Origin of the sequence: Pandoraea anapnoica (assembly GCF_902459765.1) — a bacterium.
In the GTDB taxonomy this organism is placed as follows: domain Bacteria; phylum Pseudomonadota; class Gammaproteobacteria; order Burkholderiales; family Burkholderiaceae; genus Pandoraea; species Pandoraea anapnoica.
In genome coordinates this window covers 57,087-287,772 of sequence record NZ_CABPSP010000003.1, presented here as the reverse complement: position 1 = coordinate 287,772, position 230,686 = coordinate 57,087, and the positions used below count along the sequence as shown (strand labels likewise).

Genomic DNA, 230,686 nt, shown 5'->3' with positions numbered 1-230,686 from the left:
GCGACCATCATGAGCGATCGTCACCTGCCCCCGCAGTCGTCTGCCACGTCCGCCACGCCTGCTGCTGTGGCGACGGCAGCCCCGCGTCAGAGCGGCGCATGGCCTGCGTCGCCGCATGCCCGTCAGCTGTCGGGTGTGCGCGTACTAGTCGTCGACGACAATCAGGAAGACCGCATGCTGCTGATGGACTTCCTCAGCCAGCAAGGCTGCCGGGTCTACATCGCACAAGACGGACGCGACGGTTACACCAAAGCGCGCACCGTGCAGCCCGACCTGATCCTCATGGACATCCGCATGCCGGTTTGTGACGGTCTGGGCGCGTGTCGCCTGCTCAAGGCCGACCCTGGCACCCGGCACATCCCGCTCATCTTTCTGACGGCGGCCGCCTTGCCCGGCGAGCGTGTCGCAGGCCTGTCGGCCGGCGCGGTCGATTACGTCACCAAACCGTACGATTTCGAAGAAGTCCGGCTGCGGCTGTCGATCCATCTGAAGACGACGTCGTCTGCGCCCGTCCATGGCGCAGCGCCGACGGCCACCGTCACCACTGCGACCGACACCGACAAGCCCATGCCTTTGCCTGTGCAGGCCCACACGCTGGACGCCGTGCTGTTTCGCGCCACGCGTGCACTGCTGCTCGACCAGCTCGGCACGACGCCCGAACTGGCCGGTCTGGCGAGCGCCGTCGGCACGAACACGCGCCGTCTCAATCTCGCGTTCCGCCGCTGTGTCGGCGTGACGGTGTTCGACTTCCTGCGCGAAGAACGCATGAAGGAAGCCCGACGCCTGCTCTCAGAGACGTCGCTTGACGTGCAGGACATTGCGAGCGCCGTGGGTTTCGCCAGCGCCGCCAACTTCGCTACCGCGTTCCGCGAGCGCTTCGGCATGCCGCCCAGCGGGTTCCGCGAACAGGGCGCGCAGACGTATGTCGCCCCCGACAATTCGGGATCGACGCAGGCATGAGCACTGCGCCGTCGGACTTATCGGCGCACGTGACGCGCCGGTCCTCCTCGCTCCCTTGCGTCGGGTTGACGCGCATCGCGCTCACGTTCGTTGCACTCGTCTTGCTGGTCGTGGCATTCTGCCTGCCGGGCACGGCGGCCGCCGCTATAGCCGCCACTGCCACGAACGTCGCACCTGCCGCCGCTCAGACCATCCCGAAGTTCATCGATCTCGCCCACGCGCCGTCACCGCTCAAGCTCGACAGGCAGCTACGCCTGCTCGAAGACCCGACCCGACGCCTCGATGCCACGCAGGCACTCGCTGCACCCGGCTGGCGTGATGTCGTGCCAAGCATGCTCAATGCGGGCTACAGCCGCTCGGCGTTCTGGCTCACCGGCAACGTCTCGAATCCGAGTAACGAACCCGTCACGCGGTGGTTGAGCGTCGGCATCGTGCGACTGGAGGATGTGCGCTTCTACGCGATGCCGTTCGGTGCGAAACAGCCTGCCCACACGTGGCGTGCCGGGCACACCGTGCCGCTCGATCAACACCCTATCGTGTCCGAAACGTCGGTCTTCCCGATCACGCTCCTTCCGGGGGAACGGCTTACGTTTCTCGTGCGCGTGGAGACCCGCTCGTCGGTGAGCATCGTGCCGCAGTTCTGGCAACCGGACGACTTCCGTCAGTCCGAATCGCGCAACGCCATGATTGCCATGCTGCTCGCCGGTTCGATGATCTCCATCGCGCTCTATGCGTTCGTGCTGGGCATCGCCCGCCGCGATCCGGTGTTCGTGCTGCTCGCGCTCACGACCATCACGCAGGTAGCGCAGGACATGGCGTTCCAGGGCTTCCTGTATCGCTATTTCCTGCCGCAGGGCGGCGAGTTCATCGTGCGCGCGCCGAGCTTCTTCTCGACGCTGACCGCCGGCGTATTCACTGCGATGTTGATGATCTTCACGGGCCTTGAGCGAGTGGCACTGTGGCGCTGGGTCTATCGCGCAATGATCGGCGTCATGGGGTTCATGGCGCTGTGGGTGCTGTTCGGCGATCACCGTGTGGCCGCCTTCATGCATCTGCAACTGCTCACCGTCTTCAACGTGATCTGGGTCGCCTCGCTGGCCGACGGCTGGCGACGCGGGTCCAAGAACGCACGCCTGAGCCTGCTCTCGTTCTCGCCCGGCTGTCTCGTTCTGTTCTGGCGACTGGCGATCATCAACGGCCTGCTGCCGGAGGACTGGCTCGCCAACACCGCGATGGCGTGGAGCACCAATTTCTCCGTGCTGCTGATGCTCACCATCATCGTGGCCGGACGCTCGCGCGAACTCGTTCGCGAGCAGCGCGCCGCACAGCGCGAAGTGCTGCAAACGCGCCGCGAAGAACAGGCGCGGCTGGCCAATGCCGTCGACACGCGCACGCGCGAACTGCAAGCCGCCCTCATCGCCGCAGACGAAGCCAACAGCGCGAAGAGCGACTTCCTCGCGCGCATCAGCCATGATCTGCGCACGCCGCTCACGTCGATCATCGGTTTTGCCGATCTGGTGCAATCGGGCGGACGCGAAGATGCCGACCGGGGCCGCATCATCCGTCGCAGCGCGCATCACATGCTCGCGATGGTCAACGACCTGATCGAATACGCGGGCGGTGGCGCGGCCGACGCGCTGCACGTCGCTCCCGTCTACACGCACGCGTTCGTCGACGGCATGGCGCACGAAGGCATGAGCCTCGCGCGCAAGCACGACAACGCCTTCCTGCTCGACGTGCGTGCGCCGCTGCCGCCGCTGCTCGCCTTCGACGCCAAGCGGGTGCGCCAGGTGCTCGGCAATCTGCTCGACAACGCGGCGAAGTACACCTCGGACGGCACGATCACGTTGTCGCTGTCCGCCACCCCCGATGCAACACGTGCAGACATCGTGCATGTGAGCTTCGGCGTGGAGGACTCGGGCTGCGGCATCGCAAAGGACGACCTTCCGCGCGTGTTCGAGCCGTTCGCCCGACTCGACCGCGCGCGGCGTCTGCCCGGCGTGGGGCTGGGACTTGCCATCGTCAGGCAATGGATCGAGCGCATGGACGGCACTATCGTGATCGACAGCCAGCCCGACGTCGGCACGAAGGTGACGTTCACCTTACCGCTGCGCGTGGCGCGCGAAGCGGATCTCGTGCCGCAATCGTTCGCAGGGGCCACGCACGCCTTGCCGCCGCTCGACGGCACGGGGTATCACATCTGGCTCGCCGAAGACTCCCCGGAAATCCGTCAATTCCTGCATGACGAACTGGCCAGTCTGGGCTTCACCGTGAGCACCTTCGGCGACGGCGTGGCGCTCATCGCCGCGCTGGGCAATCCCGAAGCGCCGCAACCGGACCTCGTACTGACGGACCACATGATGCCCAACGCCGACGGACTGGCGGTGACACGCGCCGCACGCCGCCGTTGGCCCGATGTGCCGGTGCTGGCCGTCTCCGCGTCGCCGCAAGTAGTCGCGGGCGCTGGCAGCGAGAGGGAAGGCAGCGAGCACGGCTATGACGCGTGTCTGCTCAAGCCCGTCGAACTGGCAGACCTGCGCAACACGCTGGCGCGTCTGCTCGACCTGCAACGTGACGAGGCACCGGCCAGCGAATTGGAGCAGGAGCGCGCCATGGTGCGTCCGCCGCGCGAGCGGCTGGTGGAAGCCCGTCAGTTGATCGCGATGGGGGCGATTACCGATCTGATGGACTGGTCGCGAGATCTCAGCACACAGGCCCCGCAGTACGACGTCTTCGCCCGTCACGTCCATCAACTCGCGCAACGTGGCGATCTCGCCAGTCTCACGGAGTTGTGCGCGCCGACGCAGTGAGACAGTGCGCTGCCGATAACGACGCCCCAAACGACGACGGCACGCCCGAGAGCGTGTCGCCGATTATCTGACGTCGGTGTACGTCAGTCGCGAAGCGGCTTGTGGGCCGTCTCCTTCGCCGCGAACAACGCGATGGCCGTGATCGCGAGCGCCACCGTCACGTACAGAGACACCGACAGCGTCGTGCCGTACTCCTTGTACAGACTCACGATGATCAGCGGAGCGAAACCACCGCCGAGAATGCCCGCCAGCGTGTAAGCCAGCGACGAACCGGCATAGCGCACGCGCGTCGGGAACTGCTCTGTGACGAACGCCGCCTGCGGCCCGTACATGATCGCGTGGATCACGAGACCGATGACCACGGACAGCACGATCAGCGCCGGGCTCGACGTGTCGAGCAACACGAAGAAACCATAGGCCCAGATCACCGCACACAGCACGCCGAAGCCATACACGGGACGGCGGCCCAGCTTGTCGGAAAGCGCACCGAACAGCGGCACCGTCAGCGCATTGAACGCGGTGCCGACGAGCACCGCCGTGAGCGCCAGCGGACGCGACAGGTGCAGCGTGCCGGTCACATACGTCAGCGTGAAGACGACCATCAGCGCGTAGAGCACGTCCGAGCCGATACGCGAGCCGCCAGCGACCAGCAGGTTGCGCCAGTGCTTGCGGAAGACGTCCGCAATCGGCATTTCCGCCTGACGGTCCGAATGCTGCATCTCTTCGAACATCGGCGTTTCCTCCACGCCACGACGCACCCACAGACCGAACGCCACCAGCACGAGGCTCAGGAGGAACGGCACGCGCCAGCCCCAGGCGAGAAACTCGTCCGGCGATATCGACAGCGTGATGAGCGCAATCAGACCGGTCGCGAGCAACGTGCCGAACGACGGCCCGACCTGCGTCCACGATGCATTCAACCCACGCTTGCGCTGATCGCCGTGTTCGACCGAGAGAAGCACCGCGCCGGCCCATTCGCCACCCAGCGCCACACCCTGCACGAAACGCAACGCGACGAGCAGCACCGGGCTCCAGATGCCGATCGAGGCATAGGTCGGCAGCAGGCCCATCAGGCCCGTGGTCAGGCCCATGACGACGAGCGTGAGCACTAGGACCGCACGTCGTCCGATCTTGTCGCCGAGGTTGCCGAACACGAAGCCACCCAACGGGCGGGAGACGTAGCCGACGGCGTACGTCGACAACGCGAGGATGGTGCCCGCGAGCGGGTCCATCGAAGGGAAGAACAGATGGTTGAAGACAAGTGCGGCAAGCGTGTTGTAGACCGTGAAGTCGTACCACTCAAGCGTGGTGCCGACCATGCTGGCCGTGGCCAGCCGGCCCTTGTTCGCGCCTTGTTTGGCGGGCGCGGCAGCGGCATCTGATCCGGTGCCGGTGTCCCGTGCGTTCCGGGTGTTCGAATACGTTGTCATGGATGTCTCCGGGGGTGCGCGGGGTCAGCCGGGTAGACCGACCCCGTGAGAGGGGAGCAAAGCAAACGAAGGGCGCGAGGGGCGCGACGTCAGTCGTCGTTGGCACCGAGACGCCACAGCATGGCGAAGCGGGTCACTTCGCTTGCGGGCAGGCCGTAACTCGCCGCCAGCGTTTCGGCGGCGATACGTACGGCGTCCGGATCGGTGCCTTCGATGAGCACGACGGCGTCGGCCGGCGGCAGTGCGGCGTCCTTCGCCGTGAGCGAGACGGAAAGCGTGGGCACGGTGACCTGGAGCGTGGCGCGCACGATGCCATCGCCCTGCGCGATTTCGGTGAGTTGGGCGTCGAGGCGCGGCCGCGCCTGCGCCACGGCCGCTTCCGTCAACACGAAAGCAGCGAGCATGCCGCCCTGACCTTCACCGGCTTCTACATCGAGCGTACCGACGCGGCGTTGCGTGCCCTGCATGCGCGCGAAGTTGCGCAGCGACCATTCCGTCTGATGATTGAAGGCCTGCGCATACGGCTCGCTGGTGAACACACCGGCGTCCTGCGTGCAGTACAGCGCGAGGTACGGACGTGCGCTGTCATGCAGCGCCTTGAAGCGCCGGGCGAACTGGAAGCCCGGAATCGCGACGCGCTCCTGCATGTGTTCGCGGTCGTACCAGCGGTTGAAATCGGTTTCGAAGGCCGGATCGATATTCGTCCAGATACAGAGTTGGGCGCGCGGGGCAGTCACAGTCATGAGGCATCCATCGGTGTCGACAATCGGGGGCCGGCCGGTGTGCGCCGCTAAGCAGCGTCAGCACGCATGAGGCCGACCGTCCATTTGAGTGTGCAAAACGATGGAGGGAGCGTCCAACAAGAAATCAAATTCGCGGCAACAGCAAATTCTTATGACCGGCCCCAAATCCTTGCCGGGCGGGGCCTTCGTGCGCCGGGTGGCTCAGGCGTCGGTCGCGCCCCATGCCGGGGCGGTCATGGCAGCGGCGGGGGGAATCGCGATATCTGGCCCCATGTTCAGGGCGAACTCGCTGGCCGTGCGCTGCGCCAGACGCGCCACGTTCTCGGCGAGCAGCGCGCCCGTGCGGAACGAGCCGACCAACGGCAGATTGGGAAAATTGGCGTTCACGCGCAGCAGATGCAGGCTGTGCTCGCCCAGTTCGCGCTGGATGATGGCGGGCGGCAGCATCGCCACCCCGAATCCGTCGGCCACCAGCCGGATGATCGCCGCGACCGACGTCATGCAGTTCACTCGTACCGGCCGCTCGGCGGCGACCGAGAACATGCGCTCCAGCGTCTTGTGCGGCCCGGAATTGCGCGAAAAGCTCACCAACGGATACGCGGCCAGATCGGCCACGTCGAGCGTTTCGCCCTCCAGATTGAGCTTGGGGCTCGCGACCCAGCGCATCGGGAATTCGGCCAGCGGCAGGTTTTCCACGCCAGCACCGTGTTGCATATCCGTCTGCAATACGAGATCGAGTGTGCCCGCCTCCAGTTGCTTGCACAGATTGATGGTCGTCTCGCTCGTGACCTCGATTTCGAGTTGCGGGTATTCGCGGTGAATGCGCGCCGCCAGATCCGGAAACCAGCTGTGCACGATGGACTCGACGACGCCGATTTTGAGCACGCCCGGCGGCATGTCCGGATCGGTCAGTTCCCGCTTCATCTCCTGCCCCAGCATGACGATGCGCTCGGCATACGCCAACGCTTTCTGGCCTGCGGCCGTGAGCGTGACCTCGCGCGCGCTCCGGTCGAACAGGCGCACGCCGAAACTCTGTTCCAGCGACGCGATCCGGCTCGACACCCCCGCCTGCGTCGTGTGCAGACGCTCGGCCGTCAGCCGGAAATTGCGCAGCTTGGCGAGCCAGACGAAGGTTTCGAGAAAACGCAGATTCATGCGGGAAAGGAACGTAGACGTGATGGCTCGCCTACGCAGAAGTCTTGGGGAAATGCCCATTTTAACGGGAACACAAAAGACGTCGTCCAACGTGTTCTACGTATGAAACACGAATCACGTTCGGCATCCCTGGCCCACTGCCGCCTGTGCCGCGCTGGCAACTGTTACGGCAGCGCGTTCCTACCGTGTTTCGTTTCCGTAACGTTTTTTGATATCGGCGCGCGCCTCGTTCGCCCACACTCCTTACAAATCAAGCAGTTAATGGTTTCAAGAGAATTGGCACGGGATTTGCTGAGTCTTATGCAACGGCCCGTCGAGGCCGGAGGGCCAAATCTCTGGAGACTGTCATGTCAAGCGCCCATTTCCGCCGACCGCATCCGACAGTGGAACTCGCCCGGTGCGTGTTCCGGCAGCATTACATTCGCATCATGCAGGCCGAGCACCCCGGCAGCTATGCGGTGCTGGTCGACATCTGGCCGATGGACGGCCGGACGTATTCGAGCATCGATCAGGCCAAGCATGCGGCCATGCTGTTTATCCGCAATATGGAAAACGACTGAGTCCACGTAAGTGATTCCGCGCCAGCGGCCCTGGCGCGGCCAACGAGACGAGACCATGAAACATCACCACACACGTCACAGCGCCGCCAAGCGGCACGCCCTGGCTGCCATGCCGTCTTCGGCGCACCCAACGGCCCATTCGTCGGCCCGGGCACGCCAGCCGGTCGTCCTCGATCCGGCCGGCGACCCGTACGCCCGGGTTGCCGTCGAAGCCTACGCCGAGGCCTGCGCGCAGGACCAGCCGTGGCTGGCCGAAGCGCTGCAACGGCAATATCAGTTGGCAGGCGGCACGCCGTCGAGTGCCGCAGCGATCTGGCGCACGTTTCACGAAGCGCAACAACTGGCGCGCGATGGCGACAACTACGATGAGGCGGCCTGGACGCACGTGGCGTTGCATTTGTGCGGTGTTCTCGGCGCGATGAATCTGTAATTCTGAAATTTTAGGCAGATCGATGTTTTGGACGTTGCGTGGCGTCGACGGAAACCTTGGCGCTGCGGGCATTTCTGGCATACTTCGTGCAAAGTAAATTCCCGCAGTCTGCCTGGTAACCAATGAGCAAGTCCGCCGCGCCGGCACCGATTCCACGTCGGCACCTTTTTGCCAATATTTTCGGCACGCTGATTCTGCTGTTTCCCGCCGTATCCCTGGTCGTTCCACGCGGCGGGAACACGGCTATGTTCCTGACGGTGGCGCTCGGCGCCATTGTGCTTTTTTCGGGACGCGAACGAGGTGAAATCTGTTCGCTCGTACGTGAAAGACCCCACGTCCGTCTGTTGCTCATCTCGCTGGTGCTGCCGTTTTTCGCGATTCTGCTCGTCGAAATTCTGCACGGCCGGGTCGTCGCGAACACGCTCGACTCCCCGCTACGCTTCCTGCTCGCTACTTTCGTATTCCTCGGGCTGCGCCGGATCGTCGACGTCATGCCGAAGTGGACCGATCTGTCGTTCGCCGCCGGTGCGATCGCTGCGGCCTTCATGGCCTTGTATTCGACCGCAGACATTCTCGCCGCCCGCGCCGAAAGCTCCTTCCTGAATCCGATTCACTTCGGCGACATCGCCATCCTGCTGGGCGCGCTGTCCGTTGTGTCGATTCACTGGCTGTCACGCGATAAGGCGTGGACCGTTGCGTTCAAGCTGCTGGGCGCTGCTGCCGGGTGCTACGCGTCGTGGGCCAGCCAGTCCCGCGGGGGCTGGATCGTGCTGCCCGTGCTGCTGGTCGTCTGGCTGATGTGGCGCAATCAGCCGCTGAGCGCCGCACGGCGCGTCGCGATCGGCGTTGTCGTTACCGTACTACTGGCAGCCACGTTCAGTTCGCATGTCGTGCGCGAGCGCTTCGAAATGATCCGGTCGGATTTGGTCAATCTCTCCGCAGGCAACCCCAACACCTCGACCGGTATCCGAGTCGAACTGTGGAAAGTCGCCGGGAAACTCATCGGTGAGCACCCGTTGCTCGGCCTCGGCGCGCATGGGTATCGCGATGCGATGCCCGCCATGGCGGCATCCGGCGAGTTGACCCCGCTGGCCGCGGACCTTGGTAAGGGCGAAGTACACAACCAAATCCTCGCCTACTTCGTCGATTACGGATTGCTCGGCCTGCTGTGCATTCTCGGCGTCTACGTGGGTCCGGCCATCTTCTTCGTTCGCTCGGCGCAATTGGAACACGACCGCGTCAAGAATCGCGCGGCGTTGATGGGATTGATGACTGCGGTCGCCTTTGCTGTCTTCGGACTGACCGTGGAGACCTTCAATCTGAAAGTGACGGTCGCCTTCTATGCGACGATGCTGGCCCTGTTTGCCGCGTTCGCCTATCCTGTCGGCTCCTCAGACGACAGACCGCTCGTTGACAAGCGATAGCGCCGTGCCCTCATGTTAAGCATTCTGATCCCCACCTGGAACAACCTGCCGTTCCTCAAGCTGTGTATCGATAGCGTTCGCCGACACTCCGGCGAGGCGCACGAGATTCTCGTGCACGTCAACGACGGCAGCGACGGTACGCTCGAATGGGTGCGTGAGCAGGGCTTGCGTCACACACACAGCAGCGGCAACGTGGGCGTTTGCCTCGCGCTCAATCAGCTCGCACCGCTCGCGTCGCACGATCAGTTGCTGTTCCTGAACGACGACATGTTCGTCACGCCCGGCTGGGACACCGCGCTCATCGATGCCGCCCGCGCGCTCCAGGCACTCGGTACACCGATCTATTACCTCTCGTCGGTCATGGTCGAGCCCAACGCCGGAGTCAGCAAGCAAGTCGTTTCGAAGGATTTCGGCACGACGCCGGAGACGTTCGACGAAGCCGCAATGCTCGCGTTCGCCGCGTCGCTGGGACGCGACGACGTGAACGGCGTGCCGACGCAGCCCACGCTCGTGAGCCGCGCGCTATGGCACCTGGTCGGTGGCTACAGCATCGAGTTCGGCCCCGGCATGAGCAGCGACGATGACTTCCTGATGAAGCTCTGGCTGGTCGGCTGCCGGACGTTCCGTATCGTCGGCAAGAGCGTCGTCTATCACTTCGGCTGCCGCTCGACCGGACGCGTAGTGAAGAATCGCGGCAGTCGCGAATTCCTGATGAAGTGGGGGATGACGCAGGCCGAGTTCAAGCGCGACTATCTCGATCTCGCGGGCACACCCGCAGGCTCGGCACTACCTAACGTGCCGATGCCCAGCGGTAAGAGCCGCATCAAACGTGCGCTGCACGGCAGCAAGCCCTACCCGCTCGAAGACCTCGCGCGCTGGGACGCCAACGTCCCGCGCCATCTGAAGCTGGACTGAGACGTCCGGCCTCGCGCCAGTACCGTTGAAACCGTGAATCAGTGCCGTGGGTGACGGATGCGTGCCCACGCGTGCTCAAGACGCTTCACCGCAGGACTATCCGGGTGACGTGTCCACCAGACCCCCATCTCCCACACCATGCCCGCGAGTACAGCGATCACAACGAGTGCGCCGATGGTGTACCAGATCTCGCCGAATGAGCTCGACATAACGGCCTCCCGGAAACGCCGAAAATGCATTACGGACGACCGGCGGCCGTCCGTGATTGCATTCTAGGCCACAAAACCCGGCTTGCCCGCCGGGTCTGCCCTAAGGTCGAGGCTTCATCGTTCCCACCACCTCAGAGCTGCCCCATCGTCAGTTGCACCACGAGGCTGCTGACCGACACCGCCGCCCAGACACCCAGTCCGAGCAGGATCGGACGCACACCGGTCGATGCCATGCGACGCAGGTTCGACGACAGGCCGATGGCGGTGAGCGCCACGATGATCAGGAATTCGGCAGCATCGTGAATCCACGGTTGCAGCGCCGGGGGCACGAGGCCTGCCGTACGGATGCCCGAAGCGATCAGGAAGCCGAGGATGAACCACGGGAAAATGCGGGCGAGGCTGAAGTTGCCTGCACCGGCACGCTTGGCGCGGTAAGCCACGATGGCGGCCAGCGTCAGACAGATCGGGATGATCAGCGTGGCACGGGTCAGCTTGACGATCGTGGCGTAGTCGCCGGCCGCCTTGCTGTAGCTGTAACCGGCCGCCACCACCGACGACGTGTCGTTGATCGCCGTGCCAGCCCACATTCCGAAGCCCAGGTCCGAGAGGTGCAGCGCGTGACCGAGCACCGGGAACAGCAGCACGGCGGCGATATTGAACAGGAAGATGGTCGAGATGGCGAACGCCGTTTCGTGATCGTCCGGCTTCACGATGGGCGTGACGGCGGCAATCGCCGAACCGCCGCAAATGGCCGTGCCCACGCCGATGAGCAGCTTGAGCTTGTCGGGCACGCCCAGGAGTCGACCCAGCCCCCAGGCCGACAGACCGGCGGCGGTAATCGTGACCGCCGTGACAGCGAGCGATTCGAGTCCAGTGTGCGCCACCTGCGACAGGCTCAGACCGAAACCCAGCGCGATGATCGACCACTGAAGCACGTACTTCGATGCGAACTTGATGCCGGACTCGTAACGTGCGCCCGGGGCGAAGATATTACGCACGAGAATGCCAAGCAGAATGCCGAACACCGGACCGCCGACGAGCGGCATCTGACGCCCCAGCAACAGCGCCACGAAAGCAATCGCGGTCGAGAGAATGAGGCCCGCCCAGGGGTTGTGCTGATCCGGCACCAGCGTGTCGGGACGGCTGGCCGAAGCGGGCGTTGCAGCGTGGGTTTTTGTTGTCATGTCGGGCACTCCTTGCGAATGAGTGCCAGTCTAAAAACTCCACTTCAATAATAAAAATCGTTATATCAAATACAAAACATCCAAAATTCCGATAAATCTTCGAGGCAATGATAAGCCGCTGATTCCATGAGGGTTTTGGCGGCGTTCGCGCGGTCCCGGTACACTGTCCTGAGCGTCAAGTCGCACGCGCCGAGAAAAATTTTTATACAGGAGACCGCGCCCCATGTCGCAAACTGACGACACTCCCGCCCGTCACGCCCAGTGGTATTTCGACTTCGCCTCCCCGTTTGCATACCTGCAATTCGAGCGCTTCGATACGCTGCCGCCCACTCTAGACATCGAACTCAAACCCATCGTGCTGGGCGCTATCCTCGTGCACTTGCAGACGCAGGGACCGGCAGAGACCCCGTACAAGCGCATCTTTACCTATCGCATGGCGCAGTTCCGCGCCGAACAGGACGGCATTGCGTACCGGATGCCGCCTGTGCACCCGTTCCATCCGATTCGCGTGCTGCGCCTGGCGGTCGCCTTAGGCGCGACGCACGATATCGTGCGCACGATCTTCCGCTTCATCTGGGCGGAGGGGCGCGACGTGACCGACCCGCAGGGCTGGGCCGATCTGAGCGAGCGCCTCGGCCTGCACCCCGACGACGCGGCAGCGCGTGCGGAATCGCCTGAGGTCAAAGCGGCGCTTCGCGAGAACACCGAAGGGGCAATTGCCGCCGGGGTGTTCGGCGTGCCGACGTTTGCTTATGACGGGGAGTTGTATTGGGGGGACGACGCCACGGCGATGTTCCGTCACTGCCTCGCGCATCCGGAATGGCTGCGGTCTCCGGACGTCAGTCGTCTGCAACAGGTGACGGTCGGCGTGAAACGCGAGCGTTGATAGCGACGGTGGTCCGCTGACAGGCGTTAGCGCGCAGCGCCGGACGATTGCGTCTTCGCACCGATACCAAGAATCAGCGGCAGCGGCACGGCGTCCGCCATCGCGGAGTAACCGGCGTCGCTCGGGTGCGTGCCGTCGCCGCTATCCAGGCGCGGCAGCATACGTGTCGGTTGCGACGGATCGCGCAATGCCGCGTCGAAATCGATCACGCCATCGAAAGCGCCGCCGGTACGTACCCACTGATTGACGGCCTCACGCACGGCTTCGCGCTCAGGCGGCAGTTTTCCCGGCGGGATCGTGGTGCCGAGAATGCGCACGTTGCGGGTGTGCGCCGCGGCAATCAGCGACTGATAGCCCGCGATCATTTCCGGTGCGGTCACGATCACATGAGGTACGTCGCAATCGAGCCCGCCGTGCGGCGGCACGTAACCGAAATTGATGTCGTTGATGCCGATCTGCACGACGACCGTCTTCACGCCGGGTTGCTCCAGGGCATCGCGACGAAAACGCGCCACCAGCCGCTCGCCGTAGCAGGCCGAATCGTGCAGCAGGCGATTGCCGCTAATGCCAAGATTGAGCACTGCGATATCGCGTCGCCCGGCGGCGTCCAGACGACGCATCAACGCATCCGGCCAACGACGATTGGCGTTCAGCGTGCTGCGCATGCCGTCCGTAATCGAATCGCCGATCGCGACGATGGCGTGCGACGGTGCGTCGGGCACGACGCTCAGCCCGGCCAGCCACAACGTATTCGTGAAGCGCGTGGGGAACGACCCCGCCTGTGCGTTATCGACGAAATCCCCCGCCCCGCTCAGAAAGGCGGTTTGCTGCGCGATCTTGTGCCACGTGGTGGGTGTCTTCGATTCTTGCGTGAAGAGACTGACGGCCAGCGGCGTTCCGGCGCGCACAGTGAACGGCAACGGGTCGCTTTCGAGCGATGCGCCCGGCGCAATCCGTGTCGCCGGTTGCCCGCCAAACGTCAGGCCTCGCACCGTGCCCGCGTCGATGGCCGCACCGCGTGTGGACACAGCAAGGCTTGCACGTTCGATGATCAGAGGCTGCGTGCCGTAGGCGTTCGAGAACCGCACGCGGACATCGTTACCGGACAGCGTGGGATAAACGATCTGACGAACGGTGCGCCCGCCTGCGGCCGGCGCCCGGTTGAACGAAGGCGCAGCCGGATGCTGCGCGACGGCTTGCGGCGCCGTCGCCCATGTCCCGACGCGCGCGTTCGGACCATTCGATGCGCCCTGCCCCTGAGCAAACGCCGTCGAGGACACACCGGTGATGGTGACCGCGAACACGGTCAGCGCGACGCGCAAAGCGCGTTGCATTCGGGGCGAGCCCTCGGCAACGGGAAACCGATAGTTCGTAAGCGTAGACAACGTCGGGAGCATGAGAACGGCGTGGGCCAGCATGGGTGATTCGGGCAGCAGTCGCCATTGTGCCTGATTGCGGCCGTTGGCAAGGACTTACATTACCTTTCAGGCATGGGCCTGCCGCCCGGTTTGGCGTGTCGAAACCTGACAAGCTAAAACGCCAGGACTCAGTACGTCGAAGTCAGTACGTCGAAGTCAGCACGTCGAAGTCAGCGCGTCGAAATCACGATGGCGACGCGCCGGTTCTGCGCACGTCCTGCCGGTGTGCTGTTGTCGGCGACCGGATTGCGCTTGCCCGCCCCGATCGTCTGAATACCTGCACGCTTGACACCCGCATCGGCCAGCACGCCTGCCACTGCCTCGGCACGGCGCGCCGAAAGCTGCTCGTTGTACGTTTCGCTGCCGACCGAATCGGTGTATCCGTAGACGCGAACGGCGTCGAGTCCGACCTTCACCAGCGTGTGCCCGATGCGCGTAACCGTCTCGCGCGCGGGATCGCGCACCACGAACTTGTCAGTGTCGAAGAGGACCGTGTCCGACAGCCCGAACTCCCAGCCTTCGTCCGTCTGCGTGAAGCCTTCCGACTTGAGCGCTGCGATCTGCTCAGGCGTCAGGCCGTGCACCGGCGTTGTCTGGCAACCCGCGAGCGCACCGAAGCCGAGCAGGGCTAGCAGCCCGAGCGCGCGGCGCAGAAGCGTCCGGTAGTGCGAGAAAGTGCGATTCAGCGCGGCGGCGAAGTTGCCACCGAAGTTGCCCCGGCGGGCAGATGAATGTTGTGAGCTGCCCGTGCCGACAGCGTCGGCAGTATTAGCAGCGATAGCAGCGAAGTCCAAGGCCAATCCCCATTGCGGTGTGAAATCCGGTCGACATTTATCTTTATGTTTTTACAGCTTACGTGTTGCTCGCCGCCTTATCCCTTGGGGCTTTCCGCAACATGCCAGGTACCGTCTCCGGCACGCTTGGCCTGATACATCGCCGCATCCGCCGCGCGCAGCAGCGCTACCGCGTCGTTGGCGTGTGTCGGGTACAACGCCACACCGATACTCATCGATGTGGCCAGCTCGCTGCCGTCGGGCAGTGCAATCGGCCGCTCCATCGAGGCGAGCAGGTTCTGCGCGAGACGTACGGCGTTGGACGTCTGCCGCACGCCGGGCAGCATCACCGCGAACTCGTCGCCGCCCAGACGCGCCACCAAATCCCCCTCGCGCAGCGGCTGCCGCAGACGCTCGGCAATCGCTACGAGCACCGCGTCGCCAGCGTCGTGGCCGAGCTGATCGTTGATGTCTTTGAAGCGGTTGCTGTCGAGATACAACAGCGCGACGTGTGTGCCCAACTCACGCGCTTCGTCGAGCGCCTGCACCAGCCGCGACTCGAAATACGCACGATTGGGCAACCCCGTCAGCGGGTCGTGATTCGCCTGATGGGCGAGCGTCGCATTCTGGGCGCGCAAATGGTTCTGCCAGCCCTCGAACTCGTCGAGCAGCGCGTTAAAGTCGTCGCCCAGTTCCTTGAGTTCGGCAATCGGTGTGGCGGCCACGCGCTGGTGGAACGCCCGTTCGCGACGCACCGCGTGCGCCACTTCCGCCAGCGCACGCAGCGGCTTGACGATATCGCGATGCATCCGCTTGGCGAGCACATTCGCAACGCCGAACGTGACGGCCAGACACGCAAGCACACCGCCGATTCCGCTCATCAGAAACACGAAGAACTGCTTGCCCTGCCCCTGGACTTCGATCGTGCCGACAATTTTGTCTTCGTGACGGATCGGCAACGTCACCGGGCCGGGCATGGCGATGTCGGCGACGGTTCGCTCGATCCGCGCGAGCGTGCCGCCGTCGGGACGCCGCCACATCGCGAACTGCGCGTTGCGCGCATCGAGCACGCGCACCTGAACCACGTCTTCGTCTTTGGCAATGAGCGCAATCGCTTCCTGCGCCGCGACCTTGTCGCCGAACACAACCGCCGCTTCGGCGGTGTAGGCCAGCGAGCGGCCGATCAGCAGCAGATTGTTTTCGGCGTAGGCGCGCAACGCGATCCACGCGACGCCGGAGAGCAGAAGGGCGGCGAGGACCACGGCGGAGACCGCGAGACGCAGATGCGTGCGTCGAAGCACGCGCTGCAAGGAGGGTCGTCGCCGACGCACGGACGACGCAGCAGGCGGCGTCGAAGTCACGGCGGCGGCACCTGGCGGTGGCTCTTGTGTCGATTCGTGCGCCGCTGCACCGGCCGCCGCATCTGGCGCGGCCTGCGGTGACAGCAGTCCGGCCATGGGCGTCCCGGGTCCGGACGGCGGTGGATGGGCTGGGGGGAATTGGGTGGTCATGGCGTTGCCGGCTTTCGCGCCAGCTTCAGCACGTTCGGGTGGACACGCACGCCGCTGCGCGCGACCGTGTCGAGGTTAATATCGAAGGTCACCCGGTCCGCATCGATGTTCAGGCAGAACATCGTGCCGACGGTGCACGAGTCGTTGCGCTCGCTGATCGTCAACACGGGATGACCGGCGAGGTTGGCCAGCACCTGGCGACGCTCGGTGTCGCTCATCGCGCCGAGGTACAACACGTCGCACAACGAACCGATGGCCGGCTCCAGAGGGGAGATGCGTTGCGCTTCCACCGGTGGCGCGCTGCCTGACGGCTGAGCCGCCAGCAAGTCGCGCGCGTAGTCGGTGTTGCCCGCCACGCACAGACGCACTTTCGCAGGCGTCGTCGGCCAGCGGGTGAAACTGATGATGCCGAGCACGACTTGCCGGACATTGGCGTCACGCACACTGACGGAAGTGGTCCCGGCGGTACTGGCATTGCCCGCATTACCGGCGGCCGACGACTGCGCCGCTGCCTGCCCTGCCAGCCCGGTCACGAGGACACTCAGGCACATGAGGCACCGCCACGAACGCGCGCGCGCAGACCGGCCTCTGCCGCATGCCTGCCGCAGGCCCCGTGTCACACCGGTCGTCTTTGTCCGGATGCTATGCAACGTCGCCTTCCCTCAGTACCCAAATGTTCGCGGTCGTCCGCTTGCCCGTAAAAATGCACTGGCGGCACCACCGGCGAGATCGACGCCATTTCGGTGTCATCCCGACGGAAATAGGCCGCATGATACCGAACGGCTCCTCGCGAAGCCATACGGACTAGGTCCGGCGAGGCATTTCCACATCGGTGACGCCAGCCCACAGCATGCGCGTGCCGCCGCCTTTTCGGAACCCCTTCCGACCCCGCGTTTTCCCTTGCACGAAGACGCTTGCATCGTGGCAGAATGGCGTTCATAACCAATTGAAAAACAAGAGGAATCGGGCGACGAGATCGCTCGATTTTCGAGATAAAAATCGCGACGCCAGGGAGGTGTTGCATGACGTTCCTGAATCCCGGCCGGGTCGGCTTTCGGGAGGTACGGACGTGAACGATCCCGTACCTCGTCGGGTGCCCGACGTCCAGGGCGAGTTGAGCCGTGCCGCGCTCGACAGCGCGCCGTATGCGATGTTCGTCTGTACCGACGACGGCATGCTCGAACGCATGAACGCGGCGTTCACAGGCCTGACCGGCTATATGCCCGACGACCTCCTGGGCAAACGCAGCTTCCTCTCCCTGCTCGATCCCGCGGAACTGGCACGCCGCCGCCTGCCTGCACTGGCCAGTCTGTCGGCGCATGAAGCGGTGCCGTATGACGACGAGTGGCATCTGCTCACTCACATCCGGAGTTGGCTGCCGATCCGTCTCGCGCTCTCTTGCGTCGAACACGCACCGGGCGAGCGCCGCTGGGTCGGCATCGTGCTCGATCTGTCGCAGCAAGTGCAAGTGGCGTCGCGACTCTGGTATGTCACGCACCACGACCCGGTCACGAGCCTGCCCAATCAGACCTTGCTCAACGAACGTCTCGAACTGGCGATCCATCGCTGCGCGATTCAGCAGGTCGGGCTGACGGTGATGCTGGTCGAACTCGATCACCTGCGCAAACTGCGCAGCACCTTCGGTCCACCCGCCGCCGAGCTGGCGCTTCGCATCGCGGCCGAGCGGCTGCGCGAGGCAAGCGGCCCCGAGGACGCCCTCGCCTGTCTGGGCGGCAGTCAGTTCGTGATCGTCACCAACGAAACCGGAGACGACGCACGCCTGCTCGCTGCGCGCATTCAGGCGCGGCTCGCACAATGGGTGGACGTCGATCAGAACTCCGTTGCGCTGGATGCGAGCATCGGCGCGGTCAGCTACCCGGATCACGGAAATACCCCCGAGACACTGCTGCGGCGGGCCCATGTGGCGCTCGGCATTGCCAGCGCCGCCGGTGGTGGTCTGCGCTTTTTCAGCAGCGAGATGGATTCACAGGCACGCCGCCGCAACGAACTGGAAACGCTGCTGCGCGTGGCCGTGCATGAGGCGTCGCATTCGCAGTTGCATCTCGTCTACCAGCCGCAGGTCACGCTCTCGACGGGCGAAATCCGCAGCGCAGAGACACTGCTGCGCTGGCGTCACCCCTCGCTTGGCGCGGTCGGCCCGGCGGAATTCGTGCCGATTGCCGAGACTTCAGGGCTGATTCTGCCGCTGGGCGAGTGGGTGATGCAGACCGCCTGCCGGGAGGCGAGCCGGTTACTGCGACGCTGCGGCCATTTGCCGCGCATCTCCGTGAACGTCTCCGCACAGCAATTCGCGAGGCAGGACGTCGTAGGCATGATCGAGCGCGCGCTTAACGCCCATGCGCTGGAACCGCGTCATCTGGAAATCGAAATCACCGAGACGGTCTTGCTGGGCGACTCCAGCACCGCCGTCGGCTGTCTGCGCTCGCTGCACGACATGGGCGTAGAGATTGCCGTGGACGACTTCGGCACAGGCTACGCGAGTCTTGCCTATCTCACCCGCTTTCCGATTCATCGACTGAAGATCGATCAGAGCTTCGTGCGCGACATGCTCACGCATGCACCGAGCCACGCCATCGTGAGCGCCGTCGTCGCCATGGCGCACTCGCTGGGGCTGCGTGTGACGGCCGAAGGCGTCGAGACACAGGCGCAGGCGCAGCGGCTCACCGAACTGGGCTGCGACGAGGCGCAGGGCTACTGGTTCGCACGCCCGATCGACGCACAGGGCTTCTATCACATCGTGGCACCGCTGGGCAGCGGCGCACGGCGCTGAGCGATTCATGTATCCAGCGACGTCTTTTTTGTCGACATGGCGCGTCAAGACTCGCGCGTGACTTTAGAACGCGGTATGGTACGTCGCGAAGGGATTCCCCCGAACGACGTAGCAACGAGGAATAACGCCATGAAAACCAAAGCCGCCATTGCCTGGGAAGCGGGCAAACCCCTGACCATCGAGGAAGTCGATCTGGAAGGGCCGCGTGCCGGCGAGGTGCTGATCGAGGTCAAGGCCACCGGCATCTGCCATACGGACTACTACACACTCTCCGGCGCCGACCCGGAAGGTATCTTCCCCGCCATCCTCGGCCATGAGGGCGCGGGCGTGATCGTCGACGTCGGCCCCGGTGTGACCACGCTCAAGAAGGACGACCACGTCATTCCGCTGTACACGCCGGAATGCCGTCAGTGCAAATTCTGCCTGTCGCGCAAGACCAACCTGTGTCAGGCGATCCGCAGCACGCAGGGTCGCGGCCTGATGCCGGACGCCACGTCGCGCTTCTCGCTCGACGGCAAGCCCATCTTCCATTACATGGGCACGTCCACCTTCTCGAACTACATCGTCGTGCCGGAAATTGCCGTGGCGAAAGTCCGCTCCGACGCGCCGTTCGACAAGGTCTGCTACATCGGCTGCGGCGTGACGACCGGCGTCGGTGCCGTCGTCTATTCGGCGAAGGTCGAAGCGGGCGCGAATGTCGTCGTGTTCGGTCTGGGCGGCATCGGCCTGAACGTGATTCAGGGTGCGAAGATGGTCGGCGCGGACAAGATCATCGGCGTCGACATCAACCCGGGACGTGTGGAACTCGCCAAGAAGTTCGGCATGACGCACTTCATCAACCCGAACGAAGTGGAAAACGTCGTCGACACCATCGTGCAGCTGACCGACGGCGGCGCGGACTATTCGTTCGAGTGCATCGGCAACGTCACGACCATGCGTCAGGCGCTGGAATGCTGCCACAAGGGCTGGGGGCAATCGTTCATCATCGGCGTGGCCGCAGCGGGTCAGGAGATCAGCACGCGTCCGTTCCAGTTGGTGACGGGTCGCGAGTGGAAGGGTTCGGCGTTCGGCGGCGCGCGTGGCCGCACCGACGTGCCGAAGATCGTCGACTGGTACATGGAAGGCAAGATCAATATCGACGATCTGATCACGCACACGCTGCGTCTCGACCAGATCAACGAAGGCTTCGATCTGATGAAGCGCGGCGAGTCCATCCGTTCCGTCGTGCTGTACTGATCTCGCAGAGACCCCCATGCGCGGCGGCGTGCATGGGACGGTGGGCGAACATCGCCCCCGTAACACGCGACAATATTCCGGCAACGTTTCGTTACGCTTTACCGCAAACCATCGGGCAGGGCATCCGGTCGAACCGACATGGAGCACGTGAAGAAGCGTGAAGAGGTTCGGGACGGCCATCGTCGCGCATCGCCCGAATCAGGGAGATCAGGGAGGCGAACATGAACAAACAAACCTTGCCACTGGTCGTCGCGGCCGCGACCGTGCTGACGACGCTTGCCGCGGTGCCCGGCGTCGCGTCGGCACAGTCCGGGCAGGCGGTCATCAACGCATCGGCCAATGTGCGGGCAGGCCCGGCGTCTGACTACCCGGTCGTCGCTCAGGCGGGGCCTGGCATGCCGGTGACGGTCTACGGCTGTGTAGCGGGCTATTCGTGGTGCGATATCGGCTTGCCCGGTGCACGCGGATGGATCTACGGCGCATTGCTCAGCTATCCCTATCAGGGCAATCCGGTGCCTGTGCTGAACTACGGGACGATGATCGGCTTGCCGATCATCACCTTCTCTATCGGTTCGTACTGGGGCAACTATTACCGTAACCGTCCCTGGTACAACGATCAGCGTTACTGGCATCGTCCTCCGCCGGGACCGCGCCCGCCTCATTGGGGACCGGGGCCGGGGCCGCGACCGCCGGGACACGGTTACTACCCGGGCCACCCGCGTCCGCCGGGTCATGGGGCGGGACCGGGTCCAAGGCCGCCGGGACATGGCGCAGGCCCGGGGCCGCGCCCGCCCGGCCAGGGCGGTGGTCCGGGTCCGCGTCCGCCGGGAGGTGGAAATGGGGGCGGGCACGGTGGCGGAAACGGTGGCGGAAACGGGGGTGGACATGGCGGGGGTCATGGAGGCGGCCATGGTGGGGGCCGTCCGCCGGGCGGAGGTCCGGGCGGCCCGAACCGATAGCGCGTGCGGACCGACGGTTTGAAATTGGGCAGATGAGTGGCGGGGGTTGTCGGTGCCCTGACGGAGCGACTTTCAGGTGGAGCGCAGTCAGGGTATCGGCAGCCCCCGCGGCCCGGAGGCTGGCCAGGGCGAGGTGGTGTTGGCGGGATGTGGTGTTCAGTAGATCCCCGCCACTCCCCCATCCGCCCCTAATTAAGCAGTAACTACACGCACTTTGGGAAAAACGCTTAAAATGTGAGCAATTCCGGCCAGGCGGAGGTGCCGAACGGGCGCCGATGGCCGGACCGCAGGACAGCGAGCCCTTGCACACCGACGCCTTTCGGCGTCCCCGTGCACCAACATTGCAGACCCTTCAGCAGACCTATCTCCGGTGTGCCGCAGCGAAGAATCAAAGCATCGCGGCGGTCACAACAGTCCGGCAGGATCCTCAGTAAGTCTCGATTGTGTTCGTCCCGCCCCGGCGCGCCCTCTCCCTGGGCGGCGGCGTCGTGGCATGCCTATCGCCATGCCTCATCGTCGGCACGCGCTACCCGCGCCCGCCGGTGTCGGCCGTATTGCCCGTGCATTGTGTCCGGGCGGCGCTAGCGCAACGACGTGGTTCGTCAAACCCTGTGGCTTTCCGCCACGCATGGGAGCGAGCGGCCACAAGCCCGGGTGCCCTTTGCAGCCAGGTTGCGGGACACGTCTCCCGCAGATTCCCCGGATGGCGCTCGCCACGCGAACGCCAGGGGCATACGTTGCAGGAACCTTTTGCAGGCAATGAGTCTTTTTCGAACCAAAAACATCGAGAACATGCTGGTCGCGGGTCGCACCGGCGATCTCAAGAAAGTGCTGGGCCCGGTCGACCTCGTCCTCATGGGCATCGGCGCCATTATCGGCACCGGCATCTTCGTTCTCACCGGCACCGGCGCGCTGACCGCTGGCCCCGCGCTCACCGTCTCGTTCATGATCGCCGCGATGGCCTGCGGCTTCGCCGCGCTGTGCTACGCCGAGTTCGCCTCCACCATCCCCGTCTCCGGCTCCATCTACACGTACAGCTACGCCACGCTCGGTGAAATCGTCGCGTGGATCATCGGCTGGGATCTGATGCTCGAATACGGGCTGGCGTCCTCCGCCGTGTCCGTCGGCTGGTCCGGTTACTTCCAGTCGCTTGCCGCCGGATTCGGCCTTCATCTGCCCGCCGCGATTACCGCAGCGCCCGGCAGCGTGCCCGGCGTGACTACGTTCATCAACCTGCCCGCCGTCGTGATCATGCTGCTTATCACGTGGGTGCTGTCGTACGGCGTGCGCGAGTCCGCACGCATCAACAACCTGATGGTCGCGATCAAGATCGGCGTCGTGCTGCTGTTCATCGCCGTGGGTGTATGGCACGTAAAACCGGCCAACTGGACACCGTTCATGCCGTTCGGCACCAGCGGCATGTTCAACGCCGCCGCGCTCGTGTTCTTTGCCTTCATCGGCTTCGACGCCGTCACGTCCGCCGCCGAAGAAGTGCGTAACCCGGGACGCGACCTGCCCATCGGCATCATCGGCTCGCTGATCGTCTGCACCCTGTTGTATGTGGCGGTGGCTGCGATCATGACCGGCATTGTGCCGTTCGCGCAGTTCGCCGGGGTCGATCACCCGGTGTCGCTCGCGCTGCAATATGCCGGACAGAACTGGATCGCAGGCTTCGTCGATCTGGGCGCGATTCTCGGTATGACCACCGTCATTCTCGTGATGACGTACGGCCAGACGCGCATCACCTACGCCATGTCGCGCGACGGCCTGCTGCCGCCACTGCTCTCGCGCATTCACCCCACGCACAAAACGCCGTTCGCGGGCACGTGGATCATTGGCGTGGTGTTCGCCGTGATCGCAGGCTTCGTGCCGCTGGGTGTGCTCGCCGAGCTGATCAACATCGGCACCTTGTCGGCGTTCGCGCTGGTGTCGGTGGCCGTGCTCGTGCTGCGCCGCACGCGCCCCGACCTGCCGCGAGTGTTCCGCGTGCCGGGTGCACCGGTCGTGCCGCTCATTTCCGTGGGGCTGTGCCTGTTCCTGATGGCGCATCTGCAAACGACCACGTGGATCGCCTTCGTGGTGTGGCTCGCGATCGGTATGGTGATCTACTTCACCTACGCCCGCCGCAACGCACTGCTGCACAAGCAAGGCTAATACCCGCAACACCGACTTTCCCCATCTCGCGCGCTGTCGCGAGTGGGCGTATAGTCCGGCACAGGGCCTCGGGGGACACATCGGTGTGCCCCGAGGCCCTTTCGTATCTCTCGCATTCGTCCGTGCATTTCCCTAGCCGTCGTCACCACACGTCTTAGCCAAGGAATCCAAACATGCGCCGTTATGTCCTGCTTGCCGCTGTGCCTGCCGCGTTCGCTGCCGGCCTCCTGTCTTCCCATCTGATACCGAGCGCCGTAGCGCAAGCTGCGCCGCTCACGCCACAGATCATCGACGTCGGCGCGATGACCGACGAGCAGATCGGCAAGCTCGTCCCCAACGTGGGTACGCTGCGCTCGCGCACGCTGGTCGCCACGCAAAACGGCACCGTCGCCGTGCAAAGCGGGAACGTGCCGCGTCACACCCATCAGGATGCCGATGAAATTCAGTACGTGATTTCGGGCAGCGGCACCTTCTGGCTGGGCGACCAGCAGCGCGAAGTGCATCCGGGCGATCTGATCGTGATTCCGCGCGGCACCGTGCATGCCGGGTCGCAGAACACCAGCGGCGAGTTCAAGGTGCTGGCGATCAAGTTGCCGCCGCAAGCGCCTAACGATATTCAGTGGGTGAAGTGAAGGGATGACGGTCCGGCACGCAGACGCCTGACGGACCCGTGCCCCATCACCGACGCCGCGACGCAGCGACAGGTCAGCCGAAGTGGCGATTGAGCCAGACGGCGCCGTAGCCGAGCGCAAACATCGTGAGCAGCAAGGGCACCGAGATGCGGATGATCTGAATGACGAGCGGACGCGGCGGCAAATCCTCGTCCTGCGGCATACGGGCCGCCTCATGTAGCGCACCCGTGCAGAGCGCCGCCGCCACCGCGCTCGCGAACACCCAGAACGTCTGGTTGTAGAGCAAGGCGACGAGCAACAGCGTGAGCGCCACGTTGCGTCCGTGATAGATCAGATTGACGGTATTGCGAAAGGCTTGCGGCGACATGTCGGAAAAGCACTGACGTGTGCATGGCTGCACCGCCTGCGCGAAGTGTTTTGTTATTCGTTTTTTTGATCCGCGGCGCGCCCAAAACGCACCGCGGTCCCTTTATTCCTAACGGCTTTGCTTGCCGAGTCTTTAGCGGATCAGCGGCCGCTCACCGGCTCCCGGTGTCGGTGTGTCGTGCATCTTAACGTGCCGGTCGCAACACTTTGGTCCGATGCCGTGCGTCATACGAATGGAGTATCCTCCCCCGCATGACAGCCCCCGCCTCCTCCCGTCTCCAGCAAGCCGCACAGGACACCCACGACAGTGCCCCGCAGCGTGCCGTCTACGTCATCGTGGCGCATCCGCGCTGGCGCGACTCGCGCGTCAACCGACGCCTGCTCGAAGCCGCACGCGGCATCGACGGTGTCGACGTCAACGATCTCTACTCGACGTACCCCGACTTCAGCATCGACGTTGCCGCCGAGCAGGAACGCGTGGCGCGCGCCGACCTGATCGTGCTCGTGCATCCGATCTACTGGTACAGCATGCCGCCGTTGCAGAAACTCTGGTTCGACGAAGTGCTGTCGTGGGGCTGGGCTTACGGTCAGGACGGCCATGCACTCGCCAACAAGGACCTCTGGCTCGTGGCCAGCACCGGCGGGCCGCTCGAAAGTTACCGTCCCGAAGGGTACAACCAGCACGAGTTTTCTGCCTTCCTGCCCGCTTACGAGCAGACGTCGCAACTGTGCGGCATGCGTTTTTTGCCGCCGCATGTGCTCTTTGGCGCACGACGCTGCGACGCCGCTGCGCTCGACACCCACGTGAGCGAATTCGCCGGACGTCTCGCCACTTACCCGCACTGGCCGGAACTGATCTCGATGGCGGACGCCGCCGAATGTCAGGCGATCCCGTCGACGGATCGGCCACGCTGCGCCACGGGCGACAGCACGCAGAACACCACCGACACCGCTCCCGGGAGGGCCGCCTGATGGAACATGTGCCGTCCTGGTTGCTCGCCAGCCTCATCTATCTGGCGGCGGCCGTCATTGTCGTGCCGCTCTCCCGAGCGCTCGGTCTTGGCGCGATCATCGGCTACCTTGCCGCCGGGATCGCCATCGGCCCGTGGGGCCTCGGCCTGGTCTCGCGAGTGGAAGATGTCCTGCACTTTGCCGAATTCGGCGTGGTGCTGATGCTGTTCCTCGTGGGTCTCGAACTGGAACCGCGCCGCCTGTGGAGCTTACGACGGCCGATCTTCGGCTGGGGCTCGGCGCAGGTCATCGGGTGCGCCGTGTTGCTGTTTGGAGCGGGCGTCGCCCTCGGTGCGCCGTGGCGCATCGCCCTCGTCGCCGCGCTCGGTCTCGCACTGTCCTCCACCGCTATCGCCTTGCAGGTGATGGCCGAGCGCAACATGCTCGCCACCGCCAGCGGTCAGGCGGGTTTTTCGATTCTGCTGTTTCAGGATGTCGCCGCGATCCCCATTCTCGCATTGCTGCCACTGCTCGCCGATTCGGTAGACAGTCATGCACTGACGGGTACGGCGCGCGCGCTCGAAGCTCTGAAGATCGTCGGCGTGATTGCCGCCATCATTCTCGGCGGCCGTCTCGCACTGCGTCCGCTGCTGCGCTGGATTGCTAACAGCAAGACACCCGAGATCTTCACGGCGGCGGCGTTGTTGCTGGTCGTCGCGATCGCGACGCTGATGCAACTGGTCGGGTTGTCGATGGCGCTCGGTGCCTTCCTCGCAGGCGTGCTGCTCGCCGAAAGCGAATACCGTCGCGAACTCGAAACCGACATCGAGCCGTTCAAGGGATTGCTGCTGGGGTTGTTCTTCATCGCCGTGGGCATGAGCATCGACTTCGGTGTGCTGATGGCGCAACCGCTGCGCATGCTCGCTGTAGTGATCGGCTTCATGGCGCTCAAGGGACTCGCGATCTACAGTTTGTCGCGCCTGATGCAGTTGCCGTATCAGGAGCGTCCGATCTTCACGCTGCTGCTCGCGCAAGGCGGCGAATTCGCCTTCGTGGTGTTCCAGTCGGCCGGACCGCAAGTGCTGCCGCCGGCGGTGTCGTCGTTCCTGATCGGCGCTGTCGCGCTATCGATGCTGCTCTCTCCGCTGTTGCTCGTGGCCATCGACAAGTGGTTGCTGCCACGTTACAGCGTGAAGGGGTCGCCGCGCATGGAGGAGATCTCGGAGCCGCAGTCGGCCAACGTGGTGATCTGCGGCTTCGGACGTTACGGCCAGATCGTCGGCCGCACGCTGATTCCGCAGGGCGTGTCGGTTACCGTGCTGGATCACGATCCGGACACCATCGAGAGTCTGCGCCAGTTCGGCTTTCGCGTGTTCTACGGCGATGCGACGCGCCTCGATCTGCTGCGCATTGCGGGCGTCGCCAACGCGCGTGCGGTGGTCATCGCAGTGGACGATATCGATCAGTCGCTCGAAATCGCCGATCTGATGCGCGAGCATTTCCCCGACGTGCCCGTCATCGCCAGAGCGCGCAACGTTGGACACTTGTTCCAGTTGCGCGAGCGTGGCGTGAAGCACATCGAGCGGGAAGTCTTCGAGTCGTCGCTGCGCAGCGCGCGCTCGGTGCTCGAAACGTTGGGGTGGCCGGCGTCCGAAGCTCGTGAAGCGACGATGGCGTTCAGGCGCGCCAATTTGCAGTTGACGGACGAAATGTATCCCTCCTACCAGGATCGCAACAAGATGATCGCCACCGCGAAGGAAGGGCGTCGTCAGTTCGAAGAGCAGATGGCGCGCGAGCGGGCGACGCGTCGCGCACAGCGACAGGTCACGTTTGGCTGGGACGGTGACAGCGCCCCGGAAAAGACACCCGAGCCAGCCACCGCCGACACCTCAACGTCTCAGGATCACACCGGGACATCGCGCGCAGGCGACAAACCTCACGCCTGAGCGATCCCTCGCCGAGATCCTGCCATCGCTAACGCACGCTATCGCATCGATAGCGTGCATCCCCGTCCGGCCAATCATTCGACGATCAGTCGAACGGTTTGAAGTGGCCGTCGGCGGGCACACGGGCGTCGGCGCGCAGGCGCGTTTCCGCTTCCACACCGGCCAGCCCACGATAATAAAGATGCACGGCAATGGCGGCTGAGTAACGGCGGATTTCCACGAGCGTGAGATGCGCATGCTCGGCTGAAGTGAACATCAGATACGGCGATTCTTCTTCGATCAGTCCGGCGACCTGATGCAGGCCATGACGATGCAGCACTTCCGTGAGTTCATCGCGGCTGCGGTGCGTGTTCGCGTCGGTGGCCGGGTACATCATGCGCAGCAGCGCGAGCGGATGGTCGGCAACGGCGAGCGACAACGCCTGTACGACAGCGTGACTATCGAGAGCCGTAGCCACGGCTTCACCTTCGGGACGATGCTGCGGAAAGAGTTGCTCAAGGGTCAGCGACATGATGAGTCCATTGCAAGGTAGCTGCGAAAACTGCGACAGCGGCTCTACAGTCTAGACACGTCTGCGTGCGCGATATAGCGCGTCGCGCGAATACCTGCGTTGCACGCGCCGCAACAATTACCAAATATTTCACCCGTCGCGCTGTGCGGACTTTACACGAGACGGTCTGCACGGCGCGTGCATAGCGCTTGGTGATATGATTTTTGTCGACGCCGACAGACCTCATACCGAATGCGATATCCCGACCAGATGTCCGACACGTTAGCGGCCGCCGTAGCGCAGGCCGACCATGTCATGCGGCATTGGCAATACGATGTCGACGGCCCCGTGAAAATTGGTTCGGACTCCCACAAACGCATGTTCTGCCGCATGCTGCTGGAGTCTCACAACCCCTACAAGCCGTCCGTCATCGAGTGGCCCAGGCTGCCGCCCGACGCCCTCAAACGTCTGACCGCGCTGCCCATCTGGGACATCGCCGTGCAGACGGAAGGACGCGCATCGATTCGCGTCGCTACTTACGCGGCCACGATTCAGGACCCGCTGCTGCGTGAAGCCCTCGTCATGGACGGCGAGGAAGAAGCGCGTCACAAGGTCGTGCTCTCCAAACTCGTCGAAGCCTACGGCATCGAACTCGCCGCCGAGCCGCCTTACCCGCCGCCGAAAGACGCCGAATGGGCGTGGATGAAGACCGGCTTCAGCGAGTGCATCGACAGCTTCGTCGCTTTCGGTCTATTCCGCTCGGCGCAGCGCTCCGGCTATTTTCCCGAAGCACTCGTCGAGACGTTTGAACCGGTGATTCAGGAAGAAGCACGCCACATTCTCTTTTTCGCGAACTGGGTGGCCTGGTACCGGCGAACGCTGCCGTTCTGGAAGCGTCCGTGGTTTTACGCCCGTGTCGCAGCCGTCTGGGTCACGCTGATCTGGGATCGCATGGCGATCGCGCGCGGCATCGACACCGACGGCGTCGCACGCGACGCCAATTTTCCTGCGACGGGCACGGCCGACATCGGCGAATCGCTGAAGCCGCGCGATCTGATCCTGCTGTGCCTGGAAGAGGACGCCCGGCGCATGGACGGTTACGACAAGCGCCTGTTGCGTCCGACCTTCGTGCCGAAGCTCGCCCGCATCGCGCTGCGCTTCATGAAAGCCTGACGAACGTCGCGCTCGTCGACGAGTTGCGACAGATCGCAAATACAAAAAAGCCGTCCCGGGCATCACACCCGGGACGGCTTTTTAACTTTCGACTGCTGCGGCCGTATCAGCCTCGCGGCGATCAGCTGCCTTGGAACTCGTTCAGTTGGCCAGCAGCGCGGGCACGGGCCAGCTCTTGCTTGACGTCGGCGCGCGACACGCTCGAACCTTGGGCGACGGCGGCGACCGGGTAGTCCTGATCGTTTTGTGCCATCAGGCCTTCAGCGCGGGCTTGCGCCAGTTCCGTCTTCACTTCGGCGCGGGTCTTGCTCTCACCCGAAGCGACATACACCGGATAGTCGGCGTCGCCTTGCGGGATCAGGCCGTTGGCGCGAGCCTGAGCCAGATCGGCTTGCACGGCAGCACGCGTGAGCGGCTGACCTTGCGAAGCGATTTCGGGGTAGTTGTTGCCGTTTTCGGCGGCGTTGCTAGCAACGGCACCAAGGGAAGCCACAGCGGCGATAAGGGCGATTGCGATGTTCTTGCGGTTCATTTTCCTAACTCCTGTCATGTTGCGACGACTTTGTTTTGAATTGCGCCGTCGATGGAAAGAAGTCTAGAACTCTCGCTTGCAATGAAAAATGCGATATTTGTCGAGGAACTATTGCGTCTTTTGATGACAATCAATGCACCGCGTTGGTGCGAACAGAGAATAGAAACGCCGCTGCGCCCGGTAAGACCCGGCGAGCAGCGGCGTCGCAAGCGGTGAGAAAGGTCGAGGCGAAAGTTTAGTCGGTGAGCGATGCGCCGAGGGCGTCGAGCAGCGAATTGGTGCCGCGCTCACGGGACCCGGCGTCGTCGTAACCGTCCAGAAATGCGCCTTGCTCGGTCATGACGAGATGGGTACCGTCATCGCGCGCCTTGATGTCGATGGTCGCAAGCGACACCGAAATCTTGCGCGTATCCAGATGCATTTCGTACACGTAGACCAGACGCGTGTCGGGGACCACATCGTAGTAGAGCGCATCGAAAGTCGACACCATGCCGCTCGTCCACCGAGCCTTCGCCGTTTCACGGCCGCCCGGACGAACATCCATCGATCGCTCGATCAGCGTCAGGCCGTCGCTTCGCGCAAACCATCGATCCTTTGCCTCGCGCTCCGCCAGTGCGCGGAACACACGGGCGGGCGATGCAGGGTACTGGCGTTCGAGACGAAACGTCGAATGCACGACACTGCGTTGCGTCGGTGCTTCGGCTTCACGCATGACTTCGCGTCCCAGTTTGTCGAGCGTTTGCGTCCATCCCTGCCCTGCGCCTTCCGGCATCCACGCAAAGGCCGGATCGAGCACCGTATAGCGTTGCTCGACGTCGAGCTGCGTGCCTTGCGCCACATCCGTAAAGCGCGCCGTGGTGAGGGCGCTGAACAAAGCGTGCCCCTTCTCGTCGGTCACTTTCATGTCGATGACCAGACGCTTCGGCGCATCGACTTCGACGAAACGCCCGCGTATCCAGTGCGATTCGCCTTCGGGCGACTGCATGCGCAGGTCGAAAGCGCCGCCCTCGCGAGCGTCGATCTGCGCTTCAGGCACCGTGTAACCGGTCGGGCAGAACCAGCGCTTGACGGCGTCGGTCGAGGTCCATGCACGAAACACCACGTCGCGCGCTACGGCGTACGTCCGGCCAACGGTGAGCGGACGCGTTTGCGTGTTTGCTTTTGCTTCACTTGCTGTCGTCATGAAGGTCTCCTTCGGGTGGCAGGCTGGCCAGATACTCGCCCAATCGGTCAAGATGGCCCTCCCACTCGTGACGGCGCTGGTTGATCCATCGTTCTGCAAGGCTCAGCGCCTGAGGTTCGATCCGGCACGTGCGCACACGTCCCGCCTTTTCCGTTCGCACCAGCCCCGCACTCTCCAGCACGGACAGGTGCTGCATGACCGCCTGCAACGACATCGACAAGGGCTGCGCAAGCGCGCTCACCGACGCCGGCCCTTGCGCCAGCCGCACGAGCATCGCTCGGCGAGAGGCATCGGCCAGTGCCTGAAAAGTCAGATCGAGGGTGTTGTCATGGTCAAGCATGTACTTGAGTATAGTCGCACAAGAAACTAAAGCAAAGACTTTAGTATTAAATTTTTTGGAAGAGGTGTCGGCGGCCTCCCGGCCGCCGAGGACTCAGACGGCTCAGGTGATGATGTGGTGCTCGCGCGCCCGCACTTGCGCCGTGTGCTGGCGATGCAGGATTTCCCGCAGCGATTGCTCGATGGTCTCGGACATGGCGTCGAGCGCCAGATCGTTCGCTTCCAGACCGAACGGCTCTTCGATCTCGGCGCTCACCGCTTCGAGCGCGAAGAACGTGTACGAGATGAAGGCGACGATCACGGGCGTCATCGGCCCGATGGAGTCGACCAGCCCGAACGGCAGCAGCAGGCTATAGAGATACGTCACGCGGTGCAGGATCACGCCGTACGTGAAGGGAATCGGCGTGGTGGCAATGCGTTCGCAGCCGCCAATGGCTTCGCCGAGGCGGTCCAGATGCATCTCCATGACCTGTGCCAGCGGCGCTTCGATCTGCCCGCGCATGCGGCGCTCGCGCAGCCACTCGCCCGCCATCAGCAGGATGGCGATCGGCTTGAACTGCTTGCGTTTTAAGCACGCCACATCTTCCTTATCGAGCAGACGCTCGAAGTCGGCGCGCGGATCCGTGCCGCGCAGTTGGTGGCGCATACCATGCACGAAAGCGATGAGATAGGCGACGAAGCGCGGCGAATCGGAGGTGTCCGAGACGAGCGTCATCGACTGGCGGGACAGCGCCCGCGTCTCGTTGAGCACACTGCCCCAGAGCACACGGGCTTCCCAATAGCGGGCGTAGCTGGTGGTGTTGCGGAAACCGAGAAAGATCGCGAGCGTAATGCCGATCAGCGAGAACGGAATGAACGTAAGCGGGATCTTCCATTCGAAGATGCGCCCGTGCGCGAGCGTGACGACAATCGAAATGATCGTGGTGAAAATGAGCTGCGGGGCGATCTTGGGCAAGATCGAGCCACGCACGACGAATAGCATGCGCAGCCAATGCAGATTGGGACGGACGATCATGATGACGAAGTGGCGCTCGCAAGCGCTGAGAAACGACTGGTTGGCGACTGTGGGGGTAGCCGTTGGGGCCGGATGATACGCCGATATTCGCGGCATTGAAATGGTTGCAACCGATTGCAACATTGCTGTTCGGTCCGTCCCCGCTTCGTGAGAATGCTCATACGCCGTCTTGGCGTACCTCTGGGCCAATAACGATCATGAACGTCCCACACACTACTTCTCGCAAACCACTCGCCGGTCGCCTCGGCAAATCCCACGGACTGGCCACGATCGCGCTGCTCGCAGGACTGGCGGGCGTGGTCGGCAGCCTGTCGGGCTGCGTGGTCGAGCCGCCGCGCCCGGCTCCGGCCGCCCGTGTCGTCGTCGAGCAAGACCCGCACACCGTGGCCGTGCAGCGCCGTGAGCAGATCGACCGTCGCATCGGCAACGAGTCGCGCGACATCGACAATCACGTGAATCAGGGCTATTACCCGCCGCCGCGTGGGTACGACCTGCATCGGCGTCTGGACGCCATTGCGCAGGAAACCCGCGACATGGCCGCACAGCATGGTGGCGGATTGTCGGCGGACGAACAACGTGCGCTCAATCAGGAGCTTGACCAGTTGCATCGCATGATCGCCGGTTAATCGGAAGAACGCTCCCGTCAGATCCGCAACGACAAACCAAAACGCCCGTCAGGCACGATGCCGACGGGCGTTTTTGCTCTCGCGCATCTCGCTCGATGCGCGAACACGCTACTTCACATCCAGCGCCTGCGCCAGCGTGACCGGGTCCTGGAAGATGCTCGAAAAATCGAGCCCGCCATGACCGTTTGCGCGATGCACCTCGAAGATACGGCGCGCGAGATCGCCCAGCGGCGTCGCCACGTCGCTCGACTCGGCCGCACCGTGCGCGAGACGCAAGTCCTTCGCCATCAGGTCGGTCGCGAAACCGCCGGTGTAGCCGCGCGAGGACGCCGCATTCTCCATCACGCCCGGGCAGGGGTTATAAACCTCCAGTGTCCAGTTGCGTCCGGAGCTTTGCTGCATCACGGCCGAGAGCACCTTCGGGTCAAGGCCGTTCGCAATGCCCAGCCGCAGCGCCTCGCTCGTGCCCGCCATCAGAATGCCCAGCAACATGTTGTTGCACAGCTTGAGCGTCTGTCCCGCGCCGAGCGGGCCGCCGTGGTGAATCGCGCGGCCCATGTTGCCCAGCAACGGCCGCACACGCTCGACGAGCGCTGCATCGCCACCGACCATGAACGTCAGCGTGCCCGCCGCCGCACCTGCCGTGCCGCCCGAGACCGGCGCGTCGAGCAGCAACGTGCCGGGCCGTGCAAGCTTCGCCAGTTGACGGGGAATCTCCGGCGGCACCGTGCTGCTGTCGATCAGTACGGCGTCCGGTGCCGCGTTCGCCAGCACGCCTTCGGGACCGTCGTACGCCGCAAGCACATGCTCACCGGCAGGCAGCATCGTGATGACGACCTGCGCGTCGCGCACCGCGTCGGCAATCGATTTCGCCGCGCTGCCGCCCGCGGCCGCGAGACGCTCCACCGCCGCACCGGACAGGTCGAAGCCGCGCACCGCGTGTCCGGCATTCACGAGATTCGCCGCCATCGGACCACCCATGTTGCCCAGCCCGATGAACGCGACACGTAGCGTCCCTTGTTGAGTTTCCGTAGCCATCGTCTGTCTCCGAAATCCGTGGAAGGGCGCGTTACTTCAGCGTGATCGTGGTGTTCACCCCCGACGGGCCGGTGCCGCGCGCCTGCCAGCGTGCGGTGACGGTCTTCGTCTGAGTCCAGAACAGAATGGCCTGCTTGCCGTTCGGCCCGAGATCGCCCAGCTTCGATGCACGCGAACCCGTGAAGCTGAACCACGCCACCGGCACCGGAATCGGCAGGTTGATGCCGACCTGACCGACATCGATCTCATTCTGGAACTGACGCGCCGCACCGCCGTCCTGCGTGAACAGCGCCACGCCGTTACCGTTCGGATTCGCGTTGACGAAGGCAATGGCTTCATCGAGCGTCTCGGCTCCGGCCATGCACAGCACCGGCCCGAATATTTCCTCGCGGTAGATCGACATTTCGGCCGTCACACCATCGAAGATGGTCGGACCGACGAAGTTGCCGTCCGGTGCTTCCTTGACCGAGTGACCGCGCCCGTCGAGCAGCAGCTTTGCGCCCTCTTCCGCCCCTGCACCAATCAGTTTCTCCACGCGCGCGCGCGCCTGCTTCGAGACGAGCGGTCCAACGTCCGCCTTGCGATCCGTGCCCGGCCCGACCTTGAGCGCACGCGCGCGCTCGACCAGTTCCGGCACCCATTCGCGCGCTTCGCCCACCAGCACCGCGACCGACGTCGCCATGCAGCGCTGCCCCGCCGCCCCGAAGGCCGCGCCAAGCAAATGGTTGATGGCTTGCTCGCGATCCGCGTCCGGCAGGATCACGCAGTGATTCTTCGCGCCCATCATCGCCTGGCAGCGCTTGCCGGCTTCCGACGCGCGACGATAGATGTGCGTGCCGACATGCGTCGAGCCGATGAACGACACTGCCTTGATATCGGGGTGATCGCAGATCGCGTTCGCGATGTCCGGGCCACCATGCACGACGTTAAGCACACCCGGCGGCAGCCCGGCTTCGAGCGCGAGTTCGGCGAGACGCAGCGACGCGCTCGGGTCTTGTTCCGAAGGCTTCAGCACAAACGTATTCCCGGTGGCGACGGCCAGCGGGAACATGAAGCATGGCAGCATCACCGGGAAGTTGAACGCGGTAATGCCCGCGCACACGCCCAGCGGTTCGATGAGCGTGTAGACGTCGACGCCACCGGCCGCGTTCTGTGCATACTCGCCGAGTTGCAGCGACGCAATCGAGCAGGCGTGCTCCACGACTTCGAGACCGCGTCCGACTTCGCCTTCGGCGTCGGGCAGCGTCTTGCCGTGTTCGCGCGTAATCAGTTCGGCGAGTTCACCCGTGTGATCGCGCAGCAATTGCTGAAAGCGCAGCATCACACGCATGCGATTGGCCTGCGACGTGTTGCGCCAGCCCTTGTAGGCCGCTTTGGCGGAGGCCACGGCCGCATCGAGTTCTTCGGTCGTGGCGAACGGCACGCGCGCGACGACTTCCTGCGTGGCCGGGTTCACGACGTCGCGCCACTGCGACGTCTTCGATTCAACGCGCTTGCCATCGATGAGCAGCGGAATGGTGGGTAGGGACATGACACGCTCTCCAGATCGAAACGAATGCAGGGATTCGGGTAAGGGTTGAGGACCGTCGGGTGACGGCCCGATCTCGGTTACTTGGCTGCCGTGTTCGTCTTCACGAGCGAACAGGTCGACTTCGACAGCGGCTGAAAGGCTTCCGTCGCGGGGACGGTGGCCACTTTAGTGTAGTAATCCCACGGTCCTTTGGACTCGGCGGGCGACTTCACGCGGAACAGATACATGTCGTGAATCACGCGTCCGTCCGGACGAATCGACGCGTTATGCATGATCGGATCGCGAATCGGCAATTCACGCATCTTTTGCGCAACCACCTTCGCGTCCACACTCTTTGCCGCCGCGACCGAGCGCAGGTAATGCAGCACGCTCGAATACACACCGGCCTGCACCATCGTCGGCTTCAGATTCTTGTACTTCTTCTGGAAGCGGTCGGACCACGTGCGCGAGGCGTCGTCGAAGTCCCAATAGAAGCCGTCGGTAAACAGCAGCCCTTGTGCCGTATTCAGGCCCAGGGCGTGAACGTCCGACAGAAACACCAGCAGTGCGGCGAGCTTCTGACCGCGCTGCACGATGCCGAATTCGCGCGCCTGCTTGAGCACGTTGACGGTGTCCTGCCCGCCGTTGGCGAGCGCCACGACCTGCGCCTTCGAGCTTTGCGCCTGTAACAGGAACGATGCGTAATCGGACGCATTGAGCGGGTGTCGCGATTGGCCCACGACCGTGCCGCCGAGCGTCTTCACGATATCGGCGGCGTCTTTCTCCAGCGAGTGCCCGAAGGCGTAGTCGACGGTGATGAAGTACCACGACTTACCGCCGTCGCCGACCACGGCGCGGGCGGTGGCGGCCGACTGCGAGTAGGTGTCGAACATCCAGTGGAAGCCCGTGGGCGAGCAGTCTTCGTTGGTCAGGCGCGTGGTGGCGGGCCCGGAGAACAGCACGACACGCTGCTTGTCCATCGCGAGCTTCTGCACGGCGAGCGCTGCCGCCGAGTTCGTCAGATCGGCAATCGCGTCGACGTTGTCGCGATCGAACCATTCGCGCGCCTTGTTGGCGGCGACGTCGGCCTTATTCTGGTTGTCGGCCGACACCAGTTCGACCTTCATCCCTTTGCATTCGGCGGCCAGACAGTCGTCGATGGCCATTTGTGCGGCCACGACCGACCCCGCCCCGCCCATCGCGGAATACGTGCCCGACATATCGGTGAGCACGCCCACCTTGACGGGCCGGTCCGGCAACTGCGCAAACGTTCCGGCTGATGACAATCCCAAGCCCGCACCGAGTCCCAGCGCGAGCAGCCACGGCTTGATCTTCATCGCTTTTGTCTCCTTCAGGTCTTTTATGCTTTAGTCGCCAACGTCTATGCGTGGCGCTCATAAATTGTATTTGTGCGAATTTGCTTTACATAGCGAAAATCTGCATCTACTTTGTGCAGAAATGCACATAGCGACTTCACACAGGAGCGGGGGTATGGCGCACAGCAGCGCGACGAGAACGGCACGGTCAACCGGCATGGCCGGGGCGTCGGGTGCAGAACCGCGTCCCGACTGGGACGACCTTCGGTACTTTCTGGAAGTGGCGCGCACACAGCGGGTGAGCGCGGCGGCGCAGCGGCTGGGCGTGGACCACACGACCGTGTCGCGACGGGTGCGGGCGCTGGAGCAGGCGCTAGGCACGCTGCTGTTCGACAAGTCGCGCAACGCGGGCTTCGCGCTCACGCCAGAGGGGCAGCAACTGCTGGTACATGCCGAGCAAATGGAGACGGCGCTGCAATCGGCCTGCGAACAGGTCGCGGGGCTTGGGCAAACGCTCTCGGGTCACGTGCGCATCGGGTCGACGGAAGCGTTCGGCACGTACTTCGTCACCCCCGTTCTCTCACGCTTTCAGCGCGAATACCCCGCCATCGATTTCGACGTGTTGCCAGTGCCGCGCTTCGTCAGCCTCTCCAAGCGCGAAGCCGATCTGGCGATCACCATAGAGCGCCCGCAACGCGGACCGTATGTGTGCAGCAAGCTGTGCGACTACCGCTTGCAGTTGTACGCCACGCCTGGCTATCTCGCGCAATACGGCGACGTATCGACGTTCGCCGATCTCACCGGGCGTCGCTTCATCAGCTATGTGGACGAACTCTCGTTCAGCAACGAGTTGCGCTACCTGGAAGACATCGTGCCCGGGTGCAATGTCGTGCTGCGCAGCACCAGCGTCATCGCGCAATATCAGGCGGCGTTGCAGGGCGAAGCGCTGGCCGTTCTGCCGTGCTTCATGGCGGCGCTGGACCCGCGACTGGTGCCGCTACTGGTCGACGACGTGGTCGTCACTCGCAGCTTCTGGATCTACTGCCACGAAGAATTGCGCACGCTCAAACGCATTACGGTGCTGTGGGATTACCTGCGCGACGCCGCTCAGCGCAACGACGCCCTGTTGCAAGGCAAGGCCGGACAACTGCTGCTGACCTGACGCCGCGCGCTTAGCGAATCTTGCGCTGCTCTTCCTCGATCACGGTCGGAATCGCGATGCGCATCGCTTCGACGAAACGGCGCAGGCGCGCGGGGTAATACTTCGCGTACGGGTACAAGAGATACATCGGCAGCGGCGTCGAGCGCCATTTCGGCACGAGCTGAATCAGGCGTCCCTGCGCGATGTCTTCGGCCATCACCCAGGCCGACGCCACGCCCACCCCCAGACAGCGCAATGCGGCACTGCGCAACGCGAACAGATTGTCCGTACTCATGCGCGGGTCGAATGTGATGCGCTCGCTCTCGTGCGTCTCGCGATGCGTCAGCGTGATGTCGGTCCGGTAGAACGTCGTGAGCGCGAGCCACGGAAACGCCGTCAGTTCCGCGGGATGTTCGGGCATCGGACGTCCCCTAAGCAATTCGGGCGACGCCACGACGATGCGCGGCACATCGGTGAGCAGAATGGCGACGTTCGACGGGTCCTGCAATTCGCCCACATGAATCGCACAATCGATGCCTTCCGCAATGAAGTCCGGCTCGCGGTCTTGCAAGAACCAGTGCACCTTCATCCCGGTGTAGCGATCGAGAAAGTCGGCCAGCGGCCCGATCATCATGTCCTGCCCGAACGCGTGCGGCACAAGCACGCGCAGCGTCCCCTCCGGCTCAGCCCCCGTGCCGCGCAGATCGGCCTCGAACGCCTCCCAACTGGTCACAAGTTCCTTGGCACGCGCGAAACAGCGCTCGCCGTCTTCGGTGAGCTTCATGCGATGGGTCGAGCGCTGGAGCAGTCGCAGGCCCAGCGAGCGTTCCAGCATTTGTAGCCGTCGGCTGACGGTCGGCTGCGTGGTGCCAAGCTGTGCCGCCGCCGCCGACAGACTGCCGGATTCAACAATGCGCACGAACGTCTGCATCAGTTCGACGCGGTCGGCACCGCCGGGTCGGAGGGCCGAAGGCGATGCGGAGGACGAGGGATCGAGAGGCTCTGTCATACGTCACACGTATAAAGGTTGTACGGATTATAGGTCTACCGCTGCACCGCACCAAGCGAGACACTACGCCCCGTACCTTCCTACTGGAGCCTCAAGCAATGAGTTCCGCGCAAATTTCGAACGCCCCCGACGCAAGCCGTGCCACGCCCCGGCCGCAGCCGGAGCTGTCCGCACGACTGATTCTGTTGCTGGCAACGGGCACGGGCCTGACCGTCGCCTCGCTGTACTACGCACAACCGATGCTCGGCATCATGACCGACGATATCCACGCGGCCAACACGACCGTGGGGTGGGTGCCGACGCTCACCCAACTCGGTTACGCCCTTGGGATTCTGCTGCTCGTGCCGATGGGCGACATCATCGACCGCCGTCGCATCGTGCTCGTCAAAGGCGCGATTCTGACGCTCGCGTTGCTGCTGGCGGCCTTCGCCCCGGGCATCGGCACCTTGCTCGTCGCGAGTCTCGCCATCGGTCTGACGGCGACGATGGCGCAGGACATCGTGCCTGCGGCCGCCACCCTTGCCCCCGAATCGATCCGGGGACGCGTCGTCGGCACCGTCATGACCGGCCTGCTGCTCGGGATTTTGCTCTCCCGCGTGGTGTCGGGTTTCGTCGCACAGAATTTCGGGTGGCGGGCGATGTATGTGGTCGCGGCCATCAGCGTGGCGGGTTTCGGCGTCGTGGCGTGGCGCAGCCTGCCGTCGTTTCATCCGACGACGCAGATGTCCTATCGTCAGTTGATCGGCTCGGTCGCGAGTCTTTGGCGTCGTCACCCGGCGCTGCGCCGGGCAGCCTTTGCACAGGGCTTGCTCTCGGTCGGCTTCAGCGCGTTCTGGTCGACGCTGGCCGTGATGCTGCACGAAGCACCGTTCCATCTGGGTGCGGCAGCGGCCGGTGCATTCGGTCTGGCCGGTGCAGCCGGTGCGCTCGGCGCGCCGATTGCCGGTCGTATCGCGGACAAGAAGGGGCCGCAGATCGTGACACGTCTGGGCGCGGGCCTTGTGGCCGTCTCGTTCGCCGCGATGCTGTTCGCCCCGCTGCTGAGCCCGCATGCCCAGTTGTGGCTGATCGGTCTGGGCGCCATCGGCTTCGACCTCGGCGTGCAGGTCGCCCTGATCTCGCATCAGACCATCGTGTATGGGATCGAGCCTGCTGCCCGCAGCCGTCTGAACGCTGTGCTGTTCGTCTGTGTGTTCATCGGCATGTCGCTCGGTTCGGTGCTCGGCTCGCAGGCGCTGGCGCACTGGGGCTGGACGGGTGTCGCATCGCTGGCCATGCTGTCCGCACTCGGTGCGCTGGCCGTGCGGATGTGGCCGGGCACGGTGTCGGCACACTGATGCACACTCATTGAAGGACGTATGAAAGAAGGGCCTTGCGACGGTCGGTCTGCAAGGCCCTTCTGCTTTGTGCTTGCGCTGTTCAGCGCACGACCGGTTTGGCGGCGCCCGCGAGCGCTCGCGCGAACAACTCGTCGGTGTCGACGTCGGCCAGATTGAGGCCGAAGCGTCCGGCCAGCGCGTCGACCAGTTGTGACGCCGAATCGATTTTCGTCTCGGCGATCACGTCGCCCTTCGGACCGCGCTCGACAAGTTTGGTATCGAGCAACGCCAGACGCCCCTGCGGCAACACGCGGCACGCCATGAGGTGATTGGTGAAGATCGAGTCCGGCGCGCTCGACGTGTACCAGCTCCCGAGCTTGTAATCGATCCACTCGGCGGGGCGCGGCGTGAAGCGATACGTCGGCAGCCATGTCTGCGCCGATTTCACGCTCAGACGATATTCGCCGACGGTATGACCATCGCCCATCGGCACCGGCGTCAGACTGAAGATTTCGAGCGGGGTGGCCTGCTCGCCCGACGCATTCAGACGCAACGGCGCTGTCAGCGTGACCGAGCCGAAGCCCACATCCGCCAGCCACGATTCGCCGTCGAGTTCGATGCGCAGCAGCATGTGCGTGAGCGGCGCTTCCGCTTCGAAGGTGCGGCCCCAGCAGACACGTCCGATCAGCGGCGTGACGTCGAACCCGAGGTACTTGAGCGCACTCGCAAACAGCGCGTTCTGTTCGAAACAGTAACCGCCGCGTTCGCCGTCGACCAGCTTGGCGACGACCGACGACAGATCCACGTTCACCGCTTTGCCGCGCATCGGATCGATATTCTCGAAGGGAATCGCGAGCGGATGCAGCGAATGCACCGCGCGCAGCACATCGAGCGTGGCTTCGCGGGGGCCGGTATAACCGATGCGCCGGAAATAGCGCGCGGGATCGAAATCTTGGGACATACCGGCTTTCCTCTGTCAGTCGTTCGATTCGCAGAAGCGAATGCGGTTGTTGAACGGGTCCGTCACCGTCATCTGTTTGCCCCAGTCGAGTTCCTCGATGCCAGGGTTCATATTGGGATAACGCTTGCCCGACAGATCGCGCTGATAGGCTTCGACACCCCGCATGAAGACGAACGTCGTCGCCCCCGGGCTGGCATCGCCGAAGTGGCCGGACAGGTGCAGCGTCATGCCCGCACGCGAGACCTGGCAGTAGAGCGGCATACCGTCGGCAAAGCGATGTTCCCAATCGAGCTTGAAACCGAGGAAGTCGACGTAGAATTCGCGCGCTTTCGCTTCGTCGAAGATCCGGTGAATCGGGGCGACGGTGTCGAACACGATGCCGTCGCTGAGCGCTGCGGCGCTCACTTTTGCGGCGAGCACGTTCCAGTCCGCGAAGCCGAACTGTGCGGCAACGGATTCCAGTGCCTGTGCGTGGGAGATGTCGATGCCCTCGCGCGCGAGACGTTCGCGCAGGGACTTGGCCATGATTTTGGCGTCGAGATAGGTTCGCATGTTGGCCATCCTTGATAGCGTTCAATGGCGATGCATTCGATCAGTGCTCGCGTTGCTGATGCGCATCGCCCGGAGAACGGGACGGACATGCGATGCCTGCGATGCTTTCACCAATCCCGGATCGGGTGCGAGCGGCAGGCAGCATCGGCCGTGCGGCAATTCTAGCAGCAATCGCAGGCCGCCGAAGACCGCCGCCGCGATGCCGAAATGCGATGGCGGCGCACGGAATTCCGTATTGGCCCGCCATGCGGCGCGCCGGTATAGTGACGCTCGTCGGCCGACAGCATGATCCCCATGCATCGGCCTCAGCCTTCCGGAGTCCCGCGTCCATGATCGACGCCGCGCGTATCACGCGAGCGCTGGCCGAGCGCCACATTACCCCCGACCGTCGTCAACGCGACGCCATCGCCGTGCTTGCGAGCCTCTCGCCACCGGGCGCACCCCGAGGGGCTGCAACGCATGACGGCGTCTATTGCTACGGCCTGCCCGGACGCGGCAAGAGCCTTGTCGTGGATGCCGCCTTCGCCGTCGCCGATGGCGAGAAGCGCCGGGTGCACTTTCACGAGTTCCTGCGCGATATCCACCGTCAGCTCGTGCGTGAGCCGAAGTGCGACGACCGGCTCGCGGCCGTGGCCAATCGCTGGCTGGATGGCGTCGAACTGCTGTGCTTCGACGAATTCCATGTCCACGACATTGCCGACGCCTTCCTCATCGGACGCTTTCTCGACATTGCGCTTGCACGCGGCGTGCGGCTGGTGCTGACGTCGAACTATGCCCCCGCCCAGTTGTTGCCCGATCCCGAGTTTCACGAGCGTTTCGAGCCGACCATCGCCGTGATTCTTCAGCGCTTCGCCATCGTGCATTTCGACGGCGCGACCGATTACCGGATGGGAGGCGACGCGGCGTCGATGCCGCGCTGGCTTGCCCCGCTGAACGCTGCGCGTGAGGTCCTGTCTGCGTGTTACGAAGCGCTGGAGGGCGGCCCGGCAAGCGCCCCGTCAAATGTCACGGTGGCCGGACGCGCCCTGGCGGTGCGCAGCGCGGGCGAGCGCGTGGTGTGGGCCGACTTCGAGGCGCTGTGCGTGGCCCACCGCTCGCATCTGGACTACCTCGGTCTTGCCGAACAGTGGCGAGCGCTGATCGTCGACGAACTGCACGTCGAGCAGTTGCGCCGCCCAGACACGCTGCAACGCTTTCTCTGGCTCGTCGACATTTGCTACGACCGTCAGCGAACCCTGCTGATTGCGTCCGACGCGCCACTCATCCCCGCTCTTGATGCGCTAAGCGACTGGCGCGATCTGTCACGCACGATCAGTCGTCTGGCGGAGATGGGGTCGCGGGACTATGAACGACGCACGCTGACGCCCGATCGCTGAACATCACACCACACTGGCGATGGTTTCCCGCAGCCAGCGATGTGCCGGGTCGCGGTGCACGCGCTCATGCCAGTACATCGAGATTTCGAAGCCGGGCAGATCGATGGGCGGGGCCATGAGTTGCAGCGCGGGATCGTCGCGCACGAGGCGCTCCGGGGCCATCGCGACGAGATCGGTGCTCGCGAGTGCCGCGCGCAGGAACAGGAAGTGCGGCACGGAGAAGACAACACGTCGTGACAGGCCCATTGCGGCGAGCGCGTCGTCTGTGCTGGCATGAAAGCCGCCACCGTCCTGCGAAACGATGCTGTGATCGAGTTCGCAGAACTGCTTGAGTGTCGGGCGACGCTTGAGCTTCGGATGCCCCCGCCGTCCCACCAGCACATAACGCTCGGTGAAGAGCGCCTTGCGACGCAAGCCGTCCGGCGCATTCTCCGTCGTATGAAAAGCAACATCGATGTTGCCCTGCTCCGCCTGACGCGACAGCCGTGAAGGGACCAGATCGTAGACCGCCAGCCGCGTCTTCGGCGCTTCCTCCCGCAGCCGTTGCATGAGCGGCAGGACAATCGTCGATTCGGTGTAGTCGGTTGCCGTAATGCGCCACGTCAGATCGGCATTCGCCGGTTCGAACGGTGCCGCCGGGGCTACGGCGCGCGTGAGCGATTCGAGCGCTTCGCGCAAGGGTTCGCGCAGCGACTCTGCCCGCGCGGTCGGCCGCATGCCGCGCGGCCCCGGCAGCAGCAGCGGGTCTTCCAGCACATCGCGTAGCTTCGCGAGATGCACGCTCACCGCTGGCTGGGAGATGTGCAACCGTTCGGCCGCGCGTGTAACGTTCAGCTCGGCCAACAGTACGTCGAGCGTGACAAGCAGATTCAGGTCGAGCCGTCGCAAATTAACCATCGTTATACCTGCCATATCAGGAATTCATTTCCAATATACCGCGTGCGTCTCTAAGCTGCATTCATCCCCATCCGAATGAATCGATGGCATCGAATACGCTGCAAGGCTACGGAGTCTGAAAATGAATGTCCTGATCGTCTACGCCCATCCCCAACCGCGCTCGCTCAACGGCGCGCTGCGCGACTTCGCCGTGCAGCATCTGGAGGCGGCCGGTCATCACGTGCAGGTCTCGGATTTGTACGCGATGCAATGGAAGACCACTATCGACGAGCACGACGCGCCGCAACGCAATCCGGCTGAACCGTTTCACGCGTCGCTCGACTCGAAGCAGGCGTTCCTCGACGGCACGCAGCGCGACGACATCGCCCGCGAACAGGAGAAGCTTCGCTGGGCCGATACGGTGATCTTTCAGTTCCCGCTGTGGTGGTTCTCCATGCCCGCGATCATGAAGGGCTGGTTCGACCGCGTGTATGCGTATGGCTTTGCCTATGGCGTGGGCGAGCATTCGAACGCGCACTGGGGTGACCGCTACGGCGAAGGCTCGCTGTCGGGCAAACGCGCGATGCTCGTGGTGACAACCGGCGGCTGGGACTCGCATTACAGCGCGCGCGGCATCAACGGGCCCATCGACGACATCTTGTTCCCGATTCAGCACGGCATGCTGTTCTACCCCGGCTTCGACGTACTGCCGCCGTTCGTGACGTACCGCTCGTCGCGGGTCGATGCCGAAGCGTTCGCCAAGATTACGCGCGATTTGGGCAAGCGTCTGGACACGCTCGCGACGACAGCGCCGATCCCGTATCGTCACCAGAACCACGGCGACTACGAGATTCCTGCGCTGACGCTCAAGGACGAGATCGCCACCGGCCTGACGGGATATGCCGCACACGTCGCACACGTTGCACACGTTGCACACGTCGCATGAGGGCGGCGTCATAACCCGCTTGCCGCCCGATGCGCGATCTGCAAGACTGGCATCTCCGTTCCGTTACCGGTGCCGCCTCATGCATCTCTCCACGCTTGCGATATATGCCACAGCCGCGCTGATCGGCGGCCTGATCCCCGGCCCGACGACACTGCTCGCCCTTGCCAACGGCATCTCGGGCAACTGGCGTGTGGTACTCGTGGGGATGTGCGGTGCGGCGCTGTCCGACCTGCTGGTCGTGGCCGCCGTGGGTGCCGGGCTCGGTGCGGTGCTCATGGCGTCGGCGACGCTCTTCGCCACCGTCAAGTGGGTCGGCGTGGCGTATCTCGTGTGGCTCGCGATTCAACTCTGGCGCAGCCATCCGCAAGATTTGAGTCAGGTGCGAATCAAGTCCGATCTGAGTGCGGGGCGCGTCTTCCTGCGCAGCTTCGGCGTCGGGCTGACCAATCCCAAGATTCCGCTGTTCTTCTCGGCGTTTCTGCCGCAATTCGTGGACACGTCGATGCCGCTCGCGCCGCAGTATGCCGTGCTGGCGGTCGTCTCCGCCGGGGTCGATATTCTGGTGATGACGCTTTACGCGACTGGTGGCGTGCAAGCCGCGCGTCTGATGACGGCACGCGGCCTCAAGCGTCTGAACCGCGTTTGCGCCATTGTCATGTTCTCGCTCGCGGGCGGTCTGGCGTTGTATCGCAAAACCGGCAACTGATGGCCAAAACGTTCAGGTGAAGCGCGACACGCCCCCGCACCGCGCTTCACCTTCCCGCTTCCGGCCCTCCACTTCCCCATCAAACCGTTGCCGGATCCAGCTTCTCCGGATCGATACCGTACTTGCGAATCGCCTCGGCGACGCGCTCACGCGGCACACGCCCCTCGTCGGCCAGCGCACCGAGCGCCGCCAGCACGATGAAGTGACGGTCCACCTCGAAGTACGTGCGCAGCGACTCGCGCGTATCTGAGCAGCCAAAGCCATCCGTGCCGAGCGTGACGAAACGACGGTCACGCACGAACGGACGAATCTGGTCGCCGACGATCTTCATGTAATCCGTCGCGACCACCACCGGCCCCTTGCGATCCGCGAGACATTGCTGGACGTACGGCACACGCGGCGTCTGATCCGGATGCAGCAAATTCCAGCGCTCGACGGCCAGCCCTTCACGACGCACTTCCGTCAGGCTCGTCGCACTCCAGATATCGCTCTGCACGCCGAAGTCGTCGCGCAGCAATTCGCTCGCCGCCATGACCTCACGCAAAATCGCGCCGCTGCCCATGAGTTGTACGCGCGGCGCATCGGCCTTCGCCTCGTCCGCATCGCCTTTACGTAGCAAGTACAGCCCCTTGAGAATGCCCGCCTCCGCGCCTTCGGGCATGGCCGGGTGCGCGTAGTTCTCGTTGAGCAGCGTGACGTAGTAGTAGACGTCCTGATCGTCGACGTACATCCGCTTCATGCCGTCTTGCAGAATCACGGCGAGTTCGTACTGGAACGTGGGGTCGTACGCCACACAGTTCGGGATGACGGACGCGAGCACGTGGCTGTGACCGTCGTCGTGTTGCAAGCCTTCGCCCATGAGCGTGGTGCGACCGGACGTCGCCCCAAGCATGAAGCCGCGCGTGCGGGCGTCGCCCGCAGCCCATGCGAGGTCACCCACGCGTTGCAGGCCGAACATCGAATAGAAGATATAGAACGGGATCGTGGCGTAGTCGTGCGTGCTGTACGACGTGCCCGCCGCGATCCACGACGCCATTGCACCCGACTCGTTGATGCCCTCCTGCAGAATCTGACCGTCGAGCGCCTCCTTGTAGTAGCTGAGTTGTCCGGCGTCCTGCGGCGTGTAGCGCTGCCCCTGGAACGAGTGAATACCGATCTGGCGGAACAGCGGCTCCATGCCGAACGTGCGCGATTCGTCGGGCACGATGGGAATCACGCGCTTGCCGATTTCCTTGTCCTTGAGCAACGCCGTGAGAATGCGCACGAACGCCATCGTCGTCGACATCTCGCGCTCGCCCGAATCCTTGAGCTGTGCGGCGAAGGTGCTTAGCGGCGGGATGGCGAGCGGCGCGCGCAAGCCGAAGCGCGCAGGCTGATGACCGCCCATCGCGGCACGACGCGCCGCGAAGTAGCGTCCCTCGGGACTGTCGGGCTCGGGACGCAGGTACGGCATCTCGGCCAGTTGCTCGTCGCTCACCGGAAGATCGAAGCGGTCGCGGAATGCGCGCACCGCGTCGGCACTCATCTTCTTCAACTGGTGATTGACGTTCTGCCCCTCGCCCGCTTCGCCCATACCGAAGCCCTTCACGGTCTTGGCGAGGATGACGGTCGGACGCCCCTCCGTCTTCATCGCCTGCGCGTAGGCGGCGTGTACCTTCAATGCGTCGTGACCGCCGCGCGCGAGTTGCCAGATCTCGTCGTCGCTCAGATGCGCGACCATCGCCAGCAGCTCCGGCGACGTGCCGAAGAAGTGCTCGCGTACATAAGCACCATTTTGCGATTTGAATGTCTGATAATCGCCATCGACACACGCCATCATCCGCTCGCGCAGCAGGCCATGAACATCGTTTTCCAGCAGCGCGTCCCAGCCGCTGCCCCACACCACTTTGATAACGTTCCACCCCGCCGCCCGGAACGTGCCTTCCAGTTCCTGAATGACCTTGCCGTTGCCGCGCACAGGGCCATCGAGCCGTTGCAGATTGCAGTTCACGACGAAGACGAGATTATCGAGACGCTCACGTCCGCCCAGCGAGATCGCGGCGAGCGATTCCGGCTGATCCATTTCGCCGTCACCGAGGAACGCCCAGACCTTGCGGCCCTGATGCTGCTTCAGCCCACGGTATTCGAGATAGCGCATGAAGCGCGCCTGATACGCGGCGGTGATCGGGCCGAGGCCCATCGACACCGTCGGGAACTGCCAGAAGTCTGGCATCAGACGCGGATGCGGGTACGACGAGATGCCGCTGCGCCCCGCTTCACGCCGGTAGTTATCAAGCTGCGCCTGCGTGATGCGGCCTTCGACGTAAGCACGCGCGTAGATGCCCGGCGCGGAATGCCCCTGCACGTAGATCATGTCACCGTCGAACGTGTCCGTGCGACCACGGAAGAAGTGATCGAAACCGACGTCGTACAGGACCGCCGCCGACTGGTACGTCGCGATGTGGCCACCTACGTTCGAGTGCTTGCCCGCGCGCAGCACCATCACCATCGCATTCCAGCGGATGAAGGCGTTCAGACGGCGCTCGATGGCGAGATCGCCCGGATACGCAGGCTGGCGCGACGTGGGGATCGTGTTGACATAGTCGGTCGTCACCCGGGTATGAAAGTCGCCATGCTGCGCGAAGTCCCAGGCGGCAAGACGGTCGATCAGAAAGTGGGCGCGCGAGCGGCCTTCAACGGTGGTGACGCCTTCGAGCGCGTCGAGCCATTCGCGCGTTTCCTGGATATCGGTGTCGGCACCCGCCGCCACTGGCAATTGAGTCATGACATGTCTCCTTGAGATCACGAACCACAGTAGAGATCGCGACGGGGGTTCGCGATAGCGATTACGACAGCAGTAAGCGCAGAATGAATTGCATTTGCAATCGTTATGCCGGTCATTCTAGCCATGTACAATTGCATCTGCAACTCACATGTGACATCGACAAGGACATTCATGAGCACGCCTGACCCCGATCTTTGGTTCTCCTTCGTGCGCGCGCACCGCACGATGATTCGCGAGATCGAGCGCCGTCTGGCGCAGGCCGACCTGCCCGCCTACGCCTGGTACGACACGCTGTGGGGGTTGGAAAGCGGCCCGCAAGGCACACGGCGCATGCATGAACTGGCCGACGTGCTCGCCATCGAGCGCTACAACCTCACGCGCCTGATCGATCGCCTGGAGCAAGAGGGGCTCGTGACCCGCATGCGCGATCCGGACGACGGACGCGCGGCCTACGCGACCATCACCGACAAGGGACGTACCCTTCGCAAGAAGATGTGGAAGGTCTACCAGTCCACCGTGGCGGAGTTGTTCCTCAGCCAGTTTCGCGAGAAGGACGTCGCGCCGATGGCCGAGGCGCTGGATCGTGCGAGTACGGCAGCGAAGGCGTTTCTGTCTGAGACCAAGGCGCGATAAGGCCAATCGCGCCTTCAGACCACGCCGTAGCGACGCGTGGCGTCTGCGATCCGGGTGCGCGGCAATGTGCCCTCGTCCACCAGAAGACGCAGCGCGTTGAGTACGATCCATCGCACCCCGGGTGTGTCGCCGGTGCAGAGCCGTTCACCGCTTTCGTCCGCCGCTGTCCGGGTGTCAGCGTCGTCGCTGCCCAGCGCCGCAAAACGTGCGGGCACGAACGCACCGATCTGATTGGCGATATGGCGGGCGTAGCCGGTGACGGCAAGCACCGGTGCGTTGCCGTCGCCAAGGCATTGCACGAGATGCGGCACATTGGCAGCGGCAGTCGGACGCTGCAAGGCCACACGCTCAGCCTCGCCCGCCTCGCGCGCCAGACGCGTGTAGCTCGGGCAACTCCACACTTCGCACGCCACGCCCCAATCGAGTTGCAGCCAGCGCGCGGCTTCCAGCACGTTCGCCAACGCCCTGCCCGCCCCGCACAGTCGAACGACGTACGGCGGATTCGTGTCGGGTAACGGGCGCAGACGGTACATCCCCCTGAAAGCGTTGCGTGCATCGCTGCGAGTGAGTGCGCGTGATTGCGCGAGGGGCAGTTCATGCGCGCTCAGATAGCAAAATCCGGATTCACCGCGAACGTACAAAGCGTCGAGTGCCGCGCACAGCAACGCCTTCAACTCTTGTGCCGACGCCGGGTCGTACGGCAGCCATTGCGCCTGTGCCGCGAGCCACATCGGCAATTCCGGCCGAACGCGCTTGAACCTGTCCGGCGACCAGATGGTGGCGTCGTTGAGGAAAATGCCACGCCGTCCTGCTCCGGCGTCCTGAGCATCCTTCAATCCCGCCGCTTCGATACCGGCGCTCAGCACACCGCGCAACGTTGGTGAATGCAGCAGGTACAGCAGCGGACGTTCGCGCGCCGGGGCCGAGCGGAACCAAGTGACGATGGCGCTAGCGAGCGGCACGGGCTTGCTGTTTCGCTTTCGCTTCGACGCCGGATCACGCGGCGGGGGTGATGCGTGCTCTGCATCCGAGTCGACGATCCAAACTTTGTCCGACGTCTCGCCTTCCGACAGCGCATTCGTTAGCGCAGCGAGTGCACCCGACGGCGACACCGGCGTCTGCCCCGCACCGCGCACCGCGCGCAGCTTGCCGATGCAGGCGAGCGCCGCCTGCCGCGTGACCTCGTCCGGCGCGCTTCTTCCTTCCATCGCGGCACGACCCCGGCTCACCCATTCCCTCATGACATTCCTCACATCTTGTGATTCGTCGTGGAAACACATACGATTGCAATTGCAATCATTGTATTTGCAATCGAAAACCAAGGCAACATCCCGAGGAATGCCATGAACGCCAAGAATTCCATCCACCCGCCGCTCACCTTCTATACGGCCGACACGCCCAACGGGCTGAAGGTCAGTCTGTATCTGCACGAAGCCGGTCTTGAGCATCGACAGGTGAACGTCGATCTCTCTGCGGGCGAGCAGAAGCAACCCGCGTTTTTGTCGATGAATCCGAACGGCAAGATTCCGGTGGTCGTCGACCACGAGCGCGATCTGACGGTGTTCGAGTCGGGTGCCATCCTGACCTATCTCGCGACGAAGACCGGTGTGTTGCAACCGATGACACAGGCGAAGGCGATTGCCGTCAATCAATGGCTGCACTTTCAGATCGGCGGCATCGGCCCGATGCTGGGTCAGCTCTGGTGGTTCCTGCACGGCTCGAAGACACGCAACACTGAGGCCATCGAGCGCTATCGCAAGGAGTCTCTGCGGCTGATCGGGGTGGTGGACATGAAGCTGGCCAGATCGGCCTATCTCGCGACGGACGAGTATTCGATTGCCGACATTGCCGCCTTTGCGTGGCTACGCACCCACTACGAACTGGATCTCGACCTGACACCGTTCCCCGATGTGCGTCAATGGCTGACGGACATCGAAGCGCGTCCGGCCGTGCAAAAGGCAATTGCGGCCAATCGCGGTGCGTCCGAGGCAACCGAGGCGCAGGAGGCCTGACACGATGAACGCGATGGCCTGGATCTATCTGCTGCTCGCGGCGGCACTGGAAATCGCGATGGGGCTCGCGCTCAAGCTCAACGAGGGCTGGACGCGCGTGCTACCGAGTGCGGTCGCCATTGCCGCCGCGCTCGCGAGCATCTACCTGCTGGCGCTGGCGTTGCGCGCGCTGCCCGTCGGTATGGCCTATGCCATGTGGACCGGCATCGGGACGGTTGGACTGGTGATCGTCGGCGTCTTCTGGTTCGGAGAGTCACTGACGTGGAGCCGCGTCGGCTTTCTGACGCTGGCAATCGTGGGCATCGCGGGACTGCGGTTTTCGGGAGGTGACGCGGCCTGATGTGGGCCTGATGCGCCGATGTGCTTCATGTCTGCATTACGCTCGTCAACGTCACCCTCTATACTGCCCGCTGCAACGGACACCTGAAGTGATGAGGCAATGACATGAATCACGATGTGAGCAGCGTCGAACAACTCGAAGCGATCTATGGCGAGCCGGGCGAACGCGCGATCTGGAAGGAACTGACGTACCTCAACGAGGACTATCAGGCGTTCGTGAAAGCCTGTCCGTTCGTGGTGCTGGCGTCCGTCAGCGATGAAGGCACGGACTGCTCGCCCAAGGGCGACCCGGCCGGTTTCGTCCAGATTCTCGACGAACGCACGCTCGCCGTACCGGACCGTCCTGGCAACAATCGCATCGACAATCTGCGCAACATCATTGCCGATCCACGCGTGTCGCTGCTGTTCCTCATCCCCGGCATCGGCGAGACGTTGCGTGTGAACGGCCGGGCGCGCATTTCGGTCGACCCCGACCTGCTCGCGCGCTTCGATGTGAACGGCAAGCTCCCCAAAACGGTGATCCTCGTGTCGATCGATCGCGTGTACTTCCATTGCGCGAAAGCCATCGTCCGCTCCCATCTTTGGGATCAGTCGACGCAGCTCGCCCGCGAATGTCTTCCGAGCACCGGCGCGATGCATCGCCGTCTGAGCGGCGGACATTTCGACGCAGAGACTTACGACCGCGATCTTCAGAAGAACACGGTCGCCGGGTTGTATTGAAGCAGGCAACGCTCGGAACTTTCACTGCATTTCATCAGTTCGTCATGACTCCGATGAATACTCCGGGACTTCGACCAAGTTCCAAAGAGGACATCGGAGTCTATGAAACCCATCGCCATTCTGGCAGGCGTCATCGCGCTTTTCGCCGAGCAGCACGCTCTCGCCGCTAATTTCCAAATCATCAACGGGCAGACGATCACCGCAGGGCAGACGTTGTCGAGCGGCCAAACCGGCACGATCAACAGCGGCGGCACCTTGCTAGTCAGCGGCGGCACCGTGGGCATTACGGCCACCGGCAACGCCACTATCGTCAACAACGGCACGATCAACATGACGGGCACCGGCCGGGCCATTCGTGACAACACGGGTGTGTCGCTCACGGTCACGAACGGTGTCGGCGCAAGCATGACGACGTTCGACGCCGACGTGATCCAGATGAACAAGGCGAACGGCAGCATCGTCTTCAACAACTACGGCACGCTCACGTCAACCAACAATTCCGGTAGCGGCAATCAGGCCATCGACTTCAACGCCATCACGACCGGCACCAACGTTCTCAACAACTTTGCGGGCGGTGTCATTCAGGCGAACGAAGCCGACGCGGTACGCCCCGGCGTGAATGGCGTGGTCAACAACGCGGGCATCATTCGTTCGACGGTGAACCCTGGCAGCACGAGCAGCAGCGACGGCGTCGACGCGCAGGCCAACAGCGGCATCACCGTCAACAACACGGGCAGCGGCCTGATTCAGGGGGCGCGCCATGGCATTACGGGCGGCGTCGATACGACGACCGACGGCACGTTCACGCTGAGCGTCACCAACAGCGCCGGCGCCACGATTCAGGGCATGAACGGCTCCGGTATCAACATCGACGGCTTTAACGCAAAGGAAGTCGTCACCATCGTCAACGCGGGCACGATCGTCGGCAATGGTGTGACGGGCGATGGCGACGGCGTGGATGTCGACGGCATCGTCAACATCACCAACTCGGGCACGATTCGCGGCGCACGCGCCAACAACGACGTCAGCGAAGGCGTCACCGTGGGCGGCGGCACCATCGTCAACAGCGGCACCATCGTCGGCGAGAACACGCCAGGCGGCATCGGTCGCGGCATCACGCTCGCGGGGGTCGACAAGGATCCCATCACCAAAGCGCCCATCGCGCCGCAGGGCATCTACACGAACACGACCATCGTCAACAGCGGTCTCATTCGCGGCCAGAGCGACTCGGCGATTGCCGTGACGGGCGGCCGCAACGCCTTCACCGTCACCGTCATCAACCAGGCCAGCGGCGTGCTCGAAGGCGGCGGTGCCACGGCGGCGGTCGTGAATACCGGCGCGAACGATGCCACCGTGATCAACTACGGCACGATCACGGCCGACCAAAGCGGCCGCGCCGTGGATCTCGGCAGCGGCAACAGCAATCTCCAGATTCTGGGCGGCGCGGCGGTGGTGAATGGCGACGTGTCCGGCGGCACCGGCACCAGCACGCTGACGATCACGCCGGGTACAGGAAACGCATTCAACTACAACGGCGCGATTTCCAACTTCTCGGCAGTCTCGCTCGGTGCGGGCACGATAACGCTCAACGGTGCGAGCACTTACGCGGGCGCAACGTCGATTGCCAGCGGTGCGACAGTCCTTGTCGGCGACGCCTCGCATCGCAGCGCAACGCTGGGCAGCGGCATGACGAGCGTCGCCTCCGGTGCGACGCTCGGTGGTTACGGCGGCGTGCTCGGCAGCGTGACGAACGCGGGCATCATCGCGGTCGGCAGCGCGTCGCTGGGTGCTACGCCGGGTGCACTCGGCACGTTCACCATCGCGGGCGATTACGTCGGCAACAACGGCACGGCGCTGTTCGGTGCGACGGTCGCGCCGGATGGCTCCACCGCATCGGACAAGCTGGTCATCAACGGAAATGCGAGCGGCACGACGCTGCTCAAGCTCACGGTCTCGGGGACGGGCGTGCCCACATCTGGGGCGGGCATTCAACTGGTGCAGGTCAACGGGACGGCCTCTGACGGCGCCTTCAAGCTCGCGGCGCCCATTCAGGCAGGTGCGTATCAGTACCTGCTTCGCAAGGTCGGTCCGGTGGGCGGCGATCCAAGCTGGTACTTGTCGACGTCGTACGCTTCGGGCCAGACGGCCTATCGCGCCGCAGCCGTCGGCTACGCGATGACGCCGCAATTGAACAGCGACTTCGGTTACACGATGCTGGGCCGCTTGCAGGAGCGCATGGGCAGTGTGCGCGGTGTGAGCGTGCCGGGCGAGGATGCATCGAACGGTGTGTGGGGACGTTTATACGGCAAGACGATGGACGCCACGCTGTCGGGCCGCTTCGGTGCGGACGAACGCATGTTCGCGGCGCAGTTCGGCCGCGACTGGCGCCTGAACATGGATGCCTCGGGGATGGGCGGCAGCGCGCTCGTGGGGCTGACGGCGACGTTCGGGACGGCCTCGGCGTCGTTCTCCGACAGCGCGCGCACGCAGGACCCGACGCTCTCCGCCGCGACAGGCACTGTTTCGATGCAAGCGCAATCGGTCGGTGCTTACTGGACGCGCATTCTGCCGCAAGGCGCCTTCATCGACGTCACGACGCAGTTCTCGCACTATCGCAACAAGTACAGCGACGTCGCTGGCGTGGGCGCGACGCAGAACGGCTTCGGTGCGGCGTTGTCGGGCGAGGTCGGCCATCGCTTCTCGATTCTGGGGTCGGGCTTCACCGTCGAGCCGCAAGTGCAACTGGCGTATCAGTACCTGCATCTGAACGGCTTCAGCGACAGCGTGTCGTCGGTGTCGGGCAATACGACGAATGCCCTGCGCGGCCGCGTGGGCGTGAAGCTCAACACGCCGGATCTGGGCAATGCGGTGGGTGTCGGCTCGGCCTCGCCGTATCTGAGCGTCGACGTGGTCCACGACTTCTTGTCGCCGGGTGCGACCAACGTAGGCGGTGCGACGTTCGACAGCAGCCTGGCGAAGACGTGGTACGAACTCGGCGCAGGCGTCGAAGCGACGCTGGGCCGCACGTCTTCCTTGTACGCTGGTGTGAAGTACGCGCGCAACATGGGCGGCGACTATCGTCGTAACGTCTACGGGCAGGTGGGGTATCGGTATCGGTGGTAATGCCAATGCGACGCGCCTGGGGTGGAGAAGTCACGCTCGCGTGCGTGCCGAAGCGGATTTCGGGCTGAACTATCTCGGCGCGCAGGAAGACACGATCGAGTTCGAACCGATTCCGAAGGAGCCAACCGTCGGTCTGATTCGTCGGCGGGGGCTGGTGCTATCCAGCGCGGCTCAGCAGCTTTACGACACTGTTCTTGGGTTTGCGGGCGGAAAGCCGAGGTCGGGACTTTAAACGCACGTTACGTATACGCGTGCTAGGATTAGTCTCCAGTAGTCGGAGTTCGCCACATGCTAACGCAGTTGCATAAACAGTACCGCCAGCGAACGTACATGATTCGCGTAGCACCGAACGGGGTCTCGGGATGGAGAGCTGTCGCATCGATAGGTCACATGGAGAACGGCGTGTTCTTCACGGACTTCTCCAAAATCACCGGGCTATCGGGTCACTCACCGGATGACGCGTGGGTGCGCGCCGAAGCGCAGGTGCTGGCGTTCATCGATAAGATCGAGGGGTGAGGTTTGGGGTGAATTGGCCCGTTGGCCTATCGCCCCAATTCACAGCTCCGAATCGCAGCCGACTACTTGCTCGCTACGATACTGTCCGGCACGTTGAGTACTGCATGAACGTGATCGTCTCCACGGTGGTTCAGCAGATCCTGAAGGTTCTGCTGCCAGTTTCGATCCTGTCGTACGGTACTGCCATCTTGCTTCGCGAGCTCAACACCCACCCAGGCAGGCACGACTTGCTTATCCCGGACATACCACCGGAAAACTTCGCTCGCCCCGGTGACGCCGCCGTACGTCTTGTCGATTTGCGCGAGCGCGTCCTTCTCCTGCTGCTCAAATCGGGCACGTTCCTGCTGCACGCCGGACTGTCCGCCTCGCGCATCGTTGAGCGCTTGTTGGGCGCGATTGACCGCAGATTGTGCAGCCTCCATTGCGCTGTCGCGGTTGACAATGGATTGTTTGAGCGCCTCCGGCGTATTCGGCATCGGGCCTGAGCCATTGGCCTGCAATTCTGAGAGTTGACGCTGAGCGTCCGCGAGTTGCTTCTCCAAAGCCTCAGGATCACGCTGACGGAGGGACTCGGCGGATTGATCGAGGCCGTTGTAGTAGCCCTGGAAATCGCGCTGCGTATCGGTGATCTTCTGCTGACGGAATGCGGCAAGCAGCGGCGCACCGTTCTTCAACTCGCAACGGTATTCCACGACGGTTCGGTTCGCATCGTCCTTGAATGTGCTCCAGCTATCCTTATCGCACGAGGCGCGGCTCGACAGCGCGCTTTCGTAGGTATGTGTCGAATCCTGCGGCACGACAGCCGACTTAACCGTATCGATTTCCGAGTGACCGCAACCGGCCAACGCTGCGCTCAGGAATGCGGCCGACGCAAGCGTTGTGACTTTCATGTTCATCATCAGTGAAAAAACAAAAGAATGTTGGCGAGCGAAATTTATCGAGTCTCGCTTGTCGGATACGGACAGCGCTGCGGGCAAGATAACGCAGACTTGATCTACAAATAACGGCACAAAATCAGGAAATCTTGATATGTCCGGGTGGGAAGTCCGACGAAATATTTCACAGTGATCCGCGCCGAACGGCAATCGATGTCCGGCGCGCGTTAAGCTCAGTAGCCTGCAACCAATCCGTCGCCGCGCAGGTCGGCTGCGCCTTGCAGCTCGCCCGAGACCGGATCGATCAGGATTGCACCCGCGTGGCCCATCGTATCGGTGAAGGGTTCGACGACTTTGACGGGATGGCCTCGCTGCTTCAGTGCCTCCGAGACTGCCGTCGGTACACGCGCTTCGATCTTGAGATCGTTCGACGACACACCCCAGGTCCGGCCGTACAACCAGCGCGGCGCATTGATCGCGGCCTGCGGCGAGAGGCCGAAGTCGACGATGCGTGTGACGATGGCCGCCTGCGTCTGCGGTTGTCCCTCGCCGCCCATCGTTCCGTAGACCAGATACGGCTTGCCGTCCTTCATCAGCATGGCGGGGTTGAGCGTATGGAAGGTGCGCTTGTGGGGGGCGAGGTGGTTGATGTGGCTCGGGTCGAGCGAGAAGAACGAACCGCGATTCTGCAGGAGAATACCGGTTCCCTTTGGCACGATGCCGGAGCCGAAATCGTAATAGATGCTCTGGATCAGCGAGACGGCGTTTCCGTCGCCATCGACGACACCGAACCAGACGGTATCGCCCTTCGGGTCCATCGGCTTGACCTCATTGTTGGCGCGGCGCATGTCGATACGCGCGGCCTGCGCCGTGCCGTGCTTGACGGACAGCAGGTCGGCCAGCGGAATATCGACGAAGTCCGGATCGGCCAGATATTTGTCGCGGTCTGCGAAGGCCTGCTTGGTCGCCTCCACGAGGAGATGATAGTAATCGGCCGAGCCTTCGCCCAATGCCTTCACATCGAATCGATTCAGGATGTTCAGAATTTCCAGCGAGGCAAACCCTTGTGTATTCGGCGGGAAATTGTAGGCGTCGAAACCCCGGTACTTCACCGAGATCGGCTTCACCCAATCGGCACGATGACGGGCGAAATCCTCACGCGTGAGCAATCCGCCATTGGCCTGCAGGTCCTTGACGATCTTCTCGGCGACCTCGCCCTTGTAGAACACCTGTGCACCTTGCTCGGCAATCTGCGTGAGCGTGTTCGCCAGCTCCGGCTGATTGAGGCGCTCTCCTGATGGGTAGGGCGAGCCGTCGGGTTTCAGGAAGATTTGCCGGAAGCCATCGAACTGTTGAAGGTTGCGAAACACTTTATCGGTGGTATCGACGTTGATAGCCGACCACTTTGCCAGCGACGGCGTGACGATGAAGCCGTCTTTAGCGTAGTGGATGGCGTCTTGCAGCAGGTCGCGCCACGGGAGGCTTCGTCCCATGCTGGCGTGGGCGTATCGATATGCCTCGTCCCATCCGGAGACTGCGCCGGGCACGGTATTAACCGACAGATAACCGCGTGGCGGGATCGTGGTAAGGCCCTTGTCTTTGTAGAACTGAATGGTGGCGCGTTCGCCGGCTCGGCCGCTGGCGTTCAGTGCGCGAAGCTCGTGGGTTCTGGCGTTGTAGATGAGCCAGAAGTTGTCGCCGCCGATGGTGTTCATCTGAGGGTAGACGACGGCGATGGTGGACGCGACGGCAATCGCCGCATCGACGGCATTCCCGCCTTGCTGAAGCACCTTCAATCCGGCTTGTGTCGCCAGATAGTTCGACGATGTAACCATGCCGCCGGTGGCCATCGGGTTCGCGCATTGCGCGACGGTTTCGCAATACGGGCTATGCGCGCCTGTCGAATCCGCCGACATCGCTCCGAAGGACAGTGCCGCCAATCCGGTTGCGGCCACCCAATGTGTGTACCGAGAAATGCCTTTCATCTACGTCTCCCTTTATCTATTTCGTTTAACTGACCATCTCCTTTTGAATTACAAGTTAGATATATCCGATAAAAAACATCGGTGAATCCGCAATGCTACGTGCGATCGATACGCAAAAATACTGATCGCAAACGCACATGAGGAAAGGGAATGATTTGGGGGATTCAGGTACGTCCCTAGGTAGATTCGCTGCAAGCCTAGATCGGTAGATCCGCGTATTCAGTGGTGTTTTCTTCGGACCGACATCTCCGGGGTACGATTACTGCGGCATGTTGTCGCCCAGATTTCGTGTTGTCGCTTCGCAACCCTGAAACGAGAATAATGAGCACATCTCCCGATCCGACCTCGCGTCCATCGTCTATCGTCGACGTGGAGTGCCTGCGGTCTGAGCTTGAAGTAACTGAATCGTGCAGGACAAAATCAACAAGCGAATGGCGAACGATCGGTACCTCGATATCGCGGTCGACAAAAGCGTTTGGGACATGGGACAAGCTAGGTAGTCATCCACCAAATGGATGATGTAGTCGCGAAGATCAGAATTGTATGATCCCAAAAGTAGAAATTAGACGTCGGGGATTCGTGTGAGAAAAAATCTTTTGCGACGGCTTCAAATCACGGCGGCGACAAGCCTTGCCGCTATTTTGGCGGGCCGTGGCCTGCCCGGCCCCACGCACAAGAGCAACGCCCAGATCGCGTTGGATAACCGCCCCGATTGCAGCGTCTTTGGTGTTTGGGAACACTACACTTGGTCAGGCGAATGCCAAGGGGGGTTCGCCAACGGGCAGGGCACGCTGCTCGGTTACGCTGGCTCAACGTTGATGCTTCGCTACGATGGCGAGATGAAGGCGGGTCTTCGCGACGGCATGGGCGAAATGTGGATCAATGGAGACAAGATTCATGGCGGCCCGACCACACGCTCCGGACGCTTTTCCCGCGGGAATCTTTTAACCGGGGCGGAAACGAACAACTACAGCGTTCGAAATTATTCGAATGGCGAAAACGCCAGTACGACCTATATCTCCGATAAAAGCGAGTCCACATCAGGGGTCGGCTCGATGACGGCAAGCCTACTTGGTGCAGTTGCTCTGGGTGCAGCGGCCGGTAGCAGTAAGAATGCGGCGCAGCTTCAAGCAGTGGGCTCCGCGCTACAGGGCACGGCATCAGCAGGTACTCCTGGACGTTCGGCTTCGGCGGGGACGAACATGGGGGCAACCAGTGCCGATTCCAGCCCACCTGTCAATGGCTGTGCACGACTGGTGCCGGTATACAAGTCGGCATACAACGACGCCGATATGTTCATCGAGAACACCTGCTCGTATCCAATCGTCGTTGTCGTATGCGATGTGGCGGCGACATCGCAGTCCTGCACGCACCAGTATTCGCAAGTCAAACCCAATGCCAGGTATGGACTTGGAGGTGGGTTCCTCCCCAAGAGAACGTATGCATCCTTCAGTTGCCAAAAATCCGTTCTATCCCAACGTCCGGCTTAGCGGCGGAGCGCTGTCGGGTGGATGCACCAGTGTTCCAGCCTATTAGCCACCGCCCAAGCCCTTTTCCACTTGGTCGAGATAACGGCTATGAAATGCTTCTCTATCAAAGTTCTTATCTAAGCGACGAACGAAGCCCGAACACCGCCTGAAACCAGACCAAAGGGAACCCGGAAAAGCGCCTGCGATGGGAATCGGTCCCAAGGCTCTCACCCCAAAATCGTACCCACCTACGAAACACCCAGATTGCCAAACTCCCCCAACCCCGCTTAGAATGTCGGTCTTCGCGGGCGTCGTATAATGGTAATACCCTAGCTTCCCAAGCTAGAGCCGTGGGTTCGATTCCCATCGCCCGCTCCAGAGAATTTTCGAGAAAGCCGTCCTTGTGACGGCTTTTTTGTTTTCTGACGCCGCTCGCCGTCACCCACTCCCCACGTCGTTCATACAAACCCACAACCAACATCCGGTTATTTGAACGAACGGTAAAAAATCACCTATAGTCACGCATCGGACTGGTGCCTCGTGGCACCGGCTATTTCCATTCCTCCAGAACGACGAGGTCCATCATGAGCGGAAGACCCAGAGAATTCGATGACGCAGCCGTCATCGACGCCGCCATGGACGTCTTCTGGACGAACGGCTATGAAGGCACCTCCGCGCAGGCGCTCGTCGAATGCACCGGCCTCGGACGCGGTAGCCTCTACAACGCCTTCGGCAGCAAGCTCAATCTCTATCACGAAGCCCTTGAGCGCTATCAGACGCTCGGCCTTCAGAAGCAAGTCGACATTCTCAACGGCAACGGTCCCGTCAAGGATCGTCTGCGCACGCTCATGCAATGGGGCATCGACGACGATCTCGATCCCGAGAAGCAACGCGGCTGTATGTCCCTGTTCGCGGCCTTCGAGCGCGGTGCCAAGGACGAACGCGTCCGCCAGATCAGCCAGGCCTACTTCGTCCGCTTCGAACAAGTGCTCGTGCATCTGATCGCCGTCGGACAACACAACGGCGAACTGTCCACCGAGCGCTCCCCGGTCGTCGTTGCCCGCACGTTTCTGTCGAGCTACTACGGCCTGCGCGCGCTGGGACGCACCGTCTGCGACCGCGCGTTCCTCGAAGGCATCATGGAAGGCATACTGGCTCAGCTCTGACGGACAACCACGCTCAGTCCGCACACCCGACACTTTCTCGCGCAGCACGTCACCCACAACACCCAACAATTGCCCCCCCCTCGCGGGTCGTTATTCCGCCCACGAATATGGAATGAATGTTAAAGAATATGACGCAAAAATCCGCAATGCCCCCCGTCGTCTACTTGTTAGGACTGACCGTCTTCGCCATGACCACGGCCGAGTTCATGGTCGCAGGGATGATGCCCGCGCTGGCCGATGCGATGAACGTCGGTATCGGCAAGATCGGCAGCCTGATTTCGCTCTATGCCCTCGGCATGACCATCGGCGGCCCGGTGCTCACCGCCGTGTTGCTCGCACTGCGCACGCCGCATAAGCGCGCCCTCATCTGGCTGCTCGCGATCAACGTGGCAGGCGGCGTACTGGCCGCAATGTCGACCCGCTATGAAATGATGGCCGTCGCTCGCATCATCATGGGCGTGGCCAGCTCGGCAACGTTCGGGGTCGCGCTCACGCTCTGTGCCGATCTCGTCGCGCCGTCGGTGCGCGGACGCGCCGCCTCCTTCGTGCTCGGCGGCCTGATGTTCTCGCCAGTGATCGGTGTGCCGCTCACCGCCTTCATCGAACAACACTACGGCTGGCGCGCCAGCTTCTGGCTCGTCGCTGTGCTCGCTGCACTTTGCACCGTCGCGATTGCGCTGTGGGCACCGGCCGACCATAAACAGGACGGGGCAGACGCTGAAGTCGTCAGCCTGTCCGGCGAATTCCGTTCGTTGCTGAATCGTCCGCTGTGGGCCGCGTTTGCGACGAGCGGGTTGATCATCGGCGCGACGTTCGCTGCGTTCAGCTATTTCTCGCCGATCTTTTTGAATGTGGCCGGTGTGTCCGCCACCTCGATTCCGAATCTGCTCGCGATGTACGGCATCGCGAACATCATCGGCAACGCCGTCGTCGGACGCTTCGCCGACCGTCACACGCTCACGGTGCTGGTGGCCGGTTTGTCAGTGCTCGCACTCGCCCTGATCAGCTTTGCGCTTTGGGCCGAACTGACGCCGGTCGGTGTCGCCGCGTTCGCCGCCATCGGCCTGACGGGGGTCTCGCTCAATCCGGCAATGGTCGCGCGAGTGATGCGCACCGCAGCGCCGGGGCCGCTCGTCAATACGATGCATACGTCGGTGATTACTGCGGGCCTCGCCTTCGGGACGTGGGCCGGTGGTGCCGCGATCGATGCGGGCTACAGCATGCGCGCGCCTTTGTGGATTGGCGCAGCGATGGCCGCCGTCGGTCTCGCCAGTTTGTTGCCCTACCTTCGGACGGGTCTTGCACAAGCCTCCGAAACGGTCTGCTCGACGACCTGAACCGAATCAGAAGACGGTGGCAGCGAAGTCCGAGAAGAAGTTGTGTAGAGACTCGGAATCGCTGCCCCAGGCCACTGCGTTCATCACCAGATTAGTAATAACTCCCCATCCCATCTCACACCTCCGGACATTGCTCGATTCGGTGGCTCGACACGTGAGCGCTTAGGAAAAAAGCGCGATCACCTGAGAAATGAACTGCTTCACCGGTGCGGCCCGACTTGCCCAGGTACCCGCTGCCACCATTCCGTCACACATGAATGCGATTGCAGACATTTCACCCCTCCTGCCATTGATGACTTCCGTTGCGCCAATCGCGCATTACATGAAGATATTGACAGTCTCGGCCAGGAACTTGGCGACAGGTCCCACCGCACGTGCCCAGCTTCCCACCGTGACCAGACCATCGCAGAAGAGTCCAAGAGCAGCCATTTCACACCTCCAGTTTTGTTTCGATGTTTCGCGTTAATCGCGGGAAATTTCAGAACAGCGCCAGCACATCGTTGAAGAACTTCGCCACCGGGGCAGCCCGGCTTGCCCACGTGCCTACGGTCACCAGTGCGTCGCAGATCGGTCCGATTGCAGCCATTTCACACCTCCAGTCTTGTTTCGTTGTTTCGCGCTGGTCGCGGGAAATTTCAGAACAGCGCCAGCACGTCGTTGAAGAACTTGGCCACCGGGGCAGCCCGGCTTGCCCACGTGCCTACGGTCACCAGTGCGTCGCAGATCGGTCCGATTGCAGCCATGTCACACCTCCGGTTTCGTTTCGTTTGTTTCGCGTTTGTCGCGGGTTGAGTGAAAGATAAACCTCGGGTCGGCACCTGAAAACTGAGATAAATCACAGTCGGCGTCCGGCGGGGCTTTCAGAGGGGTTTCAGGGGGCATTCGGGCGCTTTGCTCGCCCGTCAATCCCCCGACCGGGCGGCCAGTGGGGGGCGCGGCGCGCGCGCAGTGTAAACTGCTGGGTTTTCGACCCCCCAGTGGAATGGTGCAAGTGTCCCGGCGTCCCGTTATCAGCGCCCCAACACTCATACGCTCGCTGGCCCGCCTGAGCTCGTTCGCGCCCCCGGAGGCCGCGCCGTCGCTCTCGGACCGACTGAGCCAGTGGTTGGGCTGGACCGACGCCATCGCTTTGTCGTCGGCCCTTAAAGCCAACCCAGCCAACCCGCCGGCGGCAACGCTCGGCGCGCGTGCGGCTGCGCAGAGCCCGGCAGGCGAACTGGCACGTGTGCGCGTCGACCTCGCCGCCGCCATCGCCCGCGATTGCGGACTGGCGGCCGCGCCCGGCGGGCAGATCCGCTCACTGAGCGCTGCCGAGCGTCAGCGGGCGGCCTCGTTTGCGGAGTTTCCGGCGTATCGCCAGCGCTACGCGACGTCGCAACAGACGATGGACACGGCGATCAGCGCCCTGCGCACCCGCCTTCGCGCCCAATTGGCCACGATGTCGCCTGACGCCGCGCGTCTCGCCAGCGTCGACGCCGTTATGGAGCGTGTGATGGGTGCACGTGAGCGCACACTGCTCGCGAGCGTGCCGAATCTGCTCGAAGGGCACTTCGTGCGTCTGCGAGACACCGAGCAGGCCGCGATGGCGGCCCCGCGCGTGCCCGGCGCACCGCCGCTCGCGCCCGCAGGCACCTGGCTAGACACCTTCCACCGGGACATGCAGAGCGTTTTGCTCGCAGAACTGGATATCCGCCTGGAACCGATCGAAGGGCTGATTGCCGCCCTCGCCTCGGTCACTCCCGGCGAAAACGTTAGTGAACCCGGACAACATGACCCGTTTGCCACGCTACCTCGTTGATCTCATTGCCTTTGTCGCAGGTCTTGCCGTCGTCGGCTGGATCGCCATCGGCTATGCCGGTACCAATACCCTCGCGCTCGCCGTCGCTCTGCTGATCGCGGCGGTCTATCTCTTCGGCGCGCTCGAACTCAAACGCTTTCATCAGTCGACGAACGCCCTCGCCAGTGCCGTCTCCGGACTGAGCGCACCGCCCGCATCCCTCCCGGCGTGGCTTGAGACGTTACCCGTCGGTCTGCGCACCGCTGTGCGTCTGCGCGTGGAAGGCGAACGCGTCGGCCTGCCCGGCCCGGCGCTCACGCCCTATCTCGTCGGCCTGCTCGTGCTGCTCGGCATGCTCGGCACCTTCCTCGGTATGGCCGCCACGCTGCGTGGCACCGGCATCGCGCTCGAAGGCGCGACCGATCTGCAAGCGATTCGCGCCTCGCTCGCCTCGCCGGTCAAGGGACTCGGCTTCGCGTTCGGAACGTCGGTCGCGGGTGTCGCTACGTCGGCCATGCTCGGCCTGCTCGCCGCACTCGCGCGCAAGGAACGCGCACAGGTCGTGCAATCGCTCGACGCGCGCATCGTCACGACGCTGCGCGGCTTCTCGCAGCAGCACCAACGCGAAACCACGCTGCAACTGCTTCAACAACAAGCGACGGTCATGCCCGCCCTCGTCGACCGTCTGCAAGACATGATCGCCGCGATGGAGCGCCAGAGTCAGGCGCTCGGCGAACGCCTCGTCGCCAATCAGGACGCCCTGCACGCCAAGACGGATGCGTCTTACGCACAACTCACCAGCGCGATGCAGCAGTATCTGAAGGATAGCGTCGCCACCACAGCAAGCGCCGCCGGTGCAGCGATTCGTCCGGAAGTCGAAGCGACGATGGCGAGCCTCGCGCGCGAAACTGCCACGTGGCATCAGACCGTTTCGAGCGCCGTGCAAGACCGTATGGATGGCCTGTCGGATCGCTTCGAAGCCACGACGGCGCGCGTCGCCGGCGTCTGGAAAGACTCCCTCGACGCTCAGTTGCGCACCAATGAATCGCTCGCGACCGATCTGCGCTCGGCACTTGGCGATTTCACGCAGACGTTCGAGACCCGCTCATCGCAACTGGTCGATGATGTGGCCGCACGCCTCGAAACCGTGACTGCCCAGGTCAGCAGCGCACAGACCGGTGTTGCGCAAACGTGGGAAACGTCGCTTGCCGCGCAACAGCGCAGCAACGATACGCTCTCCGAGAACCTCGGCATGGCGCTCGCGCACTTCTCCCAGACCTTCGAAGCGCGCTCGGCCAAGCTGGTCGAGGATGTCGCGGCTCGCCTGGAGGCCACGACGGGCCGCATCGACGCCGCCCACGCGAACGTCGCCCAGACATGGGAGACGTCGATCGCCACGCAACAACGCACCAACGACGCCCTCGCTGAAAACCTCGGCACGGCGCTCACGCAATTCGCACAGACCTTCGAGACGCGTTCGACAAAGCTCGTCGACGACGTCGCCGCTCGCCTCGACACCACGACAGGACAGGTCAACGCCGCACACACGAGCATCGCCCAGACGTGGCAAACGTCGCTCGCCACGCAGCAGCAAACCAACGACAAGCTCGCCAGAGAACTCGGCGCAACGCTTGCGCAATTCACCGAGTCGTTCGAAACGCGCTCCGCGAGTCTGCTTGGCGACGTCATCACGCGGCTCGACAGCGCAACGGGCAGCATCGCCACGGCACAGACGACCGTCGCGCAAGCGTGGGAGCGGGCGCTTGGCCAGCAACAGCAATCGCACGACACGCTCACGCAGTCGCTCGGCGCGGCACTGGAACGCTTCGCGCAAACGTTCGAAGCGCGCTCAAGCGCTCTGCTGGCGGATGTCGCCGCCAAGCTCGATGCTGCGAGCGGCAATGTCAGCGGCGCACATGAGCGCGTCGCCTCGGCATGGGAGCAATCGATCGGGCTGCAAAAGCAGGCCAACGACGCACTGAACACCGAACTCGCCGCCGCCCTTGCGCGCTTCACGGAAACCTTCGAGCAACGCGCCGCCCATCTGATCGACGGCGTAAGCCAGCGCACGGAAGGCGCAATGCACAGCGTGTCGGAGACGGCCGCGGTCGTGTCGGGCGAATGGAAGCAGGCCCTCGTCGCGCAACAATCGGCGAACGACGCGCTCGCCACCGAACTCGCCGCCGCCCTCGCGCGCTTCGCTGAAACGTTCGAATCGCGGGCGTCGCAATTGCTGCAAAACGTCTCGATGCAACTGGACTCGACGTCTTCCAACGTCGCTCAGACCTGGCGCGACGTCATCGCAGAACACACACGCACAAGCGAACGTCTGGCCGACGGCAATCAGCAACTCGTCGCGGCGACGACCAGCGCATTTACCGAACACAGTGCGTCGCTGCTGCAAGCCCTCAGCGCCGCCAACACCGCGCATCACGACGCCACCGCCGAGCGCGAAACGCAGCGCCTGTCCGTCTGGACGGAAACGCTCGAAGGCACGCTGTCCACGCTGCGCTCGGAATGGCAGCAGGTCGGCGCACAAACCGCCAACCAGCAACAGGCGATTTGCGACACGCTCGCCCGCACCGCGCTGGAGATGTCGGAACAGACGCGCGCCAGCGCCAGCGACACAATCGCGGAAATCTCGCGTCTGGTGCAGACGGCTTCGGAAGCCCCTAAGGCGGCCGCCGAAATCATCGGCGAACTGCGTCAGAAGCTCTCGGACAGCATGGTCCGCGACAACGCCATGCTCGAAGAGCGCTCGCGACTGCTCGACACGCTGGGCACGCTGCTCGACACCGTCAAACACGCGGGCAACGAACAACGTGCCGCCGTCGACGAACTCGTCACGACCTCCGCGCAACTGCTGGAACGCGCGAGTGCAAACCTCGGCGACGCCATCGCCGCGCAGACGGAGAAGCTCACGGAAGCGTCCGCACAGGTCACTGGCAGCGTGGTGGAAATCGCCAGCCTCGGCGACGCCTTCGGTGCCGCCGTCCAGTCGTTCGGCGAATCGAACACGCAACTGCTGGCGCATCTGCAACGCATCGAGGCTGCGCTCGACAAGTCGATGGCGCGCAGCGACGAACAACTCGGGTACTACGTCGCACAGGCACGCGAAGTGGTGGAGCTGAGCGTGATGTCGCAAAAGCAGATCCTCGAGAACCTTCAGGATCTCGCGCAGGTGCGCTCGCAAGCCGCACAAGCAGGTATGCAACCGGGTAGCGTGGCAGCATGAGAGACGAATTCGACGCGGATATCGCGGACGCGGGCGACGTAGGCGCCGCCGCGCCGACGTGGGCCGTCTTCGGCGATCTGATGTCGGTGATGCTCGGCGCTTTCGTGCTCATCATGCTCGGCGTGATCGGCGTGCAGATCGAGCTTTCGGCGAAGCTGGAACGCGAAGTGAAGGAGCGCCAGGTCGAAACGCAGCGCCGCGAGACGCTTGAGAAAGCGCTCGCCGGACCGCTCGCAGGTGGCCGCGTGACGCTCGTAAACGGTCGCATCGGTATCAGCGGCAACGTGCTCTTCGCCCTGAACTCAGACCAGTTACAGCCGCAAGGCCGTGAAGTGTTGCGCAGTCTGGCCGCGCCGCTGGCCGCCTATCTGCGCGCGAGCGACGAAATCCTCATGGTCAGCGGCTTCACCGACGACCAGCAAGTGCGCGAGACGAACCGTCGCTTTGCCGATAACTGGGAGTTGTCGGCACAACGGGCGCTGACCGTCACGCGCGAGCTGATCGCGGCCGGGGTGCCGCCGTCCTCCGTGTTCTCAGCCGCATTTGGTGCCGAACAACCGGTGACGTCCAACGCCGACGAAGCCGGGCGCGCAAAGAACCGCCGCGTGGAAATCGCGCCGATGCCGCGCAGCAGTGCCGGTAACGCTGGCAAACCGAAAGCGTGACGGTGCGGCAATGAGCACGCAGACACCCCCTCCTACGAACGACGACATCGCAGACGACACGCTTGTCGTGTCGTCTGTCGATCCAGTCGATCCGACCATCGCGCAAATCACCGCATGGCGTGAAGCCGGTGCCGACAACCGCGACCCGGCACGCTTTCATCGCATCGAAGCGCTTTGCACACGCATGCTCACCTATCAAGGCGACGTGCGGCGCGTGCTTGAAACGCGTCTTAAGGTGCTGATGGACGACTTCGCGAAGTCGGTTGCCGATGCAGAGACTTCCGCCGACGCTCCCACCGCATCGCGCGTGGCATCGCCGCTCGTCACGCTGACGGCTGACATCACGCGACGGATCGGCACCGGTGAGCGACCGACATCGTCTGCATCACCCGCGACATCGAGGCCGACGCGTGGCGCTCAGCCGACGGCACCGTCGCCCACAGCGAAGGCTCCCGACGCGTCCACGCAATCGGCCACACCGTCGACCACGCCAGCGAAGCGCACCGTCGCCCAACCCGCACCGATTCCCGTCGCCATCACGCCGACGGTCATCGCGACGGACGATGCCTTCGAAGACCTTGACGTCCTCGAATACTTCCGCGAAACGTGGTCGAAGCTGAGCACCGACGGCAATCTGCGCCAGTCGCTCGCACAGGTGCCCGAAAACGCGGGACCGCTCAATTCCAGCCATCTCGTGCATCGGGCACTCTCGCTGATGCACGACGTGTCGCCCGACTACCTGCGTCACTTCCTTCGCCACGCCGACGCCCTCTCCTGGCTCGAAGACATGGAAACGACGGGCGTCTTCGGCAACAAGAGCGCAGCGCGCGTGGCAGCCAGCGCCAAACCGTCGCGCGCCAAGGCTCGCTGACGGCGGCGCGCGATCGCGACGTCAGGCGGGATCACGCCAGGACGCGAAGCGGGCGCCAACTTGCCAGTGAAGGCGGTTCCGGTGGATAATCGATTCCGTTCCCGCCGCCAAGGCGCGGGAAAATCCTTTGAAAAATCATCGTGTTGGGCGCTGTACGCACCGCCCGCCGAAGTCTCCCTCGACAAGCCGTCGTTCCAGACGGCTTTTTGTTTCCATGACGAACCACGGACAACCGCCGGCCGACGACGCGCTCCCGGCCCACGACGACGCTGAACTCGACGCGTCGCAAACGACCCCTTCGGAAGACGACGACACGTACGTCGGCCCCGACGGCGTAGCGCACCCGCGCCGCATTCGCAGTTTCGTGCGCCGCGCAGGACGCAGCTCGGAAGCGCAGAAGCGCTACTTCGAAGAACTCGGCCCCAAGTTCGTGCTGCCGTACGCACCCGAAACGCTCGACTGGCCCGCCGCCTTCGATCGCGCCGGCGCACCGCGCATTCTGGAAATCGGCTTCGGCATGGGCGACGGCACCGCGCACATCGCGAAAGTGCGTCCGGCAGACGATTTCCTCGGCGTGGAAGTGCACGAGCCGGGCGTGGGCGCGCTGCTCAAGCTCATCGGCACGACGCCGCTCTCGAACGTGCGCATCATCCAGCACGACGCCGTGGAAGTCGTCCAGCACATGCTCCCGGAAGGCTCGCTTGACGGCGTGCACGTGTTCTTCCCCGATCCGTGGCACAAGAAGCGTCACCACAAGCGCCGTCTGCTGCAACCGCCGTTCGTCGCGTTGCTGGCCTCGCGTCTGAAGCCAGGTGGCTACCTACACTGCGCGACGGACTGGCAGGAATATGCCGAGCAGATGCTTGAAGTGCTCGGCGGCGAAGCGTCGCTCGAAAACACGGCGGCCGACTACGCGCCGCGTCCGGATTACCGTCCTGTGACGAAGTTCGAGAACCGCGGCCTACGCCTCGGTCACGGCGTGTGGGATCTCGTCTTCCGCAAGCGCGGCTGAGCGGCATCGACGTCATCGCGTCGGTACTGACGGACAGCAAAAAGGGCACCTTTCGGTGCCCTTTTTTCATGCTGCATTCAGGGGGTGGTGTTCAGTCCGCCCACACGACCAGCCCGCTGTATGCCGACACCAGCACTACGATACCGAACACGATGCGGTACCAGGCGAACGCCGTGAAATCGTGAGACGCGATGTAGCGCAGCAGCCAGCGCACGCAGATGAACGCGCTGATGAAGGCGAACACGAAGCCGATGCCGAACAGCCCGAAGTCCGCGACTTCCAGCATGGAACGCGACTTGTAGAGCTCGTAAATCGTCGCGCCGAACAGAATCGGGATCGCGAGGAAGAACGAAAACTCGGTCGCCACACGACGCTCCAGCCCGAACATCATGCCGCCGATGATGGTCGCGCCCGAGCGCGAGGTACCCGGCACCAGCGCGAGACATTGCGCGAAGCCGACTTTCAGGGCGTCCAGCGTCGACAGCTCGTCGATGGAATTCACGCGCGGCAGTTTGCCCGCTTCGACATTGCGACGGTTATGACGCTCGACCAGCAGAATGATCACGCCGCCGACGATGAACGCGGTGGCCACAACCAGCGGGTTGAACAGCACCGCCTTGATGTGCTTGCCGAACAGCAGCCCTAGCACGATGGCAGGCACGCACGCGACGATCACGTTCACCGCAAAGCGACGCGCCTTCGCATCGCTACCCAGCCCGAACACGACCTGCGCAATCTTCGCGCGAAACTCCCAGCACACCGCCAGAATCGCGCCGAACTGAATCACGATATCGAAGATCTTGCCCTTCTCGTCGTTGAAGTCGAGCAGGCTGCCGACCAGAATCAAATGCCCGGTCGACGAAATCGGCAGAAATTCGGTCAGACCTTCAACCACACCGAGAATGACGGCTTTGAGCGCCAGCAACAAGTCCATGCAATGAGTTCCTGAGGAGTCGAGGATTGAGAAGTTTTTGTAGGTTCAAGCGAATGCGTTGGCACGAAATCGATGCAACGTCAGCGCGTGTCGAATTTGACGTTCACGCCGTGCGATAGCACGGTGATCGCCCCTGGCTGACGTATCGCGCCGCCAATGTTGAGTTGCTCCGGCTTGAACGTGTAGATCGGCGCGCCTTGCAACAATTGCGTTGCGATCAATGCCCCGGCCGCGTTCAACTGACGCGACCAGCGCTCGGGCAGACCGTCGATGGTGAACGTCTCCACTTCGGGGTCGCGCAGCACGACCGACAGCGTGGCCGGATCGTACGCGAGGGCACTGTCGATGGCGAGCGTTCCGGTGAGCGGCGCGCCGCCCAGCGGATGCGTCACGGTGGCGTCGACGGATACTGCCAAACGGTTGCGCTCAGGCAGCAGCGTCAGACGCGGATGCGTGAGATTCACGTCGAGCACGGCCAGCACGCGACGGTCGAACGGAAACTTGCGCTCGAGCGCACGCTGCAACTGGCTCTCGGAAAAGGTGTATTCGTTGCCGAACGGCAAACCTGCGCATGCCGCGAGGCCCGCAGCCAACGCAGCCGCACCGGTCATCGTCAGCCAGCGACGGCGCGAGACAGTGAACGACGCGGTCGCATCGCACTGCTGAGGAATGGGATGATCTGGATGAGCGCTACCCGGCATTTCACGTTCCGCTTCAGGGCGCATCAGGCCCGACACGCGCGACTATAGCACTCAGATACGACAGGAATTGAGGTTTTCCCGGCGCTGCCCGCTGGCAGCTTCCCACTTCCCGCTGGCGATCCTCAGGCGGCCATCGGGGCGGTCATCGCTTCCAGTTCCGACAACCAGGCGATGGCCTGCGTGCGGTCGTCGCCGCACATCTCCACTGAGGGCTGTAACGATCCGCACACGGCCGGACGCTGCGGGCTGCCGAAGATACGGCATCGGTCGGCGTCGTCCAACTGCACGCAACGCGTGTTCGCCGGTTTGCCGTCAGGCATCCCGGGAATCGGCGTCGAAATGGAGGGGGCGATGCAGCAGGCAGCGCAATGGGGTCGGCAATTCATGGGGGCGGATTTTACCCGACCCGCTTTCCCTCGGCATTGACCACAGTCTTCACCACAGCATTCACCAGGGCAGTGTGCCCGAGAGATCGAAGAATCCACCGGTCACCGGGCCGCGTTCGCCCAGCGCGAGCATCACCACGCTGCGCGTGCCGTCGGCCAGCCCCTGGCGCCCACGCTTGCCGCTCGCGTCGACCGTGAGATCGCCCGGTGCGCCCGGGTCGACCGAGTTCACCGTGATCGACGTCTCGCGCAACGTGTGCGAGAGCTGCACCGTCAACATGTTCAGCGCGGCCTTCGACGCGTTGAACCCGATCTGCCGGAAAGCCGCATGCTCCCACGCCGGATCGTTGTTCTGCGTAAGCGAGCCTAGGCCGCTCGACACGTTGACGATACGCGCACCGTCCGAGCGCGACAGCCACGGCAGCATCGCCTGCGTGACGCGCAAGGTGCCGAAGAAGTTTGTCTGGAAGACTCGTTCGACAGCCTCGATGGACGCCTTCTCCGGCGTGTCGTCGCGCGGATCGGTCACGCCCGCGTTGTTGACCAGCACGTCGAGCCGACCGTGATAGCGCCCGATCCGGTAGGCTGCCGCGTGCAGCGTCTCCGGGCGAAGCAGATCGATCACCAGCGTCTCTGCCTGAAAGCCCGCCTTGCGCAACGGGGCGACGATTTCGTCCCCCTTCACTTCATCGCGCGCGCCAACCAGCACTGTCATGCCCGCTTCGGCCAGCTCACGCGCCACTTCCAATCCGATTCCCCGGGTCGCGCCGGTCACCAGCGCCACTTTTCCCAGATGGCGTTCGGCGTCCTCGCGTACCGCATTTTCGATAGCGTCCCGTTTCATCACTGCTCCCGTCGAATTCCCGTCGTTCTGCGCCCGGCCGCACGCAAATTTGTTAGCATCGAGTTTATGAAGAATCCTTCAGATTTTCTATTCGCATATGAAACCGGCCGGTCAACCACCCGCAACGCCCCGTAAATCGCCGCAGCAAGCGCGATCGCGGGTCACCATCGACGCCATTTTCGACGCCGCGCTTCAGGTTTTGCTGCTCGATGGCGGGCGTCAGCTGACCACCACCCGGGTGGCCGAGCGCGCCGGGGTGTCCGTCGGCACCCTCTATCAGTATTTCCAGAACAAGCAGGTGCTGCTCTACGCGGTGCTGGAGCGTCACATCGACCGTATCGTCGAATCGGTCGAGCAAACGTGTCAGGCGTCGCATGGCAAGCCGCTGGAAACGATGGCCCAGGAACTGGCGAAAGCTTACGTTGGCGCGAAGATGCGCGATATCGAAGAGGCGCAGGCGCTGTACCGGCTCTCGGAGGATCTGGACGGGCGGGAGGTGTTTGCGGGGGCGTCGGCGCGTATGCACGCGGCCGTCGTCGGCATGCTGAAGACCGCGCACAACGTGCGCTTCGAGGATCCGGAGACGGTGGCCTTCGTCTTCCTCAACTCCATGACAGGGCCGATCAAGGCCATTCTGGAGAACCGCGCGCCCGTGGGCGCTTGCTCGGAGACGCTCTCTCGCCAGATCGCCGACCAGATGGCCACGATGTGCGGCGCGTATTTGCAGTGCGTCGCCCGGTCCGGCGCGGAGGTCCGGATGGACTCGCCCGCGCTTTCGATCCCACCGGACAAGGCCGCCTGAGCCCGGGGTTGGTCACATTTGCCCGGCTGTCGTGCCGATTTGCGGCAAAAGTTCACACGTCATCATGGCTGCCGTCCGGAACTGGTAAAATGCCGGGTTGTGTTTGCCTACTACCCACGAGTAATCGAAATGAATTACGAACAGGCCCGCTTTAACATGATCGAGCAGCAAATTCGTCCCTGGGACGTGCTCGATCAGGACGTGCTCAAGCTGTTGGAAGTCGTCAAGCGCGAAGATTTCGTGCCGACGGCACTGCGCGACATCGCGTTCACCGACGTCGAACTGCCGCTCTCGGGCGCTGCTATCCCGAACAAGAGCCAGCACATGATGTTCCCGCGCGTCGAAGCGCGCATTCTGCAAGCGCTCGCGCCGAAGAAGAACGAGAACGTGCTCGAAATCGGCACGGGTTCGGGCTACATGGCCGCCCTGCTGGCATACAACGCGCATCACGTCACGACCGTCGAATTCGACGCGAACCTGGCACAGTCGGCCCAGCAGACGCTGCGCGCTAACGGCGTGACCAACGTCGAAGTCGTCAACGCCGACGGCGCGCAAGGCTGGAGCGCCGCCGCACCGTACGACGTGATCTGCATCTCGGGCGCGCTGGCCGAACTGCCGCAAGCATTCCAGAACCAACTGAAGGTCGGTGGCCGTCTGGCTGCGTTCGTGGGTGGTACCCCGGTCATGGAAGCCGTGCTCATCACGCGAATGTCCGAGACCGAGTTCCGTCGCGAAAACCTGTTCGAGACGCAGGTGGCCTATCTGGTCGCCCCGCAACCGTCGAGCTTCAAGTTCTAAAGCCCGGCTGCCGGGGACGCGCCTTTCGATGGCGAACGGCGCCCCCCTGAAGCCGTGAGCGGACCGGTTCCATGCACGTTCGTTTGGGGACGAACGCGTGGCCTGACGAGAACCGGACGCCATCGATTCGACACACGTAGAACATCATGCAAAACATTACACCGGCGCAATTGGCCCAGTGGCTCGCGGACGGGGACCGCAGCCAACCCACGCTCCTCGACGTGCGTGAGGACTGGGAAGTGCAGACCTGCCACATCGCCCAGAGCAAGAACGTGCCGCTCGGCGACGTGCCTGCGCGTCAGGGCGAACTCGACGCCGATGCGCCCATCGTGTGCATTTGTCACCACGGCATGCGCAGCGCCCGCGCCGCCATGTTCCTGGAACAACAAGGTTTTACCCAGATGTTCAATCTGGACGGCGGAATCGATGCCTGGGCACGCCAGGTCGATCCGTCGATGCCGACTTACTGAGTCAGGGCCATGCGCCCCCCGAGGTTTGCCGCGCGGCTGCGCGCGGATAGGCGTGCGTCCGCCCGCCATACCCGTAACACTCGTAGCATCCTCAATGCCCGCTCTGCGAGCGTCCTCGCCATCGCGACGACGCTCGCTGCGCTCATTGGGCACTCGGCCCCCGCGAGCGCGACCGACCTGCTCCAGCTCTACAGCGAAGCCCAGGGCCGCGACGCGCTCATCGCCAGCGCACGCTCGTCGTACCTCGCGAACATCGAGGCGTTGCCGCAAGCCCGCGCCGCACTTTTGCCGCAGGTCACAGCGCGCTACGGGGCCGTCAACACGCACTACGGCTCCGGGAACATCTCGAACACTTTCGGCAGCAGCGGCTACAGCCTTGCACTGACGCAGCCCATCTTCCATTGGGATAGCTGGCAGTCGTACCAGCAGGGCAAGCTGACGGTCGCGAGCGCCGAAGCCGCATTCGCGCAGGCGCAGCAGGATCTGATCCTGCGCGTGGCGACGACCTACTTCGATGTGCTCGCCGCACAGGACGATCTCGCCCTCGCAGGCACGCACAAGCAGGCCATCGCGGAACAGCTCGCGTCGGCCAAACGCAACTTCGAAGTCGGCAACGCGACCATCGTCGACGCCAACGAAGCCCAAGCCAGCTTCGATCAGGCCACCGCTCAGGAAATCGCTGCACAGAACACGCTCGACGTGCGCCGTGCCGCGTTCGCGCGCATCGTCGGCCATCCCGTCGGCTCGCTAGCTACGCTGCGCGCCGGCTCGACGCTGCCGTCGCCCGAGCCGAACAATGTCGCCGACTGGGTCACGCAAGCAGAGCAGGCCAACTACGGCGTGCAATTGCAATCGCTCACGCTGGAAATCGCGCGACGCGAAACGTCGAAGGCGAAGTCGGGTTATATGCCGTCCGTCGATCTGGTGGCGGCCGGTGCGCATTCGAACGTCGGCAACGCTAACAGCTTGTTGTCGTCCGCGATGTCCAGTCCGTCGAGTCAGGGCACGGGGCCGAGTTCGGCGGGGCAGATCGGCATTCAGATCAGCATTCCGATCTTCTCGGGGGGGTCGGTGCAGAGCAAGATGCGTCAGACGCTGGCGCTCGAAGACAAGGCGCAGAACGATCTGGACGATGCACGACGTCTGGCCGTGCTGAGCGCGCGCACGTCGTACCTTGGCGTGTCGAGCGGACTGGCGCAGGTCAAGGCGCTCGAAGCGGCCGAGCAATCGGCGCAGTCGTCGGTCGCGTCGAACAAGCTCGGCTATCAGGTCGGCATTCGTATCAACGCCGACGTGCTCAACGCCGAAGACAAGCTCTTCACCACGCGGCGCGATCTCGCCAAGGCACGCTACAGCACGCTGCTCTCCAGCCTCCAGCTGAAGGCCAGCGCCGCCACGCTCGTCGATACGGACTTGCAATTGCTCAACGCGTTGCTGACCGAGAATCCGGACGCCTCCGCCGCCATGGCCGGCGCCCGCGAAGCGACCCCGGCAAACGCAGGCACGGGTCTTCCGGCGCGCGGTGTGCGACCGGGGACGACAGCGCCCCTGCGTCGCTGACCTCGTCAGCATCAAAACAGAAAGCCTCGCATAACCGTTCTGGCATGCGAGGCTTTTTGCTTTCGGACGCCAGTGCTGTGACGTCTTATCGATTCACTCCTGCGGTGCAACGAACCCGGTATCGAGCCAGCGTCCCAACGCAGTGACGGTGCGGGCAGTCGCGCCCTGATGCTGCTTCGCGAACAGCAACGCCGCCGTGCGCATCGCCAGCCGCTTGTCGTTGTTGATCAGTAGGTCGGCCAGCGTCGACGCCAGCTCACCGGCATCGCTCACACGCCGCGCCGCGCCTGCTGCCAGCGCGTTTTCGCTGGCCTGCGTGAAGTTGAACATGTGGGGCCCGAACACCACGGGCGTACCCGCTGCACACGCTTCGATCAGATTCTGGCCGCCCAGCGGCAACAGACTGCCGCCGATAAACGCGACGTCGACTGCCGAGAAGTAAGCGGCCATCTCGCCCATCGAATCGCCGAGCACGACGTCGACGTCAGCGGGCAGCGGCGTGTCGTCGTCCGGCCATGCACTGCGACGCACATAATTCAGGCGGACCTTTTCGAGCATCGCCGCCACTTCGTCGAAACGTTGCGGGTGACGCGGCACCAGCACCAGCAGCGAGCGACGTCCCACGTCGGAGGCGGACGCGAGCATCGCACGCGCCTGAAGCACCTGTGCCTCCTCGCCGTCGCGCGTACTCGCCGCCAGCCACACCTTACGGTCGCCGAAGCGCTCGCGCCAGCGAGCGCCCAGCGCCAGCAGCGCAGGCGGTGGCGTCATGTCGAACTTGAGGTTGCCCATCACGTCGACATCGCTGGCCCCTAGCATGCGCAGACGCTCAGCGTCGGCATCGCTTTGCGCCAGCACATGACTGAATCCACCGTAGACGGGTTTGGCCGCATCGCCGAAGCGCGCCGCACGACGGAACGAGCGCGCCGACATGCGCGCGTTGGTCAGCACCAGCGGCACACCGTCTTCGCGGCAGGTGAAGATCAGGTTCGGCCAGACTTCCGTCTCCATCACCATGCCGACGCTCGGCCGCCAGTGCTTCAGGAAGCGCCGGATCGGACCGACCATGTCGTACGGCAGATAACACCGCACCACGCGATCGCCGAACAGGCTTTCGCCCGTGGCGCGCCCCGTCGGCGTCATGTGCGTGAGCAAGATGCCGTGCGACGCATAGCGCTCCAGCAGCGCATCGATAAGCGGCTGCGCGGCGCGCGTCTCCCCGACGGAGACCGCATGCACCCAGATCAGCGGACGGCCGGTGTACGGCGGCGTGCTGTAGAAGCCGAAACGCTCGCCGATATGGCGGCGATAGCCCGGCTCGAACCGGCCCCGCCACCAAAGGCGAACCACCGCCAGCGGTGCGACGATCCACCAGAGCGCGCGATAGACGAGACGCAGCAACATTCAGATCAGCGCGCGATGCGTAAGACGTTGCAATACCGCCAGCGGCGAGCACTCGGGGTGCACCATCGCGTCGGCGGGCAGGAAGAAGGTTTGTTCCATCATGAACTGGCCGGACATCACGGCGTGCGACGTCTGATCCGAGAAGCAGATCCAGACGCTGCCCGGCGGGAACGGCATGGTCTGCTGGTCCACGTCGTGCTGATACCCCATATCGGCCTTCATGCCATCGTGCAGATGCAACATGATGTGGTCATAGCCGCTGCGCGGGCGCTTGGTGATGCCCACGGCGTTTTGCAGCCACGCCGAGCCGGGCCACTGTGTCGGCACCTTCGGCAGGAAGCGCTTCGCCACGTCCTCAAATGGCTCGCCCACGCGCCACACACGCGGCTGACCGGCTGGGTTGATATTGGTGAACACGCGCAGAATTCGCTCGCCGTAGTTCGGGCGCGACGGGAAGGCGTCGACGTGCAGACGGCTGTCGTCCTTGCGCCATGAGGTTTGACGCGTCTCCACCTGATGCAGCCGCAGGCTCGTCGGTGCAGCGCGCAGCTTGCCGCGATACTCCGGCATCAGGCCGTCGATCAGGCTGCACGCCTGTGTGTAGTAGCGCTTGACCAGTGCATGAACGGCACGCTGCGTAGCGTCGTCGGCGGCGACGCCCACGAGCACGCCGGTCTTCGGGTCGAGGCTGATGTTCTTGCGCTTCGGGTCGGCGATCTTCGGATCGAGCAACGCTTGCTCGGCGGCATCGATGGCGAAGGCCAGATGCGGGAAGTACAGCACCTTGCCAGCTTCGACGTCGGCGACCAGCGTCTCTCGCGCGACCGGCAACTGACCGCCCTGCCAGTCGCCCGAGGCTACGGTGACGATCTGGCCGCTCTCGCCCGATTCGCCGGTGTCGTTAGCTTGGGTGTTTTGATTCATGCGATTCAGTCCTCCTCAGACGCGGCAGTGCCGCTCGGCACAGCCGCAGGCGACGAAGCCAGCGCCGGTGCCAGCGCATGCACGGCATCGCGCACCTGCGCGAGCGTCGGCTTGTGTTCGGCGTCGCCGAGATTGACGATGCGCGGCGACCAGAACCCGCCGGTGCGCCACGCGGTGCTGAAATTGTATAGCTCGATGGTCGGACGGTTCAGCGCTGCGGCGATATGTACCAACCCGGTGTCCACGCCCACGGTCATCGCTCCGCGATCGATCAGGCCGACGACCTGCGACAGGTTCATCTTCGGCGGCACCCAGGCGTCCTCGCCCAGCGCGGCGGCCAGACGCAACGACACCTCACGCTCGGCAGCGCTGCCCCACGGTAGGACGATGAGGAATCCCTGCGAAGCGAGATCGCGGCCCAGCGCGACCCAGTCGTCTTCCGGCCAGGTCTTGTCGTCTCGCGAGGTCGCATGCACGAACACTGCATACGGACGGTCCGGGCACAGGCTGTGATCGGCCCGCTCGGTGGCGATGCCGAAGTCGATCTCGCCCGGCACCTTGAAGCCCAACGCCTCGGCCACCAGCAGACGCGAACGCGTCACCACGTGCGTGTGCGGCTCGATGCGCACCATGTGCTGATACAGATAGCGCACCGGCCATTCGTAGCTGGCGCCTTCCGTGCGGTTGCCCAGCCCCCAGACCGCGCCGCGTGCGGTGCGCGAGATCCAGCCGGTCTTGACCAGACCCTGCGTGTCGATGACGTAGTCGTAGGGGGTTTCGCGCAACGCACGGCGAAACGCACCGATCTCCTGCCAGGTGCGTGCCGCGAGCGGCTTCTTGCGCCAGCGGCGCAAGGCAAACGGAATGACCCGGCGCACACCGCGCACGAGTTTGACGAGGTCGACGAATCCCTCTTCCACGACCCAGTCGATCTGGGCGTCGGGATACCGGCGCAGGATGTCCTGCACCACGGGCATGTTATGGACGACGTCGCCGAGCGACGAGACTTTGACGATCAGAACCTGCAACCGAACGCCCCGGCGGTTCGGCCGGGCCTCGTGAGCAAAACCGCGATTTTACCCCGTCCCGGCCCGCCAATCATGATTGACGCCCTCGCCCATCCATGAACTACGCGACGACCGCCTTACAAGGCCATTCCGGGCCATCGTCCATCGACGGCCCGGCGACGTTCAGGTAGCCATTCAGGCGGCCGAGCAGCTTCAGAACGGCAGCTTGGCGTCGGGCTTGACGGCCAGAATCGCGCGGCGGAAGTCGTCCTGAATACGCTGGATGGCGGCGTCGCTGTCGGCTTCGAAACGCAGCACCACGACCGGCGTGGTGTTCGAAGAACGCGCCAGACCGAAGCCGTCCGGGTACTCGACGCGCACACCGTCGATCTTGACGATGTCCTGTGCGCCGTCGAACCTGGCGGTCTCGCGCAGTTTGTCGATCAGCGCGAAGTTCTCGCCCTCGGCCAGCGGAATTTGCAGCTCCGGCGTCGAGATCGAGTTCGGCAGCGCGTTGAGCACAGCGCTCGGATCGGCCGACTTCGAGAGAATTTCGAGCAGGCGCGCACCGGTGTACAGACCGTCGTCGAAACCGTACCAGCGGTCCTTGAAGAACACGTGGCCGCTCATCTCGCCAGCGAGCGGTGCACCCGTTTCCTTCAACTTGGCCTTGACCAGCGAGTGGCCCGTCTTCCACATCAGCGGCTCGCCGCCGTGCTTGCGCACCCAGCTCGCGAGATTACGCGTGCACTTCACGTCGTAAATGATCTTCTCGCCCGGATTGCGGCTCAGCACTTCGGCGGCGAAGAGCATCAACTGACGGTCCGGATAAATGATCTGGCCGTCCTTGGTCACCACACCGAGACGGTCGCCGTCGCCATCGAACGCCAGACCGATTTCGGCATCGGTCGTTTGCAGCGTGTGGATCAGGTCCTGAAGGTTCTCAGGATGCGCCGGGTCCGGGTGATGGTTCGGGAACGTGCCGTCGACGTCGCAGAACAGTTCGATGACGTCGCAGCCGAGCGCCTGGAACAGCGCCGGGGCGTACGCGCCCGCCACACCGTTGCCGCAGTCCACGGCGATCTTCATCGGCCGCGCCAGATGCACATCGTTGACGATGCGCGCGCGATACGACTCGCCGATCTCGTCGGCGGTATAGGTGCCCTGCCCCGTTTCGAAGTCCTGCGCCTCGATCAGCTTGGCGAGACCCTGAATCGCGTCGCCGTAGATCGCGCGCCCGCGCAGCACCATCTTGAAACCGTTGTAGTCGGGCGGGTTGTGGCTGCCCGTGACCATGATGCCTGAGTCGACGACGCGGCCGTGCAGCGTCACGTTCGTGGCGAAGTACACCATCGGGGTGACGACGACGCCGATATCGACCACATCGACGCCAGCGGCGCGCAGGCCGTCGGACAGTGCGCCGACCAGTTCGGGGCCGGACAGGCGGCCGTCACGGCCGACGACGACCGCATTGCCACCTTCGCGACGCAGCGCCGTGCCGAAAGCGCGTCCGATCAGGTGCGCGACGTTGGCATCCAGCGTCTTGCCGACGATGCCGCGAATGTCGTAAGCCTTGAAAATCGCAGGCGAAACTTGCGTGGTTTGCGTCATGGGAAAGAGTCTCTCGGAAACGAGGGGGAGAAAGCTGAGCCGTTGGCGAAAATCGCCGTCAAGCGCCAAAAAAGAGCCATCGGGGCCGCCAGCATCACAAACGCAAATCCCGGCGGGAAGCCCGGCCGGGAGCGGCTGCATTACGCTAAAATTATACGGGACTTCGCCGCACTGCGGCATTTCCCAAAACCCTTGTCAGCCAGCGCCTACTTTCGCCCTACCGACTGTAGCCGTGCCGACCGGCAAGCGCCGACAGTCCCAGTTTCGGTTCACCGCACCGGCCTCACAAGGCCGGTTTTGCTTATCTCGAGAACGAGTGAGACGCGCGAGCGCCCCATGCCCTACCGAACCTATCGGACCATCTTTCGCAACATCCTCTGGATGCTCACCGAGCGCGGCGCACAGATCGCCGGCGGCATTGCCGTCTCCGGCCTGCTCGCCCGCAGTCTCGGCGCGGCCCAGTTCGGCCTGTTTCAGTACGCGCAATCGCTCGTGTTTCTCGCCGCGTCGCTGACGTTGCTGTGCGGCAGCGAGGTCGTGGTGCCCCGACTGGTCGGCAAGCCGGAAGACGAACAGCGTACAGTCATTGCGCATGCCTTCGTGCTGCGGCTGGCGGCAGCCGCCGTCGCCTACACGATCCTCACGATTTACGTCGTCGGCTTTGCGGAGTCGGATCTGGTCGTCGTGGCGCTCTGGCTCGGGGTGGCGCTGTGGTTCCGTGAGCCGTCGGGCATCGTGGTCGCCTGGCTGCAGGCCCGCACGTTCAACCGGCCCAGTGTGACGGCCAACCTCTGTGCGCTGTTCGTGAAGCTCGCGCTGGTCGCGGTGCTGTTCGTCACTCATGCGAACGTGGCGGCTTTCGCGGTCGTCTACGCCGTCGAAGCCGTCGTGGCGGCCGCGCTGCTCGCGCGCTACTACCTGCGGCATTCGCCGAAGACAGCGGTCGTCTGGAGCCGCCGTCTGCTGATCGACCTGCTGGCAAGCGGCTCGACCTTCTGGGGCGGGCTGATGCTGATGATGCTTTTCAAGCGCATCGACCAGCTCGTGCTGAAACCGATCATTCCTCTCTCCGAACTGGGGGCCTACGCGGCCGCCATGCAGGTCACGGAGAACTTCGTGCTGGTCGCACCGATCATTGCGAACTCGATCGCCCCCCAATTGATTTTTCAGACAATGGACAACCTGACGGCGCGACGTAACACAGTCCGCGCCGTCTGGCTCATGGTCGCCGCCGGGGCGAGTCTGGCCATTCCGATCGCAGTGCTCGCGCCGTGGATCGTGCATCTGATTTACGGCGCTGGGTTTGCGGAATCGGCGCAGATCCTGCGCGTCTCGGCGCTCATGGGGATTCTGGTGTTTGCAGACGCCGCCCTGAACCTCACACTCGTGCGTCGCGGCGCTGGTCGCTGGGTCATCGCGAAATGGCTGTGTGCGGCCGTTGTGGCATTCGTCGTCGTGCGAGGTCTGGCACCGCAGCTCGGCGCGCTCGCCGGGGCACTGGGTTATGGCGCGGGTTACGCTGCGGCGCTGGTGCTCGGCGTGTGGCTGCTTCGGCGGGATTGAGACGATGACGACTTCCGGCTCAAATGTCATGAAACTACCGCCCGGCGCGCGCACGATCTGTCTGTTCACCGGCACGCTCGCCGCGTTCGCCGGTGCCGAGCGCGCAACTGCCACGCTGGCCAACGCGCTGGCTGCACGCGGGCATCGCGTCCACGTGCTGTCTCTGTGCGGCCACACGCCCGTCTTCCCGCTCGCACCCGGTGTTGCGCATCACGCGCTGTTCGCCGCACGCCTGGCGTTCAAACGTCACTACCTGTCCATCGTGCGGCAGGTGCGGCGTTATGTTCGCGAGCATGGCATCGAGGTGATGATCGACGTCGATCCGATGCTCGCCCTCTACACCGTGCCTGCCACGCTCGGCTTGCCCGTGCGGCGCATCGCCTGGGAGCACAGCACCTATGCGAGCGATCTCGGCCGTCGAGCGCGTCGATGGGCGCGTGCGCTGGCTGCGCGTCGCTACGACGCGGTCGTGGTGCTCACGGATGCAGACCGCAGCGCCTGGCAGACGCATCATCCCGAGGCGCGCGCGCAATTCGTCACGCTGCCCAATCCGCTAGGCATTCCCATGCCCGGCTCGCCCTCTGCGCACGGCGACGAGCGGTGCATTCTTGCCGTCGGCCGTCTCGTCCCCGAAAAGGGTTTCGACCGGCTCATCGATGCGTGGGCACGTATCGCCGCCGACGCGCCGGGCTGGCAGGTGCATATCGTCGGCGACGGCGAATTGCGTGACGATCTGCTCGCTCACGCGCACAACACTGGCGTTGGCGACACCGTCCAGTTGCTGCCCGCCGTGTCCGACATCGCGCAGCACTATGCGCGCGCATCGATCTACTGCCTGCCATCGCGACGCGAGAGTTTCGGACTGGTACTGCTCGAAGCCAAGGCGTATGCGCTGCCGGTCGTCGCCTTCGCAGCCGACGCCGGACCGCGCGCCCTGCTGCATGACGGCGTCGACAGCCTCGTCGTGGACGACGGCGATATTCCGGCATTGGCCGATGCACTGCGTCGACTAATCGGCGACGCCGCGCTGCGCCGTCAGTTCGGGTTAGCCGGTTACGCGCACGCGCAGGACTTTCGCGCGGATGCCATTGCCGAGCGCTGGGAAGCGCTCTGGGCGGACGATGTGCCCAACGACATCCCCGCCACGGGGGCCTCGCGATGAAGATCGTTTTGTTCGTCACGGGGCTGCAACTCGGCGGCGCGGAAACGCAGGTGGCCGATCTCGCGCGGGGTTTTCTCGCACGTGGCCACGAAGTCACGCTCGTCTCGCTGACCGGTCCGTGCGCCATTGCGCTGCCGACATCGCCGCAGTTCACGCTCGTCGAACTGAAGGCAGGCAAATCGCCGGGGTCGCTGATCGGGGCGCTGGTCCGGTTTGCGGCGCATCTGCGGACGTGGCGACCGGACGTCGTGCACGCCCATATGGTCCACGCCAACCTGGTGGCACGTGTCGCACGATGGTTTGCGCCCGTGCCAGTGCTGGTGACGAGCGCCCACAGCCGCAACGAAGGCGGCCGCGCGCGCATGCTCGCCTATCGTCTGACCGATCGCTGGACGGATCTGACGACCAACGTGAGCGACGACGCTGTCGCCGCATTCGTCGCACAACGGGCCGCGCCTGCCGCGCGCATCGTCAGCATGCCCAATGGCATCGATACCGGGCGCTACCATTCGGACGCACAGGCACGCACCGTGTGGCGCGATGCATCCAACGTACTGCCGGATGCTGGCGCGCCCGTCGTTTTCGCCGCCGGACGGATGGTCGAAGCAAAGGACTATCCGACGCTGATTGACGCCTTCGCGCACGTCGCGAACGCCATGCCGCAAGCGCGACTGTTCATCGCGGGCGAAGGCCCATTGCGCACGTCTGTGCAGGCGCACGTAGACACCCGTGGCCTCGCGCACGCCGTGACGCTGCTCGGTCGTCGCAACGACATCGCACAATGGATGCAGGCCGCCGACGTGTACGCCATGTCGTCGGCGTGGGAGGGGTTGCCGCTCGTGGTCGGGGAAGCGATGGCAAGCGGCCTGCCCGTCGTGTCGACGGACTGCGGCGGGGTTCGCGAATTGCTGGGCGATACGGAACACAGCCACGCACACAACGCGCTCGTGCCCGTCGGCGATGCACAAGCCCTCGGCGACGCCCTGCTTCGCCAACTGCGCGCCAGCCCCGAGGCACGTCAGGCTCTCGGCGCGGCCAACCGCGAACGCATCGTCACGCACTTTTCTCTCGACGCCATCGTGACGCGATGGCTCGACACTTACGGTCGCCTGGCCGCGCAGCGCCACACCTCCCACTGAACGCTATGCAAGCACCTGTTCTCTTTTGCTCGAATTCCTTCTGGTCGATCCACAACTTCCGTGGTGGCCCCATTCGGGCCTTGCTCGCGGATGGGCACCCTGTCCATGTGGTTGCACCGGACGACGACTACGCACCGCTGCTGCGCGCGATGGGGTGCCACGTCCATGTCATGCCGATGGCGTCCAAGGGTCAGAACCCGTTGCAGGACATCGCGCTGACCCTACGTTTGTACCGACTCTATCGCCGCATCCGTCCCGCCGTTTGCTTCCACTACACCATCAAACCCAACATTTACGGTGCAGTGGCCGCGCATTGGGCCGGCATTGCCTCGGTGTCGATCACGACGGGCATGGGCACCGTCTTCATTAATAGGTCACTGCTTACGCACATTGTTCGACTGCTCTACAAGTACGCCTTCCGACATACCCACGAAAACTGGCTGCTCAATGACGAGGATTTCAAGGCGATGGTCGGCGGCGGACTCGTCGATATGCGCAAAGCGCGGCTGCTTCCGGGAGAAGGTGTCAATCTGGATCACTTCGCGCTCGCACGGTGGCACGACGATGACGGCACGTTCCGATTTTTGTTGATCGCACGACTATTGCGCGACAAGGGGGTGCTTGAATTCGTGGAGGCAGCGCGGGCGATCAGAGCGTCAATGCCGCACGTGCGCTTCCAGTTGCTGGGGCCGGCCGACGTCGAAAACCCAACGGCGATCTCGCGCGAACAGGTGGCCCGGTGGGAGCAAGAGGGACTCGTCGAATATTTGGGCGTCACGCAGGAAGTGCGCCCGTTCATCGCTCAGGCCCATTGCGTCGTGCTCCCGTCGTACCGGGAAGGCCTATCCCGGACGCTGCTCGAAGCCGGCGCCATGGGGCGGCCTGTTATCACAACGGACGTTCAAGGGTGCCGGGAGGTTGTGACCGAAGGCGTAAGCGGGTGGGTCGTGCCAGCACAGGATGCAACTGCGCTGACGACACAAATGTCGCACGTAGCCAACATGACCGCATGTGATCTTGCGGCTATCGGGAGGGCCGGGCGTGCTAAAGTAGCGCAAAATTTCGACGAGCGATTGGTGATCGCCGAGTATTTCCGAATACTTGGCGAAATCAGCGGGGGCCTCCACCAAATCCCACACTAGGCTTAAAGCCGGGTTTGGCATGAGAGCGCCAATCGCTCATAAAAACTAAGTAACGCGGTTAACTTGTCCGTACTATGCTGAACCTGACATTGGCATTGGTAGTTTCATTTGTCACCACGCTGCTGATTGTGCGGTATGCCCATGTGCACGCCCATTTTTCAAGCGACAGTGACACTCAAGGGGTTCAGAAGGTTCATGCGCACCCGGTGCCGCGAATCGGCGGCTTGGGCATTATGCTCGGCCTGATCGCAGCCGGAACATTCGCAACTTTTAAATATCCGGGTCGACTCGAAGAGATCCTCTTACTTGCAGTAAGCGCCGCGCCGGTATTCCTTGGCGGATTCATCGAAGACATCACGAAGCGCGTCTCGCCGCGTACTCGGCTAATTTGTGCAATGGCTTCGGCACTGATCGCCTATTGGTTGCTCGGGATTCACATCAACCGTATTGACATTGCTCCGCTCGATAGCTTGCTCGCGTTCCCGGTGATTTCGGTGATTCTCACGGTCATTTGCACCGCGGCGATGACCAATGCAGTCAATATCATCGACGGCTTTAACGGTCTTGCAGCGATGGTCAGTATCTTCATGTTCGTGTCGCTCGGCTATGTCGCGTTCCAGGTAGGCGATAACATCGTCCTTTCTGCGTCGTTGATAATGACGGGTGCTGTCTTCGGTTTTTTCATTCTCAACTATCCAAACGGATTGATTTTCCTTGGTGATGGCGGAGCCTATTTCATCGGCTTTATGCTCGCGGAACTCGCTATTTTGCTTGTGATGCGAAACCCGATGGTGTCGCCGTGGTACCCGGCGCTCATGCTGATTTACCCCATTTTCGAAGTTTGTTTCTCGATCTACCGACGTCGTTTCGTACGCGGGGTATCCCCCAGCATGCCGGACGGTGTTCACCTGCACATGCTCATATACAAGCGCGTGCTGCGTTGGGCAGTGGGTTCGAAAGTGGCAGCGCAATTGGCACGCCGTAACTCCATGACATCGCCTTATCTTTGGGTACTGTGTCTGTCTGCTGTGCTGCCCGCGACGATTTTCTGGCGCCATAGCGGTGTGCTTGCCATCTGCTGCCTGGTATTCATCGTTGGCTATGTCTGGCTTTATCAGCGGATTGTTCGGTTCCGCTCGCCTCGCTGGATGATCTTCAGAAAGAAGTAAGCTGTTTTCCGATTTCTTTTCTCGCTAGCCAGGCCTCCGGCTATCGCCCCGCATCATGCTGAGTCTTGCCATCGCCCTCGTCGTGTCGTTTGTCGCGACGCTGCTGATCGTTCGTTACGCGCACGTTCACTCCCGCTTCTCAGGCGATAGCGATGTCGCCGGAGTGCAGAAGTTTCACGTGCGCCCGGTGCCGCGCATCGGCGGTGTCGGCATTCTCGCGGGCCTGCTCGTCGCCGCCACGGCGCTTGGCTTTTCCTACCCCAAGGTGTCGCGCGACATTCTGTTGCTCGTCGCCTGCGGCCTGCCTGCGTTCCTGTCCGGCTTCATCGAAGATGTGACCAAGAAGGTCTCGCCGACGGTACGTCTCGTCTGCACGATGTTCGCTGCGTTGCTCGCGTGGCTCGTGCTCGACATTCACATCACCCGCATCGACATCGGCGTAGTCGACCGCGCCCTGATCGTGGCCGCCGTGTCGGTGCCGCTTACCGTGCTGTGCGTGGCGGGCATGGCTAATGCCGTGAACATCATCGACGGCTTCAACGGACTCGCCGCCATGGTCGCGATGATCATGTTCGCGTCGCTCGGCTATGTCGGGTTTCAGGTGCAGGACCCCATCGTACTCACCACGTCGATGATCATGGTCGGTGCCATCCTGGGTTTCTTCATCTTCAACTTCCCCGGCGGACTGATTTTTCTGGGGGATGGCGGCGCTTATTTCCTTGGCTTCATGCTGGCCGAGATCGCCGTGCTGCTTGTCATGCGCAACCCGCAGGTCTCGCCGTGGTATCCCGCGCTGATGGTGATTTACCCAGCGTTCGAGGTGTGCTTCTCGATCTATCGCAAGCGCTTCGTTCGCGGCATGTCGCCCGGCATCCCCGACGGTGTTCATCTGCACATGCTGGTCTACAAACGGCTGATGCGCTGGGCTGCCGGGGCGCGCACCGCGAGTGCGCTCACGCAGCGCAATTCCTTGACCTCTCCGTACCTTTGGCTGCTATGCTTGCTGGCAGTGATCCCGGCGACGGTCTTCTGGCGGCATAGCGTGGTGCTCGCACTGTGCTGCGTCGCCTTCATGGTGACGTATGTGTGGCTGTACCTGAGCATCGTCCGATTCAAAGTGCCGCGCTGGCTGATCTACAAGAAATGAATGACCACGGGGGGCGACGCACCTGATAAGGTGCGCGGCCGCGGCACACGGAAGCCCCCTGATCGGGACAACAAGACAAGACAGCGCCACCATTGCGATGCGTGACATCTATGCCATCGGCGACCTCCAGGGTTGCCAAACGTCGTTTGAACAACTGCTCGAGCGCCTCCCCCAGGACGCAGATCTCTGGCTTGCCGGCGATCTGATCAATCGTGGCCCGCGCTCGCTCGATACCTTGCGTCAGGTCATTGCATTGGGTGACCGTGTCACCGCTGTGCTCGGCAATCACGATCTGCATTTGCTAGCCGTGGCGGCTGGCGTGCGTCAGGCGCACGGCAGCGACACCCTCGACGACATTCTCAACGCACCCGACCGCGACACGCTCATCGACTGGGTACGCCGTCAACCGCTGGCCCATCTCGCCCACCGGCATCTGATGGTGCACGCCGGTGTGCTGCCGCAGTGGGACGCCGAGCAGGTCGTCTCGCTCGCGCGCGATGTCGAGACGCAACTGCGCGGCGACGACTGGAAGACATTCCTCTCGCGCATGTTCGGCAATCAGCCCGATCAGTGGCAGCCAGACCTGAGCGACGAAGACCGCCGGCGTCTCACGATCAACGCGCTCACGCGCATGCGTTTTTGCTCGGCCGACGGACGGATCGACTTCAAGATCAAGGAAGGTGCCGACGCCTCGACCGAGACGCTCAAGCCGTGGTTCGACGTCCCGGGCCGCCGCACGTCAGACGTCACGGTGGTCTTCGGGCACTGGTCGGCGCTTGGACTGGTGATGCGCGACAACATCCTCGGTCTGGACACAGGCTGCGTCTGGGGCGGCAAGCTCACGGCGGTGAAGCTCGCCGACTCGCCCGCCGGGCGCGAGCTGATTCAGATCGACTGCCCGCAGATTCGCGACCCGCTTGCCTTCGCCGACAAGAAGCGCAGCAAGATGAAAACGGCCGACAAGGCCGAGGACGCACTGAAGGCCGCGAAAGCCGAGAAGCTCGATAAGTTTGGTAAGGTCGAAAAGGCCGCGCGCAAGCTGGAAAAAGCGGCAAAGGCAGAGAAGTCGGAAAAGGCGGACAAAGGGACGAAACGCAAAGGTGAGTGATCGACGCAGCGAACGTCCGACACGTCCACCATCTCCCTCAAACGAAAACGGCGCCTGCGGGGCGCCGTTTTTCATTTCGTGCTGCCGAGTCAGGCCTGAACCGCCTGCACAGCATCGCTTTCGTCGTCACCCAGTCCCGACGCACGCGAACCGACCGAGCCGCTTTCCGGCAACACGGCTTCGGGCAGGAAGCCCTGCAATGCAGCGCCGACGGCCCGCTGCGCGCCCAACGTGAACTCGCGGCGATGCTCGCCGTCCTGCGGATACTGCGGTGCGCCGATCGACAGACGCACCGTCATCGGCGGCGCGCGCAAAATCATGTCGATGGATTCGATCAGGCTCGTCTCGCCGATGTAGGCCGGGGCCATTGTGTGGCGTCCGCTCGCCGCGTCCGTATAGAACAGGCACAGCGGCTGGACCGGCTTGCCCGTCGTGACCGGTGCTTGCAACAAATTCGCATGGAACGGCAGCAGACTGCGGCCGTCCGTCGTCGTGCCTTCAGGGAAGACGGTGATGACGTCGCCATCGCGCAGGCAATCGGCCAGGTAATGCATGATGCGGCGCGCATCGGCACGCCGCTCGCGTTGCAGGAAAATCGTGCGCGTCTGAACGCACAACCAGCCGACGAGCGGCCAGTGACGAATCTCTGCCTTGGCGACGAAGCGCACCGGTTGCCACGCATTGAGGGCAAAGATATCGATCCATGACACGTGATTGCACAACAGCATCACGCCCCCTTCCGGCACCGGCGCATGCTGCTCCACTTCCAGATGCATGCCGCACAGCTTCAGCAGCTTCTGCGACCACGCACGGATGCGACGATCCTTCTGCGGCTGCGACAGAAACGGAAACAGCGTCGCTGCCGTCAACATGCCGCGCGCGAGATGCAGGCCAAGACGAAGTTTTTTGATCAACAGCACGGCAATCGCATCCTAGACGCAAGGGGCTTCGTACGCCACGCGGCCACCGACCAGCGTGAGCCGTACCTGGCCCGGTAGTTCGTATCCCAGAAACGGGGTGTTATGACCGGCGCTGCGCAACTGCGGCGCGGACACGGTCCAGTACGTCGACGGCGCAAACACGCAGACATCCGCCGCGTGACCCGGCAACAAGCGGCCTGCTCCCGGTGCCACCGCCGCCAATCGCTGGCCGGGACCGTGTGTCACCCGGGCGAGCGCGTCGACGAGCGGCACACGCGACTCCTCGGCCCACTTCAACACCAGCGACAGGAGCAGTTCGAGGCCCGTTGCCCCTGGCTCGGCTTCGGCGAAGGGGACGAGACGGGCGTCGGGCGCTAGCGGCGTATGGTCAGAGCAAACGGCGTCAATCGTACCGTCTCGCGCGGCATCACGCACGGCTTCGCGATCGCGTTGCGAGCGCAGCGGCGGATCGAGCCGGTATTGCGCGTCAAAGTACCCGATGTCCATGTCCGTGAGATGGAGATGGTGCGCGGCGACGTCGCACGTGACCGGTAGTCCTTCGGCTTTCGCCGCACGCACGAGCGCGAGGCCAGCCGCCGACGACAGGCGGCACAGGTGCACGCGCGTGCCCGTTACGCGGACGAGTTCGAGAATGGTATGCAACGCGATCGTCTCGGCCGCGACCGGAATGCCAGCCAGTCCGAGACGCGACGCCACCGCGCCGCTCGCGGCCACGCCGCCCGCCGCGAGTGCCGCATCCTGCGGCCGCAGCCAGACCGTCAGCCCGAACGTGTCGGCGTATTGCAGCGCGCGCAGCAGCGTGCGGTTGTCGGCCATCGCAGCGTTCGCTTGCGACAGACCGATGCATCCGGCTTGCGTCAGTTGCGCCATTTCGGTGAGTTCGCGGCCAGCGAGACCGACCGTCAGCGCACCCAGCGGATGAACCTGCGCGAGATGCGTAGCGCGGGCGCGCAGTTGCAGCATCTCCACAAGGTCCGGTTCGTCGAGTACGGGATCGGTGTCGGGCGGACACACGACACGCGTCACGCCACCGGCGAGCGCCGCCGTCGCTTCGCTTGCCGCCGTCATCCGCCGTGCGGACAGATCGACGAGGCCCGGCACGACGACCAACCCCTTCGCGTCGACGGTGCGTTCGGCCGTGAAGTCGGCTGGCGATGCATCGAGCGTCAGCAGTTCGCCGTCGGCGATAAAGATGTCCTGCACACGGTCGAGACGCGTTGCAGGATCGATCACGCGGCCACCCTTCAGATGAAGTTTCATGGCGCGCTTACCCGTTGTTTCCGTTGTTCGAGGCGACGATACTCATCACCGCCATCCGCACGGCAATGCCGAACGAGACTTGTTCGAGGATGACCGACTGCGGGCCATCCGCCACCGCCGAGTCGATCTCCACGCCCCGGTTCATCGGTCCTGGGTGCATCACGATGGCATCGGGTTTCGCGAGCGCCAGACGCGCCGGCGTTAGTCCGTAGTACTTGAAGTACTCGGACGCCGAGGGCAACAACGCGCCGCTCATGCGTTCGTTCTGCAATCGCAGCATGATGACGACATCGACGTCTCGCAACCCTTCGTCCATGTCGTGAAACACGCGCACGCCGAGTTGCTCAAGGCCCGTCGGCAGTAGCGTGCGCGGGCCGATGGCACGCACTTCGGGTACGCCGAGCGTCGTCAGTGCGTGGATGTCGGAGCGGGCGACGCGCGAGTGCAGAATGTCGCCCACGATCGCCACCGTCAGATTCTGGAATTCGCCCTTGTGATGGCGAATCGTGTACATATCGAGCAAGCCCTGCGTCGGGTGCGCGTGGCGTCCGTCACCTGCGTTGATCACGTGGACGTGCGGCGCGCAATGCTCGGCAATCAGGTACGGCGCGCCCGATTGCGCGTGACGCACGACGAACAGATCCGCGTGCATCGCCGACAGGTTGCCGATGGTGTCGAGCAGCGTCTCGCCCTTGCTCGTCGACGACGCATTGATATTCAGATTCAGCACATCTGCGGACAATCGCGCTGCTGCGATTTCGAACGTCGTTCGCGTACGTGTCGAGTTTTCGAAGAACAGATTGAAAACGGATTTGCCGCTCAGCAGCGGCACCTTCTTGACGTCGGCATCGTTCACGCTCACGAACTGCGTGGCCGTGTCGAGAATGTGCATGAGCACGGCACGCGGCAACCCCTCAACCGTCAGCAGATGCTTCAACTCGCCATTGCGGGTGAGTTGGGGATGGCCGCGACGGCCGAGAATGCCGTTAGCCATGAGGGCGCTCCGTGCCACGGCCACGAATGGTCAACGCAGCCGCAGTGACCTGCGTCACGTAAGGCGTGGGGATGTCAGGCAGGCGCATGCTCGTCGAAGTACTGCTGGAGGATGATGCGGGCGGCTTCGGCGTCGAGCGACGTCTTTTGCGAGACCTTGATGCCCGCTTCGGCCAGCGCCGCCGCAGCGGCCACCGACGAATAGCGCTCGTCGACCCAGACGACAGGCACGTCGAACCGCCCGTTGAGTTGATTGCCGAAGCGCTTGGCCTGCTGGGTCATCTCGTGCGGCGTGCCGTCCGGATGGCACGGCAGGCCTACGACGATCAGCTCGGGCTGCCACTCGGCGATGAGTTTGCCCATTTCGGCGAAGCGAACATCGCGATTCAGATTGGCGACCACCGTGAGAGCGCGCGCCTCGCGCAGCATCAGATTACCGATCGCAACCCCGATACGGCGCTCGCCGTAATCGAAACCAAGCACCGTGGAACTGCCCGCCGACTTGCCAGCGGTCATGCGTGACCCGCGTCGGCGGAAAGCATCGACGACGTGACGCCAAGCAGCGCCAGCGCAGCGTCGAAACGCTCGGCCGGCGGCACATCGAACACGATGCCCGGATCGGCCGCCACCGTCAGCCAGCCGTTACGGCTGATTTCGTCTTCCAACTGGCCGGCACTCCAGCCCGAATGGCCCAGCGTGAGCAGGAAGCGGTTCGGCCCCTGGCCGTTAGCCACAGCTTCGAGCACGTCCTTGGAAGTGGTCATCTCCAGACCGCCCGGCACCGACAGCGATGAGCTGTACGGTGTGCCCGTGGCGTCGTGCAGCACAAAGCCACGCTCGGTCTGCACCGGACCGCCGAAGAAGACCGGTTGATGCGCAAGGGGATCGATTTCCAGCTTGAGATCGAGGCGCTCGAAAAGCGACGCGAGATCGATGTCGGTCGGACGGTTGATCACCAGCCCGATCGCGCCCTTCTCACTGTGCTCGCACAGATAGACGACGGTGCCGGAAAAGGTAGGATCGGCCATGCCCGGCATGGCGATAAGGAACTGATTCGTAAGGTTGATACGGTCGTTCGGCATAGGGCCAAAATTTATCGGAACCTGTTTGACGGACTGCCGCCCGATACCGCGAATTCGCGATGTCGCGGTTTCGCGCCCCGCAGCGCTGACACCGACGCCCCTTGGGCGCCCTGCGTCACTTGCCGCGGCCGGTCAGCGGACGAACTTTTTCCGCATCGTGATACGGCCATCGGCCGCCAGCGGCAGCCTTTGGGCCGACTGTATCACGGAACGTCACGCCCGGTGACTAGCCGCTGCCCGAACACGCTGGCATCAAGCGCACGCTCTCGCCACAGGGCCATCTCGGCGATCAGATCGGGACGCGACTCGGGATAGGTGTCCGCCGCAAACTGATGCAGCATTCCGCGCAGTGCCTTGACCGTCATGGCCAATGCCGCCGGCCCCCCCGGTTCCGCCGGGGGCGACGCCGCCAGCCGTTCGCCCGTGGCGGCCACTGCGGTCGCCAGCCGCGCCACCGGGGCGAGCCCGATGGCCGCAGAATACTGCGCCACTTGCGCGGCCACAGCAGGATCGTTCAGATTCGGAAGCGCCTCATCCGCCAGACTCAGGAACGTCTGGCAAACGTCTTGCCGAATCGCCAGCGGCCCGATGCGCAGCCAGTCACGCGAACTCGCGCCCGCACCCTGCTTCTGGCCAGCCTGCGCAGCATCGGCCAAAGGCTCGGGCAGATGGCCGGGACGGCGCAATACGCCGAAATCGGCCAGCAACGTGCCGAGCCAGCTATCCGGTGCCTGGGCATGCCATGTCGCCAGCGCTTCGAGCAGATCGTGTCCGGGGACGAATTCCGATGCCGTTTTGAACGCGCCCGCTGCCGATGTCAGTGCCACCGACGTGTCGGCTATACCGCCCTCAGCCGGTTCGGCCGGGCGCGTCAGCTGCTTGCGCAGCGCCATGTTCATACGGCCGATCTGCCGCTTGTCCGCCAGCGAGAGCGGCGCACGGGCAAAGCGTAGCCAGGCTGCCGCCAGACGCCAGTAGTCGAGCGGTGCGGTCGCCCCGGCCCGGTGCAGATCAGCAGCGAGATCCGCCAGTTGCCCCAGCGCTGCCGTGGTGTCGAGGGCCTCGGCATCCGGGCGCAGCAGACGCAGGAGCACCCGTTCGACGTCTGCGCGCAATGGGGCCGTGCCCGCGGGCAATCCATGCAGACGCGGCTGAGCAATCGCCCATCCCGCCATACGAAGCTCGCCCGGCGTAGGTGCGCCAGGCCAACTGTCGGGACTCTGGGGTGCAGAAGATGTCGACGACGCCGACGCGGCGGGTGACGTCGCAGCCCCCGCCTGCCAGATATCACGCTCGAACTGCCGCAGCGCATTGCGTTGCGCGTCCTGACTGCCCGGCTCGCCATAGGCGGCTTCCGCAATCGCCTTTACAAGACGCTCGCCGTGCAACGCCCAGTCGGCGTGACCGCTCGACTGAAGCAACCGGTTCGCGCGCCTTAGCGGGCCGAGCGCCGCTGCCGGGCCGTTGGACCAGGCATCGGACGCTTCGGTCAGCGCTTCCGCGACTTCGGGCAGACGCCACAACGGCGCGTCACGCGTCTCACGCGCGGCGTTCGTTGCAACAGGGGCGACGGGATCGGAAGACGATTGCGGTGCTTCGGACGATCCGGGCGATTCAGACATCACCATGGGCCATCTCCTGGCCGTGCGGCCTCAGATCTGCACCATCTCGAAGTCTTCCTTACGGGCGCCGCACTCCGGGCAGGTCCAATTGATCGGCACGTCTTCCCAGCGCGTACCGGGCGCAATGCCCTCATCGGGCAATCCTGCCTCTTCGTCGTAAATCCAGCCGCAAATGAGGCACATCCAGCTCTTGTATTCCATTCTTTCTTCAGCGACGAGCGTTCCGTTACAATGGCTTGTCAACCGCTTCGGGTCCCGTCGGCAGAGATGCCGGACGGTCTTGTGGGAACCCTGCCGGTGCAATGTCCGGCGGGCGCTGCCCACGGCGCTTTCGAGCGCTCCGAAACGGGCATTTAAGGCGTGATGGTACCAACGAACCCAAAGCCTGACCAGATCGCCGTCTATCCTGCCTCCATGCACACTGAATCCCCACCCATTCTCCTGACCTTCGGGCTTTCCGACCCCACTTCGGCCACCGGCGTGCAGGCCGACCTGCTCACCTTCGCCAGCATGGGCGGTTACGGCGTGTCGGTGCTCACCGGCTACTCCTCACAGGACTCGCGTTCGTGCGACGACGTGCAACCCATCGATCCCGACTGGATCGGCGATCAGGCCCGCATGTTGCTCGAAGACATGCCGGTCGCCGCCTTCAAGGTCGGCAGCGCGGTGAATGCCGATAACGTCGCCGCCATTGCCGAGATCGTGGCCGACTATGACGAAACACCTCTTGTCGTCGCGCCGGACTTCGGACTGGCGGGCGAGCATCTGCTCTCGACCGACGAATTGCGAGAAGCCACCGCCAGCCTGCTCGTGCCGCAGGCGAGCGTGCTGGTCGTGAGTCCGCAGAGCGCCGTCGCTTTGGCCCAGACGATCACGGAGAACGAGAATCTGGCGCTCGACGAAGCCGTTTCGATCCTGCTGGAAAACGGCTGCGAGTTCGTGCTGATCAGCGACGGCAATGCCCCGCAGTTCACCCATACGCTCTACAGCGATGGCGGTATCGTCCGCGAAGACGCCTGGGACCGTCCGGCCCACAACGTCGCGGGCGCGATCGACACGCTCGCTGCCGCCGTCACCGCCATGCTCGCCAACGGACTTGCCGTGCCCGAGGCCGTGCGCGAAGCGCAGGAGTATCTGCAACAGGTGCTTGAGAACGCTTTCCGCCCCGGCATGGGTCGTCACTTCCCCGATCGCTTCTTCTGGGCGCGCACCGAGGAAACCGAGCAGGACGATAGCGGCGCACAGGCTTAAGCCCGCTTAAGCTCCCCTTAGCGGGCTTAAGACTCGCCTTTCGAACCTGTGTCCGGATGAAAAACGCCCGCAAATCGCTGCGGGCGTTTTTTCGTTTGTGTCGGGGTTGAGGTGTCGCGTCACCACAATGCGTGGCGACGGGCAACGACGGCTTAAGACGAGAGGCTCGCCCGCGCACCCGGCACCACCATCGCATCCTGATCGGACTCCCCCTTCGGACGCCCCCACGCGTCGATGACACGTTTGACGAACGGCTTCAGGTCGTCGCCCTGCGCGCGCAACATGCGCACCAGCGAGGCGTACTGTCCCTCGAAGATCAGCGTGTTGTAGTTCTTCAAGCGCTGGATGTCCTGCAGCGCCTCGTCGTCGCGCCCGGCAAGCGCGAGCAACACGATGTAGCGCTTGATCATCGTCGGCCCGGCACCCAGCGCCAGCGCTTCGCGATGTGCCGCCAGCTTCTCGTCGAGCTGATCGCGACTGAGATACAACGCACCAGTCACGGCGTAATCGCCATAGGGCGCGAAGAACAGCGCCGGATCGGTGCGATACGTCTCGACCTTGCCAGCGCGATAGGCCACCTCGACGCGCTGGTAGTCGTGATACAGCCACGGAATCGCCACACATGCGAACAGAACGATCACGCCATTGATGGCCCCCGTCGCCGTCGGCGACAAGCTATCGATCGGCTTCGTCTCGCAGAATCCGAGCAGGAACAAACCGGGCAGCAGGAAGAATGCATAGTGCTGCGGATACTCCAGCATCGCATGCATCGCGAGCATGCCGAGCAGGATGAACGCAAACGCAATCGGCGCCGACTTAAGGCCACGCACCGCACGCGCAAACCAGAACGCCAGTGGCAGCAACACCGCCAGCGTGCCGACGATACCCGTCTTCGCGAGCAGATCGAGCAAGACGTTATGCGCGTTGTCTGCCATTTCAACCGGTCCGAGCTTGTCGACCAGCGCGAATTGCGCATCGATGTAATTTGACCAGCCCGCACCGAAGAACCAGTGCTCGCGGAAGATCGCCAGTCCGTACTCCCACAGATTCAGTCGCCCGGCCACCTGCCCCGCCTGCTGCATACGCTCAACGGCACTCCCGTCGAGTTGCAGCCCCCAGTTCACATTCGCCCAACCGACGGCCATCGTCATCAGCCCCAGTACCGGCAGGATGGCAGCGGGCACAAACCAGCGCATCGAACGACGCATATTGCGCGATTCTTCCATACGCTCCACCCACACGAGCCACAGCCCGAATGCACACAACAACGCCAGTTGCAGCCAAGGCGCACGCGAGCCCGTCAGACAGATGCCGATGTCCAAAATCGCGAGGACGAGCAGCAACGTCCAGGCGGGCAGCTTTCGCTGATACCAAAGATAGAACGCCCCCGCACTCGCCATCGACAGATACGTCGCCAGATGATTGGGCTGATACATGTTGCCGAACAGACGGCGTGCCGCTGTGACCGTGTACTTCGCCACCAGCCACGGCACATTCGCTTCGAGATGAAACGCCTGCACGACCTGTGCCCCCACGGCATACAACCCGCCCAGCGTGAGGGCCACCGCGCTCCAGCGCATGAGGACACCCCGCCACCCTAACTGCGCCAGCCAGTACCCGGTGTTGACCGCGACGATCATCGCGACCCCGTACAACAATGCCGTCATCATCAACTGCGGCAGCTCGGTCGGCATCATGGCGCGCTGCACGAGGATGACGGCGATGAACGCCAGTGGCATCCACGTGACGCGCGGCATGCGCAGCGCACGTCCGTCACGCTGCCAGACCGCCACCATCGACAACGCGCCGAGTAGTGCGAAAAGACAAAAGGTCAGCGCTTCCGAATAGAACGTCGAGATCGGATACGTATGTTTGACGAGGTTGTAGGGCAAGGCCCAGATCAGGGCCAGCGTAAGCCCGATCATCGAAAGAAGCAGAGGAGGAAACAAGGTCGCCGCCGTGCAATGCACCGGTTGAAAGATGCGCAAGCATAACGAAAAAATGGCCGCCCTAGGGCAGCCATTTCATGCCTGACGCGCGTGATGACGCCGTCTTCGATCCATCGTGGGCGCGCCGCCGGACGCCGCATTGTCTAATGCAACACTACGTCGTTCGGCAACACGCTACACAGACTCAGCTCGACTTGGCCGACGTTTCGCCACGGCACTCGGGCGGTGCCAGCTTGCCCGGCAACGTCGCGCCGCCCGGCGCGCCTTCACGGCCCTGTGCGTAGCACGTCCAGACGATCTGTCCCTCCGGCGCCTTGCCGACAGACAGCGCCGTCGGCGAGCCCGATGCGCCGGCGCTCGTTGGCACGAGAACGATCGCGCCGTCACCCGCGCGTTGCGTGTAGGCCACCGTGACGTTGCCGCTCACGGAATCGATGCTCACGCCGCTCACGTTGTCCGTCGGGCTCGGCGCTTGCCAGCCGCTGTTGAACGGCGCGCCGTGCATGGCGTTCTCGCTCACGAGCGCCTTGGCCGACGCCGCAGCGCCCAAGCCTTCGACGACACGTGCGCGCACGAGATAATTCTGCAGATACGGAACCCCTGCCGTAACCAGTACGCCGATGATCGCCAGCACGATCATCAGTTCGATCAGGGTGAAACCCCGGGATTTGGCGAGACCGGCAGTCCGGTGGCCGAAACGACGCATTGTGTAACTCCCTGCAAAAGCAATGAAATCAAAAGGGACATGGGGGGAAGTGGGCGGAGTATGACATAGCCCCCTCGGTGAATGCCCTGCCGCAGATCAAAATCGGCGCGTGCCTTATGGATCCCCGGAATCGTCCGATGCGAAGCCGGACGGTTCATCCGGCGAGACCTGCAGCCCCGGCAATGGACCCGATTATTTCGAAGAGGTTGCACGCACCTGACGTGCCTCGCTGCGTCGCTTGAGCACCAACCCCGCGATCAGAACGAACAGCGCGCCGATAGCCGACGCCACGTAATGCGTGTATTTCGCCGCGTCGCCCGGCAAGTGCAGCAGATGACCGACGCCCGGGTCCGAGACGATCAGACCGCCAGCAATCCATCCGAGCAACGCCGCCCCTGCCATCACGATGAACGGGAAACGATCAAGCGCCTTGAGCACCAGTTGCGAGCCCCAGACGATGAGCGGAATGCTCACGAGCAGACCGAAGATCACCAGCGGCAATTGATGATGGTCGGCCGCGCCTTCCGCAGCCCCGGCAATGGCGATCACGTTATCGATGCTCATCACCAGATCGGCCACGATGATGGTCTTGACCGCTGTCCACAGCTTGTCGGCGGGTTTGACGCTGTCGTGCGCATCATGGTCTGGCACCAGCAGCTTGGTACCGATCCAGAGCAGCAACAACCCGCCAACGGCCTTCAGATATGGCACGGCGAGCAGCGTCACGGCAAACGCAATCAGAATCACACGCAGGACGATTGCGCCGATCGTGCCCCAGACAATGCCTTGCAGGCGTTGCTTGGCCGGCAGATTGCGGCAGGCGAGCGCGATCACCACAGCGTTGTCGCCACCCAGCAGGATGTCGATCATGATGATCTGCAGCACGGCGGCCCAGTTCAGCTCGGCAAAAAACGCAAGCATGCGCGGAAATCCTCGGGGAACGTTTGAAACCAGTCAGACGGATGATGCCAATCACGGCACAAAGACAAAAGAGGGAGCCCGATGTTCTGAGCTCCCTCTTTCAAGACCCGACGCGCAGCTGCCGGTTCCGGCGACTGCAACGACTGGGTCGTCCGGCGGGAATTACAGCGCTGCCTTGAGCAGACGGCCCATTTCCGACGGGTTGCGGGTCACCTTGATGCCGCAGGCATCCATGATGGCCAGCTTGGCTTCGGCCGTATCGGCACCGCCCGAGATCAGCGCGCCGGCGTGGCCCATGCGCTTGCCCGGGGGCGCCGTGACGCCTGCGATGAAGCCGACGACCGGCTTCTTCATGTTGCCCTTGATCCACTCGGCGGCAGCGGCTTCGTCCGGACCACCGATTTCACCGATCATGATCACGGCGTCCGTTTCCGGATCGTCGTTGAACATTTGCATGACGTCGATGTGCTTCAGACCGTTGATCGGGTCGCCACCGATACCGACGGCGCTCGACTGGCCCAGACCCAGAGCGGTCAGCTGGCCCACGGCTTCGTACGTCAGGGTGCCCGAGCGCGAGACCACGCCGATGCGACCCTTCTTGTGGATGTGACCCGGCATGATGCCGATCTTCAGTTCGTCCGGCGTGATCACGCCCGGGCAGTTCGGTCCGAGCAGCAGGGTCTTGCGACCTTCGCGACGCATACGGTCCTTCACTTCGATCATGTCACGGACCGGAATGCCTTCCGTGATACAGATCGCCAGATCCAGGTCGGCTTCGACGGCTTCCCAGATGGCGGCAGCAGCGCCTGCGGGCGGCACGTAGATCACCGACACGGTTGCACCGGTCTGTTCCTTGGCGTCCTTCACCGAACCGTAGATCGGAATGCCTTCGAAGTCTTCGCCGGCCTTCTTCGGGTTCACGCCAGCGACGAACGCGTTCTTGCCGTTCGCGTATTCGCGGCACATGCGGGTGTGGAACTGGCCGGTCTTGCCAGTAATACCTTGGGTGATGACCTTGGTATCTTTGTTGATCAGAATCGACATTGCTTGATTTCCTTCGTCCTGTTGCCTGACGGTGTGCGCTCAGCCTTTCGGGAGCGGCACGCCGCAATGGCTTCGACTGTTCTGGTTACTTGCCTGCGGCAGCCGCGACAACCTTCTGGGCAGCTTCTTCCATGCTGTCCGCGGAGATGATCGGCAGACCGGATTCGGCGAGCATCTTCTTGCCCAGGTCTTCGTTCGTGCCCTTCATGCGCACGACGAGCGGCACCTTGAGCGACACAGCCTTCGACGCCGTGATCACGCCTTCGGCGATCACGTCGCAGCGCATGATGCCACCGAAGATGTTGACCAGAATGGCCGTCAGGTTCGGGTTCTTCAGCATGATCTTGAACGCTTCGGTCACCTTCTCTGCCGTGGCGCCACCGCCCACGTCCAGGAAGTTGGCCGGCTCGCCGCCGAACAGCTTGATGGTGTCCATCGTGGCCATGGCCAGACCGGCGCCGTTCACCAGGCAGCCGATGTTGCCGTCGAGCGAGATGTAGGCCAGATCGAACTTCGAGGCTTCGACTTCAGCCGGATCTTCTTCGTCCAGATCGCGGTACGCGACGATTTCCGGATGACGATACAGGGCGTTCGAGTCGAAGTTGAACTTGGCGTCCAGTGCCGTGACCGTGCCGTTCTTGCTCACGTTCAGCGGGTTGATTTCGGCCAGCGAAGCGTCCGTTTCCCAGAAGGCCTTGTACAGACCTTGCAGAATCGTGCGCGCTTGCGACACCGAACCTTCCGGCACGCTGATCTTCTTTGCGAAGTCGTCGGCTTGCGCGTCCGTCAGGCCAACCGACGGATCGATCACAACGTGGTGGATCAGTTCCGGGTGCTTTTCGGCGACTTCTTCGATGTCCATGCCGCCTTCGCTCGAACCCATCATCACGATCTTCTGCGTGACGCGGTCAACCACCAGGCTGACGTACAGTTCGTTGTTGATGTCGGCGCCTTCTTCGATCAGCAGGCGATTGACCTTCTGACCTTCCGGACCGGTCTGGTGCGTGACCAGTTGCATGCCGAGGATCTGGCTGGCGTATTCACGCACTTGCTCGATCGTCTTGGCAACCTTCACGCCGCCGCCCTTACCGCGACCGCCTGCGTGAATCTGGGCCTTGACCACCCAAACCGGACCGCCGAGTTCTTCGGCTGCCTTCACGGCCTCGTCCACGGAAAACGCCGGAATGCCGCGGGGCACCGCGACTCCGAATTTCCGGAGGATTTCCTTGCCTTGATACTCATGAATCTTCATGCGTGATTCCCTTCTTGCTGAGTTGGAAGTTTGGGTTCGAGCTTGCGAGTCGAGGCCGCATCGCGCACCGCTTCTGATGTGACGGGCGTCGTGGGCTCGTTCGCTCGATCGTTTGCGCGGCCGTTGAACCAGCGCGGGTAAAACCGGCGCACCGCCTCGCCATCAAACCGCAGGGCGTGACAATGTCCGAGTTGGAAAGGAGGTGTCGAATTATCGGCATCGTTGGCCGCTGCCGTGTCGGGGGTATGAATCACCACGCCGGCAAACGCCTGAATCGCTGCCGTCGGCAGGACACTGCAAAGTTCTGTGAGATGGGTACAGCCCGCCGCGCCGCCGAGGCGCTCGCGAACCCCGCGCCGGAAGCCGTGCCGCAGGTTAAGACCGATCAATTGACGATATTCGGGGCCGATCTGATCGCAAATGCCGGGATAAGGCACCCAGTCGGAGACGGCCTCGGCGTCATGCACTTCGAAATCTTCGTCGATCGTCAGCCGCAGCCATAGCTCGTGGATCGGCGTGCCCTCCTTGCGAAGGCCCGTTGCCAATGCAAAATCCCGATCCTTGTGATCGGTGAGTCGGGCTTCGATGTCCCATAGGCCATCCTCGCGCGAATACGCTTCAACAGCGATCGTGCGACGGTGACGCAAGGTACGAGGGGCAGGCGCGGAGAGCGGCATGCGGAAGTGTGCAATGCATGAACGCAGAAAGATCTTGATTCTAGCATAGGCGACAGCGCCGTCTGCCGCAGCGCAGCAGAAGCCCGTCGCATAAGGCGGAATTACCCGACCCATCGGTCGGATTATAAAAATTCCGAGTGACGGGCGCGCATGGTGCGACGCCATATCGCGATAAGCGAGACACCACGCGTCACACGAGGTTCATCGTCGTGTCACGCGAGCATTCACGCGGGTTGCGTGAAGCCGGACGCAACGAACGCTTCGTCGATGAATACGCACGCATCCATAACGAAAGTGAAGACATCTGCGTCAGACGTCGTCCAGAAACTCGTCCGTCCCTCGCACGATTTTGCTGATAACGGTACGCGAGAAACCACGTGCCGCCAGAAAGCGCATCTGCTTGGCACGCGCTTCGGGCGTTGTTGCGACCTCGCCGAACTTCTTTTGCCAGACGGCTCGGGCGCGCGCGAGTTCGGTCTCCCGCAACTGCTCGGAGATCGCAGCGACGGTTTGCGCGTCGACCTGATGCTGCTTGAGCTCGCCGACGATACGCGTCGTACCCATGCGCGAGGCGCGCCGGTTCACCACGCTTTCCGCGAACCGTTCGTTCGACAGCCATCGTTCCTGCTCAAGCGCGTCGAGTACGCGCTCGAGTGCTTCGGGATCCTCGGCATCCGCGTAAGGCGTGAGCTTGCGACGCAGTTCCGCCCGACTGTATTCGCGACGTGCCAGATAGGACAGCGCGCGCCCTTTCAGACTCAGCGTCGGTTTGCGAGACCGCTTGACCGCGACGGCCGCGTCGCCCGGCGGGGGCGGAGGCGCATTCGGATCACGGGGAGGACGTCGATTGATCATGAGTTCATCGTAGCGCTGCTATTTGCAGCAAGAATGCAAAACGGCAGCGCGACGCCGTAAGGCTTCGCGCTGCCGTTCCAAAAACTCAGGCGCCAATCAAACGATCAGGCCTCGTCTTCTGCTTCGATCTCACCGGTTTCGTTGATCGCCGTCACACCCAGCGATGCACGTACCTTGTTCTCGATCTCATGAGCGATTTCCGGATTTTCGCGCAAAAATTCACGCGCGTTGTCCTTGCCCTGACCGATCTTCTCGCCGTTGTAGCTGTACCAGGCACCGGCCTTCTCGACGATCTTCGCGTTGACACCCAGATCGATGATTTCGCCTTCGCGCGAGATACCCTGGCCGTAGAGGATGTCGAAAATCGCTTCGCGGAACGGCGGCGACACCTTGTTCTTGACGACCTTGACGCGGGTTTCGTTACCGACCACCTCGTCGCCCTTCTTGATCGAACCGATACGGCGGATGTCCAGACGCACCGACGAGTAGAACTTCAGTGCGTTGCCGCCCGTCGTCGTTTCCGGGTTGCCGAACATGACGCCGATCTTCATACGAATCTGATTGATGAAGATCACCGTGCAATTCGTGCGCTTGATCGTGCCGGTCAGCTTACGCAGCGCCTGCGACATCAGACGTGCCTGAAGACCCGGCAGAGAATCACCCATCTCGCCTTCGATTTCGGCCTTCGGCACCAGTGCCGCAACCGAGTCGATGATGATGAGGTCGATCGAGCCCGAGCGCACCAGCGCATCGGCGATTTCCAGGGCCTGTTCGCCCGTGTCCGGCTGCGAGATCAGCAGTTCCGGCACCGAGACGCCCAGCTTGTTGGCGTAACCGACGTCGAGGGCGTGTTCTGCGTCGATGAACGCGCAGGTGCCACCGATCTTCTGCATTTCCGCCACGACTTGCAACGTGAGCGTGGTCTTACCCGACGATTCCGGGCCGTAGATTTCGATCACACGGCCGCGCGGCAGGCCACCGACGCCCAGCGCGATGTCCAGACCCAGCGAGCCCGTGGAGACGACCTGGATGTCCGCTTCGACCTCGCCGTCGCCAAGACGCATGATCGAGCCCTTGCCGAATTGCTTCTCGATCTGCGCGAGGGCGGCGGCGAGCGCCTTGCCTTTCTCGGCCGACAGATTGGCAGACCCTTTCTTGCTTTCTTCCATGAATCGTCCTTTGATATGATGAGCGAGACGGCTCGAGTGAGGCGTGACTGCCGGTACTGTATAAAAAACCAGTGCTCTTTGCAAGTGCCTGTTGTCCGAAAGCGCCGAAACGACAAAAAAAGCCGCGAACCACGCGCCGCAACATCACAGGAGACACGCCCGTGCCGTCAGGCATTGGTGCCTACACAAGCCTATCACGCCCATGCGAATTCTCATCGCAGAGGATGACAGCATTCTGGCCGACGCCCTGACTCGCTCGCTGCGCCAGGGGGGCTACGCCGTCGATCACGTCAAAACGGGGCTCGAAGCCGACTCCGCGCTGTCCGCCCAGACGTTCGACCTGCTGATTCTCGACCTCGGTCTGCCCCGCCTTCCCGGCCACGAAGTCCTGCGCCGTCTGCGCGCCCGCAATTCCCACTTGCCCGTTCTGATCCTGACCGCGTCCGACAGCGTCGACGCCCGCGTGAAGGGCCTCGATCTCGGTGCCGACGACTATATGGCCAAGCCGTTCGCCCTCGCCGAACTCGAAGCGCGCGTGCGGGCGCTGACGCGGCGAGGCGCAGGTGGTGGCTCGACCGTCATCCGCCACGGGCCGCTGAGCTTCGATCAGGTCGGTCGCACGGCCTATATCAACGAGCAGATGCTCGATCTGTCCGCACGCGAACTCGAATTGCTCGAAGTGCTGCTGCTGCGCACCGGACGGCTCGTCTCCAAGGAACAGCTCGTCGACCATCTGTGCGGATGGGGCGAAGAGGTGAGCAACAACGCCATTGAGGTGTACATGCACCGGCTGCGCAAGAAGATCGAGCCGAGCGGTGTACGCATCGCCACGATCCGCGGGCTGGGATATTGTCTGGAGAAGCCGGCAGCGGCCCCCGCCAACGCGGCATGATCGGGCTCGTCCGATGCGTCTGAGCTTTCGTCCCCCCCATCGCGCGGCGCCTGCGTCGTCGGACAACGTGTCTCACGCCGATCAGGACGACCCACGGCACCCGCCCGCGGATGCCGCCGATCCCTTCGACCCTTACGCCGATCCGTTTGTACGTCCGGGCTTCGGCGCGCCATTAGAGCGCGAGGCCGAACCGCCGCCGCGCTCGCTCTTCGGCGAGATCCTCGACTGGATGCTCGCGCCGTTGCTGCTGCTCTGGCCGATGAGCATTGCCGTGACGTATCTCGTCGCAAAATCGATTGCCAACGGCCCGTTCGACCGTGCGCTGGAGACCAATACTTACGTACTCGCTCAGCAGGTCCACTCGGATCGAGGCCAGGTCACGCTCACGCTGCCCATGCCCGCGCGCGATTTGCTGCGCGCCGACGCGACCGACAACATCTACTATCAGGTGCTCGGTGCGAAGGGAGAACTCGTTGGCGGCACGGCGGAGCTGCCGCTGCCTCATGAAGACGACCGTCCGCAACCCGGTGTGGTCCAGTTTCGCGACGAAACCGTGGGCGGCAATGACATTCGCGTTGCGTTCACTTATGTCGATCTGCCGCGCATGCAGCCGCCGGGCAGCATGGCGCTCGTACAGGTAGCGGAGACGCTCGACAAGCGCAGCCAGTTGGCCAACGAAATCATCAAGGGCGTGATCCTGCCGCAGTTCGTGATTCTGCCGCTGGCCATCGTGCTCGTCTGGTTCGGTCTGTCGCGCGGTCTCGCGCCGCTGCATGCGTTGCAGGAGCACATTCGCGCGCGGCGCCCCGACGATCTTTCGCCACTTGAAGCGCGACAAGCGCCGCCGGAAATCGCGCCGCTCGTCAATTCGCTGAACGATCTGCTCGGCCGCCTTGAGCAGAACATGAAACTCCAGCAACGCTTCATTGCGGATGCTGCACATCAGCTCAAGACACCGCTTGCAGGCCTTCGCATGCAAGCCGAACTGGCATTGCGTCAGACGTCTCCCGACGAACTGCGCCGCTCGCTCTCGCAAATCGCGATGAGCTCCGAACAGGCAGCGCGTCTCGTCAACCAGTTGCTCGCACTCGCGCGCGCCGAGAACAGCGCCAACGACGCCGCCGCCTTCACCCCGCTCAACCTCAGCCTGCTCGCGCGCAGCGCCATGCAGGACTGGTTTCAGGCGGCCTTCGCCAAACGGATCGACCTCGGCTTCGAGGAGCCACCGTTTCCGGTGCATCTGTCCGGACAGCCGGTGATGTTGCGCGAGTTGCTCAACAACCTCATCGACAATGCGATCCGCTATACGCCGGCCGGCGGCAAGGTGACGGTGCGGCTGCGTCACGAGGCGTCCGACGGCTTCGTGCATCTTGAAGTCGAGGACACGGGGCCGGGCATTCCTGCGTCGGAGCGTCCACGCGTGTTCGAGCGCTTCTATCGCATTCTCGGCAGCGACAGCGACGGCAGCGGACTGGGTCTCGCGATCGTGCGCGAGATCGTGCAGATTCATCGCGGCGATGTGAGCGTGCTCGATCATGTCGATGCACAGCATCCCGAAGCAACCGGCACACTCATTCGGGTGACGTTACCGCTCGCCGAGGTGCCTATCGAAAACCCTCATGAATGACGTAAATCCGCTAAATACGGCCAATTTTCGACCAAAGTCGAGGGTAAGTCCCTAGCAACGTAAGGTTCGAGTCAGTTTGGCGTCAGACGGCGGTAAGGTTGTCCTCCAATAATCATTTGCAGCGGCCCGGGTGCGTCCCAGGGGCGTGCTTACATTACAGGAGACAACCGCATGGCTACTACAACGGCAGCCACCACCCACGCGCCGATGACCAAAGAAGAACGCAAGGTCATCTTCGCTTCGTCGCTGGGCACGGTGTTCGAGTGGTACGACTTTTATCTGGCCGGTTCGCTGGCCGCATTCATCAGCCGTCACTTCTTCTCCGGGATCAACCCGACGGCGGCCTTCATCTTCACACTGCTGTCGTTTGCTGCGGGCTTCGCGGTGCGTCCGTTCGGCGCCATCGTGTTCGGTCGCATCGGTGACCTCGTCGGTCGCAAATACACGTTCCTCGTCACCATCACGTTGATGGGTCTGTCGACGCTGGTCGTCGGTCTGCTGCCGGGCTATGCGTCCTGGGGCATCGCCGCGCCGGTGATCTTTATCGCCATGCGTCTGCTGCAGGGTCTTGCCCTCGGCGGCGAATACGGCGGTGCTGCCACGTACGTTGCCGAGCACGCGCCGCATGGCCGTCGCGGCTTCTACACGTCGTGGATTCAGACGACCGCGACGCTGGGCCTCTTCCTTTCGCTGCTCGTGATTCTCGGCACCCGCATGGTGATGGGTGAAGAGGCGTTCGGCGACTGGGGCTGGCGCATTCCGTTCATTCTGTCGATCGTGCTGCTGCTCGTGTCGCTGTGGATTCGTATGCAACTGAGCGAATCGCCGGCATTCCAGCGCATGAAGGCGGAAGGCAAGGGATCGAAGGCACCGCTCAAGGAATCGTTCGGTCAGTGGAAGAACCTGAAGATCGTGATTCTGGCGCTGGTCGGCTTGACCGCTGGTCAGGCAGTCGTGTGGTACACGGGCCAGTTCTATTCGCTGTTCTTCATGACACAGGTGCTGAAGGTCGACGGCAACACCGCGAACATCATGGTCGCGCTGGGTCTGCTGATCGGCAGCCCGTTCTTCGTGTTCTTCGGCGCGCTGTCGGACAAGATCGGTCGCAAGCCGATCATCATGGCGGGCTGCCTGCTGGCCGCACTGCTGTACTTCCCGATCTTCAAGGCGCTCACGCACTACGCCAACCCGGCGCTCGAAGCCGCCACTGCCCGTTCGCCGATCACGGTCATCGCCGATCCGAACGAGTGCTCGTTCCAGTTCAACCCGGTTGGCACGTCGAAGTTCACCAGCTCGTGCGATATCGCGAAGAGCTACCTGTCGCGCGCCGGTCTGAACTATCAGAACCAAGCCGCGCCGGCAGGCACGATGGCCACGGTGAAGATTGGCGACAAGGTGATCTCGTCGGTCGACGGCAAGGCAGCGGACGCGAAGGACAAGACCAAGGCGTTCGAGACGGATATGTCGGCCACGCTCAAGGCTGACGGCTATCCGCCGAAGGCCGACCCGGCGCAGATGAACAAGCCGATGGTCGTGATCCTGCTGGCGATTCTCGTGATCTTCGTAACGATGGTGTACGGCCCGATTGCAGCGATGCTGGTGGAAATGTTCCCGACGCGCATTCGCTACACCTCGATGTCGTTGCCGTATCACATCGGTAACGGCTGGTTCGGGGGCTTCCTCCCGGCAACGGCCTTCGCCATCGTGGCTGCCAAGGGCGACATCTACTCCGGCCTCTGGTACCCGATCGTGATCGCGCTCATCACCTTCGTGATCGGCATGCTCTTCATCAAGGAGACGAAGGACGTCGACATCTACGCCAACGACTGATGGGGTAACCCGTCGGACAGGTAGAAGGTACGTCTGACTTAGCAACGCCGGGGCTTTCGAGTCCCGGCGTTGTCGTTTGTGGGATGGGTCGGTACCCGGGCGAGGCACGGCCCACGAAAGCCATCCGAACTATTTTCATAGCTTTCGCAAAATACCTGTTGACAGGTTATAGCCTTCCCCATATAATCTTTTTCCTACGGCGAATTAGCTCAGTCGGTTAGAGCGACGGAATCATAATCCGCAGGTCCGGGGTTCGAGTCCCTGATTCGCCACCAAATTTAAAAAGGCCATGAGAAATCATGGCCTTTTTTCTTTTCTGCTCGCACTGCGTCACACGACGGTCGATCAGCTTCGTACCGCACCCCGAAAGGCCGCCCCAAGTGCTGCCAGCGTACCGCGCGCCCGGCTGTCCTTTACGCGGGTGTGCAGCACAATGGGCAAACGCGGCAACTCCGGCAGCGCCAGTCTGGGCCCGACGTCCACCGCACCAAACGGCACCATCCGCGGCGAAAGCGCCGCCACGCCCAGTCCGGCCATCACCGCAGCGGCAACCGCCATCACACCCCCACCAACGAAGACCTCAGTCCAGGGAATGCCCGCCTCGTCGAGCAGTTGCTCGGCGACTGCACGCACGCCGCAAGGCTCCGCCATCGTGGCGAGCGGCAACGGCTCCCCCGCGCGATGCTGCCAGCCGGGTGTCGCGAACCAGCCGAACTTCTCTTCGGTGACGACCTCCCCGTCGCTTCGGCCAACATGCATGCGAACCAGCACCGTATCGAGTTCTCTGCGGTCGAAACGCTGAAGCAAATCCGCCGACGTTGCGATCCTGATCTCGATCAGAAGCTGGGGATCCTGCGCATTCATTCGCGCAATCAACGCAGGAAGCTCCGGCCCCGCGACGTGCTCGCTGATGCCGATAGTGAGGCGCTGGCGCGCGCCCGCCACCGCAGCAACCGCCCGATCATGGGCGTCGATGAGCCTGCGTGCATGGTCGAGAAAGGTGGCGCCCTGCGCCGAAAGCTCGACGTAGCGGGGGGTGCGTTCGACCAGTCGGAAACCCAACCTGTCTTCAAGCCGTTTGAGCTTCAAGCTGACCGCCGCCTGCGTCGTCCGTAACGCCTCGGCAGCACGCGTGAAGCTGCCAAGCTCCGCAATACGGATAAAGGCACGGACGGCCTCCAGATCAAGTGAACGCTCAGTCATTTCAAATACTTATCATTGAAATAAGAATGCATAGCTTATCAGAATAGATACTATGAAGCGGGTCAACAACCGAGGAAACTCACGATGCCACTCGCTCATATTTCAATGCGTACAGGAAAGACCGAGGCCTACCGACAGGCCATATTCGATGGCGTTTATCGCGCGCTGCGGGAAACCTTCACCGTTCCCGAAGACGACCAATTCATGGCGCTGACCGAGCATGACGCGGCGAACTTCCGCTACGGGGCGACGTATCTTGACGTCGCGCGAAGCGACGACCTGGTGCTCATTCAGATCACCGCAAACAACACCCGCACGAAGGAACAAAAGAAGGCGTTGTTCCGGCGGATTGCCGAATTACTCAGCGATAACCCCGGCATTCGCCCCGAGGACGTGTTCGTGAATCTTGTCGAAGTCGAGAAGGAAAACTGGTCGCTGGGGCTGGGACTCTCGCAGTACGCGTGAGGCTGGCGGACGTAACGACATGAAAAACCGGCGGCCCACTTCGGGCCGCCGATATCATCACTGAGATCAACTTCGCTTTCGGCGCGCCCCGCACATCGATCAGTCGAAGTCGAACATCTCGAACAACGACTTTTTCTTGCGCGGACGGTCGTAGTGGCGACGGCGGTCGTCGTGACCATGGTGGGTGTTGCGGTGCCCGCCGTCGTCATCGCGCCGGTCATCGTCGTCGCGACACTCGCGCGACGCCCGATGCTCACGCGTGTCGTACCCGCCGCGTCCGAATCCACCCTGCCCGCCTTGCACGGCCTGAGCAGACATTGCAAGGGGCTCGTCCGTGCGCTCGATCAGCTTGTCCAGCTCGCCGCGATCGAGCCACACGCCGCGACACTTCGGACAGTAATCGATCTCCACCCCCTGACGCTCCGTCATCAGCAGATCCGGGGTACCGCATACAGGACACTTCATCGCTTCGCTCCGTTACGTAAAGGACAACGCTTTCAATGTACCGAGCGCTTCGCAACGAAAAAACCTGCATTTTCATTCATCCAAGTTCGAAAAAATCGAACGTTTAACCCACCCTCGCCAACGAAAAAGCGGTGCCGATTTTCACCGGCACCGCCTTTTTCACCTCTCGGTGACGTATCGATTAGTGCAGCACGCGCGCCTTCTCTGCGTCACGTCGCGCCTTGGCACGACGCGTCATCATGTTCAGCCCTTCGACGAAAGCCGAGAACGCCATGGCTGCGTAGATGTAGCCCTTCGGGATGTGCGACCCGAAGCCCTCGGCGATCAGCGTCATACCGATCACCAGCAGGAAGCCCAGCGCGAGCATGACCACCGTCGGATTCGCCGCGATGAAGCGCGAGAGCGGACCGGCCATGAACAGCATCGCCGTCACTGCTGCGATCACAGCAATGAACATGATCGGGATGTGCTCAGTCATGCCCACTGCCGTCACGATGCTGTCGATGGAGAACACGAGGTCCAGCACCAGAATCTGCATGACAGCCGCGCGTGCGGTGATCGTCGCCAGCGTGCCCGACGCGTCACCGTTCGCTTCGTCTTCCGTTCCCGTCGCCACGTGGTGATGCATCTCCTTCGTCGCCTTCCACACGAGGAAGAGGCCGCCAGCGATCAGGATCAGGTCACGCCAAGAGAAGCCGTGGTCGAACAGTTCGAAGAGCGGTGTCGTCAGTTTGGCGATCCAGGCCACCGTACCGAGCAACGCCAGCCGCATGACCAGCGCCAGTGCGATCCCCATGCGCTGCGTGCGCGCACGCATCGCCAACGGCAATTTGTTCGTCAGGATCGAGATGAAGATCAGGTTGTCGATGCCGAGCACGACTTCCATGACCACCAGCGTGACAAGCGCCGCCCACACCGCCGGGTCGGCCGCCAAAGCAAGTAGATAGTCCATATGTGCGCCAGAGTTTCCGTATGGTTATCGGGACAACCGTCGCCGTCCGGCACCGGTCATCCCCTTTAGTCTCCCGCACACAACGTAGGGTGCGGGCTCAGGACAGCATCATCGTCGAACTCACGCTTCGCAAAAACCAGTTATATACTGCACTTTAGTTCGGTTTTTCCGAAGTCTTATCTCTATGTTGAACTACCGTCATCTTTACTACTTCTGGGTGGTCGTCAAGGAAGGTGGCTTTGCCAGAGCCGCCGAACGCCTCGACATGGCCGTCCAGACCATCAGCGCGCAGGTCCGCGAGCTGGAAAAGTCGCTGGGTCACCAGTTACTCAAACCGGCCGGGCGCGGCGTCGCCATGACCGAGCCGGGACAGGCCGCTTTCCGACGTGCCGAGGAAATTTTCCGCCTCGGCCAGTCGATTCCCGACGAAGTCCGCGAAGCCGCCAGTGGTCGCGTCGCGCGCCTTGCGGTCGGTCTCGCCGACGGCATCTCGAAACTCGCCGCCCACGCCATTCTCGCACCGGTGCTCGACACGCCGTCGCTGCGACTCGTCTGCCACGAAGGCGAGCACGAGCAGTTGCTCGCCGAACTCGCCCTGCACAAGCTCGATCTGGTGCTCGCCAGCCAGCCCGCGCCGTACAACCCGACGTTGCGGCTCGCGAGCGAGCGTCTGGTGGAGTCGCCTGTCGACTGGTACGGACCAGCGTCGCTCGTGCGCAACGTCTCGCGCGACACGTTCCCGCAATGCCTCGCGACCTTGCCCGTATTATTGCCGACGGGACACTCAGCCCTGCGCGCCCGCCTCGACCAATGGTTCGAGACGCAGGGCATTCGTCCAAACATTGTGGGCGAGTTCGAGGACAGTGCACTGATGGCAGTGTTCGCCACGCGCGGCATGGGCGTGTTCCCACTGAGCGAAGCCGGGGCTGGCGACGTCTCGCTGCTGCGCGGACTGCGCTGGCTGGGTCGTCCGGACGATGTCCACGAGGACATTCACGCGATTCGCTCCCGACGCGGCGAAGGCCACCCGCTCGTCACCCGCATCATCGAGGGCATGCGTGACACCACGACCGGGGTGACGTCCGCTTCTGATATAAGAAGGGCTGACGCGCCATTCGAGCCGTCGCCATCTGCAAGGAAACCTCATGTCGAGTCGTAGCGACCAGCGCAAGTTCTTCCACCTCATGCTGTTCGTCGTGACGATCGTGTTCGGGTGGATTCTGTTCCCGCTGTTCGGCGCGGTATTCTGGGGAACGATTCTCGCCGTGTTGTTCCAGCCGGTGCAGCGCCGCATTCTGACCCGCATGCGCGGACGGCCCAATCTCGCCGCCCTCACCACGCTCGCGCTGATTCTGCTCATCGTGATTCTGCCGCTCACGCTCGTCGTGGGCATGCTGACGCAGGAAGTCAGCACGGCGCTCGTGCGCTTTCGCACCGATCTGCCGCAACTGACGGTGTCCTTCCAGCAATTGCTTGACCGCCTGCCCGCCAGCGTTCACCGGATCATGGATCTGGCCGGTGTGCAGGACGTCAACGCCATCCAGCAGAAGCTGGGCGACGGTGCCGCACAGATCGGGCGTCTGGTCGCGGTGTACCTCGTGAGCATCGGACAGAACACGGCGCAGTTGCTGGTGAGCTTCGGCGTGATGCTCTATTTGCTGTTCTTCCTGCTGCGTGACGGAACGGCGCTCGGCGCGATGGTGCGACGCGCCCTGCCGCTAGACGAGCGTCACAAGGGTCAACTGATCCGGCAATTCACCACCGTTGTCCGCGCGACCGTCAAAGGCAACATCGCGGTGGCGGTTGCGCAGGGCGCACTCGGCGGCTTCATCTTCGCTGTGCTCGGCATTCAGGGCTACGTGCTGGCGGCCGTGGTGATGGCCTTTCTGTCGCTGCTGCCCGCCGTGGGCGCTGCCGTGGTGTGGGTGCCCGTGGGCATCTGGCTGCTGCTCGCCGGGCACGTCTGGAAGGCGGTGATCCTGTTCGCGTTCTGCGGCACCATCGTCAGTCTGGTCGACAACGTGCTGCGCCCGATCCTCGTAGGCAAGGACACCAAGCTGCCCGACTGGGTGGTGCTGATCTCCACCCTCGGCGGCATGTCGCTCTTCGGCCTGACGGGCTTCGTGATCGGGCCGCTCATCGCTGCGCTGTTCATCGCGAGCTGGAATATATACACGCGTCTGCGCGACGACGATGAGGCGGCCGATGCAGGCTGATAGGGATAAGCGCTGAATTACTGCTGCAAGATGCCTTCGACGTCCGTAACGACTTGCGCCATCAGGCTGTCCCAATCCCCGCGCGCTGGCTGCCGATACAACGAAACCGACGGATACCAGTCGCTGTCGCGCCGTGTCAGTTGCCAGCGCCAGTCCGGCGTGTAGTTCAACAGCACCCACACCGGCTTGCCCAGCGCGCCGGCCAGATGCACCACCGCCGTATCGGCGGCAATCACAAGATCCATTTGCGCGATGACGGCCGCCGTCTCTGCGAAGTCGCTGAGCTTCGCGCCGATGTCGTGCACGTTGCCGTGTGCGCTTCGGTAGCTCGCGAGTTCGGCGTGCTCCTCGTCGGTCGCGTCGACCTGTAACGAGTAGAACTGGGCGTTCGTGGCAAACAACGGTGCCCAATGCTTCAGGGCGATGTCCCGATGCGGCGGGAACGGATGCGTGCGCCACACGAAACCGACACGAAACGCACCGTCCGGCTTCGCGCCGAGGGCGGAGCGCCAGACCATCTCGCGCCCGGCACTGGAGCGCAGATAGGGCGAGTGCACCGCCACGTCTCCCGCGACCTTGAGCAGATGCGGCAGGCTGAGCAGCGGCAATTGCCAGTCGAACGACGGTACCGGCATGTGCTCGCCGAGCACCGTCACGCCACGCGCGAAGCCGCCTAGCAGCGTAACCAGCGGCGCCTGCACCGAGAGCACCACCGTCGCGCCCATCGCTACGAGACGCGGCACGAAACGCACGAACTGCAACGTGCTGCCGAAGCCTTGTTCGCTGTAGACGAACACCGTCTTGCCCGCGAGCGGCGCTTTGCCGTCCCACAAACGATCGTTGAAACGCCGCTTCTGGCCACCGTCCTGCCAGCGCCATTCGTAGTCGTGCCAGCCGTGCTCGAAGTCGCCCAGCAGCAAATTGGTCTGCGCCCGGTTGGTGCGCGCGCCCGCGTGGTCCGGCGACAGCTTGACGGCGTCGCGCAGGCATTGGAGCGCATCGGCGAAGGCATGCTGCTCGCGCAGCGCCACACCCAGATTCACCAGCGGGTCCGGCTGCTGCGGCGCAATGGCATTGGCGAGCCGATAAGCGGCGATCTCTTCGTCGAAGCGGCCCAGCGCGCCGAGCGCGCGACCCCGGTTGAAATGGGCCTGCCACAGCGCGGGCGCTTTGGCCGAGGTCCGCTCGAACCAGGCGAGCGCACGCGCGTTATCGCCCGCCTTCGCCCACGTCAGACCGACCGTGTGCATCGTGCCGATGACGTCGGGCGATTGCTGCACCGTCGCCTCGAACAGCGCCTCCGCGCGCATCGGACGCCCGGCCTGCAGGCTGGCCATCGCGGCGTCGAACGTCGCCTGCGCTCCCGGACGCGGCACGAGCGCGAGCAAGCGGTCGAAGGCATCGGCCGCGCCCTCGAAAGCGCCTGTACGCAACGAGACATACGCGAGCCCTTCGAGCGCAGGAAGGAATTCAGGGGATTGTTTCAGAACTTGTCGTAACTCGGCGATCGCCTCGTCGAGCCGGCCGGCGGCACTGAGTTGTCGTGCACGCTCGCAACGCGCGTCTAATGGCGTCGTCATGCGGCGCATCCTTGCTTGTCTTGGAATGGGAGGGAGACGGGCCGGCAAGCCACACGAACACCGCAAGCGGTGAAACCGCCCGCAGCGACTGGCGCCGTGGCCCGAGCAAGCGGTGCACACTACACGACCGCACGGCGCGAAGCAAGCCGCGGGGATTGGTCTGCTCAACCTCTCATAAGTTCACAACTTAAACGTAACCAATTGTCGCGATCTCCCTTGTGCGAGCGGGGTTCGCGTCGGTGCATACGCCGGTGCGCCAAACGCCTTCGAAAGGGCATTTTTCGAAAGCATAAAGATGTCGCCTCAAATAGGTATCGACTGACGAAACCCAGACTTCCCGCAGTGCAGCATAAAAACCACAGTCGCCCATCGGCGACAGGATTTGCCAACGTATGACACCCGCTTTAACATCTTTTTACGGGGCAATCTGGTAGCATCCGCTGCCGTCCCTGCACACGCGCAACGTCGCTGCCGTGCTGCACTACGACGCTTCAGCCCTGTTGTTCGTCCGAACCCTCATCCAAACGAGGTCCTGATGACGCGCGTAGCCCGTCCGTTCATCCCCGCCACCGCGCGACGCCTGCTGCCCAACCGCTGGGATTTCATCGCTTTCCCGATCATCATCGGCTTTCTGATGGTCAGCTCGTCGGGCATTCGACAAACCTGGGCGCCGCTCGCCGATTTGCACACCGAAGTCATCTCGCTGGACCCGGCCAATCTGCCCGAGTACGCACTACGCACCACCTTGCGTATGCTCGCAGCGATGGTGGCGTCGCTAATCTTCACGCTGATTTACGGCACGCTCGCGGCCAAGAGCCGCCGCGCGGAGAAGCTGCTGGTACCGATGCTCGACATTCTTCAGTCGGTGCCGGTGCTGGGCTATATCTCGTTTACCGTCACCTTCTTCCTCGCCCTGTTTCCGGGACGCGTGCTCGGCGCGGAATGCGCCGCCATCTTCGCGATCTTCACGAGTCAGGCGTGGAACATGACGTTCTCGTTCTACCAGTCAATGCGCACCCAGCCGCGCGATCTGTCCGAAGTCGCAGTCAATCTGCGTCTTTCGCCGTGGCAGCGGTTCTGGAAGCTCGACGTCCCGTACTCCATGCCGGGCCTCATCTGGAACATGATGATGAGCATGTCGGGTGGATGGTTCTTCGTGGTGGCGTCCGAGGCGATCACCGTGGGCGACAAGACGGTCACGCTGCCGGGCATCGGCGCGTATCTCGCGACCGCCATCCTCCAGCGCGATCTGAGTGCCGTGGGCTGGGTGATTCTGGCGATGGTCGTCGTCATCGTCATTTACGACCAGTTCCTGTTCCGCCCGATGGTCGCGTGGTCGGACAAATTCCGCCTGGAGGACACGGTCTCGCAGGCCGCGCCCGAATCGTGGGTGCTGAACCTCATTCAACGCACGCGCGCCATTCAGTTGCTACTGCGTCCGCTGGGCAAGCTGCTGCGTACGATCGCCCTCATGCGTATGCCGATCTCGCTGCCGGCCGCGATCCACTCCGAGTCGAAGTCACCGCTCTCGCGCGTGATCGACTGGCTGTGGGCCGCACTGCTCGTGGTGCTCGGTGTGTTCGCCGCGTGGAAGATCGTCACGTTTGTGCTGAGCGAAGTCGGCGGACCGGAGATTTTGCGCGTGTTCGGCCTCGGCCTGATCACGCTGGTGCGGGTGATCGTGCTCATCGCGATTGCGTCGGTGGTCTGGGTGCCGCTGGGGGTGCTGATCGGCCTGCGTCCGAAGCTCGCCGAGCGCATTCAGCCGCTCGCCCAGTTCCTCGCGGCGTTCCCGGCCAACCTGCTGTTCCCGATCTTCGTGGTGCTGATCGTCCACTTCCATCTGAATGCGGACATCTGGCTCTCGCCGCTGATCGTGCTGGGCACGCAGTGGTACATCCTGTTCAACGTCATCGCCGGTGCGACCGCTTTCCCGAACGACTTCAAGGAAGCCGCCACCAACTTCCGCATTCGCGGCTGGCAGTGGTGGCGTCAGGTCATGCTGCCGGGCATCTTCCCCTATTACGTGACGGGGGCAATCACGGCGTCGGGTGGCGCGTGGAACGCGTCCATCGTCTCGGAGTACGTGCAGTGGGGTGACGACAAGGTCGCCGCGCACGGCCTGGGCGCCTACATCGCACAAACGACGGCCGCCGGCGACTATCCGCGCATTCTGCTTGGCATCGCGGTCATGGCGCTCTTCGTCGTGCTGTTCAACCGTTTGCTGTGGCGTCCGATGTACGCCATCGCTGAAAACAAGCTTCGTCTGAATTGAAGGGACCGTGATGCCGAACGATACTCAAACGATGACCGGAAAAGAGATCTTCTCGCTCGCCAACGTCAGTCGCGGCTTCCGCAAGGGCAGCGACGAGCGTCAGGTCCTCGACGGCGTGAACCTGCAACTGCATGAAGGCGAGATCGTCGGCCTGCTGGGCCGCTCAGGCTCGGGCAAATCGACGCTGCTGCGCATCATCGCCGGTCTGATTCAGCCGAGCTCGGGCGACATCCGCTACATGGGCGAGCCGCTCGAAGGCCCGCCTGAAGGCGTGGCGATGGTGTTCCAGACCTTCGCGCTGTTCCCGTGGCTCACCGTGCTGCAAAACGTGGAAGCCGGACTGGAAGCGCTCGGCGTCGAGCCGAAGGAGCGCCGCAAGCGCGCACTGGCGGCCATCGACCTGATCGGTCTGGACGGCTTCGAGAACGCCTATCCGCGTGAACTCTCCGGCGGCATGCGTCAGCGCGTGGGCTTCGCCCGGGCGCTGGTGGTCAACCCCACGCTCCTGCTCATGGACGAGCCATTCTCGGCACTCGACGTGCTGACGGCAGAAACGCTGCGTACCGATCTGCTCGATTTATGGAGCCAGCGTCAGTTGCCGATCAAGTCGATCCTGATCGTCACGCACAACATCGAGGAAGCCGTGTTCATGTGCGACCGCATTCTGGTGCTGTCGTCGAATCCGGGCCGCGTGGTCGCCGAGATCAAGGTGCCGTTCCCGCACCGCCGCAACCGCCTCGATCCCGCCTTCCGCAAGATGGTGGACGACATCTACGCGCTAATGACCTCGCGTCGTAACGCCCACACCACGCAGAAGATGCCGCTGGAACTGTCCAGCCCGCTGCACGAAGTGTCGACCAACCTGATGGCCGGTCTGCTCGAAGCGCTGGCGGTGCCGCCGTACAACGGACGCGCCGACTTGCCCGATATTGCGCAGACGCTGCTGCTGGAGGTCGACGACCTCTTCCCCGTCGCCGAAATTCTCGATCAGTTGGGCTTCGCCGAACTCAAGGAAGGTGACATTCTGCTGACGGCGGCAGGCAAGCGATTCGTGGACGTCAGCACGCAGGAGCGTAAGGTGCTGTTCGCCGAGCACCTGCTGCGCCACGTGCCACTCGCCGCAAAGATTCGTGCGGTGTTGCAGGAGCGTCGCGGACAGCGCGCACCGCGCGTGCGTTTCGAGCAGGAGCTGGAAGACTCGATGTCGGACGATCTCGCACAGGAAACGCTCGACACCGCGATCAACTGGGGCCGTTACGCCGAGATCTTCTCGTACAACGACCACACGGAAACGTTCAGTCTTGAGGACGTGGAAGGCGCGACCTGAGTACCGCTACCCCAGAAAACACAACGCCGCGCGAGTCCCTCGGACCGCGCGGCGTTGTTGTTTCCACTGTCGCTTTGGTGACCGCGCGTGCACTTCAGAAGGCGTAGCCTGCGCCAATCATCCACGTCTGGTTGATCGTCTTCGAGTCGGGCTCGTAAGCATTCACGCCGGGGCTGACTTGCGTGACGCTGGAACGTCCGTACTGGAAGCGCGACCACTCGTAGGTCGCATTCACGTGAAAGTTACGTGCCACCGCGTAATCCAGCCCGAAGCCCGCCACCACAACCGGCTTGTTGCCGAGATTGAAAGTGTTCTGCGAACCCGCGAGTGTCATCGACGAGCCGACCATCGCACCGGCGCGAATGTCGGCCGTCGCCACGAGCTTCGACGTCAGCTCCAGTTGCCCCATGAGGCCGCCGCCGCCTACGTGATGACGGTAGCGCTCGTAGAAACCGTAAGGATCGCGGCTGCTGTCGCGAATCCAGTCGCGATAGCTGTAGCTGACGTACGGAATCACCTGCGCATTCCACGTCCCGAGATGGAACGGAATGGCCTTACCGGCTTTGAGGGTGACATCCGTGGCCGTCGAGCGCGTGGTCATCCCGTAATTCGACTGGATCACGCGACCGGCGACGTCCTGTAAATAGCCGCCGTAGTTCACGTTGCCGTGCGCCACCCGTACCTGAGCGCTGAAGTACAGATTGGAGATGCCGAACAGCTGCCTTTGCGTGGACGCCGTCAACGCAAAGGCTGCGGTCGTGCCGCTCTCTGAGTCGCTCTTCCCGGGGGCGATGGTTTCCCAGTAGTTCAGGCTCTGGGCACCGACACCGAACCAAACCTGATTGTTGGCGCGCAGCATGGCTTCCTGCGCATGGACGTTAGCCGCGAAAAGACTGACCAGGCCAGCAGTGGCAACGACTAATGCGGTGCGTCCGAAGACAGTACCGCCAGGACCGCAAACGATGGTGCGGTGCGTGTTCGACGTCATGGCACGACCCTCCCCAGGCGTGATCGCAACGACGAGTTGGAAGTGGCCATCGGCGTGGCCACCGTTTTCAGGCATTGTTTCAGCGCGTCTCGCGGGGCGCAAGCGGGGAAATGTGGATTCTTTGCGTACCTCGATTTTCGAGAGGTACGTTCGTCGAGCCAATGCCTCGGCACCGGCAGGGGGAACACCGGTCAGCAGGCCGTGGCGATTGACGATCAAGGCAGGGAAAGGGACGAAACCGGCCCGGTCGGCCGCTTTCGAGGTCCTCGTCGAAACGAATCGGCCGACGGGAGACCGTGTCAAAAAGGCGACACCTATCGGTATAGATACTGATTAGCGGTCGTTTTTGTGCGGTCGCATAATCGACTCAGAACCTGCGTGTCGTGTGCCGGGGGGCGCATAGACAAAGGCTGGAGCAGGTTCTCTTTGCGGCGAAGACCGTGTACCAGATACGAGAAGGTGCAATATGAGCTACTACCATTCCAAAGAAGAAGGCCGCGCACGCGCCATCAGCCTCACCCCCGCCTACCGCTGGCGCCGTCGCGTGTTCGCCGTGACCTGTGCAGTGCTCGCCGCGCTCGCTTACTACGCGGTGCATCACCCGAAGTAAGCGTCGCAGCGTCACGGTCGGGCGCCGCCGTTTCTCGGACGCCCGTCCCGTCAGCCCTTCACTCGTTCAGGCCGCGTTTCCCAACGCGGGCGCGTGCCAATCGAGCGGCACGTTGGCGAGCATGTCGTCCACCATAGCGTCCAGATCGAAGGCAGGCTTCCAGCCCCAATCGTAGCGGGCATGTGTGTCGTCGAGCGTGTGCGGCCACGTCTCGGCGATCGCCTGACGGAAGTCCGGCGCGTACTTCACCGTGAACCCCGGCACGCGGCGTGCAATCGCAGCAGCGAGCGTCTTCGGGTCGAAACTCACCCCGGCCACGTTGTACGACGAACGCACGCGCAGGCGCGCGGCATCGGCATTCATCAACTCCAGCGTGGCGCGCACGGCATCCGGCATATGGATCATCGGCAGCGTGGCGTCTTCCTTCAGGAAGCACGTGTACGCCTCGCCACGGCGGGCCGCCTGGAAGATGTCGATGGCGTAATCCGTCGTGCCGCCGCCGGGCGGTGTCTTGAAGCTGATCACGCCCGGATAGCGCAGGCTGCGCACGTCCACCCCAAACTTCGTGAAGTAGTACTCGCACAGACGCTCGCCCGCCTGCTTGCTGATGCCATACATCGTGGTCGGATCCATGATGGCGAGCTGCGGGGTTTCCACGGCCGGTGTGTGCGGCCCGAACGCCGCAATCGACGACGGCCAGAACACGCGCAGGTTCTTCCCCTTGCTCTGATGCTCGCGCGCCAGTTCGAGCACGTTGAGCAAGCCGTTCATGTTGAGCGTCCAGGCTTGCAGCGGACGTGTTTCGCCCGTGGCCGAGAGCAGCGCGGCCAGGTGGAAGATCTGGGTGATGCCGAAGCGCTCGACCAGCGCGGCCAGACGCGCCGCGTCGAGTACGTCGAGCGTTTCGTAATGCACGGGATGACGCGACGGCCCCGGGGCGATGTCGGTGGCAACGACATTCTCGTTGCCGTACTGCGCAGCCAGCGCTTCGACGAGTTCGCTGCCGATCTGCCCGTTGGCGCCAATGATGAGAATTCGTTCCATGTTCAACCTTGCTTGAGAATGCCGAGCTCGTTACCGGCCTGAGCGAACGCCGCCAGCGCACGAGTGAGATGTTCGCGGGTATGCGCCGCCGAAAGCTGCACGCGCACACGCGCCTGACCTTGCGGCACCACCGGGTAGAAGAAGCCCGTGGCGATCACGCCCAGCTCATACAGACGCTGCGCGAAGTTCTGGGCAAGCGTGGCGTCGAACAGCATCACGGGGACGATCGGATGCGTGCCCGGTTTGATCGTGAAGCCCAGCGCCGCCACTTCCTGACGGAAAAACGCCGTGTTCGCATGCAGTTGTTCGCGGCGCGACGACGAGTGTTCGAGTTCGTCGAAAACCGCCAGCGACGTGCCGACGATGGCCGGTGCGAGACTGTTGGAGAAGAGATACGGGCGCGAGCGTTGACGCAGCGTCTCGATCACTTCGCGACGTCCCGCCGTGAAGCCCCCCATCGCACCGCCCAGCGCCTTGCCCAGCGTGCCAGTGATGATGTCGATCTTGCCCAGCACGCCGTGATGCTCGTGCGTGCCGCGTCCCGTCGGTCCCATGAAGCCGGACGCATGACACTCGTCGATCATGATGAGCGCGCCGTACTGCTCGGCCAGCGTCACGATACGGTCGAGTTGCGCAATCGTGCCGTCCATCGAAAACACACCGTCCGTGACGATGATGCGGTGACGCGCCGCGGCAGCCGCCTGCAACTGGCGCTCCAGGTCGTCCATGTCATTGTGCGCGTAGCGCAGACGCTGCGCCTTGCAAAGCCGCACGCCGTCGATGATCGAGGCGTGGTTCAGGGCGTCGGAGATGATGGCGTCCTGCTCGTCGAAGAGCGGTTCGAACACCCCGCCGTTGGCATCGAACGCCGCGGCGTAGAGGATCGCGTCTTCCGTGCCGAGGAACGCGGCGATGCGGGCTTCGAGTTCCTTATGCGGGCCTTGCGTGCCACAGATGAAGCGCACCGACGACAGACCGAAGCCGAAGTCTTCCAGCGCCTTCTGCCCTGCCTTGACGAGCGATTCGCTGCCGGAGAGCCCGAGATAGTTGTTTGCACACAGGTTGATACGCGTCTGCCCGTCGTCGCACATGACCTCCGGCCCCTGCCGCGACATCAGCACACGTTCCTGCTTGAAAAGGCCCTGCCGGCGCGTGTCTTCGAGTCGTTCGGTCAGTTGACGGTAGAAGCCCTCGCGGGCTTCCGGGGTTTGTGCGGTCATCGTGCGCATCTCCTATGCGTTCAGCGGTGCAGAGCGAACGCGCTCTGCTACCATGCAGCCATCACGGCATCCAACTTATCGGAAACTATACTTTATATTGAACTAGTTTCAATATATTGAAAAATTCTAATATCCCGGAATTCATATGGCAAGTACTCCCGCAGTCTCTGCGGCGCCTCCGATCGCCCCGCCGCCCGTCGGCGACATGATTCAGCAACTGCGCAAGGACCGTGGCATGACGCTGGAGACGCTCTCGCGCGCGTCCGGCGTCTCCAAGTCGATGCTCTCCCAGATCGAACGCGACAAGGCCAACCCGACCATCGCCGTGGCTTGGCGGCTCGCCAACGCGCTGGGCGTGCGTCTCGACCAGTTGCTGGGCGCGCCGTCCGGCGACCCGGAACCGGTGCGCATCTTCGGCAAACATGAGACGCCGACGCTCGCGGGTGCCGAACAGGCCTATCAGCTGAAAATCCTCGGACCGATGGAGCTGGCGGGCAAATTCGAGTGGTATGAACTGACGCTGCAACCCGGCGCGGCACTCGTCTCCGAGCCGCACGATCCGGGCACGCGCGAGCACTTCACCGTGTTCGACGGGCAGGTCGACATCGAAGTCGAACACGTCGCGCGCCGCGCCAAACCGGGCGAGACGGCCCGTTACCCCGCAGATCGCGCCCACGCGATTCGTAACGTCGGCAAGTCGGTCGCGCGTGGCCTGATGGTCGTAATTCACGGCTAACACGGTCAATCGCCGCCCGCCGCAAGGGTTCGCAAGTCTTTGCGCGCCCTCGCAAAGCTCAAGTCCTCCCCGGGACTGCCGTTAGCACACGTTCGGTCCGCACCTTTTTCCGAGGGTGCCGACAACCGATCAAAAATATCGATAGTCGGACTGCACGGATGGGGAAACCCCATCACGTACGGCCACCGCGTGTGCAACACCAAAGCGGAATCAGTGGGGATGACGAAGTAATGCAGCGATTGAGTCTGAAAGCGAAGTTGTGGTCTGCCGTCGCGTTGATGTGGGTCAGCCTGCTGGCGATGGCGATCTGGGGCGCATGGGCGCAGCGCGACACCATGCTGGCCGAGCGCCGGGCGGGCCTGACCCATGTGGTCGATGCCGGTCTGAGTCTGGCCAAGCACTACGCCGCACGGGCCGAGCACGGCGAAATGAGCGTGGCGGACGCGCAAAAGGCGGCCCGCGAGCAAATCGGCGCGATCCGCTACGACGGCGAAAACTATTTCGGTATCTTGAACTCGCAGCGCGTGATCGTGCTCAACTCGGTCAATCCGAAGCTCGAAGGCAAGGACATGAGCCAGTTCCGCGATCCGTCGGGCAAGCTCATGTTTTCGGATATCGTTGCTGCCGCACGCACCAACGACCCGTTCGTCTCGTATCTCTGGCCCAAGCCCGGCTCGGACAAGCCCGTCGAAAAGATCAGCCGCGTGGGCGTGTACCAGCCCTGGGACTGGTATCTGACGACCGGCGTCTACGTAGACGACATCAATGCCGCCTTCATCGGCGCGCTGCTGCGCTGGGGGGCCATGCTCGCCGTCATCGGACTGGCGGTGTCGGGCGTCATGCTGCTCATTATCCGTAACGTCCAGCAGAGTCTTGGCGGCGAGCCGGAGTACGCGGCGGATATCGCCACGCGCATTGCCGACGGCGATCTGCTCACGCAAGTCCGTCTGCGTCAGGGCGACGGCGCCAGCCTGCTCCATGCGATGCAACGCATGCAGGGCAATCTTCAACAGATGATCGGACGCATTCGCGGCGGCACCAGCGCCATCACGCTTGCCGCGCGCGAGATCGCCGAAGGCAACACCGACCTGTCGGCGCGCACCGAACAGCAGGCGGCCGCGCTGGAGGAAACGGCATCGTCGATGGAGCAACTGACGTCGACCGTGCGCCAGAACGCTGACAACGCGCGCCAGGCGAGTCAGCTCGCGGAAAACGCGTCCGCCATCGCGGTGCGCGGCGGACACGTCGTGGATCAGGTGGTGGCTACGATGGAAGGCATCTCGCAAAGCTCGGGCAAGGTGGTCGACATCATCAGTGTGATCGACGGCATTGCCTTCCAGACGAACATTCTCGCGCTGAACGCAGCGGTGGAAGCGGCGCGCGCTGGCGAGCAGGGACGTGGCTTCGCCGTCGTGGCCGGGGAAGTGCGCACGCTGGCCCAGCGCAGCGCCGCCGCAGCCAAGGAAATCAAGGAACTGATCGAGTCGTCGAACGGCCGCGTGCAGGACGGCTCGGTGCTCGTGGCGCAGGCGGGCCAGACGATGCACGACGTCGTGCAGGCGGTGCGACGTGTCACCGACATCATGGGAGAGATCTCAGCGGCGTCGGAAGAACAGAGTCACGGCATCGAGCAAGTCGGCCGTGCGGTGACGCAGATGGATGAAGTCACGCAGCAGAACGCTGCGCTCGTGGAGCAGGCGGCCGCAGCAGCGGCGTCCATGGAAGATCAGGCGCGTGCGCTCGATCAGGCGGTGGCCGCCTTCCGCATGAATGGTGCAGCGACGTCAGATGAGGTGAACGCGCCGATGACACGCGGCACCGCTGCGGTCGCGATGCAACGGCTGGCGGCCTGAGGTCTCCGGCATTGTGACGACGGCCGGCGCGCGTCGGCGACCGCCGTCGTTTCCATCGACATTAGCCAGCGTGGTTACGCAGCGGTCAGTGCCCCTGCCATGCCCGCATCGATAATCTGACGCGCCACCGTCGGCAGGATACGCAGCGGGGCAGAGCCCGGCCCAAAGGTCTGGCTCGCGGCATACGCGCCTTCGAGAATCAGCGACAGCGCGTCGACCAGCGGTGCCGGCTCCGCAAGACCGGCGGCCGTCACCAGCGCGGTGAAACGCCTCACCACTTCCGCCTTGTAGTTCACCACCGAATGACGCGCCGCGTGGTCCGGATCGGGGAATTCCGCCGCCACGTTGACGAACGGGCACCCGCGATAGCCGGGACGGCTCGCCCGCTGGGCCAGATCCACGAAGATCTGCAACATCTGCGCACGCGGCTCGCCCGGGCGCTTCGCGATGCTCTCGTCAATGCGCGCAAGACTCGCTGTCTGCATATGATCGAGATACGCCAGAATCAGATCGTCCTTCGACGCGAACTGGCGATACAGGCTCATCTTGTTGACGCCCGCGCGCTTGACGACGGCGTCCACGCCCACGGCGCGCACCCCTTCCGTATGGAACAACTCGACGGCCGCGTCGAGCAGGTGCTGCTGCGCAATCGGCGCGGGCGTGACGTGTCGCCCAGGCTTGACCGCACGAGACGCGGCACTGCGGCGACGGGCCGTCGCCGGGGCCGCATTGGACGTCGCGCTTACGCTTTCGCCTGCGACTTCGGCGCCCGCTTTCATCGCGTCTGCCCCACCGGTCGGCGAGACAACCTCGACGGGTACGGAAGATGTTGACGATTTGGCCATGATCCGGCGCTCCCTGAACTGTGGTTTGCCATTGACGCGAGCGTTGCAAAAGCCCTGCCGTCAAAAAGGAATACTTGACATGTTACCGATCGGTTCATAACATGGCAACCTCATGTTACCGCTCAGTCACAAGTCTATCGATGAACGTAGACCGTGCGGTTCCCGCAAACGTTCCCGGCTCGGCCTTTAAAACCGTCCAATACCCCTTAAAACGGCCAAGACCGAATCACGGCAAGGATCTCCGCCATGAAGGCTGCACTTGCAAGGCGCATCGACGGACGCTTCCACTATGGGTGGATCGTCGTCGGCGTAATTTTCCTGGTTCTGCTCGCTTCGGCCGGCATTCGCGCGACGCCCAGCGTCATGATGGTGCCGCTCGAACACGACTTTGGCTGGAGCCGCGCCACGATTTCGCTGGCGATCTCCGTCAACCTGGCGTTGTACGGCCTGACCGGCCCGTTCGCGGCGGCCGCCATGCAGCGCTTCGGCATCCGTCCCACGGTCATGGTCGCCCTGTTGTTGCTCGCGTCGGGCACGGCGCTCTCGTCGCTCATGACCGCACCGTGGCAGATGGTGCTGATCTGGGGCGTGATGGTGGGCGGTGGCACCGGCGTCGCGGCCGTGACGCTCGCCGCCACGGTCTCGAACCGCTGGTTCCACACACATCGTGGTCTGGCGATGGGCATTCTCACGGCAAGCTCCGCGACCGGACAGATGGTGTTTCTGCCGATCATGGCCGCGATCACGGAAAACTACGGGTGGCGGCCTGTGGTCCTGATCGTGGCAGCGGTGGCGGCTATCGTTCTGCCGCTGGTCGCGATCCTTGTGCCGGAACGTCCGGGGTCGGTCGGCCTGCGTCCGGTCGGCGCACCGGAAGACGCCCCCGATGTGCAGCTCACGCAAGGCAATCCGCTCACGGCGGCGCTCTCGGCCTTGCGCATGGCGGCTGGCAAGCGTGATTTCTGGCTGCTGTTCTTCAGCTTCTTCATCTGCGGTGCGAGCACGAACGGCTACATCGGCACGCACTTCATCGCGATGTGTGGCGACTATGGCATCTCCGAAGTCAAGGGTGCGGGCATTCTGGCGGCGATGGGCATTCTCGATCTTATCGGCACCACGGCGTCGGGATGGCTCTCGGACCGCTACAACAGCCGCGTGCTGCTGTTCTGGTACTACGGACTGCGCGGTCTGTCTCTGATCTATCTGCCTTACGCTTTCGGCTTCGACTTCTTCGGCATTCCGCTCTTCGCACTGTTCTACGGTCTGGACTGGATCGCGACGGTGCCGCCAACAGTGCGTCTGACGACCGATGTTTTCGGCAAGACGATGGCCCCGATCGTTTTCGGCTGGATCGTAGCGGGCCACCAGCTTGGCGCAGCAACGGCAGCACTGGTCGCCGGTTCGCTGCGTGCAACGCTTGGCAACTACACGATGGCCTCGATGCTCTCTGGCGGCGTGTGCATCATCGGCGCGTTCATGGTGTTGCGAATTGCCCCGCATGCGCCGAAGCGTCCGGTGGCGGCGAATGCCTGAGTAGATTGATTTCGGCACGTTTTCGGCCGATTAGTCGCGAAATTTACGGCGAATCTGTCGAAACCCCGCCGACATCGAAATACCACGACAACCCGCCGCGTCTCCCTGTTTTGGTGCAGGAAGTGTGGCGAGTTTTCCGACGGCAGCAAGTTGGCCGTTGCGTCGCTTGAGTCGTCAGCAAGGCCAAAAAAATTGCCGTAACCTATGCGGGTTTTGTGCAGCACAGCAACCCCCACTTTCATAGGACCTTCAGCAATGACGGACTCGCAACACACCTCACTCGCCGCGCTCGATACCGACCTGTTTTCGTCGTACAAGCTCGGCCCGCTCGAACTGAAAAACCGCATCGTCATGGCGCCGCTCACGCGTAGCCGCGCCAGCCAGGGCGACGTGCCAGGCCCGATGGTCGCCGAATACTACGCGCAGCGCGCATCGGCCGGGCTCATCATCAGCGAAGCCACCAACATCTCGCAGCAAGGCAAGGGCTACGCCTTTACGCCGGGCATTTACACCGACGAACAAGTCGCTGGCTGGAAGCAGGTCACGGACGCGCTGCACGCTAAGGGCGGCAAGATCTTCTGCCAGCTCTGGCACGTAGGCCGCATCTCGCACCCGTCGCTGCAACCTGAGGGCGCACTGCCGGTCGCACCATCGGCGATTCAACCGGCCGGTCAGGCGTTCACGGAGCATGGCTTCGAGCCGCATCCCGTTCCGCGTGCACTGGAGACGTCCGAGATCCCGGGCATCATCGAACAGTATCGTCATGCGGCCGAGTGCGCGAAGCGCGCTGGTTTCGATGGCGTGGAGATCCACGCAGCGAACGGTTATCTGCTCGACCAGTTCATGCGCGACAAGACGAACCATCGCACCGACCAGTACGGCGGCAGCATCGAGAACCGCGTGCGCATCGTGCTGGAAGTCACGCAGGCGGTTGTCGACGTCTGGGGTGCCGATCGCGTGGGCATTCGCCTCTCGCCGATCAGCCCGGCCAACGATTGCGGCGACAGCAATCCGGAACCGGTCTTCACGTACGCCGTCGAGCAGCTCAACCGTTTCGGCCTCGTGTATCTGCACGTCGTCGAAGGGGCGACGGGTGGCCCGCGCGAAGTGGAAGGCGGCTTCGATCTTCAGAAGCTCCGCCGCCTCTTCAAGGGTACGTTCATGGCGAACAACGGCTATGACCTCGCACTGGCGCTCAAGGCCCGCAAGGAAAACCTCGCGGATCTGATCGCCTTCGGCAAACCGTTCATCGCGAACCCGGATCTGGTCGAACGCCTCAAGCGCGGCGGCCCGTTCAACGCCCTGAATCGCGACACGCTTTATGGTGGCGATGCACGCGGTTACGTCGACTATCCGACGTTGGACGAGTCGACGGCTTAAGGTGTGATTTAGGGTACGTGAAGCAATCACGGCACCCGCAACATCATTGAGCGAAACGCTGAAAGAATGAGGGCTCCTTCGGGAGCCCTTTTCTAATGTTGCGACTTGCGTCACGGCGATGGATCAATCGCCAGCATCGCCAGTCTCCTCAGAGAAAACGTCTCGCAGGCGCGCCATGGCACGTCTCAACGCGTGCCGATCCAGTGTCCCCGTATGTCGAACCAATCGCTGTCTATCCACCGATCTAAGATGGCTTAACTGCATCGCGCCCTGGCGTCCGCCATATGTCGTGGAGACACTGAATCGAGAGGCGTCCGACGATGTCAGCGGTGCCACGATCACGGTCTGCGTGTGCTTATTCATCGGCGAAGGCGACAAAATGACACACGGACGCGTCTTCCCGATTTCGCATCCGACTACCGGATCGAAACTTGCGACCCAGACCTCACCTCGTTTCAGCACTTCCAATGCTCCGCGTCATCCGCGTTATCCGCGTCGTTGGGGAAACGCCACAGTTGAGTCAGTTCTTCCTCCGTGTCGCTGACACAAAAGTCCTCAGCCCGTGCGTCAGCGTTGGGATACCACACCACTTCGATCGTATAGTCGTCCATCTCTCACTCCGAATCATTGCCCCGTCATCCCTCTCGCGTGGATTCGTGGGTATCGTCGCAGCGCGACACATCGAAGTAAACAGATGCCAAAGCTTTCCGGAATTTTCCTGAAGCCCTCGGACAGCAATGCGGTTAAGCGGCGCGCTGGCCCCAGCGCATCAGATCTGCACCGGCGGGGTTCTGGTACATGCGCAGGCCGAACTCGGGGAGGATGGCCAGCAGATGGTCGAAGACGTCGCCCTGCACGCGCTCGTACTCCGCCCACACGATCGTGTTCGTGAAGCAGTACAGCTCGACTGGAATGCCCGTTGCCGATGGCTCGAGCGAGCGCACCATGCACGTCATGCCCTCATGGATGTTCGGATGCGCCTTCAGATACGCCAGCGCGTACGCGCGGAACGTGCCGATATTCGTCAGACGCCGCGTATTCGCCAGCACGTCCGCCGCGACACCGAGCGCGGCATTGGCATCCGCTATCGAACGCTGTTTCTCCGACAGATAGCCGCCCAGCAGATGCAGCCTGGATAGACGCGCGATCTCGTCGGCGTCCAGGAATCCGACACTGCCAGCATCGATGCACAGCGTGCGCTTGATGCGTCGCCCGCCCGACTGCTGCATGCCGCGCCAGTTGCGGAAGCTCTCCGAAATCAGACGCCACGTCGGAATCGTCGTGATCGTCTTGTCCCAGTTCTGCACCTTCACCGTATGCAACGCAATATCCACCACGTCGCCATCGGCCCCGACCTGCGGCATCTCGATCCAGTCACCCACGCGCAGCATGTCGTTCGACGTGAGTTGCACGCTTGCGACGAACGACATGATCGTGTCCTTGAATACCAGCAACAGCACCGCCGACATCGCCCCCAGGCCGGAGAGCAGCAACCACGGCGAACGGTCGATGATCGTCGCGACAATGCCAATCGACGCCACCACGTAGAGCGCGATCTTGCCGAGCTGGACGTACCCCTTGATGGAGCGCGTGCGCGCGTGCTCAGACATCGCGTAGACGGTCTGTGCAGCGTCGAGAATGCCCGCGATCGCGAGCGTGGCGTAAAGCAGCGTCGTGGCAAGAGCCACATTGCCGATGACGATCACCGCCTTCGCAGGTAGATCCGGCACCCACTCGATGCCGAACTGAATGACGAGGTACGGCAGAATGCGCGCCGCCCGGTGGAAGACGCGATGCGCGAGCAACGCATCGTCCCAACGATTCGCCGTTCTCTGCACCACGATGCGTACGATCCGCACGATCACGAACTGCGCCACCGCCTGCACCAGCGCGGCCGCCGCAATCAGCATCGCCAACGACCCGGCCATGCGCGCCCACGGCGCATTGTCGAACCACGCTATTACTGCTTCCCACGTCATCCTGCAACTCCTTGTCTTGCTGTTTTCTTTGCTTGCCCGATGGTGCTGTTTGCCGACATCGCCCTCGCCTTAAGCAAACCGCACAATCGGCAAACGCAAAAATGACGGCCGCTTGGGCCGTCATCCTTGGATGCGTCAGGCGGCGGTCGTTCCCTCCCGCCTCCGAAACTCATGCGACGTCACACTTATTCAGGGACATTCAGCGACATCGCGCCACGCGCAGCGCTTACATCGACGCGCCGAACGGCACGCTTGCCACTACATTGGGTGCGCCCGGCAGCGACGGCGCAATGATCGTACCGCCACCGTTGCCGCGCGACTTGCCCGAACTCAGATAGTCGGCGATGGAGTCTTGCGTGACCTCGCCGAGGTATTGATTGTCGTCGCCCAGCACCGGCAGGGATGCCAGATTGTGTTCGTACATACGCGAGAGCAGCACCCGCAGGTTGTCGCCAGCCACCGCCGACGCCTTGAAGTCCCGCACGCGCTCGCCACACGTGCCCTGTGCGTGCCGCGTGTCCCGACGAGCAATGTAACCCAATGCACGCGCGCTCTCATCGACCACCACCAGCGAACGCGTATCGAGTTCGTCCATCATGCCGTAGGCTTCGGCGAGCGTCGTCTGCGGCTTGACGGTCGGTTGCGGTGTGGCGGCATCTTCGGCGCGCACGAGCAACAGGCGCTTGAGAATTCGGTCATGTCCCACGAAGCTTGCGACGAATTCGTCGACCGGTCGCGCCAGCAGCGCATCCGGTTGCGCATACTGCACGAGACTCCCCTGACGGAAGATCGCGATGCGGTCCGCCAGCTTGATCGCCTCGTCGATATCGTGGCTGACCATGATGACGGTCTTGCCCAACTGACGCTGCATTTGCAAAAACTCGTTCTGAATCGATTCGCGGTTGATCGGATCGACGGCGCCGAACGGCTCGTCCATCAGCAGCACGGGCGGATCTGCCGCCAGCGCCCGGATCACACCGATACGTTGCTGCTGGCCACCCGAGAGTTCGCGCGGATAGCGCGACAGGTAACGCTTCGGATCGAGTGCGACCATGGCCATCAGTTCGGTGGCACGCTCGCGGCAGCGCTTCTTGTCCCAGCCGAGCAGACGCGGCACCACGGTAATGTTCTCCTCGATGGTCATGTTCGGGAACAGACCGATCTGCTGGATCACGTAGCCGATGTGGCGGCGCAATTCGATTTCGTTGATCTTGTCGGTGTCTTCGCCATTGAGCAGGATGTGCCCGGAGGTCGGCTTGATCAACCGGTTGATCATCTTGAGCGTGGTCGTCTTGCCGCAGCCCGACGGGCCGAGGAAGACGCAGATTTCGCCCGGCGGCACTTCAAGGCTGACCGAGTTCACGGCGGTCACACGTGTACCGTCCTTCTGGACGAAGCTTTTGGTGAGATTATCGAGTTTGATCATACGGTTCGGATTCCTTTCGGTGTCAGCACGCGCTGCAGGCGGTGCAACAGGGTGTCGGCGACGATGGCGAGCAAACTCACCATGACCGCACCCACGACAAGCTGCCGGGTATCGCTCTGGCTGATCCCCTGGGTGATCAACACCCCGAGACCACCGGCCCCGACGATGGCACCAATGGCCATCACGCCAACATTCATCACGACGGCAGTGCGCACGCCGCCCAGCACCACCGGCACGGCCAGCGGCAATTCAACCAGGCGCAGACGCTGCCAGAACGTCATGCCAATACCAATCCCCGCTTCGCGAATGCTCGGATCGATCTGACGCAGCGCGAGACTCGTGTTGCGCATGATCGGCAGCAGCGAATACAGGAAGACGGCGGCCACCGCCGGTGCGGGACCGATTCCCATGCCGTAGACGGACAGTGCGGGGATCATCAGGCCGAACAGGGCAATCGACGGGATCGTGAGCACGACCGTCGCCAGACCCAGCACGGCACCGGACAGCCAGCGAAAACGCGTGACCAGCACGCCCAGCGGCACGCCGACGACAATGGCCGCGCCAACCGAGGCGGCCACCAGCCACGCGTGCTGACCGGTGAGGGTCAGAATGCGGTGCCAGTTGTGCGTCAAAAATTCAATCATGGGACTCCTCAATCGGTAACTATCGGGAGCAGCAACACGCAATGCGCGCTTACTGCACCAATCCTTCCTGCTTGAGGAAGTCGCTCGCCACGCGCGACACGGCACGGTGGTCGATATCGACCTTGGCGTTCATGTCGCGCATGTTTTCGTCGTTGATCTTCGCGGAGAGCGCGTTAAGTTCGTCGGCGAGCTTCGGGTTCGCATCGAGCACTTCCTTGCGCACCACAGGCGTGGCCGCGTAAGCCGGGAAGAAGCCTTTGTCGTCGGTCAGCACCTTCAGATCGAAGCCCTTGTTACGGCCATCGCTGGTGTAGACGAGACCGGCGTCGATCTGTTCGTTCCTGAGCGCGGTGTAGACGAGGCCCGGGTCCATCTGCTTGATGTTGCGGCGCGCGAGATGGAAATCGTAGAGCTGCTCCATCGGTTCCAGACCGTCCGAACGACCGACGAACTCCATGTCGAACGCGAATTGCATCTCCGGATTCGCACGGAATTTTTCGATGAGCTGCGATACCGTCTCGATGCCTTCGTCACGCGCCATCTTGCCCGGCATGGCGAACGCATAGGTGTTGTTCAGCGCAGCGGGATTCAGCCAGACGAGACCGATCTTGCCGTCGAGTTCCTTGACCCGCTCGTAAGTCTGTTGCGGATCGAGCTTCTCGGTGACCCTGTTGTAGACGATGAGCGAGGTGCCGGTGTACTCCCAGACCACGTCGAGCTGATTGCTCTCCATGCCCTGACGCATCACCACACTGCCGAGGCCGTTCTTTAGCTCGACGTCATACCCTTTGCTGCGCAGGTACTGCGCCGTCATCTCCGAGAGAATCAGCTGTTCGGTGAAGTTCTTGCCGCCGATGGTGAGCGCAGCGGCCTGCGCGGTAGCGCTCGTCGCTATGACGCCCAGCGCGACAGCGACAACGCTCAGAAGACGAAGCGCGCGCGACGCGAGCGTACGAGAAAACGAAACTTGCATACGTAGGGGCCTCCTATGTTTCAGCGCGCCGGCGTGCCGTGTCGCGCGAACCAGAGCCCGCTGCCGAAGGCGACGATGCCGTCGAGCACCAGCGCGAGCAGCGCAGTGCCGGCCGCGCCGAGCAGCAACTTGGTCTGGTCGTTCAGATAAATGCCGGGGAAGATCAGTTGTCCAAGACTGTCCGCGCCGATCAGGAAAGCGAGCGGCGCAGTGCCCACGTTGATCGCGAGCGCGGTGCGAACGCCGCCGATGATGACCGGCATGGCGTTGGGCAGATCGACGCGAAACAGCACCTGCGCCGGCGTCATGCCCATGCCGCGCGCCGACTCCCGCAATGCGGGCGGCACCTGCCGAAGGCCTTCGTACGCGTTACGCACGATGGGCAGCAGCGAAGCCAGCCACAGCGCCAGAATGGCCGGGCGGTCGCCGATACCAAGCACCGCCATCGACAACGCCAGCACGGCGAGCGACGGCAGCGTGTTGCCGATATTGAAGATCTGCACCGCGCGCTCCGCGTGTTTCGCAAACATCGGACGCGAGATCAGCACGCCCGCAGGCACGCCGACCAGAATGGCCAATGTCATCGAAATCGCCACGAGCTTGAGATGCTGCTGGGTGTAATACACCAGGTCGCCCCGGTACTTGACGAGCGAATCCACGCCCAGCCAATACACCAGACCGGTGACTGCGGCGGCAACACCGAGCAGTCCGAAACCGGCCAGATAGAGAATGCGATACTGCTTCGCCACGTTCATGCTCCCTTTGAATGGGTTGGCAGCGCTGCGCGCGCGGCAATAGCTATCGCCCCACGTGACAACGCGGTCAATCAAGCATGACAACTGTTAGCTGCCTTGCGAATTGTGGTGTGTTCGATCCGAAGGTCTGTGAAAGACAACGGTGACGAACGAGGCGTCGCGAAATGCGACATGAGAGACGAGCTTTCGACGCCGTGGGCGCCTGGGCCTCTCGATACACGCTTATTGAAAGCGCGCGAAAGTTTTACTGCACAAACTCATTGCGTGATGTAACGGACGCCGGCGCAACGAGGAACACCGGCAACGCTTTTGTTTCTATGGGCCAACCGCAGCGATTGGCTTTTTTTATTCTAGTACAGATAGTGAGTCGATGCCAACCCGTAGCACGTTTTTAGTCATGAATCCGGTGTATTTACACGCAATTACACGGCACATTTCTCATATGAATCGTAGTCCTTACTAATTGCGTACGCTCGAATCCACCGTCATCATTGGCATTGCGGCGAATTGAAAAGTTGCGAAGAGAATGCAGTTTTACGACGTCCCGAAATCTGCAATTTCGATGTTTCGCATAGCGGTTCAATGTGTCGCAGCGATTTATTTTCCGGGACACGAAGCGAGCGACTTCGGGTGCGGAAAGCGACGTGCCGACCATCCGGAATCCGCATGTTATCTGGCCTCCGAAGGGAAATTAGAGTACCGCTCCGGAAACCAGTGCCAACCCGTAAAAACTCGTGTATTCTCCGAGGTTTATCTTAGTTTTCAATCATTTAGCGCAAAATCGGGGAAACGCAGCGGGAACGCAAGACAATGATCTTGCGACAGTTTGCGGGCGCGGTGATTGAACGGTAGGAAAGCGATCGTGCGCGGGCACGAGGTCGTTGAATGGCGAATAACAACTATGAAAAGTACCATCAGCCGTACCGAACAGGGCAATCGCGTCGCCGCGACCACCATTTTGGCCGCGTGCGCCGCACTCACGCTTGCCGGATTCCTCACGCGCACGCTCGAAGGCACAGTCAATCCTTTACTGACCTTCTTTCTCGTCTCGGCAGGCGGCATTCTTAATCTGTCGACGGCGTGTCTGCTGGGCGTTCAATATCTCTACAACGGCAAGCGCTATTTTGCGCAGTTCGGATGCGCGTTTCTGCTGCGCGGACTGTTCATGTTTACCGAAGGCGTGTTGCTCGCGAATCAGCTTGCAGGCATCTCGGCACACGTCACCCGTGCGCCCTTCTGGCTCTGGCTCGTTGCCGAAGCGAGCTTCGCCGCGTATGTGATGCTAAGCGTGCGCAGCTACTCGCGCACGCGCATGGATCCGCACACGCGTCCCGGCTACTCCGAGGCGGCGCGTTACGGCGCGACGGTCCTCATCATCTGGGTGACGGTTTCGTTGTCGATCGTGGGCGCGGGACGCACGCTCGTGACACCCCATCTGAGCGGTGGCGTCGACATCGAGACGATTGGGCTCGCCGCCCTCTTCGTGGCTTACATCGCATTGTGGTGGCGCATCGCGGCCGTCACGCGCCTGTCGCACAAGTTGTTCCTGCTCGTGTGGGTCGTGGTCTCGATCTCGCTGTGTCAGTTGCTGCTTTCGCTCACGGCACCGAGCGAAGCGTCGTATCAGTGGTATGCGGCGCGTTTGCTGGCATTGGCATCCCCGGGTGTTGCGACGCTCGCCCTTGTGTGGGAAATCACACGGCAGTATCAATCGCTCGCGCTCACCAATACGGATCTGGTGGAGAAGGTCTTCATCGATCCGCTCACGCACATCTATAACCGGCGCTACTTCGACAACCGTATCCGGCTCGTCGCAGAACGCGTGCAACAGCGTGCGATTCCGCTGTCCGTGCTGCTGATCGACATCGATTTCTTCAAGCAGGTCAACGACCGCTACGGACACCCGTTCGGCGACGCCGTCCTGCAACGTATCGCCACGACAATCCAGCATTGCATCCGGCTGCCGAGCGACTTTGCGGTCCGTCTGGGAGGCGAGGAGTTTGCGGTAGTCCTGCCCGAGATCGACCAGCATGCTGCATTACGTGTGGCCGACCGGATTCGCGAATCCGTCAAGCGCGCGAGTACGGATCTGCTGCCGCAAGCCGCGCGCGACGAAGGCGAGGCGATCACGATCAGCGTCGGCATTGCTTCGTGGCAACCGGGCGAGCCGCTCGTGATCAGCGCGATGCTCGATCAAGCGGACAAAGCGCTCTATCAGGCGAAACACAAGGGGCGGGATCAAAGCGTGATGGGTCAAATGGCGGCTTGATGGCGGCGCGATGCCGCCCACGGCCTTCGTGCGAAATCAGTGTCCGCCGACCGGCGGCGACGTCGCAGGTCCCTTGAGTTCCACAGTGTTGCCGTCGGGATCGCTGAGATAGCAGGACGGCCCTTCCCCATGCGCGCCGTAGCGTTGCACCACGTCACCCAGGGTCACGCCGTGCGACGCCAGTGCGTTGCGAATGGCTTTGTCATCAAACGGTTCGACGCGCAGACAGAAGTGATCGAGATTGTGTCCTTCGGGACCGGGCGCGACACCGCCCTGACGGCCGATCTTGCCGGCGACGTCAACCAGATCGATCAACGCGTCGCCAGCACGCAACTGCACCAGTCCGATGTCGTCCTGCACCTTCTCCAGCGTGCAGCCCAGCACCTCGATGTAAAAGTGCCGCAAGCGTGCCACATCGTTGGTCCGCAACACCACGTGATCGAGCGCGACGAACGGAATCTTCATCGCGCCCTCGTCAGGCGCTCAGCGCGTAGCGACGGCGCTTCTCGACCTTCGTCTCGTGCGTCATCTCGCTGCGGCCGTCTTCGAACACCGTCTCCAGCCGCACGGTAAATCCCCACAGACGCGCCACGTGCTTGAGCACTTCCTCGAAGCTGTCGTCGAGTGGCTTGCGTTCGCTTTGCACGTGCCGCAACGTCAGCGAACGGTCGCCATGCAAATCGACGTGCACCACCTGAATATTCGGTTCGAGCTGACTGAGGTTGTACTGCTGCGCCAGCATCTCGCGAATCTCGCGATAGCCCGAATCGTTGTGAATGGCCGTCACGCGCAAGCGGCTGTCACGATCGTCGTCGAGGACGGAGAACAACTTCAGATCGCGAATCACCTTGGGCGAGAGGAACTGCTGGATGAAGCTCTCGTCCTTGAAGTTGCGCATGGCGAAGTCGAGCGTCGTCAGCCAGTCGGAGCCAGCGATATCAGGGGCCCACAGACGATCTTCTTCGGTCGGGTCCTCGCACATGCGACGGATGTCCTGGAACATCGCGAAGCCCAGCGCATACGGATTCAAACCGCTGTAGTACGGACTGTCGAACGACGGCTGATAGACGACGTTCGTATGCGCGTGCAGGAACTCCATCATGAAGGCGTCGTTGACGAGCTTTTCCTTGTAGAGCTGCTGAAGAATCGTGTAATGCCAGAACGTCGCCCAGCCTTCGTTCATGACTTTGGTCTGACGCTGCGGATAGAAGTACTGCGCGAGCTTGCGCACGATGCGCACGATCTCGCGCTGCCACGGCGCCAGTTTCGGCGCATTCTTCTCGAAGAAATACAGCAGGTTTTCCTGCGGCTCGCCCGGGAAGGGCGGCTCGTCCGATTCGGTGGGATCGAGACCGTCGTCCTCATCGTCGTCATGCAGCGCGTGGCTGGGCAACGTGCGCCACAGATCGTTGATCTGCATTTGCAGATAGTTCTCGCGATCCTTCTGACGCGCCTGCTCCTGCGCCATCGACAGACGTTTCGGCCGCTTGTACCGGTCCACGCCGTAGTTCATCAAAGCGTGGCACGAGTCGAGCAGCAACTCCACGGACTGTTCGCCGTAACGCTGTTCGCACTCGGTGATGTAGTTGCGCGCGAACAGTAGGTAATCGACGATCGCGTCGGCGCTGGTCCACGTGCGAAAAAGGTAATTGCCCTTGAAGAACGAGTTGTGACCGTAGCTGGCGTGCGCGATGGTCAGCGCCTGCATGGTCATGCTGTTCTCCTCCATCAGATACGCGATGCAGGGGTTCGAATTGATGACGATCTCGTACGCCAGCCCCATCTGCCCGCGCTTGTAGCCGCGCTCGGACGACAGGAAGTGCTTGCCGTACGACCAGTGGTGATAGCCGATGGGCAGGCCGACGGTCGCATAGGCGTCGAGCATCTGCTCGGCGGTGATGATCTCGATCTGATTCGGGTACGTGTCGAGTTTGAAGCCGGCGGCGATACGCGCGATCTCATGCTCGTATCGTTGAATCAGCTCGAAGGTCCATTCCGACCCTGTGGATATGTACGCCATGACGCGCCCTCGTTACGGTACCGGCACAGACCGGTATCGGTACGCTAAGAGACGGCTTTCAGGCCGCCTTCTTCTTGAACAAGTCGTGCAGCACCGGATAGATTTCGGCGGCCTCCATGATGCGTTGCATCGCGAAGTTCGAGTGCTGCTGCTTGACCGACAGGTACTCGTTCCACAGGTTCTGCGGTTCGGCGCTCGCCACCTCCACGTACGCGAAGTACTGCACGGCCGGCATGATCGACTGCATCAGGATGTCGCGACAGATGGGCGAGTCGCCGTCCCAGTTGTCGCCGTCGGAGACCTGCGCACCGTAGATGTTCCAGTCGCTGGGCGAATACCGATCCGCGATGACCTCGTTCATCAGCTTAAGTGCGCTGGACACCACCGTCCCGCCCGACTCGCGCGCGTAGAAGAAATCGTCCTCGTTCACTTCCTTCGCCGTGGTGTGGTGACGGATGAGCACGAGATCGATGCGCTCGTAGTTATGCCGCAGGAACAGATACAGCAGCATGAAGAAGCGCTTGGCAAGGTCCTTGCGGCTCTGGTCCATCGAGCCGGACACGTCCATCAGACAGAACATGACGGCCTGCGCTTGCGGGCGCGGCTGCATGACGCGGTTCGAATACCGAAGATCGAGTTTTTCGATGTAAGGAATCGCCTCGACGCGCGTACGAAGATGCGTGATTTCGTGCGCGAGCGCCAAGGCTCTGGGCGATGTATCCCCCTCGCGCGAGACGACGTCCGCGTACTCGGCTTCGAGTTCACGGAGCTGCTTGCGATAGGGCGCGGTAAGTGCGATGCGCCGACCCAGCGAGCTGCGCATCGTGCGAATGACGTTGAGGTTCGACGGTGTACCGTCGATGGAATAACCCGCACGCACCTTGCGAAACTCCGGAATCTGGGCAAGCCGACGTTTCGCGAGGTCCGGCAGCGCCATGTCCTCGAAGAAGAATTTCAGGAACTCCTCTCGCGAGAGGTTGAAGACGAAATCGTCCTCGCCCTCTCCAGAGTCGCTGGCACGGCTGCCGCCGCCCCCTGCGCCCGATGGCGGACGCTCGAAGTTGTCGCCCACCACGAACTCGCGGTTGCCGGGATGAACCATCTCCCGCCGCCCGCCGGGTCCGTGGTGAAACAACGGCTCCGAAATGTCCTTGACCGGGATCGAGACCTGTCCGCTGCCATCGATATCGGTGATCTTGCGCCCAGACACCGCTTTCGCAACCGCACGACGAATCTGGTCGCGATAGCGTTTGATGAAACGCTGCTGATTGATGGCGCTTTTGTTCTTGCCGTTTTGCCGTCTGTCGATGATTGCTGACATAGTGGCCCCGATTGGTTACTACGAGGATTTGCGCACGCGCAGATACCATTCCACAAGCAGGCGAACCTGCTTCGGGGTATAGCCCTTTTCCACCATCCGGTTGACGAAGTTGGCGTGCTTTTCCTGATCCTCCTTGGACGACTTCGCGTTGAACGAGATCACCGGAAGCAAATCCTCGGTCGTCGAGAACATGCGTTTCTCAATCACCGCGCGCAGCTTTTCATAACTCGTCCAGAGCGGATTCTTGCCCGCGTTGTTGGCGCGCGCCCGGAGTACGAAGTTGACGATCTCGTTGCGGAAGTCCTTCGGATTGGTAATCCCGGCCGGCTTTTCGACTTTCTCCAGTTCGTCGTTGAGCGCGGTGCGGTCGAGAATTTCGCCGGTGTTCGGATCGCGATACTCCTGATCCTGGATCCACAGATCCGCAAAGTTCACGTAGCGATCGAAGATGTTCTGACCGTACTCCGAGTACGACTCCAGATACGCGGTCTGAATCTCTTTGCCGATGAACTCGACGAACGGCGCCGTCAGATATTCCTTGATGTAGGCGAGATAGCGCTTCTCCACTTCTCCCGCATACTGTTCGCGCTCGATCTGTTGCTCAAGCACGTACAGCATGTGCACCGGGTTTGCGGCGACTTCCGTGTTATCGAAGTTGAAGACCTTCGAGAGCACCTTGAAAGCGAAACGCGTAGACATGCCCGTCATCCCTTCGTCCACCCCGGCGTAGTCGCGGTACTCCTGATACGACTTGGCCTTCGGGTCGATGTCCTTGAGGTTCTCACCGTCGTAGACACGGACCTTGGAGAAGATGTTGGAATTCTCAGGCTCTTTCAGACGCGTGAGCACCGCGAACTGGGCAAGCATCTTGAGCACGTTCGGCGCGCGCGGGGCGTTCGCAAGCGAGCTGTTCTTTACGAGCTTCTCGTAAATCTTCACCTCATCGGTCACGCGCAGGCAGTACGGCACCTTCACGATATAGATACGGTCGAGGAAAGCTTCGTTGTTGCGATTGCCCTTGAAGCTCTGCCACTCCGCCTCGTTCGAGTGGGCAAGCACGATCCCGTCGAACGGAATCGCACCGAACCCTTCCGTGCCTTTGTAGTTGCCTTCCTGTGTAGCGGTCAGCAACGGGTGGAGCACCTTGATCGGCGCTTTGAACATTTCGACGAATTCGAGCAGACCGCGGTTGGCCAGGCAGAGACCACCGGAGTATGAGTAAGCGTCCGGATCATCCTGCGGAAATTCCTCGAGCTTGCGGATGTCGACCTTACCTACCAGTGACGAGATGTCCTGATTGTTTTCGTCGCCCGGCTCGGTCTTCGCAATCGCGATCTGCTGCAACACCGACGGACGCACCTTTACGACGCGGAACTTGGTGATGTCGCCGTTGAATTCGTTAAGACGCTTGGTGGCCCACGGCGACGGAATCGTATTGAGATACCGCACCGGGATGCCGAAGTCCTCTTCGAGAATCTTGCCGTCTTCCTCTGAGGAGAACAGGCCCAGAGGCGACTCGTGCACCGGCGATCCCTTCAGGCAGTAGATGGGGACGTCCTCCATCAACACCTTCAGTTTCTCGGCCAGCGACGACTTGCCGCCCCCCGGAGGCCCAAGCAGATACAGAATCTGTTTGCGCTCTTCGAGGCCCTGCGCCGCGTGCTTGAAGAACGAGACGATTTGCTCGATCGTGTCTTCCATGCCGTAGAAGTCACGGAAGGCAGGATAGATCTTGATGATCTTGTTGGAGAACAGCCGCGAGAGTCGCGGGTCATGATGCGTGTCGATAAGCTCCGGCTCACCGATGGCGCGCAACATCCGCTCGGCTGCCGTCGCATACGCAGTCGAGTCCTTCTTACAGATCTCCAGGTATTCCTGGATGCTGTATTCCTCTTCCCTGCGTGCTTCGAAACGTGTCGTGTAGTGGCTGAAAATATCCATATGCCTCACCCCCGCCTCATCGGAATACACCGCGGAAAACACCGCGATACGATGCCCGCTCTGTTGCTTAAGACCCGGATGACTGCACGATGGTTTCGACCTGGCTCACTGCATGCCGGAGCGACTGACGCGAAACCTTTCGCACTGTCCCCTCCCTCACATGAACGACTCAAAATCAGTTTAGGTTGACTTTAAACTTGTCAGTAAAAATTGCAACCGTTAACTCATCATATGCACAAACAAAAAAACTGTCGCTAGATATTTTCCGCAGCGCTAAGCATTCTCGATAACCCGCATGCCGCAAGGGTTTCCGCGTGTTACGCACACACTCTACGCAATGCGCATGTTGCGCGAGATAGGTCAAATTTCGAGCGACTTTTGCAGCCACCATCCACGCATTGCGCACTCGGGTTTGCCTGCATCAAGAATCGTTTGAGACATTTGTTTATTTATTCAGTAATCCTATTTATTTAGTCGAATTTCACAAACCGACGAGATACCTTGCGTGCAATGTTTTTGGGAAAAAAAGTGGGCGGCCCAACGACGTCGACGACAGCGAAGACGTGGGCGCGAAGGGGATGCTTTCCTGTCGAAGCGTCGCGGCTGCGCGAAGTCGCGAAGGTCGTGCGACTGGCTGGCTCTGGAGCACGCTTGTCGCAAGTGGAAAGTCGACTACGGACAGATGTCTTGACGGACTAACCTCCTCCTTGCAAATTGGCGATCTCTGGAATGAAGCGAACAACGTGCCAGACGACCGCGCATGAAATCCATGTTACGCCCGTTCGCCAAAATCTGCTGCGCGGATATGTAACGCCATGTGACCCTACGTCTACACGCCGCATCCTCACGCTGGCCCCACGGCACCGCAACCGGGAACGATTCGTGCAATAATGCAACTTTGTTGCATTTATTACACAGTTGCAAACTGTGTGCGGGCGTCGCCCCATCTGTCCATGATTCGCTTCTCCGTTTGGCTCTACCGTCTCGCAGGCTGGGAACGCACCGCGCTCACGCTGCTGGTGCTCGCCCCGCTTTGGGTGCTCGTTTACTGGGCGCTGAAAGGGGTCGCCCCGTGATCGGCTGCCAGAATCTCTCGGTCCGGTTCGGACCGAACGTCGCGCTGGAAGACGTGAGCGCCACGTTCGCGCCCGGCGTGCTGTCCGCAGTCGTCGGCCCCAATGGCGGCGGTAAAACCACCCTGCTGCGCGCGCTCGCCGGCTTGCAAAAGGCTACGACGGGCAAAATCGTCAGCGACGGCCCGGTGGCCTATCTGTCGCAACGCCCCGAGACCGACCATCGTTTTCCGATGTGCGTTGAAGAATACGTGCTGACCGGCACGTGGCGTCGCACGGGCGATGCCCGTCGCCTCGGCCGCGACGAGTTCGACCGTGCTCTCGACGCCCTCACCCGTGTGGGCCTTGCCGACAAGCGGACACAGGCGCTGGAAGCCTTGTCCGGCGGGCAATGGCAGCGCGCCCGCTTCGCGCGCCTGATCGTCGAAGACGCACCGATCGTTTTGCTGGACGAACCACTCACCGGCATCGACGTGCCCTCGGCGGAACTGTTGCTGGCGTTGCTGGATCAATGGCGCAACGAGGGACGCACCGTGGTGACCGTGCTCCACGATTTGCCGCTGGTGCTCCAACGCTTTGCACACGTGGCCGTGATGGCCGGACGTCTGGTGACGTCGGGCACGCCAGCGTCCTGCCTTCAGGGCGGGTTCCCGTCGGCGGACGGTGTGGGCGGTGGCGCCCATCCGGGCCTGTCGGCCGCGGGCGGATACACCGCGTTTGCCGCGACGCCGCCGTCGATCACCGCTGCGCCGGTCACCGTCCGCGGAGGCCGTCGATGAGCGCGCTGCTCGATCTCGTCATTGGCCCGTTCGCGGAATTCGACTTCATGCGCCACGCGCTGGTCGGCAGTCTGGCCCTATCGCTGGGTTGCACGCCCGTAGGTGTATTTTTGCTGCTGCGCCGCATGAGCCTGATGGGCGACTCGCTGTCGCACGCGGTGCTACCGGGTGCGGCGGTCGGCTATCTGATCGGTGGGCTGTCGCTGCCGTGGATGGCGGGCGGTGGCATGATCGCGGGCCTGCTCGTGGCGCTGCTCGCCGGTCTGTCGAGCCGCCGTACACGGCTCGACGAGGGCGCATCGTTCGCGGGCTTCTATTTGCTGGCGCTCGCGGGCGGTGTGGTCATCGTGTCGAAGTGGGGCAACAGTGTCGATCTGATGAACCTGCTGTTCGGCTCTGTACTGGCGGTGGACGACCCGTCGCTGATACTCGTGGCGGCCATCACGACCGTCACGCTGTTGTGGTTTGGCTGGCACTATCGCGGTCTGGTGCTCGACAGCGCGGATCCGACCTTTCTCGGCCAGGGCAAGAGCGTGATGCGCTACCACCTGGGCTTTACCGTGCTGACGGTCATGAACCTGGTGTCCGGTTTCCAGGCGATGGGCACGCTCATGGCCGTGGGGCTGATGATGCTGCCGGCGGCCACCGCCCGGCTCGTCTCCCGCACGCTGCCCGGCATGCTGCTCACCGCATGGCTCGTGGCCAGCGCGTCGAGCGTTATCGGGTTGCTGATTTCGTACTATCTGGCTTGCCCCTCGGGGCCGGCCATCGTTCTGACGGCAGGCGTCGCCTATCTGGGCGCGCTGCTGGTTTCGCCTGGCGGTGCCGGCACGGCCAAGGCGTCTGCGCTTTAAGAGAGGAAAACATGTTCGGATTGGGTCTTGGGGGCAGCAAAGCGTCGCGCGGCAAATCGTGGCTCGGCGCGGGGCCCTTTGCAGTTTTCGCTGCGATTTTTGCGCTTGTCCTCGCCTTCGCCAGCCCGGCGCGCGCGCAGGACACGCGCCTGCCCGTCAGTGCCAGCTTCAGCATTCTGTCCGACATCGTGAAGGCCGTCGGCGGCGACCGCGTCGACGTCACCACGCTCGTCGGTCCCGATCAGGATACGCACACCTATGAGCCGACCCCGGCGGACGTCGCCAAACTCTCGGGCACCAAGCTGTTCTTCGTGAACGGTCTGGGCTTCGAAGGCTGGCTGCCCCGCCTGATGAAGTCGAGCCACTACCCCGGCGAACTGGTTACGGTCACGAAGGGACTCAAGGCCCGCACGATGGTCGACGACGGCAAGACGGTGACCGATCCGCACATGTTTCAGGATCCCGAGCGCGTGAAGACGATGGTGGACAACATTGCCGCCGCCCTCTCGAAGGCCGACCCGGCCGGCGCGAGCTACTATGCGGATCGCGCCAAAAACTATCGCGGCGCGCTCGACGACCTCATCGTCTGGGCCAACAAGCAACTGGCCCCGATTCCGCAGTCGCGCCGCGTGGTGCTGACCTCGCACGACGCCTTCGGCTATCTCGGCCTGCGTTTCGGCATCAAGTTCCTCGCGCCGGAAGGCGTGTCGACGGAAAGCGAAGCCAGCGCCAAAGACGTCGCCAACCTGATCCGCGTGATCCGCCGCACGGGCATCAAGGCCGTCTTCATGGAAAACATCTCCAATCCGCGTCTGGTGCAACGCATTGCGCACGACGCGAAGGTGACCGTCGACGGCAAGCTGTACTCCGACGCCCTGTCGAAAAACCCGGAAGCGACGACCTACCTTCAGTTGTTCCAGTACAACATCCGGGCGCTCGCCGCCGCGATGAAGGACAACCGGTAATCCCCCGGCGCTCCCACGCCCCCCTCGGTGCACGCGGTATAATGCGTGCACCACACACCGGCCCCGCTACGGAGGTCCGGACAGGCCGGCCATGCCGGCTTTTGCGTTTAGGTCGTCACATTTCTCGCACGACCGAAGACTGACCTTTTGAACCCCTGAAACATCCGGCAACGGACAAATACGGACGCCCCCAGGTTAATCACTGCGAACGGCGCACACTCAATGGCAAAGAAGATTTACATCAAGACGTTCGGTTGTCAGATGAACGAGTACGACTCCGACAAGATGGCGGACGTGCTCGGCGCAGCCGAAGGTCTCGAGAAGACCGACACCCCCGAAGACGCCGACGTCATCCTCTTCAACACCTGCTCCGTGCGCGAAAAGGCACAGGAAAAAGTGTTCTCGGATCTGGGCCGCATGCGCGCCCTCAAGGAAATCAAGCCGGATCTGGTGATCGGTGTCGGCGGTTGCGTCGCCAGTCAGGAAGGCGCGGCCATCGTGCAACGCGCCCCTTACGTGGACGTGGTGTTCGGCCCGCAAACGCTGCACCGCCTGCCGCAGATGCTCGAAGCGCGCCGCTCGACCGGCCGTTCGCAAGTCGACATCTCATTCCCCGAAATCGAGAAATTCGATCACCTGCCGCCCGCCAAAGTCGAGGGCGCGACGGCGTTCGTCTCGATCATGGAAGGCTGCTCGAAGTATTGCAGCTACTGCGTGGTGCCATACACGCGCGGCGACGAAGTCTCGCGTCCGTTCGACGATGTGCTCACCGAAATTGCCGGACTGGCCGAACAAGGCGTGCGTGAAATCACGCTGCTGGGCCAGAACGTGAACGCCTACCGCGGTCTGATGGCCGACGGCGAGATCGCCGACTTTGCCCTGCTCATCGAATATGTGGCGGAAGTGCCAGGCATCGAACGTATTCGTTACACCACGAGCCATCCGAAGGAATTCACGCAGCGTCTGATCGACACCTACGCCAAGGTGCCGAAGCTCGTGAGCCACCTTCACCTGCCGGTGCAACATGGCGCCGACCGCGTGCTGTCGGCCATGAAGCGCGGCTACACGGTGCTGGAGTACAAATCGATCATTCGTCGCCTGCGTCAGGTACGCCCGGAGATGTCGATGTCGTCGGACTTCATCGTCGGCTTCCCCGGCGAGACGGAAGAGGATTTCGACAAGCTCATGGCGATGATTCACGAGATCGGCTACGACACCAGCTTCTCGTTCATCTACAGCCCGCGCCCCGGCACGCCCGCCGCGAACTTGCAGGACGACACGCCGCGCGAAGTGAAGCTGCGCCGTCTGCAACACTTGCAGGCCGTGATCGAGGAGAACGCCGCACGCATCAGCCAGAGCATGGTCGGCTCGCGTCAGCGTATTCTCGTCGAAGGCGTGTCGCGCAAGGACCCGAACGAGCTGCAAGGCCGCACCGAGAACAACCGCGTGGTCAACTTCCCGGCCCCCGAGGCACAGCGCGCCGCGCTGATCGGGCAGATGACCGACGTCGTGATCACCTTCGCTTACCCGCACTCGCTGCGCGGCGAACTGGTCACCACGCACTGAACGACGCAGCGAACATCGAACGACCTGAACAGGCAACCGACCGGATTATCTTGAAAGCACCCGTCCAAGAATTCACCGCCCCGCGCGACGACAATCGCCGTCTGGCCAATCTCTGCGGCCCGCTCGACGAGAACCTGCGTCAGATCGAGCAGGCGCTCGACGTCTCGATCACCCGCCGTGGCCATCGCTTCTCGATTCGCGGCAAGAGCGCCGCCGTCGCCACGCAAGCCCTCGAGAGTTTCTACAACCGCGCGACCGAAGCGCTGTCCGTCGACGATATCCAGTTGGGTCTCGTGGAAACGCGTCAGGGCCTCGCACCCATCGTGCGTCATGGCGACGACAATCCGTTTGCCGCTGGCGAGACGGAAGACGGCTCGCCGGTGCTGCACACGCGTCGCAGCGACCTGCACGGCCGCACGTCGGCGCAGCGCGACTATCTGAAGCAAATCCTCTCGCACGACGTGACGTTCGGCATCGGCCCGGCCGGTACCGGCAAGACGTATCTGGCGGTGGCCTGCGCCGTCGACGCGCTGGAGCGCGACGCCGTCAAACGCATCGTGCTCACGCGCCCTGCGGTGGAAGCTGGCGAGCGTCTGGGTTTCCTGCCCGGCGACCTCGCGCAGAAGGTCGATCCGTATCTGCGCCCGCTGTACGACGCGCTCTACGATCTGCTCGGCTTTGACAAGACGCAGAAGTACTTCGAGAAGCAGATGATCGAGATCGCGCCGCTCGCCTACATGCGCGGCCGCACGCTCAACCATGCGTTCATCATTCTGGACGAGGCGCAGAACACCACGCCCGAACAGATGAAGATGTTCCTCACGCGCATCGGCTTCGGCAGCAAGGCCGTCGTGACCGGCGACACCACGCAGGTCGACCTGCCGCGCGGCCAGAAGAGCGGTCTGATGGAAGCGCAGGTGATTCTGAAGAACGTGCGCGGTATCGCCATGACTCGCTTCACCAGCGTCGACGTCGTGCGTCACCCGCTGGTCGCGCGCATCGTCGAAGCGTACGACGAGCATGCGCAACACCTGGAAGCCGGGCTGGACCTGCCGGCGTCGGAACAAGGGCGCGAGCGCGGCTCCCGTGGGCCACGCACCGCCGGAGGCAAGGCATGAGCGAGCGGGCCGTGCGCCACGCGCTCACGCTGACGAGCCAGTTCGTCGCGGGTCCCGCGTTCGCGCTGCACAAGGCGCTGCTCACGCGCACTGCAGTACGTCGCTGGGTGCAAGCCGCGCTGCTGGCCGACGCCGAGCTGACGCTGCGCTTCGTCGACGCCGACGAAGGCCAGACGCTCAATCGCGGCTATCGCGGCAAGGACTACGCGACGAACGTGCTGACGTTCGCCTACGCCCAGGACGAAAGCGATCCCGTGACCGGCGACATCGTGCTGTGCTGCCCGGTGGTCGAGCGCGAAGCGAACGAGCAAGGCATTGCGCTCGAAGCCCATTACGCACACCTGATCGTGCACGGCGTGCTCCACGCGCAGGGCTACGATCACGAGGAAGATGACGAAGCGCAGGAGATGGAAGGCCTGGAGACGGAGATTCTCGCCGGGCTAGGCTACGCCGATCCCTACGCATCCGAGAAGTCGCCGAAGGTCGCCGAACCGGCCAAACCGGTGAAGGCTCCGAAAAGCCGTCAAGTCGCAAAGCCTGCAAAACCGGCCAAAGCGGCCAAGACGTCCACCTCCCGCCGCCCCTGAACCGAGACCCGACCGAACCGTATGGAACGCATCCCCGACCGACCGACAGCCCCTGAAGCGCCTGTAGCTCCCCAGGCCAGCACGTCGAGCGGGCCGGGATGCGACCGATACCCGCCTGACCTCGGCGTCTCCCGGCACCTGAGCCCGGAAGAAATGAGCGAATCGCTCGACGCCGCGCTCGTCGGCTGGGATGGCCGCGAAGACCTCTGGATCTTCGCCTACGGCTCGCTCATCTGGAACCCCGGCATGCCCGTCGAAGAATGCCTGCGCGCCCGCGTGCACGGCTATCACCGGGGGCTCTACCTGTGGTCGCGCGTCAATCGCGGCACGCCGGAGCAGCCGGGACTCGTGCTGGCGCTCGATCGCGGCGGCTCGTGCGCCGGCGTGGCGATGCGCCTCGCCGCAAAACACGTCCGCACTGAATTCGAAACGCTCTGGTATCGGGAAATGGCAATGGGCTCCTATCGTCCGATGTGGCTGAACTGCCAACTGGCCGACGGCCGCACCAAGCCGGGCCTCGCTTTCGTCATGCGACGCGAAGCGGCGAGCTACGCAGGCCGTCTGCCCGACGCCATCGTCCGCCAGGTGTTCGATCAGGCGCAGGGACGCTATGGCACCACGCACGACTACGTCGTCCGTACGGTCAAGGCGCTACGCGAAGCGGGCATGCCCGACCCGGCGCTCGAAGCGGTGCTGCGCCGCTGCGAGGCAAAGTAGGCGCACCACAATGCAGCATCCGGTGCGCTGAAATGTCCTGAAATATGCACGGCGCTGTGCGTGTCGCCCGAAGCGTTGCAATGCCGCCCGCCTGACGCGGTAATGCCGCACATCTGGTGTATCCTTTAGCTTCCTGTAACAGCTCGGCGTCCGCCCAACTTGGACGCGCCGTCATGAACGACCCTTATCCCAGTCGACCCGGTCCAAAAAAAACCGACAAACCTCGCTCTCTGCTCGAACGCCTCACCGATCTGATTTCCCCGGAGCCGGAGTCGCGTGCAGAGTTGCTCGAAATTCTGCAAGACGCTCACGCCCGCAACCTGATGGACGCCGATTCTCTGGCGATGATCGAGGGCGTATTCCAGGTGGCCGATCTATGTGCCCGCGACATCATGGTGCCGCGCGCGCAGATGGACGCCATCAACATCGAACAGACCCCTGAAGAATTCATGCCGTTCGTGCTGGAACAGGCGCACTCGCGCTATCCGGTCTACGAGGGCAATCGCGACAACATCATCGGCATTCTGCTCGCGAAGGATCTGCTGCGTTACTACGCCAATCACGACTTCGACGTGCGCGATATGCTCCGCCCGGCCGTGTTCATTCCGGAGTCGAAGCGTCTGAACGTATTGCTGCACGACTTCCGCGTCAATCGTAATCACATCGCCATCGTCGTGGACGAATACGGCGGTGTGGCCGGCCTCATCACGATTGAAGACGTGCTCGAGCAGATCGTCGGCGACATCGAAGACGAGTACGACTTCGACGAGGAAGAAGACAACATCATCGCCGCGCCCGACGGCTCGTATCGCATTCGTGCGCTCACGGAAATCGAGCAATTCAACGAAGCGTTCGGCACGCAGTTTCACGATGACGAAAACGACACGATCGGCGGTATGATCACGCACCAGTTCGGCCGTGTGCCGCGCCGTGGCGAACGTCTGCGCATCGGCAATCTCGTGTTCGAAGTGCTGCGCGCCGACGGCCGTCAGGTCCATATGCTGCTGTTGCGGCGCATGGAGCCGGCACCCGCCGTTCAGCCCGAGTAACTCACTCATCGATCCATGCAGGAAATGACAGTCCACGCGCCCGAGCGGCGCTCGTGGCCGGCCTGGCGTGCCCGAGCGCTCGCCGGTCTGGCCGGTATCGCGCAAACGCTGGCCTTCGCGCCACGCGACCTCTGGTGGCTGCAATTGCTCGCGATGGCGGGGCTGTTCGCGCTCGTCGAGCGCAGCGCCTCGCGACGCAACGCCCTCTGGCTAGGCGGCAGTTTCGGCCTCACCTCGTTTGTCTCCGGCATCTGGTGGCTCTACATCAGCATGCACACCTACGGGGGCATGCCCGGTGTGATGGCCGGTGCGGCAGTCGTCCTATTTTCGATCTATCTGGCGGTCTATCCGGCGCTCGCCGCGTTCTTCACGCGTGCCGTGTCTGCCAGCGGGCCGTGGCGCGTGTTCGCGTTCGCCGGTGCCTGGACGCTCGCCGAATGGTTGCGCGGCACCGTCTTCACCGGGTTCCCCTGGCTCTCGCCCGGCTACGCCCATGTCGACAGCCCGCTCGCGGGCTTCGCCCCCCTGCTCGGCGTGTATGGCATCACCGGTCTCGCCGCGCTGGCAGCAGCCATGCTCGCGCGGGCCCTGCTGCCCGTCGTCCCGACGACGGGTGCGGCACGTCGTCTCGCCGCTGTGGTCGGCGTACTGGCGCTGCTGGGCGTGGGTGTCGGTCTGTCGCGTCACGAATGGACCACACCATCGGGCAAACCGCTGACCGTTCGGCTGCTCCAGGGCAATATCCCGCAGGACATGAAGTTCGAGCGCGCGGGCATCGATCACGCAATGACGCTGTACCGCGATATGATCGTAGCGGCGCCCGCAGACCTCATCATCACGCCCGAAACGGGCTTTCCGGTGCTGCTGCAAGGCATCCCCCCCGACATCGCCACGTCGATCCGCGAGTTCTCGGATCGCACCGGCTCGCACGTGGTGCTCGGCGCGGTCGGCGCGAAGATCACCGATCGCGGCCCGACCGACTTCACCAACAGCCTGTTCGGCGTCACGCCGCGCGACCAGACGCTCTACCGCTACGACAAACACCATCTCGTGCCTTTCGGCGAGTTCGTGCCGTGGGGCTTTCGCTGGTTCGTCGACATGATGCACATCCCGCTGGGCGATTTCCTGCGTGGCAGCGCCACGCCGAGCGGCTTCCCGGTGCGCGACCAGCGTATTGCGATGAACATCTGCTACGAGGATCTGTTCGGCGAGGAAATCGCGCAGGCGCTGCGCAATATGCCTGAACCGGCCACGGTGCTCGTGAACTCGACCAACCTCGCGTGGTTCGGGGACACCATCGCGCTCGATCAGCACTTGCAGATCGCCCGCATGCGCACGCTTGAGACGGGACGCCCGATGCTGCGCGCGACGAACACGGGCGCGACGGCGATCATCGATGCGCACGGCCATGTGCAGGGGCGTCTGCCCGCGATGACGGTCGGCGCGCTCACGGGCAGCGTCCAGCCCTACACCGGCCTCACGCCTTACGTACGTTTCGGCAATGTGCCTGCGCTGGTGCTCGCGCTCGTCGCACTGGGCCTCGGTCTGGTCATGACGCGCCGCTCGCGCTGACGGGCAAAACAGCCGACGTTGCATCGTCAAAACGACACAGGGGGACGAGAAAATCCCTCTGCCGTGTCACCCCGGGGCCATCGGCGCCCCGTTCGGGTCGAATTCCCGCTAAAATTCAACGTTTTAGTCTTTTGGCCGCGCTCGCGGCCGGGCCGAAAGACTGCGCAAAATCCGCATTTTTTCCTGTTCGTCCGCGCGAATTCATCATGCTTACCTTTCAACAAGTCATCCTGACGTTGCAGGATTACTGGGACAAGCAAGGCTGTGCGTTGCTCCAGCCTTACGACATGGAGGTCGGCGCCGGTACCTCGCACACTGCCACGTTCCTGCGCGCGATCGGTCCGGAGCCGTGGCGCGCTGCCTATGTGCAGCCGTCGCGCCGTCCCAAGGATGGCCGTTACGGTGAGAACCCGAACCGCATGCAGCACTACTACCAGTATCAGGTGGTGCTCAAGCCGGCCCCGGAAAACATCCTCGACCTGTATCTGGGCTCGCTGCGCGCGCTCGGTCTCGATCTGACGCAAAACGACGTACGCTTCGTCGAAGACGACTGGGAAAACCCCACGCTCGGCGCCTGGGGTCTGGGCTGGGAAGTGTGGTTAAACGGCATGGAAGTCACGCAGTTCACCTATTTCCAGCAAGTGGGCGGTCTCGACTGCAAGCCGGTGCTCGGCGAAATCACGTACGGCATCGAGCGTCTGGCGATGTATCTGCAACAGGTCGAGAACGTCTACGACCTCGTGTGGACCGAGTGGGAAGAGCAAACGGTCGACGGCCCGGTCAAGCGTCGCCTGACCTACGGCGACGTGTTCCATCAGAACGAAGTGGAACAGTCGACGTACAACTTCGAGCACTCCAACCAGCCGATGCTGTTCAGCTTCTTCGACAACTACGAGAGCGAAGCCAAGCGCCTCATCGAAGCCGAACTGGCGCTGCCCGCCTACGAGATGATTCTCAAGGCCGCACACACCTTCAACCTGCTCGACGCGCGCGGTGCCATCTCGGTGACCGAGCGCGCGGCGTATATTGGCCGTATCCGCGCGTTGTCGCGCCTGATCGCACAGGCCTACTACGCTTCGCGCGAAAAGCTCGGCTTCCCGATGCTGAACGCCCCCGCCGCTAAAACTCAAACGCAAGCCGCATGATGAGCACCGCACAACGCACCCTGCTGGTCGAACTGCTGACCGAAGAACTGCCGCCGAAGGCGCTGGCGCGTCTGGGCGACGCGTTTGCCGATGGCATCGCCAACGGCCTGCGCACGCGCGGGCTCACGACGGACGCCAGCGTCGTCACGCCGTTCGCCACGCCGCGTCGTCTGGCCGTCTCGATCACGAACGTGGTCGACCGCGCCCCGGACGCCACCATCCGCGCCAAGGTGCTGCCGGTCTCCGTCGCACTCGACGCCAACGGCAACCCCACCCCGCCGCTCGCGAAGAAACTCGCGGCGATGGGATTCGCCGATCTGCCGATCGCGAGCCTGGAGCGCGCGATGGATGGCAAGGCCGAAGCCTTCTTCCACACCTACACCGCCGCCGGCGCCCAACTGGCCGACGCGCTGCAAGCCTCGCTCGACGAAACGCTCGGCAAGCTGCCGATTCCGAAGGTCATGAGCTATCAGCGTCCGGACGGCGAGACGGTGCAGTTCGTGCGCCCGGTGCACGGGCTGATTGCGCTGCACGGCGACACGCTTGTGCCCGCAACGGCCATCGGTCTCGCGTCGGGTAACAAGACGCAGGGGCATCGCTTCCTGTCGAAGGGTGAGGTCACTGTCGCCAATGCCGACGCCTACGCCGCCACGCTGGAAACCGAAGGCAAGGTTGTGGCGAGCTTCACCGGCCGTCGCGACGCCATCCGCACGCAACTGCTCGCCGCCGCCGGCAACGACCACGTGGTGATGCCGGACGCGCTGCTCGACGAAGTGACCGCACTCGTCGAATGGCCCGCGATCTACGCCTGCCACTTCGAGAAGGAATTCCTGGCGGTGCCGCAGGAATGTCTGATTCTCACGATGCAGACGAACCAGAAGTACTTCGCGCTCACCGACAAGCCGCTGGCCGACGGTGGCCGTCTGACGAACCGATTCCTGATCGTCTCCAACATCGAGACGGGCAACCCCGAACAGATCGTGACGGGTAACGAGCGCGTGGTGCGTCCGCGTCTGGCAGATGCGAAGTTCTTCTTCGAGCAGGACAAGAAGAAGCCGCTGGCCGATCGCGTGCCGCTGCTCGCAAACGTCGTGTATCACAACAAGCTGGGCTCGCAGTTCGAGCGCACGCAGCGTCTGGTGAAGCTCGCCGGTGCCATCGCTCACATGATCGGTGCGGATCAGGATGGCGTGAAACTCGCCGAGCGCGGCGCACTGCTGGCCAAAGCCGACCTGCTGACCGACATGGTCGGCGAGTTCCCCGAATTGCAAGGCACGATGGGCACGTACTACGCACGTCATGACGGCGAAGCTGCCGACGTCGCGCTGGCCTGCTCGGAACACTATCAGCCGCGTTTTGCCGGCGACGCCCTGCCCGCCAGCACCACCGGCACGGTGGTGGCACTTGCCGACAAGCTCGAAACGCTGGTCGGCATTTGGGGCATCGGCCTGCAACCGACAGGAGAGAAAGACCCGTTCGCGCTGCGCCGTCACGCGCTGGGCATCGTGCGTATGCTCATCGAAAAGCGTCTGCCGGTGATGTTGCCGGAACTGCTGAACGTCACGTACAAGCAGTTCACCACGGGCGTGGCCGATTCCGCTTACCTGAACGACGTCTACCAGTTCGTGCTCGACCGCCTGCGCGGCTACCTGCGAGAGCAGGGGTATGCCGCCAACGAGATCGAAGCGGTGCTGGCCGATCACCCGAAGTATCTCGGCGATCTGATCGAGCGTCTGGATGCCGTACGCGCCTTCTCGGCGCTGCCGCAAGCCGAAGCTCTCGCCGCGGCGAACAAGCGGATTGGCAACATCCTGAAGAAGACGGCCCCGCCGGCCGACGGCACGATTTCGCTGGACCTGCTGCTGGAATCGGCCGAGAAGGCGCTTCACGCCGCCCTCGAAAAGGTCACCCCGGTGGTCGAGCAGAAGTTCGAAGCACGCGAGTACGCGCAGGCGCTTTCCGCGCTGGCCGAGCTGCGCGATGCGGTCGACGCCTTCTTCAACGACGTGATGGTGATGGCCGAGGAAGACGCGTTGCGCAACAACCGCCTCGCGTTGCTCAAGAACCTGCACTTCCAGATGAACCGCGTGGCCGATCTCTCGAAGCTCGCCGCCTGATGTTCCAACGAATCAACTGAGCTACTCATGGATTCGCGCAAAGATCGCACCCTCGGCCCCGCCGCCCGAAAACTCGTGATTCTCGACCGGGACGGCGTCATCAACGCCGACTCGGATCAATTCATCAAGTCGACGGACGAGTGGGTGCCGCTGCCCGGCAGTCTCGAGGCTATCGGCCGGCTGAATCAGGCCGGGTACCGTGTGGTCGTCGCGACGAACCAGTCGGGCGTGGGGCGCGGTCTTTTCGACATGGCGACGCTCGGTGCGATGCACGCGAAGATGTCGAAGCTGGCGGCAGCCGTCGGCGGACGCATTGATGCCGTGTTCTTCTGTCCGCATACCTCGGTGGATGCCTGCGACTGCCGCAAGCCCAAGCCCGGTCTGTTCCAGGAAATCGCGCGACGCTACGAAGTCGACCTGACCGGCGTGCCGGCCGTGGGCGATTCGCTGCGCGATCTTCAGGCGGCGGCTGCCGTGGGTGCGCAGCCGCATCTGGTGCTCACCGGCAAGGGCAAGAAGACGCTCGCCGCAGGCAACCTGCCCGAAGGCACGCGCGTGCACGATAGTCTGGCGGCGTTCGTCAACGATCTGCTAGCCGACAAGGATGCGTAACTCCACGCTCGCTACCGAACAACGACCGCCCAGCCTTCGCTGAACTGCCGCCCCGCCGCGCGTACGATGACGCGGTCACGCGCAAACCTCGCGAAGACGATCGATCCCAGGCCCGAAACCCCATGCGTCAACTCCGCTCGATTCTCTTCTTCATCTTCCAGATCGTCTGGACGATTCCGTACGCCATCGCGTGCATCCTGTCGTTCCCGTTCCTGTCGCGCGTGCAGCGTTACTGGTTCGCGGTGGGCTGGTGCAAGGTCGTGACGCGTGTCGGCGACAAGCTGTGTGGTATGCGCTATCGCGTGATCGGCTGGGAGAACTTGCCGCAGACACCTGCGATCATCCTGTCAAAGCATCAGTCGGCGTGGGAGACGGTGGCATTGCCCGCGCTGATGCCACGCCCGCTGTGCTACGTGTTCAAACGCGAGTTGCTGTACGTGCCGTTCTTCGGCTGGGCACTGGGCCTGCTGAGCATGATTCACATCGATCGCCGCAAGGGCACGGATGCCTTCGCATCGGTCGTGAAGCAAGGGCGCGAGCGTCTGTCGGAAGGGTCATGGATCATCATGTTCCCGGAAGGTACGCGCACGAAAACCGGCTCGCGTAACAAATACAAGTCGGGCGGCGCGCGTCTGGCTACTGCGACCGGCGCGCCGGTCGTGCCGATTGCGCATAATGCCGGACGTGTCTGGCCGCGCAACTCGTTCATGAAATTTCCCGGGGAAGTGATCGTCTCGATCGGTCCGGTCATCGAGACGGCAGGCCGCACGGCCGAAGCCGTCAACGCCGATGTCGCCGAGTGGATCGAGCGCGAGATGATACGTATCGACCCCGCCGCTTATACGTCGAAACCGAGGGCGAGCGCGTCTGACACCTCCGACGCGACACCCCGGACCTGACTGCGCTTCACGCGAGACCGTCTCATGCCGAAAGCCCAACCCGCCACTCGCGACCAGCGCGATACACGCGATAGCCGCTCCCGGCACGAGACCCCTGCACCCCAGATGGAACTCGATCTGTTCGGCAGCCCTGCGGCCGAGGCCAACGGTGTCGCCACTGACGCGCCCTTAGCTTCGACCGCGCCTGCCACGACCGGCACACCCGCCCGCACCGCCGCATCCACCACTGCCACGAGCGATTCCGCATCGCTCGCCCCGGGCGCCGGACCGCGTCGCGCGCCGGCGCCGGGCGAGCGCGTCATCATGCTCGACGGCCACGCGCTCTACTACCGTTTCAAACGCTCCTCGCGTCGCACCATCGGCTTCATGATCGACGAGTCGGGGCTGGCCGTGACCGCCCCGCGATGGGTCACGATCGCCGATGTAGAAGCCGCCGTCGTCGAGAAGAAACGCTGGATCTTCAGCAAGATCGCCGAATTCCGCGAGCGCGCCGCGCGCCGGGTGATTCCGCGCGTAACGTGGGTCGACGGCGCGTCGCTGCCCTACCTCGGCCACACGCTGGCGGTCCGTCTTGGCGGACGCTCGGGTGCCGCGCAGTACGACATCCACACGCACACGCTATGGCTCGATCTGCCGCCGCAAGCCGCCCCCGAACAGATGCGCGACCGTGTGCAGGGCTGGTTGCAGCAGGAAGCACGCAAGCTCTTCACGTCGCGCCTCGACGTCTACGGTGAGCGGTTGGGCGTGAGTTACACCGCGCTCGGGCTGTCGTCGGCGACGACACGCTGGGGAAGTTGCAGCGCCGACGGACGCATTCGCCTGAACTGGCGGTTGATCCACTTCCCGCTGGGCGTGATCGATTACGTCGTGGCGCACGAACTGGCGCATTTGAAGGAGATGAACCACGGGCCGCGCTTCTGGCAGGCCGTGGCGTCGATCTTCCCGGAATTCGAAGCCGCTCGCGATACGCTCAAGTCACACGCGCCCGAGTGGTTGCCCGAGTTCTGAGCGAATGTCGCAATGTTCCACATCCAAAGCAAAGAATTTCTCAACGCAACATGAATGATGCTCATTTCTATGGTGGCGGGTACAATTGAGTTTTCGTTGTCCCCACACTGAAAACACCATGCGAATGCTCCATACCATGCTGCGCGTCGGCGACCTGCAGCGCTCGATCGATTTCTACACGCGCGTGCTCGGCATGCAACTGCTGCGCCAGAGCGAGAACCCCGAGTACAAGTACACGCTGGCCTTCGTCGGTTACGGCGCCGAGTCGGAAAACACCGTCCTCGAACTCACGTACAACTGGGGCGTGGAAAACTACGAGATCGGCACCGCGTTCGGCCATCTGGCGATTGAAGTCGACGACGCCTATCAGGCATGCGACACGATCCGTGCCGCGGGCGGCAAGGTCTCGCGCGAAGCCGGCCCGGTCAAGGGCGGCACCACGGTCATCGCCTTCGTGGAAGATCCGGACGGCTACAAGATCGAGCTGATCCAGAAGCATTCGAGCAAAGGCAGTCTGTAAGCGGAGCGCTTTCTCGATTGCGCTGACGGATACGACAACGGCCGCCCTGGGGCGGCCGTCGTTTTTTTCAGCACATGCGATGCGTCAGAACTCCACCATCGCGAAGTCTTCCTTACCCACGTCGCACAACGGGCAACGCCAGTCGTCCGGCACATCTTCCCAGCGCGTGCCCGGAGCAATGCCGTCTTCCGGATACCCCCCCGCTTCGTCGTAAATCCATCCGCAAATCACACAGACCCACTGGCGTGATGCTGCGTCCGGTGAGCGGGTCGTCTCGTCGGACGAGTGCGATGCGGCACCGTCGTCGCTGAGCGTGTCGGACGTCTTCGTCGCGCCCGGATCCAGCAACGTAAAGACCAGCGGGGATTCCGTGCCTGACGCATCCGTCGCCGGACGGCCCAGATGCGCTTGCAGTGCGTCGAGCAGTGCCTGCGCTTCGTCGCGCGTGAGATCGACCCAGTAGGGATCGCCAGCGCCGTCGTTGAGTCGCGACGGGGAAAACTGCAATTCAACGGAAGAGCCTTTCTTGTACATACGTGAGTGCTGAATCTGAAGCGGAATACGGTGAAAACGATGGATAGGCGAGGACTGCGGCTTTGCTCGACGAAGGACGAAAGCCGCCTCGCGGAGCATTGTATCGGTGCGAAAGTGCGCAATAAACGGGGGAGGCGGGGACATATTGTCCCGTGCAACGAGACAATCACACACGGACAGACGAACGAACGCCCGCAAAGATTACCCGCGTTGACGGCATCGGTTTGATGCGTTGAGTATCAGGATCGGTGACAATGACCACTTCTGCGCGTCGTGCCCACGATGCATCGTCATCCGAATTAATTCCATGAAATCCACTCCACGTCCGATCGATGCCGCAGCGCTCGCCATCATGCTGGGGTTGTGCATGGTCTGGGGAGGCCAGCAAGTCGCCGTCAAACTGGCCGTACCGGTCGTGCCCGCCGTCTTGCAAGCCGGACTGCGTTCCGTCGTGGCGACAGTGCTTGTCGGTGCATGGATGCTGTGGCGGCGTCAGCGCCTGATCACCGGCGACGGCACGCTGCCCGCCGGCATTCTCGCAGGCGCGCTGTTCTCGCTCGAATTTCTCTGCATCTTCGTCGGCCTCACGCACACGACCGCGTCGCGCATGGCAGTCTTTCTGTACTCGGCCCCTTGCTTTACCGCCATCGGACTGCACTGGACGGTGCCCAGCGAGCGGCTGCGGCCCATGCAATGGCTCGGCATGGCCATCGCATTTTGCGGTATCGCCGTGGCGTTCTCGGACGGCAGTGGTACAGATCTCGCCACCACGTGGCCCGGCGATCTGCTGGCCATTCTGGCCGGTATCTTCTGGGGGATGACGACGGTCGTCGTGCGGGCCTCGCGTCTGGCGAGCGCCGCGCCGTCGAAGACATTGCTGTACCAGTTGGCCGTCTCGGCGGTGCTGCTGTGCGCGCTGGCGCTCGCGACGGGTAATGTGCAAATCGGGCCAATGACGTCGACCATCTGGATCAGCCTCGTCTATCAATCCATCGGTGTGGCCTTCGCGAGCTACCTGATCTGGTTCTGGTTGCTAACGCGCTACAGCGCCGCCCGGCTTGCGTCCTTCTCGTTCCTCAGTCCGCTGTTCGGCGTGACGTTCGGCGTGCTGATTCTCGGCGAATCGGTCGGTTGGCGCTTTGGCTGCGCCGTCGTCCTCGTCTTCGCCGGGATCAGCCTTGTGAACCGACGCCGCTGATCGCGCGCGACAGGTTCACGTATTCGTCGACCGGCACATCTTCGGCACGACGCGTGAGGTCGAAGCCGAGCGCGTCGAAATCGACACGATCGCGGTAGCTGTGCAACGTGTTGCGCAGCATCTTGCGACGCTGCGAAAACGCCTGTGCCACCACCGCTTCGAACACGTCGAGATCGACCTGCGGCAGATCGGCCACGGCGCGCGGAATCATCCGGACGACAGCGGAATCGACTTTCGGCGGCGGATTGAAGGCGTCCGGCGGCACATGCAGCACCTTGTCCATCCAGTAGCGGTACTGAAGCATGACCGACAGGCGGCTGTAGTTGCTTGAACCCGCCGGAGCCACCATGCGCTCGACCACTTCGTCCTGCAACATGAAGTGCTGGTCGCGCACGAGCGCGGCGTAGCGCATCAGATGGAACAACAGTGGGCTGGAGATGTTGTACGGCAGGTTGCCGACAATGCGTAGCGGCGCTTCGTCGCGACGATCTTCCGGGACGAGCGAACCGAAATCGAAGTCGAGGGCGTCGCCAGCGTGAACGCTCACGCGCTCGCCGAACTTGCGCGTCAGACGCACGACCAGATCGCGGTCGAGTTCGACCACGTGCAAATGCGCCAGCCACTCGGTGAGCGGTGTCGTCAGTGCGCCAAGACCCGGACCGATTTCGACCATCAGATCGTCGGTACGCGGCGAAATGGCGCTGATGATCGAATCGATCACGCCCATGTCGACGAGAAAGTTCTGACCAAAACGTTTGCGCGCCACGTGGCCCTGTTGGACGCCCGTGCGCTTCGATGCGCTACTCATGTGAAATTCCTTAGGAACGCGGCGGCGTGGCGTGCGGATCGACGCTCGCGCCGGCGGTCAATTGTGCGGCTGTCGACGCATGTAACGCAGCGTTCGCCGCCATCGTCGCCGCGGTGCGCAGCGCTTCGAGCAGGCTGCCGCTCTCGGCTTGCCCCGTGCCCGCGAGGTCGAGCGCGGTACCGTGATCGACCGACGTCCGGACGATCGGTAGCCCCAGCGTGATGTTCACGCCCGCGCCGAAGCTCGCGTATTTGAGCACCGGCAAGCCCTGATCGTGGTACATCGCGAGCACCGCATCGGCGCCTTCGAGATGACGGGGCTGAAACAGCGTGTCGGCGGGATAGGGACCGCGTGCATCGATACCGGCAGCGCGCGCGTCGTCGAGTGCGGGCGTGATGACGTCGATCTCCTCGCGCCCGAGATAGCCGGATTCACCGGCGTGCGGGTTGAGCCCCGTCACGAGAATACGCGGGCGTGTCACCCCGAAGTGACGCATCAGATCCTGATTGAGGATGATGAGCGTTTGCAGCAGATCGTCGCGACGAATTGCGCCGGGCACCTGCGCGAGCGGCAAGTGCGTGGTGGCGAGCGCCACACGCAGCCCACCGCCAGCGAGCATCATCACGACACGCGGCGTGCCCGTGCGCTCGGCCAGATACTCGGTGTGTCCGGTGAACGCCACGCCGCAATCGTTGATCGTGCTCTTCTGCAACGGCGCGGTCACGATCGCGTCATACGCACCCGCCATGGCACCGTCGATGGCATCGTCCAGCAGCGCCAGCACGTAGCGGCCGTTGGCGGCATCGAGCTGTCCCGGCGTCACGGCGGCAGCGAGCGGATGGTGCGAAACGTGTACGCGTCCGCTACCGAGCAGCGCCTGCCAGGCGTCGCCCAGCCCGACGGCTTGCGCGCGTGCGGCAAGCAGCGACGCATCGCCGAGCACAGCGAAGCGGCAATTGGCTAGCGAGGGATCGGGGGAATATGCGGAGGAAGCGGTGATAGAAGCCACCGCCGGTGCGGCGAGGCACTTCACCAGTGCCTGCACCGTCAATTCCGGCCCGACCCCCGCCGGTTCACCGGTGGTGATGGCGAGGACGAAGGACCGGTCGGACATCATGCTCACTGCTGCGCGTTGCTCAGGCGGTAGTCGACGTAAGCACTGTCACGCAGTTGCTGCAACCAATCGCGGTACTGCTGTTCGGCCTTGCGGCCGCGCAGTTCCTGCATGGCGAGGTTACGTTCCTGATCGCCCGAGACCTGCGACTCGCGATGGCCCAGCACCTGAATCAGGTGATAGCCATATTCCGAACGCACCGGGTCGCTGATCTGACCGTCCTTGAGTTCGGACATCGCACGCTCGAATGCGGGAACCGTCTCGCCCGGCGAAATCCAGCCGAGATCGCCACCTTGCGAGGCGGAGCCGTCCACTGACACCTGACGCGCGAAGTCAGCAAAGTCGCCCTTGCCCGCTTCGATTTGCGCCTTGATGTCGAGCAGCTTCTGACGTGCCTGCGCTTCCGAGACACCATCGCCCACGCGAATCAGGATGTGACGTGCGTGGATCTGCGGCACGGTCATGCCCTGATCGCCGCCCTGCTTGCGCGTCTCGACCAGTTTGATGACATGAAAACCGTTGCTGCTGCGAAGCACTTGCGGCACAACGGTGCCCGCTTGCAGCTTCTGCACCTGATTGAGATACAGATCGGGAATACGTTCGGGAATGCGGAAGCCCATGTCGCCACCGCTGGCGGCATCGGAAGCATCCGAATACTGCTTTGCCAACGCTGCGAAATCACCACCGGCCTTCGCCTTGTCCAGCGCTTCGGTCGCCTTCTTCTGCGCTGCGCTGACCTGGTCCGGCGTCGCGCCGTCCGGCAATTTCACGAGAATCTCGCTCAGGCGGTATTCCGTCTCCGCCGGCGCGGCATTGGCGCCACGCTGCGCGGCGAGGTATGCGTTGATTTCCGAGTCGCTCACCTGAACCTGGCTGTCGACTTCGCGGTCGCGCAGGCGCGCCATGATGATCTGCTCGCGCACTTCCTTGCGGAAAGCGTCCCACGGCACGCCGGCCTGGGCCAGACGCGCTTTGTACTGATCGACGCTCAGCCTGTTGTCGGCGGCGATGCGCTGCAAGGCCTGTTCGACGTCGGCGTCCTTCACGACAATGCCGCCTTCTTTGGCGCGCTGAAGCTGCACCTGCGTGACGATCATCTGTTCGAGCACCTGGCGCTGCAACAGATCGGCGTCCGGAATCGGGCGTTTGGAGAGCGTCAGTTGATGCTTGGCCTCCTCGATACGCGTGTCGAGCTCCTTGCGGGTGATCACGCTGTCGTTGACCACGGCGACGATGGAATCGACGGCGCGTGCGGACGACGCGGGTGCACCTGCGGCTTTGGCGCTGACCGGCGCCGGCTGCGCAACCGCCACCCCGGCGGCAAGACACAGGCCCGCCAGCAGCGAGGCACGCTTCACAAACATGTCATTCATAGTTGCTGAATCGAGAAGGAATCTGGTTCGTCGGCGGCGGCTGGTAGCCCGGCACCCCGACCTTGAAGGCTTCTGTGGCGCTGTTGCTCGACTTGGTCAAGCCCTTCAGCTCCAACTGCGCGAAGACCCGCGAAGTTGTCGTGGTGGCGTTGGTCGCATAGCGCTGGAGCCCAATCCGGAAGGCCCAGCAGTCGGCATCATACTCGAAACCCGCCAGGGCATCGACGAACGTCTTGTCCGTAATGCTGTAGTTCAGACGCCCCACAATGCCGAGTCGCGGTGTGATCGGCCACTGACCCGAAAGTTCGATCTGGTTGATCGGCGTAACGGTCAACGCACTTTGTCCCACGACCGGCGGCGGATTGCGCAGGTAACGGTAGTACACGTTGAACACCCTGCGCTCGCCCGGGCGCCATGTCACACCGACGTCCGACCGGTTGAACTGCGACGTGCTCGGGCTGTACTGCACCGCGGTGCTGAACGTGATGCTCCGGTAGAGCAAGGCCGAACCACCCACGAGGAAATCGGAAACGCCCGCGTCCTCCGGCACCCCACCCGGCATCGTCACACGCGATTGCTGAATGTTATAGCGTTGGGCATACCAGACGCGCGCACGCTCTATGCCCGTCTCGGCGTCGATCAGGCGGGATGTGAGTGCGGCCGTGACGCGATTGGCATCCTGAATCCGGTCAACACCGATGAACGAATTCTCGCTGAAGATCTCTGCAAGGTTGAAGTCAGCCGTTGCGCTGTCGAAAATCGGAATCGAGCTTTGATCGCGGTACGGCGTATAGACGTAGAACAGACGGGGTTCCAGCGTCTGCTTCATCGCTGAACCGAACAGCGTCAACGGTCGTTCGAACGTCAGCCCGGTATCGAGACTGACCGTAGGCAACGTTCGTGTCGTCGATGAATGCAGCGTCGAGCCGCTCGGATAATCGACGTTATACGAAGCAGCGTTGAAAATGACCTTAGGGACAATGAAGTACCCCGGTGTCAAAATTGGGTAGCTCAACGTCGGCTGCGCGTATATGCGCTCGCCATTCGGCTGCCCCGTCCAGGAAGCGATCTGAAACCGGTTATACCGGATCGGCATCGAAAAATCGAAGCCGTGAAAATCCAGTTTGTTGTACGTCGCCGACAGTTCGGGCACAGATTCGTACTGCGGCGAACTGGGGGCGAGCGTTTGATATTTCAGCACACGCGCAAGGAACGACCAGTCCCCGCGACTCCAGGTCAGGCCTGCCTCGCGGTTGTACACACGCTGCACACCCGTCTGAAAGTTCGTGCCGGTGCCGAAGTCATCCGGATAGGTATCGTCCGAAACCTTCGAGAAATTCACGTAGCCGTTCACGCCATAGCCGAGCGCCTGACTGTGCTGCCAGGTGAACGTGTAACGTGCGTCGCCTGTGACACGATCCTTCGGCAAATACTCGATATGGAACAAGCCCGAGTAGGTCGGTTCCAGGTAGCGGAAGTCGGCAACGCCCATCACGCCGCGCTTGGTCATGAAGCGCGGTGTGATCGTCAGATCGCGGTTCGGGGCGATGTTGAAGTAGTACGGCGTGGCGAGTTCGAAGCCGGTACGGCTCGACTGCGTAAACGTCGGTGCCAGAAAGCCAGAGCGGCGTTCGTTGGACGTCGGGAACGACATGTACGGGCTGGCGAGAATCGGCACGCCCTGGAAGAACAGAATGCCGTTGTACGCCGTGCCTTCCTGCTGCTCCTGATCGAACTCGAATTCGGTCGCCTTGATGTACCACGCAGGCGTCTTGCCGTCTTCCGCGCAGGTCGCGCAGCCGGAATACGTGCCGCGTTGCAGCGTCACGACATTGTTGGCTTCGATGTCGGCGCGCTCCGACTTGCCGCCGCCGCCCGACACGAGCCGGTAGGTCGGCGTGAGCATGTAGCCATCGCCCGCCCCCGTATACATATGGGCTTCGGGGCCGATGAACATGTTGCCGCCCTGCGACAGACGCGCGTTACCGTGCGCCACCACTTCGTCCGTGTCCTGGTCGTACGTCAGGCGGTCGCCCTTCACAAACGAGCGGTACTTGCGCGCTTCGGCGTCGCCATCGACGGTTGCGTCCACGTTGGTCCGGCCGGTGAGGGCCATGCCGCGCACGTACATCGGCACGTCGTCGCCGCTGGAGAGCGGGTTGTCGACGAGCGCCGGCACCGTGCGCAACACGAGGCCGTCGCTCTTGGCGATATCGGGCGGGGGAATTTCCTGCGCACCGGCGAGCGAACACCACACACCCGGAAGGGAGAGCAGCAGCGCCAATGGCTTGCGTCGCGTGCGCATCATGCGCTGCAGCGACGAGACTTCATTCGTATGGACTTGTTTATCCGGCATGTACGCAAACAGCGAGACAATCGTGGCGCCGCTTGCGGGCAGCCAATCCCGCTTGTCCAGCCGGCTTCACCGGGACATTCGGGACGGTCGATCGAGGTCGAGAAACAGGGCGTCGGGAAAACATGATCGGGTATTATATGGCAAGACGTTTACGGCCCCCACCATGACCGCACAACCCAGCACATCCGCGAGTGTTTCCAACGCTTCCAGCGAACTCTTGAACACCTCCGATCCCCGCCTGCAAGCCCTTCACCACTGGCTCTCCGGTCTGTCCTCCGAGTTCTCGCTCGACACGGCGAACTGGGCACCTGCATCGGCTGACGCGAGTTTCCGGCGCTACTTCCGCATTGGCAGCCACGCCCCCGCACATCCGAGCCTGATCGTGATGGACGCGCCGCCCCCGCAAGAGGACTGCCGACCTTTCGTGCACGTTGCCCAGTTGCTGGAAGAAGCCGGCCTGCAAGCGCCGAAGGTGCTGGCCGAGGATCTCGCGCAAGGTTTCCTGCTGCTCACCGATCTCGGGCGCGAGACGTATCTCGACGTCCTGACCGAAGACAATGCCCGCCCGTTGATGCGCGCCGCGCTCGACGCGCTGATCGTCTGGCAGAAAAGCTCGCGCACCGACGTGCTGCCAGCCTACGACACCGCGCTGCTCAAGCGCGAACTCGATCTGTTCCCCGACTGGTACATCGGCAAGCATCTGAAGGTCGAACTGAGCGAGTCGCAACGCGCCACGCTCGATCGCATCAATCAGTTGCTCATCGACAGCGCGCTCGCACAGCCGAAAGTCTTCGTGCATCGCGACTACATGCCCCGCAATCTGATGCCGGGCCTGCCGGGTACCACTGGCCCGGGCATTCTCGATTTTCAGGATGCCGTCTACGGCCCGCTGACCTACGACGTCATCTCGCTCATGCGCGACGCGTTCCTTAGCTGGGACGAAGAGCGTCAGCTCGACTGGCTGGCCTATTACTGGGAACGGGCGCGCAAGGCCGGTCTGCCGGTCGACGCCGACTTCGGCGAGTTCTACCGTCAGGCCGAATGGATGGGACTGCAACGTCACCTCAAGGTGCTCGGCATCTTCGCGCGCATCAACTATCGCGACGGAAAGCCCCGCTATCTCGCCGACACCCCGCGCTTTCTCGACTACGCCCGCAAGGTTGCCGACCGCTATGCGCCGCTGCGTCCGCTGGCGAAGCTGCTCGACGAGCTGACCGGCCAGCAGGTCGACGTCGGCTACACGTTCTGAGGCATCGCCCATGAAAGCGATGATCTTCGCGGCCGGACGCGGCGAACGCATGCGTCCGCTCACCGACACTCGCCCCAAGCCGCTGCTCACCGTCGGCGGCAAGCCGATCATCGTGTGGCAGATCGAAGCGCTGGCCCGCGCCGGTTTCACGCAGATTGTGATCAATCACGCCTGGCTGGGCGCGCAGATCGAAGCCACCCTCGGCGACGGCAGCGCCTACGGCGTGCATCTGGCGTACTCGGCCGAAGCCGAAGCGCTGGAGACGGCGGGCGGTATCGCCCAGGCTCGCGCGCTGCTCGAAGGTGACGGGAACGTGTTTCTCGCCGTGTCGGGCGACATCTTCACCGACTTCGATTACGCCACGCTTCGCGCGCAGGCCAAACGTCTTGCCGCGCAACCGATACCGGGCATGCATCTGGTGATGGTGCCGAACCCGCTCTTCCATCCGACGGGCGACTTCGCGCTCGACGCGGCAGGCCGTCTGTTCCTGCGCGACGCCGCGACCCCGACGGCCGAAGCGCTCACGTTCGGCAACATCGCGCTGTATGACCTGCGCCTGTTCGACGGCATCGCTCCGGGCACGCGCATGGCGCTCACGCCGTTGTACCAGCGCGCGATTGCCGCAGGACACGCGAGCGGCGAGCGCTTCGACGGCATTTGGGAAAACGTCGGCACCCCGGCCCAGCTCGATGCCCTGGACGCCGAAGTGCGCGCCGGGCACGCGCGCTCGCCCGGCAGTAGAATCGCCTGAACGCAAGTCCATACGTCTGAACTCGAACCAATATCCCGAAATGGAGCCCGCGATGTCTGATTCCCCGTACCGTGCCCGCCGCGAGCGAGTCATCGAACAGCTGCGCAAGGCCGGTGGCGGTGTCGCCATCTTGCCCACGGCGCCGGAAGTGCCGCGCAACCGCGACAGCGACTATCCGTATCGTCACGACAGCTACTTCTATTACCTGTCGGGCTTCACGGAGCCGGAAGCGGTCGTCGTCCTCGACAGCCGAACGGGGCAATCGATTCTCTTCTGCCGCGCGAAGAACGAAGAGCGCGAGATCTGGGACGGCTATCGCTTCGGCCCGGACGCCGCGCGCGAGACCTTCGGCTTCGACGCCGCCTACCCCATCGACGAAATCGACACGCGCCTGCCGCAATTGCTGGCCGACGCGCCCGCCCTGTTCTACGCGCTGGGGGCATCGGCACAGCAGGACCGTCAGGTGCGTCACTGGCTGAACGCCGTACGTGCGCAGAGCCGCACCGGCGTGTCGGCACCGTCGGCCGCGCGCGACATTCGCGCGATTCTCGACGAGATGCGTCTGATCAAGGACAGCACCGAACTCGACATCATGGCCCGCGCGGGAAAGATTTCCGCCGACGCGCACGTGCGCGCCATGAAGGCGTCGCGGGTCGGCCTGCGCGAATACCATCTCGAAGCCGAGCTGCTGTATGAATTCCGCCGCAACGGTTCGCAATTCCCGGCGTACGGCTCGATCGTCGCGACCGGCGCGAACGCCACCGTGCTGCACTATCGCGCGGGCGACGCCGAGCTGCGCGACGGCGATCTCGTGCTGATCGATGCCGCCTGCGAACTCGACGGCTACGCTTCCGACATTACCCGCACGTTCCCGGCCAACGGCAAGTTCACGCCGGCGCAGCGCGAGCTTTACGACATCGTGCTGGCTTCGCAACAAGCCGCCATCGACGCCACGCGCGCAGGCGCGCGCTTCGATGCCCCGCACGACGCAGCCGTTCGCGTGCTTGCGCAGGGCATGCTCGACACCGGCTTGCTCAAGCGTGACACGGCAGGCAGTCTGGACGACGTCATCGCCAACAAGGCCTACAGCCGCTTCTACATGCACCGCACCGGCCACTGGATCGGCATGGACGTGCACGACTGCGGCGAATACCGCGAGGACGGCCCGAACGGCGAGCGTCCGTGGCGCACACTGGCCACCAACATGGTCACGACCATCGAGCCGGGCATCTACGTGCGCCCGGGGGCGGACGTCGACGAGCGTTACTGGAACATCGGCATTCGTATCGAAGACGACGCCGTGGTGACCGCCGACGGCTGCACGCTGCTCACGCGCGACGTGCCGGTCGATGCCGACGAAATCGAAGCGCTGATGCGCGGCTGACGCATCGCGGACTTACGGCTGATGACGAACGCACAGGCTTCCGGCACCTCCGACATTTCCAACGTTTCCGAGAAGCGCGCGGCGACCGAACGGCCTGCCGCGCGTTTCGACGTCGCCATCGTGGGTGCCGGTCCGGTCGGTACAGCGCTCGCCCTGTTGCTCGCGCAGCGCGCACCGCACTTGCGCGTGGCGCTGGTGGACGCGCGCGGCGCGCAAGCCAGCTACGACGACCCGCGCACGCTCGCCCTGTCGCACGGCAGCCGCGAGATTCTCGCGCGCGCGGGCGCGTGGCCGCGCGATCCAAGTGAGCGCACCGCGCTGCCGAGCACGCCGATCCGGCACATTCATGTCTCGCAGGCGCAACGCTTCGGCAGCACCGAGATCGACTATCTTGATCACGGCGTGCCGGCCCTCGGCTACGTCGTGCGTTACGGCGCGCTCATGCGCGCGCTCGATACTGCGATGGCACAGCTACCGACGCGCTTCGAGCATGCGTCGCAAGCGTCATCGCTCAGCGTGCTCGACAGCGACATACCGGGACTGCATCACTTCCGCCCGTATCGCGCCATCGCGCTGCGTCAGGACGCCCAGCAGGTCACGCTCACGCTCGAAGCCGTGGGCGACGATCACACACACACGCTGCACGCCACGCTCGCCGTCAACGCCGAAGGCGGATTGTTCGAAGGGCAGACGGCGCGGCCGCGCACGCGCGACTACGGTCAGACGGCCCTGGTGGGCTTCGTGACGTGCGAGCGCCCGCGCGTCGGCTGGGCGTGGGAGCGTTTCACGTCCGACGGTCCCGTGGCGCTCCTCCCGCAAGAGAACGGCTACGCGCTGGTGTGGTGCTGCTCGAACGCCGAGGCCAGTCGCCGCCGAGCGTTGGACGACGCCCAATTCCTCACTGAGCTGCACAAGGCGTTCGGCGACCGCATGGGCCGCTTTACCTCGATCACCGGACGCGCGGGCTTCCCGCTCGGTCTGAACGCCCTGGGTCAGGTGGTCGACGGGCGCGTCGCCGCCATCGGCAACGCGGCCCAGACGCTTCACCCCGTGGCCGGTCAGGGCCTGAACCTGGGATTGCGCGACGCCTTCGACCTTGCCGACAGCCTCGTTCGCCATGCCCGCTCCGGTGCGGCGCATCAGGGCGTGGCGGGTCCGGCTGCGCTGAGCGCGTTCGCCCGCCGCCGCCGCGCGGACCGAGGTCTTACGATCCGCATCACCGATCTGCTGCCCCGCCTCTTCGGCATCGACGCCACACCGGTCGCGCTCGCACGCGGCATGGCGCTGGCCAGCCTCGATCTCGTCCCCCCCCTCAAAACCGCCTTCGCCCGGCAGATGATGTTCGGCCAGCGCGGCTAATCCCGAGATATCAAGCCCTTCGCCGGGCATCGCCCGAGGTCTTTCCGGCGCGGCCCCGACAGGCCCGCCCGGAACTTTGCACATTTTTTAGGCGACGAGGGCGGGTTTTCGCAGTAAAATAGCGATCTTTTTTCCGGCTTTTCCCCTTCATCGTGCGTATCGGTCCCCACGAACTCCGCAATAACCTGTTCGTCGCCCCCATGGCGGGTGTGACGGATCGGCCGTTCCGCCAGTTGTGCAAACGACTGGGGGCGGGCTATGCCGTGTCGGAAATGGTGGCGTCCAACGCACAGCTGTGGAAGAGCGAGAAGACGATGCGTCGCGCGAATCACGCGGGCGAAGTGGCCCCGATTTCGGTGCAGATCGCCGGGGCCGACCCAGCAATGATGGCCGAAGCCGCACGCTACAACGTCGAGCGCGGTGCGCAGATCATCGACATCAACATGGGCTGCCCGGCCAAGAAGGTCTGTAACGTTGCCGCCGGATCGGCGCTGTTGCAGAACGAGCCGCTGGTCGCCCGTATCGTGTCCGCCGTCGTGGGTGCCGTGGGCGACGTCGTGCCCGTTACGCTGAAGATTCGCACGGGCTGGGACCGCGAACACAAGAACGCGCTGACGGTGGCACGCATCGCCGAAGAGTGCGGCATCAGCATGCTGACCGTGCACGGCCGTACGCGCGCCGACTTGTACCACGGCGACGCCGAGTACGAGACCATCGCCGCGGTGAAGGCGGCCGCACGCATCCCGGTGGTGGCCAACGGCGACATCGCGTCAGCGCAGAAGGCAAAGCACGTGCTCGAAGTCACGGGCGCAGACGCCATCATGATCGGCCGCGCGGCGCAGGGGCGTCCGTGGCTCTTTCGCGACATCGAACTCTTTCTCACGACGGGCGAAATCGCCTTGCCGCCGCGCGTCGACGAGATCCAGCAGATCATGAACGAACACCTCGTGGACCATTACGAGTTCTACGGGGAGTACACCGGTGTACGGACCGCGCGGAAGCACATCGCGTGGTATTCGCGTGGCCTGCCGGGGGCAGCCACGTTCCGCCAGCGTATGAATACGCTCGACACCACGCAGGAACAGTTGGCTGCGGTCAACGCGTTTTTCGAAGAGCAGAAGGTGCACTCGGACCGCCTCTGCTATGAACAAGAATCTCCGAGGGAGCTATTAGCCGCATGAGCAAAGCAAACATAGAACAATCTGTGCGCGACAGTCTGGATATGTATTTCCGGGATCTGGACGGCGCACGGCCACATGATGTCTACGATATGGTCGTTTCCGTCGTCGAAAAGCCCCTGCTCGAGTTCGTGCTCGGCAAGGCCGACGGCAACCAGTCGCTCGCCGCGGAATATCTGGGAATCAACCGCAATACGCTGCGCAAGAAGTTGCAGCAGCACGGCCTGCTGTAAGGACTGCGGCAGCAACTTCCGCTGCCACGGCCGACCCGGCCCATCCGCGCTACCTGTGTTTAACCGCCCGTTTTTGCCGCTTCACTACCGTCCGTCATGATCAAGCAAGCTCTCATTTCCGTCTCCGACAAGACTGGCATCGTCGACTTCGCCAAGTCGCTCGCCGCCCAAGGCGTGTCGATTCTCTCCACCGGCGGCACCGCCAAATTGCTGGCTGACGCCGGTCTGAAAGTGACCGAAGTGGCCGACTACACCGGCTTCCCGGAAATGCTCGACGGGCGCGTGAAGACGCTGCATCCGAAGGTTCACGGCGGCATTCTGGCGCGTCGCGACCTGCCCGAGCACATGGCCGCCCTCGACACGCACGGCATTCCGACGATCGACCTGCTCGTCGTGAACCTGTACCCGTTCGTTCAGACCGTTGCCAAAGACGACTGCTCGCTCGAAGACGCCATCGAGAACATCGACATCGGCGGCCCGACCATGCTGCGCTCGGCCGCGAAGAACCATCGCGACGTCACCGTCATCGTCGACCCGGCCGACTACGCCGTGGTGCTCGACGAAATGAAGGCGAACAACAACACCGTCGGTTACACCACGAACTTCCGTCTGGCGACCAAGGTGTTCGCTCACACCGCCCAGTACGATGGCGCGATCACGAACTATCTGACGAGCCTCGGCGAGTCGCTGCGTCACGACGAGCGCTCGGCCTACCCGGCTACGCTGAACCTGGCGTACACCAAGGTGCAGGACATGCGCTACGGCGAGAACCCGCACCAGAGCGCCGCGTTCTACCGTGACATCGTGACGCCGGAAGGCGCGCTGGCAAACTACCGTCAGTTGCAGGGCAAGGAACTGTCGTACAACAACATCGCCGACGCCGACGCCGCGTGGGAATGCGTGAAGACGTTCGAAGCCCCGGCTTGCGTCATCATCAAGCACGCGAACCCGTGCGGTGTGGCCGTGGCCGCGTCGCCCGCCGAAGCGTATGCCAAGGCTTTCCAGACGGATCCGACGTCGGCCTTCGGCGGCATCATCGCCTTCAACCGCGAGGTCGACGAAGCGGCTGCGCAAGCCGTCGCCAAGCAATTCGTGGAAGTGCTGCTCGCCCCGTCGTTCACCGACGCCGCCAAGCAAGTGTTCGCCGCCAAGCAGAACGTGCGTCTGCTGGAAGTACCGATGGGCAATGGCGTGAACCAGTACGACTTCAAGCGCGTGGGCGGCGGCCTGCTCGTCCAGTCGACCGACTCGAAGAATGTGGCACCGCATGAACTGCGTGTGGTCACGAAGCGTCACCCGACGCCGAAGGAAATGGAAGACCTGCTGTTCGCATGGCGCGTGGCGAAGTACGTCAAGTCGAACGCCATCGTGTTCTGCGCCGGCGGTATGACGCTGGGCGTGGGTGCCGGTCAGATGAGCCGAGTGGACTCGGCCCGTATCGCCAGCATCAAGGCGCAAAACGCCGGTCTGTCGCTGAACGGCTCGGCCGTGGCGTCGGATGCCTTCTTCCCGTTCCGTGACGGCCTCGACGTGGTGGTCGATGCAGGCGCGACCTGCGTGATCCACCCGGGCGGCTCGATGCGCGACGACGAAGTCATCGCCGCAGCCGACGAACGCAACGTCGCCATGCTGATGACGGGCACGCGCCACTTCCGTCACTAAGCACGGATCGCGATGCCCTCACCGGGCATCCGTCGATGCAAAAATGGACACCCTCGGGTGTCCATTTTTGTTTTACCCCGGAGGTACGGGATCAGAAGTAATGCGACAGCCCCACCGCCACGCCGAGCTGATTGCTGCCCGGCACGATGCTCATGCCGTAACCGGTCACGCCCAGATTCGAGCCATTCTGGTTGCGCGAGAAGCCGACTTCGGCAAACAGCTGCGTGCGCTTGGAAAGCAGATATGCTGCGTTCGCCGCCAGCAGATACGGGTGCTGATTCGTCGACGTGATGTTGTTGTAGAAGATCGCGCCCGAAAGAATCACCTCCGTCACCGGACGATACTGCAACCCGGCGAAGTACAACTCGTTACGTGCAGCCACGCCCGGCACATTGCTCAGATACCACTGATAACCGACGTAGGGTTTGAAGTTGCCGATCGCGTAACTCGCGCCGGCGGCCACGCGCTGTGTCGTGTTGCCCTGCGTGGCGATGGTCGTGCCCTGTTGCTGGTCGTACACGAGTGAGACATTCAGCGGCCCATTGGCGTAACCCACCGACACGCTGTACTCCTTGCCCACGCGCCACTCGCCCGGCACTTGTCCGCCGTTGGCGATGGTGGCGTCGTAACCCGTCGAGAACAACCCCGCGACCTTGAAGCCGTTGAAGTTGCCCGCGTACTTGATCGAGTTATCCGCCTTGCCCGCAAACTGCGCATCGAGTGCGGGCAACGCATAGCTGTAGTAGCCGAGCGGGTCGAGTTCGAGGAACGCGTCGTAAATCAGATTCTTCTGACGGCCAACGGTCAGCGCGCCCCATTCGTTCTGCAACCCCACGTAGGCCTGACGGCCGAACATCCGCCCGCCCTGCTGCAACACACCGTTGTTGAGGTTGAAGCCGGACTCCAGTTGCATGATGGCCTTGAGGCCGCCGCCGAGATCTTCCGATCCCTTGAAGCCGAAGCGGTTCTGCACCTGCGATCCGTTGCTCGCGCGCACGACCGACTGCTTGCTGCCGTTCGCGCCGACCCCGGCGTTACTGAGATATTCGACGCTGTTGTCGAGAATCCCGTAAATCTGCAACCCGTCCGCCCTGACGCCGCCCGCCGCGAGCGTCAGGGCCATTGCCATCCAAACCTTGCGTTTCATGACATTCCCTTATTTATATTGGACTACGAATTACACTTCAGCCATCTACTGCGGGTGCGGCACGCCCTCACGCCGCCATACCTGGCAAGCGCGCTTCGGGTCAATGCCATATCGGGGAGGATTGCGATGTCAGGCGGCGTGCATGGCCGGTGTCCTCCGTCTCGATGACACATGTCCGGATGACGATGACGACACGTCGACACCCGCCCTGACACCATTACGCAATGCCGTCATCTGCGCCAGAATCGCCAGCGCAATCTCGGGCGGTGTGCGCGATCCGAGCGGCAAGCCGACAGGCCCGTGCAGCCGCCCGATCTGCGTGGCGGTCAGATCGAACATCGCCAGCCGCTCGCGCCGCGACGCCTGATTGCGATGCGAGCCGATCGCACCGACATAGAACGCCTCGGACTTCAGCGCTTCGAGCAGCGCCATGTCGTCGAGTTTGGGATCGTGCGTCAGTGCCACGATGGCCGTATTGCCGTCGGGACGCAGGCGCACGATGAGATCGTCCGGCATCTCCTTCGTGCGCGTGACGTGACGGTGCGTCTCCTGTGCGTGATCGTGATCATCGTGAATGTCGCGCGGGTCGCAGATCACGATCTGGTAGCCGAGCGGCAACGCCATGTGCACGAGATGCTGCGTCAGTTGTCCGTCGCCGATCACGATGATTCGCCAGCGCGGCCCGAACGGGACCGACAGTCGCGTTGGCGTATAGCCGAACGCCGCCGGTTGACCGACGCCGCGCACGCGCGCCTGTCCGGTGCGCAGATCGAGTTCGCGAACCCCGAGACGTCCGGCCGCGATGACCGAGCGCATGGCGTCGAGTGCGCTGCGCGGCGTGACACATTCGATGACGAGCTCCAGCGTGCCACCGCACGGCAGACCGAATCGGTGCGCTTCGTCGGCGCTCAGGCCGTACGTCTTCACATGCGGACGCAATCCCGGGCGAAAGCCGCCCGCGACCTTCGCGAGCAGATCGTCCTCGATGCAACCACCCGAGACCGATCCGGCGACGCGTCCGCGCGGGGTGAGTGCCATCATGGCGCCGACCGGACGCGGTGCAGAACCCCACGTGCGGGCGACGGTCGCGAGCAACACGTCGTCGCCCTGCGACTGCCAGCGCGCGACGGCGTCCAGCACTTCGGCATCGACGCCGTCCATTACCCTTGCCCCCTGCGAACAGCGTCACCCGAGCCCGCTAAGTCTGCCAGGTCTGCCTGACGCAGCGCGCGCGCTTCGGTCACCGTTTGCGGCAACGGCATCGAACGCGGTCGTATACCTGTCGCGCGACGAATCGCCTGCGCGACCGCCGGTGCCATCGGCGGCAACGACACTTCGCCACAGCCCTGTGGCGGACGATCGCTCGGCAGAATCACCGTCTCGACTTTCGGCATTTCCGTGAGATACAGCAACGGGTAGTCGCCGAAGTTGCTCTGTTCGACGCCACCATTCGCGAACGTGATCTGACTCTTGAACGTATTCGTCAACGCAAAGCCGATGCCGCCTTCGATGTTCGCGCGGATGAGGTTCGGATTGATCGCGCGACCGCAGTCGACGCCGCACACCACACGTTCGACCTTGAAGCGATCCCCCACGACACGCAGCTCCACTGCGACGGCGACATACGTCGAGAACGCTGCACCGCGTCCCGTGTAGGTGCAGTAGCCGAAGCCACGATGCACGCCCGCTTTCGCCTTCGTTCGCCATCCGGCCGCCTTCTCCGTCTCTTCAACGACACGTGTGGCGAGCGGGTCGTGCTTCAGCAAACGCTTGCGATACTCAATCGACTCGATGCCCGCTGCGTCCGCCATCTCGTCAATGAAGCTCTCGAGAAAGAACACGCTCGACGTCGAGCCGACCGAGCGCATAAAGCTCACGGGAATGTTCGGTTGCGGCACGTCGATGCCTTCGACGCGCAGATTCGGCACGGCGTAGACCAGGTCGTAGAGTCCGTCGAGCATGGTCTCGTCGTAACCCGCCTTCTCGTAGTGATCCTTCTTGATGACGTTGTACATCGACTGCCCCGCCACGCGCAGGTGCATGGCTTTGGGCAACCCGTCGTCACCGAGCACGGCCTGGAAGCGTCCCGATGCGCAGGGCCGGTAGAAGCCGTGACGGATATCGTCCTCGCGCGAACGGATCACTTTGACGGGACGACCCACGGCCGCCGACGCGACGGCCGCGTGAATCACGAAGTCGGGCACGTACTTGCGTCCGAAGCTACCGCCGAGGAACGTCGTATGTACCGTGATCTTTTCGGGCGGCAGCTTGAAAATGCCGCCCAGCGCCCAGCGCACTTTGTCCTGTCCCTGAATCGGGCCCCACACCTCGATCTCGCCTTTGTCGTGGCGCACATGCACGGTGGCGTTCACCGGCTCCATCGTCGCGTGGACGATATACGGCGTGTGGTATTCGCCCGTCACCACCTTACCGCCTGCGTCGATCAGTGCGGGTGCGTCGCCGATGTTCGTGGCGACACCGCCCTTCGCTTTGACCAGTGCCTCGCGACGCTGCGCCATGATCGTCGTGCTGTCGGCGGCGGGACCGGCTTTCCATTCGACGTCGAGCGCGTCGCAGGCTTTCTTCGCGCACCAGTAATCGTCGGCCACGACGATGACGGCATCCTTGGCAAGCGCCACATCGTGCACGCCTTTGCGTGCCTTGATCTCATCGCGATTGCGCACGGACAGCGGCGTGCCGCCCGACGTCGGGGCCATCAGAATGGCGCCGATGAGCATGTCCGGCACCTTCACGTCGATGCCGAAGACGGCCGAGCCGTCGACCTTCGACGGCGTATCGAGACGAGCGACCGCGCGACCGATCAGCGAATGCGCGGCCTCGTTCTTCAGACGCGGATGCGGATTGAGGGGCAGCTTCGCCGCCTCAGCTACCAGTTCGCCATAGCCGAGCGAGCGACCCGACTGCGGATGCATCACGCGAGCGTCGCGCGTCACGCAGTTGGTCGTGCGAACGCCAAACCGGCGGGCGGCAACCGCGACGAGCGCCTCACGCGCCTGCGCTCCCGCAATCCGCAGTCGTTCGTAGAACAGTGTGGCCGACATCGATGCGCCCACGAACTGCTGCAACGCTTCGTTCGCGGCGGCCGTGCGGTAGGCGTCGCGCGCGGTTACGAACTCGACACGTACGCGTCGCCAGTCCGCGTCCAGTTCGTCCGCCAACACTTGCGGCAAGCCCGTGTACACGCCCTGCCCGACTTCGCACTGCGAGAGTCCGAGCACCGTCGTGCCGTCGGCGTCGATGCGAATCCAGTCGTTGATCTCGACAAGATGGCCGTCAGCTGCATCGGCAGCGCGGGCCTCGGGGCTTGTCAGCCATGACGCGGAAATCGGGATCAGCAGGCTGCCAGCGGCGAGCGACATGCCCTTGAGCCACTGGCGGCGCGACGACGAAGCGGGCGCAGTGAGGGATGTGTCGTTCACGGGAGATGCCGTGCGCTCAACGTTTTGCTGCGTCATGGATCGCCTCCCGGATACGGTGATAGGTCGCGCAACGGCAGAGGTTCGTCATCGCCTCATCGATCTGCGCGTCGGTCGGATGCGGATGCTTATCGAGCAGTGCTGCGGCCGCCATCACCATGCCGGACTGGCAGTAGCCACACTGCGGCACGTCTTTGGCGATCCACGCCTGCTGGATCGGATGCGAGCGCGCGGGCGACAACGCTTCGATGGTCGTGATGCGCTTGCCCGCGACGGCCGAGACCGGCAGCACGCACGTGCGCGTGGCCACGCCTTCGAGGTGCACGGTGCACGCGCCGCACGCCCCGATGCCGCATCCGTACTTCGTTCCGGTCAGCCCCGCAGCATCGCGGATGACCCACAGCATAGGCGTGTCGTCCTCGCCGTCGAAGACGAAGGGCCGCCCGTTGAGTTGGAATTCCATTGACTCTCCCGTTGTGACTGCCGTGTGCAGCGGTGAAGCGCGCTGCACCGGCAGATGGCGAATGAATTCTCACAACGAGGAAATTGCCGGACAACGGCCGCGCGGCCCGAAAAGGATGCCGTTCGTCCAGAGACGGGAAAACCCTCAGGCAGCCATCAGCCGCATGCAGACGTCACGCGTACCGCGCGCACGCCGCACGCCGCACGTGCGACGAGGCACATCAAAGAGGAAGGGACGAGTGTGGCTTAATGACCCAGCTCGCAGCTGCGAAGGTACTCGCGCGGCGGCAGGCCGTAGCAGCGGCGAAAGGCGCGGGTGAAGGCCTTTTCCGAGGCGTACCCGACGGCCTCCGCGACATCGGAGATCCGCGCGCTTGCACCCGACAGACGTTCGGCCGCCAGGTACATACGATGGGTGGTGAGGTAGGTCATCGGCGATTCGCCGACGAGATCGCGAAAGCGCAGACAGAACTTCGAGCGCGACATGCCCGCGATGGCGGCGAGTTGCTCGACGGTCCACGGGCGCTGAGGCATTTCGTGCATGGACGCAATGGCGCGGCCCAGTTGCGGATCGGTCATACCGCGCAACCAGTGGGTGCTGGCGCTGCCGCAGGCTTCGAGATACGCCCGCAGGATCTGCACGAACAAGACGTCGGCCAGACGTGCTACGACCACACGCCATCCCGCACCGCGCTGCATCGATGCTTCGATAAATCCCGCGATGGTGTTCGTAAGCAACGCGGGCACGGCCGGGTCGCCTGAGCGAATATGGATCAGGGGCGGCAGCGACGCCAGCAGCGGGTTGCGCACCCGGTCGCGGAACATCACCACGCCGGTGTAGAGATCGCTGACGGGACCATCCCCGCCCGCACGGAACGCCAGTGGCGTATCCAGACGCGGCTCGATGCCCTGCGCCGACATCATCTCCTCGAAGACCACCGGGGGTTCGTCCGGTGACGAACACATCACATGCTCGTGCCCGTGCGGCAACAGCACACAGTCGCCCGGTTCGACACGCACCGGTGTCATGCCCGCCACGATCAGGTAAAACGGTTCCCCCATCGCCATGCGAAACGGTGCGCCGTCGAGCGCCGGTTTGCGCAGCGACCACGGCGCACCGAACGTGAATCGGCCGGTGACGACCGCGTCCGCGCGTAAGTCGCTCAGCACGTCGCTTAGCGGATCCATCGCGCCCTGCCTCGCGCAGGAAGATCGTTTCGTTGTTTCATGGATGGAACTTCGATTTATATGTGAATTATTTCGAAGTATGCCGTTTTACTGCGCGGAAAAATATCGGGTTTGACCTGAGGACGGTCGAGATGGGTGAAATACGGGCAAGGGACACCGAAGCGGGGCCTGTGCGGTCCAGGCTTTAGACGCACAGGCCGCTGACGGTCAGCGCCGAGAAAGCGTCGTCAGGAAAACATCGGTCGAAGGTGCACCAGCGTGCAGTTCGCAAACGCGAGCCCCGTCGAAACCTTCGACAGCATCCGTCTCGTCGATTCGAAGGGCGTGGCCTGCGGAGACGGTCAACGTCCGGCCATCGTGGAACGTCACACGCACCAGACCTTGCGCGCAATAGAGGAATCCGGTGGCATCGGTCGCCGTCGGCACAGCCCACGTCAGCGCATCGCCTTCGAGACGATGTTGGCTCAGCGTGTGCTGCCAGCCATCACGTCGCGTCATGACGTTGAAGTCATCGATAGGCACGCCGTCCGCCTCAAGCGTCGGCGTGCTGCTCACCGCGAGTTCTCCCCCGAACGCATAGGGCGCCGTACGCGTCGTCAGCGTGACGTCCGGATGTCCTTCCACGTTGAGCGTGAGCGTGCCACCGCGAACGATGGCGAGCGACCGGTCGATGCCCGCGAACACGGAGAACGGGCCCGGCACGGCGACCGTCGCGGTGCTGATACGCCAGTCGAAGCCGTCTTCGCCAGGGCGACGTGCCACCGCCAGTTCCGTCGTCACGCCCTGACCGTTCTTCCACGGCATCTTGAGAAAATCGGTCGGGCCGAGTGCTTGCAGTTTCATGCGTCTACGCCTTCGTTGCCATTAGTGACGCACTTCGCCGTGCCCGAACACGACGTACTTCAGACTCGTCAGCCCTTCGAGACCGACCGGGCCGCGTGCGTGCAGCTTGTCATTCGAGATGCCGATCTCCGCCCCCAGACCGAATTCGAAACCGTCGGCAAAACGCGTACTGGCGTTGATCATCACGCTCGCCGAATCGACCTCGCGCAGGAACTGCATGGCGTCGGTGTAGTTCTCCGTCACGATGGCGTCGGTGTGGTGCGAGCCGTAACGGTTGATGTGGGCGATGGCGGGTGCCATGCCGTCGACGATCTTGATCGCCAACACCGGCGCGAGATATTCCGTCGACCAGTCTTCCTCGGTCGCAGCCATCGCGCCGCTCACACCGGCTGCAGTCAGTGCGGCGAGCGTACGCTCGCAACCGCGTAGCTCGACCTGCTTGCTCTGGAACATGCGAGCGATGGCAGGCAATTGATCGATGGCCTGCTGATCGACGAGCAACGTCTCCATCGTGTTGCACGTACCGTAGCGATGCGTCTTGGCGTTCTCGCAGATCGCCAGTGCCTTGACCGGATCGGCGCGGCCATCGACATAGACGTGGCAGATGCCGTCGAGGTGCTTGATCATCGGCACGCGCGCGTCCTGCATCAGGCGTGCGATCAGGCTCTTGCCACCGCGCGGCACGATCACGTCGACATACTCGGTCATGGTGATGAGTTCGCCCACGGCGGCGCGGTCCGGCGTGCTCACGACCTGCACGGCGTCGCCGGGCAGGCCCGTGGAAGCGAGCGCCTCCGCGATCAGCGCCGCCAGCGCCGTGTTGCTTTCAATGGCTTCCGAGCCACCTCGCAGAATGGTGGCGTTGCCCGACTTGAGGCAAAGCGCCGCAGCGTCGATGGTGACGTTCGGACGCGACTCGTAAATGATGCCGATCACACCCAGCGGCACACGCATCTGACCGACTTGAATGCCACTCGGCTGCACACGCACGTTACTGATCTCGCCGATGGGATCGGACAGCCCGGCAATCTGGCGCAGGCCTTCGATCATCGTGCGCAGTGCTTTGTCCGACAGCGTGAGACGGTCGATGAAGGCGGCGTCCTGACCATTAGCGCGCGCGCGTTCGAGGTCGCGACGATTCACGTCCTGCAATTTCGCGCCGTCGCGTTCGATGGCGTCGGCAATGGCGAGCAGGGCGCGGTTCTTGGCGGCAGTGTCGGCACGCGCCATGGCGCGCGATGCTTCGCGGGCGCGCTGACCCAGCGATTGCATGTAGGCTTTGATGTCCATATCGTGGTTCTGAGAATTCGGGATGTCGGGATGCCGGGCGCGGTGAGCGGCATTCCCGCCGTGACCGGACGCGTTGAGCGATTTTAGGCGTGTGCTGGGCGCGCGGCGCGAGTGGCGCGCGCCACCGGCGGTCGCTCGCCGACGAGCAGCAGGCCGAGTTGCAGCATGCCGTCCCACGGATCGCTCGGCAGACCTTCTGCGCGCAGGCCCTTGACCTGGCGATCCAGACGCGCCGCCAGTTGCAGGGCTTGCGCGAGTATCGGTGCTGTGACACGCCCCACGGCCTGCTCCATCAGCCGTTCGCGCGGGCCCCAGACACGGTATTCGCGCAGCAGCATGGCGAGCGGTTTGCCCGACGCCATGCCACGTGTGATCTTGGCGAGCGTGCGCACCTCTTCGGTAAGCGCCCACAGCACGAGTGGCGCGGCCTCGCCTTCTCCGCGCAGCCCGTCGAGCATGCGCGCCAGCCGCGCAACGTCGCCCGAGAGCACCGCTTCGCTCAACTTGAAGACGTCGTAGCGCGCCACATTGAGCACAGCGTCCTGCACCTGTTCGAACGCGAGCGCACCCGCCGGGTACAGCAAACCGAGCTTCTGAATTTCCTGATGCGCCGCGAGCAGATTGCCTTCGACGCGATCGGCGATGAATTGCAGGACACGTCGTCCCGGCTCACCGGCTTCGACCCGCTGCCCCTGTGCAGAAAGTCGCTGCGCAATCCAGTCAGGCAAACGTGCACGATCGACCGGATCGACCTTGACCGTCACACCGGCCCGGTCGAGGGACGTGAACCAATCGGATTTGCTTGCCGCGGCGTCGAGCCGGGGCAGCGTAATGATGGTCAGCACATCGCTGTTGGCCGCTTCGGCGTGCGCCTTGAGCGCAGCACCACCGTCCTTGCCCGGCTTGCCGCCGGGGATGCGCAATTCGATGAGCTTTTTGTCGCCGAACAGCGACATGGACTGTCCCGCGTTGGCGAGCGCGCCCCAATCGAAGCTTCGCTCGACACTGAGTACGTCGCGCTCGGTGTAGCCGCTGGCACGCGCCGCCGCACGCACGCGGTCCACCGCCTCCTGCACGAGCAAGCTCTCGTCGCCATAGATCGTGTAGATCGGCGAGAGCGTCTTGGCGAGGTGCGCGTCGAGCGCGTCGGGGCGCAATTGCATGGCGGCGGTGTGGCTTTCCTTATCGGACTTCTGTAGTGCTGCGGGTCCGGTTGTTACTCTTCCGGCTTCGCTTCCGGCATGGACTTCACAGCTTCCATACGACGGATGATCTGATCGACGGCATCCTTTTGCATGTCGCGATTGAGCAACGAAGCCTCCGTATCACGCGCGGTCGACTCGCTATCGCTATAGGGAAGATTGCGCACCAAGCGAATCGTCGTGAGCGGAATAATCGGTCTGCCGTCAGGCGTAACAAGCTGGAACGTGTACGCACTTCGCATCTCGTATTCACGTGCCTGGCCATTCGCATCCAGACTGACCGCTGTACGCGAGGCCGTCACGCTAACGATTTCCAGACGGGCATCCGCTTCCTTGGGCTCTGTCACCACCACCGTCCCCTTACTGCCGTAGCGGATATAGCGCGAAATATCGACGCCCATCGACCCGCCGCCCGAAATGTACAGACGATGGAAAGCGTACTCGCTCGCGCCGCGCAGCTGGAAGCCGCACGCCGACAACGTCAGTGCGCAACCCAGCAGCGCGATCCAGCCGAAAATCCTGCGCGTCACACCGACGCCTCGTTGCCCGGATGTCATTTGCACGTGATGTGCCCTCTTCTCACCAAACGTCATCAACCGACCCGGGACGGCAACTGCCGCCCCCGCATTCTCTGATCGCGCTCAGACCACCACGTTCACCAGACGACCCGGCACGACGATGACCTTCTTCACCGGCTTACCCTCGCCGAACTTGGCGGTCATCTCGTGCGCAAGTGCTGCCTGTTCGATGGCTTCGCGCGAAGCATCCTTCGCCACGCGCACCGAGCCACGCACCTTACCCGCCACTTGCAGCACGAGTTCGATTTCGTCCTGCACCAGTGCGGCCTCGTCAACTTCCGGCCACGACGCGTCGAGCAGGTCGCCCGATTGCGCGGCATAGCCCAGTTCGACCCACAGACCGTGCGTGACGTGCGGCACAACCGGGTACAGCACGCGCAGCAGAATGCCGTAGCACTCGCGCACCGCGCCGGCACCCGCCGCACCCTTGTCGCTCTCAATCGCGTTGAGCATCTTCATCGCAGCCGACACTACCGTGTTGTACTGCACGCGCTGGTAGTCGTAGTTGGCCTGCTTGAGCACGCTGTGGATCTCGAGACGCAGCGCCTGAGCGGCCGGATTGGCCGTATCGATGGCAGCATCCGTCTGACGCAGCAACGCCGCTTGCGACTGACCGAAGCCCCACAGACGACGCAGGAAGCGGCTCGCGCCTTCCACGCCCGCGCCCGACCATTCGAGTTGCTGCTCCGGCGGGGCTGCGAACATTACGAACAGACGTGCCGTATCGGCACCGTACTGGTCGATGAGCGACTGCGGATCCACACCGTTGTTCTTCGACTTCGACATCTTCTCGATACCGCCGAGCGTCACGTCTGCGCCGTCGGCCTTCGACGTGGCGCCCGCCGGGCGGCCCTTGTCGTCGAACTGCACCTGAACGTCGAGCGGGTTGAACCACGTCTTCTTGCCCGACTTGTCTTCGCGGTAGAACGTTTCGTTGAGCACCATGCCCTGCGTGAGCAGGTTCTGCGCCGGTTCCTTGAAGCTCACGAGGCCCAGATCGCGCATGACCTTGGTCCAGAAGCGCGAGTAGAGCAAGTGCAGAATCGCGTGCTCGATACCGCCGATGTACTGATCCATCGGCATCCAGTAATTGGTGCGCTCGTCGACCATGGTCTCGGCGTCCGGGCAGGCGTAGCGCGAGAAGTACCACGACGAATCCACGAACGTGTCCATCGTGTCCGTCTCGCGGCGTGCCGGCTTGCCGCACTTCGGGCAATCGCACTTGAGGAACGCTTCGGACTTGGCGAGCGGATTGCCGGTGCCGTCCGGCACGAGGTCTTCCGGCAGCACGACCGGCAGATCCTTTTCCGGGACCGGTACAGCGCCGCAGGTGTCGCAGTGGATGATCGGGATCGGCGTGCCCCAGTAGCGCTGGCGCGAGATGCCCCAGTCGCGCAGGCGGAACGTCACTTGCTTGTCGCCAGCGCCCTTCGCCTTGAGATCGGCGGCGATGGCATCGATGGCGGCCGCGAAGGCCAGACCGTCGTACTTGCCGCTGTTGATCAGCGTGCCTTCCTTCTCGCCGTACCAGGCTTGCCAGGCGTCGGTCGAATACGTCTCGCCTTCCACGGCAACGACCTGTTTGATCGGCAGGTTGTACTTGCGAGCGAACGCGAAGTCGCGCTCGTCATGCGCCGGCACGCCCATCACAGCACCTTCGCCGTAGCCCATCAGCACGTAGTTGCCGATCCAGACTTCGACCTTGTCGCCCGTGAGCGGATGCGTGACGAAGAAGCCCGTCGGCATGCCCTTCTTTTCCATCGTGGCGATGTCGGCCTCGGCCACGCCACCCTGCTTGCATTCGGCGATGAAGGCCTGCAAGTCGGGGCGATCGGCCGCCAGACGCGTCGCCAGCGGGTGTTCGGCCGCAATCGCGGCGAAGGTCACGCCCATGATCGTGTCGGCGCGCGTGGTGAACACGCGCAACAGCTTTTGCTCGCCGTCGAGTTCGTACGGGAAGCCGAAGTTCACGCCGAAGCTCTTGCCGATCCAGTTCTGTTGCATCACCTTCACGCGCTCGGGCCAGCCGAGGTCATCCAGGTCACCGAGCAGTTCGTCGGCGTACTCGGTGATGCGCATGTAATACATCGGGATTTCGCGCTTCTCGACGAGCGCGCCCGAACGCCATCCGCGGCCGTCGATCACCTGCTCGTTGGCGAGCACGGTCTGATCGATCGGATCCCAGTTCACGGTGCCCGTCTTCAGATAGACGATGCCCTTCTCCAGCATCTTGAGGAACAGCCACTGGTTCCAGCGGTAATACTCGGGCTTGCAGGTGGCGACTTCGCGCGACCAATCGATCGCGAGACCCATCGCCTGCATCTGCTTCTTCATGTAGTCGATGTTGTCGTACGTCCACTTGGCCGGCGGCACGCCGTTGGCCATGGCCGCGTTTTCCGCCGGCATGCCGAACGCATCCCAACCCATCGGCATCAGCACGTTATAGCCGCGCATGCGCATCTGACGGTACATCACGTCGTTGATGGTGTAGTTGCGCACGTGCCCCATATGCAGCTTGCCCGACGGATACGGCAGCATCGAGACGCAATAGAATTTCTGTTTGTCCGCGCGCTCGGTGGTCTTGTAGGCATCGATCGCCTGCCAGTGAGACTGGGCGGAGGCTTCGACGTCGGCGGGAACGTATTTTTCTTGCATGATGGGTCGGCGGATAGGATTCGGCTCGGTTTTGGCCCGGCTGGTACGCGTCATCGGGATGCGCGGTACGCAGGAAATACGGGGCAGATCCGGGGAAAACCATGATTATAACGCCGCCGGAAGTGGATTCGGCGTGACGTTGGCGAGGGGGTGTGACCTTTGTGTCACTTTCGCTTCCGATCCGGCGGGGCGGTCGTACGACCGCCGGTGGAGCGCGCCGCGATGGCGGCATCCGGGACGGGCCTGCGGTGCCTGATCTGCACAACCTGACGCCCTTGGAGCGCTCAGGCCAGCACCGCTGACCGCCCGGTGGAACCTATGCCGATCAGCGTAGACCGAGCACGTCCTGCATATCGAACAGACCGGTCTTGTGCTGCGCGAGGAAACGCGCCGCGCGCAGTGAACCTTGCGCATACGACAGGCGGCTCGACGACTTGTGCGTGATTTCGATACGCTCGCCGATCCCGGCGAACAGCACCGTGTGATCGCCGACGATGTCACCGCCGCGCACCGTCGCGAAACCGATCGTCGACGGATCGCGCTCGCCAGTCACGCCTTCACGGCCGTAAATCGCACATTCCTTCAGATCGCGACCCAGCGCTTCAGCCACGACTTCGCCCATGCGCAGCGCCGTGCCCGACGGGGCATCGACCTTGTGACGGTGATGGGCTTCGATGATTTCGATGTCGTAGCCGGTATTCAGGATCTTCGCGGCGATTTCGAGCAGCTTGAACGTGGCGTTCACGCCCACGCTCATGTTCGGCGCGAACACGACGGCGACCTGTTCTGCGCCCTTTGCGAGGAGCGCCTTGTCTTCTTCCGAGAAACCAGTCGTGCCGACGATCATCTTCACGCCGTGCTTTTGCGCGGCCGCCAGATGCGTCAGCGTGCCTTCCGGGCGCGTGAAGTCGATCAGGTATTCCGCATTGGCCAGAGCAGCGTCGAGATCGGCGGTGATCTTCACACCGGTGTCGCGGCCGAGGAACGCGCCGGCATCGATGCCAAGCGCCGGGCTGCCCTCACGGTCGAGTGCACCGACCAGCTCAGCGTCGTCTGCCGCGAGCACGGTTTCGATCAACATCCGGCCCATACGGCCGGAGGCCCCTGCAATCGCAATCTTCATCATGGTGAGTCTTTCGTCGTCTTTCTACCGGCTTTCAGCCGCTTACTGGGGCATCGAGAACAGACCGCCACCGGAGGTCACGCGAGGCGACGGAACCAGTCCCGTGCCGGCCGAGCTCGAAGTACTGGCGCGCGGTGCCGGGGCGCTCGGTTGCGCCGTCGGAGCGGGCTTGGCTGCGGCCGTGACGTTGGCGGCGGCGTCAGTCGAGACGGTCGCCACATCGGTCGGTGCCGCTGCTGCTGCGTCGGGCGACGGTGCGGCGGCTTCGGCAGCTGCGGCGCTCGCCGTCGACGGTGCAGGCGCATCCGTCTTCACGGTCTTGCCCTTCTGGCCGTCGATTTCCTGCACCAACTGATATTCGGTCGGCAGATTTTCGCCGCCTTCCCAACGTGCCAGCGTGTCGCCTTCGAAGTACACCTTCAGGTGACGTTCCTGAACGACGGACGCGTTGCCGCGCTTGAAGTAGAAGACGTAATCCCAGCGATTCGCATGGAAGATGTCGGTGAGCAGCGGCGTGCCGAGCAACTGGCGCACCTGATCCCGCGTCATGCCTGCCTTGAGTTGCTCATAGGCTTCCTTCGAGACGAAGTTGCCCTGAACGATGTTGATTCGATACGGCGTGACCACGCCGATGACCTTGTCGGTCACGCTGTCATACGTCGAGCAGCCAGCCAGGGCAAGGAATGCCGCGGCTGCGCAGACGGAGAACGGAAGGGAGAGATAACGACGCAAATCTGACTCGCTTTCAAAAAGATCGAACTTGAATCCGGCACGCCGGGCGCGCCGCCACATCGCCCCCGTTGACGGCACAACCGTCCCGTTTGCCCCGGTTTGCGCCCGGGCAAGGCAAAAAGGCATTATTATTGGGGCTGTATTGTACTCTAGGGACGTAGAGCGATGCCGAATCCCGCCGATTTGAAAAATATCGGACTGAAAGCCACGCTTCCGCGCCTCAAGATTCTGGAGATCTTCCAGAACAGTGAGGTGCGCCACTTGACCGCTGAAGACGTATATCGTCATCTGCTCGGCGAAAATCTCGACATCGGCCTGGCCACGGTTTACCGTGTCCTGACCCAGTTCGAGCAGGCCGGGCTATTGTCGCGCAGCAACTTTGAATCCGGCAAGGCCGTTTTCGAACTCAACGAAGGCCATCATCACGATCACCTCGTGTGCATGGACTGCGGACGCGTCGAGGAATTCTTCGATGCCGAGATCGAACGCCGCCAGAAGCTGATTGCGAAGGAGCGCGGCTTCGCACTCCAGGAGCACTCGCTGGCCATGTACGGCAGTTGCACGAAGGATCCGTGCCCCCACCGTCAAAAGAATTAAAACCTGTTGTGTCAGAATGCCTTCCACCGAAGGCATTCTGGGCTTTTTCCTCTCAATTGCCACCGATTGGAATCAAGCGTCGGTGCGCATCGTTTACAATACCTCTCCTCGTAGGTCACGTTGATACGCTGCTTGCGTTTTGACGAGCCTGTATTAATAGCAGCCCCTCCTATGAACCACAGAGAATTGCCCAACGACATGGCACAGAGCGACGCAGACGAACTCTCATTCCCGGACGTTGTCCGCTTTGTCCGCAACAATTTGAAGTTGATAGCCGGACTAGCAATCGTGGGAGCGGCGATCGGCATTGGCAGCACTTTCGTCATCCAAAAGCAATGGGAGGGGAAAGTTACCTTGCAGATCGGACGTGCTGCGGGATCACCCGTCGTTGGCCCTGACGGCCCACTGATTGAGGCTGTCCAGCAAACCGTCGGTCGGGTATTGCTCGGCACGTTTCGGGAGAGCGTTGCTGGCGAAATCCTTCCTGAGTTGAAGGGCAATTCGAGCGCATTGCATAAAACCGTCGCATGGAAAGAACTGAAAGCCAGACCGATCCAGGGTACGGTCTACGTCGAGGTATCGGCCCGGGGAACATCGGCAGAGCAAGCTGAACAGATTCTGCAAGTCGCTTCGAATAAGATCATCGCCGAACACGCCGAGATCCTCGAGCGTGCGCGGGCTTTGCCGAAGCAGCAACTCAGCGTCATTGATGCGGCGATCGATTCGAATACCAAGGCGCAGACGGATCTGAATGCCGCGCTGGCAAATTCGAAAAACACGGATTCCGTGATGGCACTGAGCGCTTTGCAAAGCAGCCGCACAGAGCGCGCAACGCTTAACGAAAGCCGCTATCGCGTGTCGCAGCTTCTCGCACCGGACCAGTCCTATAACACGCGAATTGTCAGCGCAATTCGCGTGGACGCGCAAGCAGCTTACCCTCGAAAACTGTACTTCGGCCTGGCCGGACTGATTCTGGGCGCTATTATTGGCACCATCGTCGGCATGGCGCGCAAGCGAAGCGCGTGAGCCGCTAACCCCGGACGATTGCAAATCCAATAAAAAAGCCGCTGTCTCACGACAGCGGCTTTTTTGACTTCTGATACCGGCGATTACTTCGCAGCCATCAGCGCAACGGTCGTGTCGAGCATGCGGTTCGAGAAGCCCCACTCGTTGTCGTACCACGAGCTGACCTTCACCAGACGACCCGACACCTTCGTCAGCGTGCCGTCGAAGTTCGACGACGCCGGGTTGTGGTTGAAGTCGACCGACACAAGCGGTGCCGTGTTGTACGTAGCGATGGCCTTCAGCGGGCCTTCGGCAGCTTCCTTCAGGATCGCGTTGACTTCGTCGACCGTCGTGTCGCGCTTGGCGATGAACGACAGATCAACGATCGACACGTTGATCGTCGGGACGCGAATGGCGTAGCCGTCGAGCTTGCCGTTGAGTTCCGGCAGCACCAGGCCGACGGCGGAAGCCGCACCCGTCTTCGTCGGGATCATGCTCATCGTGGCCGAACGGGCGCGACGCAGGTCTTCGTGATAGACGTCCGTCAGCACCTGATCGTTCGTGTAGGCGTGAACGGTCGTCATCAGGCCCGTTTCCAGACCGATCTTGTCGTGCAGCGGCTTGACCAGCGGTGCCAGGCAGTTCGTGGTGCACGAAGCGTTCGAGATGACCGTGTCGGTCGACTTGAGCACGCCTTCGTTCACGCCGAACACGACCGTCGCGTCCACATCCTTGCCGCCCGGGGCCGAGATGATGACCTTCTTCGCGCCGCCCTTCAGGTGAGCGCTGGCCTTTTCCTTCGTGGTGAAGAAGCCGGTGCACTCGAGCACGACGTCCACGTTCAACTCGCCCCACGGCAGTTCGGCCGGGTTGCGGTTGGCCAGCACGCGGATCTTGTCGCCGTTGACGATCATGAAGTCGCCATCGACCGACACCGTGCCCGGGAACTTGCCGTGCGCCGTGTCGTATTGCGTGAGGTGGGCGTTCGTCTGTGCATTGCCGAGATCGTTGATGGCAACGATTTCGATGTCGTGCTTCTTGCCACCTTCGTAGTGGGCACGCAGTACGTTGCGGCCGATACGGCCGTAGCCGTTAATAGCGACGCGAATGGTCATGGGGGTATCTCCGTAAGGTCTAACGAAATCAGCCAAGCACGGACTTTGCCGTCGCGACCACATGGTCGACGGTGAAGCCGAAGTGTTTGAACAGCACGCCGGCCGGAGCCGACTCGCCAAAGGTATCGATGCCGACCACGCCGCCTTCCAGGCCGACGTACTTATGCCAGAACGCCGTCACACCGGCTTCCACGGCCACACGCGGCACGCCGCGCGGCAGCACGCTCTCGCGGTAGGCCTTGTCCTGACGATCGAACACATTGGTCGACGGCATGGACACGACACGTGCGGCAATCCCTTCGGCCGCCAGCGCTTCGGCGCCCTTGAGCGCCAGATCCATTTCCGAGCCGGTCGCAATCAGGATGATCTGCGGATTGGCCACATCGCGCAGCACGTAGCCGCCACGACGGATATCGGCAATCTGCGCATCGCTGCGCGAGACGAACGGCAGGTTCTGACGGCTCAGCACCAGGCTCGACGGACCGTCGTGACGCTCCACCGCAGCCACCCAAGCCGCCGCCGTTTCCGTCGTATCGCACGGACGCCACAGATCCATTTGCGGAATCAGGCGCAGGCTCGAGACATGCTCGATCGACTGGTGCGTCGGGCCGTCTTCGCCCAGACCGATCGAATCGTGCGTGAACACGAAGATCGAACGCAGCTTCATGAGCGCAGCCATACGCAGCGCATTGCGGCTGTAGTCGGAGAACGTCAGGAACGTGCCGCCGAACGGAATGTAACCACCGTGCAGCGCAATGCCGTTCATGATGGCGCTCATGCCGAACTCGCGCACACCGTAATTGATGTGATTGCCGAACTGCACGCCGTCTGCATTGGCGCGCACGGCCTTGCTGGCCTTCCAGTTCGTGAGGTTCGAGCCGGTCAGGTCTGCCGAGCCGCCCAGGAATTCCGGCAGCACGGCGGCGAGTCCTTCGATGGCGAGTTGCGACGCCTTACGCGTTGCTACCGTCTCGGCCTTTTCGTTGGTCTTGGCGATGAGGGCGGCAGCGGCCGCCTTGAAGTCACCGGGCAGTTCGCCCTTCATGCGGCGCTCGAACTCGGCAGCTTCCGCCGGGAACTGGCCACGATAGGCGGCGAAACGTTCGTTCCACGCAGCTTCGGCCTGCTGACCGGCCGCCTTGGCGTCCCATGCGGCATAGACGTCGGCCGGCACTTCGAACGGCGGCAGATTCCAGCCGAGCGCGGCGCGCGTCGCGGCGATTTCGTCGGCGCCCAGCGGCGCACCGTGCACGTCGTGACCGCCTTCCTTGTTCGGTGCGCCCTTGCCGATCAGCGTCTTGCAGCAGATCAGCGTCGGACGATCGGACTTCTTGGCTTGCGCGATGGCCGCGTCGACCGCATCGGCGTTATGACCGTCGATACCGCGAATCACGTTCCAGCCATAGGCTTCGAAACGCTTCGGCGTATCGTCGGCAAACCAGTATTCGACGTCGCCATCGATCGAGATGCCGTTATCGTCGTACAGCGCGATGAGCTTGTTCAGACGCAGCGTGCCCGCGAGCGAGCAGGCTTCGTGCGAGATGCCTTCCATCAGGCAACCGTCGCCGAGGAACGCGTACGTGTAGTGGTCGACTATGTCGTTGCCCGGACGGTTGAATTCCTTGGCGAGCAGCGCTTCGGCGAGTGCGAAGCCGACAGCATTCGTGATGCCCTGACCCAGCGGGCCCGTGGTCGTCTCGACGCCCGGCGTGATGCCCACTTCCGGGTGCCCCGGTGTCTTGCTGTGCAGTTGGCGGAAGTGCTTGAGCTCTTCAATCGGCAGATCGTAACCCGTCAGATGCAACAACGAGTAGATCAGCATCGAGCCGTGGCCGTTCGACAGCACGAAGCGGTCGCGGTCGGCCCAATGCGGATTGGTGGGGTTGTGCTTGAGATGGCGGCCCCACAGAGCGACCGCGATATCGGCCATGCCCATGGGCGCGCCAGGGTGACCGGAGTTGGCCTGTTGGACCGCATCCATGGAAAGGACGCGAATAGCAGAGGCCATCAGCGCAGCTGTAGCAGGAGAGGAGTTCGTCATGGTGACCAGCCGGAAGAGCGGGCGTGCCCCGTTGCCGCGAGCTGCCGCGCGAAATTCAAATGCGGGAAAAGACCAAGATTTTACCAGAATCGCCCCCTGCCCGGGTCGTTCACGGCGAACTTCCTCAACCAGCGGGAACGTGGAATCATGCGAAGAAGTGATGCGATCGCCACAAATTAGAGGAAGTTGTCTTGCCAATGCCCGAAAAACACGACACCTCCACCAACCAACCGGACACCCCGGCGGCCGCGCCCGCCCAGCTGACAACGTCTTACGGGGCACCGCTCGGGCCGTGGGCGGGCTATACATTCGCTGCGACGCCGGTGTACGCCACAACGTCACCTCACCAGCACATCGAAATCTTGGATTTGCTGGCGTTCGGCGAACTCGGGCGCGCGTATCGGCTCGACGGCCGCTTCATGGCATCGCTGGCCGACGCCCACATCTGCCACGAGTGCATGGTGCATCCGCTGCTGCTCGCGCATGGCAACGCGCAACGCGTGCTGATCCTTGGCGGCGGGGACGGCGGTTCCGCGCGTGAAGCGCTGCGGCATGCAAGCGTACGGGAAGTTGTCGTCGCCGAACTCGACGCGCAAGTGCCCGACGCCATCCTTCGACACATGCCGGCGCTGGCCGACGGCGCATTCGACGATCCCCGCACCACGCTCGTCATCGGCGACGCACGGGATCTTGTCGACGCGGCACTGGCACGCGGTGAACACTTCGACGCCATCGTCTTCGATCTGACGGAAGCCGACGGCGATGCGGCGTCGCTGCACGATGCCGTATTCTTCGCGAAAGTTCGCGACTTGCTTAGCCCACGCGGGGGCATCGCCCTGCAACTGGGTGCGCCGTGGTTCGAGGGCGCGCAAGTGCGTCGCATGCTCGACGCGCTGCGCTCGGTGTTCGCCTGCGTCTTGCCGATGACCGCCTATGTGCCGCTCTACGGCACGCAATGGGCACTTGCGATTGCCAGCCATTCACTCTCAGCGAACGATTTCGACGCACCGACAACGAATCCGTCGTCAACGGCGCTCGAAGGCGTGCGCCACTATTCGCCTGCCCGTCACGCCGCGCTGTTCGATATCCCGCCGGAGCTGAGCGCCATCCTCGGCTCCATCGGCTCGTAATGCCCGGCGCTGTTCTCGTTACAGCACCGATCGGGCGTGATCCGTTGCGCCGTCGCGCGCAACGGATGAAGCGGATACGCGTTCCTTGTATATTGGGAACTTGCCAAGACCGTCGGCCCCCCATCGATTGCGCGCGCCGACGGCCCCAACGGAGCAAAACGATGTCCGATCCCCGCCCATCCCACGTGCCGTGGCTCACGCCGTATCTGACCGTTCGCGATGCGCGCGCGTCCGCCACGTTCTACGAGCAGGCATTCGGCTTTTCCGTGCATGACATGGTGGACGACGACGGCGCAGTGATGCACGTCGAAATGTTCTATCAGGGACAGTTGATCCTGATGTTCGCCCCCGAAGGCGCGTTCGCGACGACCGCGCGCACACCGCGCACCTCGGGCGTTGAAGCGCCGCAGAGCTTCTATGTCTACACGGAGGATGTCGACGCGCTTTACGCACGCGCGACCGCCGTCGGCGCCAAGGGACTGATGCCGCCGAGCGACCAGTTCTGGGGCGACCGCTTCTGCCAGTTGGAAGACCCGGACGGTTACCGGTGGGGCTTCGCCCGGCCCGTTGCTCCTCGCAGTTGAAGAGAGTCCTGCACGCCACAATGTCAGGTGCCGGGCTACGTTGGGGTATGCTTCTGTCCCCGACGCCAACACCGGCCGCCATTCTCAACATCCTCCTCACCCACGCCCTCACGCCCGAATGCCTCGCTTTTTCATCGATGCACCGCTGCATGCAGGTGCCCACGTCGACCTTCCAGACACCGTTGTTCGCCACGTCCAGGTCCTGCGCCTGAAGACAGGCGATACGCTCACGCTATTCAACGGCACGGGCGGCGAATATCCGGCGGTACTAACGACGCTGGAAAAGCGTTACGCGACGGCGCAACTCGGCGAGCACGACCGTCGTGAAGCTGAGGCTCCCTATCGCATTACGTTGGCGCAAGGCATCGCAGGCGGCGACAAAATGGACTGGCTCATCGAGAAAGCCATCGAACTCGGCGTGACGGAAATTCAACCGCTCGCGACGGAACGTTCGGTCATTCGCCTTGAAGGCGAACGTGCCGCCAAACGCGTCGCGCATTGGCAAGCGCTCGTGCAAGCCGCGTGCGAACAGTGCGGACGAAATCGGGTGCCGAAGGTGCTGCCGATTCGTCCAATTACGGCGTGGCTCGGTGACCGGGATGTCATAAAGAGTGACGGATGGCGTGTGCTATTGTCACCTAGAGCAGACAGCGGATTCGATTCGCTGCCGCTGGACGCGCCGTCCGCGCCTGGCGTTCTGCTCTTCGGCCCCGAAGGTGGGCTGGCACCTCAGGAGGAAGCGCTCGCACGGCAGGCCGGGTTTTCGGCCATCCGTCTTGGCGAGCGCATTCTTCGGACCGAAACGGCGGGCATGGCAGTCCTAGCTGCGTTAGCCGCTCGCTGGGGCGGATGGTAGGCATCGATGATTCGAGAAAACGGCCTCACAAGCCTTAAGGAGTAATCGTCATGGGTATCCTCGACAACATTCTCGGTGGTGGGTCCGGCAATCAGGCCGGTGGCGGTGGTTTCAGCACGAAGACCATGTTGCTGATGGGCTTGCTGGCGATGATTGCCAGCCGCTCGGGTGGCGCTCAGGGTCAAGGTGGTGAAGGCGGTGGTTTGCTCGGCGGCCTCGGCGGCGCCCTTGGCGGCATGCTTGGTGGCGGCGCAGCAGGCGGCGCCGGCGCGGCGGGCGGTCTGGGCGGTTTGCTCGGCGGACTACTCGGCGGCGCGCAGTCACCGGCGGCAGGTGCACCGGGGGCACCGGAAGGCGGTCTGCTGGGACAACTCGGCGGATTGGGCGGACTCGCGCAAGTTCTGAATCAGGGTGGCCTGGGCGAAGCCCTTAACTCTTGGGTCGGCACGGGTGCCAATCAGGCGGTCAGCGCCGATCAGGTCACGCAAGCGCTCGGCCCCGGCGGTCAGTTGCAGCAATTGGCAAGCTCGGCGGGCGTCTCGGAAAGCGAAGCGGCGCAGGAGTTGTCGGATCTGCTACCCAAGGTCGTCAATCAGTTGACGCCGAACGGCTCGCTGCCACAAGGCTCGCTGGATCTGGCGTCGCTGGCCCAGCAATTCCTCGGTGGCACCCACACCGGCTGATTTGCAACGAACGACTGGAAATGAAAAAAAGGTCCGCAGTGCGGACCTTTTTTCTTGCGCTTCGTCGTCTACAGAAACCACGAAAAACCGACGGTTATCCGCGGCAAAAGCGATGTTCCTGGACGTTTCGCGTCAGACGCTACGTGAACCTCAGGCAAACGAGTAAAAAACGCGGAAGCTCACGCGACGCTCGCTCCAGAACTCAGCGGTATCGCGGAACACCTCCAGCAATGTCTCGCGGCCATCCTTGTCGAACTTGGTGACGACAGGCAAGCCTTCCAGCACGACGACAAACCCGGGTTGCGGCCCACAATGGGCGACCAGATCGGTCAGACAATCATGCAACGCGTCGTAATTCTTTCCGAAATGCTTCGGGAACAGGAACGATGTGGCGATCGTCTCCAGCACTTCCGCCTTGCTTTGAGCATGCGCGCAATTGGCATAAAGGAAGTGCTGTCCGAGCCGCTCGGCCTCCGCCGCCAGTTCCGGCACGCGGAATGCACGGATCGACTGCACGATGTTCGGCCTCACGGCCTGGAAAAGACTCATATCTCCCTCTTCCGATAGGCTACGGCGATGGCCGGCCCGCGCGACAGCATGCAGGCCCAGCACCTGCTTGAACAAGTTGCCCTCGCCCGCACCGAATGGATCTGCCATAAGATCTTTCCCGCGTTCTTGTGCGAAAACCGGCTCACTCATACTGCTGTCATTCCCTTATTCGTCTAAAGCTGTTGTAGTGGTCTTGGGTGTAGTAACACGGCTCGACCGCACGTTGGTTACCGCCACAGATGATGCGCCTGGCACCTCTATTGCGGGCACCGGGAGTCGGCACCGTATATTCATGGTAATAGCCACGCGGCATTTTGGGCAGGCGCTTTTCGTAGTTCCCAAACGTGATGCCATCTTTGGCATAGGGAAACGGCCCGCCCTGGGCAATCAGCGTCAGCGTGCGCTGCGCTTCGCGAGGTAACTCGGCAACGGAGACCGTTGCTGTTTGATCCGTGACGTATGGCGCGGTTTCGCGCGCCACAGCGTTAGCCCCCAGAAAGACACTTCCCGCCGCAGTCAGTGCCACGATGCTCCGGTGAAGCCAACGTGCCATTGTCATAGCTAGCTGTCGCCCGGCGCGGCTTTGCGCTACCGGCCCGTTCTGGTGGGTGAAGCCGTAAGATTATCGCTATTGGTCATCAGAATCAATGTCGGCTTACATTTTGCAACCAAACTACTCAACAAATTCACGAAAATACAGGGATTTTCACGACAGTAAGCACACACATTGAAATATACGATGCCAAAAAATGCATCGCCCGAATAACAAAACGCCGCACCCGAAGGGGAGCGGCGTTTCTTCGTTACGTCGGCCAACCGGGATGAAACCACAGCGAACCACGGGGTGCTGACGTCAAATCAGCCGCCCCGGACAGCCCGACCGGCTCGATTCGTCGTTGGCTCAGCGCCCCTCTTGTTGCGCAGCCGCATCGGCGACAACCAGCGCCGCCATATTGATAATGCGACGCACCGTCGCCGATTCCGTCAGGATGTGCACCGGCTTCGCCGCGCCCAGCAGAATCGGCCCGATCGCCACGTTGTTACCGGCAGCGGTCTTTAGCAGGTTGTACGCAATGTTGGCGGCGTCGATATTCGGCATCACGAGCAGGTTGGCTGCACCGGTCAGCGTCGAATCCGGCATGATGCGCGCGCGCAGCTCCGGGTCCAATGCACAGTCACCGTGCATTTCACCATCAACCTCCAGTTCCGGCGCACGCTCCTGCAGAATTGCCAGCGTTTCACGCATCTTGCGCGCGCAATTCGCATCGCTCGTACCGAAGTTCGAATGTGACAGGAGTGCGACCTTCGGCTGGATACCGAAACGACGGATCTCGTCCGCCGCCATCAGCGTGATTTCGGCCAGTTGCTCCGCCGTCGGGTCCTGGTTGATGTGGGTGTCGACCAGGAAGAGTTGACGATTCGGCAGAACCAGCGCGTTCATCGCGCCATAGACGTTACCGCCTTCGCGTTTGCCGATGACACGGTCGATAAAGTGCAAGTGACGTCCCGGCGTCGACACTGTGCCGCAGATCATGCCATCCGCTTCGCCCTTGCTCACCAGCATGGCCGCGATCAGCGTCGTGCGACGACGCATTTCCACGCGCGCGTAGGACGCCGTGACGCCCTTGCGATTCGTCAGACGGTGATACGTCTCCCAGTAATCGCGATAGCGCTCATCGTGCTCCGGATTGACCACGGTGAAGTCGACGCCCGGCGTGAGGCGCAGACCGTACTGCTGAATGCGATGCTCGATCACGGCCGGGCGACCCACGAGTACCGGCGTTGCGACGCGCTCATCCACGAGCACTTGCACGGCGCGCAGCACGCGCTCCTCTTCGCCCTCGGCGAATGCAATGCGCTTTTTATCGGCCGGCACGCTGCGCGCCACCGAGAACAGCGGCTTCATCAGACCGCCGCTGTGATACACGAATTGTTGCAGCGACTGCGAATAGGCGTCGATATCCGCGAGCGGGCGCGTTGCCACGCCGGCCACCATGGCGGCTTCCGCCACTGCGGTGGCGACCTTCACCAGCAGACGCGGATCGAAAGGCTTCGGAATCAGGTATTCCGGGCCGAACGACAGGTTCTTGATGCCGTACGCCGAAGCGACGATATCGCTCTGCTCCTGACGCGCCAGCTCGGCAAGCGCGTTCACGGCCGCAATCTCCATCGAGCGCGTGATCGTCGTCGCACCGACGTCGATGGCGCCGCGGAAAATAAACGGGAAGCACAGCACGTTGTTGACCTGGTTCGGATAGTCCGTGCGGCCCGTTGCCATCACGCAATCCGGACGCACTTCCTTCGCCAGTTCCGGCGTGATTTCGGGATTCGGGTTGGCCAGCGCGAAGATCAACGGCTTATCGGCCATCGTCTTCACCATTTCCGGCTTCAGCACACCGGCGGCCGACAGCCCGAGGAACACGTCGGCACCGCCGATGACATCGGCCAGACCGCGTGCTTCCGTCTTCTGCGAGAAGCGAATCTTCTCGGGATCCATCAGTTCGGTACGCCCTTCGTACACGACCCCGGCCAGATCCGTCACCCAGATGTTCTCGATGGGCAGCCCCATGTCCACGAGCAAATCCAGACAGGCGAGTGCTGCCGCACCTGCGCCCGACGTCACGACCTTGATCGACGCAAGGTCCTTGTTGACGACCTTCAACCCGTTAATCAGCGCCGCCGCCACCACGATGGCCGTGCCGTGCTGATCGTCGTGGAAAACCGGAATCTTCATGCGCTCGCGCAACTTGCGCTCCACGATGAAGCACTCAGGTGCCTTGATGTCTTCGAGGTTGATCGCGCCAAACGTCGGTTCGAGCGCCGCGATGATGTCGACCAGCTTCTCCGGGTCCTTCTCCGCGATTTCGATGTCGAACACATCGATGTTGGCGAACTTCTTGAACAGCACCCCCTTGCCTTCCATCACCGGCTTCGAAGCCAGCGGCCCGATGTCGCCGAGGCCCAGCACAGCCGTACCGTTCGTGATCACGCCGACCAGATTGCCGCGCGCCGTGTAACGCGAAGCATTGAGCGGATCTACAACGATTTCCTCACACGCGGCAGCGACGCCCGGCGAGTACGCCAGCGCCAGATCGCGCTGGTTAAGCAACTGCTTGGTCGGCGCGATAGCGATTTTGCCGGGGGTGGGGAATTCGTGATACTCGAGCGCAGCTTCGCGCAGTTTCGGATCGATCGGCGTGGGCATGAGGGGAAGCTCTTGGCGAACAGGAGGGTCAAACTTTCAGTGCGAATTGTAGCCCTATTTATTCACGTCATTTATGCAAAAAACGGATAACGGCCACGCTCGCAATGAAGCAAGTCCAGGCTGATAGTGGCGAATATTCTGCGCAAACTCAACGTTGCATTGCACCATTGAGCGCATTTTCGGACAACGGATGAAAAACCAATAGGGTGTTGTCCGAGACGGGTATGAGAAGGCATCTGAAAACGAGACCCAAGCCTGTTTGCCCGCTTGGGAAAGCCGCCACGCCCTCTTAGAATAGGGGTTTGCGTCGTATCACTGCCTCGTTACCCATGACCTCACCTCCCGCCACCTCGTCGTCGCTGTCCGAGTTTTCTCTGATCGACCGCTTCTTTGCCGGAGCGACGCACCAGGGCGAGCACGTGACGCTCGGCATCGGCGACGATTGCGCCCTGCTGCGTCCGCCAGCGGGTGAACAACTGGCAATCTCGACCGACATGCTTGTGGAAGGCCGCCATTTTTTTGCGGACGTCGATCCCCGCGCGCTCGGCCACAAGACACTCGCCGTGAACCTTTCGGATCTGGCCGCAATGGGCGCACGACCGCTGGGTTTCACGCTCGCGCTTGCGTTGCCCGACAGCGATCCGGCGTGGCTCGGGCCGTTTGCACAAGGCCTCGCCGAACTGGCGGACCGTTACGCTTGCCCGCTCGTCGGCGGCGACACGACACGCGGCCCGCGCAATCTCTGCGCGACGGTCTTTGGCAGCGTGCCCGGCGCACAGGCGCTACGCCGGGACGCGGCGCAACCCGGTGACGACATCTGGGTCTCCGGCACGCTTGGCGATGCGCGCCTCGCGCTTGGGGCGCTGCGCGGCGAGTGGCCCTTGCAGGACAGTGAACTCGCGCTCGCGCGCCGGGCAATGGATTGGCCGGAACCGCAAGTGACGCTCGGGCTGGCGTTGCGCGGCGTTGCGCGCGCCGCACTGGACGTCTCGGACGGCCTGATCGGCGACCTCGGACATATTCTCGAACGATCCTCGATGAGCGCAAGAATCGACGTCGATGCGCTGCCACGCTCGGACTTGCTCGGCACGCAGTCCTCAGACATTCAGCGGCTCTGCACCCTCGCGGGAGGCGACGACTACCAGCTTTGTTTCTGCGCCGATGCCACACAGCGCGGGCGAATCGGGGCGATTGGCGACGAACTCGGGATACGTGTCACTCGTATCGGTACAATAGCGCTTCCCGACGCGCGCCGAACGATGCTGCATCTCCATGACAATACGGGCGCGAGCGTCGCTGCCGATTTCAAAAGTTTCGACCATTTCCAATGAGCACTGATCAAACGGCCGCCGTCAATCCGGGCAGCGGCCCGCGCCGGCCGAACTCGCGTTTCCTGCTGTCGCACCCCGCACATCTGTTTTCGCTCGGCTTCGGCACGGGTCTGTCGTCGTTTGCACCGGGCACGGTAGGAACGCTTTTCGGCTGGGCCTCATATCTGGTGCTGAACCTGTACCTGACGGTGACGGGCTGGGCGGTGCTGATCGCCGCCTCCATCATCGGCGGCATCTGGATCTGCGGCTTTACCGCACGCAAGCTTGGCGTGCAGGACCCGAGCGCTGTCGTCTGGGATGAGATCGTCGCGTTCTGGATCGTGTTGCTGCTCATTACCCCCTCGAGCTTCGTCGGTCAATTGGTCGCATTCGTGCTGTTCCGCTTCTTCGATGCAGTCAAGCCGCCGCCGATCAGCTACTTCGACCGGACCGTCAAGGGCGGTCTCGGTATCATGCTGGACGATCTGGTCGCCGCATTCTGCACGTTGCTCGTCATTGCGCTCTGGCGCTCGATCTGAATTTTTGAAGGCGTCACCCCGTGGTTTCCGAACAAAATCTTCTGGCCCAATTGTCGGTGAAAGTCGGCAACCGTCTGCGCGATGAGCGCCTGCTGCTGGCAACGGCCGAATCGTGCACCGGCGGTCTCGTCGCTGCGGCCATCACCGATATTTCCGGGAGCAGCATCTGGTTCGAGCGCGGCTTCGTGACGTACTCGAATCAGGCCAAGTCCGAGATGATCGGCGTGCCGCCCGAGTTGATCGACAAGCATGGTGCTGTGAGTGAACCGGTGGCCCGCGCCATGGCGGAAGGGGCGCTGCTTAATAGTCGCGCCCAAATTTCGCTGTCGATCACAGGCGTCGCCGGTCCCGGCGGCGGAACGGCCGACAAGCCGGTGGGGATGGTCTGCTTCGGCTGGAGCAATCGCGTCACCACCATCGTCGAGACGAAGCACTTCAAGGGCGACCGCACGCAGGTGCGCAGTCAGGCGGCGCAATACGCACTACGCGGCGTGATCGAGTTGCTCGACAAGGGCGAAGCGTAATCCAACGCAGCCAATAGAAAAACAGCGCCCGCGAATTCGCGAGGCGCTGTTTTTTTTTGGGTGCTCGAAGCTCGACGCGTCAGGCACCGATCTCGCGTTGTTCCGCGATGGTTCAGCGATAGGCGTTGATACTGTCGCGCGTCTTCTGTGCGGCGGCGGCGGCGGCGGCGGCGAAGTGCTCGTCGCTGCCCGCGTAAATGATGGCGCGCGACGAATTGATCATCATGCCTGCGCCATTGGCGGTGCGGCCGGCGGTCACCGTCGCCTCGACATCGCCACCTTGCGCACCAACGCCCGGAATCAGCAGCGGCATATCGCCGACGATGCTGCGCACGGTCGCGATCTCCGTCGGGAACGTAGCGCCAACCACCAGACCAATCTGACCACTGGTGTTCCATGGCCCTGCCGCCAGTCGTGCCACCGTTTGATACAGCGGCTTGCCGTCGACATCGAGGAATTGCAGATCGCTGCCGCCGGGGTTCGATGTCCGGCACAGGACAATCACGCCCTTGTCGGCATGCGCGAGATACGGCTCCAGCGAATCGAAGCCCATGTACGGGTTCACCGTGACGGCGTCCGCGCGATAACGTTCGAACGCTTCGCGGGCATATTGCTCGGCGGTACTGCCGATATCGCCCCGCTTGGCGTCGAGAATCACCGGCAGGCCCGGATGATCTGCATGAATATGCGCGATCAGTTGTTCGAGCTGGTCTTCGGCGCGATGCGCAGCGAAATAAGCGATCTGCGGCTTGAAGGCGCTGGCATAGGGGGCGGTCGCGTCCACGATCTGACGGCAGAACTCGAAAATCGCGTCCGGTTTGCCTTGCAAATGCGCAGGGAAACGCGACGGTTCGGGGTCAAGGCCGACACACAGCAGCGAGTTGTTGCGCGTCCAGGCGGCGTTGAGAGCTTCGGTGAATGTCATGACGGGTTCCGGCGGGGTTCCGGCGGTGGTAATCCGACGGAGAGTGATTCGAGTCTGGTTCGATCCAGCAAGGCCGCCATTTTACCTGCTCGGCGGCCGTCCCCTTGCGGACTTTCCGAAAGCCAGCGTTGCACTGGCCTTCGCACATCAATCCAGCCAGCCGCGATAGCGGAAATACAGGAACGGCGCGATGGCCGAAACGATCATCAGACCCAGGGCGAACGGGTATCCGACCTCCCATCTCAACTCCGGCATCATCTGGAAGTTCATGCCGTAGATACTGGCGATAAGCGTCGGCGGGAGGAAGGCAACGGCGGCCACCGAAAAGATCTTTATGATCTTGTTCTGGTTGATGTTGATGAAGCCGATCGTGGCATCCATCAGGAAGTTGATCTTGTCGAACAGGTAAGCGGTGTGATTATCGAGCGACTCGATATCGCGCATGATCTGCTTGCCTTCCTGATATTGCTCGTCCTTCAGCATGCGGGCGCGCATGAGGAACGACACCGCCCGTCGCGTATCCATGACGTTGCGGCGAATGCGCCCGTTCAAGTCTTCCTGCGCGGCAACGCTTTCGAGTGCCTTGGCGGCGTCCGCATCGGTGAGGTTCTTGCCCAGCACCCGCTTGCTGACCTCTTCGAGTGCGGCATACACCCCTTCGAGCGAATCGGCCGAATATTCGGCGTCGGTCGAGTAAAGGTCGAGCAGCACATCCATGGCATCGCGCACGGAACCGGGACGAATCCGCGCACGCATGCGCACCAGTCGAAACACCGGCAGATCTTCGTCGTGCACGGAAATTAGCAGATCCTTGACCACCACGAACGCAACAGGCACGTTGCGCGACTGCTCTTCGTCGTCAAGTAGAAAATCGGTGCGGATGTGCAAGACGCCGTCATCGTCTTCGTAATATCGCGCCGAAGCTTCGATATCCGTTACTTCGTCACGTGAGGGCAGCTTGACCTTGTAGGCCTCTTCGACCCAGCGGCGTTCCTCTTCGGACTCGCTGTGGAGATCGACCCAGACCGGCGAAACGCTGGCCAGATCGCTGGGATGGTCACAAGTCACCTGTTGCAGGCGGCCATGATGGATGACGAAGGCATTGATCAAACGGGGTTCTCCCTACTACGAGGCGACGCCAGTGTAGCAGCCGCGCCACAGTCACGCCAATGGCGGCACACCGGTCACCACAGCACGCTCGCCGCCCCCTGTCGGCCAGCACCGGAATCGTTCGTGGGAATATTCCGAAAGTCCGCTATTTCACACGTTTCGACGGCGTTCACTGGCAAGCTAGGAGAACCAATCTACGCACTTTGCGTCAACTTTAATATCGACGCATTTGTCGGCACACATTCATCGACGTTTCTTGCGACTTCTCGCGGAAACGTCACCGGACAGGGAGAAATCAAAAATGGCGGAAGTTACTACCCCGCTCACGTCTTTCGACGCCGTGACAGGTTTTCTGGCGGCCAACGCCCTGCACTACGGTTTGTCGTTCCTGCAGGCTGTGGTGATTCTGCTGGTCGGCTTCTGGGTCGCGAAGCGCTTGTCCCGCTTCGTTCACAAAACACTCAGCCGCTCGCCACATTTCGATGCCACGCTCAAACCGCTGATCGAGTCGGTGGTGCTGTGGTCCGTACGCATCATCACGATCATTGCGGTACTGGCACAGTTCGGCGTGCAGACGGCGAGCATCATTGCAGTTCTCGGCGCTGCGGGCCTGGCCATCGGACTGGCATTGCAAGGCACGTTGCAGAACATTGCCGCGGGCACGATGCTGCTGGTGCTGCGTCCGTTTCGCAATGGCGACTATGTGACGGCCGGGTCCACCGTGGCGGGCACCGTCGAAGAGATCGGTCTGTTCACGACGACGCTCACGAACGCCGACGGCATTTACGTCTGCGTGCCGAACAACCAGATCTGGGGACAGCCGATCACGAACTACAGCCGCAACGCGACCCGTCGAATGGAAATCACGGTGGGCATTGCATTGGACGACGACCTCGACGCCGCGATGAGCGCGCTGCGCCAACACGTGTCGGACGATCAGCGTGTGCTCGACACGCCCGCGCCCGAAATCATGGTCAAGCAGGTCAGCGACAGCGCCGTGATAGTGAACGTGCGCGTCTGGTCGTTGCTGGGTAACTACTGGGGTCTGTATTGGGATCTGCAACGTAACGTGAAGGAGACGGTCGAGGGCGTCGGATGCTCACTGCCGTATCCGACGCGCACAGTCATGCAGGTGCCCACGCAAACCATCCCGGACGCGGCACAGCCGCGACATTGATCCTCTCCCGGCCGATCGCGACGGGGCGGCCACCGCTGGCCACCGCTGGCCATCGCTGACAATCGCTACTGCGGCAACTCGGCCGCTCCCATCCGACGCGCAATCACCCCGGCGCGTTGCGCGAGATACGGCGAATTGCGATGCGTATCGAAGTAGCGCGGACGCGGCAACATGACCGCGAGCCGCGCGGCCTGCCACGGGGAAAGTTTCGATGCAGGAATCCCGTAGTAGTAACGCGCCGCCGCCTCCGCTCCGAACACGCCCTCGCCCCACTCGACCGAGTTCAGATAGATCTCGAAGATGCGCTGCTTGTCCATCCAGAACTCAAGCATCCAGGTGATGGTGAATTCCTCGGCTTTGCGCAGATAACTCTTCTCGCTCGACAGAAAAAGATTCTTCGCCAGTTGCTGCGAGATGGTCGAGCCACCTGCCACGATGCGTCCCTTCTTCTGATTCTTCTCCCACGCACCGAGCATCGCATCGATTTCGTAACCGTCGTGATTGACGAAGTTGGCGTCTTCGCTGGCGATGATCGCGCGTTTCAGATTTCGCGAAATCTGGTCGTACGACACCCATTCGTGTCGCAGAGTCGCTTTCGGATCCGTCTCATGAAGCCGCGCTTCAGCGGCACGCATGAACGCCGTCGATTGCGGATTGAAGCGCACCCACCAACCGATTTGCAGGAAGTAGTAAAGCTGCGTCGCCAGCACGCCCACGATCAGCAGGGTGATGAAATAGCCCGCCCATTGCCACGGCCCCCACGCGCGTTTGCGACGGGTGCCGTTCGCGTGAGAAGTCCGTGATGTACGTCGCTGGGCAGCCATCGGCACGATCAGCTTTTGGCGTTGAGTCGGGCACGCAGCGCTGCGCGCACAACGTCGGTCGACGGTCGCACACCGCGCCACACGGCAAACGCTTCGGCCGCCTGCTCGACGAGCATGCCCAGCCCATCCGACGCCTTGGCCGCACCGGAGGCCACCGCGTGCGTCATGAAGACCGTTGGCTGCGCCCCGTACATCATGTCGTACGCGAGCGAACCCGTGGCATAGGCGCCCGCAGGCAACGGCGGAACTTCGCCCTGGAGGCTGCCGGTCGTGGCGTTGATGACGACGTCGAATCCGGCGGGAACGGCTCCCCAGCCGCCGCCGCCCAACGCCACGTTGCAACGTGCGGCCGCATCGGCAAACCGGGCGACCAGTTCATCGGCGCGCGCCGCCGTGCGATTCGCGACGAAGAGCGCCGCCGGTCTCGCCTCGATCAGCGGCAGCATCGCGCCACGCGACGCGCCACCCGCGCCCAACAGCAATACGCGGCGTCCAGCGAGCGTCACACCGAGTGGGCCTTCGATGTCTCGCACCAGACCGACGCCATCCGTGTTGTCGCCGATGATGCCTTGCGCGTCGAATACCAGTGTGTTGACAGCCCCCGCCGCCTGCGCGCGCTCTGTGAGCCGATCCGCCAATGCATGGGCTTCCAGTTTGAACGGCACGGTGACGTTGGCTCCGCGCGCACCTTGTTCGATGAACGTGCGCAACGTGGCGGCAAACGCGTCAAGCGGTGCTAGCAAACGCTCGTAGACGAGTCGTTGCCCCGTCTCCCGCGCAAACTCGGCGTGAATGAAGGGCGACTGGCTATGTTCGACAGGATGACCGATCACGGCGTAGCGATCAGTTGGCAAATCCCCGGCAGGCGTTTGGTTTGTCATCGTTTTCAAAGACGCGGCGCCTGGCTTTCGCTCAGGCGCCGCTGATATTCATGCAGCAGGTCGTCGGCCGATACGGCTTCAGGCCGTCACCAGAGAATCCATAGCAGGATGCCTCCGAACAACGCCCATTTCACCGCATAGTACACGGTACGGTTCCACGCCTTCAGACGTTTGCCGACGATGCGGATCGAGTAAATATACTTGAACATCTTGTTCAAGCCACCGGTACGGTCGCCCGCATCGTTCGGCGACGCTGCTGCGCCCACCAGATGACGGCCGAACCAACGGTTGATGGCCTGCGTCCAGCGGTACTTCATCGGACGCTCAACGTCGCAAAACAGAATGATACGGTTCTGGCCGCTCTGGTTCTCGGCGTAGTGAATATACGTCTCATCGAACATCACGCCCTCGCCATCGCGCCAGCTATAACGCTGGCCGTCGACATCGATGTAACAACGGTCGTCGTTCGGCGTGACCAGCCCGAGGTGATAGCGCAACGAACCGGCGTACGGATCGCGGTGACGCACCAGTCGGCTGCCATGCGGCAATTCGGCGAACATCGCGGCTTTGATCGTCGGAATCTTGCGCACGAGGTCGGTTGTGACCGGGCACAGCGCGTTGGCGGACGGATGCGATTCGTCATACCACTTCAGGTAGAACCGCTTCCAACCGCTTTTGAAAAACGAATTGAAGCCGACATCGTTGTACTTGTCGGACGCTTTGATACGGCTCGCGTCGAGCAACGACATCGCTTCGGCACGAATCGCCTCCCAGTTCTGACGCAACGGCTCCAGTTCGGGGAAATTGTCGGACTTCAGATAAGGCGTCGTAGGTACACGCGAAAAGGCGTACATGAAGACGTTCAGCGGTGACAGGAACGTCGAATGGTCGGACAGTTGGCGGAAAAATTTATGGCGAACCTTACCGCGGAAATGCACATACACAGCACAAGCAGCAATGATCGCCAGAAAAATCCATTTCATAGCGGACGTTTCGAGATCGGGAAAACTCAGCGATTATAGAAATTTTCGGAAAGTTTCACCGACCACGATCCCAACGGGATCGCAGTCCGCTGCGGCCACTCTGACATGCTATTGCGGATTGTCCTGCGCCGGCGCAGTGAGCGTTTGCGCCTGCACGCCCTGACGGGTAAATGTCATTCGCGTGACGATTTCGAGGATGTCATAACGCTGCCTCATCTCGGACGAGAAGTCGCCGAACGGTGCGCTGGCCTGCACGATCGCGACCGCGCGTCGATCCAGATCCCGATTGCCGGAACTGCGTGTCACTTCCACGCCGACGACGTTCCAACCGTCCTTGTGGTACCCCAGCCCGCCCCGTTGATTCACATTGAGCGTGACGATCAGCTCACCGTACAGCCGATCGTTGCCGATTTGCGGAAAGTGCTCCGTACCGTAACGCTCGATACGATGACGCAAACCATCGAAGTATCTGGCGTACGCGACTTCTCGCGTGTTCGCCGTCACCTGGCCTCGCTTGGGGCGTGTCTGATAGGCGCGCAGTTGCTTGTCGATTTCCGCCTGCAAGCGCGCGATCTGCTGGTCGACCGTCTGGTCGTCGAGTCCATGACCGCGCTGCGGCGTATCCGCGCGATTGCGCTGCGCCTCAGGCGTGGTCGCGTACTGACTGCGTAGCTGCGAAAGCAGCTTCTCCTGCATCGCTTCCAGGTCGCTCACATTGCGCTGGACCTGTGCGACGGGGGCACCGTCGCGCTCGATGACCTGCGACGGCAGTGGCGATGTGGCACGCTCGCCGTCATGCTCCCCACCACCGACAAGGTTGGCTTGCGCGAGCGCCGTCGCCTTGTCCGGTGCGTTGGCCGACTTCGCATTGACGAGGACGACTTCGAGGGGCGTATCTGCGCTGTGCAAGCGGAAACTGTCGGGCGCAACGAAATGTACGGCCAGCGCGAGCAAATGCACCACCGCCGAAAAAATCAGGCCGGTGGCAAGCGGATGCTCGCGCATCAGCGACCAGCCGCGACGTCGCGCCGCAGCCAGATCGCCGGTGGGCAAAGCCGGTTTCAGCACGCAGGGCTGGCCGAAGCGTCGTGCGCCCCTGCCGCCATGAGCGCAACGGCCATCGGCGACCCGGCGTCGGACGCCGCGACCGAGTCATCGCGCCGGGCGGACGCGGTGTCGCCATCGTCAGCGGTACGTTCGGCAGCACCCGCCGCACCGATATCGCCTTCCGACGAGTCGGACGAGTCGGAGCCTTCGCCACCGTCGGCGCCACCGCTCTCGCCACCCTCGCCACCGTCTCCGGCACCGCCGTCACCTTCGTCGTCATCCGCGAGTTCGGTCTGGCTCGCGCCCAGCACCTGCGAAATGCGCACCGAAATACTGAGCGTGACGACGTCAAACGACAGCACGTCGAGCATGATCTGCGTGCCGCGCGCATGCAATCCGAGGCCCGGCACGATGAGCGTGAGCGGGATATCGTTCAGACGAACGGTATCGCCCTTGAGCACACTCGCCTGCACCTGCGACTTGTTCTCCTGAATCAGCCAGCGCATGCACCAGTAGCGCTCCATGCGGCTCTGATGTTCGCTATACGCCGCGTACGCCGCCTCAAAGCTCGACACCGTTGCATAGAGATCGGCATCTTTCGGCTTGAACGGAGCGGCCAGTTTGGCAGTCACGCCGTGGCGCACGCAGGCGATCAGTTGCCACTGGTTCACAAGGTCGACATAACGACGCAGCGGCGACGTGCTCCACGCGTACTGCTCGACACCCAGCCCTTCGTGCGGGGCGGGCGACGTCTGCATGCGCGTACGGTTCACGCCGTATGCGCGTTGCGCGCGGTAGATGCCCGGCACACCACATTCGGCCAGCAGGCGCCCCCAACGGCTGTTCGCGAGAATCGCCATTTCAGCGACGATCAGATCGAGCGGTGCGCCACGCAGACGCTGCTTGATCGTGACGTGCTCGCCATCGACGTAAAAATTGAAGTCGGTCTTGTTCTGCACTTCCGGGCGCAGACCGTAGCCCACGCGCGCAGCCTGACGCTTGTCATACAGCGATTGCGCAAACGGCCACAGCAGGCGCAGCTCTTCCTTGTGCGGATAGTCGCCGCTGCCATCGGCCAGCGTTTCTGCCGTGATGATGGCGTCGAGTTCGTTGTGACGCAGGTTGGCGGAGATCGGCACAAGTTCTGCGCGCGTCTCGGTCGTCACGATCTCATACGTGTCGGCCTTGACGACGACATACAGCGACAGCGCCGGACGCGCGCCCCCTTCGGCGAGCGTATAGGTCTGCACCACCGAATCGGGCAGCATCGTGATCTTCTCGCCGGGCGCGTAAACCGTCGACAGACGCACGCGGGCGATCTCGTCGATGGCGTCGCCGCGCGTGATGCCCAGCGCCGGTGCCGCAATGTGGATACCCACGCGCAGCAGACCGTCCGGCAGCAGTTGCACCGAGAGGGCGTCGTCGATTTCGGTCGTCGTCGAATCGTCGATCGAGAACGCCTGCACATCGGCAAGTGGCAGATCGTCGGGCGGCAGCGGCGTCGGCCCCAGATCGGGGAAGCCGGTACCGCGCGGGAAGTGTTCGTAGAGGAACGCGGCCTCGTGATAGGCGCGCGGCGACGCAATGCCGCCACACGCCAGCATTACCTCGGCGTGGGTCTTGCCCAACGCGATGGCAGCCGCATCGAGCGCCTTCCATTCGAGCGCGTTCTTGTCAGGACGGAACAGCAGTTGCAGTTCCTTGCCCTTGAGCGCGTCCGGCAGCGAACCGGCGATCAGCTGATCGGCGTACGACTGCTGCAACTCCGCTTGTTGTTGCTTACGCGCCAGTCCGGCCAATGCGGCCTCAAGCTGTTCCTGCGCGGCGCGCTGATACTGACCGCGGCCTTTGCGACGGAAATAGATCGGCGACGCCTGCAAGGCCAGCGCCAGCCCGGCCTGCTGCGCAACGCTCGCGCCCTCCCCGAAGTACTCGGACGCGAGCACGGGAAACGCGAATTCGTCGGCCGGCGCGCACTCCCACAGGAAACTCATATCGATATCCTGTGCGGCAGCCTGTGCCTGCGCGATCAGCTCGGCGGGCGTGGGCGACTCGAAACGTAGCAGAACGTCGCGTCCCTTAATCTTGCTGCGACGCCCGCCAGGCAACTCCACCTGATACGACTCGCCCTGCTGCGACAACACCGTGCCAGCCTTGAAGCCGCCGGATTCCTCAAAAAAAATGTTCATGAAACAGCCATCGATCGCAATAGGCGATATTGTAGCCCGCCAATGTACGGCGGTTTAGGACAGAACGGGGTAACGCGTCATTCGCCCGCGAACGGGCTTGCTGCGTCAGGCGAAGGCGGCACGTCGATGCCCGCGAAACGCAGCACATCGTCCATATAGTTGGCAAAATCGGAAATCCCGTGGTCGCCCCCCTCAATCAACGTGAGCTTTGCACCCGGAAATTTCGCCACCATGTCGCGATAATCCAGCGTTTGGTCGCCGGTCGCGGCCACCAGGTAATAGCGCTCGGGACGGGTGATCTGCGCCACGTCGATCATGCGGAGTTCGTCGAGATGGCGCGGCTCGACGACGATGGAACCCCCGCCGTGCCACATCGGCTGCTCGCCGAGCCATTTACCGAGATCGTCATACGGACGCGTCGCCGGATTAAGCACCACAGCGCGGCAACCCAGCTTTTCTGCGAGATACGTCGCGTAGTAGCCGCCCAAGGAGCTACCCACGATGGTCAGCTCCTCGGGGCTCACGCTGGTCAGCAGCCGCTGTGCATCGACGACGGCGGCGAGCGGCGACGGCGGCAACTGCGGGCACGCCCAGGCATGCCCCAGACCGAGCCGATGCATGCGGGCAGCCATCAACTGGGCCTTGAACGAACGCGGCGACGAACGGAAGCCGTGCAAATAGAGAATCATGGGAGCCCCGATAAAACCAAGTCAGTGTGCGCGAGCCACGTAATACCAGCTTAGGCGCGCTCAGGCGCGCGTCGCCAGCGCATCAAGCAATTTTTGATGAATGCCGCCAAAGCCGCCGTTGCTCATCACCACGATCTGGTCGCCTGGCTGCGCGGCTGCGCTCACCGCGCGCACCAGCCCGTCGATGTCACTGAACGCCTGCGCACGCGCGCCCAACGGCGCAAGCGCTTCAGTCAGATTCCAGCCGAGCGAATCCTTGCCGGACGGCGCGCCATAGCCGAACACCAGATCGGCATCGGCCAGACTCGCGGGCAGTTGCGCCTTCATCACGCCAAGCTTCATCGTGTTCGAGCGCGGTTCGAGCACCGCCAGAATGCGGGCCTTGCCCGCGCGGCGGCGCAGGCCGGCCAAAGTCGTCTGAATAGCGGTCGGATGATGGGCGAAGTCGTCGTAGACGGTCACGCCGGCGGCTTCACCACGCACTTCCATACGGCGCTTCACGTTCTGAAACTTGCCCAGCGACGCGGCCCCCTGCTCCGGCGGCACGCCCACATGACGTGCGGCAGCCAGTGCCGCGAGCGCATTCATCCGGTTGTGTTCGCCCTGAAGCGCCCATTTCACTTCCCCCGCAGCCTTTGGCCCCTGATGGACCCAGAACGCTTCTTGCCCCGCCGCCAGCGCTTCGTTGGCTTCGGCCACGTGCCAGCCGTCCGCCACACCGAAGCGTTCGACTTCGCTCCAGCAGCCGCGCGTCAGCACGCGCTCCAGCGCCGGTTCGCGGCCGTTCACGATCAGGCGGCCCTGCCCGGGGACGGTGCGCACAAGATGATGGAATTGCGTCTCGATTGCCGTCAGATCCGGGAAGATGTCGGCGTGATCGAACTCCAGATTGTTCAGGATGGCCGTGCGCGGGTGGTAATGAACGAACTTCGAGCGCTTGTCGAAGAACGCAGTGTCATACTCGTCCGCCTCGATGACGAAGAAGTCGCTGTCGGTCAGCCGCGCCGAAATGCCGAAGTTCATCGGCACCCCGCCGACAAGGAAGCCCGGGTTGTACCCGGCGTCTTCGAGAATCCACGTGAGCATCGATGTCGTGGTCGTCTTGCCGTGCGTACCGGCCACTGCCAGCACCCACTTCTTCGACAGCACGTGCTCGCCGAGCCATTGCGGGCCGGACGTGTATGGCAGATTCCGGTTCAGGATCTCTTCCATCAGCGGATTGCCGCGCGACACGACGTTGCCGATCACGAACAGGTCAGGCTCCAGCGAGACCTGGTCGGCATCGAACCCTTCGATCAGGCGAATGCCCTGAGCCTCGAGCTGAGTGCTCATCGGCGGATAGACGTTGGCGTCGCAACCCGTGACGGTATGACCGGCCTGACGCGCGAGGACTGCCAGTCCGCCCATGAACGTGCCGCAGATGCCAAGAATATGAATATGCATGGATGGGGAGCGTGGTGAGGACGGGTCGAACCCGTGCGGGAAATGGGAGTGCAGAGAAGCCAGGGGCTCCATTGTACCTGTCACGTGAACCGCAATGCCTTTCGGGTATCATCGTTCGCATGACACGCAAATCCTGGACCGACGCCCAACGCCTGCGCGAAGAAATCGCGCTCGCGGCCGCTCGCCTCATCGCCGAGGAGGGGGCCGACTACGCTTCCGCGAAGCGCAAGGCGGCCAAGCAGGTAACGGGTGAATCGCGAATTGCCGGTGAATTACTGCCCGATAACGACCAGATCGAAGCGGAAGTCCGGGAGTACGTGCAAACGTTCCTCTCCGACACACAACCCGCCGAGCTGGCGCACCTGCGTCAGGTCGCTCTGACGGTGATGACAGAGCTGGCGCGTTACCGCCCGTTCATCACCGGTGCGGTCTACAACGGCACGGCCACGGCGCTATCTGATATCTACTTGCAGGCTTTTTGCGACAACCCCAAGGAAGTGGCCATCGACTTGCTGAACCGGGGCATCGACTACGAAGTCTCCGAGAGCCGCCATTTCAATGGACGAGGGATGGTCGAGACGTTGAGTTTTCTCTGGCGCGAGCGTCGTCAGCAGGGCGAACCCGCGGGCGTCCATCTGTCGCTCTATTCGATGGACGATATGCGCGGCGCGCTCAAGGCCTCCGACGGCAATGGCCGTCCAGTCCGGGTCGACGCCGACGGGCTGCGGGCGCTGATCGCGCAAGCCGATGCCGCCAGCCATGCATCGAGTCACTGAGCTGACCGGCGGCTGACGCAAAATCACGGCACAATCACGACGCAATCGCCACTAATTCTTCGCAATTACGGTTCGTCTTTCGTTTACCGTCTTATCCCGGCACTTCCGCCTTCTATCCATCATGGCAAAACGCATCGTTATTCTGGTGATTCTGGCCCTCGTCGGGCTGGCTGGCGGATTCTGGCTCGGCCACCGCAACCAGCCGACACCGAGCGCCTCGGACGCCGCCGTCTCCCAACTGCTCGCCACCCGCCTGCCCGACCTGAAGGGCAACGATCAAGCCATCTCCCAATGGAAAGGGAAGACGCTGGTGGTGAACTTCTGGGCGCCGTGGTGCGGGCCGTGCGTCGAAGAAATGCCCGATTTGCAGGCGCTCTCCACCGAGTTCGGAACGAAAAACGTGCAATTCGTCGGTATCGGCATCGATACGGCGCAGAACATGATCGCGTTCGAGCAAAAGGTGAAAGTGGACTATCCGCTGCTCGTGGCAGGTTATGCCGGTACGGACCTGGCCCGCGCACTCGGCAACAAGGCGGGCGCGTTGCCCTTTACTGTCGTCGTCGACCCGCAGGGTCGTCTGCATTATGAGAAGCTGGGCCGCATTACATCGGACGAGGTCCGCGCCGCGCTCAAACCGCTCATCTGACCCTAACACGGTGGGAGAGGGATCCCGGGAAGCCCCGCCGGGCGTGACCGGTAGTCCCCTGAGGGGCAGTCCCTATTTCGCCCCACTGGACAAAATCCACCAACTGGCGTTTAATTGCGCCCAATTTCGTGAAATTTGATTCGCCGATGCCTCACCGCATTCTCGTGCTCCACGGCCCCAACCTGAACCTGCTCGGTACTCGCGAGCCGGAGGTGTACGGTCGCACGACGCTGGCCGACATCGACTCCGCCCTTGTGGCGCAGGCCCAGACGGCGGGTGCCGAGGTGGCGACATTCCAAAGCAATCACGAAGGCGCACTGGTTGACCGGATTCAGGCGGCGCGCGGTGAGTCGATCGACTTCATCGTCATCAACCCGGCGGCCTACACCCACACGAGCGTGGCGATTCGCGACGCGTTGGCCGGGGTAGGCATCCCGTTCGTCGAAGTTCACCTCTCGAACGTTCATGCGCGCGAAGCCTTCCGGCATCACTCGTACTTTTCCGACATTGCGCAAGGTGTGATCTGCGGCCTGGGCTGGCGCGGGTATACCTACGCACTCGATTTTGCCCTGCGGCGACTCGCCGGCGGGTAGTCCTTTCACACCCCATTTCCTCTCGCGGGACGTTGCGCCCGCGTCGATACAGAATCAAGGAGCTTCCTTCATGGATTTGCGCAAACTCAAGACGTTGATCGACCTCGTGGCCGAATCGGGTATTTCCGAACTCGAAGTCACCGAAGGCGAAGGCAAGGTCCGCATCGTCAAGGCACCGCCGCAAGTGATCGCCGCCCCGATGCAGATGGCCATGCCGGCCGCCATGCCCCAAGTCCCTGCGCAAGCTCCCGTTGGATCGCCCGCCGCCGTTGCCCCGGCCGCACCGGCTCTGCCGCAAGGTCACATCGTGACGTCGCCGATGGTCGGTACGTTCTACCGCGCCCCGTCGCCGGGCGCCGATCCGTTCGCGCAAGTCGGCGACTCGGTCAAGGAAGGCCAGACGCTGTGCATCATCGAAGCGATGAAGCTGCTCAACGAGATCGAGTCGGACAAGGCCGGCGTGATCAAGGAAATCCTCGTCGAGAACGGTCAGGCCGTGGAATACGGTCAACCGCTGTTCGTGATCGGCTAATGCCGGTTGTCGGACGCTCCGCCCGCAGCCTTCGGCCGCGTGGCGATATGAAGCGTCCGGCCCCGCTCCTCTCCCCTTACGGGCAGGACTGCACATAATGTTTGAAAAAATTCTCATCGCCAACCGCGGCGAAATCGCTCTGCGCGTTCAGCGCGCGTGCCGCGAGATGGGCATCAAGACCGTCGTGGTCTATTCCGAAGCCGACAAGGAAGCGAAGTACGTCAAGCTCGCCGACGAAGCGGTCTGTATCGGCCCGGCCCCCTCGCCGCTGAGCTATCTGAACATGCCTGCGCTGATCAGCGCGGCGGAAGTGACGGACGCCCAGGCGATTCACCCGGGTTACGGCTTCCTCTCCGAAAATGCCGACTTCGCCGAGCGCGTCGAGCAATCGGGCTTCACGTTCATCGGTCCGCGCCCCGAAACCATTCGCCTGATGGGCGACAAGGTGTCGGCCAAGCAGACGATGATCAAGACTGGCGTGCCGTGCGTGCCGGGTTCGGAAGGCGCGTTGCCCGACGATCCGAAGGAAATCGTGCGTATTGCACGTCAGGTCGGTTATCCGGTGATCATCAAGGCAGCAGGTGGCGGCGGTGGTCGAGGCATGCGCGTGGTGCACACCGAAGCGGCGCTCGTGAACGCGGTCAACATGACGCGCGAAGAAGCCGGCCGCGCCTTCGGCAACCCGGAAGTCTATATGGAGAAGTTCCTCGAGAACCCGCGCCATATCGAAATCCAGATTCTCGCCGACAAGCACAAGCAAGCGATCTGGCTGGGTGAGCGCGACTGCTCCATGCAGCGCCGTCACCAGAAGGTGATCGAAGAAGCCACGGCACCGCTGATTCCGCGTCGTCTGATCGAGCGCATTGGCGATCGTTGCGCCGACGCATGCAAGAAGATGGGCTACGTCGGTGCCGGTACGTTCGAATTCCTGTATGAGAACGGCGAGTTCTACTTCATCGAGATGAACACGCGCGTGCAGGTCGAACACCCGGTCACGGAAATGATCACGGGCGTCGACATCGTGCAGGAACAGATTCGTATCGCGGCTGGCGAAAAGCTCGCCTACCGTCAGCGCGACATCGAGTTCCGTGGCCACGCCATCGAATGCCGTATCAACGCCGAAGATCCGTTCAAGTTCACGCCGTCGCCGGGTCGCATCACCGCCTGGCATATGCCGGGCGGCCCCGGCATCCGCGTCGACACGCACGCTTACAACGGCTACTTCGTGCCGCCTAACTACGACTCGATGATCGGCAAGCTGATCGCTTACGGCGCAACGCGCGAGCAGGCGATCCGCCGCATGCGTGTGGCCCTGTCGGAAATCGTGGTCGAAGGTATCCAGACGAACATCCCGTTGCACCGGGAACTGATGCTCGACGCCAAGTTCGTCGAAGGCGGCACGAGCATTCACTATCTGGAACACAAGCTGGCGCAGAAGTCTGCAGTCGGCGGCAATTAAGTCGTTAATTCGTAGGAATCACTCGCTATGTATCGCGAACTCGTCGTAGAAGTTGCCCGCGCCCAGGCCGAGGCCCTGTCAGACGCCCTGCTCGATCTGGGCGTGCTGTCGGTCTCCGTGGAAGACGCAGATGCCGACACGCCCGACGAGCAACCGATGTTCGGCGAGCCGGGTCTGACCCCGCCGGACACTGCGTGGCAACGCTCGCGCGTGGTCGCGCTGGTGGGGGAAGATCAGGACGCCGCCGTGCTGCTCGCGGCGGCGGTCAATGAACTGGGACTCGCCGAGTCGCCTGCTTTCACATTGCGTGACGTGGAGGAGCAGGACTGGGTGCGTCTGACGCAATCGCAGTTCGAGCCGATGCAGATCGGCCAGCGGATCTGGGTCGTGCCGTCGTGGCACGACGCACCGGACACCGACGCCCTCATCCTCGAACTCGACCCGGGTCTGGCCTTCGGCACCGGTAGCCATCCGACGACGCGCCTTTGCATGGAGTGGCTCGAACAGCACGTGCAGCCGGGTCAGTCGTTGCTCGACTATGGCTGCGGCTCGGGCATTCTGGCGATTCTCGCGCGAAAGTGCGGCGCCGATCCGGTCATCGGTATCGACATCGATCCGCAAGCCGTCGAATCCGCCCGCTACAACAGCGAACGCAATCACGCGCCAGTCGAATACGGTTTGCCCGACGACTTGCGTGACGGTCAGTTCAATATCGTGGTCGCCAATATTCTGTCGAATCCGCTCAAGCTGCTCGCGTCGATGTTGACGTCGCGCGTGTCCCCGGGTGGACGGCTCGCGCTGTCGGGCGTGCTGGAACGACAGGCCGACGAGGTGATCGCGGCCTACGCGCCTTATATGAAGATGTCGGTCTGGCGCGCTCACGACGGCTGGGTCTGCCTGCACGGGCAGGCGGCCAGCTAAGCCCGCGCACGCCGCGCTGCCGCATCCGATGCGCCTGATGCGACGAGTCCAACGAGTCCCCCGAGCCTCATGACCCAGTCCTCGCGCGTTCTCGCTACCCGCTGCCCTCACTGCCACACAGTTTTTCGCGTCGTCGCGGATCAGCTCAAGCTGCGCGACGGCCTCGTACGCTGCGGCCATTGCCGTGAGGTGTTCGACGGACGCGCGTATCTCTGCGATCCACCCGCCGACGACACCTCGCCCGCCTCGCCCACCTCTTCATCACCCAGCGCGACGCCCGGCCAAAGCAGTGCTACAGAAAGTGCTTTTGCGACGCCGGGCGCTACGTCGGCAGCCCCAACGGCAACACGCCCATCCACGCATGTAGGTGCATCGTCACCTTCACCGTCCTCATCGTCCGCAGCTACCAGCGAAAAGCCAGTGCCGGAGATGCTGACGCCCACGGCCATCGCCGCCCTGCTCGGCTCGCCCGACGAAAGCCGCGCACAGATGCAGCACGGCCCGGGCCGCTATATGGATGACGACGACCCCACGGTGCTCACCGCGCCGACGGCCTCGCCTTCCTTGCCTGCGGAAACGCGCCCCCTTTCCGCCGACGCGGACAAGCGCCCCGGCGCGGCACGCGTGATCTGGCGCGTGCTCATGACGCTGGCCGTCATCGCGCTGCTCTGCCAATGGGCATGGATCGAGCGCGCGGCGCTCGTCGATCGGATACCGGCATTGCACGGCGTGTTCGCCGCGATCGGTCGCCCTCTGCATGTGGCGGTCGGACTACCGCGCCAGCCGGACATGATCCAGATTTCGAGCGTGACGTTGGTGACCGACGTCGTTGGCAGCAACAGCGACAGCGGCGTGGCGTCGGCAGCCACCGCGAGTCCGGCCACCGCCAGCGACGCTTCCGCCACATCTACCGATGTCCCAACCGACAGCGTACCGATGACGCTCACCGTCTTCGTACGCAACGAAGCCGACCATGCACTGGCCTGGCCGTCGCTCGAACTGACGCTCTCGGATATCGACGGAAAGCCGGTCGTGCGTCGCGTTTTTTCAGCGAACGACTACGTAACCGGGGCAACCCTGCGCGATGGCGGTCTGGCACCACGCAGCGAACGCACGATTCGGTTACGATTGTCGGCGCAGGCAGCGCTAGCCAGTAATTACCGGGTGCTCGCGTTCTATCCCTGATAGCGCTGTTGCACTCAACCTAGGAGATATAGATGTCCCAAGTCACGCTCGGGGGCAACCCCATCGAAGTCGACGGCCAGTTCCCGCAGAAGGGTCAGACCGCACCGGCGCTGAAGCTGGTCAACGCCAAACTGGCAGACGTCACGCTCGACGACTTCGCTGGCAAGCGCAAAGTCCTCAACATCGTGCCGAGCCTCGACACGCCGACCTGCGCCACGTCGACCCGCAAGTTCAACGAAGCTGCCGGCAAGCTCGACAACACCGTCGTGCTCGTGATCTCGGCTGACCTGCCGTTCGCCATGAGCCGCTTCTGCGCCACCGAAGGTCTGAACAACGTCGTCACGCTCTCGACCATGCGCGGTCGCGAGTTCCTCAAGGACTACGGTGTTGCCATCACAACCGGCCCGCTCGCCGGAGTGTCGGCGCGTGCCGTGGTCGTGCTCGATGCCGACAACCGTGTCGTGCACGCGGAGCTGGTGCCGGAAATCAAGAACGAACCGAATTACGACGCTGCGCTCGCCGCACTGTCGTAATTCAACTTTGTGATGGTGCCCCGCGCGGCCATACGGCCGCCGGGGTATCGTCACCTCAGTCGTCCCTCGCCGCGTGCTTTCCTCCGCTGGCGCTCCCCCGCTTATTTTTCGCAAGGAATTTCCCGTGACTACCGTGATCTGCGGCTCGCTGGCCTACGACAACATCATGACGTTCGAAGGCCGCTTCGGCGAGCACATCCTGCCTGATCAGGTGCACATCCTGAACGTCAGCTTCCTCGTGCCGACGATGCGCCGCAACTTCGGCGGCTGCGCCGGCAACATCGGCTACAGCCTGCATCTGCTGGGCGGCTCGCCAGTCGTCATGGCGACCGTCGGTGAAGATGGCGCCGCGTACCTTGAGCGTTTCCAGTCGCTCGGTATGACGACGGAGTTCGTGCGCACGGTCACGGACAGCATGACGGCCAATGCGATGATCACCACCGATCTGGACAACAACCAGATCACCGCCTTCCACCCTGGCGCGATGATGTTCTCGTCGCGTAACCGCGTGGCCGATGCGAAGGGCGCCACGCTCGGCATCGTCGCACCGGACGCCTCGGACGCCATGCTCACGCACGCCGAAGGTTTCGCCGCTGCGGGCGTGCCGTTCATGTTCGATCCGGGTCAGGGCCTGCCGATTCTGTCGCCTGAGGCACTGCGTCGCATGGTGGAACTTGCCACGTATCTCGCGGTCAACGACTACGAAGCCAAGCTCCTCTGCACGAAGACCGGATGGTCGATGGAAGATCTCCAGTCGCGTGTCGAGGCACTTGTCGTCACGCGCGGAGAACACGGGGCCCAGATCTTCGCCGGCGGCAAGCAACACGACATTCCTGCCGTGCCCGCCAAGCGTGTCGTCGACCCGACCGGATGCGGTGACGCGTTCCGTGGCGGTTTGCTGTATGGCATCGAAAAGGGCCTCGACTGGCCGACCACCGGCCGCCTGGCCAGCCTGATGGGTTCGCTCAAGATTGCCGAGCAGGGTCCGCAGACGTATGCACCGACGCGCTCGGAAATCGAAGCGCAATATGAAGAAGCGTTCGGCCACCGCTTCGAATGATTTCACGAAAGGCACAACGATGGCACGACTCACCACACCGCTAATCATCCTCGCCGCTGCGGCGTCGCTCACGCTGTCCGCCTGCACGGCCTTCGGCCCGAGCAACTCGGCAAGCGTCTACAACAGCCGTCAGGCGCAACGCGAACAGGTCGTGCGAATGGGCACGGTCGAATCGGTGCGTCCGGTCACGATCGATAGCAGCAACGGCGACCCGGGCATTCTGGGCATCGCCGGTGGCGGTGCGCTCGGCGCCATCGGCGGCAGCGCCATCGGTGGCGGTCGCGGTTCGATTGCGACTGGCATCGTCGGTGGCCTGCTGGGTGCTGTGGCCGGTCAGGCCATCGAAAGCCGCATGAGCAAGAAGGCCGGTCTCGAGATCACCGTGCGTCTGGACAACGGTGAGTTGCGCGCGATTACTCAGGATGCCGACGAGGCATTCCAGCCGGGTCAGCGCGTGCGTCTGCTCTCGAGCGGTGGCGTGACGCGTGTAACGCACTAAGGCGACACGTCACACCGAAAACATGGGCGACTTCAGGTCGCCCATTTTTATTTCGCCATGAAAAAACCCGCTGTGACGATCGCTCATCACAGCGGGTTTCGGATCGGGTAGGCCTACCCGATCAAAAGACACCTAAGTGCCTTGGTTCCTGCATCGGCACTCGGATTACGGACGGCTGCCGGTCGGGAACGGCCATGCCGCTGCCGGGTTCAGCGCCGTCTTCGGTGCAGCAGCGGGTGCTGCGGCCGGAGCAGCAGCAGCAGGCTTGGCGGCAACCTTCTTGACGGCCGGCTTCTTCGCAGCAGGCTTCTTCGCGGCGGGCTTCGCAGCGGCCTTCTTCGCAGCAGGCTTAGCAGCAGCCTTCTTTGCAGCAGGCTTCTTGGCAGCAGCCTTCTTCGCAGCCGGCTTCTTGGCAGCAACTGCCTTCTTCGCGGCCGGCTTCTTGGCAGCAACCTTCTTCACTGCTGCTTTCTTGGCGGCCGGCTTCTTCGCGGCAACCTTCTTCACTGCTGCTTTCTTGGCAACCGGCTTCTTGGCGGCAACCTTCTTCACCGCTGCCTTCTTGGCAACCGGCTTCTTAGCGGCAACCTTCTTCACCGCTGCCTTCTTGGCGACCGGCTTCTTGGCGGCAACCTTCTTTGCTGCCGGCTTCTTAGCGGCAACAGCCTTCTTTGCTACCGGCTTCTTGGCAGCAACTGCCTTCTTCGCTACCGGCTTCTTGGCGGCGACAGCCTTCTTTGCAACGGGCTTCTTGGCAGCAGCTTTCTTAGCCGCCGGCTTCTTGGCAACAGCCTTCTTAATCGTAGCCATGACAATACTCCTTAACGTGAGAGATCACTCAAACGAAACTACCTGAGAAGGAAACCCGACCACCGTGCGGGAGCCGCCGGCGAGCGGGCTATTCATCGGCGTACGCATCGGACTACGACCGCTTACGCTAATGAATTCGGCGCTGCGCGCATGACGCTGACCGTATGTGGTCACGCGCGCAAAAAAATTGCCAGCGACATTGCCGCCAGCAATTCGATTGTCTTGAGAAAGGGGGATCGCCAGATTCTTCGGGGGGTAGCTTGCCTGTCCCGTCATCGGGATGGAGGAGATTGCGATAGCGGATAAGCGATACAGCTTGCTATGCACCAAGGTTTTTACGCTCCGTAACTACCAGCTCTCTGTCGCGGGAGGAAAGCAGTGAGTGCTTTCGTGTGTTCATCGAGACTGCAATTTATTTGAGCGAATAATAATTCTTTTGTGATGCGATGTTAATACTTTGTGCATAAAAAAGCGCACATCAATCGTCACGAAGAAGTCAATCTGTTGTATTTGATGCACATCACACTCGCATGTCGATGCGTGCGATGCGTGTGTTCGATGTCTTCGACGTGCTCTGCTGTGTCTTCGACGTGCGCTTCACTGCAATCTCTGAAGCGATCTACGAAGCAAACTTCGAAGCAAGAACTTCAACGTGCGAGTGAGGATGATGTGTGTGACCGACGCCTCTTCTTCGTCTTCTCTTCCATCAGTCACGCGTGCCATGCACGCACACATCACCCTCTCAAAACCCGCATGGATGCTCGCTTTGCGCGACGCATCCATTTTTCACTCAATGCTTAGTCCCAGCTCAGTGCACCACCGGTCTGGTACTCGATCACTCGCGTTTCGAAGAAGTTGCGCTCCTTCTTCAGGTCGATCATCTCGCTCATCCACGGGAACGGATTCTCTTCGTTCGGGTAGAGCGCTTCGAGACCGATCTGTGCGCAACGACGATTCGCGATGAAGCGCAGGTAGCTCTTGAACATACCCGCGTTCAGACCGAGAACGCCGCGCGGCATCGTGTCTTCTGCGTAGCGATACTCGAGCTCGACCGCCTTCTTGAACAGCTCGCGAATCTCTTCACGGAATTCCGGTGTCCACAGATTCGGGTTTTCCAGCTTCACCTGGTTGATCAGGTCGATGCCGAAGTTGCAGTGCATCGACTCGTCGCGCAGGATGTACTGATACTGCTCTGCAGCACCGGTCATCTTGTTCTGACGGCCCAGCGCCAGAATCTGCGTGAAGCCCACGTAGAAGAACAGGCCTTCCATGATGCAGGCGAACACGATCAGCGAACGCAGCAGCTTCTGGTCGGCTTCCTGCGTCCCCGTCTTGAACGACGGATCGGCCACCACTTCAATGAACGGCAGCAGGAATTCGTCCTTGTCGCGGATCGACGCCACTTCGTGATACGCGTTGAAGATCTCGGCTTCGTCCAGCCCCAGACTTTCGACGATGTACTGATAGGCGTGCGTGTGGATCGCCTCTTCAAACGCCTGACGCAGCAGGAACTGACGGCACTCCGGCGCGGTGATGTGGCGATACGTGCCCAGCACGATGTTGTTCGCGGCGAGCGAGTCGGCCGTCACGAAGAAGCCGAGGTTGCGCTTGATGATGCGGCGCTCGTCTTCGGTCAGACCGTTCGGGTCCTTCCACAAGGCGATGTCGCGCGACATGTTGATTTCCTGCGGCATCCAGTGGTTCGCGCAACCGGCCAGGTACTTTTCCCAAGCCCACTTGTACTTGAACGGCACCAGTTGGTTCACGTCCGTCGTGCCGTTGATCACGCGCTTGTCCGAGGCGCTCACGCGGCGCGTCGACTGCGAGGCGATCGTGTGCGGCGTGTCGTCTTGCGTGCCCAGAATGTTCGATGCAGGCGCAGCCGGTGCTGCGGCAGGTGCCGGTTTGGCGGTAGAGGTCTCTTCTTCCCAGTTCAGCATAGGGTCTCGGTCCGTTCAGGTTGATGCGAAACACGTTTGGTACGCGTATCGCCGAAGTGACAGATCAGCCGTTCGCGCACGAAGGCCGACGAAAAAATTGCGATATTGCTGCCGTCAATCAGAAGACGACGACGAAAAATCCGCGAGTGGCAATGCTTGGTATTGGGGGTAAAGCAGATTCGCTTTCGCGCTAATTTGAATGACAACGCCGACGATGACTCCGGTCCCGAGGCTGCAATCTTTGTCTTGCAACATCATGATCTCCCGACGTCGATCGAATGACTCCAATTTAGCACAATACCGTCACGCATTCCAGTCCGTCGACACCATATATTGTGTCGGGTTACGCCACCACCACAATACCTAGTGTTTGCGAGCATACCGTCGTCACATCACGCGCGGCCTTGCGGGACCGGCATCTTGCCACGAAACGGCGCCGCACGACAGCGTTTGCAGTGCATCAAAATGACGCGCGGCCGCATTGGCGTATCCTGTGCAGCAAGCGCCACAGCGTCGCGGACCGGAACACAAGATTACGGCGCGCGCCACTGCCTCCACCTCCCCGGCGCCAACGAAGGAGATACTGACGATGACATCATCACGCGCCGACGGCGCTAGGGCCCCGGCCGCCCCGGCCAACGAACCGGGTCCGACACCGCTTACCCTCACCCCCGGCAAACCGATCCACCTCGCCAGGGGGGCGCTCATCGCCGAAGTACAGCCCGGTTGCGGCGCGCGCCTGTCGCGTCTGGCGCGTCGCGACACTCGCGGCGACCTGTTCGACTACCTCGTACCGCTCGGCAATGAGCCATTTTCCTCCGACGAATGGCCCAAGGCCGGTGCGTTCCCAATGCTGCCGTATACCAATATGTTGCGCGACGACACGCTGCACTGGCGCGGCAGCACCATCGCCGTTCACGAGACGCCCGCCACGTCGAGTTCATTGCACGGCTGGGGACTGCGACGCGCGTGGGAGGTCGTCGACGAAAGCGCGCATTGCTGCGTGCTTCAGCTCGACAGTCCCACGCAGCCCGAATGGCCCTGGCACTATCAGGCGTACCTTTCGGTGACGCTCGACGACCAAGGCGTCGACATGCAGCTCTCGCTCACCAACCTCTCGGCGCAGGAGATGCCCGCAGGACTCGGCCTGCACCCGTACTTCCGCTGGCCCGCAGGCGCGCGCGTGACGTTCGAGTCCGAGGCGCTCTGGCGATCGCCGTCGGAGGACATTCGCTGGCCGAGCGAGCAACGCGTGCACGTCGGGCCGATGGAAGTGGTGTCGGTCGGCGGCGGCCTCGATACGGGCGGACGTTCGACCTGGTTCGCCGAAGTCCCCACCGAGTCGGGGCGCTTCGACGCCCGCATCGACTACGCTGGCGGGCTGCGCAGTGCCACTGTGCGCAGCGACGATGCAACCTGGCTCGTCCTGCACTCGCCGGCTGGCCGCCCCTATCTGTGTCTGGAACCGTCGACGCATCGCGTGGGCGAGTTCGACACCGACCACGTGGTGCTCGCTCACGGCCAGACGCTCGATCTGTCGATGCGAATCGATCTGGCGTGACGCTTTAGCCGCAGCCAAAGAAAAACCCCGTCGCCCTTTCGGATCGACGGGGTTTTCCCGAAGACGCGAGCCGCATGTGACATGCGGCACCGCATCACAAACAACTTACTGGCAAGCCTCGCACTCTTCGAAGCCCGGGTCGCCCGGACGCATCGTGCAGACGGCGCCTTCGGCTTCCGGCATCGGCTGCGCCAGCGGCGAGGTCGGCTCAGCCGAGAAGCCACCCGACACACCACCCGAGCTCGGCACCGCGTTCAGCGCACCGTGGCTGACCGTCGACTTCTCAACGTGCGTTGCGGCCATCGTACGGAGGTAGTACGTGGTCTTCAGTGCACGCGTCCATGCCAGCTTGTACGTCTCGTCGAGCTTCTTGCCCGACGCGCCTGCCATATAGATGTTGAGCGACTGCGCCTGATCGATCCACTTCTGACGACGCGATGCCGCCTCGACCAGCCACTTCGGCTCGACTTCGAACGCCGTGGCGTAGATCTCGCGCAGGTCGGCCGGCACGCGGTCGATACGGGCAAGCGAACCGTCGAAGTACTTCAGGTCGGCGACCATCACTTCGTCCCACAGACCGCGGGCTTTCAGGTCACGCACCAGGTACTCGTTGACCACCGTGAATTCGCCCGACAGGTTCGACTTCACGTACAGGTTCTGGAACGTCGGCTCGATACAAGCCGACACGCCGATGATGTTCGAGATGGTGGCCGTCGGTGCGATGGCCACGCAGTTCGAGTTACGCATGCCGTGCGCGGCAATGTGCTTGCGCAGGCTGTCCCACTCGAGCGTGCTCGACAGATCGACGTCGACGTAACCGCCGCGCTCTTCCATCAGGAGCTTGAGCGAGTCCTGCGGCAGGATGCCGCGATCCCACAGCGAGCCCTTGTACGACGAGTACTGACCACGTTCCTTGGCCAGTTCGGTCGACGCCCAGTAAGCGTAGTAGCAAACCGCTTCCATCGAGCGGTCGGCGAACTCGACGGCGGCGTTCGACGCATACGGCGTACGCAGCAGGTGCAGGCAGTCCTGGAAGCCCATGATGCCCATGCCCACCGGACGGTGATGCAGGTTCGAGTTGCGCGCCTTCGCCACCGCGTAGTAGTTGATGTCGATGACGTTGTCGAGCATGCGCATCGCCACGCGAATGGTGCGTTGCAGCTTCTCGTGATCCAGCTCGTAACCGTTGGCCGTCTGTTTCAGGTGAGCCACGAGGTTCACCGAGCCGAGGTTACACACGGCGATTTCCGTCTCGCTCGTGTTGAGCGTGATTTCCGTGCACAGGTTCGACGAGTGCACCACGCCCACATGTTGCTGCGGCGAGCGGATGTTGCACGGATCCTTGAACGTGATCCACGGATGGCCGGTTTCGAACAACATGCCCAGCATCTTGCGCCACAGCGCTTGAGCGGGCACCTTCTTGAACAGCTTGATCTCGCCGCGCGCGGCCTTCTCTTCGTAAGCCGTGTAAGCCTGTTCGAAAGCGCGGCCGTACTTGTCGTGCAGATCCGGGCAGGTCGACGGCGAGAACAGCGTCCACTCCGCACCTTCCATCACGCGCTTCATGAACAGATCGGGAATCCAGTTCGCCGTGTTCATGTCGTGCGTACGGCGACGATCGTCCCCCGTGTTCTTGCGCAGTTCCAGGAATTCTTCGATGTCCAGGTGCCACGTTTCCAGGTAGGCGCAGACCGCGCCCTTGCGCTTGCCGCCCTGGTTCACGGCCACCGCCGTGTCGTTGACCACCTTGAGGAACGGCACCACGCCCTGGCTCTTGCCGTTCGTGCCCTTGATGTGCGAGCCGAGTGCGCGAACCTGCGTCCAGTCGTTGCCCAGACCGCCAGCGAACTTCGACAGCAGTGCGTTTTCCTTGAGCGCTTCGTAAATGCCTTCCAGATCGTCCGAGACGGTCGTCAGGTAGCACGACGAGAGCTGCGAGCGACGCGTGCCCGAGTTGAACAGCGTCGGCGTGGAGCTCATGAAGTCGAAGCTCGACAGGATCTGGTAGAACTCGATCGCACGCGCTTCGCGCTCGACTTCGTTCAGCGCAAGACCCATGGCCACGCGCATGTAGAACGCCTGCGGCATTTCGATGCGATGGCTATCGATATGCAGGAAGTAGCGGTCGTACAGCGTTTGCAGGCCGAGGTAGTTGAATTGCAGGTCGCGCGACGCGTCGAGCGCAGCGGCCAGCTTGCCCAGATCGAACGAGAGCAGTTGCTCGTCGAGCAGTTCGGCGTCAACGCCTTGCTTGATGAAACGCGGGAAGTATTCGATGTAACGCGCAGCCATCTCGCCCTGCGGCACTTCTTCGCC

208 protein-coding genes, 2 tRNA genes and 3 pseudogenes (1 of these 213 running past the window's edge) are annotated in these 230,686 nt (G+C 63.0%); 110 read left to right on the top strand and 103 right to left on the bottom strand.

The window, feature by feature from the left end; genetic code table 11:
- Positions 1-174 precede the first annotated feature (174 nt).
- Both PAN31117_RS06935 and PAN31117_RS06930 read left to right on the top strand, forming a co-directional pair.
- Complete coding sequence (locus PAN31117_RS06935) at positions 175-960, top strand: response regulator transcription factor (protein WP_246188964.1); 786 nt, start codon at positions 175-177, stop codon at positions 958-960.
- Positions 957-3,770: a hybrid sensor histidine kinase/response regulator gene (locus PAN31117_RS06930; RefSeq protein ID WP_150737536.1), complete on the top strand. Its 2,814-nt coding sequence runs from the start codon at positions 957-959 to the stop codon at positions 3,768-3,770. The genes PAN31117_RS06935 and PAN31117_RS06930 overlap by 4 nt, the downstream gene beginning before the upstream one ends.
- Positions 3,771-3,853: 83 nt before the next feature.
- Here PAN31117_RS06930 and PAN31117_RS06925 read toward each other — a convergent pair whose 3' ends face one another.
- The 3 genes from PAN31117_RS06925 to PAN31117_RS06915 all read right to left on the bottom strand — a co-directional run bounded on the left by PAN31117_RS06925 (position 3,854) and on the right by PAN31117_RS06915 (position 7,098).
- Positions 3,854-5,200 carry an MFS transporter gene (locus PAN31117_RS06925; protein ID WP_150737535.1) on the bottom strand — a complete coding sequence of 449 codons (1,347 nt, stop codon included), beginning with the start codon at positions 5,198-5,200 and terminating at the stop codon, positions 3,854-3,856.
- 89 nt (positions 5,201-5,289) lie between these two features.
- Positions 5,290-5,943: a DUF4286 family protein gene (locus tag PAN31117_RS06920; RefSeq protein WP_150737534.1), complete on the bottom strand. Its 654-nt coding sequence runs from the start codon at positions 5,941-5,943 to the stop codon at positions 5,290-5,292.
- Between the two features lie 201 nt (positions 5,944-6,144).
- Complete coding sequence (locus PAN31117_RS06915) at positions 6,145-7,098, bottom strand: LysR family transcriptional regulator (protein ID WP_150737533.1); 954 nt, start codon at positions 7,096-7,098, stop codon at positions 6,145-6,147.
- Positions 7,099-7,445: 347 nt separating this feature from the next.
- Between PAN31117_RS06915 and PAN31117_RS06910 the strand changes: the two genes are divergently transcribed.
- The 4 genes from PAN31117_RS06910 (at position 7,446) to PAN31117_RS06895 (ending at position 10,427) form a co-directional block, all read left to right on the top strand.
- Entirely contained in the window at positions 7,446-7,658 is a 213-nt protein-coding gene (locus PAN31117_RS06910; RefSeq protein WP_039392977.1) for a hypothetical protein, read from the top strand.
- A gap of 55 nt (positions 7,659-7,713) precedes the next feature.
- Positions 7,714-8,088 (top strand): hypothetical protein, encoded by a 375-nt coding sequence (locus tag PAN31117_RS06905; RefSeq protein WP_150737532.1) that lies wholly within the window; start codon positions 7,714-7,716, stop codon positions 8,086-8,088.
- A 122-nt stretch (positions 8,089-8,210) separates the two neighbouring features.
- Complete coding sequence (locus tag PAN31117_RS06900; RefSeq protein ID WP_150737531.1) at positions 8,211-9,512, top strand: O-antigen ligase family protein; 1,302 nt, start codon at positions 8,211-8,213, stop codon at positions 9,510-9,512.
- A gap of 12 nt (positions 9,513-9,524) precedes the next feature.
- Positions 9,525-10,427: a glycosyltransferase family 2 protein gene (locus tag PAN31117_RS06895; RefSeq protein WP_150737530.1), complete on the top strand. Its 903-nt coding sequence runs from the start codon at positions 9,525-9,527 to the stop codon at positions 10,425-10,427.
- Positions 10,428-10,465: 38 nt separating this feature from the next.
- Here PAN31117_RS06895 and PAN31117_RS27060 read toward each other — a convergent pair whose 3' ends face one another.
- Positions 10,466-10,636 carry a hypothetical protein gene (locus PAN31117_RS27060; RefSeq protein ID WP_174990859.1) on the bottom strand — a complete coding sequence of 57 codons (171 nt, stop codon included), beginning with the start codon at positions 10,634-10,636 and terminating at the stop codon, positions 10,466-10,468.
- A 131-nt stretch (positions 10,637-10,767) separates the two neighbouring features.
- On the bottom strand, positions 10,768-11,820 hold the full coding sequence (locus PAN31117_RS06890) for a YeiH family protein (RefSeq protein ID WP_150737529.1): 1,053 nt from the start codon (positions 11,818-11,820) through the stop codon (positions 10,768-10,770).
- A 223-nt stretch (positions 11,821-12,043) separates the two neighbouring features.
- Between PAN31117_RS06890 and PAN31117_RS06885 the strand changes: the two genes are divergently transcribed.
- Complete coding sequence (locus PAN31117_RS06885; RefSeq protein ID WP_150737528.1) at positions 12,044-12,706, top strand: 2-hydroxychromene-2-carboxylate isomerase; 663 nt, start codon at positions 12,044-12,046, stop codon at positions 12,704-12,706.
- Between the two features lie 26 nt (positions 12,707-12,732).
- On the opposite strand, the gene PAN31117_RS06880 is transcribed toward PAN31117_RS06885, so the two are convergent.
- The 4 genes from PAN31117_RS06880 to yfiR form a co-directional block, all read right to left on the bottom strand.
- Entirely contained in the window at positions 12,733-14,040 is a 1,308-nt protein-coding gene (locus tag PAN31117_RS06880; protein WP_246188945.1) for an SGNH/GDSL hydrolase family protein, read from the bottom strand.
- Between the two features lie 254 nt (positions 14,041-14,294).
- Positions 14,295-14,918: an outer membrane lipoprotein YfiB gene (gene yfiB, locus PAN31117_RS06875; protein ID WP_306440182.1), complete on the bottom strand. Its 624-nt coding sequence runs from the start codon at positions 14,916-14,918 to the stop codon at positions 14,295-14,297.
- A 77-nt stretch (positions 14,919-14,995) separates the two neighbouring features.
- The gene (gene dgcN / locus PAN31117_RS06870) at positions 14,996-16,258 is read right to left on the bottom strand and encodes a diguanylate cyclase DgcN/YfiN (protein WP_150737738.1); all 1,263 of its coding nucleotides are present in this window, start codon (positions 16,256-16,258) and stop codon (positions 14,996-14,998) included.
- Positions 16,259-16,404: 146 nt separating this feature from the next.
- Positions 16,405-16,959 carry a regulatory sequestration protein YfiR gene (yfiR, locus tag PAN31117_RS06865; RefSeq protein WP_150737527.1) on the bottom strand — a complete coding sequence of 185 codons (555 nt, stop codon included), beginning with the start codon at positions 16,957-16,959 and terminating at the stop codon, positions 16,405-16,407.
- A 518-nt stretch (positions 16,960-17,477) separates the two neighbouring features.
- Between yfiR and PAN31117_RS06860 the strand changes: the two genes are divergently transcribed.
- The 5 genes from PAN31117_RS06860 (at position 17,478) to PAN31117_RS06840 (ending at position 24,180) form a co-directional block, all read left to right on the top strand.
- The gene (locus PAN31117_RS06860; protein ID WP_150737526.1) at positions 17,478-19,199 is read left to right on the top strand and encodes a putative bifunctional diguanylate cyclase/phosphodiesterase; all 1,722 of its coding nucleotides are present in this window, start codon (positions 17,478-17,480) and stop codon (positions 19,197-19,199) included.
- A 129-nt stretch (positions 19,200-19,328) separates the two neighbouring features.
- Complete coding sequence (locus PAN31117_RS06855) at positions 19,329-20,435, top strand: S-(hydroxymethyl)glutathione dehydrogenase/class III alcohol dehydrogenase (protein WP_150560610.1); 1,107 nt, start codon at positions 19,329-19,331, stop codon at positions 20,433-20,435.
- A gap of 221 nt (positions 20,436-20,656) precedes the next feature.
- Positions 20,657-21,394 carry an SH3 domain-containing protein gene (locus PAN31117_RS06850; protein WP_150737525.1) on the top strand — a complete coding sequence of 246 codons (738 nt, stop codon included), beginning with the start codon at positions 20,657-20,659 and terminating at the stop codon, positions 21,392-21,394.
- 759 nt (positions 21,395-22,153) lie between these two features.
- On the top strand, positions 22,154-23,548 hold the full coding sequence (bcaP, locus tag PAN31117_RS06845) for a branched-chain amino acid transporter BcaP (RefSeq protein ID WP_150737524.1): 1,395 nt from the start codon (positions 22,154-22,156) through the stop codon (positions 23,546-23,548).
- 173 nt (positions 23,549-23,721) lie between these two features.
- Positions 23,722-24,180: a cupin domain-containing protein gene (locus tag PAN31117_RS06840; protein ID WP_150737523.1), complete on the top strand. Its 459-nt coding sequence runs from the start codon at positions 23,722-23,724 to the stop codon at positions 24,178-24,180.
- A 73-nt stretch (positions 24,181-24,253) separates the two neighbouring features.
- Here the strand turns inward: PAN31117_RS06840 and PAN31117_RS06835 are convergent, their stop codons facing one another.
- The gene (locus tag PAN31117_RS06835; RefSeq protein ID WP_150737522.1) at positions 24,254-24,547 is read right to left on the bottom strand and encodes a hypothetical protein; all 294 of its coding nucleotides are present in this window, start codon (positions 24,545-24,547) and stop codon (positions 24,254-24,256) included.
- Positions 24,548-24,798: 251 nt separating this feature from the next.
- On the opposite strand from PAN31117_RS06835, the gene kefF reads away from it, so the two are divergent.
- Both kefF and kefC read left to right on the top strand, forming a co-directional pair.
- On the top strand, positions 24,799-25,518 hold the full coding sequence (kefF, locus tag PAN31117_RS06830) for a glutathione-regulated potassium-efflux system oxidoreductase KefF (RefSeq protein WP_150737521.1): 720 nt from the start codon (positions 24,799-24,801) through the stop codon (positions 25,516-25,518).
- Positions 25,518-27,443: a glutathione-regulated potassium-efflux system protein KefC gene (gene kefC, locus PAN31117_RS06825; RefSeq protein WP_246188944.1), complete on the top strand. Its 1,926-nt coding sequence runs from the start codon at positions 25,518-25,520 to the stop codon at positions 27,441-27,443. Before kefF ends, kefC begins: the two co-directional genes overlap by 1 nt.
- Before the next feature lie 85 nt (positions 27,444-27,528).
- Here kefC and PAN31117_RS06820 read toward each other — a convergent pair whose 3' ends face one another.
- Complete coding sequence (locus tag PAN31117_RS06820; RefSeq protein ID WP_052252296.1) at positions 27,529-27,954, bottom strand: hypothetical protein; 426 nt, start codon at positions 27,952-27,954, stop codon at positions 27,529-27,531.
- 249 nt (positions 27,955-28,203) lie between these two features.
- On the opposite strand from PAN31117_RS06820, the gene PAN31117_RS06815 reads away from it, so the two are divergent.
- On the top strand, positions 28,204-29,106 hold the full coding sequence (locus PAN31117_RS06815) for a ferritin-like domain-containing protein (RefSeq protein WP_150737520.1): 903 nt from the start codon (positions 28,204-28,206) through the stop codon (positions 29,104-29,106).
- A gap of 121 nt (positions 29,107-29,227) precedes the next feature.
- On the opposite strand, the gene PAN31117_RS06810 is transcribed toward PAN31117_RS06815, so the two are convergent.
- The 4 genes from PAN31117_RS06810 to PAN31117_RS06795 form a co-directional block, all read right to left on the bottom strand.
- Positions 29,228-29,638 carry a DUF4148 domain-containing protein gene (locus PAN31117_RS06810; protein WP_174990858.1) on the bottom strand — a complete coding sequence of 137 codons (411 nt, stop codon included), beginning with the start codon at positions 29,636-29,638 and terminating at the stop codon, positions 29,228-29,230.
- Positions 29,639-29,873: 235 nt separating this feature from the next.
- Positions 29,874-30,821, bottom strand: coding sequence for an SRPBCC family protein (locus PAN31117_RS06805; RefSeq protein WP_150737518.1), 948 nt, complete (start codon positions 30,819-30,821; stop codon positions 29,874-29,876).
- Positions 30,805-31,161: an ArsR/SmtB family transcription factor gene (locus PAN31117_RS06800; RefSeq protein WP_039401336.1), complete on the bottom strand. Its 357-nt coding sequence runs from the start codon at positions 31,159-31,161 to the stop codon at positions 30,805-30,807. Before PAN31117_RS06800 ends, PAN31117_RS06805 begins: the two co-directional genes overlap by 17 nt.
- A 102-nt stretch (positions 31,162-31,263) precedes the next feature.
- A complete protein-coding gene (locus PAN31117_RS06795; protein WP_150737517.1) occupies positions 31,264-32,175 on the bottom strand; it encodes a bestrophin family protein in 912 nt (303 codons plus the stop codon).
- 197 nt (positions 32,176-32,372) lie between these two features.
- Here PAN31117_RS06795 and PAN31117_RS06790 point away from each other — a divergent pair, with 197 nt between their 5' ends.
- Positions 32,373-32,801 (top strand): hypothetical protein, encoded by a 429-nt coding sequence (locus tag PAN31117_RS06790; RefSeq protein WP_246188943.1) that lies wholly within the window; start codon positions 32,373-32,375, stop codon positions 32,799-32,801.
- Between the two features lie 108 nt (positions 32,802-32,909).
- On the opposite strand, the gene mmsB is transcribed toward PAN31117_RS06790, so the two are convergent.
- The 3 genes from mmsB to PAN31117_RS06775 form a co-directional block, all read right to left on the bottom strand.
- Positions 32,910-33,839: a 3-hydroxyisobutyrate dehydrogenase gene (gene mmsB, locus PAN31117_RS06785; protein ID WP_150737516.1), complete on the bottom strand. Its 930-nt coding sequence runs from the start codon at positions 33,837-33,839 to the stop codon at positions 32,910-32,912.
- Between the two features lie 31 nt (positions 33,840-33,870).
- Positions 33,871-35,370: a CoA-acylating methylmalonate-semialdehyde dehydrogenase gene (locus tag PAN31117_RS06780; RefSeq protein ID WP_150664548.1), complete on the bottom strand. Its 1,500-nt coding sequence runs from the start codon at positions 35,368-35,370 to the stop codon at positions 33,871-33,873.
- 77 nt (positions 35,371-35,447) lie between these two features.
- On the bottom strand, positions 35,448-36,686 hold the full coding sequence (locus PAN31117_RS06775) for an ABC transporter substrate-binding protein (protein WP_039393011.1): 1,239 nt from the start codon (positions 36,684-36,686) through the stop codon (positions 35,448-35,450).
- A 196-nt stretch (positions 36,687-36,882) separates the two neighbouring features.
- Between PAN31117_RS06775 and PAN31117_RS06770 the strand changes: the two genes are divergently transcribed.
- Positions 36,883-37,827 carry a LysR family transcriptional regulator gene (locus tag PAN31117_RS06770; RefSeq protein ID WP_150737736.1) on the top strand — a complete coding sequence of 315 codons (945 nt, stop codon included), beginning with the start codon at positions 36,883-36,885 and terminating at the stop codon, positions 37,825-37,827.
- Positions 37,828-37,837: 10 nt separating this feature from the next.
- Here the strand turns inward: PAN31117_RS06770 and PAN31117_RS06765 are convergent, their stop codons facing one another.
- Positions 37,838-38,815, bottom strand: a complete 978-nt coding sequence (locus tag PAN31117_RS06765; RefSeq protein ID WP_150737515.1) for a LysR family transcriptional regulator — start codon at positions 38,813-38,815, stop codon at positions 37,838-37,840.
- A 98-nt stretch (positions 38,816-38,913) separates the two neighbouring features.
- Between PAN31117_RS06765 and PAN31117_RS06760 the strand changes: the two genes are divergently transcribed.
- The gene (locus PAN31117_RS06760; RefSeq protein ID WP_150737514.1) at positions 38,914-40,152 is read left to right on the top strand and encodes an MFS transporter; all 1,239 of its coding nucleotides are present in this window, start codon (positions 38,914-38,916) and stop codon (positions 40,150-40,152) included.
- A gap of 82 nt (positions 40,153-40,234) precedes the next feature.
- On the opposite strand, the gene PAN31117_RS06755 is transcribed toward PAN31117_RS06760, so the two are convergent.
- Positions 40,235-41,095 carry an arylamine N-acetyltransferase family protein gene (locus PAN31117_RS06755; RefSeq protein ID WP_150737513.1) on the bottom strand — a complete coding sequence of 287 codons (861 nt, stop codon included), beginning with the start codon at positions 41,093-41,095 and terminating at the stop codon, positions 40,235-40,237.
- A 15-nt stretch (positions 41,096-41,110) separates the two neighbouring features.
- A complete protein-coding gene (locus PAN31117_RS06750; protein ID WP_150737512.1) occupies positions 41,111-41,647 on the bottom strand; it encodes a glyoxalase superfamily protein in 537 nt (178 codons plus the stop codon).
- A gap of 329 nt (positions 41,648-41,976) precedes the next feature.
- Here PAN31117_RS06750 and zapE point away from each other — a divergent pair, with 329 nt between their 5' ends.
- Entirely contained in the window at positions 41,977-43,023 is a 1,047-nt protein-coding gene (gene zapE, locus PAN31117_RS06745; RefSeq protein WP_150737511.1) for a cell division protein ZapE, read from the top strand.
- A 3-nt stretch (positions 43,024-43,026) separates the two neighbouring features.
- Here the strand turns inward: zapE and PAN31117_RS06740 are convergent, their stop codons facing one another.
- Positions 43,027-43,920, bottom strand: coding sequence for a LysR family transcriptional regulator (locus tag PAN31117_RS06740; RefSeq protein WP_217429634.1), 894 nt, complete (start codon positions 43,918-43,920; stop codon positions 43,027-43,029).
- A gap of 121 nt (positions 43,921-44,041) precedes the next feature.
- Between PAN31117_RS06740 and PAN31117_RS06735 the strand changes: the two genes are divergently transcribed.
- Both PAN31117_RS06735 and PAN31117_RS06730 read left to right on the top strand, forming a co-directional pair.
- Complete coding sequence (locus PAN31117_RS06735; protein ID WP_150737509.1) at positions 44,042-44,845, top strand: NAD(P)H-dependent oxidoreductase; 804 nt, start codon at positions 44,042-44,044, stop codon at positions 44,843-44,845.
- A gap of 79 nt (positions 44,846-44,924) precedes the next feature.
- A complete protein-coding gene (locus PAN31117_RS06730) occupies positions 44,925-45,551 on the top strand; it encodes a LysE family translocator (RefSeq protein ID WP_150737508.1) in 627 nt (208 codons plus the stop codon).
- Positions 45,552-45,630: 79 nt separating this feature from the next.
- Here the strand turns inward: PAN31117_RS06730 and aceE are convergent, their stop codons facing one another.
- Entirely contained in the window at positions 45,631-48,315 is a 2,685-nt protein-coding gene (gene aceE / locus PAN31117_RS06725; protein ID WP_150737507.1) for a pyruvate dehydrogenase (acetyl-transferring), homodimeric type, read from the bottom strand.
- 171 nt (positions 48,316-48,486) lie between these two features.
- Here aceE and PAN31117_RS06720 point away from each other — a divergent pair, with 171 nt between their 5' ends.
- On the top strand, positions 48,487-48,948 hold the full coding sequence (locus PAN31117_RS06720) for a MarR family winged helix-turn-helix transcriptional regulator (RefSeq protein ID WP_150664558.1): 462 nt from the start codon (positions 48,487-48,489) through the stop codon (positions 48,946-48,948).
- A 14-nt stretch (positions 48,949-48,962) separates the two neighbouring features.
- On the opposite strand, the gene PAN31117_RS06715 is transcribed toward PAN31117_RS06720, so the two are convergent.
- Positions 48,963-50,156, bottom strand: a complete 1,194-nt coding sequence (locus tag PAN31117_RS06715; RefSeq protein ID WP_150737506.1) for a transketolase-like TK C-terminal-containing protein — start codon at positions 50,154-50,156, stop codon at positions 48,963-48,965.
- Between the two features lie 135 nt (positions 50,157-50,291).
- Between PAN31117_RS06715 and PAN31117_RS06710 the strand changes: the two genes are divergently transcribed.
- The 6 genes from PAN31117_RS06710 (at position 50,292) to PAN31117_RS06685 (ending at position 55,658) form a co-directional block, all read left to right on the top strand.
- Positions 50,292-50,960: a glutathione S-transferase family protein gene (locus tag PAN31117_RS06710; RefSeq protein ID WP_150737505.1), complete on the top strand. Its 669-nt coding sequence runs from the start codon at positions 50,292-50,294 to the stop codon at positions 50,958-50,960.
- A gap of 4 nt (positions 50,961-50,964) precedes the next feature.
- Complete coding sequence (locus PAN31117_RS06705; protein ID WP_370855732.1) at positions 50,965-51,300, top strand: DMT family transporter; 336 nt, start codon at positions 50,965-50,967, stop codon at positions 51,298-51,300.
- Between the two features lie 104 nt (positions 51,301-51,404).
- Complete coding sequence (locus tag PAN31117_RS06700) at positions 51,405-52,019, top strand: pyridoxamine 5'-phosphate oxidase family protein (RefSeq protein ID WP_150737504.1); 615 nt, start codon at positions 51,405-51,407, stop codon at positions 52,017-52,019.
- Between the two features lie 102 nt (positions 52,020-52,121).
- The gene (locus tag PAN31117_RS06695) at positions 52,122-55,142 is read left to right on the top strand and encodes an autotransporter family protein (RefSeq protein WP_150737503.1); all 3,021 of its coding nucleotides are present in this window, start codon (positions 52,122-52,124) and stop codon (positions 55,140-55,142) included.
- A 40-nt stretch (positions 55,143-55,182) separates the two neighbouring features.
- Positions 55,183-55,374, top strand: a complete 192-nt coding sequence (locus tag PAN31117_RS27055; protein ID WP_174990857.1) for a hypothetical protein — start codon at positions 55,183-55,185, stop codon at positions 55,372-55,374.
- Positions 55,375-55,430: 56 nt separating this feature from the next.
- On the top strand, positions 55,431-55,658 hold the full coding sequence (locus PAN31117_RS06685) for a hypothetical protein (protein WP_150737502.1): 228 nt from the start codon (positions 55,431-55,433) through the stop codon (positions 55,656-55,658).
- Positions 55,659-55,720: 62 nt separating this feature from the next.
- Here the strand turns inward: PAN31117_RS06685 and PAN31117_RS06680 are convergent, their stop codons facing one another.
- The gene (locus tag PAN31117_RS06680; protein WP_150737734.1) at positions 55,721-56,548 is read right to left on the bottom strand and encodes an HlyD family secretion protein; all 828 of its coding nucleotides are present in this window, start codon (positions 56,546-56,548) and stop codon (positions 55,721-55,723) included.
- A 218-nt stretch (positions 56,549-56,766) separates the two neighbouring features.
- Complete coding sequence (ggt, locus tag PAN31117_RS06675; protein ID WP_442417689.1) at positions 56,767-58,518, bottom strand: gamma-glutamyltransferase; 1,752 nt, start codon at positions 58,516-58,518, stop codon at positions 56,767-56,769.
- A gap of 581 nt (positions 58,519-59,099) precedes the next feature.
- On the opposite strand from ggt, the gene PAN31117_RS06670 reads away from it, so the two are divergent.
- From PAN31117_RS06670 to trmB, 9 genes are all read left to right on the top strand, one after another.
- The gene (locus PAN31117_RS06670) at positions 59,100-60,008 is read left to right on the top strand and encodes a hypothetical protein (RefSeq protein ID WP_150737501.1); all 909 of its coding nucleotides are present in this window, start codon (positions 59,100-59,102) and stop codon (positions 60,006-60,008) included.
- A 283-nt stretch (positions 60,009-60,291) separates the two neighbouring features.
- Positions 60,292-60,365: transfer RNA gene (locus PAN31117_RS06665), tRNA-Gly, on the top strand.
- 206 nt (positions 60,366-60,571) lie between these two features.
- Complete coding sequence (locus PAN31117_RS06660; protein WP_150737500.1) at positions 60,572-61,153, top strand: TetR/AcrR family transcriptional regulator; 582 nt, start codon at positions 60,572-60,574, stop codon at positions 61,151-61,153.
- 128 nt (positions 61,154-61,281) lie between these two features.
- Positions 61,282-62,490, top strand: coding sequence for an MFS transporter (locus tag PAN31117_RS06655; RefSeq protein ID WP_246188942.1), 1,209 nt, complete (start codon positions 61,282-61,284; stop codon positions 62,488-62,490).
- A gap of 982 nt (positions 62,491-63,472) precedes the next feature.
- Positions 63,473-64,288, top strand: a complete 816-nt coding sequence (locus PAN31117_RS06650) for a DUF3348 domain-containing protein (RefSeq protein ID WP_150737499.1) — start codon at positions 63,473-63,475, stop codon at positions 64,286-64,288.
- Positions 64,269-67,502, top strand: coding sequence for a DUF802 domain-containing protein (locus PAN31117_RS06645; protein WP_150737731.1), 3,234 nt, complete (start codon positions 64,269-64,271; stop codon positions 67,500-67,502). The genes PAN31117_RS06650 and PAN31117_RS06645 overlap by 20 nt, the downstream gene beginning before the upstream one ends.
- Positions 67,499-68,167 carry an OmpA family protein gene (locus PAN31117_RS06640; protein ID WP_039393044.1) on the top strand — a complete coding sequence of 223 codons (669 nt, stop codon included), beginning with the start codon at positions 67,499-67,501 and terminating at the stop codon, positions 68,165-68,167. The genes PAN31117_RS06645 and PAN31117_RS06640 overlap by 4 nt, the downstream gene beginning before the upstream one ends.
- 10 nt (positions 68,168-68,177) lie before the next feature.
- Complete coding sequence (locus PAN31117_RS06635; protein ID WP_150737498.1) at positions 68,178-69,038, top strand: DUF2894 domain-containing protein; 861 nt, start codon at positions 68,178-68,180, stop codon at positions 69,036-69,038.
- A 214-nt stretch (positions 69,039-69,252) separates the two neighbouring features.
- Positions 69,253-70,050, top strand: coding sequence for a tRNA (guanosine(46)-N7)-methyltransferase TrmB (gene trmB / locus PAN31117_RS06630; protein WP_150737497.1), 798 nt, complete (start codon positions 69,253-69,255; stop codon positions 70,048-70,050).
- A 91-nt stretch (positions 70,051-70,141) separates the two neighbouring features.
- Here trmB and PAN31117_RS06625 read toward each other — a convergent pair whose 3' ends face one another.
- From PAN31117_RS06625 to PAN31117_RS06610, 4 genes are all read right to left on the bottom strand, one after another.
- Positions 70,142-70,984, bottom strand: a complete 843-nt coding sequence (locus PAN31117_RS06625; protein WP_150576022.1) for an undecaprenyl-diphosphate phosphatase — start codon at positions 70,982-70,984, stop codon at positions 70,142-70,144.
- 80 nt (positions 70,985-71,064) lie between these two features.
- Entirely contained in the window at positions 71,065-71,685 is a 621-nt protein-coding gene (locus PAN31117_RS06620; RefSeq protein ID WP_150737496.1) for a DUF1439 domain-containing protein, read from the bottom strand.
- Positions 71,686-71,807: 122 nt separating this feature from the next.
- Positions 71,808-72,071, bottom strand: coding sequence for a YkgJ family cysteine cluster protein (locus tag PAN31117_RS06615; RefSeq protein ID WP_150737495.1), 264 nt, complete (start codon positions 72,069-72,071; stop codon positions 71,808-71,810).
- Between the two features lie 61 nt (positions 72,072-72,132).
- On the bottom strand, positions 72,133-72,915 hold the full coding sequence (locus PAN31117_RS06610) for an SDR family NAD(P)-dependent oxidoreductase (protein WP_150737494.1): 783 nt from the start codon (positions 72,913-72,915) through the stop codon (positions 72,133-72,135).
- A 97-nt stretch (positions 72,916-73,012) separates the two neighbouring features.
- Here PAN31117_RS06610 and PAN31117_RS06605 point away from each other — a divergent pair, with 97 nt between their 5' ends.
- The 4 genes from PAN31117_RS06605 to PAN31117_RS06590 all read left to right on the top strand — a co-directional run bounded on the left by PAN31117_RS06605 (position 73,013) and on the right by PAN31117_RS06590 (position 76,545).
- Positions 73,013-73,717, top strand: a complete 705-nt coding sequence (locus tag PAN31117_RS06605) for a TetR/AcrR family transcriptional regulator (RefSeq protein WP_150737493.1) — start codon at positions 73,013-73,015, stop codon at positions 73,715-73,717.
- A 129-nt stretch (positions 73,718-73,846) separates the two neighbouring features.
- Positions 73,847-74,515 carry a protein-L-isoaspartate O-methyltransferase family protein gene (locus PAN31117_RS06600; protein ID WP_150737492.1) on the top strand — a complete coding sequence of 223 codons (669 nt, stop codon included), beginning with the start codon at positions 73,847-73,849 and terminating at the stop codon, positions 74,513-74,515.
- Between the two features lie 146 nt (positions 74,516-74,661).
- Positions 74,662-74,985, top strand: a complete 324-nt coding sequence (locus PAN31117_RS06595) for a rhodanese-like domain-containing protein (protein WP_150737491.1) — start codon at positions 74,662-74,664, stop codon at positions 74,983-74,985.
- A gap of 9 nt (positions 74,986-74,994) precedes the next feature.
- Complete coding sequence (locus tag PAN31117_RS06590; protein ID WP_150737490.1) at positions 74,995-76,545, top strand: TolC family outer membrane protein; 1,551 nt, start codon at positions 74,995-74,997, stop codon at positions 76,543-76,545.
- 93 nt (positions 76,546-76,638) lie between these two features.
- Here the strand turns inward: PAN31117_RS06590 and waaA are convergent, their stop codons facing one another.
- From waaA to PAN31117_RS06570, 4 genes are all read right to left on the bottom strand, one after another.
- Positions 76,639-77,946 (bottom strand): lipid IV(A) 3-deoxy-D-manno-octulosonic acid transferase, encoded by a 1,308-nt coding sequence (gene waaA, locus PAN31117_RS06585; RefSeq protein ID WP_150737730.1) that lies wholly within the window; start codon positions 77,944-77,946, stop codon positions 76,639-76,641.
- Positions 77,947-77,949: 3 nt separating this feature from the next.
- Positions 77,950-78,873, bottom strand: coding sequence for a Kdo hydroxylase KdoO (kdoO, locus tag PAN31117_RS06580; RefSeq protein ID WP_150737489.1), 924 nt, complete (start codon positions 78,871-78,873; stop codon positions 77,950-77,952).
- Between the two features lie 5 nt (positions 78,874-78,878).
- The gene (waaC, locus tag PAN31117_RS06575; protein WP_246188962.1) at positions 78,879-79,850 is read right to left on the bottom strand and encodes a lipopolysaccharide heptosyltransferase I; all 972 of its coding nucleotides are present in this window, start codon (positions 79,848-79,850) and stop codon (positions 78,879-78,881) included.
- 243 nt (positions 79,851-80,093) lie between these two features.
- Entirely contained in the window at positions 80,094-81,491 is a 1,398-nt protein-coding gene (locus PAN31117_RS06570; protein ID WP_150737487.1) for a phosphomannomutase/phosphoglucomutase, read from the bottom strand.
- A gap of 336 nt (positions 81,492-81,827) precedes the next feature.
- Here PAN31117_RS06570 and PAN31117_RS06565 point away from each other — a divergent pair, with 336 nt between their 5' ends.
- From PAN31117_RS06565 to PAN31117_RS06535, 7 genes are all read left to right on the top strand, one after another.
- Positions 81,828-83,054 carry an oligosaccharide flippase family protein gene (locus tag PAN31117_RS06565; protein WP_150737486.1) on the top strand — a complete coding sequence of 409 codons (1,227 nt, stop codon included), beginning with the start codon at positions 81,828-81,830 and terminating at the stop codon, positions 83,052-83,054.
- A gap of 28 nt (positions 83,055-83,082) precedes the next feature.
- Positions 83,083-84,216 (top strand): glycosyltransferase family 4 protein, encoded by a 1,134-nt coding sequence (locus tag PAN31117_RS06560; protein ID WP_150737485.1) that lies wholly within the window; start codon positions 83,083-83,085, stop codon positions 84,214-84,216.
- Positions 84,213-85,355, top strand: a complete 1,143-nt coding sequence (locus PAN31117_RS06555) for a glycosyltransferase (RefSeq protein WP_150737484.1) — start codon at positions 84,213-84,215, stop codon at positions 85,353-85,355. The genes PAN31117_RS06560 and PAN31117_RS06555 overlap by 4 nt, the downstream gene beginning before the upstream one ends.
- A 5-nt stretch (positions 85,356-85,360) precedes the next feature.
- Entirely contained in the window at positions 85,361-86,497 is a 1,137-nt protein-coding gene (locus PAN31117_RS06550; RefSeq protein WP_150737483.1) for a glycosyltransferase family 4 protein, read from the top strand.
- A 74-nt stretch (positions 86,498-86,571) separates the two neighbouring features.
- Positions 86,572-87,666: an MraY family glycosyltransferase gene (locus tag PAN31117_RS06545; RefSeq protein WP_150737482.1), complete on the top strand. Its 1,095-nt coding sequence runs from the start codon at positions 86,572-86,574 to the stop codon at positions 87,664-87,666.
- Positions 87,667-87,721: 55 nt separating this feature from the next.
- Positions 87,722-88,813, top strand: a complete 1,092-nt coding sequence (locus PAN31117_RS06540; RefSeq protein ID WP_150737481.1) for an MraY family glycosyltransferase — start codon at positions 87,722-87,724, stop codon at positions 88,811-88,813.
- Positions 88,814-88,910: 97 nt separating this feature from the next.
- The gene (locus PAN31117_RS06535; RefSeq protein ID WP_150737480.1) at positions 88,911-89,921 is read left to right on the top strand and encodes a symmetrical bis(5'-nucleosyl)-tetraphosphatase; all 1,011 of its coding nucleotides are present in this window, start codon (positions 88,911-88,913) and stop codon (positions 89,919-89,921) included.
- 89 nt (positions 89,922-90,010) lie between these two features.
- Here PAN31117_RS06535 and PAN31117_RS06530 read toward each other — a convergent pair whose 3' ends face one another.
- The 7 genes and pseudogenes from PAN31117_RS06530 to PAN31117_RS06500 all read right to left on the bottom strand — a co-directional run bounded on the left by PAN31117_RS06530 (position 90,011) and on the right by PAN31117_RS06500 (position 96,020).
- Entirely contained in the window at positions 90,011-90,841 is an 831-nt protein-coding gene (locus PAN31117_RS06530; RefSeq protein WP_150737479.1) for a lysophospholipid acyltransferase family protein, read from the bottom strand.
- Between the two features lie 12 nt (positions 90,842-90,853).
- Positions 90,854-92,122: a dihydroorotase gene (locus tag PAN31117_RS06525; protein WP_150737478.1), complete on the bottom strand. Its 1,269-nt coding sequence runs from the start codon at positions 92,120-92,122 to the stop codon at positions 90,854-90,856.
- 7 nt (positions 92,123-92,129) lie between these two features.
- Positions 92,130-93,092, bottom strand: a pseudogene (locus PAN31117_RS06520) (aspartate carbamoyltransferase catalytic subunit); the annotation flags it as partial.
- 98 nt (positions 93,093-93,190) lie between these two features.
- On the bottom strand, positions 93,191-93,631 hold the full coding sequence (ruvX, locus tag PAN31117_RS06515) for a Holliday junction resolvase RuvX (RefSeq protein ID WP_150737476.1): 441 nt from the start codon (positions 93,629-93,631) through the stop codon (positions 93,191-93,193).
- Positions 93,628-94,197, bottom strand: a complete 570-nt coding sequence (locus tag PAN31117_RS06510) for a YqgE/AlgH family protein (RefSeq protein ID WP_039393068.1) — start codon at positions 94,195-94,197, stop codon at positions 93,628-93,630. The genes ruvX and PAN31117_RS06510 overlap by 4 nt, the downstream gene beginning before the upstream one ends.
- A 203-nt stretch (positions 94,198-94,400) precedes the next feature.
- The gene (locus tag PAN31117_RS06505) at positions 94,401-95,825 is read right to left on the bottom strand and encodes a hypothetical protein (RefSeq protein WP_150737475.1); all 1,425 of its coding nucleotides are present in this window, start codon (positions 95,823-95,825) and stop codon (positions 94,401-94,403) included.
- Positions 95,826-95,849: 24 nt separating this feature from the next.
- Entirely contained in the window at positions 95,850-96,020 is a 171-nt protein-coding gene (locus PAN31117_RS06500; RefSeq protein ID WP_006400971.1) for a rubredoxin, read from the bottom strand.
- Positions 96,021-96,233: 213 nt separating this feature from the next.
- On the opposite strand from PAN31117_RS06500, the gene thiD reads away from it, so the two are divergent.
- On the top strand, positions 96,234-97,070 hold the full coding sequence (gene thiD / locus PAN31117_RS06495) for a bifunctional hydroxymethylpyrimidine kinase/phosphomethylpyrimidine kinase (RefSeq protein WP_150737474.1): 837 nt from the start codon (positions 96,234-96,236) through the stop codon (positions 97,068-97,070).
- Between the two features lie 152 nt (positions 97,071-97,222).
- On the opposite strand, the gene PAN31117_RS06490 is transcribed toward thiD, so the two are convergent.
- From PAN31117_RS06490 to recA, 8 genes are all read right to left on the bottom strand, one after another.
- Complete coding sequence (locus PAN31117_RS06490) at positions 97,223-99,019, bottom strand: O-antigen ligase family protein (protein ID WP_150737473.1); 1,797 nt, start codon at positions 99,017-99,019, stop codon at positions 97,223-97,225.
- A gap of 184 nt (positions 99,020-99,203) precedes the next feature.
- Positions 99,204-99,725 (bottom strand): pilin, encoded by a 522-nt coding sequence (locus PAN31117_RS06485; protein ID WP_150737729.1) that lies wholly within the window; start codon positions 99,723-99,725, stop codon positions 99,204-99,206.
- 192 nt (positions 99,726-99,917) lie between these two features.
- On the bottom strand, positions 99,918-100,646 hold the full coding sequence (locus PAN31117_RS06480; RefSeq protein WP_150737472.1) for a TerC family protein: 729 nt from the start codon (positions 100,644-100,646) through the stop codon (positions 99,918-99,920).
- 162 nt (positions 100,647-100,808) lie between these two features.
- Positions 100,809-101,690, bottom strand: a complete 882-nt coding sequence (gene sucD / locus PAN31117_RS06475; protein WP_039393073.1) for a succinate--CoA ligase subunit alpha — start codon at positions 101,688-101,690, stop codon at positions 100,809-100,811.
- An 85-nt stretch (positions 101,691-101,775) separates the two neighbouring features.
- On the bottom strand, positions 101,776-102,942 hold the full coding sequence (sucC, locus tag PAN31117_RS06470; RefSeq protein WP_039393074.1) for an ADP-forming succinate--CoA ligase subunit beta: 1,167 nt from the start codon (positions 102,940-102,942) through the stop codon (positions 101,776-101,778).
- Positions 102,939-103,619: a DUF2889 domain-containing protein gene (locus tag PAN31117_RS06465; protein ID WP_150737471.1), complete on the bottom strand. Its 681-nt coding sequence runs from the start codon at positions 103,617-103,619 to the stop codon at positions 102,939-102,941. The genes sucC and PAN31117_RS06465 overlap by 4 nt, the downstream gene beginning before the upstream one ends.
- 309 nt (positions 103,620-103,928) lie before the next feature.
- On the bottom strand, positions 103,929-104,474 hold the full coding sequence (gene recX / locus PAN31117_RS06460) for a recombination regulator RecX (RefSeq protein ID WP_150737470.1): 546 nt from the start codon (positions 104,472-104,474) through the stop codon (positions 103,929-103,931).
- Positions 104,475-104,578: 104 nt separating this feature from the next.
- A complete protein-coding gene (gene recA, locus PAN31117_RS06455; protein ID WP_046289768.1) occupies positions 104,579-105,643 on the bottom strand; it encodes a recombinase RecA in 1,065 nt (354 codons plus the stop codon).
- 202 nt (positions 105,644-105,845) lie between these two features.
- On the opposite strand from recA, the gene PAN31117_RS06450 reads away from it, so the two are divergent.
- The 4 genes from PAN31117_RS06450 (at position 105,846) to PAN31117_RS06435 (ending at position 110,267) form a co-directional block, all read left to right on the top strand.
- Entirely contained in the window at positions 105,846-106,535 is a 690-nt protein-coding gene (locus PAN31117_RS06450; protein ID WP_039393077.1) for a response regulator transcription factor, read from the top strand.
- A 13-nt stretch (positions 106,536-106,548) separates the two neighbouring features.
- On the top strand, positions 106,549-108,162 hold the full coding sequence (locus PAN31117_RS06445) for a sensor histidine kinase (protein WP_150737469.1): 1,614 nt from the start codon (positions 106,549-106,551) through the stop codon (positions 108,160-108,162).
- 171 nt (positions 108,163-108,333) lie between these two features.
- On the top strand, positions 108,334-109,992 hold the full coding sequence (locus PAN31117_RS06440) for an MFS transporter (RefSeq protein ID WP_150737468.1): 1,659 nt from the start codon (positions 108,334-108,336) through the stop codon (positions 109,990-109,992).
- 198 nt (positions 109,993-110,190) lie between these two features.
- Positions 110,191-110,267 (top strand) — tRNA-Met (locus tag PAN31117_RS06435).
- Positions 110,268-110,337: 70 nt separating this feature from the next.
- Here the strand turns inward: PAN31117_RS06435 and PAN31117_RS06430 are convergent.
- Positions 110,338-111,195: a LysR family transcriptional regulator gene (locus PAN31117_RS06430; RefSeq protein ID WP_150737467.1), complete on the bottom strand. Its 858-nt coding sequence runs from the start codon at positions 111,193-111,195 to the stop codon at positions 110,338-110,340.
- A gap of 84 nt (positions 111,196-111,279) precedes the next feature.
- On the opposite strand from PAN31117_RS06430, the gene PAN31117_RS06425 reads away from it, so the two are divergent.
- Positions 111,280-111,660, top strand: coding sequence for a tautomerase family protein (locus PAN31117_RS06425; RefSeq protein ID WP_150737466.1), 381 nt, complete (start codon positions 111,280-111,282; stop codon positions 111,658-111,660).
- 99 nt (positions 111,661-111,759) lie between these two features.
- Here the strand turns inward: PAN31117_RS06425 and PAN31117_RS06420 are convergent, their stop codons facing one another.
- On the bottom strand, positions 111,760-112,125 hold the full coding sequence (locus PAN31117_RS06420; RefSeq protein WP_150737465.1) for a TFIIB-type zinc ribbon-containing protein: 366 nt from the start codon (positions 112,123-112,125) through the stop codon (positions 111,760-111,762).
- Between the two features lie 181 nt (positions 112,126-112,306).
- Positions 112,307-113,077 carry a TerC family protein gene (locus PAN31117_RS06415; RefSeq protein ID WP_150737464.1) on the bottom strand — a complete coding sequence of 257 codons (771 nt, stop codon included), beginning with the start codon at positions 113,075-113,077 and terminating at the stop codon, positions 112,307-112,309.
- A gap of 184 nt (positions 113,078-113,261) precedes the next feature.
- Here PAN31117_RS06415 and PAN31117_RS06410 point away from each other — a divergent pair, with 184 nt between their 5' ends.
- Both PAN31117_RS06410 and PAN31117_RS06405 read left to right on the top strand, forming a co-directional pair.
- Positions 113,262-114,236, top strand: a complete 975-nt coding sequence (locus PAN31117_RS06410; protein ID WP_150737463.1) for a LysR substrate-binding domain-containing protein — start codon at positions 113,262-113,264, stop codon at positions 114,234-114,236.
- Positions 114,223-115,293 (top strand): AI-2E family transporter, encoded by a 1,071-nt coding sequence (locus PAN31117_RS06405; RefSeq protein ID WP_150737462.1) that lies wholly within the window; start codon positions 114,223-114,225, stop codon positions 115,291-115,293. Before PAN31117_RS06410 ends, PAN31117_RS06405 begins: the two co-directional genes overlap by 14 nt.
- 17 nt (positions 115,294-115,310) lie before the next feature.
- Here PAN31117_RS06405 and PAN31117_RS06400 read toward each other — a convergent pair whose 3' ends face one another.
- Complete coding sequence (locus PAN31117_RS06400; protein ID WP_174990856.1) at positions 115,311-116,873, bottom strand: tetratricopeptide repeat-containing glycosyltransferase family protein; 1,563 nt, start codon at positions 116,871-116,873, stop codon at positions 115,311-115,313.
- Positions 116,874-117,408: 535 nt separating this feature from the next.
- Between PAN31117_RS06400 and PAN31117_RS06395 the strand changes: the two genes are divergently transcribed.
- The gene (locus tag PAN31117_RS06395; RefSeq protein WP_150737460.1) at positions 117,409-119,148 is read left to right on the top strand and encodes an ABC transporter permease; all 1,740 of its coding nucleotides are present in this window, start codon (positions 117,409-117,411) and stop codon (positions 119,146-119,148) included.
- Between the two features lie 10 nt (positions 119,149-119,158).
- Entirely contained in the window at positions 119,159-120,475 is a 1,317-nt protein-coding gene (locus PAN31117_RS06390) for an ABC transporter ATP-binding protein (RefSeq protein WP_039393092.1), read from the top strand.
- A 94-nt stretch (positions 120,476-120,569) separates the two neighbouring features.
- Here the strand turns inward: PAN31117_RS06390 and PAN31117_RS06385 are convergent, their stop codons facing one another.
- On the bottom strand, positions 120,570-121,538 hold the full coding sequence (locus PAN31117_RS06385; RefSeq protein WP_150737459.1) for a hypothetical protein: 969 nt from the start codon (positions 121,536-121,538) through the stop codon (positions 120,570-120,572).
- 391 nt (positions 121,539-121,929) lie between these two features.
- On the opposite strand from PAN31117_RS06385, the gene PAN31117_RS27050 reads away from it, so the two are divergent.
- Positions 121,930-122,073, top strand: coding sequence for a hypothetical protein (locus tag PAN31117_RS27050; RefSeq protein ID WP_174990855.1), 144 nt, complete (start codon positions 121,930-121,932; stop codon positions 122,071-122,073).
- Positions 122,074-122,139: 66 nt separating this feature from the next.
- Here PAN31117_RS27050 and PAN31117_RS06380 read toward each other — a convergent pair whose 3' ends face one another.
- Together PAN31117_RS06380 and kbl are read right to left on the bottom strand one after the other, a co-directional pair.
- Entirely contained in the window at positions 122,140-123,117 is a 978-nt protein-coding gene (locus PAN31117_RS06380; protein ID WP_174990854.1) for an NAD-dependent epimerase/dehydratase family protein, read from the bottom strand.
- A 2-nt stretch (positions 123,118-123,119) separates the two neighbouring features.
- A complete protein-coding gene (kbl, locus tag PAN31117_RS06375; RefSeq protein WP_150737457.1) occupies positions 123,120-124,337 on the bottom strand; it encodes a glycine C-acetyltransferase in 1,218 nt (405 codons plus the stop codon).
- Positions 124,338-124,482: 145 nt separating this feature from the next.
- On the opposite strand from kbl, the gene PAN31117_RS06370 reads away from it, so the two are divergent.
- Together PAN31117_RS06370 and PAN31117_RS06365 are read left to right on the top strand one after the other, a co-directional pair.
- Positions 124,483-125,073: a helix-turn-helix domain-containing protein gene (locus PAN31117_RS06370; RefSeq protein ID WP_150737456.1), complete on the top strand. Its 591-nt coding sequence runs from the start codon at positions 124,483-124,485 to the stop codon at positions 125,071-125,073.
- Positions 125,074-125,303: 230 nt separating this feature from the next.
- A complete protein-coding gene (locus tag PAN31117_RS06365) occupies positions 125,304-126,926 on the top strand; it encodes a methyl-accepting chemotaxis protein (protein ID WP_150737455.1) in 1,623 nt (540 codons plus the stop codon).
- Between the two features lie 74 nt (positions 126,927-127,000).
- Here the strand turns inward: PAN31117_RS06365 and PAN31117_RS06360 are convergent, their stop codons facing one another.
- The gene (locus PAN31117_RS06360) at positions 127,001-127,705 is read right to left on the bottom strand and encodes a TetR/AcrR family transcriptional regulator (RefSeq protein ID WP_174990872.1); all 705 of its coding nucleotides are present in this window, start codon (positions 127,703-127,705) and stop codon (positions 127,001-127,003) included.
- A gap of 312 nt (positions 127,706-128,017) precedes the next feature.
- Between PAN31117_RS06360 and PAN31117_RS06355 the strand changes: the two genes are divergently transcribed.
- Positions 128,018-129,304: an MFS transporter gene (locus PAN31117_RS06355; RefSeq protein WP_150575976.1), complete on the top strand. Its 1,287-nt coding sequence runs from the start codon at positions 128,018-128,020 to the stop codon at positions 129,302-129,304.
- Between the two features lie 255 nt (positions 129,305-129,559).
- Complete coding sequence (locus PAN31117_RS06350) at positions 129,560-130,684, top strand: alkene reductase (protein ID WP_150737454.1); 1,125 nt, start codon at positions 129,560-129,562, stop codon at positions 130,682-130,684.
- A 123-nt stretch (positions 130,685-130,807) separates the two neighbouring features.
- Here PAN31117_RS06350 and PAN31117_RS27790 read toward each other — a convergent pair whose 3' ends face one another.
- The 7 genes from PAN31117_RS27790 to PAN31117_RS06320 all read right to left on the bottom strand — a co-directional run bounded on the left by PAN31117_RS27790 (position 130,808) and on the right by PAN31117_RS06320 (position 136,461).
- The gene (locus PAN31117_RS27790) at positions 130,808-131,146 is read right to left on the bottom strand and encodes a type II toxin-antitoxin system PemK/MazF family toxin (RefSeq protein ID WP_174990853.1); all 339 of its coding nucleotides are present in this window, start codon (positions 131,144-131,146) and stop codon (positions 130,808-130,810) included.
- On the bottom strand, positions 131,140-131,295 hold the full coding sequence (locus PAN31117_RS27045) for a hypothetical protein (RefSeq protein WP_174990852.1): 156 nt from the start codon (positions 131,293-131,295) through the stop codon (positions 131,140-131,142). The genes PAN31117_RS27790 and PAN31117_RS27045 overlap by 7 nt, the downstream gene beginning before the upstream one ends.
- A 132-nt stretch (positions 131,296-131,427) precedes the next feature.
- Positions 131,428-132,663, bottom strand: coding sequence for a mechanosensitive ion channel family protein (locus PAN31117_RS06340; RefSeq protein ID WP_150737452.1), 1,236 nt, complete (start codon positions 132,661-132,663; stop codon positions 131,428-131,430).
- A 226-nt stretch (positions 132,664-132,889) separates the two neighbouring features.
- Positions 132,890-134,089 carry an osmoprotectant ABC transporter ATP-binding protein OsmV gene (locus PAN31117_RS06335; protein WP_150737451.1) on the bottom strand — a complete coding sequence of 400 codons (1,200 nt, stop codon included), beginning with the start codon at positions 134,087-134,089 and terminating at the stop codon, positions 132,890-132,892.
- Positions 134,086-134,733: an ABC transporter permease gene (locus tag PAN31117_RS06330; protein WP_150737450.1), complete on the bottom strand. Its 648-nt coding sequence runs from the start codon at positions 134,731-134,733 to the stop codon at positions 134,086-134,088. Before PAN31117_RS06330 ends, PAN31117_RS06335 begins: the two co-directional genes overlap by 4 nt.
- 49 nt (positions 134,734-134,782) lie before the next feature.
- A complete protein-coding gene (locus PAN31117_RS06325) occupies positions 134,783-135,706 on the bottom strand; it encodes a glycine betaine ABC transporter substrate-binding protein (RefSeq protein ID WP_150737449.1) in 924 nt (307 codons plus the stop codon).
- Between the two features lie 20 nt (positions 135,707-135,726).
- A complete protein-coding gene (locus PAN31117_RS06320; protein ID WP_174990851.1) occupies positions 135,727-136,461 on the bottom strand; it encodes an ABC transporter permease in 735 nt (244 codons plus the stop codon).
- Between the two features lie 901 nt (positions 136,462-137,362).
- Between PAN31117_RS06320 and PAN31117_RS06315 the strand changes: the two genes are divergently transcribed.
- Entirely contained in the window at positions 137,363-138,730 is a 1,368-nt protein-coding gene (locus PAN31117_RS06315; RefSeq protein WP_150737448.1) for a GGDEF domain-containing protein, read from the top strand.
- A gap of 36 nt (positions 138,731-138,766) precedes the next feature.
- Here PAN31117_RS06315 and PAN31117_RS06310 read toward each other — a convergent pair whose 3' ends face one another.
- From PAN31117_RS06310 to PAN31117_RS06295, 4 genes are read right to left on the bottom strand one after another with little or no spacing between them, the layout of a single operon-like run.
- Positions 138,767-139,195 carry a VOC family protein gene (locus PAN31117_RS06310; RefSeq protein WP_150737447.1) on the bottom strand — a complete coding sequence of 143 codons (429 nt, stop codon included), beginning with the start codon at positions 139,193-139,195 and terminating at the stop codon, positions 138,767-138,769.
- A 10-nt stretch (positions 139,196-139,205) separates the two neighbouring features.
- Positions 139,206-140,750, bottom strand: a complete 1,545-nt coding sequence (locus PAN31117_RS06305; RefSeq protein WP_150737446.1) for a SpoVR family protein — start codon at positions 140,748-140,750, stop codon at positions 139,206-139,208.
- 58 nt (positions 140,751-140,808) lie between these two features.
- Positions 140,809-142,071, bottom strand: a complete 1,263-nt coding sequence (locus PAN31117_RS06300) for a YeaH/YhbH family protein (protein WP_150737445.1) — start codon at positions 142,069-142,071, stop codon at positions 140,809-140,811.
- Between the two features lie 18 nt (positions 142,072-142,089).
- The gene (locus PAN31117_RS06295) at positions 142,090-144,012 is read right to left on the bottom strand and encodes a PrkA family serine protein kinase (RefSeq protein WP_046289794.1); all 1,923 of its coding nucleotides are present in this window, start codon (positions 144,010-144,012) and stop codon (positions 142,090-142,092) included.
- A 953-nt stretch (positions 144,013-144,965) separates the two neighbouring features.
- On the opposite strand from PAN31117_RS06295, the gene PAN31117_RS27695 reads away from it, so the two are divergent.
- The 16 genes and pseudogenes from PAN31117_RS27695 (at position 144,966) to gloA (ending at position 160,593) form a co-directional block, all read left to right on the top strand.
- The gene (locus tag PAN31117_RS27695; RefSeq protein ID WP_281349138.1) at positions 144,966-145,088 is read left to right on the top strand and encodes a hypothetical protein; all 123 of its coding nucleotides are present in this window, start codon (positions 144,966-144,968) and stop codon (positions 145,086-145,088) included.
- Positions 145,085-145,864, top strand: a complete 780-nt coding sequence (locus tag PAN31117_RS06290) for a metal ABC transporter ATP-binding protein (RefSeq protein ID WP_174990850.1) — start codon at positions 145,085-145,087, stop codon at positions 145,862-145,864. Before PAN31117_RS27695 ends, PAN31117_RS06290 begins: the two co-directional genes overlap by 4 nt.
- Positions 145,861-146,718: a metal ABC transporter permease gene (locus PAN31117_RS06285; protein WP_150737443.1), complete on the top strand. Its 858-nt coding sequence runs from the start codon at positions 145,861-145,863 to the stop codon at positions 146,716-146,718. The genes PAN31117_RS06290 and PAN31117_RS06285 overlap by 4 nt, the downstream gene beginning before the upstream one ends.
- An 11-nt stretch (positions 146,719-146,729) precedes the next feature.
- Positions 146,730-147,683, top strand: coding sequence for a metal ABC transporter solute-binding protein, Zn/Mn family (locus PAN31117_RS06280; RefSeq protein WP_150737442.1), 954 nt, complete (start codon positions 146,730-146,732; stop codon positions 147,681-147,683).
- Positions 147,684-147,905: 222 nt separating this feature from the next.
- Complete coding sequence (gene miaB / locus PAN31117_RS06275; protein WP_150737441.1) at positions 147,906-149,249, top strand: tRNA (N6-isopentenyl adenosine(37)-C2)-methylthiotransferase MiaB; 1,344 nt, start codon at positions 147,906-147,908, stop codon at positions 149,247-149,249.
- Positions 149,250-149,299: 50 nt separating this feature from the next.
- The gene (locus tag PAN31117_RS06270; RefSeq protein ID WP_246188939.1) at positions 149,300-150,367 is read left to right on the top strand and encodes a PhoH family protein; all 1,068 of its coding nucleotides are present in this window, start codon (positions 149,300-149,302) and stop codon (positions 150,365-150,367) included.
- Positions 150,364-150,828 (top strand): annotated as a pseudogene (gene ybeY, locus PAN31117_RS06265) (rRNA maturation RNase YbeY); the annotation flags it as partial. The gene PAN31117_RS06270 and the pseudogene ybeY, both read left to right, overlap by 4 nt.
- Positions 150,829-150,975: 147 nt before the next feature.
- Positions 150,976-151,671, top strand: coding sequence for a gamma-glutamylcyclotransferase (locus PAN31117_RS06260; RefSeq protein ID WP_150737439.1), 696 nt, complete (start codon positions 150,976-150,978; stop codon positions 151,669-151,671).
- 173 nt (positions 151,672-151,844) lie between these two features.
- Positions 151,845-152,720: a CorC family transporter gene (locus PAN31117_RS06255; protein WP_150737438.1), complete on the top strand. Its 876-nt coding sequence runs from the start codon at positions 151,845-151,847 to the stop codon at positions 152,718-152,720.
- 24 nt (positions 152,721-152,744) lie between these two features.
- Positions 152,745-154,292, top strand: a complete 1,548-nt coding sequence (gene lnt / locus PAN31117_RS06250; protein ID WP_246188938.1) for an apolipoprotein N-acyltransferase — start codon at positions 152,745-152,747, stop codon at positions 154,290-154,292.
- A gap of 206 nt (positions 154,293-154,498) precedes the next feature.
- Positions 154,499-155,437 (top strand): glycine--tRNA ligase subunit alpha, encoded by a 939-nt coding sequence (gene glyQ, locus PAN31117_RS06245; protein WP_150737436.1) that lies wholly within the window; start codon positions 154,499-154,501, stop codon positions 155,435-155,437.
- Entirely contained in the window at positions 155,434-157,554 is a 2,121-nt protein-coding gene (glyS, locus tag PAN31117_RS06240; protein ID WP_150737435.1) for a glycine--tRNA ligase subunit beta, read from the top strand. The genes glyQ and glyS overlap by 4 nt, the downstream gene beginning before the upstream one ends.
- 27 nt (positions 157,555-157,581) lie before the next feature.
- A complete protein-coding gene (gmhB, locus tag PAN31117_RS06235; protein ID WP_150737434.1) occupies positions 157,582-158,166 on the top strand; it encodes a D-glycero-beta-D-manno-heptose 1,7-bisphosphate 7-phosphatase in 585 nt (194 codons plus the stop codon).
- Between the two features lie 122 nt (positions 158,167-158,288).
- Entirely contained in the window at positions 158,289-159,065 is a 777-nt protein-coding gene (locus PAN31117_RS06230) for a lysophospholipid acyltransferase family protein (protein WP_150737433.1), read from the top strand.
- 105 nt (positions 159,066-159,170) lie between these two features.
- Positions 159,171-160,073 (top strand): M48 family metallopeptidase, encoded by a 903-nt coding sequence (locus tag PAN31117_RS06225; RefSeq protein WP_174990871.1) that lies wholly within the window; start codon positions 159,171-159,173, stop codon positions 160,071-160,073.
- 118 nt (positions 160,074-160,191) lie between these two features.
- Positions 160,192-160,593 carry a lactoylglutathione lyase gene (gloA, locus tag PAN31117_RS06220; protein WP_150737432.1) on the top strand — a complete coding sequence of 134 codons (402 nt, stop codon included), beginning with the start codon at positions 160,192-160,194 and terminating at the stop codon, positions 160,591-160,593.
- An 84-nt stretch (positions 160,594-160,677) separates the two neighbouring features.
- Here gloA and PAN31117_RS06215 read toward each other — a convergent pair whose 3' ends face one another.
- Entirely contained in the window at positions 160,678-161,127 is a 450-nt protein-coding gene (locus tag PAN31117_RS06215) for a rubredoxin (protein ID WP_150737431.1), read from the bottom strand.
- Positions 161,128-161,434: 307 nt separating this feature from the next.
- On the opposite strand from PAN31117_RS06215, the gene PAN31117_RS06210 reads away from it, so the two are divergent.
- Positions 161,435-162,325 carry a DMT family transporter gene (locus PAN31117_RS06210; protein ID WP_150737430.1) on the top strand — a complete coding sequence of 297 codons (891 nt, stop codon included), beginning with the start codon at positions 161,435-161,437 and terminating at the stop codon, positions 162,323-162,325.
- On the opposite strand, the gene rsmA is transcribed toward PAN31117_RS06210, so the two are convergent.
- From rsmA to PAN31117_RS06190, 4 genes are read right to left on the bottom strand one after another with little or no spacing between them, the layout of a single operon-like run.
- Positions 162,300-163,133: a 16S rRNA (adenine(1518)-N(6)/adenine(1519)-N(6))-dimethyltransferase RsmA gene (rsmA, locus tag PAN31117_RS06205; protein WP_150737429.1), complete on the bottom strand. Its 834-nt coding sequence runs from the start codon at positions 163,131-163,133 to the stop codon at positions 162,300-162,302. The genes PAN31117_RS06210 and rsmA overlap by 26 nt on opposite strands.
- Positions 163,134-163,143: 10 nt before the next feature.
- The gene (pdxA, locus tag PAN31117_RS06200; RefSeq protein WP_150737428.1) at positions 163,144-164,250 is read right to left on the bottom strand and encodes a 4-hydroxythreonine-4-phosphate dehydrogenase PdxA; all 1,107 of its coding nucleotides are present in this window, start codon (positions 164,248-164,250) and stop codon (positions 163,144-163,146) included.
- A gap of 2 nt (positions 164,251-164,252) precedes the next feature.
- Positions 164,253-165,620 carry a peptidylprolyl isomerase gene (locus PAN31117_RS06195; RefSeq protein WP_150737427.1) on the bottom strand — a complete coding sequence of 456 codons (1,368 nt, stop codon included), beginning with the start codon at positions 165,618-165,620 and terminating at the stop codon, positions 164,253-164,255.
- Entirely contained in the window at positions 165,613-167,976 is a 2,364-nt protein-coding gene (locus PAN31117_RS06190) for an LPS-assembly protein LptD (RefSeq protein ID WP_150737426.1), read from the bottom strand. The genes PAN31117_RS06195 and PAN31117_RS06190 overlap by 8 nt, the downstream gene beginning before the upstream one ends.
- A 163-nt stretch (positions 167,977-168,139) precedes the next feature.
- Between PAN31117_RS06190 and PAN31117_RS06185 the strand changes: the two genes are divergently transcribed.
- From PAN31117_RS06185 to purH, 7 genes are all read left to right on the top strand, one after another.
- The gene (locus PAN31117_RS06185; RefSeq protein WP_150737425.1) at positions 168,140-169,225 is read left to right on the top strand and encodes an aminoglycoside phosphotransferase family protein; all 1,086 of its coding nucleotides are present in this window, start codon (positions 168,140-168,142) and stop codon (positions 169,223-169,225) included.
- 10 nt (positions 169,226-169,235) lie between these two features.
- Positions 169,236-169,976, top strand: coding sequence for an N-acetylmuramate alpha-1-phosphate uridylyltransferase MurU (gene murU, locus PAN31117_RS06180; protein WP_150737424.1), 741 nt, complete (start codon positions 169,236-169,238; stop codon positions 169,974-169,976).
- A 52-nt stretch (positions 169,977-170,028) separates the two neighbouring features.
- Positions 170,029-171,360, top strand: a complete 1,332-nt coding sequence (locus PAN31117_RS06175; protein WP_174990849.1) for an aminopeptidase P N-terminal domain-containing protein — start codon at positions 170,029-170,031, stop codon at positions 171,358-171,360.
- A gap of 21 nt (positions 171,361-171,381) precedes the next feature.
- Positions 171,382-172,719, top strand: a complete 1,338-nt coding sequence (locus PAN31117_RS06170; RefSeq protein WP_150737422.1) for a UbiH/UbiF/VisC/COQ6 family ubiquinone biosynthesis hydroxylase — start codon at positions 171,382-171,384, stop codon at positions 172,717-172,719.
- A gap of 152 nt (positions 172,720-172,871) precedes the next feature.
- The gene (dusB, locus tag PAN31117_RS06165; RefSeq protein WP_370855731.1) at positions 172,872-173,900 is read left to right on the top strand and encodes a tRNA dihydrouridine synthase DusB; all 1,029 of its coding nucleotides are present in this window, start codon (positions 172,872-172,874) and stop codon (positions 173,898-173,900) included.
- On the top strand, positions 173,897-174,130 hold the full coding sequence (locus tag PAN31117_RS06160; RefSeq protein ID WP_039393174.1) for a Fis family transcriptional regulator: 234 nt from the start codon (positions 173,897-173,899) through the stop codon (positions 174,128-174,130). Before dusB ends, PAN31117_RS06160 begins: the two co-directional genes overlap by 4 nt.
- Positions 174,131-174,226: 96 nt before the next feature.
- Positions 174,227-175,792 carry a bifunctional phosphoribosylaminoimidazolecarboxamide formyltransferase/IMP cyclohydrolase gene (purH, locus tag PAN31117_RS06155; protein WP_150662156.1) on the top strand — a complete coding sequence of 522 codons (1,566 nt, stop codon included), beginning with the start codon at positions 174,227-174,229 and terminating at the stop codon, positions 175,790-175,792.
- Positions 175,793-175,883: 91 nt separating this feature from the next.
- On the opposite strand, the gene PAN31117_RS06150 is transcribed toward purH, so the two are convergent.
- From PAN31117_RS06150 to PAN31117_RS06095, 12 genes are all read right to left on the bottom strand, one after another.
- Positions 175,884-176,939, bottom strand: a complete 1,056-nt coding sequence (locus PAN31117_RS06150) for a porin (RefSeq protein ID WP_150737420.1) — start codon at positions 176,937-176,939, stop codon at positions 175,884-175,886.
- Between the two features lie 129 nt (positions 176,940-177,068).
- Positions 177,069-178,100 (bottom strand): XdhC family protein, encoded by a 1,032-nt coding sequence (locus PAN31117_RS06145; protein ID WP_150737419.1) that lies wholly within the window; start codon positions 178,098-178,100, stop codon positions 177,069-177,071.
- Positions 178,100-180,319 carry a xanthine dehydrogenase family protein molybdopterin-binding subunit gene (locus PAN31117_RS06140; RefSeq protein WP_246188960.1) on the bottom strand — a complete coding sequence of 740 codons (2,220 nt, stop codon included), beginning with the start codon at positions 180,317-180,319 and terminating at the stop codon, positions 178,100-178,102. Before PAN31117_RS06140 ends, PAN31117_RS06145 begins: the two co-directional genes overlap by 1 nt.
- A gap of 76 nt (positions 180,320-180,395) precedes the next feature.
- Positions 180,396-180,839: a (2Fe-2S)-binding protein gene (locus PAN31117_RS06135; protein WP_150737417.1), complete on the bottom strand. Its 444-nt coding sequence runs from the start codon at positions 180,837-180,839 to the stop codon at positions 180,396-180,398.
- A 245-nt stretch (positions 180,840-181,084) separates the two neighbouring features.
- Entirely contained in the window at positions 181,085-182,026 is a 942-nt protein-coding gene (locus PAN31117_RS06130; protein WP_150737416.1) for an AraC family transcriptional regulator, read from the bottom strand.
- 207 nt (positions 182,027-182,233) lie between these two features.
- A complete protein-coding gene (locus tag PAN31117_RS06125) occupies positions 182,234-182,869 on the bottom strand; it encodes a HutD/Ves family protein (protein ID WP_150737415.1) in 636 nt (211 codons plus the stop codon).
- Positions 182,870-182,890: 21 nt separating this feature from the next.
- Entirely contained in the window at positions 182,891-184,159 is a 1,269-nt protein-coding gene (locus PAN31117_RS06120; protein ID WP_150737414.1) for a glutamate-5-semialdehyde dehydrogenase, read from the bottom strand.
- A gap of 83 nt (positions 184,160-184,242) precedes the next feature.
- Positions 184,243-185,322, bottom strand: a complete 1,080-nt coding sequence (gene holA / locus PAN31117_RS06115; protein ID WP_150737413.1) for a DNA polymerase III subunit delta — start codon at positions 185,320-185,322, stop codon at positions 184,243-184,245.
- A 53-nt stretch (positions 185,323-185,375) separates the two neighbouring features.
- Positions 185,376-185,891: an LPS-assembly lipoprotein LptE gene (locus tag PAN31117_RS06110; RefSeq protein WP_174990848.1), complete on the bottom strand. Its 516-nt coding sequence runs from the start codon at positions 185,889-185,891 to the stop codon at positions 185,376-185,378.
- 111 nt (positions 185,892-186,002) lie between these two features.
- The gene (gene leuS, locus PAN31117_RS06105) at positions 186,003-188,594 is read right to left on the bottom strand and encodes a leucine--tRNA ligase (RefSeq protein ID WP_150737411.1); all 2,592 of its coding nucleotides are present in this window, start codon (positions 188,592-188,594) and stop codon (positions 186,003-186,005) included.
- A gap of 325 nt (positions 188,595-188,919) precedes the next feature.
- A complete protein-coding gene (dapB, locus tag PAN31117_RS06100; RefSeq protein ID WP_150737726.1) occupies positions 188,920-189,717 on the bottom strand; it encodes a 4-hydroxy-tetrahydrodipicolinate reductase in 798 nt (265 codons plus the stop codon).
- A gap of 42 nt (positions 189,718-189,759) precedes the next feature.
- Complete coding sequence (locus PAN31117_RS06095; protein WP_246188937.1) at positions 189,760-190,449, bottom strand: outer membrane protein assembly factor BamE; 690 nt, start codon at positions 190,447-190,449, stop codon at positions 189,760-189,762.
- Positions 190,450-190,614: 165 nt separating this feature from the next.
- On the opposite strand from PAN31117_RS06095, the gene fur reads away from it, so the two are divergent.
- Positions 190,615-191,046, top strand: a complete 432-nt coding sequence (gene fur / locus PAN31117_RS06090; RefSeq protein WP_039393197.1) for a ferric iron uptake transcriptional regulator — start codon at positions 190,615-190,617, stop codon at positions 191,044-191,046.
- A 171-nt stretch (positions 191,047-191,217) separates the two neighbouring features.
- On the top strand, positions 191,218-192,072 hold the full coding sequence (locus tag PAN31117_RS06085; RefSeq protein WP_150737410.1) for a GumC domain-containing protein: 855 nt from the start codon (positions 191,218-191,220) through the stop codon (positions 192,070-192,072).
- Positions 192,073-192,155: 83 nt separating this feature from the next.
- Here PAN31117_RS06085 and gap read toward each other — a convergent pair whose 3' ends face one another.
- Together gap and tkt are read right to left on the bottom strand one after the other, a co-directional pair.
- Positions 192,156-193,166, bottom strand: coding sequence for a type I glyceraldehyde-3-phosphate dehydrogenase (gene gap / locus PAN31117_RS06080; protein ID WP_150666548.1), 1,011 nt, complete (start codon positions 193,164-193,166; stop codon positions 192,156-192,158).
- Positions 193,167-193,194: 28 nt separating this feature from the next.
- On the bottom strand, positions 193,195-195,207 hold the full coding sequence (tkt, locus tag PAN31117_RS06075; RefSeq protein ID WP_150737409.1) for a transketolase: 2,013 nt from the start codon (positions 195,205-195,207) through the stop codon (positions 193,195-193,197).
- A 197-nt stretch (positions 195,208-195,404) separates the two neighbouring features.
- Here tkt and PAN31117_RS06070 point away from each other — a divergent pair, with 197 nt between their 5' ends.
- The 4 genes from PAN31117_RS06070 to PAN31117_RS06055 all read left to right on the top strand — a co-directional run bounded on the left by PAN31117_RS06070 (position 195,405) and on the right by PAN31117_RS06055 (position 198,460).
- Positions 195,405-196,337: a spermine/spermidine synthase domain-containing protein gene (locus PAN31117_RS06070; RefSeq protein ID WP_150737408.1), complete on the top strand. Its 933-nt coding sequence runs from the start codon at positions 195,405-195,407 to the stop codon at positions 196,335-196,337.
- 161 nt (positions 196,338-196,498) lie between these two features.
- A complete protein-coding gene (locus PAN31117_RS06065; protein ID WP_150737407.1) occupies positions 196,499-196,921 on the top strand; it encodes a VOC family protein in 423 nt (140 codons plus the stop codon).
- Between the two features lie 118 nt (positions 196,922-197,039).
- Entirely contained in the window at positions 197,040-197,777 is a 738-nt protein-coding gene (locus tag PAN31117_RS06060) for a 16S rRNA (uracil(1498)-N(3))-methyltransferase (protein WP_150737406.1), read from the top strand.
- A 50-nt stretch (positions 197,778-197,827) separates the two neighbouring features.
- Positions 197,828-198,460 (top strand): YidB family protein, encoded by a 633-nt coding sequence (locus PAN31117_RS06055; RefSeq protein WP_150737405.1) that lies wholly within the window; start codon positions 197,828-197,830, stop codon positions 198,458-198,460.
- A gap of 150 nt (positions 198,461-198,610) precedes the next feature.
- Here the strand turns inward: PAN31117_RS06055 and PAN31117_RS06050 are convergent, their stop codons facing one another.
- From PAN31117_RS06050 to PAN31117_RS06040, 3 genes are all read right to left on the bottom strand, one after another.
- Positions 198,611-199,159, bottom strand: coding sequence for a barstar family protein (locus PAN31117_RS06050; protein WP_150737404.1), 549 nt, complete (start codon positions 199,157-199,159; stop codon positions 198,611-198,613).
- A gap of 7 nt (positions 199,160-199,166) precedes the next feature.
- On the bottom strand, positions 199,167-199,562 hold the full coding sequence (locus PAN31117_RS06045; RefSeq protein WP_150662207.1) for a guanyl-specific ribonuclease: 396 nt from the start codon (positions 199,560-199,562) through the stop codon (positions 199,167-199,169).
- A 348-nt stretch (positions 199,563-199,910) separates the two neighbouring features.
- Complete coding sequence (locus PAN31117_RS06040) at positions 199,911-202,214, bottom strand: NADP-dependent malic enzyme (protein ID WP_150737403.1); 2,304 nt, start codon at positions 202,212-202,214, stop codon at positions 199,911-199,913.
- 329 nt (positions 202,215-202,543) lie between these two features.
- Here PAN31117_RS06040 and thiL point away from each other — a divergent pair, with 329 nt between their 5' ends.
- From thiL to PAN31117_RS06025, 3 genes are read left to right on the top strand one after another with little or no spacing between them, the layout of a single operon-like run.
- On the top strand, positions 202,544-203,545 hold the full coding sequence (gene thiL / locus PAN31117_RS06035; RefSeq protein ID WP_150737402.1) for a thiamine-phosphate kinase: 1,002 nt from the start codon (positions 202,544-202,546) through the stop codon (positions 203,543-203,545).
- A complete protein-coding gene (locus PAN31117_RS06030; protein ID WP_150737401.1) occupies positions 203,542-204,063 on the top strand; it encodes a phosphatidylglycerophosphatase A family protein in 522 nt (173 codons plus the stop codon). The genes thiL and PAN31117_RS06030 overlap by 4 nt, the downstream gene beginning before the upstream one ends.
- A gap of 20 nt (positions 204,064-204,083) precedes the next feature.
- Entirely contained in the window at positions 204,084-204,587 is a 504-nt protein-coding gene (locus PAN31117_RS06025; RefSeq protein ID WP_150737400.1) for a CinA family protein, read from the top strand.
- 112 nt (positions 204,588-204,699) lie between these two features.
- On the opposite strand, the gene pyrF is transcribed toward PAN31117_RS06025, so the two are convergent.
- A complete protein-coding gene (gene pyrF / locus PAN31117_RS06020; RefSeq protein WP_150737399.1) occupies positions 204,700-205,512 on the bottom strand; it encodes an orotidine-5'-phosphate decarboxylase in 813 nt (270 codons plus the stop codon).
- 147 nt (positions 205,513-205,659) lie between these two features.
- Positions 205,660-206,622, bottom strand: coding sequence for a magnesium/cobalt transporter CorA (corA, locus tag PAN31117_RS06015; protein ID WP_039393240.1), 963 nt, complete (start codon positions 206,620-206,622; stop codon positions 205,660-205,662).
- A 301-nt stretch (positions 206,623-206,923) separates the two neighbouring features.
- On the opposite strand from corA, the gene PAN31117_RS06010 reads away from it, so the two are divergent.
- Positions 206,924-207,799, top strand: coding sequence for a mechanosensitive ion channel family protein (locus tag PAN31117_RS06010; protein ID WP_150737398.1), 876 nt, complete (start codon positions 206,924-206,926; stop codon positions 207,797-207,799).
- A gap of 65 nt (positions 207,800-207,864) precedes the next feature.
- Here the strand turns inward: PAN31117_RS06010 and mtgA are convergent, their stop codons facing one another.
- The 7 genes from mtgA to mpl form a co-directional block, all read right to left on the bottom strand.
- Positions 207,865-208,623: a monofunctional biosynthetic peptidoglycan transglycosylase gene (gene mtgA, locus PAN31117_RS06005; RefSeq protein WP_150737397.1), complete on the bottom strand. Its 759-nt coding sequence runs from the start codon at positions 208,621-208,623 to the stop codon at positions 207,865-207,867.
- 8 nt (positions 208,624-208,631) lie between these two features.
- Entirely contained in the window at positions 208,632-209,504 is an 873-nt protein-coding gene (gene aroE, locus PAN31117_RS06000) for a shikimate dehydrogenase (protein WP_150737396.1), read from the bottom strand.
- Positions 209,505-209,590: 86 nt separating this feature from the next.
- On the bottom strand, positions 209,591-210,487 hold the full coding sequence (gene lpxO, locus PAN31117_RS05995; RefSeq protein WP_150737395.1) for a lipid A hydroxylase LpxO: 897 nt from the start codon (positions 210,485-210,487) through the stop codon (positions 209,591-209,593).
- A 108-nt stretch (positions 210,488-210,595) separates the two neighbouring features.
- Positions 210,596-211,555 carry an energy transducer TonB gene (locus PAN31117_RS05990; protein ID WP_246188936.1) on the bottom strand — a complete coding sequence of 320 codons (960 nt, stop codon included), beginning with the start codon at positions 211,553-211,555 and terminating at the stop codon, positions 210,596-210,598.
- Positions 211,549-213,723, bottom strand: a complete 2,175-nt coding sequence (locus PAN31117_RS05985; protein WP_150737394.1) for a ribonuclease catalytic domain-containing protein — start codon at positions 213,721-213,723, stop codon at positions 211,549-211,551. Before PAN31117_RS05985 ends, PAN31117_RS05990 begins: the two co-directional genes overlap by 7 nt.
- A gap of 77 nt (positions 213,724-213,800) precedes the next feature.
- On the bottom strand, positions 213,801-214,412 hold the full coding sequence (locus tag PAN31117_RS05980) for a YqiA/YcfP family alpha/beta fold hydrolase (protein ID WP_150737393.1): 612 nt from the start codon (positions 214,410-214,412) through the stop codon (positions 213,801-213,803).
- Positions 214,413-214,472: 60 nt separating this feature from the next.
- Positions 214,473-215,855 (bottom strand): UDP-N-acetylmuramate:L-alanyl-gamma-D-glutamyl-meso-diaminopimelate ligase, encoded by a 1,383-nt coding sequence (gene mpl, locus PAN31117_RS05975; RefSeq protein WP_150737392.1) that lies wholly within the window; start codon positions 215,853-215,855, stop codon positions 214,473-214,475.
- A gap of 119 nt (positions 215,856-215,974) precedes the next feature.
- On the opposite strand from mpl, the gene PAN31117_RS05970 reads away from it, so the two are divergent.
- The 11 genes and pseudogenes from PAN31117_RS05970 to PAN31117_RS05925 all read left to right on the top strand — a co-directional run bounded on the left by PAN31117_RS05970 (position 215,975) and on the right by PAN31117_RS05925 (position 224,059).
- Positions 215,975-216,631, top strand: a complete 657-nt coding sequence (locus PAN31117_RS05970) for a UDP-N-acetylmuramate--alanine ligase (RefSeq protein ID WP_150737391.1) — start codon at positions 215,975-215,977, stop codon at positions 216,629-216,631.
- 121 nt (positions 216,632-216,752) lie between these two features.
- Entirely contained in the window at positions 216,753-217,277 is a 525-nt protein-coding gene (locus tag PAN31117_RS05965; protein ID WP_150737390.1) for a TlpA family protein disulfide reductase, read from the top strand.
- A gap of 146 nt (positions 217,278-217,423) precedes the next feature.
- Positions 217,424-217,870, top strand: coding sequence for a type II 3-dehydroquinate dehydratase (gene aroQ / locus PAN31117_RS05960; protein ID WP_039393255.1), 447 nt, complete (start codon positions 217,424-217,426; stop codon positions 217,868-217,870).
- A 70-nt stretch (positions 217,871-217,940) separates the two neighbouring features.
- Positions 217,941-218,402 (top strand): acetyl-CoA carboxylase biotin carboxyl carrier protein, encoded by a 462-nt coding sequence (accB, locus tag PAN31117_RS05955; RefSeq protein WP_150737389.1) that lies wholly within the window; start codon positions 217,941-217,943, stop codon positions 218,400-218,402.
- 97 nt (positions 218,403-218,499) lie between these two features.
- Positions 218,500-219,861, top strand: coding sequence for an acetyl-CoA carboxylase biotin carboxylase subunit (gene accC, locus PAN31117_RS05950; RefSeq protein WP_150575909.1), 1,362 nt, complete (start codon positions 218,500-218,502; stop codon positions 219,859-219,861).
- A gap of 27 nt (positions 219,862-219,888) precedes the next feature.
- Positions 219,889-220,782, top strand: a complete 894-nt coding sequence (prmA, locus tag PAN31117_RS05945) for a 50S ribosomal protein L11 methyltransferase (protein ID WP_150737388.1) — start codon at positions 219,889-219,891, stop codon at positions 220,780-220,782.
- 69 nt (positions 220,783-220,851) lie between these two features.
- Positions 220,852-220,932: pseudogene (locus PAN31117_RS27435) on the top strand (MJ0042-type zinc finger domain-containing protein); the annotation flags it as partial.
- 279 nt (positions 220,933-221,211) lie between these two features.
- Positions 221,212-221,967 carry a DUF3426 domain-containing protein gene (locus PAN31117_RS05940; RefSeq protein ID WP_246188959.1) on the top strand — a complete coding sequence of 252 codons (756 nt, stop codon included), beginning with the start codon at positions 221,212-221,214 and terminating at the stop codon, positions 221,965-221,967.
- Between the two features lie 32 nt (positions 221,968-221,999).
- Positions 222,000-222,500 carry a thiol peroxidase gene (gene tpx / locus PAN31117_RS05935; protein ID WP_150737386.1) on the top strand — a complete coding sequence of 167 codons (501 nt, stop codon included), beginning with the start codon at positions 222,000-222,002 and terminating at the stop codon, positions 222,498-222,500.
- A 124-nt stretch (positions 222,501-222,624) separates the two neighbouring features.
- Complete coding sequence (locus tag PAN31117_RS05930) at positions 222,625-223,560, top strand: carbohydrate kinase family protein (protein WP_039393270.1); 936 nt, start codon at positions 222,625-222,627, stop codon at positions 223,558-223,560.
- A 19-nt stretch (positions 223,561-223,579) separates the two neighbouring features.
- The gene (locus tag PAN31117_RS05925; protein WP_039401436.1) at positions 223,580-224,059 is read left to right on the top strand and encodes an outer membrane lipoprotein; all 480 of its coding nucleotides are present in this window, start codon (positions 223,580-223,582) and stop codon (positions 224,057-224,059) included.
- Between the two features lie 165 nt (positions 224,060-224,224).
- Here the strand turns inward: PAN31117_RS05925 and PAN31117_RS05920 are convergent, their stop codons facing one another.
- The 3 genes from PAN31117_RS05920 to PAN31117_RS05910 form a co-directional block, all read right to left on the bottom strand.
- The gene (locus PAN31117_RS05920) at positions 224,225-224,869 is read right to left on the bottom strand and encodes a histone H1-like DNA-binding protein (RefSeq protein WP_150737385.1); all 645 of its coding nucleotides are present in this window, start codon (positions 224,867-224,869) and stop codon (positions 224,225-224,227) included.
- A gap of 24 nt (positions 224,870-224,893) precedes the next feature.
- Positions 224,894-225,199: a hypothetical protein gene (locus tag PAN31117_RS05915; RefSeq protein WP_150737384.1), complete on the bottom strand. Its 306-nt coding sequence runs from the start codon at positions 225,197-225,199 to the stop codon at positions 224,894-224,896.
- A 467-nt stretch (positions 225,200-225,666) separates the two neighbouring features.
- A complete protein-coding gene (locus PAN31117_RS05910) occupies positions 225,667-226,809 on the bottom strand; it encodes a ribonucleotide-diphosphate reductase subunit beta (protein WP_039393274.1) in 1,143 nt (380 codons plus the stop codon).
- Between the two features lie 589 nt (positions 226,810-227,398).
- On the opposite strand from PAN31117_RS05910, the gene PAN31117_RS05905 reads away from it, so the two are divergent.
- Positions 227,399-228,370, top strand: coding sequence for an aldose epimerase family protein (locus PAN31117_RS05905; RefSeq protein ID WP_150737383.1), 972 nt, complete (start codon positions 227,399-227,401; stop codon positions 228,368-228,370).
- A 105-nt stretch (positions 228,371-228,475) separates the two neighbouring features.
- Here PAN31117_RS05905 and PAN31117_RS05900 read toward each other — a convergent pair whose 3' ends face one another.
- Positions 228,476-230,686 carry the 3' portion of a ribonucleoside-diphosphate reductase subunit alpha gene (locus PAN31117_RS05900; protein ID WP_150737382.1) on the bottom strand. The gene runs 741 nt beyond the window's last position, so the window shows 2,211 of its 2,952 coding nt (coding positions 742-2,952); its start codon lies beyond the right edge, outside the window — the gene reads right to left on this strand; its stop codon occupies positions 228,476-228,478.

Bases quoted from the DNA above. Each gene is read 5' to 3' on its own strand.
- PAN31117_RS06935 (WP_246188964.1), top strand. From the start codon at position 175: ATGCTGCTGATGGACTTCCTCAGCCAGCAAGGCTGCCGGGTCTACATC.
- PAN31117_RS06930 (WP_150737536.1), top strand. From the start codon at position 957: ATGAGCACTGCGCCGTCGGACTTATCGGCGCACGTGACGCGCCGGTCC.
- PAN31117_RS06925 (WP_150737535.1), bottom strand. From the start codon at position 5,200: ATGACAACGTATTCGAACACCCGGAACGCACGGGACACCGGCACCGGA.
- PAN31117_RS06920 (WP_150737534.1), bottom strand. From the start codon at position 5,943: ATGACTGTGACTGCCCCGCGCGCCCAACTCTGTATCTGGACGAATATC.
- PAN31117_RS06915 (WP_150737533.1), bottom strand. From the start codon at position 7,098: ATGAATCTGCGTTTTCTCGAAACCTTCGTCTGGCTCGCCAAGCTGCGC.
- PAN31117_RS06910 (WP_039392977.1), top strand. From the start codon at position 7,446: ATGTCAAGCGCCCATTTCCGCCGACCGCATCCGACAGTGGAACTCGCC.
- PAN31117_RS06905 (WP_150737532.1), top strand. From the start codon at position 7,714: ATGAAACATCACCACACACGTCACAGCGCCGCCAAGCGGCACGCCCTG.
- PAN31117_RS06900 (WP_150737531.1), top strand. From the start codon at position 8,211: ATGAGCAAGTCCGCCGCGCCGGCACCGATTCCACGTCGGCACCTTTTT.
- PAN31117_RS06895 (WP_150737530.1), top strand. From the start codon at position 9,525: ATGTTAAGCATTCTGATCCCCACCTGGAACAACCTGCCGTTCCTCAAG.
- PAN31117_RS27060 (WP_174990859.1), bottom strand. From the start codon at position 10,636: ATGTCGAGCTCATTCGGCGAGATCTGGTACACCATCGGCGCACTCGTT.
- PAN31117_RS06890 (WP_150737529.1), bottom strand. From the start codon at position 11,820: ATGACAACAAAAACCCACGCTGCAACGCCCGCTTCGGCCAGCCGTCCC.
- PAN31117_RS06885 (WP_150737528.1), top strand. From the start codon at position 12,044: ATGTCGCAAACTGACGACACTCCCGCCCGTCACGCCCAGTGGTATTTC.
- PAN31117_RS06880 (WP_246188945.1), bottom strand. From the start codon at position 14,040: ATGCAACGCGCTTTGCGCGTCGCGCTGACCGTGTTCGCGGTCACCATC.
- yfiR (WP_150737527.1), bottom strand. From the start codon at position 16,959: ATGTGCCTGAGTGTCCTCGTGACCGGGCTGGCAGGGCAGGCAGCGGCG.
- PAN31117_RS06855 (WP_150560610.1), top strand. From the start codon at position 19,329: ATGAAAACCAAAGCCGCCATTGCCTGGGAAGCGGGCAAACCCCTGACC.
- PAN31117_RS06850 (WP_150737525.1), top strand. From the start codon at position 20,657: ATGAACAAACAAACCTTGCCACTGGTCGTCGCGGCCGCGACCGTGCTG.
- bcaP (WP_150737524.1), top strand. From the start codon at position 22,154: ATGAGTCTTTTTCGAACCAAAAACATCGAGAACATGCTGGTCGCGGGT.
- PAN31117_RS06840 (WP_150737523.1), top strand. From the start codon at position 23,722: ATGCGCCGTTATGTCCTGCTTGCCGCTGTGCCTGCCGCGTTCGCTGCC.
- PAN31117_RS06835 (WP_150737522.1), bottom strand. From the start codon at position 24,547: ATGTCGCCGCAAGCCTTTCGCAATACCGTCAATCTGATCTATCACGGA.
- kefF (WP_150737521.1), top strand. From the start codon at position 24,799: ATGACAGCCCCCGCCTCCTCCCGTCTCCAGCAAGCCGCACAGGACACC.
- kefC (WP_246188944.1), top strand. From the start codon at position 25,518: ATGGAACATGTGCCGTCCTGGTTGCTCGCCAGCCTCATCTATCTGGCG.
- PAN31117_RS06820 (WP_052252296.1), bottom strand. From the start codon at position 27,954: ATGTCGCTGACCCTTGAGCAACTCTTTCCGCAGCATCGTCCCGAAGGT.
- PAN31117_RS06815 (WP_150737520.1), top strand. From the start codon at position 28,204: ATGTCCGACACGTTAGCGGCCGCCGTAGCGCAGGCCGACCATGTCATG.
- PAN31117_RS06810 (WP_174990858.1), bottom strand. From the start codon at position 29,638: ATGAACCGCAAGAACATCGCAATCGCCCTTATCGCCGCTGTGGCTTCC.
- PAN31117_RS06805 (WP_150737518.1), bottom strand. From the start codon at position 30,821: ATGACGACAGCAAGTGAAGCAAAAGCAAACACGCAAACGCGTCCGCTC.
- PAN31117_RS06800 (WP_039401336.1), bottom strand. From the start codon at position 31,161: ATGCTTGACCATGACAACACCCTCGATCTGACTTTTCAGGCACTGGCC.
- PAN31117_RS06795 (WP_150737517.1), bottom strand. From the start codon at position 32,175: ATGATCGTCCGTCCCAATCTGCATTGGCTGCGCATGCTATTCGTCGTG.
- PAN31117_RS06790 (WP_246188943.1), top strand. From the start codon at position 32,373: ATGAACGTCCCACACACTACTTCTCGCAAACCACTCGCCGGTCGCCTC.
- mmsB (WP_150737516.1), bottom strand. From the start codon at position 33,839: ATGGCTACGGAAACTCAACAAGGGACGCTACGTGTCGCGTTCATCGGG.
- PAN31117_RS06780 (WP_150664548.1), bottom strand. From the start codon at position 35,370: ATGTCCCTACCCACCATTCCGCTGCTCATCGATGGCAAGCGCGTTGAA.
- PAN31117_RS06775 (WP_039393011.1), bottom strand. From the start codon at position 36,686: ATGAAGATCAAGCCGTGGCTGCTCGCGCTGGGACTCGGTGCGGGCTTG.
- PAN31117_RS06770 (WP_150737736.1), top strand. From the start codon at position 36,883: ATGGCCGGGGCGTCGGGTGCAGAACCGCGTCCCGACTGGGACGACCTT.
- PAN31117_RS06765 (WP_150737515.1), bottom strand. From the start codon at position 38,815: ATGACAGAGCCTCTCGATCCCTCGTCCTCCGCATCGCCTTCGGCCCTC.
- PAN31117_RS06760 (WP_150737514.1), top strand. From the start codon at position 38,914: ATGAGTTCCGCGCAAATTTCGAACGCCCCCGACGCAAGCCGTGCCACG.
- PAN31117_RS06755 (WP_150737513.1), bottom strand. From the start codon at position 41,095: ATGTCCCAAGATTTCGATCCCGCGCGCTATTTCCGGCGCATCGGTTAT.
- PAN31117_RS06750 (WP_150737512.1), bottom strand. From the start codon at position 41,647: ATGCGAACCTATCTCGACGCCAAAATCATGGCCAAGTCCCTGCGCGAA.
- zapE (WP_150737511.1), top strand. From the start codon at position 41,977: ATGATCGACGCCGCGCGTATCACGCGAGCGCTGGCCGAGCGCCACATT.
- PAN31117_RS06740 (WP_217429634.1), bottom strand. From the start codon at position 43,920: ATGGTTAATTTGCGACGGCTCGACCTGAATCTGCTTGTCACGCTCGAC.
- PAN31117_RS06735 (WP_150737509.1), top strand. From the start codon at position 44,042: ATGAATGTCCTGATCGTCTACGCCCATCCCCAACCGCGCTCGCTCAAC.
- PAN31117_RS06730 (WP_150737508.1), top strand. From the start codon at position 44,925: ATGCATCTCTCCACGCTTGCGATATATGCCACAGCCGCGCTGATCGGC.
- aceE (WP_150737507.1), bottom strand. From the start codon at position 48,315: ATGACTCAATTGCCAGTGGCGGCGGGTGCCGACACCGATATCCAGGAA.
- PAN31117_RS06720 (WP_150664558.1), top strand. From the start codon at position 48,487: ATGAGCACGCCTGACCCCGATCTTTGGTTCTCCTTCGTGCGCGCGCAC.
- PAN31117_RS06715 (WP_150737506.1), bottom strand. From the start codon at position 50,156: ATGGAAGGAAGAAGCGCGCCGGACGAGGTCACGCGGCAGGCGGCGCTC.
- PAN31117_RS06710 (WP_150737505.1), top strand. From the start codon at position 50,292: ATGAACGCCAAGAATTCCATCCACCCGCCGCTCACCTTCTATACGGCC.
- PAN31117_RS06705 (WP_370855732.1), top strand. From the start codon at position 50,965: ATGAACGCGATGGCCTGGATCTATCTGCTGCTCGCGGCGGCACTGGAA.
- PAN31117_RS06700 (WP_150737504.1), top strand. From the start codon at position 51,405: ATGAATCACGATGTGAGCAGCGTCGAACAACTCGAAGCGATCTATGGC.
- PAN31117_RS06695 (WP_150737503.1), top strand. From the start codon at position 52,122: ATGAAACCCATCGCCATTCTGGCAGGCGTCATCGCGCTTTTCGCCGAG.
- PAN31117_RS06685 (WP_150737502.1), top strand. From the start codon at position 55,431: ATGCTAACGCAGTTGCATAAACAGTACCGCCAGCGAACGTACATGATT.
- PAN31117_RS06680 (WP_150737734.1), bottom strand. From the start codon at position 56,548: ATGAAAGTCACAACGCTTGCGTCGGCCGCATTCCTGAGCGCAGCGTTG.
- ggt (WP_442417689.1), bottom strand. From the start codon at position 58,518: ATGAAAGGCATTTCTCGGTACACACATTGGGTGGCCGCAACCGGATTG.
- PAN31117_RS06660 (WP_150737500.1), top strand. From the start codon at position 60,572: ATGAGCGGAAGACCCAGAGAATTCGATGACGCAGCCGTCATCGACGCC.
- PAN31117_RS06655 (WP_246188942.1), top strand. From the start codon at position 61,282: ATGACGCAAAAATCCGCAATGCCCCCCGTCGTCTACTTGTTAGGACTG.
- PAN31117_RS06650 (WP_150737499.1), top strand. From the start codon at position 63,473: ATGGTGCAAGTGTCCCGGCGTCCCGTTATCAGCGCCCCAACACTCATA.
- PAN31117_RS06640 (WP_039393044.1), top strand. From the start codon at position 67,499: ATGAGAGACGAATTCGACGCGGATATCGCGGACGCGGGCGACGTAGGC.
- PAN31117_RS06635 (WP_150737498.1), top strand. From the start codon at position 68,178: ATGAGCACGCAGACACCCCCTCCTACGAACGACGACATCGCAGACGAC.
- trmB (WP_150737497.1), top strand. From the start codon at position 69,253: ATGACGAACCACGGACAACCGCCGGCCGACGACGCGCTCCCGGCCCAC.
- PAN31117_RS06625 (WP_150576022.1), bottom strand. From the start codon at position 70,984: ATGGACTTGTTGCTGGCGCTCAAAGCCGTCATTCTCGGTGTGGTTGAA.
- PAN31117_RS06620 (WP_150737496.1), bottom strand. From the start codon at position 71,685: ATGCCGGGTAGCGCTCATCCAGATCATCCCATTCCTCAGCAGTGCGAT.
- PAN31117_RS06615 (WP_150737495.1), bottom strand. From the start codon at position 72,071: ATGAATTGCCGACCCCATTGCGCTGCCTGCTGCATCGCCCCCTCCATT.
- PAN31117_RS06610 (WP_150737494.1), bottom strand. From the start codon at position 72,915: ATGAAACGGGACGCTATCGAAAATGCGGTACGCGAGGACGCCGAACGC.
- PAN31117_RS06605 (WP_150737493.1), top strand. From the start codon at position 73,013: ATGAAACCGGCCGGTCAACCACCCGCAACGCCCCGTAAATCGCCGCAG.
- PAN31117_RS06600 (WP_150737492.1), top strand. From the start codon at position 73,847: ATGAATTACGAACAGGCCCGCTTTAACATGATCGAGCAGCAAATTCGT.
- PAN31117_RS06595 (WP_150737491.1), top strand. From the start codon at position 74,662: ATGCAAAACATTACACCGGCGCAATTGGCCCAGTGGCTCGCGGACGGG.
- PAN31117_RS06590 (WP_150737490.1), top strand. From the start codon at position 74,995: ATGCGCCCCCCGAGGTTTGCCGCGCGGCTGCGCGCGGATAGGCGTGCG.
- kdoO (WP_150737489.1), bottom strand. From the start codon at position 78,873: ATGAATCAAAACACCCAAGCTAACGACACCGGCGAATCGGGCGAGAGC.
- waaC (WP_246188962.1), bottom strand. From the start codon at position 79,850: ATGCCCGTGGTGCAGGACATCCTGCGCCGGTATCCCGACGCCCAGATC.
- PAN31117_RS06570 (WP_150737487.1), bottom strand. From the start codon at position 81,491: ATGACGCAAACCACGCAAGTTTCGCCTGCGATTTTCAAGGCTTACGAC.
- PAN31117_RS06565 (WP_150737486.1), top strand. From the start codon at position 81,828: ATGCCCTACCGAACCTATCGGACCATCTTTCGCAACATCCTCTGGATG.
- PAN31117_RS06560 (WP_150737485.1), top strand. From the start codon at position 83,083: ATGAAACTACCGCCCGGCGCGCGCACGATCTGTCTGTTCACCGGCACG.
- PAN31117_RS06555 (WP_150737484.1), top strand. From the start codon at position 84,213: ATGAAGATCGTTTTGTTCGTCACGGGGCTGCAACTCGGCGGCGCGGAA.
- PAN31117_RS06550 (WP_150737483.1), top strand. From the start codon at position 85,361: ATGCAAGCACCTGTTCTCTTTTGCTCGAATTCCTTCTGGTCGATCCAC.
- PAN31117_RS06545 (WP_150737482.1), top strand. From the start codon at position 86,572: ATGCTGAACCTGACATTGGCATTGGTAGTTTCATTTGTCACCACGCTG.
- PAN31117_RS06540 (WP_150737481.1), top strand. From the start codon at position 87,722: ATGCTGAGTCTTGCCATCGCCCTCGTCGTGTCGTTTGTCGCGACGCTG.
- PAN31117_RS06535 (WP_150737480.1), top strand. From the start codon at position 88,911: ATGCGTGACATCTATGCCATCGGCGACCTCCAGGGTTGCCAAACGTCG.
- PAN31117_RS06525 (WP_150737478.1), bottom strand. From the start codon at position 92,122: ATGAAACTTCATCTGAAGGGTGGCCGCGTGATCGATCCTGCAACGCGT.
- ruvX (WP_150737476.1), bottom strand. From the start codon at position 93,631: ATGACCGCTGGCAAGTCGGCGGGCAGTTCCACGGTGCTTGGTTTCGAT.
- PAN31117_RS06510 (WP_039393068.1), bottom strand. From the start codon at position 94,197: ATGCCGAACGACCGTATCAACCTTACGAATCAGTTCCTTATCGCCATG.
- PAN31117_RS06505 (WP_150737475.1), bottom strand. From the start codon at position 95,825: ATGGTGATGTCTGAATCGCCCGGATCGTCCGAAGCACCGCAATCGTCT.
- PAN31117_RS06500 (WP_006400971.1), bottom strand. From the start codon at position 96,020: ATGGAATACAAGAGCTGGATGTGCCTCATTTGCGGCTGGATTTACGAC.
- thiD (WP_150737474.1), top strand. From the start codon at position 96,234: ATGCACACTGAATCCCCACCCATTCTCCTGACCTTCGGGCTTTCCGAC.
- PAN31117_RS06485 (WP_150737729.1), bottom strand. From the start codon at position 99,725: ATGCGTCGTTTCGGCCACCGGACTGCCGGTCTCGCCAAATCCCGGGGT.
- PAN31117_RS06480 (WP_150737472.1), bottom strand. From the start codon at position 100,646: ATGCTTGCGTTTTTTGCCGAGCTGAACTGGGCCGCCGTGCTGCAGATC.
- sucD (WP_039393073.1), bottom strand. From the start codon at position 101,690: ATGTCGATTCTGATCAACAAAGATACCAAGGTCATCACCCAAGGTATT.
- sucC (WP_039393074.1), bottom strand. From the start codon at position 102,942: ATGAAGATTCATGAGTATCAAGGCAAGGAAATCCTCCGGAAATTCGGA.
- PAN31117_RS06465 (WP_150737471.1), bottom strand. From the start codon at position 103,619: ATGCCGCTCTCCGCGCCTGCCCCTCGTACCTTGCGTCACCGTCGCACG.
- recX (WP_150737470.1), bottom strand. From the start codon at position 104,474: ATGATCAATCGACGTCCTCCCCGTGATCCGAATGCGCCTCCGCCCCCG.
- recA (WP_046289768.1), bottom strand. From the start codon at position 105,643: ATGGAAGAAAGCAAGAAAGGGTCTGCCAATCTGTCGGCCGAGAAAGGC.
- PAN31117_RS06450 (WP_039393077.1), top strand. From the start codon at position 105,846: ATGCGAATTCTCATCGCAGAGGATGACAGCATTCTGGCCGACGCCCTG.
- PAN31117_RS06445 (WP_150737469.1), top strand. From the start codon at position 106,549: ATGCGTCTGAGCTTTCGTCCCCCCCATCGCGCGGCGCCTGCGTCGTCG.
- PAN31117_RS06440 (WP_150737468.1), top strand. From the start codon at position 108,334: ATGGCTACTACAACGGCAGCCACCACCCACGCGCCGATGACCAAAGAA.
- PAN31117_RS06430 (WP_150737467.1), bottom strand. From the start codon at position 111,195: ATGACTGAGCGTTCACTTGATCTGGAGGCCGTCCGTGCCTTTATCCGT.
- PAN31117_RS06425 (WP_150737466.1), top strand. From the start codon at position 111,280: ATGCCACTCGCTCATATTTCAATGCGTACAGGAAAGACCGAGGCCTAC.
- PAN31117_RS06420 (WP_150737465.1), bottom strand. From the start codon at position 112,125: ATGAAGTGTCCTGTATGCGGTACCCCGGATCTGCTGATGACGGAGCGT.
- PAN31117_RS06415 (WP_150737464.1), bottom strand. From the start codon at position 113,077: ATGGACTATCTACTTGCTTTGGCGGCCGACCCGGCGGTGTGGGCGGCG.
- PAN31117_RS06410 (WP_150737463.1), top strand. From the start codon at position 113,262: ATGTTGAACTACCGTCATCTTTACTACTTCTGGGTGGTCGTCAAGGAA.
- PAN31117_RS06405 (WP_150737462.1), top strand. From the start codon at position 114,223: ATGTCGAGTCGTAGCGACCAGCGCAAGTTCTTCCACCTCATGCTGTTC.
- PAN31117_RS06400 (WP_174990856.1), bottom strand. From the start codon at position 116,873: ATGACGACGCCATTAGACGCGCGTTGCGAGCGTGCACGACAACTCAGT.
- PAN31117_RS06395 (WP_150737460.1), top strand. From the start codon at position 117,409: ATGACGCGCGTAGCCCGTCCGTTCATCCCCGCCACCGCGCGACGCCTG.
- PAN31117_RS06390 (WP_039393092.1), top strand. From the start codon at position 119,159: ATGCCGAACGATACTCAAACGATGACCGGAAAAGAGATCTTCTCGCTC.
- PAN31117_RS06385 (WP_150737459.1), bottom strand. From the start codon at position 121,538: ATGCCTGAAAACGGTGGCCACGCCGATGGCCACTTCCAACTCGTCGTT.
- PAN31117_RS27050 (WP_174990855.1), top strand. From the start codon at position 121,930: ATGAGCTACTACCATTCCAAAGAAGAAGGCCGCGCACGCGCCATCAGC.
- PAN31117_RS06380 (WP_174990854.1), bottom strand. From the start codon at position 123,117: ATGGAACGAATTCTCATCATTGGCGCCAACGGGCAGATCGGCAGCGAA.
- kbl (WP_150737457.1), bottom strand. From the start codon at position 124,337: ATGACCGCACAAACCCCGGAAGCCCGCGAGGGCTTCTACCGTCAACTG.
- PAN31117_RS06370 (WP_150737456.1), top strand. From the start codon at position 124,483: ATGGCAAGTACTCCCGCAGTCTCTGCGGCGCCTCCGATCGCCCCGCCG.
- PAN31117_RS06365 (WP_150737455.1), top strand. From the start codon at position 125,304: ATGCAGCGATTGAGTCTGAAAGCGAAGTTGTGGTCTGCCGTCGCGTTG.
- PAN31117_RS06360 (WP_174990872.1), bottom strand. From the start codon at position 127,705: ATGAAAGCGGGCGCCGAAGTCGCAGGCGAAAGCGTAAGCGCGACGTCC.
- PAN31117_RS06355 (WP_150575976.1), top strand. From the start codon at position 128,018: ATGAAGGCTGCACTTGCAAGGCGCATCGACGGACGCTTCCACTATGGG.
- PAN31117_RS06350 (WP_150737454.1), top strand. From the start codon at position 129,560: ATGACGGACTCGCAACACACCTCACTCGCCGCGCTCGATACCGACCTG.
- PAN31117_RS27045 (WP_174990852.1), bottom strand. From the start codon at position 131,295: ATGGACGACTATACGATCGAAGTGGTGTGGTATCCCAACGCTGACGCA.
- PAN31117_RS06340 (WP_150737452.1), bottom strand. From the start codon at position 132,663: ATGACGTGGGAAGCAGTAATAGCGTGGTTCGACAATGCGCCGTGGGCG.
- PAN31117_RS06335 (WP_150737451.1), bottom strand. From the start codon at position 134,089: ATGATCAAACTCGATAATCTCACCAAAAGCTTCGTCCAGAAGGACGGT.
- PAN31117_RS06330 (WP_150737450.1), bottom strand. From the start codon at position 134,733: ATGATTGAATTTTTGACGCACAACTGGCACCGCATTCTGACCCTCACC.
- PAN31117_RS06325 (WP_150737449.1), bottom strand. From the start codon at position 135,706: ATGCAAGTTTCGTTTTCTCGTACGCTCGCGTCGCGCGCGCTTCGTCTT.
- PAN31117_RS06320 (WP_174990851.1), bottom strand. From the start codon at position 136,461: ATGAACGTGGCGAAGCAGTATCGCATTCTCTATCTGGCCGGTTTCGGA.
- PAN31117_RS06315 (WP_150737448.1), top strand. From the start codon at position 137,363: ATGAAAAGTACCATCAGCCGTACCGAACAGGGCAATCGCGTCGCCGCG.
- PAN31117_RS06310 (WP_150737447.1), bottom strand. From the start codon at position 139,195: ATGAAGATTCCGTTCGTCGCGCTCGATCACGTGGTGTTGCGGACCAAC.
- PAN31117_RS06305 (WP_150737446.1), bottom strand. From the start codon at position 140,750: ATGGCGTACATATCCACAGGGTCGGAATGGACCTTCGAGCTGATTCAA.
- PAN31117_RS06300 (WP_150737445.1), bottom strand. From the start codon at position 142,071: ATGTCAGCAATCATCGACAGACGGCAAAACGGCAAGAACAAAAGCGCC.
- PAN31117_RS06295 (WP_046289794.1), bottom strand. From the start codon at position 144,012: ATGGATATTTTCAGCCACTACACGACACGTTTCGAAGCACGCAGGGAA.
- PAN31117_RS27695 (WP_281349138.1), top strand. From the start codon at position 144,966: ATGATTCGCTTCTCCGTTTGGCTCTACCGTCTCGCAGGCTGGGAACGC.
- PAN31117_RS06285 (WP_150737443.1), top strand. From the start codon at position 145,861: ATGAGCGCGCTGCTCGATCTCGTCATTGGCCCGTTCGCGGAATTCGAC.
- PAN31117_RS06280 (WP_150737442.1), top strand. From the start codon at position 146,730: ATGTTCGGATTGGGTCTTGGGGGCAGCAAAGCGTCGCGCGGCAAATCG.
- miaB (WP_150737441.1), top strand. From the start codon at position 147,906: ATGGCAAAGAAGATTTACATCAAGACGTTCGGTTGTCAGATGAACGAG.
- PAN31117_RS06260 (WP_150737439.1), top strand. From the start codon at position 150,976: ATGGAACGCATCCCCGACCGACCGACAGCCCCTGAAGCGCCTGTAGCT.
- PAN31117_RS06255 (WP_150737438.1), top strand. From the start codon at position 151,845: ATGAACGACCCTTATCCCAGTCGACCCGGTCCAAAAAAAACCGACAAA.
- lnt (WP_246188938.1), top strand. From the start codon at position 152,745: ATGACAGTCCACGCGCCCGAGCGGCGCTCGTGGCCGGCCTGGCGTGCC.
- glyQ (WP_150737436.1), top strand. From the start codon at position 154,499: ATGCTTACCTTTCAACAAGTCATCCTGACGTTGCAGGATTACTGGGAC.
- glyS (WP_150737435.1), top strand. From the start codon at position 155,434: ATGATGAGCACCGCACAACGCACCCTGCTGGTCGAACTGCTGACCGAA.
- gmhB (WP_150737434.1), top strand. From the start codon at position 157,582: ATGGATTCGCGCAAAGATCGCACCCTCGGCCCCGCCGCCCGAAAACTC.
- PAN31117_RS06230 (WP_150737433.1), top strand. From the start codon at position 158,289: ATGCGTCAACTCCGCTCGATTCTCTTCTTCATCTTCCAGATCGTCTGG.
- PAN31117_RS06225 (WP_174990871.1), top strand. From the start codon at position 159,171: ATGGAACTCGATCTGTTCGGCAGCCCTGCGGCCGAGGCCAACGGTGTC.
- gloA (WP_150737432.1), top strand. From the start codon at position 160,192: ATGCGAATGCTCCATACCATGCTGCGCGTCGGCGACCTGCAGCGCTCG.
- PAN31117_RS06215 (WP_150737431.1), bottom strand. From the start codon at position 161,127: ATGTACAAGAAAGGCTCTTCCGTTGAATTGCAGTTTTCCCCGTCGCGA.
- PAN31117_RS06210 (WP_150737430.1), top strand. From the start codon at position 161,435: ATGAAATCCACTCCACGTCCGATCGATGCCGCAGCGCTCGCCATCATG.
- rsmA (WP_150737429.1), bottom strand. From the start codon at position 163,133: ATGAGTAGCGCATCGAAGCGCACGGGCGTCCAACAGGGCCACGTGGCG.
- pdxA (WP_150737428.1), bottom strand. From the start codon at position 164,250: ATGATGTCCGACCGGTCCTTCGTCCTCGCCATCACCACCGGTGAACCG.
- PAN31117_RS06195 (WP_150737427.1), bottom strand. From the start codon at position 165,620: ATGAATGACATGTTTGTGAAGCGTGCCTCGCTGCTGGCGGGCCTGTGT.
- PAN31117_RS06190 (WP_150737426.1), bottom strand. From the start codon at position 167,976: ATGCCGGATAAACAAGTCCATACGAATGAAGTCTCGTCGCTGCAGCGC.
- PAN31117_RS06185 (WP_150737425.1), top strand. From the start codon at position 168,140: ATGACCGCACAACCCAGCACATCCGCGAGTGTTTCCAACGCTTCCAGC.
- murU (WP_150737424.1), top strand. From the start codon at position 169,236: ATGAAAGCGATGATCTTCGCGGCCGGACGCGGCGAACGCATGCGTCCG.
- PAN31117_RS06175 (WP_174990849.1), top strand. From the start codon at position 170,029: ATGTCTGATTCCCCGTACCGTGCCCGCCGCGAGCGAGTCATCGAACAG.
- PAN31117_RS06170 (WP_150737422.1), top strand. From the start codon at position 171,382: ATGACGAACGCACAGGCTTCCGGCACCTCCGACATTTCCAACGTTTCC.
- PAN31117_RS06160 (WP_039393174.1), top strand. From the start codon at position 173,897: ATGAGCAAAGCAAACATAGAACAATCTGTGCGCGACAGTCTGGATATG.
- purH (WP_150662156.1), top strand. From the start codon at position 174,227: ATGATCAAGCAAGCTCTCATTTCCGTCTCCGACAAGACTGGCATCGTC.
- PAN31117_RS06150 (WP_150737420.1), bottom strand. From the start codon at position 176,939: ATGAAACGCAAGGTTTGGATGGCAATGGCCCTGACGCTCGCGGCGGGC.
- PAN31117_RS06145 (WP_150737419.1), bottom strand. From the start codon at position 178,100: ATGGACGGCGTCGATGCCGAAGTGCTGGACGCCGTCGCGCGCTGGCAG.
- PAN31117_RS06140 (WP_246188960.1), bottom strand. From the start codon at position 180,319: ATGTCGCTCGCCGCTGGCAGCCTGCTGATCCCGATTTCCGCGTCATGG.
- PAN31117_RS06135 (WP_150737417.1), bottom strand. From the start codon at position 180,839: ATGGAATTCCAACTCAACGGGCGGCCCTTCGTCTTCGACGGCGAGGAC.
- PAN31117_RS06130 (WP_150737416.1), bottom strand. From the start codon at position 182,026: ATGGATCCGCTAAGCGACGTGCTGAGCGACTTACGCGCGGACGCGGTC.
- PAN31117_RS06125 (WP_150737415.1), bottom strand. From the start codon at position 182,869: ATGAAACTGCAAGCACTCGGCCCGACCGATTTTCTCAAGATGCCGTGG.
- PAN31117_RS06120 (WP_150737414.1), bottom strand. From the start codon at position 184,159: ATGGACATCAAAGCCTACATGCAATCGCTGGGTCAGCGCGCCCGCGAA.
- holA (WP_150737413.1), bottom strand. From the start codon at position 185,322: ATGCAATTGCGCCCCGACGCGCTCGACGCGCACCTCGCCAAGACGCTC.
- leuS (WP_150737411.1), bottom strand. From the start codon at position 188,594: ATGCAAGAAAAATACGTTCCCGCCGACGTCGAAGCCTCCGCCCAGTCT.
- dapB (WP_150737726.1), bottom strand. From the start codon at position 189,717: ATGAAGATTGCGATTGCAGGGGCCTCCGGCCGTATGGGCCGGATGTTG.
- fur (WP_039393197.1), top strand. From the start codon at position 190,615: ATGCCGAATCCCGCCGATTTGAAAAATATCGGACTGAAAGCCACGCTT.
- PAN31117_RS06085 (WP_150737410.1), top strand. From the start codon at position 191,218: ATGAACCACAGAGAATTGCCCAACGACATGGCACAGAGCGACGCAGAC.
- gap (WP_150666548.1), bottom strand. From the start codon at position 193,166: ATGACCATTCGCGTCGCTATTAACGGCTACGGCCGTATCGGCCGCAAC.
- tkt (WP_150737409.1), bottom strand. From the start codon at position 195,207: ATGACGAACTCCTCTCCTGCTACAGCTGCGCTGATGGCCTCTGCTATT.
- PAN31117_RS06070 (WP_150737408.1), top strand. From the start codon at position 195,405: ATGCCCGAAAAACACGACACCTCCACCAACCAACCGGACACCCCGGCG.
- PAN31117_RS06065 (WP_150737407.1), top strand. From the start codon at position 196,499: ATGTCCGATCCCCGCCCATCCCACGTGCCGTGGCTCACGCCGTATCTG.
- PAN31117_RS06060 (WP_150737406.1), top strand. From the start codon at position 197,040: ATGCCTCGCTTTTTCATCGATGCACCGCTGCATGCAGGTGCCCACGTC.
- PAN31117_RS06055 (WP_150737405.1), top strand. From the start codon at position 197,828: ATGGGTATCCTCGACAACATTCTCGGTGGTGGGTCCGGCAATCAGGCC.
- PAN31117_RS06050 (WP_150737404.1), bottom strand. From the start codon at position 199,159: ATGAGTGAGCCGGTTTTCGCACAAGAACGCGGGAAAGATCTTATGGCA.
- PAN31117_RS06045 (WP_150662207.1), bottom strand. From the start codon at position 199,562: ATGGCACGTTGGCTTCACCGGAGCATCGTGGCACTGACTGCGGCGGGA.
- PAN31117_RS06040 (WP_150737403.1), bottom strand. From the start codon at position 202,214: ATGCCCACGCCGATCGATCCGAAACTGCGCGAAGCTGCGCTCGAGTAT.
- thiL (WP_150737402.1), top strand. From the start codon at position 202,544: ATGACCTCACCTCCCGCCACCTCGTCGTCGCTGTCCGAGTTTTCTCTG.
- PAN31117_RS06030 (WP_150737401.1), top strand. From the start codon at position 203,542: ATGAGCACTGATCAAACGGCCGCCGTCAATCCGGGCAGCGGCCCGCGC.
- pyrF (WP_150737399.1), bottom strand. From the start codon at position 205,512: ATGACATTCACCGAAGCTCTCAACGCCGCCTGGACGCGCAACAACTCG.
- PAN31117_RS06010 (WP_150737398.1), top strand. From the start codon at position 206,924: ATGGCGGAAGTTACTACCCCGCTCACGTCTTTCGACGCCGTGACAGGT.
- mtgA (WP_150737397.1), bottom strand. From the start codon at position 208,623: ATGGCTGCCCAGCGACGTACATCACGGACTTCTCACGCGAACGGCACC.
- aroE (WP_150737396.1), bottom strand. From the start codon at position 209,504: ATGACAAACCAAACGCCTGCCGGGGATTTGCCAACTGATCGCTACGCC.
- lpxO (WP_150737395.1), bottom strand. From the start codon at position 210,487: ATGAAATGGATTTTTCTGGCGATCATTGCTGCTTGTGCTGTGTATGTG.
- PAN31117_RS05985 (WP_150737394.1), bottom strand. From the start codon at position 213,723: ATGAACATTTTTTTTGAGGAATCCGGCGGCTTCAAGGCTGGCACGGTG.
- PAN31117_RS05980 (WP_150737393.1), bottom strand. From the start codon at position 214,412: ATGATTCTCTATTTGCACGGCTTCCGTTCGTCGCCGCGTTCGTTCAAG.
- mpl (WP_150737392.1), bottom strand. From the start codon at position 215,855: ATGCATATTCATATTCTTGGCATCTGCGGCACGTTCATGGGCGGACTG.
- PAN31117_RS05970 (WP_150737391.1), top strand. From the start codon at position 215,975: ATGACACGCAAATCCTGGACCGACGCCCAACGCCTGCGCGAAGAAATC.
- PAN31117_RS05965 (WP_150737390.1), top strand. From the start codon at position 216,753: ATGGCAAAACGCATCGTTATTCTGGTGATTCTGGCCCTCGTCGGGCTG.
- aroQ (WP_039393255.1), top strand. From the start codon at position 217,424: ATGCCTCACCGCATTCTCGTGCTCCACGGCCCCAACCTGAACCTGCTC.
- accB (WP_150737389.1), top strand. From the start codon at position 217,941: ATGGATTTGCGCAAACTCAAGACGTTGATCGACCTCGTGGCCGAATCG.
- accC (WP_150575909.1), top strand. From the start codon at position 218,500: ATGTTTGAAAAAATTCTCATCGCCAACCGCGGCGAAATCGCTCTGCGC.
- prmA (WP_150737388.1), top strand. From the start codon at position 219,889: ATGTATCGCGAACTCGTCGTAGAAGTTGCCCGCGCCCAGGCCGAGGCC.
- PAN31117_RS05940 (WP_246188959.1), top strand. From the start codon at position 221,212: ATGCTGACGCCCACGGCCATCGCCGCCCTGCTCGGCTCGCCCGACGAA.
- tpx (WP_150737386.1), top strand. From the start codon at position 222,000: ATGTCCCAAGTCACGCTCGGGGGCAACCCCATCGAAGTCGACGGCCAG.
- PAN31117_RS05925 (WP_039401436.1), top strand. From the start codon at position 223,580: ATGGCACGACTCACCACACCGCTAATCATCCTCGCCGCTGCGGCGTCG.
- PAN31117_RS05920 (WP_150737385.1), bottom strand. From the start codon at position 224,869: ATGGCTACGATTAAGAAGGCTGTTGCCAAGAAGCCGGCGGCTAAGAAA.
- PAN31117_RS05910 (WP_039393274.1), bottom strand. From the start codon at position 226,809: ATGCTGAACTGGGAAGAAGAGACCTCTACCGCCAAACCGGCACCTGCC.
- PAN31117_RS05905 (WP_150737383.1), top strand. From the start codon at position 227,399: ATGACATCATCACGCGCCGACGGCGCTAGGGCCCCGGCCGCCCCGGCC.